The following is a 230,686-nucleotide window of genomic DNA, read 5'->3' as shown; positions in this document are numbered from 1 at the left end:
ACGTCATCAAGCAGGGGGAATCAGCCGGCATCCGCGTGCTGACGCCTCCGCCCGAGGACGTGAAGAATCGCATGGATACGCAGAAGACGGATGCAGGTTCCACGCTCTTGACGACCCACTCGCCCGTCTTCGGCAAACCGCTCCGCATTCGGCAGTTCATTCTAGACCATGCCGCAGACGCGGATGGTTTTATTATATCGGCCGATATGCTCGTCTACGGCGGGCTGATCGGAAGCCGGCGCTTCCGTACGACCCCTGTGGCCGCGTATCCGGATTATGATGCCGAAGCGACGCGCCTGCTGGACGTCATCCGGCAGCTGAAGCAAACCTACCCGGACAAGCCCGTCTATGTGCTGGATACGATTATGCGCATGGCGGCGAATACGTTCGTCGAGGGGACGTCCTTGGACGTCTACAATGAGACGCGGGCGTTCGCGCAGCAGCCGCGCCAGAGCGCCGAGGATCTCGCGGGCGTGCTGGCCAGCTATGACGTCAAGCCGGACGGCACGAGCTTCCCGGCCACCGTCACGTTCGAGAAGACGCATTACTACCAGGCGCGGCAGCATAAGCTGCAGACCAACTATTACATTTTGGAGCAGCTGGCTCGAGCCGGTTATATCGATTTCCTCGCGATCGGCGTGGACGACTCGTATATTCAAGGCATTCAGGCGAACGAAATCGCGTTGGCGGAACGGTGCATCGACGACTGGCTCGGCGGCACCGACGGTCAGAATCCGGAGCGCGCGATACTGCTGCCCGAGGCAGATGGCTTGGGTCATTCGCTCCTCGCCCGGATGGCCGATCGCTTCTACCGCCGCGGCGACAAGACCGGTTATGCGATCCGGTACTACGGACCGCACGGCTCGACGATTATTAACGCCTACGAGTACATGAATTTGCATCAAAATATACGGCGCCACATCGATATCGTCGGCGGCCGATACGAGGAAGACGCGCCGGATGCCGAGATCCTCGTCATCACCGCCGCCGGTCAGGCGGGTGGCGCGGTCAGCCAGTTGGAAGCGAACGGCCAAGGCCTGATCCCGACGCTCGCGATCGACTGCATCGGTTTCGTGGCGGACCGGACTGTATCCGAAGCGCTGCTAGCCAGTCGGTATACCGGCAGGCTGCTCGGGTACAGTTCATGGAATACGTATGGCAATCGGACCGGACTTGCGCTTGGCATGGCGCATGCGCGGTATATGTACTTGCGAACCAAGAGCCGCGCGTCCTCGCCGGACCAGGCCGTGAATGCCCATGGCTCGCTGTTGTTCAAGCGCTTCCTGAAGGACTACTACTACAAGGTGCTTGCTATAGCCGAGGTGCGCAAATATTCCAATGAACATTCGTTGTACGTGAACGTCACGGCGAATCAGCATATGCAGTTGTTTAACGCGCCGGCCGATTATGCGCATATGGTCGAGCTGCTGCAGGACCGGATGCAGACGCACGCGTCCGCGCTCGCGATGACGAACGCCTTCGGCATCGGCGCCGAACCGCCGTCCTCGAACGTGAGCCGAATCGGCGAAGGGGAATGGAGGCTGGCCGATTATGCGCGCGCGTCTCTGGCCCGGGACAACCCGGACTTCATCTGGGGGCGGGCATTCGAAATCACCCTTTCGCCGAAGGTCAAATTGGACTGACGGCCCCGTTAGCCCTATAGGAAAGAGCAAGCCTCGTACCGTTGCTTCGAAGCGGTGCGGGGCTTATTTGGGCTGCCTTGCTGTGCGGCTGCAACATGCCGGCTCGACAGGACGTCTAATGCAATATCATGACTCGAAGATTGGGGAAGTCGAAAGGGGTTCTATGAGAAAGAGAGACATTCTGGCCATGCTGGCATTCGTCGCGGTGGTCGCGGTCAGCTTGCCCATTGCGAGGAGTTACCTGGATTACCGCGAGACCAGAGTCGAGAATGGCTACGCGAATGAGTTCGTTCATCATTTACAAACGGCGGTTCAGGAGAAGCGTACGTTTCGGATGACGGATGTGGCCGATTTTGAGTGGGACCGGATGTATATGTTTCAGCCTTACACGCCGCGAGACGTCATGGAGCGGACCGTCGGGACGACGTGGAATACGAGCGATTCGTATCTGGGCTACCTGATCGACCAGACCAGCGTAGGCGATCATCCGTTGACCTATGATCATCTGCATAAGCTCGTCTTCGTCAAAGGCGATCAGGTCGTGCTCGACCTGACCTTGGACCGGATCACGGCGGATTTCACGGAGAGCCAGGGGATGGTCGAACTTGGCGATGATTGGTTCGCGGTCGAGCAGAAAGAAGAATTGGACGGGTATGGCCAGCCGCTCGAGAAGAAGCGGATTCTGGTTCGCAACGCAGACGAATGACCACAGCTGCCTCTATGGGCGGACGCTATTGAGCAACAAAAAAACGGATATCCCCTTGAGCAAGGATATCCGTTCGAACCGCAGCCTTATTTGTCTTCCCGAAGCAAATACTCGTTGCCGTCTTGATCCTTGAAGGTGAACATGGATCCGTACGGCATCTTCATTAATTCCCCGACCTCTACCCCGTTGTTCTTCATGCCCTCATACGCTGTATCGATATCCGTCGTGCTGAAGAGAACGGACGGTTGCGATACCGCGGACGGGTTCTGCTGCAGCATGTCCGCCTTGGGATAGAGCACCAGCGTCGTAAATTCGCTTTCGCTCGGTCCGACTTCGAGCCAGGTCGCGTTGGGGCCCATCGGCTGCTCCGCTTTTAGGACGAATCCGATTTTAGTTAACCAGAAGTCTTTTGCCTGCGCTTGATCGTTGACGTAGACCGTTACCTTGCCGATTTTATTAATCATCTTGGCACCCGTTTCCTTCGTAGTCATTTCAGAACAGTGTAAATGTATCAAAGAGGCTTGGGGAAATCAATTGGGACGGACCGCATAGGTCGTGACGTGATATTTGGCCGGCGATCAGGTAAAATTAGGAGAGCTCTGGACAAATGAAACGAGGTCATAAAATGAAGCACACGCACAAAGAGCCTGCCATCCTGAAGAAAGGGCTGCGCGGGCTGGCCGTTATCCTCGGCGCCTTCATTACCGCGTATGGACTCGAAGCCGTCTTAATTCCGAACAACGTATCGGACGGCGGCGTGACGGGTCTTAGCATCGTCGGCTCGAAGGTGTTCGACCTGCCGCTCGGCGTACTGATCGCGGTGCTGAATCTTCCGTTCGTCTTCCTCGGCTATAAGCAGATCGGCAAAAGCTTCGCGATCTACTCCGTGCTGGGCATCGCCTCGCTGGCCGTGGGCACGATCGTGATGCACCACCTCTCGCCGATCATCGAAGGCGATACGCTCCTGATTACCGTCGTCGGCGGCATCATTATCGGCTTCGGCATGGGTCTGGCGCTGCGGAACGGCGGGGCCTTGGACGGCATCGATATGCTGGCCGTGCTGCTCTCCCGGAAGCTGCCGTTTGGCACCAGCGATCTCATCTTGTTCCTGAATATGTTCGTGTTTATCGTCGTCTCGACGGTGTTCGGCCTGCAAGGGGCGATCCTGTCGGCCATCGCGTATTACATCGCGGCCAAAGTGATCCATATCGTGGAAGAAGGATTGAGCGGCGCCAAAACGTTCAAAATCATCACGCGGCATCCGGAAGCGATGGTCGAGACGATTCGCGATCGGCTGGGACGGAGCGCGACCTACAATCTCGTGCACGGCGGCTACTCCAACGAGCAGTTCAGAGAAATCACGTGCGTCATCAACCGCTTGGAAGAAAGCAAAATGAAGGAAATTATCCACGAGATCGATTCCAGCGCGTTCGTCATGGTGTACGACGTGGCCGAAGTCAGAGGCGGCAACTTCAAGAAGCGCGATATCCACTAAGCGCGAAGGCGTGTGGGCTATACGAAGGGGACAGTTTGCAGGATGCAGCTGTCCTTTTTTCATGGATGCGGACGCCTCGCGCACGACGCGAGGATACGAAGCAGGCTAGAAGGCCAGTAGGTTTAAATGGTCAATAGTGCTACAATTTGGTAAAAAGGTATGTTGCGATCAGTAAAGGAGGCAAGCGGTATGCTTTATATTTTCGGCGGATTGCCGGGCGCGGGGAAGTCGACGCTATCGGCCGCATTGGCACGGGAAATACGGGCGGCGTATCTCCGGGTCGACGTCGTGGAGCATGCGATACGGGCGGCCGGGGGGGCGGTGAATGGGCCGGAGGGATATGTCGTCTGTTACGGGCTCGCCTCGCACAATCTTCGGCTCGGGCTCGACGTGGTGGCCGATACGGTCAATCCCCTTCGCGAGACGCGCCAAGCCTGGCGCGACGTCGCGCAATCGTTCGATATCCCGTTCCTGGAGATCGAAGTGATCTGCTCGGACGTGGAGGAGCACAAGCAACGGGTCGAGACGCGCGTCATCGATATTCCGGGTTTTACGCCGCCGACGTGGGCGGAGGTTCAAGCCCGGCACTACGAGCACTGGGACCGAGAACGCATCGTGATCGACACCGCGCGCCACACCCCGGACGAAAGCATCGCGATGCTGCGCGAGCGGGTGGAGCGGGCGCGGCGGCAGCGGGGCGGATAGGCGAGGAATCGGGCAGCGAGCGGGTGACACATCCAGTAGACCATGGTAGTATATGGAACTAAACCGTGGTTGCCGGGAGATGATGCTCATGAATAAGGTCGTGCAGTACTACGAGGGGATAGACGAAGATTCGAGGTTCGTCCGAAATTCGCGCAAAATCGAGTTTCTGACCACCGTCCATACGCTGGACCAGCTCATGCCCGCGCGCGCCAAACTATTGGATGTCGGCGCGGGAACCGGCGCGTATTCGCTCTATTATGCCGAACGGCAGCATGAGGTCGTGGCGGTCGATATTACGCCGAAGCATATTGATCGCCTCCGAGACAAATCCAATCAGCAATCGCTGCCCCTCCAAGCCTATGTTGCGGACGCCAGGGATCTGAGCCGGTTCGCCGCAGGCACGTTTGATATCGTCTTGTGCTTCGGGCCGATGTACCACCTTACCGAGCATGAAGACCGCATGCGCTGCATACGGGAATGTCTGCGGGTGCTCAAGCGCGGCGGTTACCTGGCGATCGCGTACATCAATAAATTCTCGATCCTGCCGATGCTGGCGACGAGAGATCGCACGTTCATTCGCGATAGCGTGATCGCTAAAGTGATCCAAGACGGGGTGATCAAGGACGGGGACGAGGATTGCTTCTGGACGGACGCGTACTTTACAAGTCCGGACGAGATCGAGGCTGTATTGGAGCCGTTCGAGGTAACGCCGATCGCGCATGTCGGCACGGACGGGATTAGCCATACGATCCAGCATGATATCGATCAACTGGATGAGCAGCAGTTTGACGCCTGGATGAACTACCATGTTCGAACCTGCGGCGAAAGAAGCATCCTAGGTCTTAGCAGTCATGGTCTCGTCATTGGACAGAAAAGGTAGCGTTAACAGCCTCATCAAGCCGGCAGGGGGAGTTGTTCATGACCTTATCCCATTCGACCTTACTCCCGGATGACGATCATGCAGGGGAGATGCTTCAGCTTCTGCTGTCTGGCGTTCAAGAAGTGCTGGGAGACAACCTCGTTGGCGTGTACCTGCGGGGTTCGCTCGCTTTAGGCGATTTTCAGCCCGGTTCAAGCGACCTTGATTTTCTGGTGGCGACGCGATCTCCCGTGACGGCCGAGACAATAGCGGACTTGAACGGGTTACATGACCGACTGGCCAGGATTCCGAATCCGTACGCGCATGAATTAGAAGGGACGTATATCGATCAGGCGGCACTGAGAACGTTTCAGGAAGAACGCCAATTCCCGACGTTATCCCGGGGCGAGACGTTACGGCTGGCGGTGCACCGGTCGAACTGGGTGCTGGAACGATGGACGGTTCGCGAGCATGGCATAACGCTGTTAGGTCCGGATCCAAAGACGCTGATCGACCCCATCTCGAAGGAACACATCCGCTCGGCGGTCTCCGACCGATTACGCGATTGGGCGGCTTGGTGCGATCAACCGGACGATCCGGCATGGCAGCGGCCGCTTCACCATCTCGCGTATGTAGTGGAGACGATGTGCCGCGCCTTGTATACGCTGGATGGCGGGGAGATGTGCAGCAAACCGCGTGCGGTGGAATGGGCATTAAGGACGCTTCCGCAGCCTTGGCATGCCCTCGTGGAACAGTCGCGGAGTTGGCGAGCCGACAACGTGACGACGCCCGATGAGGCGAGCATCGCCGAAGTGAGGCGGTTCATTCGCTGGATGAACGAAGGGAGATTTAGATTCATGCCACACGGCTCCAACCGCAACACGGCGCGGTATTAGAGCATGCTGTCGCCGCATCGTATGTGTACCCACAGAAGCAGGATCGGGACGTGACCCCGATCCTGCTTTCTTTGCGTGCTCGCGATCTGCTAATGCGCAAGCAATTCCATATCCGGTTGCAGTTCGTCCAGACCACCCGTTTGAGTTTGGGTGAAGACCGTCGATGGGGTAAGTTGTGGATTTGTCGGTCATATTTTCACAGGCCAAGGATATATTTAGTTCTGATATATCCCTTTGTGTTTCGGCCGGGGCGGGAAATGCTTGCAGTGAAAGGTGGTGCGATGGTTGCCCAATTTCGATGTGTTTGGGAATATCAATCATCCTTTGGTTACGGAGGGCATCGGTGGCAATGGAATTCGACACGGCGTTTTGTATTATGCCAATACCAACCCCCAGAATACGTCGGGGTCGAACTCCTTTTTATCTTTGCAATTGTCGAATCCAACTACGACGGTTCGCGAAGTGCGTATCGTACGCGTGTTTGGCGGCGCATTCACGAATACGATCTTACATTATATTCGCAACGGAACCCTGAACGGCGGAGTTACGTTAGCCGCCTTTAACGGCAACTTCGCCTACGCGGATCGAAGCCAGGTGATTCCGTCCTTCAGCGTATCGAATGCTGGAAACCCGGTAATTGGCGGGGTAACGTTAGCCTCGTTCATCCAAGTCGGCGGTCCCGTGACCAACGAGGTGGATGGGCGATTGATGCTCTCGCCCGGGGACCGTTTTATCGTTCTTCTGCAAAATGCGACTGGAGGAAATAACATCCAAAGCATTGCCATGAACTGGATCGAAAAATGAAGGCGATCACCCTGCTTCGCACCCCCGCCGCTCTGACGTATACCGCAAACGCCGCGAACGCCGCGAATGCCGTAACCGATCCCGGCGTCCACGCAGTCCAGCATCGTTGGCCGCGTTGACGCTTGGCAGCCAATCTTCATTCACGGCGCGTATCGGCGTACTCCCAGCTACGTGATGTTGCGCTTCACCCATTCCGCGGTCTGTACGGGTACTTCCATCGGGAACTGGTGGCCATACGGGATGCCGGTCGTCTCCAGATGCCGGAAGGACTCGGGAATCGAATAAGCCCGGTCTTGCGTGCCCCACAGGATCCGGACCTTGCCCGGATCCCAGGACAACGGCTGCAACGACACACTCGCGGGCTGCGTTAAGGCCGCCATCGCGCGGGCGTTGGCGGCGCGTACGCGAGGGGAGCGCAGATCGTCGATGATATGCCGGGCATATCGATCCAACTGTGCGCTTGGCGACGTGAAATCGCCTTTCTTCAGAAGCGCGCGCCGAAAGGCGGACAGCGTCAGATGCTTCAAAACCGGTCTCGTGATACTAGCATACTTGTAGGTCCGCCCGACGGGATGCAGGACAGGCTGCATCAGCAGCAGTTTGTCGATCCGTGAACCGATGCGTTCCATGACTTTCGCCGCGATCAACCCGCCGAAGGAATGGCCGATCAAGATGACAGGACGGTCAAATTCATGAAGGAGCGCCGAGACGGCCTCTACATACCCGTCGATCAGGGAGGAGGAATGGCGATGCAGCGGCGTATGTCCGAAGCCGGGCAGGTCGACCAGACAGACCGGAGATCCTCCCAGGGCATCGGCGAACGGCAGGAAACAAGCAGCCCCGCTGAACGCGCCGTGCAAGACGATGACGGGGGTACCCGGGGCATCGCGCTCCAGCACGACAACATTCGATCGCCTGCGCTGCGTGTAGGTCCCGTGTTCGCGGTCCATTCCGGGATGACTGATCCGGGCATCCAAGTCGGCGATGACATAGGGAAGCGTGTCGGCCGCCACGGCTGTGCGTCCCCCGCTTTTTTCCTCCATCTCGAGCTTCGCGTCCACGGGGAAATCGGTTCGCACCACAAAATTCATCGACTCCTCGGGGATACCGAATCGTCTGCCGATTCCGGTACGCAGCAGTGACTTCAATACGCCGAGCGGAATCGATCCGACAGGCCGATTCACCTGGAGTTCATCCGCCATGCGCTCGACCAGTTGGCGGATGGACGGACTGTCTTCTTGGCGATCCAGCAAGTAATAGGTGTTGCTCACAGGTTGCTCCGCTTGAACGAGGCCCGCGATGAACGAAGCGGCATGATCGACGTGCACCATCGGGAGCCAGAAGGAATGACCGCCGGGTGCAAGCGGCATGAGCTGCCTTCGCACGGCATCCACGAGAATGCTCAATCCCCCGATTTGCTCCGTCTTGCCGGAGAAGGAATCGCCGATCACCACGCTCGGATTCACGGTGGAGAGGGGAATGCCTTCCCGATGCAGCGCCCTGCGCAAATAAAGATCGGCTTCAAACTTCATGCGTTCGTAGGGCGGCGCTTCTTCGGCCGAATCGTGATCCTGCATGAAATTGCGCTCGTTATACGGACTCATGAATCCGACCAGATGAATGAATTGCTTCAGGCCCTTCGTCCGTTGGATCTCGGCGGCGAGCGCAGCCAATTCGATTATCGGATGGAGAAAGGAGCGCTCGGCATCGGCTTGGCTCAGCTGAATGTTCATGGGTCCGCCGGCATGCAGGATAAGATCGGCCTGCAGCACCTGCTCGCGATCGGCCGCCTCCATCCCCAGCTGCGCTTGAGTCAGGTCGCCTTGGATCGGGATCAAGGATGCCGCGCCCTCCAGCTGCAGCTTGCGGAGCGTCTGGGCGAACCGTTCCCTATCGCGGACCAGGACATAAATGCGATGCTGCTTCTGTAAGGCCAGCCTGGCAAGCACCTGTTGGCCGATAAAGCCGGTTCCCCCGGTTAGAAAGATGTTCAATTCGGTCATCTCCATCCTGAATTTTTTAGTACTAATCAGTACTACATGTGTCGAAAAAAGAGCTTAAGCCAAAAATCACTTAAGCAGCGCGAATAAGCCTTGCAGGAGATTCGGTAAGATCCTCGGGTTGTCGCAGGCTTTCGCGAGGAACAGCGCGCCTTCGATCGAGGTTAGCATTAATGCGGCGGTGGGCTGGACTTGAAGGTCCGATCGCAGCTCTTGGTTACGAATACCCGCTTCTAGCAGACGTTCCAGGGTCAGGAGCTGCCGATCGAAAAATTGCTTGATCTGAACTCGGACGTACTCGGATTCCGCCGCCGTCTGCATATAGAGCGTCAAGAACGGGCAGCCGCCCAGCACGTCGATCGGATCATCATTCGCCACTAGCATGCTCACGATGCGCTCCAGTCGAGCCTCGATGGTCAGCTCTTCTTGAGCGGCAATCGATGCAAGCTGCCTTTCATACCGAGCGATCAGTCGGTCCACCATCGCCGTAAGCAGCTCTTCCTTGCTTTTGAAGTGGTAGTAAATGTTCGTCTTGGAGACTTTACTCGCCTTGACGATCTCATCCATGCTGGTCGCCTGGTATCCTTTGGTCAGGAATAATGTCATGGCCGTTTGCAGCGCGATGTCCTTGTTGGAAACGGTTGGTTTTGTTTTCGTCATATTAGTACTATACGGTACTAGTTGGGGTTCGGTCAAGAGGGCGGGAAAAAGCGATGCTGAGCCGAAAATAAGGTGCGTGACCGATTCGTACCGATACAAGGCGGCCTAGATCGTTGCATAGCAACGCGGAGTAGGGCTAACGGTACTCGATTCCAAAGAATCGATTGTGGTATAAATGATAAAAACGTTATAGCAAAGGGGAGTTCATATGCCATATATCAATTTACAGGTAACCAAAGGTGCAAGTCGGGAGCAAAAGGCGCAGATTGTTAAGGAATTTACGGAAACACTGGTGACTGTTCTTGGCAAAAAGCCAGAACATATTCATATTGTTATACAGGAGATCGAAGAGGAGAATTGGGGTTTTGACGGTGTACTAACCGATGTCTACCGAAAGCGTGAAAAATGACCGCTGATCGTGATGGCGGATTTGGTTGAGATGCCTATTGGATGGAGAGCATCTTACGGAGGAACGTTATTTGAATAAAGACACGATGGCAGCCGATTATGACAATCGGCTGTTTTTGTTGAACGTACGGGAAGTAGAACGAGGAAAGGATGAGGTACTATAAAAGTTAGAACTTATTGTCTTAGGATTATGGAGATATAATCCAGGTAGCTTCGTTAATAACAATGGGAAATGGCATTGGATGTGGTTAGGGGGAGTAAGATGAACCTTGTCGAAAAGCGATTAGAGGATATAAGACCCTTGTTTTTTCTCTATTCTTTTTTTACCACTGTAATTATTTATTCCGTTTTTTTTGCTATGATTTCCAGAGACGATGGCGTTATCTTTGATTTTCAAACTTTTTTCATGGTCTGTCCCTATGTTTTTATTGGGGTAATGTTCTTTGGTGTTCCTATAGCTATTGCTATTGATCTGATCATGTCGAAACTGAAAAGCAAATCTAAAATGAGTGCTCTACTTCTTGAAACTATTCTATATCTATCCATTTCAATGATTGGGACTTTTTTGACGCTTCTGTTGATATTCAGAGATTTCTCGATGTTGATACAACATTTTATATTCGGTGACGGCATATTTCTGCATATTTTCGGTGCACCACTTGCAATTCTATTCCAAATTTCACTACGCTTCTTCAGGTGTATCCATCGTTTGTTCCTAAAAAGGAAATATACATCAGGAATAGAATGCAACCTTCAAACGAAAGGAGCGACATACCGTGATGCACCAAGATCGTTGGAGTCAGACTAACGGGTAGGTTCGCAACAACATAGCTTAAAGACCTTCCTAACCAGCCGTTAGAATAGTATAGAACGCGGCAGTAAAGTTTTTATTATTCCGTGGTGCCCGAGAGGGACATGGATGGCTAACTAGGATCAGGGATATGCAACAGCCAACCATCCAGGCTGACGATCGGGTGTTGTTGGCGATGATATATTTGGGAGCTGTTTTGGATCTCATGCGGAATATGTCTGTCCTCGTCAAAATGTACTTGACTTGGATAAGAGATTTTTGAGTCAATTAATAGAGGCGAATTAAGGGGGAATTGTACTTGGGATGTAAATCAGGGGACCCTCACACTTTATTGCAACCGGCGAGAAACAGAGCAACATCGCTCCATATAATCGTGAATGCGGACTAGGAGGAGTCGACTAATGGGTGAGAAGATGCACGTCGACGAAATGGAAATTAATGAGGCGCTCGTGCGCCGTCTGCTTGCCGCCCAGTTTCCCCACTGGGCAGGGCTGTCCCTGCGACGGATCGAGCCTGCTGGCACAGAGAACGCCGTCTTCAGGCTGGGCGACGAATTTGCTGTTCGGCTCTCGCGACGGGAGGGACCTTCGACACCAGATAGTCGCGAGTTTATTTGGCTGCCTAAGCTGGCGCCATTGGTTCCGCTTGAAATCCCCGTACCAATCGCTCAGGGACATCCGAATAGTGAATATCCGTGGTTTTGGGAGATCCATACGTGGGTTGAAGGCGAGACTGTACCGATAGAGGAGATGGATGCGATTCAGGCCGCGCGTGATCTTGCGGCGTTCGTTGCAACGCTGCAGCAACTCGATCCATCAGGCGGGCCGACGGGACGCGGCATTCCTTTGGCTCAACTGGATGAGGAGTTCCGCTACTGGCTGGCGCGCTTCGATGGCGATCCCTCGGTGTCTGCCGTGTGGGAATCGGCGCTTGCTGCGCCAACGTGGCAAGGCCCGCCGGTTTGGCATCACGGTGATCTGGACGCGCGTAACTGGCTCGTGCGAAATAAACGTATCACCGGCGTGATCGATTGGGCTACAATGGGCATTGGCGATCCTGCATGCGATGTCATGGTCGCTTGGAAGTTACACTCGCCGGCAGCCCGTGATGCGTTCCGTGAATATCTTCCGACGGACGACGCTACGTGGGCAAGAGCCCGCGGATGGGTCGTTTCTCAGGCAGTGGGCGTATTGGCTTACTACACGCCGGAAAACAATCCAGTTCTGTATCAGGAGGCGAGATCCTGGCTCGACCTCGTACTATCGGAGTAGTACCTGATTAAGAAAAGGATCACAGACTTTCTAACGCACATCGAACTATTATGCGTGGGGTTAGAGATGTTTTGCTTATTACCATAAAAAAAACGGGGAAATTGGTCGGCATGGTACCACTCCGCATGTAAAGACAACGGAGTGGGAGTTTCTCCGAGATATTGGGATAGCTTTAGGGGTTCCTTCAGAAGCGATACTCAAAGAAGAAAAAGCTGCGAATACATTTGAAAATGCACGTTTTTCTTTGGAAGTCTTACATCATCTTGGTGTACAACGTTAACGGCAGCCCGGATCGGCTGCCGTTTTTTTGCACTCGTCGAATGGTGAACGTGTGAATGTGGGGAGCGAAATCGCAACTGGCGCTTGGCATACAGGCGTAGTCAGTCGAGTTGGATGTCGCCGTTCCCTTGAGCCTTGGCCCCTTGATTTTTTGCGTCTAGCATCGTATCGAGCAGGATGAGAACGACGCCAATTGTGATTCCGATGTCGGCGATGTTGAAAATCGGGAAGATATAGCTGCCGAACGTCAGTTTGAAGAAGTCGACAACCTCCCCGTACAGCGCTCGGTCGATTAGGTTTCCAATCGCGCCGCCGAAGATCAATCCGAGGGCTAGCATAAGCAGCACTCGACCCGAGCTCCGGTTCCTCCGGATGTACCATATGATGCCGATCAGGACGGCGATCGTAATTACAATGAAGAACAGCCGTTGGTTAGGCAGTATGCTGAATGCCGCTCCGTTGTTCATGTACAGCTGAATTTGGAAAAACTCGCCGATCACCGAAATCTGATCGCCTACCTCCATGCCGCCAGAGACGATTTTCTTTGTAATCTGGTCCAACACAAGCACGACAAACGCGACTAAGTAATAAAAGGATTTCACTACGTTTCCCCCCGATTCATTCAACATGGACGACCAGTCTTTATCTGCAAAAATATTCCATATTATTGTACCATACGCCTGAGGGGCAAACCACCCAAATGCCTTCCAGCCAGAAAGCAGCGTGCGACCGTCATATTCACGATGACCGTCCCTGTCCCATTGATTTAACATGCAGGATAACGTGATATCCACCTTGAAATTAGTAACAAGTAAATAAATCTAGTCGTGAGGTAAGCGGATGAATAATCATTACAGAACCCCTGTGCTGCTTGAACAAATAATCACGTGGGAGCGAGAATATTCCCATGAAGTTGGCTATTTAGAAAACCCTACGGGCCTTTATCTTGGTATTGATTTTAATACGACTGATGGGTATTTTTGCACGCCAGTGGATTGTTTCCCATTTGCAGATACAGGAGCGGACGGAGAACATTTTGGACTGTTAACTGATTTTGGATTCGTAAAAGACTTAAATGAAGCGCCTGTGATCCGCATCTCTCCTATGCATTCTGACCATGTCCAGCTTGTCGCTCGAAATCTTAATGACTTTTTCTCCTTACATTTCTACGACGAGTTACTATTAATGAACGACTACTCGAGTGAAGATGAGTATCTGGAGAGAGTGCGTCAAGAGGAATCCAAAGATCTAAATTCAGAGTGGTTCGACCATGACCGTTGGAAAAAGGAAAGAGCAAAGGTATTAAACGAAGTTCAGGAGAAATTCAACTTATATCCCATCGCGGATCCAGTTCACTATCTACAGGACATTAGGTTGGAGCGGCAGTTACAGATTGCGATTAAGACCGAAGATTCTCTGGGTATAGTGCGACTACCTACAGCAATCCCACCTGAGAAAGAACTACTCTTGGCTTCCGTTCGAAATTTGCAATTTACGGCATGTTCGGACAGAAACATCGTTGAGCGTCATGCAAAAGAACTTGTTGGTTTGGGCATGACGAAAGAGGCCGAGTCTTTACTTGTTCGTTTGTTACGCTAACTGGAAACGATAGCTCAATAAACCACAGCGGCGGCCGATAGAGTGTTTAAAGTGATGTAACGGCGAAAATGAACCGTCAGCCTATTACGGCTGCTGGTTTTAAGATAAAGTAACTTTCCAGGTTTAAAGACGTATAAAGCTGGTTAACGGGCAGTAGTTTAGAGGGGAGAGAAAACGAACATTTATATCTCAACATTGATTTACGTTATCCTAAGTGTACTTATGGTTATATTGTTCGTCATGTTTGTAATAAATAGTTTTAGAAGGAAATGAACTAAAGTAAGCCCTACAAATTGAAGTATCGGAGAACGTTAGCTGAATAAGATCCTGTGCAGCTGGTCATATGATCGGCTGCTTTTTTTCATTGAAGTAACGGACAGATTACGTTAATGATGCTCAACAAAACGAATCACAAAATCGCTTGACTTGGAGTGAACTCCAAATGCAATAATATCGGATATCAGGTTACAGTATCATTTTTAATAACAAAACAGAGGGAAAGAGAGGCATTGACGAAATGGAATATACGAAGCTTGGAAATACCGGGTTAGATGTATCTCGCCTTTGTCTGGGCTGTATGGGTTTTGGTTCAGCAGCTCAAGGGTTTCATCAATGGGTACTTGATGAAGAACATAGTCGGCCGGTCATAAAAAAAGCCCTTGAACTTGGGATCAATTTTTTTGACACGGCGAATGTATATGCAGGAGGGACAAGCGAAGAGATTGTTGGTCGGGTGCTTAAGGATTATGCGAATCGAGATGAAATTGTCATTGCGACAAAGGTTTATTCACGTATGCATAAAGGTCCCAATGGTGGGGGTCTTTCACGCAAAGCAATTATGAGTGAAATAGATAAGAGCCTCAAGAGACTAGGGACCGATTATGTAGATCTGTACCAAATTCACCGATGGGATTCCAATACGCCCATCGAAGAAACGATGGAAGCTCTTCATGATGTTGTGAAGGCTGGTAAAGCCAGGTATATTGGTGCTTCCGTTATGTATGTATGGCAGTTTATGAAGGCGCAGCATGCTGCCGAGAAAAATGGATGGACCCGGTTTGTATCGATGCAGAACCACTATAACCTTATTTATCGTGAAGACGAGAGGGAGATGCTGCCGCTTTGTAAGGAAGATAAAATCGGCGTTATTCCCTTTAGTCCGCTCGCATCAGGAAGATTGACACGCGATTGGTCGGAAACAACGACTCGTTCTGAAACCGATCAGGTTCAAAAAGCCAAATATGATGCGACTGCAGACAACGACCGATTAGTTGTAGAGCGAGTGGCGGCCATTGCGGAGAAACGCGGTGTTCCACGTGCTCAGATCGCGCTTGCCTGGTTGCTTCAGAAAGAACCAGTAACTGCCCCCATTATCGGCGCTACAAAAATATCGCATCTCCAAGATGCAGCAGCAGCGCTTGCAATTGTGTTAACGCCAGAAGAAATTTCGTTTCTGGAAGAGTTATATGTACCTCACCCTGTATATGGATTTAGGGTCGGCTTTAACTGATAGGGAAGGTGGAAAACTCCAATGCTCATTGCAGAAGTTAGTGAAAAATTCGACATATCGCCCGATACACTCCGTTACTACGAGCGCATCGGACTTATACCACGTGTAAATCGCAATAAAAGCGGAATCAGGGACTATACGGAAGAAGACTGCAGATGGGTCGAACATGTTAAATGTATGCGAGGTATAGGTCTTCCCATTGAAGGTTTAATTGAGTATGCAGGGCTTTATCAACAAGGCGATGCTACCATAGGTGCAAGGAGAGAACTTCTAGCCGAGCAGCGTAAGCAACTGCTAACAAAAATAGATGAGATGAATAAAGTGTTGGGGCGTATGAACGAGAAAATTGATAGATATGATCAGTCATTGCGCTAACTGGGAACGTTAGCTCAATACAACCAGCAGTAGCTGGCCACGCAAGACCCCTTATGTACCTCACCGGATCGTTGGTCACCTGTAATGAGCGTAAGAACTTTCAACAGGCAGCAGAGAAGGGGCAAAGAAGATACGAGGAGTAAGTCAACCTGCTCCGAGGAGGAAATGATCACTGGAACGTTTATGGACGAAACAATTTGTTCTCATGACGATCGGAAACCTGTTCCTATTTGTCGCTTTTTATATGCTGTATCCGACCTTACCTCCGTTCATCAAACAGATGGGCGGAACCGAATCGCAAGTTGGTCTGGCGATGGGCGCATTTGCGTTGTCCGCCGTATTTTTTCGGCCGCTTGTCGGCGGGCTGCTGGAGCGGTTCGGTAGGCGGCCGTTTATAGTATGGGGGCTGCTTCTTTTTATCTTCGCAATGTATATGTATAACTGGGTCGGTGAAATTATCTATCTTATAGCTCTCCGAATCTTGCACGGGTTGAGCTGGGCGCTTTCGACCACCGCCATAATCACATCAATAACGGATACGATCCCGGCTGCCCGCCGCGGCGAAGGAATGGGGTGGTTTAGCACGTCCACGACCTTGGCTATGGCGATCGGCCCGATGTTCGGTATCTGGGTTACACAGAACCATTCGTACAGCGCTTTGTTTTTATTCGCCGTCGTCCTCTCTGCAACAGCGCTGCTCCTGACGTTTGGTGCAAAAATTCCTTTTCGGCCGCAAACGGGCGCAGGAAGAATCGAATTGTACGAAAAATCGGTCTTGCCACTTGCGGCGTCCGTCTTTTTTCTGTTCATCGCTTATGGCGGTATTACCACATTTGTTCCGCTGTTCGCAAGCTCGATCCAGGTCAATCCAGGCACATTCTTTCTGACCTTTGCTGCCACGCTTGCGCTCAGCCGTCCCCTTTCAGGAAAACTTTCCGATCGCTACGGCGAGATGGTTGTCATTGTACCTTCACTTGTCATTACGATTTGTGCATTGATTGTCCTGAGCGTCTCGACCGGATTGATCGGCGTCCTGATATCGGCTGTTTTATATGGTATCGGCTTCGGTTCCGCGCAACCGGCTTTTCAATCGGCGACGATACTTCTGGCCCGTCCGGACCGCAAAGGGGTCGCCAACGCCACGATAACGACTGCTAATGACCTTGGTATAGGGCTGGGTGCGATCTTGTTGGGCTGGGTCTCCCAGTACTCAAGCTACCAGGTATTGTTCGCGGTCAGCGCCGGGTCGGTTGTCGTTTCCTTGCTTCTTTTCACTTATTTTGTGAAACGTTTGTTGAAAAATAAAGGAGAGTCTATGAATGTGGATTCTCATTCTATAGAATCGAGTTGACTGAAGAAAAATTGATAAATATGAAACAAGGAGGAGCAGTCTGCCTTAGGCAATATGCAGAAGGGATTGAGCTACCCCGAAAATTACTCTTAGCACAAACCCAAAAATGGCAGCACGAAACTAAGCCCAGCCTTTATGTTTTTTAAAAACTGTGCTTCAACGAGATTTATGAGAAATCGGAACGCTTAAGAAGCCTCCGAATTAGAGAGAGCGACCTGAAAACCAAGATTCTCGAGCCTTCGTACGGCTTGTCTAACAATCGCTTCTTGCTGTCGCTGCTCAAAGTAGTGGCTACCTAAATCTTTGTAATCCTCTTTGCGTGGGAGAAGATGGTAAGCAATAATCATGATGGAGTGCGCGACAGCTACAGCTGCTCGGTGTCGGTCTTTTCGAGCGATGCGCCAGTATTGGGCTCCTAGGTAGTTGTCGCATCTGCCGTTTGGCTACCTCCGTATCGAGTTCGAGAATTTGTTCATTCAGAAAATCGACGTGCATCAGCCAAGACATAACGAATATGCCGATCTTCTTGTTGAATCAGGTGCTGCAATTGAGTTAAGCGTGATGAAAGACGTGCGTGATGTCGTCCGCGACTAATTAACCCGCAACCTATTGAAGCGCGCCATCGTCTACGAGTGAACGTCAATCAGCGCCGCGGCCGGATGCGCAAGAAGTAACGGAATGCCGCGTTTTCCATGTCGACGCATTGTCTAGGCCGATTAGCGATTTTACGATTTCACGCATCCAAGATGCGTTACATACGGATCCGGATCGGCTCTTCCATGTCAAGGGACCGAGACAGTGGTTGGAATAAAAATAAACATCGGTTGAAGAGAACGGAACGGGCGGAGGTGTTGGGATGTACAGCGTAAAATCACCAGGCGGCTCGCTATACCCCTATTATTATAAAGGCGGGGAGATCCACTGCCTGAAATACGGGAGCTTCTATCGAAACAAGGATGCTCTGTTTGCGCTCATGAAGGAGGAAGAAAATTTTATCCTCGGGAAACAGCGGCGCATGCGTATATGGGTGGATTTCTACAAAACCAATCTGACCCACGAGGTCATCGCGGAGTTTGCAGCTAGCATCCGCCGGATCGCGCCAACCATAAGCAAACTATCGATCGTCGGCTGTCCGGCCTTCACAACCTGGCGAATACGCAGCCAATTCAGAAAATCCCCAACGTCGATCCCGCTGAAGTTCTTCATCGACCCGGAAGATGCCAAAACGTGGCTGGTCGCGGAGAGCATGTAGCAGCCATCGGCCATGGATTCCGATCAAGCGCGATAACTCCGTGCAGCCCCGCCGGCGGCTAGTCTGCGCTATCGTGTACTTTTTAGAGAAGGCGGCATAAACTAAACCATCCAACACCAAGAGGGGTGCTGCCGGATGGGCTATACGGTGCAATATATACCTCTGCACAAGATCAAGGCCGGGTTGAGCGCCAAAACCACGAAACGCAGCAAGGAGCTTCATAAAGTCGCGCAGGATTGCATGCAGCTGTTGGTCGTCCGCAAAAGCCGGAAAGATGGCGGTTACGTCATTTTAAGCGGGAATACCCACCTGGACTACTACAAACGATTCACGAAGAAGAACGCCGTGCCTTGTCTGGTGGACGAAGGCACCCTTGCGACGGCCTGGGCCGCGCTCGTCAACCGTTACCGCAAACGGCAGCGTCCCCAGGAACTGCCCCATGCGAACGGGAACGCGGATCGGATCGCCGGCAGCGGCTTGTCCATCGTTCGTTCGTACCTGAAGCAGGATGCCCGGTTCAAGAAGTTGTCCCGGCGCGAGCAGCTAAGGGTGCTTCGACTGGGCTGGCAATACAAGAAGACGACGATCCGCGCCATGAAGGCGAAGGTCGACGAGCTGATGAAAAAGTAAGCGCGCGGAACGGGAAAGCCGTGCCGCGTTCCTTCGCGCGCAATAAAAAAAGCGATGCAGCCATGTGCATCGCTTCTTTCGATTTACACCGCGTGCATCTTCTGCGCGGAGTACAGCTTGTAATACCGGCCTTGCAGCGCCATCAGCTCGTCATGCGAGCCGCATTCGGCGACGCCCTTGTCGGCGACGTACATGATCTTGTCGCAGTTCTTCACCGTGGACAGGCGGTGGGCGATAATGAACGACGTGCGGCCTTTGAGCAATTCGTTCAAGCCCTTCTGCAGCAGCCGCTCGGTCTGCGCGTCGATGGACGAGGTCGCTTCGTCCAGGATGAGGATGCGCGGGTCCGCGAGCAGCGTCCGGGCGAAGGAGATCAGCTGCCGCTGGCCTTGGGACAGCTTGGAGCCGCGCTCGTTGACCTCCGTCATGTAGCCGTGCTCGAATTCGCGGATGAAGTCGTCGGCGCAGACGGTCTTGGCTGCGGCGATGATCTCTTCCTCGGTGGCATCCAAGCGTCCGTAGCGGATATTGTCCATGATCGTGCCGGAGAAGATGAAGCTGTCCTGCAGCATGATGCCCATCTGGCTGCGCAGCGACTTCAGCTGCACCTGCTCGATATCGTGGCCGTCGATCCGAATCTCCCCGCCCGTAATGTTGTAGAAGCGGGAGATCAGGTTGACGACCGTCGTCTTGCCGGCGCCCGTCGGACCGACGAGCGCGATGCTCTCGCCTGCCTTCACCTGGAAGGAGAGATGCTCCAGAATGTTGTGCCCCGGATCATAGGCGAAGGTGACGTCGTCGAACGTCACGTGGCCTTGGATCGGCGGGAGCGTCCTCGCACCCGGCACGTCGCTGACGGTGACCGGCTCGTCGAGCGTCTCGAAGATCCGCTCCAGATAAGCCACCGCGTTGACGAAGCTGTTGTACAGGTTCGAGATGTTCAGGATCGGCTGCCAGAAGCGCGCCGCATAGCTGCTCATCGCGAGGATGACGCCGAAGGTGATCTCCTCGGGCCCGATCGCCAGCAAGCCGACGAAATAGATCGATGTCGTGACGATCGTCGCCAGATTGTCGACCGAGAACGGAATCAGGAAGTTCAAATACATGGTGCGCATCCACTCGGTGCGGAAATTGGTCGACAGGCGGGTGAAGAGCCCTTCGTTATGCGTCTCGCGGGTGAAGATCTGGGTGACGCGAATACCGCTGATGCTCTCCTGCAGGTAGGCGTTCAGATTGGAGCTCTTGTTCGACACGGCCTGCCACGCCCGGCGCTGCCGCGTCTTGATGAGCATGATGACGCCCAGGAACACCGGAAGCCCCGCCAGAATGACGAACGAGAGCTTGACGTCGACGGCGAACATGAAGATCGCGATGAAGAGCAGGTTCAGAATTTCCAAGATAAAGTTGATGATCCCGTTGGACAGCACATCCGAGACGGAGTTGACATAGTTGACGACCCGGATGAGAATCTTGCCCTGCGGCCGGTCGTCATAATATTGGAACGGCAGCTCCTGTAAGTGCTTGAACAGATCGGTCCGGATATCGAAAATAATGTCCTGGCCGACACGCGTCATCATGCGCGAACGAATGGTCGCCAGAATGACGCTGATGATGATCGTGGCCAGCAGCAGAACGGACCAGCCGATCAGGCCGCCTTTGTCCTTGGCCGGAATCGTCACGTCCACGACATGCTGCATGATCAGCGGGGCCGACAGCGCGATCCCCGCCGATAAGGCGCTCAGGATGAAGGCGATGATCATCGGCTTCTGCTGGCGCTTGATGTAGACGAGCGCGCGCCGGAAATGCTTAATATTGAACGGGCTTTCCAGGTTCTCGTCGATATCGAATTTATTCCTTGCCACGGGTCTTCGCCTCCCTTCCGATGCCTTCGTTCTGCAGCATGAATACGTCGTAATAGTAGCCGCGCTTCTGCAGCAGCTCGGCGTGCGTGCCTTCCTCTACGATCTTGCCGCCTTCCAGAATGAGGATGCGGTCGGCTTCGGCCGTCGTGGACACGCGCTGGGCGATGATGATTTTGGTGCACGGGAACGCAAGCTCCCGCAGACTCTTCTGAATATGCTCCTCCGTCTCGAGGTCGACGGCGGAGGTCGTGTCGTCGAGGATCAGGATCGGCGGCTGCACGGCGAGCGCTCGGGCGAGCGCGATCCGCTGCTTCTGCCCGCCGGAGAGGCCGACCCCGCGTTCGCCGACGATCGTGTCGTAGCCTTCGGGCATCTTCGTGATGAAGGCGTGGGCGGCGGCCAGCTGCGCGAACTTGACGACGTCCTCCTCCGGCATGTCGGGATCGCCGTAGGCGATATTGCCGTCGATCGTATCCGAGAACAGCAGGACGTCCTGGGTCGCCACGCCGATGTTGCCGCGCAGCTCATCCAGCTCCAGCTTGCGGACGTCGGTGCCGTCCACGAGGACGCGACCCTTCGTAACGTCATAGAAGCGCGGAATGAGATTGATCAGCGTGGTCTTGCCGGAGCCGGTCGCACCCATGATGGCGATCGTCTCGCCGGGCTCGACCTTGAAGCTGACGTTGTCGAGGACGGTAGCGCTGTCATATTTGAAGCTGACGTTCTCGAACTGGATGCGGCCTTGGTAGCGGCGCTTGGCGCGATCGCTGTGCGCGTTGACGATGTCCGGTTCCGCGTAGTACACGTCCATAATTTTGGTCAAGCTGGCGAAGAAACGCTGAATATCGTTGATGATGATGCCAATGCTGCGCATCGGATTGGAGAGGCCCCAGATGAGCGCGGTGAACGCGGCGAATTCCCCGAAGGTGAGACGTCCGTCCATGACGTATAGGCCCCCGGCCACCATCAGGATGACGGTGAAGCCCTGCGAGAAAATCTCGAGGTACGGGAAGTAGTCCAGCCAGACCAAGGCGGCCGCCTTATTGGCCTTGGAGTAGTTCGAGCTCTTCTCTGTGAACTTCTCGATCTCGAACTCCTCGCGCGCGAACGCTTTCACGACGCGGTTGCCGGCGATGTTCTCCTGCGTAATCGTATTGAGCTGCGACAGCCGCTCGCGCAGATCGATGTACATGGGACGCACGCGTCTGGCGAAGATGAACGCCACGATGAAGATCGGCGGCGACAAGATGAGCAGCCACAGCGTCAGCTCGGCGTCGATATAGAAGAAGTAGACGACGGCCGCCAAGAAGACGGTGAGCGACTCGATGATCGTCTTGATGATCCACGCCAACGTGTGCCGAACCATGTCGAGGTCGCCGGTCATCTTGGTCATGAGGTCGCCGGTGCGGTTGCGGTCGTAATACCGCATGTCTTGGCCTTGAATCTTGTTGTACAGGAAGATCCGCACCCGGTAGAGCATGTTCTGCGACGCCCGTTCGTACAGCATCGTCGTGAAATACGCCAGGCCCGTGCGAAGCAGCGAGAAGCCGATCATCCCGAGACCCAGGGCGATCAAGAGTCCCCGTCCGTCCGCCAAGTTCCGCGCTGCGTCCGGGCCCGCGATGAACTCGTCGACGATGCGCTGACTGAGATACGGGTTGATAATCGTAAGCGAGGAGCCCACGACCGAGAGGCAGAGCGCGAAAATATATCGAACCCGGTCTCCCTTCAAGTTGTGCCAAAGCCACTTGAATTGAAACATGCGATCACCAGTTTCTATTGTAGTGTGGTAGTGCTTCATGGCAATAAAGAAACAAAGGAATTATATCACATGTAGAAAAAGGCGCTAGCGGTTTTCTGCGTCGGCGGTCCTATTTTCGTCATTGGCTATTTTTATGCAAATTTGAAGAAGTCGGGTTTGCCTTCAAGCGCATGTTATGGCTGGGGTTGAGGAAGGGATGACGCGGATGGGAGCGAGCTGGAGCGGATTGCCGCGGGGACTCTTGAGCCTTATCGGTTTGATCTTGAACGCATTGAGGAGGAGAAGCCGCGGAGCTTTTATTATGAGTCGCTATATCCGAGCAAAGCGAACCGGCATTGGATGACCAATCGGCATATCATCCATAAGCTAGCGCAACTAGGCGATCGGTTGGACAAGCCGAGAGACGTCCATCATTGGCTCTACTTCCACTCCGCGGCGTCGCGCAATCAATTCAAAGCGCGCGTTCAACAAGACGGTTTTCAAATCGTGGATCAAGCCGATCAAGAAAATAAATATAGGCTGAGGATTGCCAGAGCGGAGACGGTGGAGCTTCTTGCCATCAGCGACGTTACCGACTTTTTGGTTCGGACAGCAGAGCAGCATGATGGAGAGTATGACGGCTGGGAGACGATGGTCGTCAAACCGGGACGCTTCCTAAGCGGGTTGAAGCGCATGCTGGGACGAGCGTAACCAGCTCGAGCCCGCAACCAGCAAGCTGGTTGATGGTCGTCCGAGGCGTCTGTCTCGACGAATACGCATATGCCGTTCATCCCATGTGAGGTCGTAATAATGCCCAAGGCCTCCGCATACACTTCAGAGGTAAGAAAACCAAGAGGCGAAAAGACACGAGAAGCGCCTCGGAACGCCCCCCGTGTCTTGACTGCGCCGCGTAATTACCCTCGGAATGGATTACGCAGGCTCGTATTCGCCGCCGCATCTTCGTCGGAGGAAACCGCTGGCTGCCCGTTAGCGGTTTTTTCTGCTCTCCGTGCGGCTCTGGATGTCTTCAAATACTCCAATAAGGCGGTAGCAAAGCCAAAGGCTGCGGTAAGAAGCGAAATAATGGTTGTAAACACGTTCATGGTCATGTTCACCTCCGTCTCCAAACTCACCTTTCTTGCCTACTCTTTCCTCTCCCAATCGGCTGTCCGCAAGGGAAGAAACCTAACTTACCCTCACTAATTTATAATCCCGAACATATGTTTATATGCCTAATCGGTAATAAAACTGTAATGATTTCGGTAGGCCGCTATGCTTTCATTTGGCGGCGGTACGTCAGAGGCGTAACGCCCGTCAGCTTGCGGAATTGATGATAGAAATGGCGCATGCCCTGAAAGCCGCAGCGAAGCGCGATCGTCTCGATATTGTCGTCGGTGGCCAGCAGCAGTTCTTTGGCGCGGACGAGCCGTTTGGCATTGACGTAATCGGTCACGTTCATCCCGGTCAGCTGCTTGAAGACGCGCGAGAAGTGGCCCGGACTGACGCAGGCGCCGGCCGACAGGGAAGCGAGTCCCCCGCACCCGACGGGATCGCGGTCAATGTCGCGCAGCGCTTGCTGGACCCAGCGCGGCGCGAGCGCCGATTCCGGCGAAGGGGATGCCGCCTCCGCCGTGATCGGAAGCCGGGCCAGCTCCAGCAGTACCTGCTGCGCTTGCAGCCACAGGGCATGGCGATAGCCGGATGCCTTCGCGTGCCATTCGCGTGCCATGGCGGCGATACAGGCTTCGACGCTCGTCCGGACCGATTCGGGGAGTGGTACGCGATAATGTTTGCGCTGACGCGCGATCTCGAAGCTCCGGAGCGGCCGATAGTCTTCGCTAGGCAGCACGGGCTGCGCGAACGAGGGCGCGAAGAACAAGGCGGTCGACACGATCGGATCGTCGGCGGAGGGGAACGCCCGGTGAACCGTATTCCCGGGGATCAGGAAGAGATCGCCGGGGGCTTTGTCATACAGCGACTGATCGATGAAGAAGGTCCCCTTGCCTTCGTGAATGTACACGATTTCGTACAAGTCGTGCACATGATCGGGCAGCTCGTTCTCCGAATAACGGACGCCGCGATGGACCAGCTCGAACGGGAAGAGCGGATCGAGACGGAAGGGCTTGCGGATGGGCTGCATGCCGGCTGCCTCCTTGACGGTATGGTTACCGCTAGCGTATCAGAATCGGACATGAAATTGCAGGGGGAGGACATTTCTTTTTCCTTTTCCGGGCGTACAATTAAATGCATGTCGGGCGAGCAGCGGAGCTGCGATCGTCCGAAACCATCTACCAAGAAAAGAGGAGATCGCCATGAAGGGAATCGTATGCGAGGAGATCGAAGCCTTCCGATATACGGAGGATTTGCCCGAACCGGTGCCGGCCGAGGGAGAGGCGATCGTGTGCATCCGGCGAATCGGCATATGCGGAACGGACTATCATGCGTTCAAAGGCCGGCAGCCGTTCTTCCGCTACCCGAGGATATTGGGTCACGAATTGTCGGGCGTGATCGAGCAGATCGGCGACAATGCCGAAGGGCTTGAGCCGGGGGATACGGTCGCGGTCATACCGTATCTGCACTGCGGACGCTGTCTGGCTTGCCGCCGCGGCACGACCAACTGCTGCGCGGACATGCAGGTGCTCGGGGTTCACCAAGACGGCGGGATGCGGGAGCGGATTGCCGTGCCTGCTGCCCAACTGCTGCGAGTAAGCGGGCTCTCCTTCGACGAGGCGGCCATGCTGGAGCCGCTGGCGATCGGCGCGCACGCGGTGCGGCGGGCGGAAGTCGCGGCGGGCGATACGGTGCTGGTCGTCGGCGCGGGACCGATCGGCTTGGGCGTCATGGCTTTCGCCAAACACGCGGGCGCGCGCGTCATCGCGATGGATATGAACGAGGAGCGCTTGGCGTTCTGCGTGTCCTGGGCGGGCGCGGACGAGACGCTCCGCGCGTCCGAGCCGGACGCGAAGACGCGACTTGCCGAGCTGACGGGCGGGGAGTTCCCGGTCGCGGTGTTCGACGCCACCGGCAATGCGGCCTCGATGATGAACGCGTTCGAATGGGTCGCGCATGGCGGGAAGCTGATCTTCGTCGGCTTGGTGAAAGGAGACATCACGTTCTCGGATCCCGAGTTCCATAAGCGCGAGCTCACGCTCATGGGCAGCCGCAACGCGACGAGGGCCGATTTCCGCCATGTCATGGACGTATTGGGCGGCCGGGGGCTCGATATCGGCGCGTACATCACGCACCGCGCCCCGTTCGACCGGATGATCGAATCCTTCGAGGCTTGGCTTCGGCCGGAGTCCAAGGTGATCAAGGCGATCGTTGAATTGTAACCTCGGAGGGCGGCTAGGCGTCATGGCGCTGCCGCCTTCTTTGCCGTCCGATTCGCCGCTGGATAGCGAAGAGGCTAATCGCCAGGAGGACGCCGAGGAGCGACATCGTCATGTCCTTCTGGCCGTCGAACGGATCGCCCTGCAGCCCGACATACTTGGCGGCCAGCTTCGGATTGAACAGCACCGCGGCCCACATTTCGAGCAGCTCGAACAACCCGCTGGCCGCGACGATGAAGGCGAACGTGACGACATATTGGCCGGCATGGCGCAGCTTGAGCCGGAATAGCACCGCCTCCCGCACCGGGAAGGCGAGAAGCAGCCCGAACGCGAAATGCACGATGCGGTCGTAGATGCCGCGCTTGAGATGGAAGAGCGACTTTAGCCAGTCATCGACCGGCGTCAGCTGGTAGGTGAAGTGCGCGCCGTACGTATGCAGCGCGAGGAATGCCGCGATCAACAGATAGCTGACGTTGGTCAACGGGAGTATGCGGTATGTCCAGATCAGCAGAATAATGAAGCTGATCGACAACGCGTTTTCCACCAGCCAGATCTTCCAATCCAGCGGTCGAATCGCCATGCATACCCAGAAGACCGCGAACGCGGCAATCGCGGCTTGAAGCAGCCAATTCGAGCTGAAGCGGATCTGGTGGCTTTTCAGCATGCGGGACCAGCCTGCGCTTCGCGGCTCCTTCGCGGATGAATTCGTCACGAGGCTTCCTCCTTATTAGTTACCCAAATGGACAATCGTGCCAATATCCATAGCGTTCCCAACCGCGGCGAAAGCATAAGCTTCCATCCCCTTGTCGCATGGTCAGGCAGTCGCCGATCGGCTACAATGGAGTCAACCATAGGGGTGCCCATACACCACGAATTACGAAAATGACCATGGAGGCACCCGACCACGGGAGCCGTTCGGCTAAAGGAGAACCATTGACATGAATACTACGCATGCCTCGGACGCGATTCGAATTCCGCCAGGCTTCTGGGAAGGGCTGCGGCAATTAGGAATCGCCCCTTCGGATGTCGCCCGTCAAGCGCGGCTGCCGCTCGACATCGACGCGGTGCCATTCGTCACGACCGTCCAATATTACGCGATCTGGCAGGCGTACACCGAGCTGAGCGGCGATATCGCGCAAGGCATCGTCAAGCTTGCGACGGCGTTCGAGACCGCTCAATATCCGCCGACCGTCTTGGCGCCTTATCACGCGCGCGATTACCGCGAAGCGCTGGTCCGCATGGCGCGCTACAAGCAGCTGTGCCCGCCCGAGAGCTTGAGCATCGCCGAGGAGGGCGATCGCTGCGCGATCGAGCTGGACTGGCAGTCCGGCGGACTGTCCGGTCCGCCGCTGCTAGCCGGCATTACGCTGGCCTTTCTGCTGGAGCTCGGGCGCCGAGGCACGGGGAAGCCGTTGACGGCGAGGCTCGTCGAATTCGCGCAGCCGATGGGCGATGCGCGGGCGCTGGAAGCTTACTTCGGCTGCCCGGTCCGGACAGGCGCGTCCCGTAATCGGCTGACGCTGCGCCGGCGGGATGTGGACCTTCCGTTTATCACTTATAACGAAGAGCTGCTGGACATTCTGACGCCGGCCTTGGACCATTCGCTGGTCGAACGACAGAGCGCAAGCACGACGTCCCAGACGGTTATACGGATCATGAAGCGCCGTCTAACGGAAGGGGGGCTCGACATGCGGTCCGTCGCGAGGGAGCTGGGCATGAGCGATCGGACCTTGCAGCGGCGCCTTGCGGACGAGCAGGCGAGCTTCAAGCAGCTGCTGACGCAGGCCAGACGCGAGCAGGCGCGGGCTTATCTCGCCGATCCGTCGCTCGACATCAAGGAAGTGGCGTTCTTGATCGGCTATGAAGACCAGAATTCGTTCTACCGCGCCTTCCGCCTCTGGGAAGGCGACACGCCCGCCAACTGGCGGACGGCGCATGCCGGCGCGAACTAACATGGAGGCGGGCGCGGCGAGGCAGGGCGAAGCGGCAATTGGCGCGTGGAGCAAGAACGTTGGCGGTGGCGGCTAGTTACGGCGCGATGCGGACCGCGTAATATATTCCCTATCCGATAGTCACAGTGAAGGAGACATGCAGCATGGATATGGGATTAAGCAGCAAAACCGCGTTGGTTACGGGTTCCGCAAGAGGGATCGGGAAAGCGATCGCGATGGAGCTTGCCAGGGAGGGCGTTCACGTTCTCGTGAACGGGCGCGGCGTGGATGAGGTCGAGCGAACCGTGCGGGAATTGAAGGCGGCGTTTCCGGCGACCTCGCCTCGCAATGCCGCAGCCGATCTGACGGATGCGGAACAACGCGCCGCTTTGTTCGAACGGTTCCCGCAGGTCGACATTCTCGTCAACAATGCGGGAATTTACGAAATCATGCGTTACGAGGACGTAAACGATGATGTCTGGGACCGCTACTTCCAGACGAACGTGCTTGCCGCGAACGCCTTATGCCAATTTTATTTGCCCGCGATGCTGAAGCAGGGGCAGGGACGGATTATGTTCATCGCGAGCGAAGAGGCCGTCATGCCTTCCGGACTGATGCCGCAGTATGCGATGACGAAGTCCATGCTGTTGTCGCTGTCGCGCAGCTTGTCCAAATTAACCGCCGGCACGGATGTGACGGTCAATACGATCATGCCCGGTCCGACGCTCTCCGAGAACGTGCAGCAGATCATCGAGGGGATGTACCCGGACGAATCGATGACGTTCGCGGACAAGGAGACCGCGTTCATGGCGGCTAGCCTGCCGCAGTCCGAACTGCGGCGATTCATCCGGCCGGCCGAGATCGGGCGACTGGCCGCGTTCGTCGGCAGTCCGTACGCCTCCGCCTTCAAGGGCTCGCCGATCCGCATGGACGGAGGCATGGTGCCGACGATCTATTAACGAAGGGCGCGCCCGGGCGCGATACGCACGGAAGCGGTTCCGGAGCTTGAGCATCCTCCCGATAGCGGGTATGCTAGAGCCGAAGGAGTGGAACGCATGTACGAGACCTATATTTTCGATTTGTACGGCACGTTGATCGATATCGAGACCGATGAGGAGGATCCGGTCGTCTGGGAGCGGCTCGCCCTGCATTACCGCTATGCGGGCATGAAGGCAGAGGGCCAGGCGCTGAATGCCGCCGTGCTGGAGGCGTCCGAGCGGCAGCTCGCGGCGGGCAAGGCGCGCTTCGAATGCCCGGAATTCGTCATGGAGCAGTCGTTCGGCGACGCCGCGCGGCAGCTTGGCGGACAGCCGACTGCGGCTTGGCTGAACGAGACGGTCCGCTGGCTCCGAACGCTGTCGATGCGCAAGCTTGCGCTCTACGACGGCGCGGACGAGCTGCTCGAATCGCTGCGCGCCGCGGGCAAGAAGCTCTATCTGCTGTCGAACGGCCAGCGGACGTTCGACAGCAGATAGAGCTCGAGGTGCTTGGCATCCGCGACCTGTTCGACGGGATCGCGATCTCGTCGGAGGCGGGCGTCAGCAAGCCGGATCCGTTATTATACCGCTATCTAGAGGAGCAGTACGGGGCGGACTTGTCGTCGGCGCTTATGATCGGCAACGACCCGCGCACGGACTTGGAGGGGGCAAGCCGGATCGGCATCGATGCCTGCTACATTCACTCCGCCTCGTCTCCAGCGAATATGCCGATTCGCTGTAAGCACCAGATCTGGGACGGCGACCTGCGCCGAATCGCGGGTTTCTCCGCGTCCTAAGCCTTGCATGATCGCCGCCGGCTTCCGTCAGAGCTTGCGAACATGCTCTGCCATAGGATTAGAGGCGCCCCAAATCCTTCTCCCGACGACGTCTATCTGCTCCTCAACTGCCAATAATAGAGGGGAGTAGTCGTACGGGGGGATGAATCATGTATCTTCAATTATCCGTCAAGCTGATCACGGGATTCGTCGTCCTGTTTGTCATGACGAAGTTCATCGGAGGCCGCGAGCTGAGGCAGCTGAACGTGTTTGATTTTATTTCGGCCATCGTGCTGTCCGAGCTCGTCGGCAACGTGCTCTACCAGCGTGATGTCACCGCTCTCCATATGTCCTATGCGCTTCTGCTGTGGACCGCGATGATCTATTTAATCGATAAAATCACGTTGAAGTTCGACGCTACGCGCAAACTGCTGGACGGGGAGTCGGAGCTTGTCATCGAAGAGGGCATCATCGACAGGAACATGCTGCGCAAGCACCGCATGGAATTAAAAGAATTGATGGGCTTGCTGCGGGAGAAGGACGTGTTCTCGCTGCGCGAAGTCCGCTTCGCGTTTCTCGAACCGGACGGGAACGTCAGCATCGTGAAAGGCGAAGCGCTCCGGTATGGAGAAGGCGGCGTCGCTTCATTGCCGACGCCGCTCGTGATGGACGGCGTCCTCGTGAAGAAGTCGTTGAAGCAGGTGGACAAGAGCGAGGAGTGGCTCCGGGAGGAGCTGCGCCTGCGATCGGTTACCGAGATTCAGCAGGTGTTCTACGCCGAGTATTTGCAGGGGCATGAATTATTGGTGCAGCTGAAGCCTTAGGGCGAAACCATATCGTCGGGCGGCCTTGATCCGGATGTTGACCGGATAGAGGCCGTCTTTTTGCGCATGCGCACGCGATTCCGAACCATGGAGACTAATCATCATTGTTTGTAGAAGGCATAGGCACGCAAAGTGCAAATGCCTTTTTTTTCTATTTTTCCGACAGGCCGCTTCTATGCGATAATAGGTAATGCAGAGAGAAAAAGGTAGGAATGAACTGGCAGTTGGGGGTAGGAAGAAAGCATGCGGAACGTCTATACCAAGGTTACGCTATTATTGACGATCGCCTTGATTGCGCTGCTCATCGCGAACAATCTGATCTATTATTTTATAAGCAAAGAGAAGCTCGAGCGGCAAGAGGTCGACAATCTGAAGTCGCAGGCGCAAGCCATCCACAACATTCTCGACCATTCGCGGGAGGGCTCGGCGTACGTCGAACGGCTCGTCGGCGAGAAGCTGCGGGCGGTCGCGCTGGCGATTCGATCGCGGCTCGATCCGGATATCGACAACGTGACCAATGAGGAGCTGGACGCGCTGGCGCGCGAGCTTGCGATCGACGACGTCACGCTGTTGACCAAAGAAGGAGAGGGCTTCGTGCTCGCGCGATCGTCCAAACGCGAAGAAATCGGGCTGTCGACGAACAAATGGGGGCTGTGGAACAAGGTTTTTCTGGAGCTGTACGAGAAGAAGAACGTGACGGCGATCCGGTGGGGCGATGCGCTCGACCATTACTGGACCGGGCCGTACTCCGTCTCCGATACGAACGCGGAAGAATTTTATAAGTACGGCTACTATTATGACGGGACCACGAATTACATCATCAACCCGTTCGTCTCGAACGCGTCCATTCGGCAGTATGAGCAAACGATCGGCATCGCATCCATTATCGGCTCCATCACCGCCTCCGACCCGAGCATCCTGGAGATTGCCGGCTTCAACCCGACGGCCCTCGGGAGAGAGAGGGTCGTGGCCAAGACCAGCTCCGGTCAGACGTATACGCCCCGGTACTATGCGCCGGTCTTCTTCGGCACGAACGCGTACGCGCATGAAGAGCTGGACGAGAAGGAAATCCGGCGGGCGATCGAGACGAAGGCCAGCACCAGCTACAAGGCTGACGTGAACGGACGTACGATTCTGAAGACGTTCATCCCGGTGTTCACGGACAAGATCGACGAGCTGGGGCTCGTGACGGACAACTCCGTCCGCGAGCTTGAACAGAACCTGGATTATTACGTGATCGGCATCGCGATCGATTACCGCAGCATCCAGAATCAGCTGAACGGCATTTTGCTGGAAATGGGCATGATCATCCTGCTCGTCACCGTGGTCTGCATGCTGCTTCTGCTCCTGCTGAACCGTTACTTCAGCCGGTCGAAAGATCAAACGGCCATCGAGGCGCAAGCCACCTACGTGGAGGAAATGAACGTGCTGTTCAACAATATCCGGGAGCAGCGGCACGACTTCGTCAATCACATCAATACCATCCACGCGTTGGCTCAGGTCGGGAAGTACGGCGAGCTGCGCGCGTATACCCAAGAAGTCGTCGGCGAAATTCACGATATTAACGAAATGCTTCATATCGGCAATCCTCCGCTGGCGGCCCTGATCCAAAGCAAACTCGTGCAGGCGCAGCGAAAGGACATCCGGTTCACGTACGCCTTCTCGAATATGAGCGGGTTCCCGCAAGGGGTGCGGTCCGTCGATTTCGTCCGCATGCTCGGCAATTTGATCGATAACGCGTTCGACGAAGTAGCGAAGGTCGAGCCGGAACAAAGAACGGTCGAGCTAACGGGCGCGATCGAGGCCGGCCGGCTGCGCTTCATCGTCCGGAACGCCGGGTCGATCGATGAGGCGGTCATGGATCGAATATTCGAGTCAGGCGTCACCACCAAGCCGGGGGGGCGCAATTCGGGGCTCGGCCTGCCGATCACGCTCGCCATCGTGAGAAGGTATAAGGGCACCATCAAGGTCGAGAATGACAATGGCGTCAAATTCACGATCGAAATTCCGGTCGCGTCTTAAGACGACGGCAAGAGCGAACCTTTCCTTCACGGAATGAGGCGATGATAGCGCCTGCTCCGGGAAGGAAAGGTTTTTTCGTGTTCTCGAAAAACGTCCTTGACTGGACACCATTCGGTGTCCTATAATCTAACCAGACACCAAAAGGTGTCCCATAAGAAGAAATGGACGAATGGTTGCAGTCAGAATAGAGGCATGACCCAGACGATATTGAGGAGGCATTCAAATGAGCAAAATGATCGGCACGGCAACGACCGCGACAGCAGGTACCCAGGTTCGAGGGAAGGCGATCGCGTATTGGACCGTCACGCTGCTGTTCGCGGCGTCGATGACGATGAGCGGGATCGGGCAATTGCTGCGATGGGAAGGAAATCTCGAGTTGGTGGCGAATCTTGGATATCCTGTGTACGTTTTGACCATTCTTGGGATATGGAAGGTACTGGGCGCGATCGCGATCGTCGTACCCGGGGCCGCGAGGCTGAAGGAATGGACGTACGCCGGCTTTTTCTTTCTCCTGACGGGCGCGGCAATCTCCCATGCGCTGGGCAGCGAGACCGGCGTCGATGCGTTCTCCATCCTCCTGCCGCTTGTCTATGCCGCGCTGAACATCGCTTCGTGGGCGCTGCGTCCGAAGAGCCGGACGCTGTAAGAGGCGCTCCTAATCATGACCGGTCCTCCCTTCGTGTCAACATGAGCGCGCAGCTGCGGTAAATCAATTTTTGGAGGGACTGTCGTGAGCGAGAAAAACCAGTTGCGAGATGTGTTTGATGCGATCGCAGATCCGACGAGGCGCCGACTGGTCCGTCTGTTAGCAGAGGCCGAGGAGATCCCGCTGCATGAATTGACGGCCCAGTTCGACATGGGCCGCACGGCGGTATCCAAGCATTTGACGATCCTCAGAGAAGCCGGACTGGTCCATGACCGCAAAGTCGGCCGCGAAACGCGATATCGGTTAAACGCCGCTCCGCTTAAAGAGGTGCAGGATTGGGTGGCTTACTATAACAAGTTCTGGCATGCGAATTTGCTGCGCCTGCAGCACCTATTAGAGGAGGAAGAAGAATGAGTTTAACGTTGAATTTGGATTTTCAGTACACGACGACGATCGAGAAGCTGTGGAACGCCCTGACCGATTCGGGCAAGCTTGCCAAGTGGATCGCCAACATCCACACTGGCGTGCCGATGGAGAACGACTTCCAGCCCGTCGTCGGCTACAAATTCCAATTCCGCACCCAGCCGAACGAATGGTGGGACGGCATCATCAACGGCGAAGTGCTGCTCGTGGAAGAACCGAACCGGTTGTCCTATACGTGGGGCAGCGGCGATGAGGTCCACACGATAACCTGGACGCTGCAGGAGCTGGAAGCGGGCAAGGTGAACCTGCATCTCGAACAGACCGGCATCTCCAACGCGCCTGCGCTCAATGGCGCCAAGTATGGCTGGAGCAAATGGTGCGGCGATCTGGAACAGGCGCTGGCGCAATAGTTCAACGCCCGCGCGAACGCGGCGAACCCATTATGCATAGGAAAAGGAGCGCTCCTGAATGACGACTCGCGTAACCAATCCCAAGGTGGATGGATTCTTAAGGAAAGCCAAAACGTGGAAAGAAGAATTCGAGAAGCTGCGCGAGATCGTGCTGAACAGCGGGCTGACCGAGGATTTCAAATGGATGCATCCGTGCTACACGCTTGGCGATAAGAACATCGTAATTATTCATGGCTTCAAAGACTATTGCGCGCTGCTGTTTCACAAAGGCGCCCTGCTGCGCGATCCTCACGGCATCCTGATCCAACAGACGGAGAACGTGCAGGCCGCGCGCCAGCTTCGGTTCACGAGCGTGCAGCAGATCATCGAGATGGAAGCGACCATTGAAGCCTATATTCACGAAGCGATCGAGGTGGAGAAATCCGGCTTGGAGATCGAATTCAAGAAGAGTGAGCAATATGCCGTCCCGGAAGAATTCCAAGCGAAGCTGGATGAGCACCCCGACTTGAAGACCGCGTTCGAAGCGTTGACGCCGGGCCGGCAGCGCGCATACCTGCTTCACTTCGCCGCCCCCAAACAAGCCAAGACCCGCGTGGCGCGGGTGGAGAAGTATATGCAGCAAATACTTGATGGCAAGGGATTGAATGATTAGGATTTCGTCAGAAGACAGGGCAACGCCAAGGCATGAGGGCATTTTAGCTGAATACAATCGAGAAAGCAGCCGAACCACGTTCGGCTGTTTTTTGTTGTCGTTAGATATATAGGCACGATTCGTAGGCCATGAAGAAGTTTCCAACTTGTTCACGTATACGACGCAAATTGTCGTTGCGTGTGGGAGCAGTTGGAAGTATATTAGACTAAACGGTTAGTCTAATTCTTGGGGGAGGTCGAGGGTATGAAGAAAGTGGGTATCGTAGGGGCAGGTATTGGCGGCTTAGTAACGGCGGCTTTGTTGGCGAAGAGAGGTCACCAGGTCGTGGTGATGGAGCGCGCGCCGATTCCGGGGGGCAGAAGCCATGTCATGTCGAAGAACGGTTTTACGATGAGTTACGGCGCCCATGCGGTATTGGCGCCCAAGGAAGAGCCGATGCGTTCCATCGTTCGCGAGCTTGACCTGCAGATGACGTACCGGAAGGCGAGCTTGTCCAAATTCAAGCTTCTCCTGGGCGGCAAGGTCGTCTCGAGTCCGCTTGGTTTCGGCGCGCTGACCTCTCCCGCGATTTCGGGCTTCTTTAACCATTTGCAATGTTTGAAGCAATTTTACGGAATGGTAAAGCAAGCGCCGGCCTTCCCGGAAACCCTCTCCGTCGGACAATGGATTCGCGGCAACGTACACAACCCCGAGATCGCCAAGGTGCTGTCCGCTTATGCCTCGTTATCGGTCTACGACGGCGCGCTCGACTTGTATTCGATGAACCGATTCGTGGAATTAACCGCCCGCGAGTATGCCCGCAACGAACCATTAAGCTATATGGGGTATGACGTCCTCCTGGAAGAGCTGCAGCATGCGATTACGAAGAATGGGGGACGCATTCTATTCGGCAAACCCGTCTCGGAGCTCATCGTGGAAGCGGATCGCGTGAAGGGCGTCGTATGCGCGGGAGAGCGGCATCTATTCGATGACGTCGTGCTGAACGTTCCGCCGAGGGAGCTGGGCAAGCTCTTCGGCGATTCCTCCCTTGCGGACGAGTTCGGCGATTATGTTAATCAACCGGCTCACTATGTGTTCGTCTACGACCTCATGCTAGCCAAGCGGCTGCGCGGCGATATCGGGAATTTGCTGGATCTGGACGGCGGCTTCTACATCAATGATTACGGGTTGAATAATCCTTCATCCGTCCCGGCCGGCGGGCAATTGGTCAACGGCCTGAAGTTCTTGAGCGCCCGGGAGCAGCAGGACGACGATCACGGGAAGGGATCGCAAGCGGCATTTGAAACTTTGCTCCATAACGTATATCCTGGATGGGAAAAGCATGTCGTCCATAAGCGGATCATCCATCGGGCGATGGTGAACGGGATCGCGCGCAGAACGAATGCCAAACTGCTGCCGCTGCAAAGCCGAGCCGTACGCGGCTTATACCTGGTTGGCGATTCCACGGAAGGATCGGGGGCGCTTGGCATGCCTTGCTATGATAGCGCGAAGAAGGTCGCGGATTTATTATCCGGAAGCGAATGAAGCCGCAGGAGCGCGGTGATGGAGGAATTCAGGCATGAGTCAGGGAAAAGAAAAAATTCTGCAAACCGCTTTACGGGAATTTGCGGAGAAAGGGTTCGACGGGGCGAGGATCGACTACATCTCGAAAGCGGCCGGCGTGAACAAAGCGTTGATTTATTATCACTTCAAGAGCAAGGAAGAACTCTTCACGGCCGTCATTAACGACTTGTTCGGCAAGGCGGCTTCCGTTTCGATTGAACTTAACGGGACGACCGTTCGCGACAACTTGATTCAAGTCATGGAGCATTTTATGGATTTTCTTCATCATAATCCGTATTTCGTGAAGATTATGGACCAAAGCGTGGCGCAAGACCGGGACATTTTTCTGCAGCTTCATCATCAAAATTTCTTTTTCGAAGCGGTGCTCGGGATGTATCGCTTAGGCGTCCAGACCGGCGAATGCAGGAAGGTCGATCATCCGGAAGATTTCGTCGTCAGCTTGCTGGGCGCGGTGTATTTCTATTTCTCGCATCATAAGGCCATCCGGAAGTTTTACGGGAACCTCTCCGAGGCGGAAGTCATCGCGATCCGGAAAAACACGGTAAAGGATATGATCGAGCGACTGGTATTCGCGTGATGCGGCCGTAGCTGCGGCGGCGCAGCCGGCGAGCATGATTCAGGGGAGGACGAAGAATTGGCGCCCAAACATATTGTTTCCGCGGCGGCGATCGTCGTGAACGAGCATAACGAAATCTTGTTGATCAAAGGACCGAAGCGAGGCTGGGAGATGCCGGGCGGTCAGGTGGAAGAGGGAGAATCCTTGAAAGACGCCGCGATCCGGGAAACGAAGGAAGAGAGCGGCATCGAGATCGAAGTGACGAAGTTTTGCGGCGTATTTCAAAATGTAGGCGCCAGCATTTGCAACATGCTGTTTTTGGGCAGACCCGTCGGCGGCGAATTAACGGCGACGGAGGAGTCGCTCGAAGTTGGATATTTCCCGATCGACACCGCGCTCGAGATGGTCAGCTGGGGCAACTTCAAGGAACGAATCGAGCTTTGCTTGAAGGAAGATTGTCATCCCATATATGTGGAGTTCTCCATTCCGCTTAAGGAGTGTTAGCGCGCGGCGAACGGGGAACGCGAGTTTCGCGCCATCTAGGAGCAGTTTGCCCGCCGGGCAGCTGCTCTTTTTGTCGTGGAGGGGCTTTGACAATCCGACTACTGCGTGTTACTATGTAGTGGTAATAAGTGATACTGAATATCGGTCATACAGAATAGCGAAGGGTGATTGCGCTGGAAAACTTAACGGAAATGCTCAAAGGGGTGCTGGAGGGCTGCGTCCTTGAAATCATTAGCCGCAACGAAACCTACGGCTACGAAATTACGCGGCGGCTGAATGCCCTTGGCTTCAAGGATGTCGTGGAGGGAACGGTGTACACCATTCTGGTTCGGCTGGAAAAGAGCAAGTTGGTGGAAGTCAACAAGAAACCCTCCGACATGGGACCGCCGCGAAAATTCTTCACGCTTAACGACGCAGGGCGCGAGGAGCTGCAGCGGTTCTGGGAAAAATGGGCGTTCATATCCTCTAAAATAAACGAGTTAAAGGAGATGAAATCATGAATTTTTGGGAAAAAATCACCGGCAGCGACATGACGAAGCAGATGAAATCGTTTGAAGCGCGTGTCCAAAAGCTGCCGGCTGATTATCAAGCGGCCTGGAATCAAATCAATGCCAATCTGTGGACGCACGCCGATTTCACCGGCCGCAACCTCATGCCGATTGTGGACGGCGTGCTTGGCCTGTTCGAGGAAACAGCTGCGGAGGGCCAGCATGTCCGCGAGGTGTTGGGCGACGATATCAAAGGCTTCTGCTCGGCGCTGGCCGGCGAAGAAGGGGCGAAGTCGTATCGCGACAAATGGCGCGAGCAGCTCAACCACAGCATCGCCAAAAAACTAGGCAAAAAATAGGAGGATAACATGAGAATTCACGATATCATCCAAGGCAAAAAAGAGTGGCGCGCGCATGCGGCTCGCGTCAAAGCGCTCCCGCAGGATTACCAGATCGTATATAAAGAGATACAGAAATATTTCTTTAAGGTCGGCCCCGTCGAGCTCACCGAAGGGACGGGATTGCTCTCGGGGATCGTCGATCTATTCGAAGAGGGCGCGGCCTCGGGGAAAGGCGTGCTCGACGTGACGGGCAAAGACGTAGCGGCTTTCTGCGACGAGCTCATCAAAGATTCCAAGACGTACGCGGACCTCATTCAAGAAGCGGTTGAACAAGAAGCGAACAAGACCATGAAAAAGGATAAAAAAAAGTAAGGAGGAGAACGGGTGTCAAATAGCCGCCGGACCGACCACTGCAGGTGGGGCTGGCGGCTATTTGGCGTGAAGGGGAATCATCTTGCCGAGCGCTATCCAGATGGGGAAGGCTGAGCGGACCAATTCGCTTGAGCGTGGGCTGTCTTGGATGAAACAGATAAACGTTGACAGATGCAAAATCTTCCACTATATTTTTTAATTAGTGATAACGATTATCATTATCAATAAATACTAAGGAGCCAATATTCGATGAAGAGACGATTTTACTTCCCCTGTATGCTTGCTTTTGTCCTTATCCTCTCCGCTTGCGGCAGCAACAACAACACCAATTCAGCGCCAGACGAGGTCCAGTCGGCGACGATGACCTACCAGTCCGAGACCGGGCCCATTGAAGTTCCCGCTAATCCGCAGCGCGTCATTGCCCTCTCCGGCTTTCCCGGCGATGTCCTTAGCTTAGGGGTGAATGTCGTTGGCGTAGATTCATGGTCGAAGGCCAACCCCACGTTCGAAGAACAGTTAAAAGACGTCCAAGAGGTATCCGCCGAGAATCTGGAAACCATCATAGACTTGAAACCGGATCTCATTATTGGATTAAACTCGATTAAAAATATCGATAAATTAAGCGAAATTGCGCCTACAGTCACCTACACATGGGGGAAATTGGATTATTTAACCCAACACCTGGAGATCGGCAAGCTCTTAAATAAAGAAAAAGAGGCGAAAGCGTGGATCGATGATTTTAAAAAACGCGCACAAGCGATCGGGGAGGATGTTCGCGCTAAGGTTGGCGAGGATGCGACCGTCTCTGTATTTGAAACCTATGAAAAGGAAATCTTTGCATTCGGCGATCATTTTGGCCGCGGCACGGAAATCTTGTACCAGGAGATGAAGTTGAAGATGCCCGAGAAACTCAAGCAATTCATTTCGGAAACGGGCTACAATACCATATCGGCAGAAGTGCTTCCGGAGTATGCCGGGGATTTTATCGTTCTCAGCAAATACTCGACCGCGGACCATGCCTTCCAAGAGACCGAGACGTACAAGAATATTCCCGCCGTACAAAACAATCGCGTATTCGAGCTTGACGGAAGAAGCTCCTCCTACACCGATCCCGTAACGTTGGACATGCAGCTGGACATTTTCAAGAAAGCCTTTTTAGGCAACTAACCCTGAAAATAGGAAACGGCAGCCGGAAGGCTGCCGTTTTTCTTGACGATTTCATTCCCATACATTTTGCAGCGGGAGTCCGCGCTCGATTCGAGCCAAGTCATCCACGCGTTGAATAAAGGCTGTTTTTGCTCGCGTATAGCCATCAGGGTCGGCATGGTATTGTTGGGCCAGCGCATGTTTAAGTTCCCCGTATTCCTTCACCAGCTCAGGATGTTGACGGAGGTAATCGCGAAATAGAAGTTCTTTTCTCTCGTAAAATCCCTCGATCGGCAGAAGATGCAAATGATGCGTGCGCTCACCGGCAACGGCTTTGGCGAATAAATGCCGCCCGGTCATGCCGGCTTCAACATAGAAGTAATCCAACGAGCTAAGCCTGCCTGCATAGTCCTCTGCTTGCAGCAATGCTTGAACGCCAGCGTACATATCGATAATAGGTTTGGCTTCTTGGTTAGGGATAGAGGTACTGCCGGTATGTTCAATGGTGACGATGTGCGCGCCTAGAATATCAAGCAATCGCTGCTTCTCTTTTTCAAATTCCAGAGGCCAATCCACGTTGTAAGGTACTACTTTGACGGTATATTGATTTTGCGCAGACATTTAATCATCTTCCTTTCCAATTTTATGGATTGCAAAAGAGGCTATAAGAAATTACCATTTTATTTATATCGGGTCAATAATTGCAAAAGGAGATGAACCGACGACTTAGTTTCCGGGCCGGCGCATAGTCTGATGAAGATATACTAGGCGAGGTGAGAGAATGAAGAAGAGGATTGGCATTATCGGCAATGGCGTTGCGGGATTGCAGCTGGCTTACGCCTTGAAGGACGAATTTGACGTAACGATGCATCATTACGAGGACCCGGCGGACATTCGCCAAGGACGTATACGGTCGACGCAGGTTCATTTTCATCCTGCGGTGGAGCGGGGACAGCGAGCGGGAATGCCTGCCGCGGAGGAAGCGCCGCCGATCCAAACGATCCATTTCAGCATGGGCGCGCAGAAGCTATTCGTGGGCAGACTCGCCGGCCCCGCCAAGTCCGTCGACCAGCGTCTTGCTTTCGCGGCGGGAACATCCGATCTGATGGAGCAGGGCGTAAGGTTGCGCAAAGACCGCGTGATGCCGAGCGACATCGGAGCATTAGCCGACAACTACGATCTTGTCATCGACGCGACGGGCAAGTCGGGTCCGTTGTTTCCCTTTCCCGTTGAACAAGCGCTCACGCCGTTCCAGACGCCGCAGCGGAAGTGTAGCGTCGGCTATTTTACCGGCGTGTCTCCCGTTAGTCCGGCAGGGGTTTCGATTACCGTTCTGCCCGGTGCCGGTGAAATGTTCGAAATTCCGGCTTTCACGGATAAAGGCCCGGTTACCATTTTGTTCATTGAAGCGGTGCCTGAAGGGCCGTTGGACGCTTTTAAAGGGGTCAAGTCCGCTGCGGAATTCGAGGAACGGATGAAGGCAACCGTGCAGCTGCATTTTCCTGCAATTCAGGGGCGTGTCGATGCAGAGCATTTTGCGCTGGTGGATCATCATGCCTATCTCCAGACGGCGATAACGCCCGTTGTCCGCAGACCCTATGTGATGCACGGCGACAAGCTCATTCTAGGGTGCGGAGATAGTGCCGTGCTGGCGGACCCGATAACGGGTCAGGGGTGTAATACCGCCTCTTATTGCGCGGAGCAGCTGGTCGCCACCCTAATGGACCATAAGGAGACCTCATGGGATGAACAAGTTGGCATCGCTTATTGGAAGCGTACCCACCCCTACGTGACGGCGGTGACGGAATGGACGAATGCGATGACGGGCCCCTTGCCGGAGCATATTGCCCAGCTGTTGATGCAGGCAGCCGGAGACCAGGAGACGGCGGATCGAATCGCGCATTGGTTCGAGCATCCTCCGCGCGCTTACGAGGCATTTTTTCAATCGGCTGCAAGAACGGATTGAACCCTTTTGCGCGTGACTTCTGGTCGGACGCGGCTTCGAATCGCATTCACAGCTGCAACCACGAGCCGGACAGCCCAATTGAGGCGTCCGGCTTTTCCTCCAGCTGAAAGGAAAGTATTGGTAGAATGTAGAACTATATCGATTACTGGAATCATACAATCCAACGGTCAACGAAAGGTGGAGCAAACGTGATCCATGACATTTTTGAAGCGGCCCGTACGGGCGATCGCGAGCAATTACAGCTGTTGTTGGAGCAAAACCCCGCGCTTGCCAACGCGAAAAATGAACACGGCCTGACGCCATTGGGATTCGCCGCGCACTATGGGCAGGCGGAGGCCGTGAAGGCGCTGCTGGCGCATGGCGCCGAGGTTAACGCGGTCTCTCATTCGAGAATTCCGTATATCCCCTCGAATACCGCGCTCCATGCGGCGATTGCCGGCGAACGGGATATGGACGTCATCCGCGTGCTGCTCGCGAACAACGCCAACCCGAACATTTTCGATAGCAACGGACATACGAGCTTGCATACGGCGGCCTTCCATGATGACAATGCGGAGCTGGTCCAATTGCTGATGGAGCACGGTGCGGATGCGGGGGCGAGCATAGAAGGCGGCGAGGACGCCGTTTCGCTTGCGAAGGCCAGAGGAAATCTCCGCGTCGCGGCGGTATTGGAGCGTTCCCGGTAAGATGACGAATGCCGGCAGTCACGCCGGCAGCCGTACTTTTAGGAGGGAAGGGTTGAGGGCATGGGAATATTTGATCGGTTCAAGAACAAACCGGACGCGCATGATCCGCTGCACGCGATCATCGCCAAATTAGGCTGCGAGTGCCAGATCATTCGCGAGCACGATGCGCAGGGCGTGATGACCCAATACCGCCAAGCTTTGGCGGAGGGAGAAAGAGAAGGATTTACCCCGCTTATTATCGTCCCTTCGGATACGATCGTTGACCACGTCGTGATGATGTCGAATGAGCATGATCGAGAAGCCATCCTTGCCCGAGCGAATGAGCTGGATGCCGTCGCCTTATTAAAGAAACTCGTATCGGAGTCTATGCCCGAGGAGGAAGAGGAAGAGCTGGATATCATGGGCGAGTTTGCGGTCGAGGAGGCAGCGTTGCATCATTTTGTCTCCATTCCCCAGGTGCTCCATCAGGACATCCTGCTTGCCAAAATTCCGACGCGCAACCCTTGGGAAGCGGCCGCTTGGGTACCGATGGGCGGGTTCAATGCTTGTCCGATGCCGGAGGAGCAAGTGGCCGTGTTCAAATACTGGTATGAGAAATACGGGGCCCGGCCAGGATTAGTCACTTCCGATGTATGGGAGCTGGTTGTCGAGAACCCGCCCAGGACACAGGAAGAAGCAGCGCATCTCGCGTTGGAGCAGTTTGGCTTTTGCGGCGACATCGTTTGGCAAGGCGTGGGATCGGTTAATGCGCTGGCAGGTTCGCTGCTGGATTCGCCGTACTGGTATTTTTGGTGGGATTAATTCGGTCCCTAATAGTAAAAAAATGGCGATAAAGGGCCTTATCCCTATATCGCCATTTGCCGTTTATTGCCCACTGCCGCTTTATACTTGGGTGGTACTTCCATTCTAACAAGGGCAGGCTTCTTCATGGTTTTGAAATTTCGAGATGGGTTACCCAAACGGAGAGGGGGCATGATTCTGGAGAAGCGATAGCGTTCGCCTTTGTGAGCGGAGCCTACCTTAGCCCATTACATTCAAGGAATCCGGGAACAACAGCGATCGGAAGAACATGCGACCCCGCAGTGGATGCGGTAACCAAAGCATTACATTAAAAAATAGGGGCGGCCTTGCGTCATCAAATCGATGTCTTCTGGGACACCCCTCGGCAGGCCTAGATAAACTGCTTTACATCGTTGTTGCGATTGAAGCGATAGATGGCGACGAGCGTGAACACGGCGGCGAAGGCGACGAGAATGGCCAAGTTGAGTCCGAGGCTTCCAAGCGCTTGACCATCCTGCAGCTTCGTGAGCGTGTCGAGCAGCCAGTGCTGCGGGAGAAAGCTCGAGATTTTCTTCACCGTATCCGGCATAATCTCGGGTGGGAAGAAGCAGCCGGCAAGCAGGCAGGTCGGCGTAATGATCAGCGTCTGCAGCGCAGAGGCGCCACGGCTGTTCTTCGAGAACGCGGTGAGCAGCAGGGCGAGCCCGATGGCGACGAGCGAGAACAGGAGGAGCGTGCCGAGCAGATCTCCGAACGGAACGCCGGAATCGATGCCGAAGGCGTATTTCAAGACCAGCAGCGTAATGACGATCTGCAGCACCTGGATGAGGAAGGTAACCAGCACGTTCGCGAGCACGAATGCCCGGGCCGACAGCGGCGACGAGAGCAGCCGGAGGAAGGTGCGATCTTCCCTCTCCTTCAGAATGAGGCCGGACATGTTGACCGCGGAGGTGAGGAGGAACATGAGCAGGAAGCCGATCGTTTGGTACGTCATATCCTTATACTTCGCCGTATCTTGAAGCGACTCGGCGTCGAGCTTGAAGCTGGACGTTCGGTAATCCGCATAGATGGCGTCGAACGCATCCGGGTCGCTCTTCGTTGCTTGGCCGATCGCGGCGACGTTCACGAGGTAACCGTCAAGCAGCGCTTTCACGTAAGCGGTCACCTCCGCGCCTTTGGCGGAGACGAGGCGCAGATGGGCCGGCTGACCGTCCCGGACGCTGTCTGCGAATCCGTCCTCGAAGATAAGGCCGCTATCCAGCTTGCCGGAAGCGATGTCCTTGTTCATGGAGGCTTCGTCCGTCATCGCGATCTTCACGTTATTCAACCCTTCGACGAATTGAATCGCATCTTGCGTCAACGTCTTGTCGCCGTCTTGGTTGAGGACGCCGACGCGCAGGCTGCCGCCGCTCGCGCTTCCGTAGATCAGCATGGAGAGCAGGACGGCGGCGATCGGCAATCCGAAATAGACGATCCAGCTCGATCGCTTGCGGAAGGTCGAGCGGACCAGCCTGCGCGCAATCCAAAGCATGTTGTTCATATCAGAACGCCTCCCGTTTGCGCATCGTAATGGCGACGAATGCGAGGAACGCCGCCGCGATCGCGGTATTCAGCGCGATGACCGGAAACACGGCTTGCAAGTCGTCGTTATAGATCAAGTTCATCAACGCTTCATTCGCCCAGCGAAGAGGCGACAAATTCGCGATTCCGCCGAAGACGCCGGATGCCTCGTCGACGGGGAAATAGGCGCCGCCGACCATGGATGCCACTTGCACGAAGATCATCATGACGGCGTTCACCGCATCGTCTTTGAACAGGAAGGCGACGCCAAGGCCGAAGCTGACCGCCAGCAGCACTTCGGTGAACAGCAGGAGGAACACGTGGCCGAGGTGATCGCCCCAGTTGGCGTTGAACGCGTACTTGCTGAACAGGACGACCGCGAGAATGCACAGGAAGTTGATGATGGTGCTCGCGATGACCTTGCCCGCGAAAATCTCGAGCTTGAAGACGGGGGCGGCGGCCAGCCGGAGCGCCGTCTTTCGCTTCACTTCGCCGCGAATAAGCCAGCTCGCCGACATACAGGCATAGAAAGCGATCATCGTCGATTCCGCGATCGCGTAATAATCGATGGAGTCCGGCTTGCGGTCTGGATCGATCGAGGACTCCTGGACGTACGAACCGGCCGTCATGGAACCCTCAATGATGGCATGCGCCGATTCGGGATTGTGCTTGACGGCTGCCGCGGCAAAGCTGTACTTGTCGGCGAACGAGGTTAGCATGCCTTGGAGGATATTGCTCGCGATCGTATCGCGGCTGCTTCCGTAGAAGCGAATGCCATTGTCGTCAATCTCCGCGTACGCCGTAAATTGATTTTCCGCAACGGCTTCCTTGCCGTCGATGCCGCTTGCGGCGGGCGTCAGCTCGACGCCTTCTTGGCCGATCCCTTGCGCGAAGCGGTTCCAATAGTCTTGCAGCTGCTGACTCTGGGCGGAATTGTTCACAAGCAGCTTCATATCGCCGACTTCGATACCGCTGTGGAAGGCGTTCGTGAGCGCCGTCCCGAGGATCAGAATAAGCACGATCGGGAAAGCAAGCATAAAGAGCAGGGTGCGCCGATCCCGCAAGTCCTTCTTCATCTCGAATAACGCTATGTTGAGCACGTTCACGTTCTTCGACCTCCTTAGTCGCGCAGGTTCCGTCCGGTTAAGGTAAGGAATACCGTCTCCAGATTAGGCGCTTGCTCTTCGACCGAGCTAATCTCGACTTGATCGCGAATCAGCTGTTGGATGACCCAATTGAGATTGTTGATCTCGCTTCTCGACACGATCTTGACCATCTGTTCTTCCAACCGAACGGAATTGACGCCGGAGATTCGCTTCAGCGCGTCGAGGTCCAGCCGGTCGGCGTTCTTCAAGCCGATCCACGTCTCCTTCGTATCGGTAATGATCGACTTGAGCTGCTCCTTCGTACCCTCCGCGATGATCTTGCCATGGTCGACGATCGCGATTCGGGTGCAGATCTCTTCGACCTCTTCCATATAGTGGCTCGTATAGATGACCGAGCAGCCCATCTGATTCAGCTTCTTGACCGAGTTCAGAATGTAGTTGCGCGACTGAGGGTCGATGCCAACGGTCGGTTCGTCCATAATAATCAGCTTCGGGCGGTGCGCGATGGCGCAGGCGATGTTGAGGCGCCGCTTCATGCCCCCGGAGAAACTCTTCGGCAGCGCTTTGTGCTTATCGCCGAGACCGACGAACTCCAGCGCCTCCGCCGTGCGTTCCTTCAGCAGCGAGCCGCGAAGCCCGTACAGTCCGGCGAAGAAGCTCACGTTCTCGTAGGCGGTCATCTCTTCGTAGATCGCGAGGTCCTGCGGTACGATGCCGATGTTCATCTTGACGAACTTGTTCTCCTTCACAATGTCTCGGCCGAGAACCTGAATCTCTCCCTTCGTGATCCGCAGCAGCGAGGAGATCATGTTGATCGTCGTGCTTTTGCCCGCGCCGTTCGCGCCGAGGAAGCCGAAGATCTCGCCTTCACGGACGCTGAGATTCATGTTATCGACGGCGATGAAATCGCCGAAAGTTTTGGTCAGGTCGCGGATTTCCAATACGTTCATCCGTTATCACTCCGTTCCCGTTCATCGTTATGGCTTTATTCTAATAAAAAAGGATGACCTCATGTCAGTGCATAAGTTCATCCTTTGCCTATGAGAAATGTCATGATCGCAGGGTGAGTTCTTCATCCGCCCTTCTGGAAGGGCAGGAGAGTAGTCACGCGGAATCCCTTCGCCCCGTCGACGATGACGGTTCCCCCCGCGGACGCGGCTCGCTCCTCCATGCCGACGATGCCCAGCCCTTTGACGATTTTGTTCGCGCCTCTGCCGTTGTCGGCGACGATAGACTGGATCATCCGGTTCAGCACGCGAATCTCGAACTCGATGGCGGTCGCCTCTCCGTACTTCAGCGAATTGGTGACCGCCTCCGTCGCGTTCGCATGGATGATCTTCCATTGAAGAGGCGTGATGACATCCAGATCTCCCGCATGCGTAAGCGTCGCGTTCAGCGCGTGATTGGCGGACAACTCGTCCGCGAACAGCCGGAGCCGGTGGATGCCGAGCTCCTCCGACCGGGGCTTCATATCTTTGAGCGTCAAGCGGATCTGCTCCAGCCCCTCCTTGGAGATGGCGATCGCGTTGCCGAGCAGCTCGGACGCCTTATCCGGATTCGAGTCAAGCAGACGCCGGGACGCTTCCATCTGGATGAGCGCCCCGGCCATCGCGTGGCCGACTTCATCGTGAATCTGCTGCGACAGCCGATTGCGCTCCTCCAGCTTGATGGCGTACGCGGATTGGCGAATATAGGCCTCGTTCATGCTAAGGGATTGCTTCAGACGCTGCAGATCGAGGCGAAGCGTCTCCTTCTCCTCGCCGATCTTCTTGAGCTTCTCCGTATGAACCCGCATGCCATAGTAGAGAAGAAGGCTTAATGAGGCTGCCAGAAGATAGATCGGGATGTCATTGACCGGAATGAAGAACAACGGCAGGAGTCCAAGCAGCAGGGCGAAGCGATTCCGCCCTCCCGACAGCAGCACGATCTCATAGAGATTAACGGGCAGCAGCAGGATGAAAACCGGATTCAGACGCAAGGCGAACAGCGCAGCCAGTACGCCCGAAGCGACCGAGCCGAGCAGCTGCAGCCGTCGCTGCCTTCTTAGAAGGGGAATGGCCGTATTCACGCATAAGTAGGACAAGTAGGCGAGCATCTCCCAAGGAGATGCTCCGCGCATGACCGAATAAGAGACGAAGATGACGTAGACAAGCAGTACAGCCTTGTTGCTCATGATCCACAATTCCATGTCGCGACTCCCTAATCTTCCGATGGCATGATTTCACCCGTCAAATAATAGATGGCGATCTGCGTCCTGTGCGCAAGTCCCGTTTTGTTCAGGATCGACGTGATGTAATTGGCGGTCGTGCCCTCGGAGATGAACAGCTTCTTCGAGATCTCTTTGTTCGAGAGTCCTTTCGCGATCTGCGCCATGATGTCGAGCTCCCGTTCCGTGAACAGGCTGCGGTCAATCCGATCCGAGCCGGAGGAGGTGACGGGGGCGGGTTGAACCGGCTCGGATGCGGCGGCATAACCCTTATGCGGCGTCAACAAATTGGATTTGATTTTCTCCAGGACGACGTCCTGAAGAACATGATGGTCGTGGTACACGCTCTTGATGGCGTCCCGGATTCGCTCGGGATCGTTGTTCTTGAGGAGGTAGCCTCTGGCGCCCGAACGCACCGCCTCCAGAATATACTCGTCGTCGTCAAACGTCGTAAGGATGAGCGGCTTGGCCTTCGTCTGCTCGGTCAGGAGACGGGTTGCCTCGACGCCGTTCATGTTCGGCATTCGCACGTCGAGAAGGGCGACGTCCACGTCGTGCGAGCGGCAATAATCGACCGCCTCCGCTCCGTCGCCGACGGTGGCGACCACCTCGAATTCCTCGAACGTCGTCAGAATGATCTTCATTCCTTCACGGATAAACGAATTATCGTCCGCGATCAGCACTTTTATTTTCAATCGATAGGGCCTCCTCATAGTCTCGCTTACGCACGTATACATTACTACAAGAATATACCAATCCCGCGTGGTCCGACAATCGATAAGCCGAAGAAGATCGAGCCCTCGCGGCTGATCCTCTCGTTTAACGCAACTATGTAGGCTGTATTTTCGTTCCATTTATAGGAAGGTGAAATTAGGCTGGGGCAATGGCGTTCTAGAGGGGGAAATCATGAAGAAATCATTTCTAATGGTGTTGATTTTGGTTTTTTCATTAAGTTCCATGGGTACAGGATGCAGTGTCAATTTCATCGAAGAACAGAAAGCGGAGCGGTTGATCAAAGCCTATTATCAAGCGATTGCAGCGGAAGAATATGAAAAGGCGTTTGAACAGCTGCTGCTCTATGATTATGATGCCCGGACTGGAGATGGTCATTTTACGGAAGGAACTACGCTATCTCATAAAGAATCTAAGGCGTTCTACTTCAAGAAAATAAAGGTCTTGAAGGAGCAAAGTTATACGTTAAAGGGGTTTGAAATTACAGATGTCGAGTATGAAGACGGACATTCGTTTTGGCATCATATCCAACTTGAAGTCGAGCAGAACGGGCAACGATTCGAATGGCATGAAGCGGCCGAAATGCATGAGGGGAAATTAGTAATCGGCGAACAAGACGACCCCTATGCGAAGTATAGAGACGGGAAAATGAATTTCGAATTATCATTGTAAAATATAGGGATTCATTGGAGGTCATGCATGGGAATCGAGTGGTACGATATGATCGCAAGAAGAAATGGCGGGTATAGAAGCAGAGCGGTGTACACCGTTGAGGGCAGATCGGCAGAAGATCGGTTTGAAGAACGATTAATTCAGATGCTGCCTCGCTTCCAATCCGTGATGGACGCGGGGTGCGGCCACGGCGAATTCACGTTGAAGATGGCGAAGTATGCCCGCAGCATCATCGGGTTCGATAATTCCAAGGAATTGATCAAAATCGCATAGACATTATTAAGTACCAGCCAGATCTCCAATGTCCAGTTCATCTATGCTTCGACCAAACACCACATGCCTTTTGAAGATGGGGCATTCGACTTGATCTATGACCGCAGAGGGCCGACTTCCATCCTGAATCACAGTCGTCTCTTATCTTCAGGCGGCGTCATTTTCGGCATTCACACGAGCATCGATGTGGCAAAAGAACGCTTATTGGCCAACGGATTTAAGGACATCGCCATTGAGGCGTTCAACGAAGCCATTACTTACTTTCCTAATGAGCTGGAGTTTGCCAAGTTCTTATCGGATGTGCCCGGTAATCCCGATTACACATTACCCGAACTTAAAAACGAGCTTGATATAAAGATTCGTGAACATCGCATTGGAGGAAGACTCGGGATTAAGGAGCACAAATTTATTTGGAAAGCGGTTAAACCTTAAACCAAGGAGGGTGTGGCTGTGAAAAAGATGGGGATCATGCTTGTCATTTGCATGCTGCTAAGCTCGGCTGCCGCAGCTTCTGCTGTTGCCGAGGCCACCGGAAAAGGCATAACGACGATAATTAACGGTAAGGTCGTCCAGTCGGATGTAGAGCCCGTCCTTCAGAAGGGGCGCGTGTTTGTTCCGATTCGCGCGCTTGCTTCCCTCCAGCTTGAATTTCTGTGGGGAGAACGAGATAAGATTGCGACCGTCCTAAACAGAGACGGAAAATCGGTCGTGCTTCGTCTTAACGAAAATAGAGCGCACATAAATGGCCATGAAGTGAACCTTGATACGCCTCTTTTCGTTGTGAAGGGCCGCGTATTCGTGCCGCTGCGATTTATTAGCGAAGCCTTTGGCTTCCAAGTGAACTACCAAGCCGAACGAGCTGCAGTCACGATTAACAGTCCGGCACCTGAACAACAAGAAGAAGCTTTCTCGCCTGGTGTCTTCATTGACTGGGAATCTGTACAGGCCCCGCTGCTTCATGACGCTATCCAAGAGAACCTCCAGCATGTCCTCGAAGCGATGGCGAATCAGAACCAAGCCGCTTTCAAAGCTGCGTTTATACAAGAGACGACACCTAGCGCATTCTTGTACTTACTCGAGAATGAATACCGATTCGAAGACATAAGCACGGTTATGGATGACGCAAGTGGAAGGATCCAAGTTTCGATTCAGGGTAAAGTGAAACATAGCGACGGTGAAGTGAACGAAAGGCAGTTGGCGTTCTACTATATGAAGGATCAGGAAGGGGAGTGGAAGCTCGCTTCCATCGATTAAGACGATGAAGAGATTCTTCCGCCTGCCCACATGACGAAACAACAATATCAGCCGCAGCAGTCTGTCGAAACCCACATGGTCCTGCATGGTTCGAAAGCCAGGGAGGAATTCCCAGAAGGCTGCCGAATACATCATCCTTGGGTAATTCTGTGGACCTAATATTGTAGACAGGGTGGGCACTAATCTTGAAGCAGCGTATGTATGAACTGGATCATCTGCGGACCGCGCTTACGGTACTGGTCATCGTTTTTCACACCTCCATCGCCTATGGCGGGGCCGGAGACTGGATACTCGAGGACGTAGATAAGAGCGAGCTGAATCTAACCATGATTTTGCTGACGATTTTCACGGCGGTATGCCAGGCCTTCTTCATGGGGTTGTTTTTCTTCTTATCGGCGTATTTCATACCTTCCTCCTATGACCGCAAAGGGGCGGCCAAATTCCTGAAGGACCGCATGATTCGGTTAGGTTTGCCGCTGGCAGCCTACTATTTCTTGATCGGTCCGCTTACGCATTGGTATGCGCATCTGCGTGATGACATGCCGGTAGGGACCTATTACAGCCGCTACGTGTGGAGCTTCGATCAGACCTTCTTCGGTCCTGCCTGGTTTCTGGAGGCTTCCATTTACTTCGCATTCCTTTATGCCTTCTTACGCTTGACTCCGCTGCCTGGCAAGCTGCGTTACCCGCTGCCGATTCCAAGCGCGTGGGGTCTTGCCGGCATCGCGGCGGCATTAGGACTTGTTTCCTTCCTCGTCCGGCTTGTTTATCCAACGGGTGAAGGCCCGTTGGAGCTTCAGCTCGGCTATTTTCCATCGTATATTCTGTGTTTTGCGGCCGGGATTTGGGCTTATCGCGGCAATTGGCTGGAGCAGCTGCCGGATCCGCTTGTCCGCACGTGGTCGCGGATCGCCATTGTCGCCATCCCGGTGCTGCCGGTGGCGTTTATCGCGACGGGTGCCTTGGAGGGAAATCTGAATTTTGCAGGGGGATGGGAGCTGCAGGCGCTCTTGTATGCCCTATGGGAGCCATTCGTTGGCTTCGGCCTTATTCTCATGCTGCTTCGCTGGTTCCGAATCAGATGGAGCCAGACGAATGCCCTGCTGCGCTTTGGGGCGGATCACGCTTATGCGGTGTATGTGATCCATCCGCCGGTTATCGTGGGCTGGACGATCGCGTTCCAGGGCATCGTGCTTCCTGCTGCATTAAAATGGGTCATCGTGTCATCCCTAAGCGTGTTCGTTTGTTTCGTGCTGGCGGCGTTGATTCGAAGGCTGCCTGGAGCGAAGCGGATGTTATGAACGGGACGGTTTGCATGGCGCGCCTATTTTCGAGTTGCAGGCCGTTCGTGTTTGATTACGGAGACAGCGTGTAATCGCTCGAGATGATACTCATCGTCCGTCGACTCGGACGAGGGAACCGATTAAAATGACGAAGGAAGCACGCGGAAGACTGCCGGCCAATCGGTATCTTAGCCAAAGCACGGCTGCGGTTGGCCCCTGCCTCCGGATATGCGGGACGAGGAATCCATGAAGACGCGGATTCCTATTCGGGCTGCCCAAAAAACGGCGATGGAGGCGGTAAAGGCGAAATCGGGGAAAAATGCAAGTTTGGCTTGTCGGTAGGACGCAAGACACTGGAATGAGTGATTTGGAGGAAATGGAGAATGAGATCGCAAAGAGCTTATAATCCCGGGTTGCGGTGGATCGCTTGTCTGTTGATCGCCGCGATGCTGGGGAGCATCATGCCCGTAGGACGGGGGCAGGCGCAAGCCGCGGAGGAAGCTTTGATCCTACCGCCGGTGATGCCCGCGCTCGGCGTAGCGCCGCCGGCGCTAAAGGGTGAGACGATGTGGAGTCACCTCGTCAAGGTGTACGACTTCACGGAGTCCGATATTGTCGGTCATGTCAAGGTTACGCCGGACGGCCGATACGTCGCATTCCTCGAGTACAAGCTGGGCGGCGGCGAATTCCATTCGCAGCTGAACCTGTTCGACAGAGAGACCGGCACGTTGGAATCCGTGCTGGCCAACGTTGGCAATCTGGAGGCCGTCTATTTCGAGATGACCCCAGATGCGCGTTGGTTTGTGTTTGGCGGCAAAGAGAGCTTGTTGGGAATCGAGCCTACACAAGTGTATGTCTTTGATCGGACGACCAAGAACGTGCGATTGATAAGTAAACAGTTCGGCGGTTCCTCGCCTGGGAATGGCATGAGCGAGAATCCGTCGATTAGCGCGGACGGCCGCTATATCGCCTATGAGTCCAGTGCCTCCGATCTTACCGAAGGCGACACGGACAATCGTGACATATTCGTCTACGACCGGGAGACCGGCACTAACGTCATGATCAGCGCGGCTAAACTTCCGGGTGAGCCGGGGAAGATTGCGGATGGGTACAGCGAATTGCCGTCGATTAGCGCGGATGGCCGGTACGTCGCATTCGAATCGGACTCCGACTTGCTCGCTGAAGGCGATGATGACGGCAGCAAAGACGTCTACGTCCATGACCGTACGACGGGAACGAATCGGCTCGTCAGCGTGACGGCCCCGGGGTCCCTGAACGGGAACACGAGCGGGAGACCTTCGATCAGCGCTGACGGCACAGTCGTCGCGTTCGAGTCATATGAGCCGCTCGCTAGCGGAGATACGAACGAGGAGATGGATATTTACGTCTATCGCGCGACGGATGCGGCGCTGCAGCGTGTATCGCTTGACACGGCCGGTGCCGAACTCCCGCAGGCGAGTTATGAAGCGCGCTTAACCGCAGATGGCCGTTATGTCACGTTCTTGACCGAATCCCCGGAGACGAAGTCCGATTATGCGCTGATCGCCGACCTTCACACGGGAGTGACGATAGAACCCGCTGTTCTCTCGCCTGAATGGGAGCTGAAGCAGCCGCTGACGAATCTGTCGCTTAGCGACGGCGCGCATGTCGCTGCATTCACAGCGGGGTATGTCGTCGACGATCCCGAAACGGGGGAGAAGACGACGCTTGCGGGGCTGTTCGTGGCCGCCCGGAATAAGCCTGACGGCGGAACGCCGACTTGGCCGGAAGGCAGCAAGCTAGACGTGACGGAGATCCGACCGGACCGCGCGGTCCTGACCTGGACGCCGGCTTCCGCAGCTGGCGGAATCGCGGAGTACCGCATCTATGCGAATAACGAGCGGATGGCAACCGTCGACGGCGGTACATTGACGCACACGGCCGAGGGACTTACGCCGGCTACGGCTTATACCTTCCGCGTGGAAGCGGTGAACATGGAGGGTCATGCGACGGCAGGCGGTCCAGTCGCCCGCGTGACGACGCCGGCAGACGACCGGACGCTTGAGCTCGAGCTAACGTTCGATCGTATGACGCCTGCTCGACTGCCGAAGATCGGCAGTACCATGAAGATTGAAGCAAGGGCGCTTACTGGCCGAACCCTATCCGCCAAGATCGCCTATGAGACTTGGCTAGACGAATCCGGTAAGCGACTGCCTGATGTCCGCTTGGCGGAAGCGGCAGTCGAGTTCACGGAATCCGTGAATGAAGCGGGGCGTTATTCGGCCTCGTTCCAGGTGCGAGAGGGGATCGCGCGTCTCGTATCGGTGAAGGCGGTTATGACGGGGGCCGCCGGCGGTCCAGTCGAGAAGACGGCGCTAGGCATGCCGCTGAATGTTCCTGGCAACTTGAAACTGACCTTCGACAATCCCGGGCAGGTGGAATTGGCTGGCGCTTACTTGACGGCATCCAGTCCAGATGGCGGGCATGCGGCGACGAGGCTGGAGAGCGGAGAAACGATGAAGCTGGAAGGACTTCCGGCTTCGACAGATTATATCGTCTCGTTGATATCGGCGGACGGCAAGCCGCTCGCGCGGCAAGCAGCTGCCCAAGTAGAAGCTGGCTTAACGGCCGAGCTGACGGTGAAGATCTCGCAGCCGGCGCGCTTCGAGTTCGAAGCCCGCGATCAGGACGGCAAGCCGGTTCCCGACATCCGCGTAGAGTTGTGGGATGAATCCGGCGAGATGTTCCTTTCGGCCGACATGACAGATGCCGAGGGACGCACCAACATGATCGAGGTGGAGGACGCTTCCGTCAAGTACATGGTTAAGACGTATCTGCAGGATACGGTCTATGACGACATGGAGCCGGTAATCTTCTCCATTCGTGGGGGAGATCAGGTCGTTCCGCTTACACTGAACCGTACGGCGGAGGGCAAGCTGAAGGGGAGAGTGCTGGATCCCAAGGGCAATCCGGTACCGAACGCGCTCGTATCCGTCACTCAAGTGCATAAAGGCGAGCCTGTCGTCCGGAAGGCGCATACGGATCTTAAAGGCGCCTACGAACTGACGCTGTACGCAGGAGAAGCGGCTATCCAGGCTTCGCAATCTTCATATAACTATAATTCGGAAGAAGGCTTGAAGGCCATCGTCGTCAAGAACGAGACGAAGATGCTGGACATCCCGGTCGCCCCGTTCCCGACGGGCATGATCTTCCTGAAGGTCTATCTCAAGCCAATCGGCGGCCAGTGGCAGGGGCCGATCGATATGGAGACGCTTCGCTTCTCCGCAACCATGGAGGGGAAAAGCGGTTGGCGCAGGAGTTTTTATCATAATGCGACTTACTTCCAAGGCCAACCCGGTGACAACGTCGAGGTGTGCGTAGACGGCGCAATGACCCGCTCATTCACCGCATGTACCCATGTCGTGCTGGATGAGAATGGGAATGCGACCGCCGAGCTGCGGGCCGAAGAGCAAGGCGCGTTCGTGGGGGGGAGCTATGCCGCAGGCTTGAACGAGTGGACGAACGCGACTTTATACGAGGTCACGGGCAAAGAGCAGGTCTTCGTCGATTCCCAGAGCTTCCGCGGCGGCACTTTCCTCGTGCATGCGCCAAAGGAAGGCAATTACCGGGTCGAACTTACGCAGCGGGATTCGAATACGAACGCGGTATGGAAGGCTTCCACGCAGGCGAGCGTCCGCGATCGCGAGATAATCGATGTCGGTAAACTTACGCTCGCGCCGGCAACCATCTTCGCCAATGCGACGTTGAACGGCTTCGTCGCGGAGCCTGGCGAAGCCGCGGCGGGCTCGACGCTGAAGCTGCGCGCATTCTATCGGAACAGCGGGAAGTCGGCGATTGCGGATGGCATGCTTCGCGTAAGCCTGCCGAATGGCGTGCTGCCGGTTGCCGCGGCGGACGGCAAGCTTCACGTCCAAGTGAACGGCGAGCCTGGCACGGCCGCGCTGAATGGAAGCACGTTGGAAGTCCCGCTGGGCGAGATTTCCCCCTATAGGGGCGGAACCGTCATTCTGCAAGTTAAATTGGCGGCGGATTACAGCCAGAGCCGTGCCAAGCTGGCGGCCCGAATTACTGGAACATTGGAAGGTACAGTGATCGACGAGGCGATCGGCTCGGCCATGGTCGTCGTGCAGCGGCTGAGCATTGAAGCGCCAGCCACGGTTTCGTCGACTAGGGTGCAGGTAAATGGCTTGGCGCCGGCGTTCAGCCGGGTCAAAATTTACGACGAGAGCATGCTTCTCGCAAGCGTTGACGCGACGAGCGCGGGAACGTGGCAAAGCGAGATCGAACTTGGCCATACCGATGGTTCAAACCTGCACATGCTATGGATTGAAGCGGATCACGGAGGCCAAAAGCTGCGGTCGGAACGTACGCTTGTCACCTACAGCCAGACGGAGCCGACGCTGCAGGAGATCGAAATGGTCCAGTACCCGGACGGCAGATGGGTGCAGCTGCAGGTCGCGAACGGCATTGCGCAAATTCCTTATACGGTCGTGCCGGGGAACCCGTTCTCGTTTGCCCTGAAGTTCGATAAGCCGGAGTTCGTCACGAACGTGAAGGTTTATCTGAGCGGCCAGATCGGCGAACCGGTGACCGCGGAGAAGGATGCGGACGGTCTCTTTCGGGCGATTGTCCCAACCACGACGGGCACGCTCGGCGGTCTGTATGTCGACTATGACACGGTGAAACCGAAAGCCGTCATCACGAAGGATATTCCGACTAAGGCGGAGACGGACGCGCTGATGCCGCCTCAATTCCGCAATTTCAAGATCGTGGACAAAGAGCCTTTTGCCATTGACGGCAACGTCTACGAGGGAAGCGCGGTTATCGAATTCCCGGATGTGCCCGATCTTCGGGTTGAGGCGAGCGAACGGATCGATGTATCTCCGACCGCGTATATGCCGACTGTCGAAGAGATCGTCCAGGCGGAAAGGGAAGGCATCCCGCTGTATAACGTCAGCTTCGACGTAACGGAGACGGATAACCGTATCGCGGTGAAAATGAAGGGGTATATGCCGAAGGGGTATCTGTTCCCTGAGACGGCAAAAGAGACGGGCAAACGGACGATGGCCGCGTTCGACGGCGAAGTCGATCCGCTGGAGATTCTGGAGGAGATGGGCATCGAGACGACTCCTTACCAGCAGGGCATGATCCAGGTATCCACCGATTACACGATGATTTCCAAGAGCGCTTCCGAGCCGCTCTCCGCCATCAAGGAGCAGTACGAGGGCTATAAAGGCTATGCGGGCAAGGTCATGAAAATCATGGAGAATGTCGAGTCCTCGGTCTTATGTCCCGAGAACGCCGAAGCGACTGGCGCACAGGCCGGCAAAGCGCTGCTCGCCACGGTCGGCGGCGAGATCGCCAAGACCGCGCTCGGGGCTTGGCAGGGAGCGATGATGCTTGAAGGGCCGGCCGGCTTCCTGGCCGGGTACGCAGGCAAATATGTAACCAACAAAATCGACAGCTACGTCGACGAGCAAATCGGGATGGTCTCCACGGCCGGACCTACGAATCCGGCTGTCTGCGAGGGCGACGATTTCGACGAGCTCGACGAAGAGAATATTTACAAGAAAAGACTGAAGCGCGTTGCCCGTCTGAAATGGATCTATGATCCGAGCGGCTACGTGTACGAAGCGGTCCCCGCCAACCGTCTTGCGGACGTGAAGGCGACCGTGCTCTTCAAGGACGCAAAGACGGGCGTCTGGAAAGTCTGGAACGAAGCGCCGGATTACGGGCAGATCAATCCGCAGCTAACCGGAGCCGACGGCCGTTACGGCTGGGATGTTCCCGAGGGCTTGTGGAAGGTCGTCTGGGAGAAGCCGGGGTATAAACCGGCCTATAGCGAAGAGCTGCAGGTGCCGCCTCCGCACTTCGACGTTAATGCGGGTCTCGTCTCGATGGCGCCGCCGATCGCGAGCGACGTGCAGGCGATCGCAGATCAAGACGGAGGCTACATCGACATCGCATTCAGCAAATACATGAAGGCGGGGCAAGCCATCCCGGCCGATCAGATCGTCGTGACCGGTCCCGATGGCGAAGTGGAAGGTACGGCCGCATATGTGGAGCCGCAAGAGGCGGACGGCGCGACGCTGGCGCGCAAGGCGAGATTCACGCCGAGCGGAGAAGGCTTGAAGGCTGGCGCCGAGTACAGCGTCACCATTCGACCGGATTCGTTCGTCAGTTATGCGGACGTGTTGATGCCGGTCGGCGCGGAGCGGACGATCCAAGCCGTGCTGCGCGACGAAGCGGGTCCGAAGCCGGTCTCGGCCTCGATAGCAGGCGGCAGCGCGGCGATCCGCATCGTCTTCGACGAAGCGCTGTCGGCAGAGATAAATCTCGAACCGGCCGCGTTTACCTTGGAAGGGACGAACCGCACGGTGTTGTCGGCCGTCGTAGAATCGGCGGCGGGAAGCGGGCAGCCGCATGCCGTGATTCTAACGCTCGGCGGGCCGCTCAACCAAGCGGAAGCGATCAGGGTTCATGCCGCGTCGGGCGCCGTGGCCGACGCGAATCGTAATCCGTCGACGGAAGGCTCGCTTGCGCTGTCCGGCGCGAATGCGAAGCTGCGCGGCCTGGAGGTCGCAGGCGGAACGCTCGTCGAACCGTTCTCCGCCGATCAGACCGACTACACGGTCAAAGTCGCTTCCGGCACGGCATCGATCGAGGTCAAAGCGACGCTGGCTCAAGCGGGCGGGAAGCTGACGGTGCGAGACGTGCCGCTACCCGACGGCGAATTCCGCGCGATCGGCATCCCGAGCGACGGATTGATTCCGGTGAAGGTTGAAGCTGCGAACCATCCGGATGTGACCCGGATTTACACGCTGAAGGTCATTCGGGTTGCTGATCCTGGGCCAGGACCGGGGCCAGGACCGGGGCCAGGACCAGGACCAATTCCTAATGGCCCAGGGGCTGATCCGGGGAATAGCTCCGGCGGATCGGCGGCAGACGATCGGGCCGACATCGGCCGCGGCGCCGAGGTGACCGGCCGCGAGGCGGAGGGCCGGAGAGAGGCGGTCGTGACGCTGAAGACCGCTGCGGTGCATGCGGCGCTCGAGGAGATGGACGGCGCCGAGCTCTACGTCAAGGCGCCGGCAGGGTACGATTCGTATGACATCGTCATCCCGGCAGAAGCTTTCGCGGAGCTAGCCGCTGCCGATGCGAAGGTGCGACTGAAGGGCGATTCGCTGTCCGTCGTCGTCCGCGCGGATGGATGGCAGGGGATCGGCGACAAGACGCAAGACGTGCATCTGGTGATTACGCGGGCGAAGACCGCTGACGAAGAGGCGTGGCTGGAAAAGCTATTCGCCGCTTCGGCCGGGTTGGACGCCCGAACGGGATTATACCGGATGGCGTTATTCGCCGGGAACGGGGCGAATGCAAAGCCGCTGGCAGCGACGCTGCCGGATGCGATAGCCGCGCAATGGGATGTAACGGCCAAGGGCGGAGAGCTCGGCGTGTATCGCTACGACGCTGCCGGCCGCAATTGGCATTTCGTCACCGCGGCTTCTGGCTCGTCGGCATCTCCGCTTGGCGCGGGAGCCGTTGACGCCGCATACTACGGGATTGCGGGCTATGCCAGTCCGTTCGCGGATATCGCCAAGCATTGGGCGAAGGCGGATATCGACTGGCTGTCGGCCCGTCTGTATGTGCAGGGCGTATCGGCCAACGCCTACCAACCGAACCGAAGCGTGACTCGCGCCGAATTCGCGGCGCTGCTCGCCCGCGCCGTCGGCGAAGGGGCACCGAATGCCGCAAGCGCGGCGTTCGACGATGTGCTGCCGGGCGACTGGTTCTATGATGCGGTGCGTCAGTCGGCCGCGCTGGGCTTGATCACCGGCGACGGCGCAGGCCAATTCCGCCCGAACGATCCCATCACGCGCGAACAGATGGCGACGATGGCTTGGCGGGCATACGCCAAGCTCGCGCCGAGCGCTGACTCGGCGTCGGCCGCCGAAATACCGGCGCTGCTGCGGAAGTTCGCGGACCGAGACGCGATCGGCGGATGGGCAAGAGCCGAGGTGGCTTCGGCCATCCGGGCCGGGCTCATGCGCGGGTCGGATGCCGGCCGCTTCGAGGCGTCCGGGGACGCCAGCCGCGCGCAAGCCGCGGCGCTTCTCCGGCGCATTATCGAGCTGCGCGACGCCATTTCCGAATAAACAAAGTCTGCCCGAGGAAACAAAATGCCGAATTATCGTTCGGTTCGATACCAAGAAAAACCCATGTCTGTTCGTGAGACATGGGTTTTCTTTTGATCATCGGGCAACTTTCCCAGGTTTGGGGAGGCGATGCTATTATTCGTAGGGTTCGTGCTTCTAGGAGAGGCTCTTGAGCCCCGGCAGCAGCGTGCCGAGGCCCAAGAGCCGATCGCAGGCGCAGTCATAGAGAGGTCCCGCGTTGTTGTAGGGCGACGTCGGTCATGCAGCGAGAAGGGGCGTTCCAGCAATGGATGACGAGCGGGACGCCCCTTCTTGCCATTAGGCAGCGGTGCCCCCTATTTGATCTTCCGGCATAGTCGCGGCACATACAGCGCAAGAAACACGGATCTTCCGAGCGCGAACACGAGGAACGACATCCACAGCCCGTTATTCTGGTACGCCGGCACGAGAGCGAACATGGCCGGCAAAAACAGCGCCAGCGAGATCAGCATGGAATTGCGGATCGGACGCGTCTCGGTCATCCCGGTAAAGACGCCATAGAAGACGAGTCCGATGCCGGCGCTGATCGGAAATCCGAGCAGCCAGCCGCTATACGCCGCCGCCAGCTCCTGAATGCCGGCATGCTCGGTGAACAGTCCGATCGCGGGCCCCTTGACCAAGCCGTAGGCGATCGTCAGCGCGACCGCGACGATGGCCGTCCATAGCCAGGATAGACGGAGCGTTCTGCGCAGCAGCGGCACGCTGCGGGCGCCGCGGGCTTGCCCGGCGTAGATGCTGCTGGCGTTGCCGAAGCCATCGAAGAAGTAGGCCATGATGTAGTGCAGCTGCAGCAGAATGGCGTTGGCCGCCAGCAGCTCCGTACCGAGGCCGGCGCTCCGCGAGGTGAACAGGTTGAACATGGCCAGCAGGCAGGCGGTCCGGATCATGAGATCCCCGTTCGCGGAGACAATCGAGCGCCATTTCGAAGCGCGGAACCATGCCTTCCACCTCGCGCTTCGATCCGCGCGCCACTGCCGCCACATCCGGGACCGCAGGACAAGAACGAATCCGGCCGCGCAAGCGAGTCCTTCGGCGATTAACGTCGCCGCGGCCACGCCGGCCACATCCCAATCCAGCGCGCGTACGAACAGAACGTCCAGCGCGATGTTCGCGACGTTCATCGCGATCTGCACGCACAAGGTCGCTTTCAGGCGGGACAGGCCCATGAGCCATCCGATCAGCACATAATTGAGCAGCGTGAGCGGCGCGCCCCATATGCGAATCTCGTAATAGAGGGCGGCTTGGGCCGCTACGCCCGGCGCGGGATCGATCAGGTTCAGGGCGGCGCTCAAAATCGGGTTCTGCAGGGCGATGAAGGCGAGCCCGATCGCAAGCGCGAGGAGCGCCGGGCGGGCGAGCGCCGCGATGCCTTCCTCCCGGTCGCCCGCCCCGACGGCCTGCGCCGTGAAGGCGGACGTGCTCACGCGCAGGAAGCCGAACAGCCAGTACAACGTGTTGAAGATCAGCGTCCCCACGGCCACGCCGCCCAGATAGGCCGGATGGTTCAAATGACCGATGATCGCCGTATCCGCGGCGCCGAGCAGCGGGGTCGTGATCGTCGATAAGGTAAGCGGGAGCGCCAGCGCCAAGTAGGCGCGGTGGGACGGCAGCGTTATTTTCGCAGCACTCATTCGAACATCGCCACGAGCGCTTGCGTGTACGGATGGCGTTCCGCGGCGAAGAGCGCTTCCTTCCCGAATCGATCGACGATGGCCCCCTCATGCATGACCATGATTGTCTGGCTCATCGCATGCACCGCGGCGAGATCGTGCGAGATGAACAGATACGCGGTGCCCAGCTGCGCCCGCAGACGGTCCAGCAAGCTAAGCACGGCGGCTTGCGACAGCACGTCCAGGCTTGCGGTCGGCTCGTCCAACAGGATCACCGAAGGTTCGATGCTGATCGCTCGCGCGATCGTCGCGCGCTGCTTCTGGCCGCCGCTCAGCTCGTGCGGATAACGGTCGGCGAGACTGGACGGAAGCTCGACGGCTTCGAGCAGCTGCCGGACGAAAGCGGTTCGGTTCGCATCATGAAAATGCTGCAAACGAACTTCATCGCCGAGCTGCAAATACGGATCCAGCAGCGAGTCTTTGATTCTCAGCTTGGGATTGAGCGCCGCGGAAGGGTTCTGCAGCACCGCCTGGATGTGGCGGCGATACGGTCTAAGCCGGCGTTGGCTCAGGTTGTGCAGCGGCGCGCCTTCGAATAGCAGGCTGCCGTCGTCGATCGGCTCGATGCCGAGCAGACAGCGGGCAAGCGTGCTCTTGCCGCACCCGCTCTCGCCGACAAGCCCGAGACATTGCCCCTTCTCCAGCGTGAAACTAACGTCCCGGAGGACGGGCGTTCCGGGCGTATATGATTTGTGGACATGCTGCGCGCTTAGCAGACTCATGGTGTCACCTCTATAGAAGATAGTCGGTTGAAGCGGCCAAGCGACGGGGAAGCTTGGATGAGCAGCTCCGTATACGGATGCCGCGGACGATGAAGCACCTCGCGCGCATTCCCGGCTTCGACGATGCGTCCGTCTTTCATGACCGCGATGCGGTTCGCATACTTCCGGACGTGACGCAGATCGTGGGTAATGAACAAGATCGCGCAGCCGCGCTCCTTCTGCAGACGGGATAACAGCTCCAGCACGCGGAACGACGAGACGCTGTCCAAGGCGGTGGTCGGCTCGTCGGCGATCAGGAGGTCCGGCTTCAGCAGGAGCGCGAGCGCGATGGATGCCCGCTGCAGCTGGCCCCCGCTGAGCTGGGAGGGGTAGCGGCCAAGGCAGTCTTCGGAGAGGCCGACGGCTTCGAGCGCCGACAGCGACTGCCGCCGCCGCTCGTCCGCGGACTGCGACAGATGCAGCCGCTGGACTTCCTCGAAGTGCCGCCCGATCGTGTGGAACGGGGTGAAGGACCCGTGATAATCTTGGAAAATATACGCGATGCGGTTGCCTCGGATACGGCGCATGTCGGATGAGGAGAGCGACAGCAGATTGCGGTCGTCGAACCTAATTTCGCCCTTCGTCTTTAGATTGGACGGCTGCAGCTGCCCGATCGCCGACGCGGTGACGCTTTTGCCGCTTCCGCTCTGGCCGACGATCGCGAACCATTCGCCTACCTGGATATCGAACGACAGATCATGGACGATCGGGTGTCCCTGCCCTGCAATGGACAGACCATTCACCGTCAACAGGCTCATGGGCGCACCTCTTTCCGGACGTCGAATTTATCGCGCCAATAATCGCCGAGCAGACCCATGAGCAGTACGACGAACACGATCATCAGACCCGGATAGACCATCAGCGACGGCTGGGCTTGAAAATACGGGCGGGCCTCGTTCAGCATCGCGCCCCATTCCGGAGCGGGCGGTTGGGCGCCGAGTCCGATATACGACAGCGAGGAGATGAGCAGAATGATTTTGCCCAAATCCAGACTGGCCAGCACGAGCACGTGGCCGATCAGATGAGGGAGCAGATGCTTGGTCATGATCCGGCCCGGCCGAAGTCCGTTGATGCGGGCCATCAGGATGTAGTCTTTGCCGCGCTCGGTCAGGACGGTGCTGCGCGCGAGACGGGCGTAGCTCACCCACTTCACGACGAGGATCGCCAGCAGCAAGTTCTCGATCCCCGCGCCGAGCAGTCCGGTCAGGACGATCGCGACGATCGTATCCGGGAACGAGAGGAACGCATCGGCGATGCGCATGAGAATCCGGTCGGCGAGACCGCCCTTGAACCCGGCCCAGATGCCCAGCGGCACGCCGATGGCCACCGCCGCGATCAGCGCGAGGAGACCATAGCCGACCGTCTGCCGGGCGCCGAGCAGCAGCCGCGTCAGGACGTCGCGGCCGAGATGGTCGGTGCCGAGCGGATGCGCCAGGCTGGGCGGCGATAAGCGTCCGGCCAAATTAACGAGCGTGGGATCGTGCTTCAAGACTAGGAAAGCGTAGGCGGCGGCAGCCGCCGGCAAGGCGAGCATGACGAGCAGCGCGGCGGTTCTTGAACGCTTCCTGCGTGTAGGGGGATTGTCTGCGAGCGCAAGTTCCATCAGCGGTTCTTCCTTTCCTGCAAGTTGAGCGCCGGGTTGAGATAGCGGTAGGAGAGATCCACCGCGCTATTGACGACGAATACGATGACCGCCATGACCAGCATGTACCCTTGAATGACGGGATAATCGCGTGCGCGAATCGAATCGACCACGAGCTTCCCGATGCCGGGATAGGCGAAGATAACTTCGATGACCACGACGCCGCCGATGAGACTGCCCAAGCTGACGCCGAAGACGGTCACGACGGGCGGGAGACTATGGCGGAAGGCATGCGCGAAGAAGATGCGCGTCTCCGTCAAGCCTCTGGCGCGGGCCGCGCGAATGAACTCCTGGCCGAGCGATTCGAGCAGGCTCGAGCGCAATAAACGCACGTATACGCTGGAGATGGCGAGGCCCAGTGTGAGGGACGGAAGGACGGCCGAGATCAGCCCGTCCCGACCCATGGGAGGGAGAATGCCCCAGCGAACCGCGAACAAGTCGATGAACATGAGCGCCAGCCAGAAGCTCGGGATCGCCGCGCCCAGCAGCGATACCCCGCGGCCGATCTGGTCGATCCAGCGGCCGGGGTGCAATGCGCCGAGCGAGCCGAGCGGAATCGCCACCGCGAGCATGACGATCAGCGAACCGGCCGTCAATTCGAGGGTGGCGGGCAAGCCGCCCAAGATCATCCCCATGACCGGCTGATTCGTCATGTACGAGCGGCCGAAGTCCAGACTTGCGAAGTCGGCCAGCCAGCGGCCGTATTGGACCAGCAGCGGGTCATGGAACCCGAGCTCCTCGCGCAGGGCCTCGACTTGCTCGTTCGTCACGGAGACGTCCTCCACGCGGAGGATGGACAGTACCGGGTCCCCCGGCGCGAGCCGCACGAAGAGGAAGCTGAGGAACGAAATCGCCAAGAGGAATATCGCGACCTCGAGGAAACGCCGTCTTAAAATTCGAAACAATTACTTCACATCCAGTTCGTTCGTAAGCATGTAGTATTCGCTCCTGGACGTTACCCAGTTCGCGACCTTGTCGGACTTGTAGGCGACGAGCGTATTGGGGTGCAGCACGAACGAGTTATACGCTTGTTCGTCGACGTAGACCGCGATCCGCTCCGCCAGCTCCGAACGCGCCTGCTGTCCGATCGCGCCGTTCAGCTCGTCGATGAGCGACGTGAGCGCGGGGTCGGTCACGCCGCTGAAATTCAAGGCGCCCTTCGGATGGAACGTGGCGTTCAAATAATAGCCGGCATCCCCGCGCGGCGCCGTCAAATTGCTGTAGGTGGCCAGATCCCAGTCGCGGTTCGCGGCCATATACTCTTCCGGCTTCTCGATCTGTTCGATCTGCACGCTGATGCCAAGCTTCCCGGCATCGGACTGCATAATTTGCGCGATGAGCGGCAGATCGGCGCGAGAGCTGTACGTCAGGAGCTTCAGGGCAAGCGGCTCGCCATTCTTCTGCATGACGCCGTCGACCTCGGTATAGCCGCCTTGCAGCAGGTATGCCCGGGCCGCGTCCAATCCGCTCTGCTTTCCGGCATAATCCGGCGCGAAGGAGAAGCTGGACGGGAACGGGCCCTTGGCCGCTTCCGCGTGACCGTATAGGATCGTATCGACGATCGCTTGGCGGTCGATCAGCGCGTCGATGGCTTTGCGGACATGGACGTCCTGAAGCGGCTTGCGGTCCAGGTTCATTGTAATTTGATGCACGCGGAACGTGGACGTGGAATCGACCGTCACGCCGCTGAGCGCCTTCAACGTATCCAGCGTTTCGACCGCGGGACGGAACACGATATCCGCGGCGCCCGATTGCAGCGCGAGGGAGCGTGCGTTGGCGTCCTCATTGAACGAGAACCGGGCCGTGGCAAGCTTGGCGGGCCCTCTCCAGTAACCTTCGTAGCGGACCAGATCGACCGACGTGCCCGGCGTGAAGGCGGATACGGCGAACGGGCCTGTCCCGATCGGCTTGTGGATGTAATCGGTCTCCGTCACGTCGATGATCGAGGTGTTCGGGTGCACCAGCTCCGACGGGAACTCGGGGAACGGGACGGTCGTCTTGATGGTCAACGTATGCCCGCCGCTCGCCTCGATCGATTCGATGCGCAGGGCGTTCTGGATCGCGACGCTGTCCGTCATGGCCCGCTCGAGCGACGCTTTCACCGCCGCGGCATCCATTTTGTTCCCGTTGTGGAACGTCACGTCTTCGCGCAGTTGGAACGTCCAGTTCTGGCCGTCCTTGCTGTCCCAGCTCTCAGCGAGCCACGGCTCGATCTCGAGGCTCTCGTCATTAAGGTGAATCAGCGTTTCGGTAATGCCGGCGCGAAGCGAGACGTAGCTGGAATCGACGTTCGGATCGAGCGAGCTTGTGGCGAAATTGAAGAGCAGGTTGACGCTTTTCTTCGGCTCCGCTTGGCCGGCCGGTTCGGAAGCGCAGGCGGTCAGCAACAGAACCGATAGGAGAATTAAAGCTAATAAGCTGGTGCGTGTACTGGTGCGTTTGGTCATCTGTTTTGTTCCTCCGATCGTGTAGTAAGTTTGCGAGTTTGGGGTGTAATCATTACGATTTGATCGCGCGCTAGCGTGTAATCATTACGATGTGGTTGTGCAAAATCACGTAATCATTACGATTAGAAGAATGTTGGTATGTAATCATTACGATTTGCAGCTTATGAACAAGCCGGGCTCGTAGCCCGGCTAATTACGCGAACGGTTGGCGGCACATCATCTATCTACCCGTGATGCAATCTGATATATTCGTAAACTTTACATTAAAGAAGTATAGCAACCGGCATAGAGGACGTCAATCCCGCTCGCCAACAAGTTTTTGACCGATTTATGTAACAGGGACGTTGGCGGGTACGAGATTCTTCATGCGAAGGGAAGATCTACCATGCTCCAAGGCTCCCTTTTGCGCCGGATAGAGTTTGCCAGTTCGACGGTTATCATCTATACTGAATAAATCTTCAGTATTATGAAACGGGCAGCGGCGGCTCGCTTCGAGCTGCCGGCCGGGCGACGAGGTGAGGCGGATTTGAACAAAAAGCAGCTGCAAACGGAGCAGACCAAAAAGCGCATCGCCGACGCGGCGCGCGCGTTGTTCGTGCAGAAGGGCTACAAGGCGACGGCCATCGAGGAGATCGTGAAGGCGACGGGCTGCAGCGCCGGCAACATCTATTATCATTTCAAGAGCAAGGAGGGGCTGTTCCTCCATCTGATCGAAGAATGGAACCGGGAATGGGAAGAGAATTGGCTGGCCAAGGAATCCCTCTACCCGACGACGATCGATAAATTGTACGGCATCGCGGAGCATCTGGCCCACGATCAGCTGAACCATCCGCTGACCAAGGCCGTCGACGAGTTTTTCAACAACGCGGAGAAGGCGTCGGACATCGAGGAGCGGTTGAACGAAATGGTTCAAGGCTATGTCGATTTCAATCGCCAGCTGCTGCAGCGGGGCGTCGACAGCGGCGAGTTCAAAGTGAAGGACGTGAACGGGCTCGCGATTATTTTGGACGCGCTGATGCTGGGACTCAACCAACATACGCGCCGAATGGAACGAGAAGAAGCGCTGGCGGCCTACCGGCTGGGCATGGACGTGTTCCTGCACGGCATACGCTGATTGGTTTGCGTTCACTGTCGAGAGACAGGGAATGCACCATTCAGCCAGAGCTGATTGGTTTGCGTTCACTGTCGAGACAGGGAACGCAGCATGCAGCTCCCCTTTTTACGCCCACATCTAGAATGAAAATTCAGTATAATGCAATCGGAGGTACCAACGCATGACTTTATTACTTAAAAACCGGGGCGCCGTCCTCATTCTCATGTTCAATTTGTTCCTCGTGTTCACCGGGATCGGCCTCGTTATACCAATTATGCCGAAGTTCATGGAGAGCCTGGATATTACCGGCGGGATCGTCGGCCTGCTGGTGGCCGCTTTCTCGCTGACGCAGCTGCTGGCGTCGCCGTTGGCGGGCCGCTTGTCGGATACGTTCGGGCGCAAGAAAATGATCGTCCTCGGGATGCTGCTGTTCGCGTTCTCGGAAGGGTTGTTCGGTTATGCCAGCTCGACGACGGTGCTGTTCATCGCGCGGATGCTCGGCGGCATAAGCGCGGCCATGATCATGCCGGCCGTCATGGCCTATGCGGCGGACGTGACAAGCACGGAGGAGCGCGCGGCGGGGATGGGCTACGTCAACGCGGCCATCACGACCGGCTTCATTATCGGCCCGGGCATCGGCGGCTATATTGCCGATTTCGGGATTCGCGTGCCGTTCTACTTCGCGGCCGTCGCGGGCGTATTGGCGGCGCTCATTAACCTGTTCATCCTGCCGGAATCGCGGCCTGCAAGAGAGACGGTATCCGCCTCGCCAGCCGTCGGAGCGTCGAAGCCGCGCGTCGGTCTGCTCACGCAATTACGCTATGCCTACCGGGAGCCGTATTTCTTAAGCTTGATCATCGTCTTCGTCATGTCGTTCGGCTTGGCGAATTTCGAGACGGTATTCGGCTTGTTCGTCGATCACAAGTTCGGGTTCGGGCCGAAGGATATCGCCTTTATTATCACGTTCGGCTCGATCGCCGGCGCGGTCGTGCAGCTGACGGCGTTCAGCTGGATTTTGAAGCGGTTCGGAGAGAAGCGCGTGATTTCGGTCTGTCTTCTTTTCTCGGGCGTGTTCATTCTGCTGACGCTGTTTGTCCATCAGTTCTGGATGATTTTCGCGGTCACCTTCATCGTGTTCCTGGCGATCGATATTTTGCGCCCGGCGATCGGCACGCAGATGTCCATGGTCGCCGAGGATCAGCAGGGCTACGTCGCCGGCCTGAACTCGGCCTTCACGAGTCTGGGCAACATTATCGGACCGATCGTCGCCGGATTCTTATTCGACGTTGACATCAATTTCCCATACGCCCTCGCTTTCGTCGTTCTGTTCCTCTGCTTCCTGCTCAGCATGCGGGAACGTTCGGGAGACAGACAGGGAGCAGGCGCGGCAACAAGCCAACAATAGAGATGATCATGCAGGAAAGCCGGTCGGCGACGATCGGCTTTTTTGCATGCCGACCGCCTAAAGGATACGAACGGGTAATCGCTGCTAGGGCGCTTGCCTGCGTGGGAATGGGATACGCGGTATGGTCGTCCGTGCGCCCGGTAAGCGGGAAATAATTCCCGGGAAGTAGGACTTCCCTAAGCGGGAAAGGGTGTGGTAGGATATGGTTTGTGTAAAACGAACGATCCTCTGCAAGAAACCACTTCTGAATATCTTCAATCCATCTGTTATTCCCATTTTTTCAATCCACAACCTTAAGCAATACGGCCATATCCTCTTTGAGCAGTGCCTCTACGAGCATCAACAACCCGCATGCTTGTTCTCTTTCCGCTTCTGAACGGCAGCGCTTCTTTTCCCTTTTAACCGCAGGCTTTCTCTTGGAATGTCAGGCTATCGGCTCTCAAGAAAAACACCATCTGCCTGCAAGCCATCGTCGTCGGTTCCGCGAGCGGTCCCGCTGACGAATACCCCTCGTATTTTTGCCTGTACGCTTGCCCCTACAACACTAGCATCCATGTTGGCGGAGTAACGCCAATAACGCGACGTAAGACCAAGCTTCCTATGGTTACGACCCCATAAGGAAAGGCGATCAACTTAGCGCGATAACCAGAGCGGCGGCAAAAGGCTCCCCTGCGTAATCGCGTGCCGAAGTCAAACGATGCGTCCTGCGATTTGATTCTGCGAAGGAGGTGAAGCAACATCTCGGACGCGCTACCGTTGGTTGTTATCATGCAGCAAAAGATACACGAATGAACAAGCACTATAGGAGGCTCAAAATGAGAACGCAGTTACATTACAGCTTAGGCATGCGAATGATTGCTTTCCTGCTGTCCGTTGCCTTATTAGGCGGCGGTCTGTTCGCAGGATGGGGAACGGCGGAAGCCGAAGAATCGCAGCCTGGTTTCCCGGGTCTGATCGTCCCCGCGGACGACGGGGCGATGTGGAACCATCTTCATCAAGTTTATGACGATCTGACCCCCGTGGTCGCGAAGAATGTTCGCATCACGCCGGACGGCAGATACGTCGGCTTTATCTCGTATCAATACGTGAGCGATCCGGCTCCCGGCGAGCTGCACTCGCAGCTTATGCTATTCGACCGCGAGAGCGGGTCTTTGGAATCCGTCCTGCAGCTGCAGCCGTCGGAAACCAAAGAGCCGATACGCTTCTCGATGTCGGATGACGCGCGCTGGTTCGCCTTCTCGGGCAAGAAGCGGATGATGGAGGACGCTTATCCGCAGATTTACCTGTACGACCGGAAGGAAGATGCGCTCACCCTCGTCAGCAAGCAGGCGAGCGGCCTGCCTGTGGACGGCATGAGCGACAATCCGTCGATCAGCGCGGACGGGCGGTTCGTCGCCTTCGAATCCAGCGCGGACGATCTGGCGGACGGGGACGAAAGCAACTTCGACATCTTCGTCTACGATCGCGACAACGACGCGAACGAGCTGGTCAGCATCCCATCGCATGCGGAAGACCCGGACGACGCGGCGGGCGGCAACAGCGAGAAGCCGTCGATCAGCGCGGACGGGCGATTCGTCGCTTTCGAATCGAGCTCGTCTTATCTCGTTGAAGACGACCAGAACGGCAACAACGACGTGTTCGTCTTCGACCGCCAGACGAAGCAGGCGAAGCTGATCAGCGCCCCTGCCGCAGGCGGTCAGGCGGATCGCGCCAGCGGCGCGCCGTCGATGAGCGCCGACGGTTCGGTTGTCGCCTTTGAATCTTACGCGCCCCTGGCGGCGGACGACACGAACGACGAGATGGATATTTATGTGTACCGGGCGTCGAGTCCCGAGGTCGAGCGCGTATCCGTCGACGTGAACGGGGCGCAGAATGCGTTCGATAGCTACCAGCCGCTGCTCAGCGCGGACGGCAAGTACCTATCTTTCCAGACATGGCCGAGCACGGCCGATTTGGAGCATGCGTTCATCGCGGACTTGGAAGCGGGCACCGTTCGCAACGTAAGCGTGGCCGACTCCGACATTGAGCTGAGCGATCCGCTCACGGAGCTGGCGATAAGCACTGAAGGCGCCGTCGCGGCCTTCAATGCCAGCTATCCGGTGAAGCACCCGACAACGGGCGAGGACATTACGATGGTCGGCCTGTTCATCGCGTCCAAGACGAGCGGAAGCGGGGAAGCGCCTACCTGGCCGGCCGGCAGCAAGCTGGAAGCGACCGAAGCGAAGCCCGAGTCGATTACGCTGGCGTGGACGCCGGCATCCCATCCGAAAGGCATCAAGACGTATCGCGTCTTCAAGGACGGCGAACGGCTGGAGGATGTGAACGGCACGGCGCTAACGTATACGGCAACAGGACTTGCGCCCGCGACGGAGTACGCATTCCGGATCGAAGCCGTAGGCGCGGACGATGTCGCGACGGCCGGCGGACCGAGCCTGCGCGTCTCGACGGCGGCCGATGACCGCACGCTCGACGTGAGTCTGAAGTACGACCGGCTCTCGCCGAAGCGGATGCCCGTGCTCGGCGGCAAGCTGACGATCGAGGCGAAGGCCAAGACCGGCCGGACGGTGACGGCGAAGATCGCGTATGCCGATTGGCTCGATGAATCGGGCGAGCGGCTTCCCGCCCCGCGCGCGGTGGAGACGATCGTGAATCTGATCGAGACGACTCCGGGTACCGGCGCCTATTCGGCCGCCATCCCGCTTAAGGAGGGGATCGCCGAACTGAAGTCGGCGAGCGTGGTCATGACCGGCGCGGTGAGTGGACCGGTGGAGAAGACGGCAGAGGGGCTGCCGATCGCGGTGGCCGGCAACGTGAAGGTCGCGTTCGTTAATCCGGGCGAGATCGACCTGAACGGTGCGTACCTCATGGCGGTTAATCAGCAGGACGGCGGTTCGACGACGGTCGTGCTGAAGAACGGCGAACCGGTCGTCCTGGAAGGCGTGACGCCCGGAGACAAGTATAATGTGACGCTCTTCGCGAAGAGCGGCAGAGGACTTGGCCAGCTGACCGACTTCCGCGTGGCGGCGGGTCTGTCAACGGAGCTGACCATGGAAGTGCTGCGATCGGCGCGCTACCGGTTCAAGGTGACGGATCAGGACAATAAACCGGTGGCCGGCATCGGCGTGGAAGTATGGAACGAGGCGGGCGACGATTATATGGCCGGCTTCGAGTCAGGCGCGGAAGGTTTCACGGACTGGACGGAGACCGAGAACGTCACGAAGAAGCTGACGGCGAAGATCGACGTGAGCGGCACCCAGTACGAGCAGCCGGCGAACGTGCCCTTCACGCTGAAGCCGGGGGATACCGAGATTCCGATTACCGTTACCCGCTCGCCGCAAGGCAAGCTGCAGGGCAAAGTGGTGACGGATAGCGGCGAGCCGGTATTCAACGCGCTCGTCACGACCACCCAGACGTACAAGGGCGAGCCGATCGTGCAGAAGGCGTTCACCGACCTGAACGGCGCGTACGAATTTACGCTGTATGCGGGCGAGGTCGCCATCCAGGCTGCCCAGACCGCCTATCATTACAATTCGGAGGAAGGCCTGAAGGCCGTCGTGGAGAAGGATAAGACCACGACCTTCAACATTCCGGTCCGCATGGCCGAGACGGGGATGGTCACGTTCAAGGTGTATGTCAAAATGGTCGGCGGACAATGGCAAGGCCCGGTCGACATGGAGCACATGCGCTTCCGTACGGAACTTCGCACGAAGTTCGGCGGCCGCACGGGCTATTATCAGAATGCGATCCAGCTTCAGGGGCAGCCAGGCGAAGAAGTTCAGGCTTGCGTAGCGGGCATGCTGAACGGACCGTTCGAGGCGTGCAGGACGATCGTCCTGGACGACAAAGCCAACGGCACGGTCGAGCTGCGCATTGAGGAGACCGGCGGCGTGCTGACCGGCACGGTCGAAGCCTCCGGCAATGCGCGAATTAACGCGAATCTGTACGAGGTCGTCGGCGACGAGCTGGTCTACGCGAACTCGGACAGCTTCAATAACGGCCGGTTCGAGCTGTACGCGAAGAAGGCGGGCACCTATCGGCTGGAGTTCAATCGCAGGGACCCGGTCACGAACAACATGGCGACGGCGTTCAAGCAGGTGGTCATCCGGGAGCAGCAGACGCTGGATGTCGGGACGATTACGCTGCAGCCGGCGGGTTACTTCTTCCATGTGACGGCGAACGGCTTCTTGGCCCAGCCGAACGAAGTCTCGCCGGGCGCGACGGTTAATCTGCGCGCGTTCTACCAGAACCACGGATCGGGCGCGGTCACCGGGGCGACGCTCAAGATCGTGCTTCCCGAAGGGGTCACTCCCGTCACCGAACCTGGCGGCACGCGGATCCCGGTCAAGCTGAACGGCGCCGCCGCAACGGGCACGCTCAGCGGCAATACGGTCGAGGTGCCGCTCGGCAGCGTAGAGGAGCGGGCGCAAGGCACGGTCGTGCTGCAGGCGAAGCTGGCCGCCGGCTATGGGCAAGGCAAGGCCCAGTTGGCCGCGCGAATCGAAGGGACGGCGGGCGGCGCGACTATTAGCGAGTCGCTCGGCCTTGTACAGCTATCGGTACCGAGCGTGACGATCGAAGCGCCGGCGCAGACGGCGTCCTCGACCCTTCAGGTGCTCGGTTCGGCGCCGGCCGGCAGCGAAGTGCGGATCTATGACGACAACCAGCTGCTCGGGACGGCGCAAGCGAACGTGGCCGGGCTCTGGAAGAGCACGATCGAGCTGACGAATTCGGACGGCTCGAACATTCATCTGCTCTGGGCGGAAGCCGAGAATGGAGGTCGCAAGCTTCGCACCGATCGCAAGGTGGTCACGTATGACCAGCACGAGCCGGTATTGCAGCAGATCGCCTTGGCTCAGCATCCGAACGGCAAGTGGCTGCAGATGAACGTGGAGCAGGGCGTCGCCCAGCTGCCGTACACGGTCGTGCCGGGCAACCCGTTCGCCTTTATCTTGAAATTCAACGAGCCGGATAAGGTGAAGAACGCCCGCATCTATTTGGGCGGCCAGATCGGCGGGCCGGTCACGGCGGAGAAGGGCGCGGACGGCTTGTTCCGCGCGACGGTGCCGACGACGTCGGGCGCGCTCGGCGGACTGTATGTCGACTTCGATACCGTCAAACCGAAGGTGATCGTCAACCGCGACATTCCGACGGAAGAGCAAACCCGGCATGCGCTGCCGGCGAAGATGAAAAACTTCGACATCGTGGAGAAAACGCCGTTCGAACGGGAGGGCGACGTCTACACGGGCAGCGCCGTCATCGAGTTCCCGGATCTTCTGGGCTATCGCTTGGAGGCGAAGCAGACGATCGGCGCGACGCGGACGTCCTACCGGCCGACGGTCGAGGAGATCGTCGAAGCCGAGGCGACCGGCCTCTTGATGTATAAGGTCAGCATGGACGTGGAGGAAGACGGCGATCGCGTCAACGTGAAGGTCAAAGGCTATGTGCCGGGATCGGTCATCTTCCCGGATTTCGGAGCGGAGAGTCGTTCGGCATCCTTCGCGACGCTGGACGATGGCGGCGGGTTCGACCCGCTCGAAGTGCTCGACGAGCTCGACATCGACGCGACGCCTTACCAGAAGGGCATGGTCGAGGTGACGCACGAGTATTCGATGCTCGCCAAGGAAGCCTCTGCCCCGATATCCGAGATTAAGGGGCAATACGAAGGCTACCGCGATTACGCGGGCAAAATCACGAAAATCATGAACAACGTCGAAGCCGCGACGCTGTGTCCGGAGAATATCGAGGCGACCGGCGAGCAAGCGGGCAAAGCGCTGCTCGTAACGGTCGGCGGCGAGATCGCGAAGACGGCGATCGGGGCATGGACGGGCGCGATGATGCTCGAAGGTCCGGTCGGCGTAGTCGGCGGCTTCGCCGGCAAATACGTCTCGAACAAAATCGACAGCTACGTCGACGAGCAGATCGACAAGGTGAAGACGGTCGGTCCGACGAATCCGCAGAGCTGCGAGGAAGACGAGAACTACGACGAGCTTGATCCGGAGAACATTTACAAGAAGAGATTGAAGCGCATCTACGCCAAGCTGAAATGGATCTACGATCCGAGCGGCTACGTGTACGAAGCGGTGCCTTCGAACCGTCTGACGGGCGTGAAGGCAACGGTGCTGTACCAAGAGAAGACCTCGGGCGAATGGAAGGTCTGGACCGACGCGCCGGAATACGGCCAGATCAATCCGCAGCTCACCGATCGCGAAGGCCGCTACGGCTGGGACGTGCCGGAAGGCAAATGGAAGGTCGTCTGGGAGAAGGCCGGCTATCAAACGGCGAGCAGCGCGGAGCTGATCGTGCCGCCGCCTCACTTCGACGTGAACGCGGGGCTGATCTCCATGGCGCCGCCGATCGTAGACGGCATCGAAGCCGTCATCGGCAAGGAAAGCAGCTACATCGATATTGATTTCAGCAAATACGTGAAGACGGCGGATCCGATCGCGGCGGGCGGTATTACCGTTGCCGGCCCGGATGGCGCCGCCCTGGAAGGAACCGCGGCTTACGCGGAGGCACAGGAAGGCGAGCAAGGCCCGCTCTCGCGCAAGGTAAGGTTCACGCCGAGCGGAGACGGCTTGCAGGAAGGCGTCGACTACACGGTCTCCGTCCAGCCGCAATCGTTCACCAGCTATGCAGGCGTCAAAATGTTAGCCGGCGGCGAGCGCGTCGTGCGCGCCGTCCGCCGGGATGCGGAAGGTCCCGTGCCGGCAAGCGCCGAGCTGATCGGCGGTAACCGCGTCGTGCGCCTCGCGTTCAACGAGCCGCTCGCTGCGGACGCGGTGCTCAATCCGGCGTCGTTCGAGCTGACCGGCGCGAATGCATCGATCCTGTCCGCGTTCGTCGAGCTGCCGGAAGGCGAAGAGAAGCCGACTGCAATCGTCTTGACGCTGGGCGGCGCGCTTCCGGAAGGCGCCGGCATTGCGGTTCGCGCCGCGGCGGGGGCCGCGGCCGACCTGGCCGGCAATCCATCCGAAGCGAAGACGGTCGCGGTCGGCGGTCCGGATGCGACGCTTAGCGCGCTTGCCATCGAAGACGGCACGCTCACCGAGGCGTTCGCGAAGGATAGAACCGATTACACCGTCAAGGTGTCGGAGAAAGCCGCAACGATTCGGCTGAAGGCGACGGCGGCGGCCGGCGGCAAGATGTCTATTCGCGGCGTGCCGCTTGCGGGCGATACATTCAAGACGATCGAAATCCCGAGCGACGGCTTTATCCCGATCTTGGTCGAAGCCGCGAACCATCCGGGCGTGACCAAGACGTATACGCTGACTATCGCGCGTACCGCGCAGCCTGGACCGGGTCCAGGAGGCGGAGGCGGTCCAGTCGGCGTTCCGAATCCGATTCCGTCCAAAGGCGATACGGCCGATATCGGCCGCGATGCCGAGGTCGCAATGAAGACGACCGAACAAGGACGCAAGCAAGCGGTCGTCGGCCTCAAGAGCCAGACGGTTCTTGAAGCGTTGAAAGCCGCGGCGGGTGGCGAGCTGTACGTGCAGCTCCCATCCGGCGCCGATGCGTACGACGTGGCGCTGCCGGCCGATGCGTTCCGCGCCTTGGCCGAAGCCAAAGCGAAGCTGAGGCTGAAGACCGATTCGATGTCGGTCGTCATCCAACCGGATGCTTGGGTATCCGGCATAAGCGGCAAGGCGACGGCGGTTCACTTCGCACTCGACCGTCCCTCCGTGCAAGAGGAGCAAGCTTGGCTGGATCGCTTGCGTACGAAGTTCGCGGGATTGACCGCGGTATCGGGCTTGTTCCGATTCGCGGCAACCGCCGAGGAAGGCGAAAGCCTTGCTCCGCTGTCTGCATCCCGTGCCGACGCCGCTGCGGCGCATTGGCCGCAAGCAGGCAAGGCTGCCGCGATCTACCGTTATAACCAAGCGGCGCAGGAATGGAAGCACGCCTTAGAGCTTCCGAACGCCAAGGGACTGCCGCTTGATGCGGACTACTTCGCCGCGATGACCTACGCGAGCGTCTTCGCTGACATCGGCGGACATTGGGCGAAGGATGCCATCGACTGGATGGCGGCCCGCTTGTTCGTCGGCGGCGTGACCGCGCAGTCGTTCGAACCGGATCGCCAAGTCACGCGGGCCGAATTCGCGGCCATGCTCGCACGCATCGTCGGCGGTCAGCCGACTAACGGCGGCGCTTCGCCTTTCGACGACGTGCAGCCGGGAACCTGGTATTACGATGCGGTTCGCGTCGCCTACGACCGGAAGCTGATCACCGGGGACGGAAGCGGCAAGTTCAACCCGAACGCATACGTCACCCGGGAGCAAATGACGGCCATGGCTTGGCGCGCATACCGCGAGCTTGCCGAAGGGGCGGCCGAAGCGACGGCGGAAGAAGCGAAGCAGCTGCTTGAGCCGTACTTCGACGCGGCGGCCATCGACGGCTGGGCGAGAGGCGACGTCGCCTCCTCCATCAAGGCCGGCTTGGTGCAAGGCGTGAGCGAGACGCGCTTCGAGCCGGACCTCGTGGCCACCCGCGCGCAAGCGGCAACGGTGCTGCGCCGTCTGGCAGAGAAGCTGGGTCTCTCGTAAGGCAAAAGAAGTCTGGATAAAGGGCCGGCGCGCAAGCGCCGGCCCTTTTCCGCATTGTCCGATCAGGCCGCGTCACGTCGTCCCCAAGAGGATTTCGATCGGTCAGGGCTCGTCCATTTCCGGCGCGTCCAGCACCGAGCTGCCGGGTACATTGGTAATCGAGCGTTTGCCCTCCAAATTGATTTCGATTTCCGCCATGATCTGCTCCAGGCTGGCTGGCTCAGACGTTGGCAGGCCGCTATTTTCATTTGACGCTGTCATTCCATGACCTCCATGTTTTGGCATATGTTCCGTTAGCATTTCATGCCGGGAAAGAAATATGCATGCGGCCCAAACAACCGGCTGCTAAATTAGCAACCGGTCGCTTTTCAACCCGAGGTCATCGTCCGCTGCTTACAAAGAGAGTGCCTTCTTGGCGACCATGGCGTCGTTCGCGAGCAGCTTCGCCAAATCATAGGAAGGATACAGCCCTCTCTCCAACATGAAGGCATAGGCCTTGCCATGCAGCAAGATTGCATTATTCAGCTGTTTCTGAAGCAGGTCCCGCAGCTGCGGCGTGGCGGTTTCCGTAATGGCGACCGCATAATTGCGAACCGACGTCTTGGCGAAAATGAGCAGGTGGGCGGCGTAGAAGGCAGTCAAATCCGCGCCGTTGTCCACGCGCGTCGCCACCGGGGCCTTCGGCAAATAAGGCAGAAGCTCCTGCAGGTTCGTTTCCAGCGCCTTTACCGTTTCCTCGTAGAGCGCATGAAGCGCGGGATCCTTGACGTTGGCAGCGTTCATCTTGAATTCCATCAGCGCGTTGGATTGAAAGGCGATCAGCTCGTGCAGCTCCAACGTTTCATGCCAGGCAAGGTGGCTTTGCGGGGTTCTGCTTTCGTTCGACAATTCGATTACCTCCAAGATCGTGATACGCCTACTATATGCGGGAGCCGCGGCATGGAAAATTGTCCAGTGGAAAGTAACGAAGGGCGGCGCGAACAAGCCGCTATTCGCTTGACCCTGGGGGTGGTACAATCAGACCAAAACGCGGCGCGTGCGCCGGTGGGGGAAACGAGCATGAGCAGTCGCAAGCAAATGCTGCTGGATACGGCCCTGTCGCTGTTTATCGAGCAGGGGTACGCGGGCACGACGATCCAGATGATCCTGGACCGTTCCGGCGTATCGAAGGGAACCTTCTATAAATTTTTTGCCTCGAAGGAAGAGTGCTTCCTGGCCATTCTCGAGCAGCGGCTGCAGGAGGACTTGCATATCCGCAAGTCGCTGGAGGCGAACGTCTACGCCTCGGACTTCGAGCTATTGGCGGATCAGATCGCCGTTCCGATGGCCTCGCCGGACAAGGAGCGGACATGGAGCTTGTTCTGGGCCGGCTTCTATTCCGGCGAAGTCCGGGCGGCCGATCTGGGAAGGGTCCAGCTGAATTGGCTGGCCGATCGTCTCGCCAGCCTGTACGGAGAAGCGGTTCGGCCTTACGCGTACGAGGGGGCGGTATTGTTTTACGGCATGCTGCACCAGATGGCGAACACGTGGCGGAATTTCGATCGGCCCGATCCCGATTGGAAGGCGGCCGTGCCGAAGGTGCTCCGGCATATCGGGCTCGTGCTGAACGCGATGCGGGAGCGGGGGGAGCACGTATTCGACCTGCCGACGTTGTCGCGGATGAGCTTGGGCGAATATCCGAGACGGCCGGATAAGGAGGCGTTGACCGAGGAGCTTCGCGCGTTCAACCGGTCCGTCCAGCGCTCGAAGGCGCCCGTAAAGGCGAAGGAGTTGACCAAGGGACTGCTCGCTACGATGGAGACGGAGACGCTCAACGTCTCGCTGCTGGAGGCGGTGCTGCATGCTTTCGAACGGAGCTTCGCGTCGGAAGAGCTGAGCCGGGAGGCCGGACGAATCGCGCAGGGCTGCTGGTGGTATTTGGAGCAGGTCAAACACGAATAGCGCGGAATCGACATCAGTTTCGCGATTATCCAACATCTTGTGGATCTTTCGGATTGAAAGGCGCCGTGCCTTCCATGACGGCGGTGGTCGGTTTACCTTGGTACAACCTCAAAATGAACTAATCGTCTAGTTCCAATGCCTAATTAATCCATGCAATCAGATTGGTTGTTTCGTTGGATTACCCCAAAATAAACGACTCGTATAAAATGGGAATTGCTGGGGTATTGCGATTATGATGGAGGTGGACTGATGTATAGCAAAGTCATATCGATCCAAGACATTCCCGCGTTTCGCTCGAGATCCGAGGAATTCTTCCCGCTCGAGTGGTACAAGCGGATGCTTCACGACCATCCGGTCTATTACCATGAGGCGACGGATACGTGGAACGTGTTCCGGTACGAGGACGTCAAGCAAGTGCTCAGCAATCACCAGCTGTTCTCCAGCGAAGGCGAGCGCACCGCGATCGCGGTAGGCGCGAAGAATAAGGAGGGCGGCATTCCCGACAAAATCAACCTCACGCTCAAGGACCCGCCGGAATCGACTCGGCGGCGTTCGCTCATCTCCGCGGCGTTCACGCCGCGCGCGCTGGATAATTGGGAGCCTCGCATTCGTCAGATCGCCAATAAGTTGGTCGAGGACATGAAGCCGGAAGGTCCGATCGATCTCGTCCAGACGCTGGCCGCGCCGCTGCCATCCATGGTCATGGCCGATCTGTTCGGCGTGCCGACCGACGACAGCGCGCTGTTCAAGAACTGGGTCGATATTTTGTTCCAGCCCCTCGAGAAAGGCAGCGAGCAGGAGACGGAGCTGCGCAAAATGTCCGCGGCCAAGCAATATTACGAGTATTTATACCCGATCGTCGTCCGGAAGCGCACCGATCCCGCGGATGACATCATCTCCGATCTGCTGAAGGTCGACATCGAAGGCGAGCGGTTCACCGACGACGAGGTCGTGCGGACGACGATGCTGCTGCTCGGCGCCGGCGTCGAGACGACCAGTCACATGCTCGCGAGCCTCTTCTATTCGCTGCTTTACGACGATGCGCAGCTGTTCGGGCAATTGCGCGACGATCAGGGGCTCGTCCCGCAGACGGTAGATGAGATGCTCCGCTACCGGTTCCATATTTCCAAGCGCGACCGCACGGTCAAGCAGGATACCGACGCGCTGGGCGTGGAGATGAAGAAAGGCGACGTGGTCATCGCGTGGATGAGCGCGGCCAACATGGATGAGCACATGTTCGCCGATCCGTTCACGCTCGATATCCACCGCGGCAACAGCAAGAAGCATTTGACGTTCGGCAACGGGCCGCACTTCTGTCTCGGCGGGCCGCTCGCCCGGCTGGAGCTGAACCTCGCGTTGACCGCGTTCCTGCAGCGCTTCCGCGGCATCGAGCCGGTGGCGTTCGACCTGGAGAAGAGCCTTGTGACATCGGCGCCGGGCCAGTCGCTCACGCGTCTGCCGATGAGAGCGGTGCAATAGACAAGGGTTCGAGAGGGCTGCGAAGCATTCCCTTCTCCGCCGCTACCGGAAGGTGGAATTTGGGAGGTCGGATACGATAAACGATGGGCCGTGTTCGGATTCATCAAAATTTTTGAAGCATGGCATAGATTTCTATCGATAACGCCGAGAATGGGGGCCGTGCTATAGTGATCGCAAGCACACATCATCCCATTCGGAGGTTATCTTTATGACAACGCAACCCCTTCATTCGCTCGTTCTCGAGACGCCTGCTGCCACGCCGTCCGATATTCATCGGCATTACATGAACAAGCTTGCCATGGAGACGGACGTCGCGGACGTGCAGTACGACAGGCAGCATGGTCTCGATGACTTCCTGCTGATCGACGTACGCAGCGCGACAGCCTATGAACAATGCCATATCCCGGGGGCAGTTAATCTCCCTTCTAGCCACATCGGCGAAGAGACGACCGCGGCTTTCGATAAGAATCGCGCGATCGTCGTCTATTGCTGGGGCCCGGCCTGCAACGGCGCGACCAAGGGCGCGGCGCGCTTAGCCGCACTGGGATTCCGGGTGAAGGAGATGCTCGGCGGCATCGAGTACTGGCGGAGGGAAGGCAATGACGTGTCGGGTACGCTTGGGCAATCGGCGAACTTGGTCGGCTGAGGGCGAAGCGGCACGTCTCCTCCATCAGCCTCGTCTTGTACTGGAACGAACGGGGCCGCATGATGTTTCCCGCGCTGGGAAAACTAGGCGCGCACCGCGTGAAGGAGGATGAGCGAATGGAGCAGGAGTCGACTAGGCCCTTATCCGACGATGCGAAGCTTGAAGCGACCGCGGAGGCGCGAGAAGCGGCGGAGGCCGAGCAAGCCAATCGGGCGATGGAGCGCGAATTCCACGGCGAGTCGGAGCAGGAGCGTTTCCAGCGGGAGGCGGGCTACTCGCCGCCTTTCTCCCGCAATTGATTTACAGGAGAGCCCGGCCATGGCGGCCGGGTTTCTTTGTCGACCTACAAGAGGATAGGATTCCTGCGTCAATCGGCGTTACAATTTTCCAGGTAATAACCGCTGTCTATAGATCGCATAAAAACAATTGATAGCACTTTCAACGAATGGATGTTCTCTTCCAGTCTCGCTCTCGTATATAATTAAGCCAAGTAAATAAATAAGGATTAAGGTGATCGCGCATGAGCAACCAGCAAATAAAGATTCATGACGGCATCGAATACGGCATTACGGATGATGGCGACGAGTATTGGGAAGCGGAAATTCAGCACGTCGATCAGCAGGACGGCCACGTTACCGATCTGATCGCGGTGAAGGTCATTTACGACGAAGAGCTGCAGGAGCTTCGTACCGAGGTTCATTACTTGGCCGAAGGCGACGAGGCGCTTCCCGCAGCCGAGCCCTTGATTGAAGAGGCGAAGACAAAGCTGCTCCAAGTCGTGAACGTGGAATTGGGGACGTCGTTCGAGTAGCGGCCACGCGCCGGGCGCAAGCGATTCGCAGCCTGCGGGTCCGGGATGATGAACAGACTGCTCTCCTGACCGGGCGTAGGCATGCAAGGGCAGCGAAGTTTAGCACGAAGCAGAACACCTATGAGCTCGGAAGCTGAGCCATTGCAGGAGCGGGCCGTCACGGCGCTGCTCCTTTTTTCGTTGCCAGACGAGCGCATATCCGCAACATTCCTTTTTTGGGATGCGTCTGGAAGTTTGGTTGAGTATTCGCTCCGAAAGGATGGAAGTCATGAACGTGAAGCTGGCGGTAATGCTGCTGCTCCTCGCATTGTTATCCGCATGCATGAATCGCGCGGTTCAGGAGGATCCCGATCCGCGTCCAGACCACCAACAAGACGCATCGCCGCCGGTCTCAACCTCCCTGCCGGATTCAGCTCCGGCCGATCTCTCGATTCGAGCGCTTGGGACTCATCCGGACGGTCGTCTGCTCATCAAGCCCGATACGCGCGCGAACGTACGCGCACTAGGGGCGCCGAGCTGCTATGGGCTGGAGACCGATCTGAGTTGGAAGGGAGACTACGAAGCCTGGTGGGAGCCTGCCTCCGGAGAGGCATCCGGCAAGCTGCTCGTTTTTCCGATCGACTTCGAAATCATTCAACCGAGCGACGAACCGATCCAGCTGCAGCGGCTTAGCGTGGGGGATGCCGATCTGTTCGCGTTCGTTCCGCGATATACCGACTGTCATGCGCGCGAGACGTATTTATTCGGCGTCGCGGGCGGACAGGCTTTCCCGATCATGTTCGACATGAAGACCGGTCAGCCGTTGTCGCGCATCGGCCAGCACCCCCATCATCCGCTTCGCGCAGAACGGGACGAACTCGTCGTGTACGGCGGACAGGGGGCGGGACAGGATTTTATTTCGATCTATCATTTCCGCTATGATGCCGACAACCATATGATGGTGTTGGACCGGAAGGAACAAGCGCAGCCGTAGCCTGAATCCCGGTGAGATGATTCAAGCGACCAAGATAAGAGAAGTCTATGAGGAGACGGGACGCTCGGGAACCTGCATGATTGCAGTGCAGCGCATTCTCATAATATGAGGCGGAAGGTGTTGAGATGGACAGGGCTGTCCGGACTGGAAGGAGAATCGAACGATGCAATGGTTTGCGAAAATAACCGATCTCGACGTTGTAGGCGAAGCCTCCGGGGAGCTTTCGCAGGTATCGCGGCATGCTTCGCGGGGCGTGCTGCTGGATGATAGCATGCAAGTCGCCCTGATGTATATGTCGACCGTCGATATCTACAAGCTGCCCGGCGGCGGCGTCGACGAGGACGAAGATATCGAAGCGGCTTTTATCCGGGAGATTCGCGAAGAGACCGGCTATGAGGCGGAAATTACCCACGTGTTGGGCATCGTGGACGAGCATAAGCAGCGCACGGGCTTTCTTCAGCGATCCTATTGCTATATGGCCCACGCTCTCCGCGAGCTCGGGTTCGCCGCCCTCACGGAGAGCGAGGCCAAGCTCGGCATGAAAGCGGTATGGATGCCGATCGACCAGGCTCTGGATTGCCTGGAAGCGTCGCTGCGCGTCTGCGACGATTATTCCGCGCGATTCATGGTGATGCGGGATAAGCGAATCTTGGAGGAAGCGAAGCGCGTGCTGGCAAGGTGCGAGATCCAAGGTCGGTAGCCGCATCCAAGCATAAGGGGAAAGTCAACGGCAGCCTACTGGCTGCCGTTTGCGTTTGCGCCAATACACGATCAGGGACAGTCGCGGCCACATATTTGGCGGTAAAGTAAGTGTATGTGGAGCCCGGAGATACGATAATACCCCCTTACTCAGCGTCAATCGAACGGTGGCCGTTGCAGAGTGAATCCCCGCTTCCGGCTTCAGACCCAAAATGACCCAGCCTTTTCATGAGCAGCATCGCCTGCTCAACGCTCTGCTCCACGATATCTGCGGCCGCATGCTCTCGGGCTAAGCGAAGCCCTTGACCGGCCCAGAGCGACATATACGCGGGGTTGCTCGCCTTAGCGGCCGCCTGGCGAATATCTCTCGTCAGCGCATGTTGCAGCGGGTAGGCGGGGACGGCCCCCGGATAATCACGCATAGCCTTCATGAAATCCGTAAGAATGCCGCGTGCGGCTTTGCCTGAATATGCATCCGTCACCTCGGTCGAATCCTCGCGGGATGAAAGAATTTTCTGCTTATGAACGGCATGGGCGCCGCTTTCGACGCTGGCTAGGAAAGCGGTGCCCATCTGTACGGCGGAAGCCCCTAGTGCAAGGCTGGCAACCAGTCCCCGTCCATCCATAATGCCGCCCGACGCGATAACCGGAACCGTGACGTGATCCACCATTTGCGGAACTAGAGCCATGGTGCCGACACGCGCATCGGCCGTGCTCGTTAAGAACGTGCCGCGATGCCCTCCGGCTTCGCTGCCTTGCGCCACGATCGCATCCACGCCGGCAGTCTCTAAGGCGCCGGCTTCATGGACCGTCGTGGCCGTGCCGATGACGAAGATCCCTTGCTGTTTCATCGACTGGAGAATTTCCCGCGAAGGAATCCCGAACGTGAAACTGAATACGGCGACGTGCTCTTCCAGCAGTACTTGAACTTGCTCCTCGAACGACTCCGCGGCCTTGGGGATCGATGGGTTCGGGGCAATCCCCAGCTCCGCGCGAAAGGTATTAAGATGGTGGTTCATGGCATCGATAATGGCGTCTTCGGGCGGGATAGACGACTCGGGTACGAAAAGGTTCACGCCGAAAGGACGATCCGTTCGCTGCTTGATCTCCCGGATGGCGGTTCGGATTTGTTCGGGCGGCAAATAACCTGCCCCAAGACTCCCAAGCCCTCCGGCGTTGGACACGGAAGCCACTAAGTCCGCCGTCGTCGGACCGCCTGCCATGGGGGCTTGCAGGATTGGATAGCGAATGTTGAGTTTGCGTGTAAGCAGGGTGTTCATCATTGCACCGCCTTTCGTTAATAGGATACCATATCCTGGCACTTTTCTTTGCGGCGAACCATTGGAATTGACGGAAAATAGTTGACGGCTGGCGCCAAATAGTTTATTTATTAATTAATAAATAAATGCGATCCAAAATCGCTGAAGGAGGAAATGCAATGGCGAAGGTCATACCGGGGAGATACGCCGCTCACATGGAAGGGGATTTCGTCGTCTTCATCATCGGCATGCGCGTCAATCGGCTATGGGCTGTACACAAGTGGCTGCCGGTCTTTCAGGCCATGGGACCGATGCTGCGCGAGCTCTACACCAATCGCAAGCTCGGCTTCCGGGGCACGGAGTTCATGCTGGGCTGGCGCAGCGTCCATCTGCTTCAATACTGGGATTCGTATGAGCAGCTGGAGTCGTATGCTCGCGGCGGACAGCATCTGAGCGCTTGGCGGAAGTTTAATCGCAAGGTAGGCACGGACGGAAGCGTCGGCATTTACCACGAAACCTATAAAATCCGATCGGGCGATTATGAGTGCATTTACGGGAATATGCCGTTGTTCGGGTTAGGGAAGGTGGGACAGCACGTGCCGGCTGTCGGCCATATGGAAACGTCCCGCCGCCGTATGGGCGGGAACAATGAGCCCGTCGTACCGACGCCTCCGAATCCTCAATAAGCATCGTTGTGCTAGGAGGGGATGGCGGAATCATACAATGAGGTCATGCGTATTCGGATGAAGGGAGGGGGCTGCATGATCGTTTGTTTTGGCGGCGATCACATTCGGTTTGAGGCGTATCCATTCTCGGCCGCGTCCGTTTGTCCGGAGGGGGCGATTCCGGCCGCTCGCATACGGGAGATTCTCCCTCATGCCTATCCGCCGGAAATCCGCACGGTGGAGGGCGAGGTCCTCTTTGCGGAAGGCGTGGACGCGAAGGCGCTGCGAGCATTTGCGGAGCAGAACGACATACCGCTGGTCCGCCGAGTAGACACGTGGGGCTTGATTCTGGAAGAGTTTCTCGACACGGCCTTGACCTCCGAGGAGAAGGAGCAGACCTTGCGGGTACTGGAAAGGTGCGGAATATCTCGTCTGGAGGCGGCGCGCATCCGTCGCTCGGTTACCGATGTGATGCTTGCGTATAACTGGACATCGCTATTATGGGAGTGGTCTCATCTGAACTTATACGATGTGCTGCGCGCCTATTCGGGCGCGTTGACCGGGGATGAATTCCGCCTGCCGGCGAAGGAATTCGAAGCCTTTTATCGAGAAGCGATGCGGATCGCCGAGAAGGGGAGCTTGCTCGGCGAGTGAGGCGCTTCGTCCGGCGAGGAAGCAGGCGCCGAGCAGGACCAACGCGGGAGGAGACAAGATTACGACGACAGCCGGCCCACGTGAGGCCGGCTGCTTTTGGTTAGCGCGGATGAGCGGAGCCTTGATCGCGCGGCTGCATCCGATCCAAGGCGCGCTGGGTCAGCGGCATGAAGAGATGCAGGATAAAACCGCCCAGGCCCACGGTCAGGAGCGTTCCGATGCCAATGGGTCCCTTGACGATCATCGCGCCGATCAAGAAGAGAAGATAGAGGAGGGTTCGCGCCGCGAATATGGAGCGTCCCGTCAATGTCTGGATAAGCAGCGTGAGCCGATCGAGGGGGTTCGGCGCGAATTTGGCGTACAAATAGATCGACGTGCCGATCCCGAGCAGGAGCAAGCCTAAGCCGAAGCAAGCCAGCTTGCTTACCAACAGCGCAGGTGCAAGGTGCGGGCCTAACCCGTAGAGCCACAGATCGATGCCGATTCCGGTAATGAAGGCGGTGAGCAGTCCGAACACCTCCGGCTTCTGCCGGGCTAACAGCGCGTTGCACCCGATCAACAGGATCGCGACGAGCACTTCCCAGCTTCCCACGGTCAGGCCGACGGTATCGGCTAGACCGACCAATAGCGCATCGAATGGGGACGCGCCAAGACCGGATTGGATGGTGAGCGCAATGCCCAGCGTCAAGATCAACAAGCCGGAGACGAAAATAAGCAAGGTGCGGATGCGCAATCCTTTCATTCTCGAGCGTCAGCCAAATCTTTGAGCATGAGGTAATGTGGAATGCCATCTTCCATGAAGACGTCCGAAGCCGTCCGGTAGCCAAGCTTCGCATAGAACCCCTCGGCCTGCGTTTGCCCATGCAGCTTGACCTGCTTCAACCCCTGATTCGCCGCGAGCTTCTCCAGGAACGCGATAATTTCCCGGCCGATGCCGTATTTCCGGTACGGCGCTAAGATGCAAATGCGCTCTAGTTTGCCGATCCCGTCCACGACCCGTATCCTTCCGGTACCGACCGGTTGTCCCTCGTAATAGGCCAGCAGATGCCGGCATTGTCCATCCAGCGTATCGAAGGCGTCGAATTCGTCTTCAAGCGGCACGCCCTGTTCGTCCACGAAGACTTTCTTTCGGATATCGAATGCTTCGGCTAATTCCTCAGGGCGCGTAATTTGTATAGGCTTCACGTTTCTTCCATCCTTCCGGCATTTCTTTTTTGACCAAAAATCGTCATAATGGACGCAGGTGTCATCAATAACAAGCAGTATACCGGAAAATAATATTGTTGTACATGCAACAAAAAGGGCGGTGATCGAATGAAGGAGATCCTTCGTGAGATCGGCATGATCGCGAGGGCGCTGGATTCGATAAGCAATATTGAATTCAAGGAAGTGGACCTCACCAAAGGCCAGTATCTCTACCTGGTCCGCATCGTGGAGCATCCGGGGATCATCCAAGAGAAGCTGGCCGAGATGATCAAGGTGGACCGGACGACCGCGGCGCGCGCGATCCAGAAGCTGGAGCTGCAAGGCTTCGTGGAGAAGAAAGACGACGATGCGAACCGGAAAATCAAGCGGCTGTTCGCGACGGAGAAAGGGATGCAGGTCTACCCGTTGTTAAAACGGGAAGGGGAGCACTCCGATTCGGTCGCGTTGGCGGGATTGTCGGAGGAAGAGTCGGACATGCTGTTCCATCTCCTTCAGCGCGTGAGGCGGAATGTCGAGGTCGATTGGGAGTTCGTGAAGAAAGGCAACAAACGAGCGTACTAGAGAACGAGATGACCCAAATAGGGAGGCTGCGCGAATATGGATTTCGAGACGGTCATGCAGGAATTGGAGGCGCTTGGCAAGGAGCGTCAGAAGAAGATGTACATGAGCAACGGCGCGCGCGAGCCGGTGTTCGGCGTGGCGACGGGGGCGATGAAGCCGCTTGCGAAGCAGATCAAGCTTAATCAGCCTTTGGCCGAGCAGCTTTATGCCACCGGGAACTACGATGCCATGTATTTCGCCGGCATCATCGCCGAACCGCTGAGGATGACGGAGGCGGATTTCGAGCGGTGGATGGACGGGGCGTACTTCTATATGCTCTCCGACTATGTCGTCGCCGTCACATTGGCCGAAGCCGATATTGCGCAGGAGGTTGCAGACCGCTGGATCGCGAGCGACGAAGAGCTTCGCCGATCGGCGGGATGGAGCTGCTATTGCTGGCTGCTCGGCAGTCGCAAGGATAGCGAGTTCAGCGAGAGCAAAATCGCGGATCTGCTGGATCTTGCGGAACGCACGATACACGATGCGCCGAATCGGGTGAAGTCCGCGATGAATAATTTTCTCTACACGGTCGCGACCTCCTATGTGCCGCTCCACGAGAAAGCCGTGGCCACCGCCGAGGCGGTCGGCCCGGTCGAGCTGAAGAAGGATACGAAGTCCAGCTTCATCCATGCGACCGAGAACATTCGCAAGTTTACCGAGAAAGGCAAGCTCGGCTTCAAACGCAAATATGTCCGCTGTTAGTCTTACGGAAGCGAGGATGGTGCAGCATGAGTGAACAGCGGGTTTACGTCCGTTTCCCGGAGGAAGCGGACGCGGCGGCATTGGCCGCGATGTACGCGCGCAACAGGGCGTTCTTCGAGCAATTCTCACCCGCGAATCCGGATACCTATTACACGGCGGAGCATCAGCGTGAGATCATCGTCCAGCGGGGAAGCGACAGGGAAGCGGATCGGAGATATGCCTTCGTCGTCTGCCTAGCGGAGAACGGCGACGTGATTGGCAGCGTGGATCTGTCCTTCATTACGCGGGGAGCGCTCCAGAGCGGGATGATCGGCTACAGCTTGGACCAATTGCATAACGGCAAGGGCTATATGACGGAAGCCGTGGAGCAGGTGGTCCGATATGCTTTCGAGGAGCTGAAGCTTCACCGGATCACGGGGGAAGTCTCGCCGCGCAATCCCGGATCGATCCGCGTGCTGGAGAAAGCCGGATTCCATAAAGAGGGCATCTCGCGCAGCAACGTGAAGATCAACGGCGTGTGGGAGGATCATCAGGTGCTGGCGATCATTAATCCGGACCCGGATATCTAAGAGCAGACCGCGGCACGTCTCGGAATGGCGCCAAAGAGGGCCTTAACTATGTCGAGCTGTGGTTCGCGGTTCGCAAAGCGTGATCGTGGGGAAGCGATGAATGGACGTCTTTAGATTAACGCAAACGAAGAAGCTGCCCGCACGATGGGCGGCTTCTTTGACATGCGTTCATCCCGTAACCGGCGCCATTCCCGCGGCGACGACTGTTAATAGATCGCGTACCGCTGCTTCTGCCGTACGCTCGCGGGGAGCGCGGCTCCATTGCACGGCAGAACCGAAGATGCCCCAGCTGGCGAAGCGCGCGGTCGCTTCCACCAATTCCGGGGTGGCCGCTGGCTGCTGCAAGCCGCGCAGCCAGCGGAGCAGCAGCTGTTCGAGCTCCTTTTGCATGGCAATCTCGAAGAGCGGTTCGAATTGACGATCGCCGGGCGTCATGTATTGCCTCGTCCGGGCGAGGAAGTCGAACACGGATAACATCAACATCCGCAAGCTGTCCATATCCGAGAGCGAGCCGTTCGGCAATTCGTTGCTCAACTTTCGCTGAAACTTCTCCCGCATCCAACTTTCCAGAAAGGCGAATTTATCTGCGAAATGCGCATAGAACGTGGCACGATTGACCGTGGCGCGAGCCGCGATGTCCTGGACGGAAATGGAGTAGATGTTCTTCTTCTCTTCCAATAGCGCCATGAAGGCGTGCATAAGCAATTGTCGCGTTCGCTGAACGCGAGGATCATTTTCATTCACGGGCATGAGGATGCACGCTCCTTCGGCATGTAAAGAGGAACCGGAACCGAGAAATACACGACAGATCGGCGTTAGTGTTGGCTAAGCAACGCTTCCGTCGTATTGATGATTGCCCGGTTTATGGCCGCTCTATATCCTTAACAGTGTAGCACGACTTACGATGTTGTTTACACAACAGTGTTGGGTTATACGAGAAACAAGGAGGAATTTGTCATGATTGTCGTTACGGGAGCGAATGGTCAATTGGGAAGGCTTGTCGTCGAGCAGCTGCTTCTTCATGTTCCGGCCGAGCAAATCGGCATAAGCGTCCGGGATGTGAATAAGGCAGCAAACCTGAAGGAGCGGGGCGTTCGCGTACGCGGCGGCGATTATAACGACGCCGCAAGCCTAGCGCATGCCTTCGATGGGGCATCGCAAGTGTTCATGGTGTCATCCAACGATTTGGGCGAATCCACTGTCCGGCAGCATCGCACGGCGATCGAAGCGGCCGTGCGGGCCGGTGCGAGCCGAATCGTCTACACGAGCCAAATGGGAGCGTCGCCGGATTCGTATTTCCCGCCGATGGTCGACCATGCGGCCACGGAGACGCTGCTCGTAGATTCGGGCTTGGCTTACGTCTCGCTTCGGAACGGCTTCTACGCCGATTCGGCGCTTATGCTGCTCGGAGACGCGCTGCGAACGGGAGAGCTGGCAGCTCCGGAGGACGGCCCGGTCGCTTGGACGTCGCACGGCGACCTGGCGGAAGCGGCCGCGGTTGCTCTGCTTGACGGAAGTATCGGCGGCGTGACGCCCGTGCTTACGGGATCAGAAGTCATGGACCTGGAAGGCATCGCGGCGATGGCGGCCGAGCTGCTTGGCCGCCCGGTTCGAAGAACCGTCATCGCGGATGATGCATATCGGGCCGAATTAATCGCCCGAGGCCTTCCGGAAGAGCGGGCGGACATGTTCGCGGGTCTCTATCGAGCATGCCGACGCGGCGAATTCGCGCGCACGGATTCGACGCTGGCTCGCCTGCTGGGCCGGCCGACAGCGCCGTTCCGGGATACGTTGAAGCGGGCGATCGATCGCCTTCCGCGCGGTTAAGATTCCGACCGGCGAATGTGCCGACAATGACAAATCGCCAGCGCCTTCCGGAGAAGGCGCTGGCGTTTTTGGTTTTTCTTCCTATTGGCTGAACCCTATTGCTTCTCCTGCGCTGTCAGCAGCAGGTACACGACTTTGGCGCATTCCGCGCGCGTAGCCGGTTTCGCCGGCGCGAACAGGCCGCCGCCTTGGCCTTCAAGCAGGCCAAGCGTAACCGCTTTGGCGATGTAGGTCTTCGCCCAAGCGCTCATGGACGCGATGTCCTTGAAGCTCGAGAGCGCGTTCGCATCGGCCTTGATCTCGCCGTGCTTCCATTCGTACGCCTTCACGAGGATGACCGCCATCTCTTCGCGCGACAGCTCGCGCGACGGCTGGAATTGGCCGCTGCCGTTGCCCTGCATAATGCCGGCTTCGGCCAATGCTTGCGCGGCTTCGGCATACCAGCTGTTCGCTGCGACGTCGGTATAACCCGCGGAGGCTCGGCCGTTCGGGATGTCCAAGGCGCCTGCGATCTGCTTGGCGAATTCGGCTCTCGTCGCGATTCGGCCCGGCGCATAATGCTCGGCGTCCGTGCCGCTTACGATGCCGCGGTCGGCCAGCTCCCGAATAAAGCTGTGCGCCCAATGGGTCTTCGGCACGTCGGCGAATTTCGGCTCGCCGCCGCTATTGCCGCCCGTGCCGTTGTCGCTGCCGGCCGGCTTATCGCCGCCGTTGTTATTGCCGTTCCCGCCGCCGGTGCCCGGGTTCGGCGTCGTCGTCGGCGTTCCCGGGCTTCCGCTTCCGGCGCTGCCGGTCTTGAAGCTCCAGATCTCGGATAAGGTACTGCCGGAGTTGCGATCTTCGGCGAGCACGTACCATTGGTACAGCTGATTGGCGCTCCGATTGTTCCATGTGAACGCGGCATTGCTGCCGCTCTTCACGCCTTCGGTTTCGCCGATCCACTGATCCGTGTAGATGTTGACGCCGAAGTAGTCGGTCGCGACCCGCTTGTTCATCTTGCCGAGGTCGACGTCCAGGTGGAACTCGTCTTTGTTCGGATTTTGAACCGGATCATAGTAGTTGTAATCGTTCAGGTAAGGCGAATACGTCTTGACGTGAACCTTGTTGTTGTCCAGGTCGAACTGCAGCAGGCGAATGTAGCCGAGTCCGCCCATCTCCGCGCCTTGATAATCGGCGAGCATCTGGTACACCTTGCGGTCGGGCTTGCCGTCGCCGTTATCGTCGATCTCGTCGATCAAATTCTCGGCGTCATGGTAATGGCCGCTGAGCGTCATGATGACGTTCTTATTCGGCAGGACGACGCGCTCGTAGATTTCGTCGGCGATCGGCGCGCGGTTGCCCGACACGAGCAAATATTCGTGGAAGGCGAGGATCGCCTTGCGGTCCGGATGCTCCGACACCACTTTGTTCACCCAGTCGATCTCCGCGTCTCCGATATTCCAGCCCATGTACACGATGATGAAATCGTTGCCGCCCGCCGACACGAGGTCGTAGTGGCCGCGGTTGTTCTGGTACGAGCCGCCGTACGTCGGCTGCTGGTTGAAGCGGTTCTCGCCGTAGTGCTCCCAATAATAGCGGTAGTCGCCGGTTTGGTGCGATACGTCATGGTTGCCGGCGAGCACGCCGTATGGAATGCCCGATTTGTCGAGAATGCTCATGGAAGCGTTGGCGTTCTCCCACTGGTGCGGCTGGTCGGCCTCGTCCACGATATCCCCGGTATGAATGACGTACCGGATATCTTCCTTCGTTTCGTTATCCACGATCCATTGCACGTTCTTCGTATAGATATCCGGGTAACTCTCGGAATAATACTGCGTATCCGACATCCAGACGAACGTGAAATCGTACGGATCCTCGGATACCGGCTTCTCGTCCTGAACGAGCACATGCAGGCTGCCGTCTGTATTGTATGGTCCGGCTTCTACCGTGCTGGTCAGCTCGAAATCCCCGGCGCCCGCGATTTTACTCGTGAGCATGTCCCACTTCTGATTGGCCTTGTTCCACGCATACAGACTGACTTTGCGGCCTTCGAGCGAGTGGCCCTGCCACTTGACCTCTACCCGGTCGGTCGCCTTCACCGAATCGTCCAGGTCGATCGCGAACCGGTGGTACGGGAATTTCTCCTCGGAGTCCGTGGTCAGGTACGTCTTATCGACCGAGCCGATCTGGTTGAGATCGGCCGCAGACATCGCTTGCTCGCCGTCCGGGGCTTGCTTCTTCGGCGGTTCGGTCTCGGAAGCGCCGGTGAACGCTTGCAGTCCGTCGCGATTAGCGCCGTCATAGCGGAAGCCGCGGTAGAAGGAGGCCTTCTGCTCGTCGCCCAGCGGGTCGGACAGCTTGACGATCAAAGTCGGAGAGGTCGAGACGTCAGTCTGACCGTTCGCCGGGGATACCAGCTCCGGCTTGCCCGGATTCTCGTCGGCCACCCTGAAGCGGATCGTCTTCGTCGCTTTATTGCCCGCCTTGTCGACGGCCGTCACCTCGAAGAGGTGTTCACCCTTCGTCAGCTTGCCGGAAGAAGTCGCGTACGGCAGGTCGATCGCCGCGCCGTCCAGCTTGGCGGAGACGGATTGCACGCCCGCGAGCGGATCGGCCGTCTCGGCGTTCAACGTGAATGTTCCGCGGTATTCCTTGCCTTCTACGACAGTAGGTTTAATGGCAGGCGCCGTGTTGTCGACCGTCACATTGGCGGTTATTTTCTTGCCGGCGGCGTCTTCGACCGTGACCACGTGCGGCCCGTCCTGCGCCTCCGTCGTTTTCCACGCGTACGCTTTGGCCAACAGCTCGGCTTGCGTTAACGCGAAGTTGAACTCGATGCCCTCGTGCGTATTAGCGCTGTCGCCCATGGCCAGCACTTCTTCGGGCTTATTGTACTTCGGATCGTAGATCACCGTGCCGTCCGCCAGCACGAGGCGCACGTTGCGGATTTTGAAATCGTCCTTGTTCTCTTCCTCCCGGTCGTCGAACGGACCGGATTTGGTCGCCGCCCGGACCGCGATCTCGTTCGCGCCCTCGTGAAGGCGGCTGGCGTCGATCGGGTAGGTCAGCGTCGTCCACGTATTGATCGGATCCATGAACGTATAGAGAATCTCTTTACCCGTCGTGACCGCATTCTTGAAGTAATAGTTGACGCCCGTCGCCTCGAAGGCGAAATAAGCGTCCTCCTCCAGCGCGCGATAGGTCGGCGTCGCTTCCTTGCCGTCTACGGCCAGCTTCAGCGCATCGGCCGTCTCCTGCTCGGACGTGCCCTTGACGACGCGGGCGCCGCTCAGAATATCGCCGTCCTTCACGTTCAGCCGCAGATCGGCATGGCTGTGCTTGGTCAGAATGTTCACCTTGAACGGGTCGGATTTCACCGTGTGGGTGCCGTCTGACGCCTCGTAGTAATACTCCACCGCTTGGCGTCCGATCAGCTCGGGCGAGTAGATCGTAAGATGAAACATTTTGTCCGCGTAATCTTCATACAAATAGCGCTTCGTGAATGCAGCGCTGGCATCCGTGCGGTAATACAAGGCGACCGTCTTGACGTCGGTCTCGTCCGTAACGTCGGCCGTAATCGCCAGATTGCCCATCTCGCTGATCTCGGTCTTGCCGGTCCGATCGGCGATGACTGGCGCCGAGGTATCCGCATTCACGGCGCTTAGCCTCTCCGGTACCTGCCCGGCCTCGATGCTGCCCGGCGAGGCGGCCAGCGTGCCGGATGCATGCGCGATCATCTCGGTGGCGCTGCCTGTCGGGAATTTGTAATGGAAGCCCTTGTTGGCGACGTTAGTCGTACTGCCGTCGTAATAGGCGACCGCGATGTCCTTGTGCGTGTTCGTGCCGATCGCGATGCCGCGCTTGGAGCCGTTCGCCATGCCATCGCTGTACATTTTCACAATATCTTTGCCTTCGGTCAGGCTCGTGCCGAATTCCTTGTTGAAATCCGCCACCGTGCTTGTGGTATTGGCGCTGTTGATGATCCAGAACACGAGCGTGGCGCCCGGGGCGATCATCAGATCCTCCCGTTCGGTATTCCAGACGACGTCCGCGTCCGGACCGCTGTCCGTGTACCGGTAGTAGAGCTTGTAATCCTTGAAGTTGACCGTCTGCGCCGAGTTGTTGTAGATCTCGATGAACTCATAAGCGTCCGAGCTGCCGATATTCGTGGCGCTGTTCGGCAGCACCTCGGTGACGAGCAGCGGCGGAACGCCGGAATCATTGGCGGCTGTCATGAGCGTCACGTTGAACTCGGTCGACCGGACCGGCTCGCGCTCGCCATCCCGCGCCTCGATGTAATACGTCAGCTTCGTGGCGCCGGCGAGCGCCGCGGCTGGAATATCGGCCGTGAACGCGCCGCCGCCCGCCGTCATCGCGGCGCTGGCATAGGTCTGGGCGAGTTCGGTTTTGTAATGAACCGCGACGGACGTCGCCGCACTGCCGCCCGAGACGGCGGCGGTTACCGGATAAGCGACGCTATTATAAGCGTTTGCCGCCGGCGTATGCGTAATGGCGAGCGGCATCTGCACGACAGGCGGAATCAGCTGCTCGGCCGCGACCGCGCCGGGCGTACCCGGCTTCGTGCCGGGATTCGCCATCATGACCATCTGGGTCGAGCCCTTGACCGGATGCTGGTAGAGGATGCCTTTGTCGGGCTGCGTTTGGTCGGTTGTACTATCGTTGAACGAGGCGTACGCAATCTCCGTACCGGCCGCATTTTGGATCGACAAGGAGCGCGGATCGCCGTTCGCCATGCCGCCCGACTCCGCCAGCCGGAACAGATTCACGTTCTCGGTCAGCGCGGTGCCGAATAGGCCGTTGAATTGGGCTGCGGTGATCGCGCCGGAACCGGCATTGTTATCGTCGCCGTCGTTGCCGTCGTTCGTCACCCACAGCACGATGGCTTGTCCCGCCGGAATCGGCATGTCTCCCGTGTGGACGGGCTTCCACTGCGTAGGATTGCTGCGCTTCTCATACTCGTAGAACAGCTTGTAATCCTTGAAGTTGATCGTCGCATCCGTATTATTGTAGATCTCGACAAACTCGTAGGCATCGTAGCCTTTGCCGTCTTCGCCCGTCACATTGGAGGTGTCCGGCACAAGTTCCGTAATGAGCAGCGACGGACCGTCCGCCGGCTTATTCGGCTCGTTCGGTTCTGTCGGAGCGGTCAGCTGTACCGTGTATTCCGCCGTCTTCACCGGCTCTTCGCTGCCACGCTGCGCTTGGATGTAATAGGTCAGCTGGCTTGCGCCCGTCAGATTCGCGCTCGGGATCGAAGCGGAATAGGCGGTGCCGGCCGCGTTCATCGGGAGAGCGGCATGCGTCTGCTGCAGGTTGGTTTTATAGTACACCGCGCCCGTCACTGCCGCGCCGCCCGTGATGACGGCGTCTACCTTGTAGGCTTGATCGGCAGGAGCCTGCTGCTGCGGCGCGTGCGTAATTGCCGCCGGCGGCGCCGGAATCAGCTGCTCCGCGGCGACTTGTCCCGGCGTGGCGGCTATCGTGCCGGGCTGCGGCATCATGACCATCTCGCTCTTGTTTGCGGCTGGATGCTGATAGAGAATGCCTTTATTCTCTTCCGTTTGCGCGTCGTTCTGGTAGGATGCGCTGGAGATCTCCGTGCCTGCCGAATCGCGAATAACCAGGCTGCGAGGCTGGCTATTATGCATCCCGCCTGTCTCCGCCAGCCGGAACAGATTGACGTTCTCGGTTAGCGAAGCGCCGAAGTTGCGATTGAATTGCTCGGCGGTCGCAGTCCCGTTCTTGCCGTTCATCACCCAGAAAATGATGGTTTGACCGGGAGGAATCATTTTGTCGCCCGTATAGATCGTGTTCCATGCAACCTTCGTGCCGCTCCCATACTCATAACTCAGTTTATAGTCATTGAAGTTAATCGCGGCATCCGAGTTGTTATATACCTCGATAAACTCATAGCCGTCGCTTCCGTCGATATTCGCCGTATCCGGCACGAGCTCTGTAATCAGCAGCTTCGGCGGCGATAACGCCGGCGTGAGCGCAGGTACGTCCTCGGCCCAGCTGACGCCTGCTGGCTGCACGAGCCCGACAAGCATCGAACTTAGCGCCGCGGTCGTGCCCCATCTTCGCATCTTTTCCGCAATCTTCATCAACATTCTCTCCTTTTCGCAAGCTGAACGATTCTTACTTTACAAAAGGTTGAATAATGGGAAGTAAACGTTTGATGAATTAATTGCAAAGAATGGGGCGGGTTCTATGAAAGTTAGAACTGACGGACGCCTTCAATTCTTGGTACCTTGGAAGCAGCAAATTCAAGGGAGGCAAAACGATGACGTTGTTCAACGGATTCGCATGGACGCGAGCGGCGGCTTACGCGTCATCCAAATTAGCCGCGGCCGGAACGGTTTTTCTCGGGTTTCTTGCGTTAACGGCTGGGCTGGATTTGGTTGAAATGGCGGAGCTGACTCGCGAGTTCCCGCTGTGGGCGTTCGTATACGGCTACGCGGTGCTGTTCGCCGTCGTCGTAGATGCGGCGCTCTGGAAGCTGAAGAGGAGTCCGGCCAAGGCGGCGTTTACCCTGCTGTTGTATATCCTTGGCGGGGTTCTTCCGTTCTTGGCGTGGTATCCGAGCCAATGGCTGTGGGTGCTGTTCGGCGGGTTCTACGGTGTGGCGTGCTCGCTGACCTTCCTAGGCGCAGCCCTTATTTACCGTGCGTGGTGGCCGTATAGCGGAGCGGCAGCCGTCCTGCTATTGGCCGCATCCTTGTATGTGTCCATGGCTGATTTTACGGTAACCGAGCAGTGGTCGGAGAACAGAAGCGCGGATGGCTACCAGGCGAAGTTCGATTATTTTCATGGGAAGAAAGAGATTCCAATCGAGCTTGAGCGGGGGCAAACGTTGTTCTACCGGATCGACTGGCGCATCTCGAACGGCGGGGGCTACGGGTACGGCTTAAAGGGAGAGGGAGTGAGTTCTACCAACGATGTGCAGGATGACGGCGAATGGATGGGCTATCAGGTGGATGAGCCATCCACGGTACGGATCGTCGTTACCGGCCGGCGAGCCCAAGGCGAATTCGCGATCGCGTGGAGGATCACCGGTGACGGAGGAGGCAACCACCGGAATGAGAGGGCGGTGACAGAGCTTTAATCGAAGGCCCCATGATTGGCGGAGGCGACGAGATCAGTCGAAAATTCAGCTTGAGAAATAGGCGCCTGCTCCTTATAATTACATCCAAAAAGTGGGAGTGCTTGCACGAAGCAGGGGCTGGGCAAGCAGCTGATCGCCTGCATCATCGAGCAATTCGGCAGCCTGCATGGCCTGCTCGGGACGCTCGATGCCCACGGCTTGTACGAGCAGTACGGGTTCCAACGTAACGAAAGACTGATGAATCGCCGCGTTCGCTAAGCGCGACGGGATCGGACGGAGGGGGATGCATTTGAAGCTAAAGGCAATTGCCGTCGTCGTCGCAGCCATCGCGGCCGTCGCCGCGGGTGTGGCGATTACGCAATATGAACCGTCGTTGCCGGAGCCTGTGCCTGTCGTCTCACCATCGCCGCAGAGCGAGAGGGACGAGCCTTCTGATGCAGCAGAGGAGAAGGCGGATGAGCGGCCGGACGAGCCGTCGGAGGCAGCCCGCGAGCCGGCACCGGAGATTCCGGACGAAGCGCTGCTGCGCGACATTAACGAGGTTGTCGGCGTTCGCGAGCTGCTGTCGGATGCGCGCAAGGAAGATGCGGTCAAGGAATGGCAGGCGGGCGAGGATGATCTCGCCGATCTGGAGGCTAACCCGCCGCGCACGCTGCCGGAGCTGCTTGCAGAAGTGGAGGGCATGTACCAAGGCGAGACGAAATACACGCAGGCGCGCGTGCAGAAGCTCGCCGCGATTAAAGAGAAGGATCCGACGCTCTTTGCACAGTACAATAAGTACTTTTTCCCGTTCCCTGCCGCCCCCTTGGAGGGGAATACGCTCGATGCCAACATGCGGCAGGTGAAAGAGAACTACGAGATTTTCCATCAGTATATCGACCGCATGGTAGCGCCGATTGTCCAATCCGAGTAGTTTGCGCGTCGCCTGGTAATCTTTTTCACGCTCAGCCGCGTCGTAAGAGAATAGATGGGTCATATTTCCAGACGGAGGAGCTTGATCATGCTGAAAGCAATTATTTTTGATCTGGACGGGACGATCGGCAATACGCTGCCGCTGTGCATCGCCGCGTTCAAAGCCGCCATTGAACCGCATGCGGGCAGGACGCTCGGCGAACAGGAGATCATCGATACGTTCGGACCGTCCGAAGAAGGAACCGTGCTGGCGCTTATCCCGGATGCTTACGATCAAGGCATTGAAGATTACCTCGCTCACTATCGCGAGCTTCATCACGTCTGCGCCGAGCCGTTCGAAGGGATCGTGGAGATTCTCGATTGGGCGAAGCGAAGCGGCATTCGGTTGGCCATGGTTACCGGGAAAGGTCAGAGAAGCACGGACATCACGCTGGATGTATTCGGCCTCGATTCGTATTTCGAAGTCGTCGAGACCGGATCGCCGCAGGGACCGCGGAAGGTACAAGGCATCGCGAACGTGCTGCAGCGGCTCGGCGCCGCGCCGGACGAGACGCTCTATGTCGGCGATGCGCCAAGCGATATCGACGCGTCCCGCGAAGCGGGCGTCCCGATCGTATCGGCGGCATGGGCCGAGACGGCCGACCCGGAGCAGCTGTCGGCGAAAGCGCCGGATCACCTTTTTACGTCGGTCGCGGATTTTCGAACCTATCTCGAGCGGGCTTGCGCCGCTTCCAGCTCGTGCTAGCCTCGTTTAGAGAAGGAACGGGAACGAAGAACAGCTTTTTTATTCGGCTTAGGAAAGGAACAAGTGGCGCGCATGGATGATCGTAGAAGGAAGGCGTATTTAACGTTGAATTACCAAGCGTTCCTGGATATCAAGAACGGCGGCGCGTACAACGAGGACAATTGGAATCGAGTATTCCGGATTGCGCATGCGTTTCATAATCTGGCTTGGCGCATCTCGGAAGACTTCGAAGGATTCAATGAAGAAGAATTCTGGGCGAATATCGCAGGACTGGAACGGGTTTTTGGATTGACGCATTATCGGGAGCTGTTTGAACGAGTGAGCGGAGACATGGTCAACAAGGAGAAAATGCCATGAATAGCGGTTTTTCAATCGAAACGGATGCCAGTCGGCGCCAGACGCTCGCAGCGGCCAAGCAAGCCGCGCTTCAGGCGATGCGGCAGTATGAGCTGGACTGGAACGCGATTCGCTTTATTCAAGTGTCCGAGCATGTCACCTTCCGTATCGAAGTTGGCGAAAAGGAATCGTACCTGCTCCGTATTCATCCCGGCAGCAAGCCGCGTCCGGAAATCGCCTCGGAGCTCGAATGGCTGGCCGCGCTGAAGCGCAAAGGTCTGATGATCCCCGAAGCGGTTGCGAATCGAGACGGCGCTTTCCTGACGGATGCCTCCACGCACGGCGGGCAGCAGCTTACCGCGACTGTATTGACGTGGATCGAGGGCGAACAGGGGGGACGCGGGGCGCTGACCGAGGAGGCCGCGCGGGCAATGGGGGCGCTGATGGCGAAGCTGCACGAGGCAAGCGCCGATTTTCAGCCGTCCGCTCATTTCTCGCGCCCGGCTTGGGGACTGGATAGCTTTAGGCGCGACTGGGCGCATCTGAAGCGGCATCATCGACCTTTCATCTCGGAGGAGGCGATGGCGCTGTACGTCAAGGCGGCTGATCAAGTGGAGGCCGCGCTCGCAGCCTTATCCGGTCAAACGCAGAACTATGGGATGATCCATGCGGATTTGCACATCGGCAACGTCGTTTTTCGCGAGAACGAGCCGTACCCGATTGACTTCGGCCGCTGCGGCTACGGCTATCATCTCTATGACATGGCGCAGGCGATCATGGGCATGCCCCCCGCGCACAGAGCCAGTTTCCTGGCGGGCTACGAGGAAGCGAGGCCGTTGGAGGATGCGGCGATCTCGAAGCTGGAATCTTTCCTCATCATGGCGATCATCGAAAGCTACAGCTTTCACGCGGAGAATCCGCTCGAGACGGCAGGCTTGATCGAAGAGCAGCCGTATGCGGAGGCGCTGCTGAATGCGTATGTCAATGGTGCGCCATTCCTGTTCGAGTCGGTGGAGTAGGCAGGGAATCTCGCGTGCAATCGTTCATAGGAATGATGCTGTTAATATAAGCGGGGCGGAAGAGGGAGGTGCATCGGTTGCCGTGGCTGCGGAAACACAAATGGAAGCTCGCGATCGCGGCGATAGCCGCGCTGTGGATCGTTTCGTTCTTGTCGCCGGAGCTGGCGATTCGCCGCTATATGCTCCTCCATCTGCATCCGATCGACAGTTTGACGGCAACGGTTGCGAATACGGAGCGGAAGGACCGTGCGTACGGGCATCTGTACGATGTACGCGGATATGTCGATCGCGCGACGGGCGATGAGATCGGCGTGTTCTATGTGAAGCAAGCCGGGCCGTTCTGGTACGTGGAGAGCGTCGGTACGGGGCCCTAAATGAGCCGAGGCTCGCCCATACATATGTGAACGCAAAAGGCAGCCCCGGTCAATATGACCAACGGCTGCCTTTCTTTATTCGCGCCTAGGCGCAGCTTAGAAAATGCTATCCGGCACGAAATACACCTTTTGCGTATTTTGCTTGTTGACCGGATCGGTCACGATCGTGAAATAAACGTTGCCGTTCTTCGTTTGGACGCCCTCGATCTCGTGATTGCCCACGTTCGTGATTTTCACGAGCGTATTGTAGGCGCCGGAACCTGACATCTTCGCGATTTGCGGCGTCTCGCCCTCCGCGCCGCCGGACGTGTAGATTTCGGTGCTGCCGAGCATATCGAGCCCTTGGAACGAGCCATTCGGACGAACGATGCCGCTGCCCGACTGGGTGAAGCTGCCGACGCAGGCGGCGACCGCCTCGGCGCTGTCCATGCGTACCTGCTCATTGGCGTCGAGCAGCCGGTTCAGCTTGACCGTGTCATAGATGGACCACGTCACCGTGCCTTCCGCCGTCTGGACGCGGAATACCGTATGCGTGCTGTTGCCGCCGCCGTCGACCCGGTACGTCTCGCCTAGGCGAGCGCCGGTTTTGTTCGCATAGTTCATGTACGTAAAGCGGTGCAGATCGGTATAATCGTAGGTCGCACCGGCCTTGTACTGCAATCTCGCTACCTGCAGCGACCAGTAGTATGAGGTGGAGGCATCCGCTTTCGAGCTGAAATAGAAGTAATTGATCCCGTTGTACGTGTACATGTCGAGCGATTGGCCGTGACCGGAGTTGGTGATCGTCATCTCGTCCACATAGGTGGCGTCATTGCCGTTGATGAGCAGGCGGGACAGGTAGACGGTCCCTCCGGAGCGCTGCGTGACGTACAGGTACGTCGAGGCGATGTACGCCTTCTGGACGGCCACGTTGTGCTTCAGCCCCTTCAGGTTGTACGCGAGCGTGGCCGAAGCGTTGACGGTCTTGGCGGGGGTCGCCGCGATCGCGGGGATGACGGACATGCCGAACATCAGCATGGCGAGCACGAGGGATGCCGCGAATTTGATCGGCCTTCTCCGCGCGCCCGGCTTTTGGTTCTGGTTCATTACGATGCCTCCATTCGAGATCAATTTGGGGTCGGCAGAGGCGGGCCCTCCGACTGCCCATTTGATTATCTCCGAGGGGCCTCGCACTTGGAATAGCCTGTTAGGACCAATAAATATTAAGGTTTCTTCAGAATTCCGCGCCGGAAAACCTCCCACGATCCGGCGAGCCGCCGGTCGAATCGATCCGTCCCGGCATAGATGAGCTCCACCAGCATCCCCTCCAGCAGGTTGGAATACGCCAGCACGGCGGCATCGACATCGACGGCCAAGCTGGACGCGGCATCAGTCAGCCGCTGCCGGGCAAGCTGCTCCTTCCGGTCGAAATACCGATTCAGCGCGTCCTTGATCGTCTCCTCGTGCACCTGCGGGATAATAAACCCGTGGTAGAGAATGAGCTTCAGACGGTCGTCGCGCATGTAGCGTTCCTTGTAGGTTTCGATGAGGCGCAGCAGCGTCTGCTCGAACGGCTGCCCGCTATGCCGGTCGTAGAATTCCTCCAAGACCCGGATTTCCTCCGCGATCGCTTCGTTGAAGACGGCGAGGAACAGCTGCTCCTTCCCGGCGAAATGGGTGTACAGCGAAGGCTTCTTGCGTCCTACTTCCGTTGCGATCATATCAAGCGAGGTCGCTTCGTAGCCTTTGGAGGCGAACAAGCGGAGCGCCTGCTGTTTGATTTGTTCCACGATCATGCCGGTGCGAGCTCCTTAGCGGCCGAAGTCGGCCATGACGTATTTTTTCTTCCCGACCTTCGCGAGGACATACCGGCCGTGAAGCGCTTGCTCCGCGGCGACGATATGGTTCGCGTCGCGGATCTTCGTTCCATTCAGCGTCACGGCGCCGTTCTGCACGTCCTCGCGCGCCTGCCGCTTGGACGAAGCGGCACTGGCCGCGACGAGCAGGTCGATCACGTTCAGGCTGGCCGCCTCGATCTGCGCCGTCGGGATGCTCTGCGCCGCGTCGGCCAGCTCGGCAGCCGTCAGCGTCTCGACGTTCCCCCGGAATAGCGCTTCGCTGACGCGAATCGCGCCGCTTAGCGCCTCCTCGCCGTGCACGAGAAGCGTCAACTCGCGGGCGAGCACCGTCTGTGCTTCGCGAAGCTCGGGCGCAGTCCGCACCGCTTGCTCCAGCCGCTCAATCTCCGCCTTGGCGAGGAACGTGAAGTACTTGATGAACCGGATCACGTCCGCGTCGTCGGTCTGCAGCCAGAATTGGTAGAACCGGTATGGCGACGTCTTGGCCGGATCGAGCCAGATCGCGCCGCCGGCGGTCTTGCCGAATTTCGTGCCGTCGGACTTCATGATCAGCGGCATCGTCAGGCCGAACGCTTCGCCGCCTTCCGTGCGGGAGATGAGCTCCAGGCCAGCGGTAATATTGCCCCATTGATCGCTGCCGCCGATCTGGAGGGAGCAGCCGTGCTCCTGATGGAGGAAGCGGAAATCGTACGCCTGCAGCAGCATGTAGCTCATCTCCGTGAACGAAATGCCGAGCGGCAGGCGGCTTTGGACGGTTTCCTTGGCGAGCATGTAATTAACCGTGAACCGAATGCCGGTGTCGCGCAGGAACTCGATGACGTTGATCGCGCGGAACCAGTCGTAGTTGTTGAAGACGCGCGCCGGACGCTCCGGATGGTCGAAGTCGAGGAAGCGGGACAGCTGGCTGCGGATGCTGCTCGTCCATTGTTCTACCGTCTCGTGCGTATTGTACGGGCGCTCCTCGCTTCGTCCGGTCGGATCGCCGATCATGCCGGTCGCGCCGCCGACGAGCGCGAAGGGGACGTGGCCGGCTTGCTGGAAGCGCCGTAAGGTCAGGATGGGCAGCAGGTGGCCGATATGGAGGCTCTCCGCCGTCGGATCGAAGCCGGCATACAGCTTCACGGTCCCCGTATTCAGTTGTTCGCGCAGTCCTTCCAGGTCGGTTGCCTGGTGAACGAGCCCCCGGAATGCCAAATCGTCAAGAATATGCATCGTCATCTCTCCCGTCGTCAGGTATGAATCGTAAACGCAAGCTTTCGTCGTTAAGCCAGTAGCATTCGAAGTACCCGACCGACCGTTCGGTCGGGTGATGCTGCTTAGTATCGCATGATCGGGAAATCCCGTCAAGCAGCAGCGGGCAATTCCGCCTATCATACCCAAACTTCACCATCTTCAGTCTAATAGACGGCCTGTAGCGGATGTGATATAACTTACCTATGACACCTTAGAGAGGGTAAAAGGATGAATATTTACCTGCTTGCCATCATTTATCTCATTCCCGCGCTGGCCATGGTCTGCATGACCGTGCTCATTCTGTGCCGGGATTATCGGAACAGCCTCTATCGGGCGGCCGGGCGGATGTTCGCCGTGGCGGCCTTGAATTTTATGGCGATGTTCTTCATGAACAGCGCGCCGCTCCATCACCGGGCCTCGATCCTCTTATATGTCCTTTTTCCGCTGATCACGCTCTTGCTGACCGCGGTTCTTCATTATTGGTTTCTCTATACCCGCGCCTATGAGAAGAAACATTCGCGTTGGTACAAGGCGCTGATCGCCGCATTTCTCGTCCAGCTGCTATCGCTTCCTTTCCTGTCCTCCGCCGATTATGTCGGCTTGCGGCCGAACGGCTCCGTCTTCTACGAACCCGGTCCTGGCATGTATCTGTTCTGGGGGCTCACGTTCGTCGCGCTCGGGACCATCCTGCGGTTGTTCATTCCGTTGTTCCGACGAGAGCCAGGCCCGGCCCGGATTCTGCTCACGGCCATGCTCCTGGCGAGCGGATTCGGGATCGGGATCAACGTCGCGAGCATTCTGTTCCAATCGCAGCAGTATTATTTGGACAAGCTGACGACGCATTCCATGCTGTTCGCCATGGTCGGGATTTTCATCAACATGGTCAAATATAACGTTCTCCCGTCGTTCGAGCAGCGCTATCGCATCTTGTTCGAGCAGGCGCCGCTCGGCATTCTGATCGTCGATCAGCAGGGCGGCATCCGGGAAGCCAGCCCGGTCGCGCTCGAAATTTTGAAATTGCCGGCCTCTTCCTCGAACATTATGCACAGCGTGTCGGAGACGAAGCGGGAAGCATGGCAGCGTCATTATGAGGCCTCTTTTCACGCTCAGACCAGAATGCAGAATACGGAGCTGACGCTGGCCGCCGCGCTCGGGATGGACCGTACCGTCGCCATGGATTCCGAATTCATCGTCGTCGGGGGCGAAACGCTGCAATTCATCATGATCCGGGACATTACGGAGATGAAGCACAACGAGCGGCAGATCACGTATTTGGCTTATCACGACGGGCTGACCGGCCTGTACAACCGCGCGGCGTTCCAACGGGAATTAGACCGGCTGCTGAGCGTTGCGGACTCGTTCGCACTGATTCTAATGGACCTGAACAAATTCAAAGCCATCAATGACAATCACGGCCATCATGCGGGCGACCTCGCGCTATGTCATGTCGCGGCGAAGCTGACCGAGGCAGCCGGGCCAGGGGATTTCGTCGCGCGGTTCGCCGGCGATGAATTCGTCGTGCTGACCGCCGGCCAGCAGGAGGCGGAACGCTTTCTCGCGAAGCTTCGGCAGTTGAAGGAGGCCGGTCCGTTCCGGCTTGCCGACGGCGAAGAGATCGAGGTAACGCTGAGCGTGGGCATCAGCCATTATCCGCATGACGGCGAGAACGCCGACGATCTGTACAAGCGGGCGGATGAGCGCATGTACCGGATGAAGAAGGAGCCCGCCGCGATAAACGACTAACTCCGGCGCGAAATATGCGGTATTCGTGAACAACCACTCCTTTCGCCGGGGTGGTTGTTTTCGCGTTTCCCGTTAAAGCCGGTAGGTAGACGATGGTCCAAAAGGGTCTATTGTGCCGAATGCGGTCATCGTTTTATAGTAGGGGAGGAAACGACTGGAAGTCGAAAAGCAGGGGAGGCGTTCGTATCATGAGATCGATCTTTATCCTGGGTGATAGTATATCCATTCAGTATGGGCCTTACTTAAAGCGGATGACCGATGAGCGGTTCCTTTACGACCGGAAGAGGGGCGAAGAAGAGGCGCTCGCCGATCTGGACCATCCCGTCGGCGTGAACGGCGGAGATAGCGCGATGGTGCTCGACTATCTGAAGAGCGAGCAGGCGAGAGGGACGCGGTATGATCTGCTGCTTCTCAACTGCGGTCTGCATGATCTGAAGACGGACCCGGGGACGGGAGAGAAGCAGGTGCCGCCGGATCAGTACCGCCGCAATTTGGAGGAGATCGTCATTATTGCGCGGGAAATGACGCAAGCCGTCATATGGCTTCGCACCACCGATGCGGTCGAAGAAATTCATAATGCGCGCATCGCCGCCTTTCATCGTTACCATGACGATGTCGTCGCTTACAATGCGATCGCGGACGAGGTGATGAGCAGGCATGCTGTGGCCGCGCTCGATCTGTACGCGTTCACCCGAACCTTCGGCTCGGACGCCTTCTGTGACCATGTGCATTACACGGAGGAGGTGCGGCGCTTGCAGGCCGCTTATATTACGGGGTATTTGGAGCGGTTTTGCCTGTAGCTGGCCGATGACCGGCGTCGAGGCGGGATAGGGAAGTATGGGCGGCTTCATCTGCAGATGCGGGTGAAGTCGGCATCGTCCACAATCCGCAGGCCGATTGGAAAGATATTATCGTCGAGGATACCTATTGGACTTGGAACGGCATGGAATACGAAAACTAAAAAAGGTACGGCCTCCGCATGGTGCGGGGCCGTACCTTTTGTGGTTTGACGCTGTAAGCGCTGCGCCGTCTATTGCGATTAAACCGCCTTCTTCGCTTTCGACTGGCCTTCGGCTTTCAGCTTGGCGATCAGCTTGTCGCCCTCGACGTCGAGGTTCGGCAGCAGGCGGTCCAGCCAGCGCGGCAGCCACCACGCTTTGTCGCCGAATACCGACATGATCGCGGGTACGAGCGTCATGCGCACGATGAACGCATCGATCAGAATGCCGGCCGCGAGCGCGAAGCCGATCTGACGGATCATCGCGTCCGGCGCGAAGATGAAGCCGGCGAATACGGACACCATGATGACGGCGGCGGCCAAGACGACGCGGCTCGCCATCTCGTAGCCGTTCACGACGCTCTCGGTGCCGCGTTTGCCGTGGACGTAAGACTCGCGCATGGAGCTAACGAGGAACACTTGATAATCCATCGCCAATCCGTACAGAATGCCGGTGACCATGATTGGCATGAAGCTGAGCAGCGGGCCGCCGGTGTCGAAGCCGAACACGTCGTGCATCCAGCCCCACTGGTAGACGGCGGTCGTCAAGCCGAAGGTGGCCAGGATGCTCAGAATGAAGCCGACCGTCGCCTTTATCGGCACGATGACCGAGCGGAAGACGAGGAGCAAAATGATGAGCGACAGCAAGACGATGATGCCGACGTACAGCGGGAACACTTCGGCGAGCTTCGCCGACATGTCGATGTTGATGGCTGTAAAGCCGGTGACGCCGATCACTGCGTTCGCCGCCTTGGCGAAGCTGGAATCCGGATCGCGCAGCGCATGCACGAGATCCTTCGTTTCTTTATCCGTTGGTCCCGTCTTCGGGATCAGGCTGATAATCGCCATGCTGCCGGTCTCGTTAAAGCCCATTGGGGTCACGACGGACACGTTCTCGTGCTTCTGCAGCTCTTGGACGAGCGCGCCAAGCTGCTCCGGCTTCATCGTCGCCGAGGCGTCTTTCGGCTCTGCGACCAGCAGCAGGGTGCCGTTGAAGCCTTCGCCGAAGCCCTTGGTGATCGCGTCGTAGCTTTGTCTAGCCGTCGTGTCGAGATCCGCCGAGGCGCCGGACGGAATGCCGAGATCCATCTTGGCGACCGGAATCGCGGCTGCGCCGAGTACGATGATGACGCCGACGATAATGAGCCAGCGGAACTTGACGGTTCCCTTCGCCCAGCGATGCGCGAACCCTTGATTGGCTTTCTTCGCGGACGTCTTGGCTGCCTCGCGCGACTTGGCCGTGCAGATCTTCTCGCCCACGAAGCCGAGCAGCGCCGGGAGCAAGGTCAAGGACAGCAGAACGGTGACGAGGACGGTCGCCGCGGCGACGAGCGCCATCGTCGACAGGAATTGGATCCCGATCACGAGCATGCCGCACAGCGCGATAATAACGGTCAGGCCGGCGAAGAAGACGGCGCTGCCGGCGGTACCGACCGCCCGGCTGGCTGCTTCGCGCGCAGTCAACCCTTCATCCAGGATCATGCGGCGCTGCCGGTTGACGATAAATAGCGAGTAGTCGATCCCGACCGCAAGGCCGATCATGACGGCCAGAGCCGGCGTAATGTCGGTCATCTGGACGAACTTCGAGAGCGCGAACGCGCCGCCGATGCTGATGGCCACGCCGAAAATCGCGGTGAGCAGCGGCAGACCCGCGGCGACGATGGAGCCGAGGGTGATGAACAGGACGACGGCGGCGACGGCGATGCCGATCGCTTCCGTCGAGCCGATCGCCGGCATGGTCGACAGCGACTCGCTCGGGATGACGCCGATGCCGGTGTTGCCTTCCTGCGCCACGTTCACCGCGGCCATTACCTCGTCCGGCACGGTGGCCGGCAGCGACGTCAGCTGCTCGGTGAACTGGAATTGGAACAAGGCGACGCTGGCGTCGGAGGAAATCATGGCGCCGATGACCGGCACGCCGTCCACGATCAGCGGGCCGTAGGGAGGCGCTTCGCCGCCGGATGCAGCGGCTTGGTCCGCGCCGGCGCTCGCTTGGCCGCCTTGGGCAGCTGCGTCTTGACCGGCTTGCGCCGCGGCATTGCCTTGGGCATCTTGGCCGCCGGTGGCAGCCGAAGCGCCGGCCGCGGCTGCCAATTCAGCCGGGTTAATGACATAATCCTTGGCATAGATGCCGCCGACGGCCTTCTGGATGGCCGCCAGCCGTTCGGGCGTATCCAGCCGCTGCCCTTCGGGCGCGGTGAACACGATGCTTGCTTGCCCGCCGGACGCGGCCGGCAGCTCTTCCGTTAACTTGTCGAGCACCTTTTGCGATTCGGTGCCAGCGATCTTCATCTCGGAGCTGGAATGAATGCCGTTGATGCCGAGCATGGCGCCGACGATCCCGAGAATGACGACCCAGCTGATGAGAAAATGCCATGGCTTATCGTAGGCGGTGCGGCCTAACTTATACAGAAACGTGGACATGGGTAAAGCGCTCCTTTATTAGCCAAAATAAACTTAGAATCCGTTACGCAAATACGCGAAGGTCGAGTTCAAATACTGCTCGAAAGTAATCGCCTCCGTCTGGTCGCCCGGTTCTTCACCGGGGAGCAGCACGTTCATGCTGCCGTCGAGAACCGGGACGAACGCGCCGTAGACCGCGCCGGCGAGCAGATGGGTGTATTCGGCGGGATAGCGGTTGCCGGCGAACTCCGCCAACAATTGCTGGGCGGCCATCTGCAGCCGGTGCAGAATGCTTAAACTATAGGGCTCAAGGGTAGGATATCCTTTGGCCAGCGAGACGAACCGGCGAAGCCGCAGCAGAAAATCCTTGGTCAACTGCATCGTCATCAGACGATACAGCATGTCGAGCGGCGTCGTATCCGGGGACAGCGAGGCGAACAACAACTCGGTGTATTCCTCTTCGTTCGTCACGGTCACCGCGCCGGCCGCAACCGCTTCTTCCTTGCAGGAGAAGTAGTTGGCGAACGTTCTTCTCGAATAGCCGGCCTTCTTCACGACATCGTCGACGATAAAGCCGTCCAGCCCATGCACAAGCGCCAGCTCGAATGCCGTCTCCGCCAATGCGGCGGCCGTCGCTTCCTTCTTTTTGTCGCGCAGAGTTAGCTTGTCGTGCAGCACGTAAACAGCTGCCTCCTTTCCTTCGTGGTCGGATGGGATAACGATAGGCTACTGTCTATATATATTATTGCCCAAAGTGCAATTGTGCACAATGTGCAAAAATTACAACATTGTGACGTGCTCATCAACAATGGCAACTTTCCTCTAAATATGAAAAAACGAGGCGGGGACTTGTCCCGCCTCGCAGATTTTAAGCATTGATCTACCTCACGCCTCTTGACGACCTCGCCATTCTTCCTTATCCCTCGAAGATGCCGTCAACACGAACTTCGGTGCTTGCGCCTTACCGTTCATGTCCGGGAACTTCTCGCCGACATAGCTGGAGACTACCCAAACAAGCCCGACAGGAGGACGGGCTTGTTCAGGTAATCATTCTAGGACGGGATGGACCAAATGCAGTTGCAGCGTGGACGTGTCAATGAGCGTCATCGCTTCCGCCATGAACGGCTGCCGCATCAAGCTAGCTTCGCATCGCTTGGCCGCTTCGCGGTTCTCCCACCGGACCGTTTCGACCCAGTAGCCGGTCTCGGCATTGTAGAACACGCGCCGCTCCAAAAATCCCTCTTCGCCTTGCAGCGCATTTTGCAGCATGTCGATATACTTCCGATACTTCTCGGGGTCGGCGTTATCGTGTAGTTGATAGACTACGAGTTCCATACATGGGTTCATATGCAAGCGCTCCTTCATATTGAGTTCAATCTTCTCTACACGATCAATATACCGTCTAATGTGGACAGAACTTGTCGCCTTTCTATGCTATATTTTGAACAGGGTGATCAGACATGAAAAAGACGGAGCGGCTGGTCGAACTGCTGCTAACCATCAATACCAGGCAAAAGTTTACGTTGAAAGAGCTTGCTGATCGGTTCGACGTCTCCAAAAGGACAGTGCTTCGCGATATGAACGAGCTAAGCGCAATGGGCGTGCCGATCTATGCGGAGCTTGGCGTCCATGGGGGCTACCGGATCCTGAAAGAACGCTCGCTGCCGCCGATCACGTTTGCGGAGCAAGAAGCGGAAGGGTTATTTTTAGTCGCTCAATCGCTAACGCATTATCGGGATTTGCCTCTGGAATCGAACTGGCGAAGCGCGCTTGCCAAGTTTTACCGTATCTTGCCGGAGGACGCGAAGTCGCGAATCGACGCGCTTCGGCGCCGTCTGCTGTTCGGGGTTCCCGACCGCCCGGTGGAAACGCCGCTATTGCCCGCTTTGCTTGAAGGAGCCTTGGAACAAAAACGGCTTCGGATCTCGTATGCGTCCGAGCATGGGGAAACCGAAATAGACGTTCAGCTCGTGGGCCTCTATGCGATGAACGGCCTCTGGTATTGTCCCGCTTACGATGGACGCAGCGGCGAGTATCGCTTGTTTCGAGCGGATCGGGTGAGACGCGTTGCCCAGAGCGAAGACCAATCCGCGCTGCGGGATCACGGCGCGCTCGATATCGCGGATTGGTTCCGCGCGGAGCGGGATCGGACGGAAAGCCGGGAAACGCATCGATTATGCGTGCGGCTCACGAAGCGAGGGGTAACTCGCTGCCGCGGAGATGCTTGGCTCGGGAGCGGCTTAACGATGCTTGAAGACGGCACGGGGTACATACGCAGAGGCATATCGCCGGACTATATGGCTTGGGCGGCTTCCTTCTTCATCGGCTGCGGGGCGGATGCCGTCGTGGAGGAGCCGTCGGAATTAAGGCGGATGATCGTGAAGCAGCTGCGGGAGACGATGTCGGTCTACGAGGAGGTGGGGAAATGACGATGCGGAAGACGATGAGGCTCAAAAACATTGGCGCGAAAACGGAACATTTGCTACGCCAGATCGGCGTGCGGGGGGTTGAAGACCTGAGCCGCGTCGGATCCCTGGGGGCATACAGGAGGCTCAAGGCGATGTATCCGGATCAGATCAATCTCGTCGCGTTGTATGCGTTGGAAGGGGCGCTCCTGGATATACATTGGCTGGAGCTGTCGCCGGCATGGAGAGCGGAATTGAAGCGGCAGGCCGAAGAAGCGTGAAACGTGGGCCGTGGAACGTGACCAGACGGGAAGGTGGGCCGCTTCATCGTTCAGGAGCGAAACATGAAGCGCAACGGGATAATAGGGGCATCCGTCATCATCCGCGATGATCTCGAGATGCCCCAATTCAACTTTACGGCGTAACTTCGCGGAACGTGGCGTCGGCTTTCTCCTGCGCGGTCGAGATCGGGTCGATTCTCAAGGCGTTGTTATAATGCCGAATGTAGCGGTCCGCGTAATTATAGGAACGATAAGAGCTCCAGCCGGTTGAAGCGGCCAGCCCGGCCGTTCTCACGAAGGTGGCGTCGTTCTTGAACGTCGCGGTGCCGTCGTCCTTCTCCAGCACGAGGGCGTAATTTTTGTGCCTCAAATAGTAGCCGGGATAATTGACCGATTCGAAGGATACGCCCGACGATGCGGCAAGGCCCGGGACGATCCGGAAGCGGGCGTCGTCCGCCGGACTGACGTTCTGGTCGAGACGGGCCTGATAGTTGGAATGGCGCATGTAGTAGCCGGCATAGTTGTAGGACTCGACGCGCTTTAGATCGCCCGGCTGTCCCGTTTCCTTAAGCACGGTCATGTGACGCACCGTCCCCGACAGCTGGGTCAGCTCCTTGCGAGCCGTCCAGGCGAGGAAACCGCCGGAGGAGTCGCTGTAGTAGTATTCGGCGTCGGTATAGGAGTCGAAATAGATGCGCCATGCGCCGTTGTCGAGCTGCACGAGCGCGGGACCCTCCACCCAGGAGCCCCAGCCGGCCCAATCGCCGGTGCGTTGGAACGTATAAGGACCGGTCAAGCTGGAGGCCGTCGCGTATTCGATGTATTTGGTCGTCTCATTCTTGGTGAACGCGTGGTACGTGCCTCCGCTCTTGACGATGAACGTGTCGATATAATTAGGACCGAGCCCTTGGAGAGCGACCGGCGCGGAGAACGATGTCGTGGCGAGATTGCCGGAGGCCGCCGTGATTTTGTAGGGCAGAAAATTGGCGTAGTTGCCCGGGGACAGGGAGACGATGATGTTCAAGCTGCCGTCCGTGTCTTTGAACCATTCCGGCGCCCACGTATGCCCGATGCCGCTCGGCAGCGTCAAGGTCACGTTGCGGACGAACGTCCAATTCAGCCGGTCCGGGCTGGACGCGATGCCGATCGTGTTGCCGCTCCAGTTCGTCGTGTAGACGATATAATAGCTGCCGTCGGTGTGCTTCATGATGCTCGGGTCGCGGATAAGCCCGGTTGGCGGCGTATACGCCGGACCTTTCATCAGCCCGTAGTTCGTCGCGTTGTACGACTGGTACATATACAGGTTGGATTCGCTCGCGTTCGTAAAAGCCGACATTGTGTACACGTTGGTCGCGGCATGAGCGGTGGCGGGACGGTAGGCAAGCGACAAGCCGAGCAGGAGACAACAGCAGAGCAGCCAGGACACGCCTCGGCGCATGATGAAACGGGAATACATGAATCGATCAACTCCTCGCATGGATCATTTGGAAAGCCCAAGCTCATTGGTTTGCGTTCGCAATCCTAAGATTGGGAATGCAGCATTGAGCGGTGTAAGTTCCGACGAGAGTATACGACCTGCGGCCTCGCGGCGCATAGGGAGTTTGATGTGATAAAAGTGGGTTCTGTTACGCGAATGGGGCGATAGGCATCCAACAAGGGGAGGCAAGGCGCTAGCGGGATCCTCTTCCGGGACGAAGAAATGAAATGGGTTTCAGGCCCAGCCTTCATCTGCTATCATGAAGACAACAATGAGGTAGGTGAGGCGGCATGAAGAACATTACGATCTACGATATCGCGAAGGAAGCGGACGTCTCGGTTACGACGGTATCGCGGGTGCTGAACGGCACGGCGCCCGTCAAGGCCAGCACGAAAGAGGCGGTCCTGCGCGTCATCGAGAAGCACAAGTTCCAGCCGAACGCGTTGGCGCGGAGCCTGATCAAGAAGGAGACCGGCACCATCGCGATGATCGTGCCGGACATTACGAATCCGTTCTTCCCGGAGGTGTTCTGGGGGTCGGAGAACGAAGCGCGGGAGAAGGGCTATACGTTCTTCCTGTGCAATTCGGCGGGGGAATACGGCAGAGAGTCGGAATACTTGTCCATTTTGCGGGAGAAGCGGGTGGAAGGGATTATCTTCGTCGGGGGACGGATCAACTTGGCGAATTGCCCGTCCGCGCTTGCGCAGGAAGTCGTCGATACCGCCAAAGGCATGCCGGTCGTGCTCGTGAACGGCCATTTGGCCAAAAGCCAGCTGCATCGCGTGTACACGGATGAAGCGGCCGGGGCGGCGCTAGCGGCGCAGCACGTGATCGACCTTGGACACCGCGAGATCGCGTTCATCGGCGGGATGGAGGAGCTGACGACGACGATCCAGAAGGTGAAGGCGGTGAAGCAGAAGCTGGAGCAGCACGGGCTCAGCCTGCGCAAGGACCGGCTGCTCTATGGCGAATTCTCGATTGCGGCCGGCAGGGAGCTGACGGCGAAGCTGCTGGATCAGGCCGACCGGCCGACGGCGGTCATCTGCGTCAACGATTTCACGGCGATCGGCGCGATCAAGGCGGCGACGGAGCGAGGCTTGCGAATTCCGGACGATATCTCGATCGTCGGCTTCGACGATTCGCCGCTGTCCACGGCCGTGATCCCGGAGCTGACGACCGTGACGCAGAATACGAACGAGCTCGGGAGGCTCGCCGTCGAGCGGATCTATCAGATCAACAACGGCCTGCCCGCCAAGCGCAGCACGGTGCTGCAGCCCAAGCTCATCGTCCGGCAAAGCACGGGACCGGCGCCGGGGACGACGTAGCTCGGATGTCGATGTGCGGGCGGCGGCGAAATAATGGCGCGAGGCCGACTATCGGCGGGTGACGGTGACGTAGGCGACGAAATAACGGTGTTGGGCCGTCCATCACATCGCGAAGCCTCGCAAGCGGTGTTTTCCCTCCCCTACACAATGCGACAAAAATAGCTCCGCCGGGCGCGTGTGCAATGAGTATTTAGTTCGATGCAGCCCGCGACCGGCAAGCGGTAAAATCGAGTTATGAAACCCCTTTCATGTAGAGCGACGAGATGCGCTCTCTTTTTTCGCCCGCTATAGAAACCGGTTTCATGAAACCCATTTCACTACTGGGCATCTTCGCCGGCGGCAGGCCGGTTAAGGAGGCGACCGAAGGCGCGGGAAGGCTTGCGCAAGCCGGAGAACGATCAGCAGCAATCTTGATTTACCGGTGAGGAATAGCGCGAATTATGAACGAATTTTGCTAGGAGGGAAGACGTTGAGTCGACAACGATTGAAGACGAGCACGGCCGCGATCTTGGCGGGCATGTGCGGCTTTTCGCTGTACGGGGGACCGCTCTACGCGGCCGATCCGGTCATTCCGGCGGCCGAGCCGGTAACCCGCATCGTGATCGATGCCTCCACGACGTTCCAAGCCATCGATAACTTCGGGGCATCGGACGCGTGGTCGATGGAGCAGCTGGGGAAGCATTGGACGGACGCGAATAAGACGAAGGTGGCGGACCTGCTCTTCTCGCGGGACAAAGGCATCGGCCTCTCGGCGTGGCGGTTCAACATCGGCGCGGGCTCGACGGAGACGGATCAAGCAATCATCGGCAATCCGTGGCGGCGGGCGGAGGCGTTCAAGATGTCCGCGGAAGACACCTACGATTGGAGCAAGCAGGCCGGCCAGCAATGGTTCCTCAAGGCCGCGAAGGAGCGGGGCGTCGATACGCTGATCGCCTTCGTCAACAGTCCGCCGGTCTGGATGACGAAGAACGGTCATGGGCAGCCGGACGCGACCGTCGGGTCGACGAACTTGAAGGCAGGGTACGAGGACGAATTCGCGGCTTACCTGGTCGACGTCCTGGAGCATTTCAAACAAGAGGGTCTCGCGTTTGACTATATCAGCCCGATCAACGAGCCGACGTGGGATTGGAACAAAGCCGGTCAGGAGGGCAATCGGTACAACAACGAGGATATGAAAAAGGTCATCCTGGAGCTGTACCGCCAGCTGCAGGCGAGCGGCATCGATGCGCAGATCAGCGCGCCGGACGGCGTCGAAATTACGGCGCTGCTGGACGACGCCGTCTACAAGGCGTTCGCGAACCAGGAGCAGTACAAAGGCGGCGCCAACGCGCTCGGGCTGGGCAAATACCGCGAATACATCAAGGATTTGCTGGGCGACCCCGAGCTGAAGGAAGCCGTCGGCAACAAGATCGCCTCCCATTCCTACTGGTCCGACTACAGCAATCCGGGCGATGATCGGTTAGGCAAGCTCAGAGAGCTGCTGGCCGAGAACCTGAAGCAATACGACGAGAACGCGAAGTACTGGATGAGCGAATATTGCATTCTCGGCTCTTACGGACCGGGTCGCGATCTGGGCATGTCCCCCGCGCTGGTGGTGGCCAGGACGATCCATTTCGACCTGACGCGGGCGAACGCCTCGGCTTGGCAGTGGTGGACGGCCGTCTCCAAGGAGGATTACAAGGACGGCTTGATCTACACCGACTTCAACCTGCCGGACGACGAGCAGAACATCCTGACCTCCAAGATGCTGTGGACGCTCGGCAATTACAGCAAGTTCATCCGTCCCGGCGCGGATCGCGTTCAGTTGACCGGGATCGATGAAGCGGCGCGAAGCGGGCTGCTCGGGTCGGCCTATCGGCACGAAGAGGAGAAGACCGTCACGGCGGTGTTCGTCAACGATAGCGCCGAGGCGAAGCCGGTCAACGTCGCGCTCGGCGGCTTAGGCAAGAACGAAGCGGTATTCGCGATGCAGTCGTACGTCACGAACGACGCTTCCGACCTGGGTCGCGGGCAGGACGCCGAGGTGCAAGCCGACGGTACGTTCGAGACGGTCATTCCGCCGCGCTCGGTCGTCACGCTGACCGGCGATGTCGTGAAGGACAACGATAAGCCGGCCGCTCCTGAAGTGACGGGCGTGACGCCGCTGAACAAAGGACTCCAGATCGCATTCGAAGGGGCCAAAGGCGCCACCGAATATGAAGTCAGCTACCGGGGCGAGCGCGAGACCGAAGACCGCACCGTCACGCAATCGACGGATGCGCCCGTCTTGCTCCAGGGGCTGGAGAACGGCAAGTCGTACGCGATCACGGTTCGCGCGGGCAACCGCAATGGCTTCGGTCCGCCGTCCAAGCGCGTAACCGGCACGCCGCGGCTGCTGCCGCCGGCGGAAGTCGCCGCCGCGGGGACCGATGGCGGGTTTGCGGTCCGCTTCCCGGCCGAAGCCGGCGTCCCGTCTTACCGGGTGCGCTATGGCACCGAACCGGGAGCGTATACGGCCGAGACGGCGAGCGGCGATTCGACCGGCAGCCTCAATGTGGAGGGATTGCGCAACGGAACCGTCTATTACGGCGTGGTCGAGGCCGTCGACGGCTCGGAGGTCAGCGCGCCGACCGCGGAGTTTCAAGTGAAGCCGGACATTCCGGCGCCGGGCAAAATCATCGCCATCCCGGGCGACGGCTCGGTCCGCCTCGAATTCGCCCCGGTCGAAGGAGCAGTCGGGTACGCGGTCCAGTATGCTTCGGGCGAAGCAATTGCCGCGGCGTCGAGCCGGCAGACCGGAACCGAGCTCGAGCTGAAGGGGCTTGCGAACGGCACGCCGGTCGCGATCCGCGTCTCCACGGTCGGCAAGGGCGGTCCGGGTACCGGCTATGCGGAGAAGACGGCCACGCCGCAAGCGGAGGAGGTCCGGTTCCAGGATGCGTTCGATCGCGGGGACATGTCCCGTTATCAGCAGGACGTAGGGGTTTGGACGATCGAAGAAGGCTTGATGAAGCATGCCTCCGGCGGCGACCATCAAGGCGAGCTCAGCGTGAAAGACGTAAAGGTGATCGACGGCACGATCACGGCGGTTGCCAAGCACGCGACGGCCGGCGCGGATTGGGGCGTCGTGTTCCGCGGAGGGGCGGGATCGAAGGGGTATTGGTTCGGCTTCGAGAACGGCGCGATGGTTCTTCGGAAGGACGGCGCGAATCTCGCGGTGCCGGTTCCATTCACGGCGAAGCTCGGCGAGCTGTACAAATTGGAGGTCCAGCTGGACGGCAAACGCATCCAAGCGTTCGCGGACGACAAGCAGCTGTTCGACGTGACCGATACGCTGTATACGAGCGGCTATGCAGGACTGCATAGCTGGGCGGACGCGCAGTTCTCCGCCTTGCAGATCACGCGCGACGCGAGCAGCTTCGACGCCGTGCCCGAAATTTACGAGGTCAAAGCCGGCGACGGGCAAATCGCGCTGCAATACGGCGAGGTCGAAGGGGCGAGCGACTACTTCATCCGCTATAAGGCGAAGAACGCTCCGGATGCCGGGGCTATCGAAATCCCGGCCAATCCAAGAACGACAATCGTAAGCGGGCTAACGAACGACACTACCTACGTCTTCCAGGTCATTGCCGAGCGAACGGCCGGCCGGGCGCAATCGCTTCCTGCGGAAGGCACCCCGAAGGGCAGTCCGCTCCTGTATTACGTGGATGCCGGCGACGGATCGACCGGCCAGCCCGAGGCGGGCGAGACGCTCGGCTCGCTGCAATCCTTGGAGGAGCAGCCATACGGTGCCGATCCGATCACGGGGATGAAATGGGGCTACGAAGCGGACGACGGCCGGACGTGGGCCCATACTGCGCCGGTCGATGCGTATGAGTCCATTCGGCAATACGACGGGACGACGAATGGCAAAGGATTGGCGTACCGCTTCGAGCTGCCGAACGGGACCTACAAGGTAACGGCCGGGTTCTTCGATCCGTGGAAGGACAACAACCGGGTCATGAACGTGACGGTCGGCGGGGAGACGAAGCTGGCGAATTACGTCATCGGGGACAAACGGGAATCGCACGAGTTCGCGGATGTTCAGGTCACAAACGGCGAGCTTGTCGTCAAAGTAGTGAAAGCCGGCAGCGGAAAGCCGATGATCAGCTGGCTGAAGGTCGAAAAGGCGGCGCAGGGCGGAGAGCAGCCGAACGCGTTGACCTTAACCGGCCCGGAGATCGCGGAGAGCGGGGGAGCGTTCGACGCGACGGTCGCGCTTCCGCGTCCGAGCGAAGCTTTCCTGGCGCAGGACATAGTCGTTGCGTACGACGCCGAGCGGCTGGAGCTGGCGGATAACGGCATCGTGCTGCTGAATGACGGCTATCGGTTGGTCGGACAGGATCATGAGCCAGGCCGTGCCCGGCTGCTTCTCGCCAAGATCGGCACGGGCGAGAGCGGTGACGCGGACGGCGGCGAGCTGTTCAAGCTGCGCTTCAATGTCAAAGCCGACGGCGAATCGGGTCTCGCGTCGATCGCGCTGCAGGCGGCATCCGCCGCCAACGGCGAAGGCGACGAAACCCCGCTCGCGGGCGACGCGATTGAAGTGCAGATCAACACGATCGACAAAGCGGCGCTGCGCGCGCTGATCGCAGAAGCGCAAGCCAAGCATGACGGCACGGCCGCCGGCTCGGGCGTCGGCCAAGCGCCGCAAGCGGCGAAGAACACGCTGGCGCAGGCGATCGCGTCGGCCTCGGCGGTCGCGGACAACGCGGGCGCCACGCAGGAGACGGTCGAGCAAGCGCTTCGCGACCTCAGTGCGGCGCTGCGCGCGTTCGAGGACGCGATCGTCAAGCTGCCTCCCGGCGACGTCAACGAGGACGAGAAGGTCAGCATCGGCGACCTGGCTCTCGTGGCCAAATCCTACGGCAAGACGAGCGCGGACCCGGATTGGGCGGAAGCGGCCAAGTCGGATATCAATCGCGACGGCAAGATCGACATCGCGGATTTGGCTGCGCTGGCGAAGCTCATCCTTCAATAAGCAAACATAGGCAAAAGACCTGCGGCGAGCGCTGCAGGTCTTTTGTGTTTATTGAGGGAAATGACGAACCAGCATCCGTGGCCTATAGAAGGACTGATTTCAAAACCCGCTGAAGCCTTGTCCGACAGGACAAAAGCGTGCCTCGTTCAAGCCCGCCCGCCGACCGCGAACAGTTGTGGCTGTACGAAAGAGGGAGTCCAGAGGGCAAAGTCCTATGGTTCCCCTCGGCGGAGGGGGAAGGGGGAGGGAGTACAACAAAAGCGGGGTCCAAGGGGCGCAGCCCCTATTCACACCCTGGTTACCTCACATCATCTTGCCGAATATCCTGAATACCCGTCTCCATCCGCTCCGCGACCGGCTCGTCCTTGCTCGCCGCCAGCAGCGTCTCCATGATGAGCGCGCCCCAATCCTCTTCGCGCTGCGAGATCACGGCGGCCAGTTGGCCGTTCAGCAGCGCCTCCTCGCTGGTCGTCGTCATGCCCATGGAGACGGCGAGGCGGTCCAAGCCCTTCGCCTTCCAGATGAGCGTCGACGCGGAGGCCGAGACGAAGTCCAGCCCGACCAGGGCGTCGAAGTGGGGATGGGCCTCGATCATCGTCTCGATGTCGCTCATCGCCTTCTCCTCGCTGCCTTGGTTATGGTGCACCTCGAGGACGTCGATCGCGGAGTTCGCGTTCAAGTAGTCGATGAAGCCCGCGAGCCGCTGCCGCATGCCGAGCATCTCTTCCATGCCGTTCTCCACGAGGATCATTCCTTTGCCCCCGAGCAGCTGGCTGACGGCGATCGCGCTTTGCTTGCCGGTCAAGTAATTGTCCGCGCCGACGTAGGCGGCCCGCGCGCTGCCGGGCGCGTCCGACTCGAACGTGACGACCGGGATGCCGGCGGCCTGCGCCTTGTCGATGACTGGCGTCAGCGCGTCGGAATCGACCGGGGAGATCGCGATGCCGGCAACCTGCTGCTTGATCATCGTCTCCATGATGCGGATCTGCTGCTCCGTGTTCGCCTCGTCGGGCGCGCTCGCGATAAGGGCGACGCCGTGCGCCTCCGCCGCGGCGCTCGCGTCCTGCGTCACCGTCTCGTACGTCGGATAGGCCATCGGATAGATGATGCCGAACGTCTCGGTAAGCGGGCGCGGCGCTTCGGCCCGCGGGGCACCCGAGCCGGACGACGGCGTGAGCTGACCGGACTCGCCGCCGAAGCAGCCGCCGAGCGTCAGCGCCAGGAGCGCGGCCAGCGCGGCCGGCGGCAGTCTTCGCGCGTGCCTCATGCCATTCGCCCTTCCGATCGCATGGCGGATTCTTTGATCTCCGTGCCGCCTTGGTTCCGGTATTCCTTGGTCGTCATGCCCGTTATTTTCTTGAACAGGTTCGAGAAATAATGCGGGTCGTTGTAGCCGACGTCGAACGCGATCTCGAACGATTTGCGCCGCGTCGTCTTCAGCAGCTCCATCGCCTTGCCGATCCGCACCTGGGTCAAATATTCGGTCAGCGTCTGGCCCGTCTCCTGGCTGAACACTTTGCTAAGATGGCTCGGGCTGATGCGGACATGCTGGGCGATAACCTTGAGCGAGAGCTGGTCGTTGTTGTATTGGCTAACGATGTAGTCCTTCACGCTCTTGATGATGTCGCCGTATTTGTCCGCGGCTTCCGCCCGCCACCGCCACAGCTCCCGAAGAAGCCCGCACAAATAGTGAACGCAATCCTCCCACGTCGCGACCTGCTTGATCGCCTGCTGCAGACGGCCGATGCCGTCGCTCGGATCGAAGCCGGTGCGGAACGTTTGCTGGGCGGCGCGGAACGCTTCCAGCGTCAGGTCGTTCAGCAGGTAGAAGCCGTACGAGGAGGAGGTCCAATGGAGCGGCTGCAGCTCGCGCGCGAATTCCCGCACGAACGTCTCCAGCCGCGCCGGCGCCCCGACCTTCAGAAAGTCGAGGAAGGCGGCGCGGTCCAGCAGGACGTCCACATGCGCCGTCTCGTTCGGGTCCCCGAGCGCGGCCTTGTTCTGCTGCTTCAGCCGGGCGATGTATTTGTCTTCCTCCGCTTCGAGATAGGAGACGTGGATGCCTTGGATGCGCTCTTGGACGCTGCCGGCGCCCGTGTAGATGTCGCAGCCGAACCTCGCTTCCAGCTCCGTCCGCACTCCCGCGCCGATCTGCCCGAGGCACTCGGCCATGCGCTCGGCCGAGCTGCCCTTGAAGATGACGACCAGCTCCGTCCGGCTCCGCATGAACGACAGCCGGTCGATGCCGGGGACGAGCTGCCGGTCCATCGTCTCGCGCAGGCCGTTCATGACGCGCGTCTCCTGCGGGTCGGCGGCGTCCGGCTGCCGGATATCGAAGATGGCGACCGCGTAATAGCGGGCCGACAGCGGAATGGACAGCTCCTTGGCGCATTCGATCGCTTCGCCGGTGCCGATCAGTCCGCCGCACAAGTCCGCGAGCAGCCGCTCCTTCGTCACGGTCTGGCTTTTGAGCCGCTGCTGCTCTTCGTCGATCTTGCGTCCGACCTTGTGCAGCAGCTCGACGAGCTCCGCGGCGCTGATCGGCTTCAGGCAGTAGTCCTCGACGCCGAGGCGAATCGCGTTCTGCGCATAGCGGAACTCGTCGTGCCCGCTCATGATAATCACCTTGATCGCCGGCATCTGCTTGCGGACGACGGCGGCCAGCTCCAGACCGTCCATGAAGGGCATCTTGATATCCGTGATGAGAATATCCGGCATCCATTCCTCGATCAGCGGCAGGGCGATCTCGCCGTCTGGCGCGTCCCCGCAATAGTGGAAGCCTTCCTTCTCCCAATCCACGCAGCTGCGCATATTTTCGCGAATGAGAATTTCGTCGTCCACGATCATCACTTTTTTCATCGTGACCCTCCTTACTGTTTTGGAATGCGAATCGAGATTCGGCTGCCCTCCCGGTAGACGCTGTCCATCTCGATGCCGTACGGCGCGCCGAAGTAGAGCCGGATCCGGTGATGGACGTTGAGCAGGCCGAATCCGCCCTCATGATCGTCCGACTGGGGCGCCAGGGAATCGATCGGCTTCTCCAATTCCTCGCGAAGCTCCGCGAGCCGTTCGGGCTTCATCCCGATGCCGTCGTCCGTCACGGTCAGGACGATGTCCTTGCCGTCCACGTACCCGCCGACGGTGATGAGGCCTTGGCCGCGTTTATTCTTGATGCCGTGGTAGAGCGCGTTCTCGATGAGCGGCTGCAGCGTCATTTTCAGTATCGGGTACACTTGGAGCTCCGGATCGACCACGATCTCGTACCGAAGAATATCGTGGTACCGCATCTGTTGGATGACCAGATAGTTGTGGGCGTGCTCGAGCTCGTTCTTGATCGTCACCCAATCGCGGCCTTTATTCAGGCTGAGCCGGAAGAAGCGGGATAGCGCCTTGACCAGCTTGATAACGCTTTCTTTTTTCTCCGCCTCCGCCATCCAGATGATCGAATCGAGCGTGTTGTACAGAAAATGCGGATTGATCTGGGCCTGCAGCGTGCGCAGCTCGGCCATCCGCTTCAATTCCTGCTCGCGCCGGTTGTTGTCGATCAGGCTCTTGATCTTCTCCAGCATAATGTTGAAGCTGTTGCCCAGATCGGCAATCTCGTCCGTCCCGGTCGGCGTCACCTTGGCGTCCAAATAGCCGCCCGCGGCTTTGCGCATCTTGTTCATCAGCACTTGAATCGGCCGGGTAAGGCGGTTGGTCAGGAAGAAGTAGAGGGTGAGCGCGAATACGGCGCTGAGCAGCACGCTGACGATGATGAGCTGCCGAATGCCGTTGGCCTCCGCGATGATTTCCTGGAAGGGCGCCACGCCGACGATCTTCCAGCCGGTTACCTTGGACGTGCTGTACACGACGAATTGCGGCTTGGATTTGGTCGACAGCACGAAGCCGTCCTGCGCCGCGGTCATCGGCTGCTCGGCGATCTGCGCCAGCACGGCGGGCGAGGCTTGCTCGGCTTTGGGCTGGAACACCGCCTTGCCGTACGGATCGTTAATATAGAAGAAGCCGGTCTGGCCGATCGTCGTCTTCGCGAGAAAATCGTCGATCATCGCTTCGTTCAAGTCGATGACGATGAAGCCGATCACCTCGTGCGTGATGCGCTGCTTGATCGCCGCGATGATTGAAAGCGCCTTCTGATTCGGGTACGCGAAGCCGTCCAGCCGGTTGAACGCCGATGCGTCCGACTGCGGAATGCGCAGGACGGCGTCCGGATATTGCGTGACATATTGAAAGTATGGATTCCGAAGCGGGTTGCGGTCCAGCTGAAAGACGCCCCTCCGTTCGCTAATGCCTTTGCCGTAGAAATTGACCATCGCGATGTTCAGCACCTTGTCGTACTTGTACGTCTCCCGGTACAGCTTGAACGTCTGCAGGATGGATTTGGCTTCCTGGTAGGTTTCGGATTGCGAATAGAGGAATTGCCGTACCTGCGGATTTTTGCCCATCTCCAGAATGCGCTCGGTGTCTTCGAACAAGATATCCAGGCTGCGGGCCAGCTGATCGGCGGCCAGCCGGGTGGACGCTTTGCTGTGATCGGAGACGGCCGTGTAGGACTTCTGGTAGGAGATCAGCCCGACCGCCAGCAGCGGGACCGCGGTCAGAATGATGAACATGCTCAGCAATTTGGCCCGAAGGCTGGATGAGATCCAGGTGACGACGTTCATTGTGTTCCTCTCCGGTAGATATAAGCTGATTAGTTCCTTTACAAAGTAAATCGCTACGCAAGAGTGGTGATCTTTCGATCGCTGTTGTTCACGGATATCCTGATTGTAATTGAATAGGGTTGATATCCGTTCACAAAGGCGACCGCTGGCGCTTCTTCAGATTCACCTCTCTTGCTCCGCCCTTTGTTAGTATACTAGTTCAGCTTATATCGTTTTTATTAATTATAGCATGCTTTATCCCGCTTTTAAGACCTTCGCGGGATAGTGCACTTTTCACAAAAAATATTACACTTCGCGGCGGACTTGCGGGGGAATTTGCCAAAATTTTTAAATTGAACACGCAACGCAGTCCATATAAGGCCCCTGCCGGACGGGGCTATACTGAGTTCACACCCGATCACGGTGAACCACAAAGGGAGGCTTAACCACGAATGAAACCAAAGAAAAAATGGGGACTGGCATTATCGCTTGCCGTCATGATGAGTGTTGTAACCGCTTGCGGAGGCGGCAACGGCGGAAATACGGGGAATAACGGCAACACGGGAGGCAACGAAGCGGCAACGACCGCTCCTGCCAATAACGGCGGAGGCAACGCGGCTGCCGGCGACAAGAAGATAACGCTCGGCTTCGCCCAGGTCGGCGCGGAGAGCGGCTGGCGGACGGCGAACACGAAGTCGATCCAGGAATCGGCCAAGGAAGCCGGCTACGAGCTGAAATTCTCGGACGCCCAGCAGAAGCAGGAGAACCAGATCAAGGCAATCCGCTCCTACATCCAGCAGAAGGTCGACGTCATCGCGTTCTCGCCGGTCGTGGAATCGGGCTGGGATACGGTGCTGAAGGAAGCGAAGGACGCGGGCATTCCGGTCATCTTGACCGACCGCGCGGTCGATTCGGCCGACAAGACGCTGTACAAAACGTTCATCGGCTCCGACTTCGTCGAAGAAGGACGCAAAGCCGGCCAATGGCTGGCCGACCAATACAAGGACGCGGCGGAGGACGTCAACATCGTCGAGCTGCAGGGCACGACGGGCTCCGCGCCGGCGAATGACCGCAAGGCCGGCTTCGAGGAGAAAATCGCCGCTAATCCGAAGCTGAAGGTCATCGCTTCCCAGACCGGCGACTTCACGCGCGCCAAAGGCAAGGAAGTCATGCAGGCGTTCCTGAAGGCGCACAAGGACATCGACGTCCTGTACGCGCACAACGACGATATGGCGCTCGGCGCGATCCAAGCGATCGAAGCCGCGGGTCTGAAGCCGGGCGAGGACATCGTCATCATCTCGGTCGACGCGGTCAAGGACGGCATGCAGGCAGCCGCCGACGGCAAAATCAACTTCATCGTCGAGTGCAACCCGCTGCTCGGACCGCAGCTGATGGAAGCGGTGCAAGCGGTCGTCGACGGCAAAGAGATCGAAGCCCGCATCGTGACGGACGAGACGACGTTCACGTCGGAGCAAGCGAAGGAAGCGCTGCCGTCCCGCCAATATTAATCGGATGCCAATCGCGAAGACAAGTTCAACGGCTCGAAGTCGGGGCCGGGGGACTTGTCTTCTGAATAAAGGAGAGGAATCGACGTGAAGGTGCAAGCCCCGATTTTGCAAATGACGGGAATTACGAAACGCTTCCCGGGCGTGAAGGCGCTGTCGAACGTGGATTTTCGGCTGTTCCCCGGCGAAGTGCACGCGCTGATGGGCGAGAACGGCGCGGGCAAGTCGACGCTCATCAAAGTGCTGACCGGCGTGTATTCCATCGATGGAGGCAGCGTCCTGATGGAAGGGAAGGCGGTCTCGATCTCGGGTCCGCTGGCGGCGCAGAAGGCCGGGATCACCACCGTGTATCAAGAGGTGAACCTCTGTCCGAACTTGACCGTCGCCGAGAACATCTACATCGGCCGCGAGCCGCGGAAGTTCGGCCGCATTCAGTGGAAGAAAATGAATCAGGACGCGGAGCGCCTGCTCAAGGAACGGATGAACCTGTCCATCGACGTCACGGCGCCGCTGCAGGCGTATTCGGTCGCGATCCAGCAGCTGGTCGCGATCGCGCGGGCGCTCAGCATTTCCGCCAAGGTGCTCATTCTCGACGAACCGACCTCCAGCTTGGATCAGACGGAAGTGCAGCAGCTGTTCCGCATCATGCGCAAGCTGAAGAGCGAGGGGCTGGCGATTCTGTTCGTCACCCACTTCCTGGATCAGGTGTACGAAATGTCGGACCGGCTCACGGTGCTCCGGGGCGGCGAGCTGGAGGGCGAATATATGGCTGCCGAGCTGCCGAGGTTCGAGCTCGTGCTGAAGATGATCGGCAAAGAGTTGAAGCTGCTGGAGGAGCTGCCGAAGCTGTCCGCCGAGACGCAGAGCTCGGCCGGCCAGACGATGCTGACCGCGACGAGTCTTGGGCGCAAAGGCGCGATCAAGCCGTTCGACCTGACGATCCGCAAAGGCGAGGTCGTCGGCTTGGCCGGCCTGCTCGGATCGGGCCGGACGGAGATCGCGAGGCTGCTGTTCGGCGTGGACCGCAGCGACGAAGGGAAGCTTACTGTGGCAGACAGCGGGAGCGGCGTGAAGTCCCCGCGCGGCGCGATCGATCAAGGCATCGCCTTCTGCTCGGAGAACCGCAAGACAGAGGGCATCATCGACGATTTGACCGTGCGCGAGAACATCATTCTGGCCTTCCAGGCGACCCGGGGCTGGTTCCGGCCGCTGCCGCGGAAGAAGCAGGACGAGATCGCGGAGCAGTATATCAAGATGCTCAACATCAATCCGCCGAATCCCGAGCATCTGATCAAAAACTTGAGCGGCGGCAATCAGCAGAAGGTGCTGCTCGCCCGCTGGCTGCTGACCGAGCCTGACCTGCTCATTCTCGACGAGCCGACGCGGGGCATCGATATCGGCGCCAAAGCCGAAATCCAGAAGCTGGTGCTGTCGCTCGCGAAGCAGGGCATGTCGGTGCTGTTCATCTCGTCCGAGCTGGAGGAAGTCATCCGGGTGAGCGACCGGGTGGCGGTGCTGCGGGACCGGGCGATCGTGCGGGAGATAAGCGGCGATCAAATCAATTCGCAGCAAATTATGCAAGCGATGGCAGGGGGATAAGACTATGGGGGGCAAGCTGGTCCGGCATCATCTATTCTGGCCGCTGTGCGTGTTAGGCGCATTACTGTTATTCAATCTTCTTTATTCGCCGGATTTCTTCTCGCTCGTGCTGCGAGATGGCAATCTGTACGGAAGTCTCATCGATATTCTCAATTTCGGCGCGCCGCTGATCCTCGTCTCGATCGGGATGACGCTCGTCATCGCGACCGGCGGCATCGACCTGTCCGTCGGCTCGATCGTCGCGATCTCCGGCGCCATCGCGTGCTTATCGATCAGCAAGGGGACGGATCAAAGCTCGATTATGCTCGTCTTGACCGCGGTCGGCGCCTCCGTCCTGCTGTCGGTCGTGCTGGGGCTCTGGAACGGAGCGCTCGTGACCGTGACTCGCATTCAGCCGATCATCGCCACGCTTATTCTCATGGTGGCCGGACGCGGCATCGCGCAGCTTATTACGAGCGGACAGATCATTACCGTCTCCAATTCGAACTATGAATATATCGGCGCAGGCTCGTTGGCCGCTTTGCCGTTCTCTATTTTTATCGTGGCGGGGATGCTTGTGCTCGCCTCGCTGCTGACGCGCCGGACGGCGCTCGGCTTGTTCATCGAATCGGTCGGCAGCAACGCGAACGCGAGCCGGCTGGCAGGTCTTCGCTCGCGTACGGTCATTCTGGCGGTCTACGTGTTCTGCGGCTTGTGCGCGGGGATCGCGGGTCTCATCCTGAGCGCCAACGTGTCCAGCGCGGACGGCAACAACGCGGGTCTCTGGTATGAGCTGGACGCGATTCTGGCCGTGGTCATCGGCGGCACGTCGCTCAATGGCGGCCGGTTCTATCTGATGGGGACCGTCGTCGGCGCGCTTATTATCCAGACGCTCACGACCACGATCTACATGATCGGCGTGCCGCCGGAGATTACGCTCGTCGTGAAGGCGTTCGTCGTCCTCGCCGTCTGCTTGATCCAATCCGAGTCGTTCCGCAAGACGCTGGCGCTTCGGTGGAAGAAACGGCATTACCCGGCCGAACAGGAGGTTACCCGCCATGCTTAACCGCAAATACGTACCCATTCTCGTCACCTTCGGCCTATTGGCCGTCATGTTCGCGGCGGGCTCGTTCCGGTATACCGGATTTTTCTCCGCGCAGGTGCTGTTCAACCTGCTGATCGACAACGCGTTCCTAATTATTACGGCCGTCGGCATGACCTTCGTCATCGTCTCCGGCGGGATCGACCTGTCGGTCGGCTCGGTCATCGCGCTGACGACGATGGTGAGCGCGAGCCTGGTCGAGCAGCACGGCTGGTCGCCGGCGGTCGTCATCCCCCTCGTGCTCGTCATGGGCGCGACGTTCGGCACGATCATGGGCGCGATCATTCATTATTTCAAAATCCAGCCGTTCATCGTGACGCTGGCCGGCATGTTCCTCGCCCGCGGCTTGTGCTACATCATCAGCATCGACACGATCACGATTACGAACGGCTTCTTCACGAAGGTCGCCCAGACGAAGATCGCGCTGCCCGGCGACAGCTTCATCTCGATCAACGTCGTCATCGCGCTCGCGGTCGTGGCCGGGGCCATCTATCTGGCGCACTACACGCGGTTCGGCCGCAACGCGTACGCGATCGGCGGCAGCGAGCAGTCCGCGCTGCTCATGGGCTTGCCCGTGGCGCGCACGAAGATTCTCATCTACGCGTTCAGCGGCTTCTGCTCCGCGCTGGCCGGCGTCGTGTTCACGTTCTACATGCTCTCCGGCTACGGCCTGCACGCGATGGGGCTCGAGCTCGACACGATCGCGGCGGTCGTCATCGGCGGCACGCTGCTGACGGGCGGCGTCGGCTACGTCGCGGGCACGTTCATCGGCGTGTTGATCCAAGGGGTCATCCAAACTATAATTAGCTTCGAAGGCACGCTCAGCTCGTGGTGGACGAAGATCGTCATCGGCCTGCTCTTGTTCGTCTTCATTCTATTCCAACGGTTATTAAGCGAACGTCGCGTTTCGATAAAGACATCATCGTAAAATCATTAAATGCGGTGCGCTCGCGAAGGCGGGCGGCGGGGAAAAGGGGGCGGAACATGAGGCGAAACACGAGGCGGATCATCCAGAACGGCAATGTCGTTCATGCGGCGTTGCTAAGTCTGTTGGCGCTGCTTGCCGTGCTTGCGCTGCAAGGCTGCAGCGCGAATACCGCCCAGCCGCCCCCTGCGCCGGCCGCGACGACGGAGACCCAGACTGAAGCCTTCCCGTCGTTCGGCGATTGGCAGCAGACCTCGGCATCCGAGACGAAGCCCGAGACGCCGATCACGCTCGGCTTCTCGCAGCTTGGCAAGGAGAGCGCCTGGCGCGTCGCCAACACGGCGTCTGTGCAGGAGGCGGCCGCCGAGTCCGGCATCCGGCTCGTCATGAAGAACGCGGAGCAATCGCAGAAGAAGCAGTTCGAGGCGATCCGTTCCTTCATCGCGATGAAGGTGGACGTCATCGCGATCGCGCCCGTCGTGGAGTCAGGCTGGGAGGAGATTCTGCGCGAGGTCAAGGCGGCTGGCATCCCGGTCGTCATCCTGGACCGCTCCGTGAACGTGAAGGATACGTCGTTGTTCGTCACGACGATCGGCTCGAATTTCTATGAGGAGGGCGTCAAGGCCGGGAAGTATCTGCTCGACCGGCTGCGCCATCTGCCGGGCCCGATCCGGATCGCCGAGCTGCAGGGGACGAGCGGATCGGCGCCGTCCATCCAGCGCGGGGAAGGCTTCCGCAGCGTCGTATCCGCCCGCGCGGACATGACGATCACCCAGAGCGCGCCGGCCGATTTCACGGAGGACAAAGGCCGGGCGATCATGCGCGGCTTCCTGCAGGCGCCGGCCGATCAGCTGCCGCACGTGCTGTTCGCGCACAATGACGACATGGCGCTCGGCGCGATCGACGCGATCGAGGAGGCCGGCTTGAAGCCGGGCGAGGATATTCTCGTCCTCTCGGTGGACGGCTCGCGGCGCGCGCTCGAGCAGCTGGCGGCGGGCAAGCTGAACGCCGTCGTCGAGTGCAACCCGCTTATCGGTCCGCAGCTCATGCAGGCGGCCAAGGAAATCATGGCCGGCCGGACGCTGCCGAAGCGCATGGTGCCGCCGGAAGACATTTTCACGCAGGAGCGCGCGGCGGAGGCCGTGAGCGGGCGGAAGTTTTGAGATGGAATCGCATACTCGCGTTCAGGTCAGCCGACTCACGGTTGGCCTTTTTTATTGGTATTTTCCTCCGCCTCTCACGGCAAGGTGTCGTTCTGATGACAGGGTTGAAAACGATTGAAGTCTAGTCCTAAAAGATGACAAAAATGTATATGGATTCAATTTGTTGATTGTTGTATTCTATTTCGGAGTCATCATGTATTTCCCATTAAGGGAGGGATCTGGGGCGGTTCGTAAAGATACGGTCGGTTGTTGCTTGGTTCTGCTTTCGACAACTATTGCGTGGGAAGAGGTGTAACCTGGAGATGAAAAAAGTTCGTTTCTGCCTGGTCTTTTTTTTACTTCTGCTTTTGATTCCGCAGCATGCGTTCGCCGGCTCGCCGCCTAACGATAGCATTAGTGGGCTGGATGCCAGAATTTATGGAGACTCCGTTCAGCAATACCCCAACGAGGAAGAGGTCTTCGCGGGCAAAAAGTTCGAGATCACGGCGTTAGTGACCTTTGCCGGAGATGAACCTCATGAGTTAGCCCGAGTCGAGGCGGAAGTCGACGGGGTGAAGACGACGTTAACCTACTATGGGATTTATGATTCTCGGGATTGCCACATTTATAACTGCCGAGCGTGGAAAGGAAGCTTCGATATGGGGGCGCTTGCCAAAGGGGAGAAGAAGCTGATCATCCGCGCGGTGGAGCTGAACGGCGAGAGCACGGAGCGCGCGATCCCGTTCTATTATCATGAAGCGCCGACGCTGCAGATCGAAGAACCGGCCGACTATACGGCCGCACTCCCCTATGTGAAGGCCAAAGCAAGCTGCATCGATGACCGGGGCTTTGTCTGCCGTGTGAAAGTAGAAAGCACGGAGAGGATCGACACTTATCAATCCCCTATATCCAGTACCCCGTATTTCCGCCAGATTGATACCGACATAAGCCTGGAGAAGAACGCAAAATACTTAAAATTTACGGCCCTAGACTCCATTGGGCGTAGCGTAGTCCAATACCGACGGGTATTCCCTGAGCTTATTTCTTCCCACATTGATACATTGGCATCGTTCCAGAATGGGCTGGTACTCGATGCGCAGCCTTCCTTGAATCGAGCGCTCAGTTACAATGCCGCGCTTAAGAAGTTGGAGCTGCATGACCTGGCAGCGGGAACGAAGACGGTGCTCCCTACGGCATTCAGCGAAATCCCGAGCGCGTATTTGACTCCGCATGGCGCCATCTACGAATATAAGCCCGCCGGCGCATCCGGTTATGAGCTGGCGGAATGGAGAGACGGTTCGCTTGTCGACCTTGGCGGCGTGAATGCCTCCTCGCTAAAGGTCAAAGGCAGCTATGCCATATTCACCAAGTATGTCGACGCGACGCAAGGAAACCAGTTGTTCCTCCGCAATTTGGTCACGGCCGTGAATGAGACGATTGGGTCCGCCGCTTATGTGACGCCCGAGGAAACGAACCTTGCGGATAATGGCACGGTCGTATTCAGCCTCACCCAGCCAGGCAACCGGAATGTCATGCTTTACAGCGGCGGGATTCTGAAGAAGCTGACGCAGGACACGAGCCTCACGAACGGACGCGCCATTACTGACGGATCGAATGTTCTCTTCCTGAAGGGAGAGAACCTGGTCGAGGGTAGCCACGGTACATTAATGCTGGTCAAATCGGACGGCAGCGCTTCCGAATTGGCTGCGCGCGTCGACCACTTTGTGATGAATGACGGATGGATCGCTTACCGATCAATAAGTCCAGACGATGCTTCTCTGCTGCGGGTTGTTTCTCCGGACGGCGTCCAGCAGCCGGTTACGCAGCAGACCACGTTCATGGATGTAATTGCGGTTGGCAGCAACGGCGATGTGATGTTTGGAACAGCCCATTATTACCTAGATTATCAAAAAGATTTATACATTAGCCGCTTGGAAGATGGGATCCGGACAGAGACCAGGCTGTCCACGACCAATATTACGCCATTCTGGGACCAAGATAGTTGGTATGGCCGTATCGGTAACTCGCTCGTCATGTATCGGGTTCCTGAGGACGGGGAGGCTCCGACGTGGCCTGCCGGCAGCAGGGTAACGGTGGAAGGGGATGTATGGAGCTGGCCTGCCGCGCAAGATAACGTAGGCGTCGATCAATACCGGATTCATATAAACGGGCAAATCGTCGCGGAGCTGCCAGGGAATACGCTAACCTACACGGCGGATTGGGGAGCCTTGAGTCGATTCGGAAGCGGCTCCATTTATCTTTCTGCAGTTGACGCGGCCGGCAACGATAGCTTGACCTTCTCTAATTTCCTGAATATAACCGACAATATTGGAAATTTTCCGCCATACGCGCCCGGATCTCTCCAGACGACGGCCGTAACCGAGAATAGCGTATCGCTTGCGTGGACCTATCCAGCCGGCGAGCCGATCCCGGAGAAATATGCCATTTTCATGAATAAATATCTCGTTGCCGAAGTGCCGGGGGATACCACAAGCTATACGGTTCAGAACCTGCCCGCGGAGACGGATTTCACCTTCCGGGTCGAAGCTGGCAACGCGTATGGCTACACCACCTCGGGACCGACGGCCACGGTCCGTACGACGCTGGACGCCGAGCTGCCGACTTGGCCCGCTGGCAGCACGCTTCAGGCTGTCTATCTCAACCAGTATGATGGCATCAATATTCAGCTTTCCTGGCCGGCCGCCGAAGATAATCAGGTCGTGACGAAGTATAAAATTTACATGAACGGCATGGCCGCGTATGAGGTGGACGCCAAAGCACGGACATACCCGATCTATCGCTTAGAGCCCGAAACGACGTATACGTTCAAGGTCGAGGCTCGCGATGCAGTCGGCAATTGGTCCACGACGGGACCGACGCTCGTCTTTACGACGCGGTCGTACGACATGACGCCGCCAACGTGGCCGGCGGGCAGCAAGGCGACGTCAGGCGGCACGACGACGCAGATCGCGCTCATCAGCTGGACGGCGGCAGCGGATAATGTCGGCGTAGCTCGCTATCGGATCATCCATGGCACGACGGAGTTGGCAAGCGTGGATGCGAATACGCGCACGCGAGGCATTGAAGGTTTGACGCCGAATACGACGTATGTCCTGAAGGTGGAGGCTTGCGACGGAGCCGGCAACTGCACGACCGACGGTCCATCCGTAACCGTGACGACGCTGAAGACGGACGGCACGCCGGGTACGCCGACCGATACGTTCGCTCCGACTTGGCCGTCCGGCAGCCAGGCGACATCGGGCGGGACGACGACGGCCATCGCGCTCATCAGCTGGACGGCGGCGGCGGACGACGTCGGCGTAACCGGCTATCGAATTATAAACGGGACGGCCGTCGTTGCGGAGACGGATGGGAATACGCGCACGAAAGGAATTACTGGCCTGAATTCAGCCCGAACGTATACATTCACAATCGAAGCGCGAGATGCGGCAGGCAACTGGTCGTCGGGCGGCCCTTCGGTCACGGTGACGACGCTGCCGCGGGCAGAATAGGTTCCCAATTACCGATAATTCGTGAAGTCCCAAGCAATAAGCTGACGCCGGAATTACTGGCGTCAGCTTATTTGGATTTCGCTGGATTCGATCATCCGGGCAACACAGCTTGGGACAGCCCATCCTTGGCTTAGACGCGTTTCGCTTGCAGAACGCAGGACGCGCGCTCCATACCGAGTCACGAAACGCCATTGCCCGCCGAATAAAATGTTCCACCAAACCCGCAAAAAACTCCAAACGTTTCAAATGGCGCCTCTCTATAATCGTAATAGGGCGGTAACCGCTTACAATTCGGGGGATGAGGCGATCTTCGTTTCTCGGCAGAGGAACTAACGATTGCAAGAGACGTTTCGCATAAAAGGAGGAGACAATTTGATGACCAAGAGGAACAACCGATGGACCCGAACGATGTTGATGCTCATCGCTTCCCTGATTCTGTTGACCGGCCTGACGCCGTTGGCTTCGGCCGCGCCTGTCTCGTACAACAATGCCCTGATCTCGCAGCGCGCCGATCCGCACATCTACAAGCATACCGACGGCTATTACTATTTCACCGCATCCGTGCCGCAGTACGACCGGATTATCCTTCGCCGCGCGACGACGATCCAAGGGCTGGCTACCGCGCCGGAGACGGTCATCTGGACCAAGCATGCCACGGGCGAGATGGGAGCCCATATTTGGGCGCCGGAGATCCATTTCATCAATGGCAAATGGTACATCTACTTCGCGGCCGGACGCGCGGAGGACGTATGGGCGATCCGACAGTACGTGCTGGAGTCCTCCAGCGCCAACCCGCTGACCGGCACGTGGACGGAGAAGGGCAAGATCGCGATGAACTTCGAATCGTTCACGCTGGATGCGACGACATTCGAGCACAACGGCCAGCGTTATCTGGTTTGGGCGCAAAAGGATTCGGTCGGCGATTCGAACATCTACATCGCCGCGATGAGCAATCCGTGGACGATCTCCGGGACGCAGGTGCTCATCTCGCGGCCGACGAACGCGTGGGAACGTCAAGGATTCGCCGTCAACGAAGGCCCGGCGGTCATAAAACGCAATGGGAAAATCTTCATCTCCTTCTCGGCCAGCGCGACCGACGACCGTTACTGTTTAGGTCTGCTGACGGCTGCGGATACCGCCAACCTGCTGCAGGCGAGCTCCTGGAGCAAATCACCGAATCCGGTCTTCGTCAGCAACGTCAATACGAGCCAATACGGCCCGGGACATAATTCCTTCACCGTCTCGGAAGACGGGAAGAGCGATATCCTCGTCTACCATGCCCGCAATTATAAGGCGATCAGCGGCGACCCGCTGTACGATCCGAACCGCCATACGCGCGTGCAGAAGCTGTACTGGAACGCGGACGGGACGCCGAACTTCGGTATTCCGCTTGCCGACGGTCAGACGCCGTTGATCCTCAAGTCTTACAACTTCCCGGCTTATTCGCTGCGGCATTGGGAGTACCGGGCGAAGCTCGAGACGAACGTGTTGAACGTGGCGGACGCGCAGTTCCGCGTCGTGCCGGGCTTGGCCGGCAGCGGCACGGTGTCGCTGGAATCGGCGAACTTCCCGGGCTATTACCTGCGGCATAAGAATTTCGAGCTGTGGGTGGAGAAGAACGACGGCTCGGCCGCGTTCAAGAGCGACGCGTCCTTCTTCGAGCGGGCCGGCTTGGCGAGCACCAGCGGTGTGTCGTATGAATCGTACAATTACGCGGGCTGCTATATCCGGCACTACAACAACTTGTTCTACGTGCAGGCCGTATCGACGGCGACGGATCGGGCGGACGCGACATTTATCAAGGATTAATGAAGAGAGGTGGACGAGAGATGCGGTTACGGAAGGGGAAGATGACGAAGCCGCTCGTGCTCGCGTTATTATGCGCGATGCTCGCGGCGATCGGCTTGCAAGAGTTCGCGAGCGCGAATTCGCTCTATTATCATAACGCGGTGACGCCGAACCGGGCGGACCCGTGGGTGTATAAGCACACGGACGGCTATTACTACTTCATGGCCTCTGTGCCTTCGTATGACCGGCTCGAGCTGCGCCGATCCCGGACGGTGACGGGCATTCAGGACGCGCCGGCCCAAGTGATCTGGCAAAAGCCGGCGACCGGGGAGCGCAACGGCTGGATATGGGCGCCGGAGATCCACTAACCCGCTGACCGGCTCTTGGACAGCAGCGGCAAGGTCGTGGACGTCGCGAACGCGTCGACTGCCGACGGCGCGAACGTGCAGCAATGAAGTTGGCTGAACAACGACGCGCAGAAGTGGCGGATCGTGTACATCGGTCCGGGCACCTACAAGCTGATCGCCAAAGTCAGCGGCAAAGCGCTCGATCTGGCGAACGCCTCGCCGGCCAATGCCGCGGACATCCGACAGTGGTCGGACAACGGCAATGCCGCGCAGGCATGGGTGTTGGAGCGGGTGCCAGGATGAGAGCGAACGGAAGGGTGAAGACAGAGAAAAAGTCGTAGGCGAGGTCAAGACTGAGGAAAATCGGCTCGGCGCTTCTGCTCGCGATCGGGATGTTCGTCGGAACGACTGGTGGTAGCCAAGCAACCTCCTGTCCATCGTGACAGGAGGTTTTTTCTTGTCCCTAGTCGCGCTTCTCCCACTGCCGCTTGAGCTGCTCTAGCACTTGTCGGGTATGGAGGCGGCGGTCGCGGAGCTTGGAACGGATTTCTGCATTGACGCTGCGGCAAAGTCTTGCTCGATGGCGAAGCATCCGATTGTTTTGAATGATGGAATCCGCTCGTTCCTGAAGCGTCCTGGCGCCAGGAGTCTGGTCCATTGGAGTCATGCGATAATCACCCGAGATTTCATGATTACGCCCATTATAAGTGATGTCAAGATTCGTGGGCAACCGTCCTAGTCCCCCTTTACAAGGGGCATAAGGTTCGACGAGACTGGGCAAACTTGGTGGTGAATCGCAGGGATTTCGGACGATACAAGCGTGTTCGAAGACATGATAAACGACACTTACCCTAGTAGGGAGTGGGAACCGTGGTTAATTTATGGGCAAAGCTCGCAGCGGGCGATAGCGACTATTATGTTCTGCTGATCTCGACTTTTTTATCGCTAGCGGGCACGGTATGGGTGCTGAAGACGAACTGGAAATACTACGGGCGCCTCTATGCGATTGCGGCATTGGCGGGGACCGTGATTTGCGCGCTGTTCGTCGGGCTCGGCTATTATGAATTCGATGCGCTGTTGATACCGGTGCTCAAGCTCCCGGTCTTTCTCCTGCTGACGTTGTTCCCCTTCTATGTGCTCTTCGGCGTGAAATACAGCCCCAAGCCGTGGCCGTGGAAAATTCCGTTCTATTGGGGCATTGTCCATATCGGCGTCTTCTTCGAAACGATGCTCGTGCAATTCACCGAGATCATCGAGTTCAAATCCAAATGGGACATTTGGGACTCCTATACGTGGTGGTGGATCTTTCTGCTGGTGTTCGAATACGTCGGGGGGCTTTGTGTGCCTGAGCAGTATCGGAAGCCGTTGGACAAACAGCTGTTCCATTTCGGGAAGGTCGGCTGGCTGGTGCTCCATTTTATTTTGATTTTGACCATTTTCATGGCGGGCTATTACGTGGGGAAGGTTACCTGACGGTTCGCGACGCGGCCACCAGCTGCAGCGGTGGTCAAGATAGATATGGCCATGATGGTGCATGTTTAACAACATCCGGGAAACAGTACAAAGGGAGGTGTGCGGCGTGGATCAAGGACAGGCGCAGCAATTCGAACAAATCCGGCAAGCGAAGCTGGATGAAGCGGGGATCATTCATCGCTACTGGCTGAATTATTCGAACGTGGACACATGGCAGTTTTGGCTGCTTGCCGCGCTCTTCGTCATCCCTTTGATCGTGTTGTTCTGGAAGATGGACAGAAGCAAAGCGCTGCTGCTCGGCTTCTTCGGCTTGAACGTGCATATCTGGTTCAGCTATGTCGATACGTTCGGCGTCGAACGGGGCATGTGGGGCTATCCCTATAAATTCGTGCCGTTCCTGCCGGAAAGCATTACGCTGGATACATCGCTCGTTCCCGTGACCTTCATGCTGCTGTATCAATGGTGCATCCACACCCGGCGAAATTTCTATCTATTTGGCATCGCGCTGTGCGGAGCCTATTCGTTCGGGCTGAAGCCGATCATGGTTCAGCTGGATTTGTTCCACATGTACCGAGGCATGAATTTCATTTACTTGTTCTTGCTCTACCTTCTTGTCTTCGGGTTAGCCGTCGGCGTCACGGCAATCTTCCTGGCTCTGCGCAAAGCCGGCAGCGAAGGCGCCTCCAAGTCGAGATGGTTCATTAAGATTCCGGGCAGAAATTCGTTCCGCGTGAAAGTAAAATGACATAGATCATGAGCAAGGAGCAGCTGCCCGGGGAGCTGCTCTTTTTGTTTTGTTCCGGGCCGGCTGGCAGCTCGCTATCGCGCGAGCTTTTTTTCGTTCACCTCATGTCACATTTTTGAATAAAGGTATCTTATAAGCGGAGCGCTTTCAGCCGACATATAGAGTATAGCAAGGACATGAATGTGGAGATTTCCTGACTTTGGTGGGACTGCCGTAAATAATTTGAGGTACTTGGCAGTACCAATTATTTTAATCTATTAACAATAGTGATAAACTAAGAGAAGGTAAATACGTTGATTCATCAAACGCGGTGTGACGTGGTCGCGCCCCTTGCTTACTTGCTGTAGCTCCTAAGCAGGAGCGCCTACATCCTTTCTGCAATGCTTAGGTATGCGATTCTTAGGGGATAAGGAAGGTAATCATGAGCAGTCAAACGAAAACAGACGTTATCTTAATCGGTGCCGGAATCATGAGCGCTACGTTGGGAGCGCTGCTGAAAGAGCTAGCGCCGGAATGGAAGATTACGGTGTTCGAGCGCCGCGCGGTCGCGGGCGAAGAGAGCTCTAACGAATGGAACAACGCGGGCACGGGGCACGCTTCCCTCTGCGAGTTGAACTACACGACGGAGAAGCCGGACGGAACCGTCGACATCAGCAAGGCGATCAAAGTCAACGAAGAATACCAGGTTTCCAAGCAGTTCTGGTCCTACCTGGTCCATAGCAAATTGATTCGCAACCCGCGGGACTTCATCGTCTCCGTGCCTCATATGAGTTTTGTTCAGGGGAATAAAGACGTCAATTTCTTGCGTAAACGGTACGCGGCGATGTCGGCCAATCCGCTGTTCGCGGGGATGGAATTCTCCGAGGATCCGAGGAAGCTGGCCGAATGGATTCCGCTGATGATGAAGGACCGTAACGGGAACCAGCCGATCGCGGCCACGAGAAGCGAAGCCGGGACGGACGTCAACTTCGGCGCTCTAACGCGCATGCTGCTCGATCACCTCGAGAGCAAGAACGTCGACATTCAATACAATCGTCAAGTGGAGGATATCAAGCGCGCCGCCGACGGCTCGTGGGATTTGAAGGTGCGCAATGCCGGAAGCGGCGCGGTCGAGCGCCATAAGGCGAAATTCGTCTTCGTCGGCGGCGGCGGCGGCAGCCTGCATCTGCTCCAGAAATCCGGCATTCCGGAAGGCAAGAGCATCGGCGGCTTCCCGGTCAGCGGTCTGTTCATGGTGTGCAAGAACCCGGAAGTCGTCAAGCAGCACAACGCGAAAGTATACGGCCAAGCGCCGGTCGGCGCGCCTCCGATGTCCGTGCCGCATCTGGACACGCGGCTCATCGAGGGCAAGGAATCGCTGCTGTTCGGACCGTTCGCCGGGTTCACGCCGAAGTTCCTGAAGTTCGGCTCCAACCTGGATCTGTTCAAGTCGATCAAGCCGCATAACCTGGTGACGATGATGGCGGCAGGCGTCAAGAACATGTCGCTTACGACGTACCTGATCAAGCAGCTGATGCTCTCCAAAGAGCAGCGGATGGAAGAATTGCGGCAGTTCATTCCGAATGCCAAGAGCGAGGACTGGGAATTGATCGTCGCCGGCCAGCGCGTGCAGATCATCAAGGATACGGCCGCAGGCAAAGGCACGCTTCAATTCGGCACGGAGGTCATCAGCGCCGCCGACGGTTCGATCGCCGCGCTGCTCGGCGCATCGCCCGGCGCCTCCACCGCGGTGTCCGTCATGCTCGAGGTTATCGAGAAGTGCTTCCCGCAGCAGGTGAAGGCGTGGGAGCCGAAAATCAAAGAAATGATTCCTTCCTATGGACAGAAGCTATTGAAAAATCCCGCACTCATTCGCGAGATTCATGCCTCGACGTCGCGGACGCTTGGTCTGGTCGATCCGGTATCGAAAGCGGACAGCGAACCAAGCCGCAACGAAGTTCTTATTTAATGCATACCGGCGATCGGAGCACGATCGCATCATAGTAGGGAGCTGGTGCCACCGGGCATCGGCTCCCTATTTTTGCAGGCCTGGCAAAGGATTCATCGAGGGCGGCGTATCGAAGCGGAACTTTTTGGGAAAATTCACGTCTGAGGTGGTAACGTAAGCGTGGAGAAAACGAAGGGGGATGCACCATGCGCAGATGGCGTCTGATCGCGATGGCGGCGGGCGGTTTGCTTCTGGCAGGCGCCGTTGTTTATTCGTGGAGCGGCAGCGGGCACGGCACGCAGGATAGGGAGAAGGAGACAAAGCCCGCTCAAGCCGCGCAAGCGGCAGAGACCGCGCCTGCGCCGCCGAGTCAGCCGCGGTCGGAGGCGGTGCCCGAGGCTGGGCAGGAACAGGCGAAGACGGCTCCGGCTTTTGCTCCGCTTCGGCTCAAGACCGTCCCGGATGCGGATGGCTTTGGGATGAAAATTGAGCCGACAGAGGGTCTTTACATCCTGAAGACGTTCAGCGCGAAGGAACGGATCGTTCACGTCATCGTCCGCAATGTCGGGGAAGGGAACGGAGGCGAACGGCTGGAGGCGGTTATCGTGAACCCGGGCTCGGCTGAAGTCGAATCGCAGGTGTTAGTTGAGTATCCGTTTCATGTTCAGAGCGGACCTCGACTGGAGATCGACGGCGAGAAGCTCGTTTTTGTCAGACCCGTGCACCAGGAGGGGATGGTTGCCTACGATCTGGCCACCTTCGATCCGGCGGACGGCCGAGTGGACGTCGTCGCGGAGCGATTCTGGTCGCAGCCGCTGCAGGATGGGCAGGAGGAGGATTTCCTAACCGGCCTGCATGTGTCGCAAGGGAAGGAAGGAGCTGGAGGGAAGGTGCTGCTGTCCAGCTTCAGGGGACGAACATGGCTGATCGATCGGACGAGCGGACAGGTGCTGGCAAGCGCCGGGGCCGTCTACCCCGCGTTCGGCGATCCGGGCAGCTCGCCCGTGCGCGAGCTGCTGTTCCCTTCGCCGGATCTTAGCCGCATGGTGTACCAGCCGAAGTCTGGCCGGGCATTTCAGTTGCTTGATCCGGCCGGCGGCAAGACGGTGGCGGCATTCGGATTCGGTGAAGAGGCGGCGCTCATGAGCCCAGGCATAAGCTGGAATGCCGAGAGCACGCGGTTCTACCAGGAATTCGGCGACGCGAGCCGAACCTACGCGGCAAGCTCGGACACGGGGCTGCACCTGTACGCGCAGAGCGTCCGGTTCTATGACCGCAACGGCAAGCCGGAGCGGACATTCACGCTGCGGGGGCCGGCGGACGCGCGCATGAACGTGTACGGCTGGGCGTCCGAGCACGAGGTGTGGCTGGAGACGTTTCGCGTTCGGATGCCTAAGCCGAATTCCGAGCCGGAGAAGCGGAATATCGCGTACAAGCGGTACGATATCCGCACGGGCGTGCTGACCGATTACCGGACGGCTGGCAAGCCGGAGGACTTGAAGCAGCCGGAGCTCGTGCAGCCGGTTGACCAGCCTGCCGCTTTCATCCGCCGCTCCTTCCTGCTCGCCGACGCCAAGAGCAAGAGGATCTGGCCGTCGCCCTATCCGGCGTCCGCCGTCTCGACGGAGCAAGGACTCTATCTGCATGTGCCGTCCGACGTGGGGGATGCGCTGTACCGATGGACGAAGGAGGAGCCGGCCTGGCGGTGGCTGGACGGACGCACGGTCGTCAGCGTCCATAGCGGCGAGGCTGGCCCGGCTTGGCGGTTCGCTGCGCCCGTCATTCACCGGGATCGCTGGCTGGTCTACGCGGACGACGATCCGATCGGCGGCGATTGGACGATTCGCTACGCGAAGGTCGCGGACCGGATCAAGCAGACAGCGGGAGGATTGCCGATTCTGCCTCCTTCCATCACGGACGTGCCGGAGCAATACGAATGGTGGAAGTCGGACAGTCCCTTCAAGCCGGCCGAGAAGACAACCGGCGCGCGCGCGCAGGGGAAGTCGCGATATGGGACGATCCGGCTGAAGCCGCTGGCGGGCGAGCTTGCATACGGCCGGCAATATTACGGCGACTATGCCGTTAGCTTCAAGGCGAAGACGAGCGCCGTCAAGGAGCTGCCTGCCATTCAAGGATTGAGGCTCGAACAAGAATCCGGCGTATCGCCTATGGAGCGGATCGAATTCGACGGTTGGGATTTACTGCTGTTTCGTACGCATCAGTATCGCTTCAGTAAGGGGGTATCCCCCTATAGTCCACCGTATTTGCGCGCCTTTGCGGTGACCCGGGAAGGGGAAGCGTTCCCGCTGGTCTTCCGATATGCGGACAGCTCAAGGGGCGTGGGAGAACGCAGTATGGAGAAGATGCCGCTAGACGACAATCAGCCTGTGCGGCGTCAAGGCAAGGCGATCGTGCTGATGGCGGGCAACGATCAGCTTGAGCTGACGCTGCAGCCGAATTTGGCCGGACGCGAGCTCCTCGTGACGGGCGCAGACGACCGGAGGCGCGAGAGCGAGCAGCTGCGTCAGCTCGCGGAGCGGTACACCGAGCTGATCGAGCAGGCGCTCGGACTGGACGAATACGTGGATTTGCCGGGAGGGCGGATGGAAGCCGGCAAGCTGATCGCGCTATTCGCCGAGGAGGCGTGGGACAATCCGGGCTTTCAGCGGATGAAGCGCGATTTCCATGCACAGCGCGCAAGCGGCCATCCCTCTCGCGCCTTCTCCTGGCCGCCGATCGAGATCCGATCCGTCTCCCCGGATACCGTCCGCTTCACGATGACGCTCAATCTATTCTACGCGATCGGGCACGCCGCCCACCTGGAGGTCGCGCTGAAGCTGGAAGACGGCGTCTGGAAGATCCGCGATCTCGGAACGCTGAGTTCGGAGAAGGGCGATGGCGTGCCGGGTTACGATGGTTTAGTGATCGAAGATCCGCTGCGCTTAGAGTAGGGGCAGGGACTTTCGGTAACCTATAGAAGAAGGTGCGCGCGGCGTTGATTCGGTCCCGATCGGGATGGAAGAACGCCGCGTTTTTTGACGCCCGAAGGGGGATGCAGACGAGGAATGTCGATCCGTATACGCTTATCTTTCGAGGGCTTTGAAGGCGCTATTTTCCTGGGAAATTAACGATTTACAAGCGAAGCCTCACTCGTTATCTTTAGTTATGTAAGGGCTTCCATGAAGTGAAGGCCAAGCAGTCGCATCGCGGGTATCGCGCAGCAGGGGATGAGGAATCGAACGAGGAGGAGAGGACTGTCGATGAGCAAGCGAATCGTGTACAGCTTGAACTATATGGCGGATTTCCATTGCATCGGCCCGGCCTGCGAGGATACGTGCTGCGCCGGGTGGCGGATCGATATCGACCGCGCGACCTACGGCCGCTACGAGCAGCTTCTTCATCCCGAGCTTGACGGGCTGGGCGGTCAAATCGAGCGTAATCCGGATTCCGACCGGGACGAGAATTTCGGCCGGATGGTCATGCAGCCCGACCAGCGCTGCCCGCAGCTGCGTTCGGACCAGCTATGCCGCATTCAAGCCGCGATCGGCGAAAGCTATCTGTCCGACGTTTGCTCGGCCTTTCCGCGGATCACGAATAAGGTGGAGGGCCAATACGAGCGATCGGCTTCCCTCGCTTGTCCGGCCGCGGCGCGTCTGATTTTGCTGAACGAGCAGGGCATTCGATTAGTCGCTATGGAGGAAGAGCCGGAGCAGCGGCATATGCTGGCCCGGCAGTGGCCGCCCGCCGATCGCCCGGGCGTTCCGTACTGGACACAGCTGCGCGCCCTGCTGATCGAGATCCTGCAGACGCGGACGCTTCGCATCGAAGACCGGCTGCTGACGGGAGCCGAGCTTCTTCAAGCGGTTCAAGCATGGGAGACAGCCGGGGAGCCGGAAGCGATCTCCGCAAGACTTGCCGCGGTAGCCGGGGAGCTGGCGCATGGATCGATACTGTCCCGTCAGCGCGCGTCTTCCCCCTCTTTGCCCGACCGGATGCGGCTGCTTCGCAAGTTATTGGAGGCGCGCATGGTGATGGGCATTCCGAATCGGCGGTATGTCCAGTGTCTGACGGAAGCCTTCGCCGGGCTCGCTTATACGAGCAGCGAATTGACCGAAGACAGCTTAACCCGGTACATGAACGCCTATGACTGCTACTATGCGCCGTTGATGCGGGAGCATAGCCGCGTATTGGAGAATTACATGGTGAACAGCTGCTACCAGCAGTTGTTGCCGCATCTGCATAAATCCGATCCGCTGATCGGCTGGCTGCATCTGGCCGCCCAGTTTGCATTGGTCGAGTTCCAATTGGTCGGTATGGCCGCCCGGCTTGAAGCGCGCTTCGGCGTGGATGACGTCGTCCGGCTGATCCAGTCGTTCTCCAAGTCGATGGAGCACGCGCCGCTGTATCAGAAGCGGATGATCGGGATGCTGAAGGAGACCGGCGTTCCGCCGCTTGCGCTGATCGAGCAGCTGGTTGCGCCGACCGGCCTTGAGCGGCCGGCAGCCGAGCCGGAGCCGCCGCTTATGGCGATGTAGGCAGGCGAGGCAGCTTTGAACCATATAAGCCAAAAAGGCACCCGGGCCGGGTGCCTTTCGATTTTACGCGGGAGTGCTAAGCCTGCAAGAGGACTAGCCGCGCGGCTCTGCGTCCTGCACATGATAGCGTCCTTTCGGTACGACCAGCGGAGAGCCCGAGACGGGATCCTGCACCACTGTGCAGTCCAGCCCGAACACGTCTTTCATGAGCGAACTGGTGATCACCTTCGACGGCTCGCCCTCCGCCACCAGCATGCCCTGCTGAAGGGCGATGATGTGGTCGGCATAACGCGCGGACAAGTTGATATCGTGCAGCACCATGACGATCGTCGTGCCTTGCTTGCGGTTCAGGTCCGTGAGCAAGTCCAGAATTTCGACCTGGTAGGTTATATCCAAGAAGGTCGTCGGTTCGTCGAGGAATAAAATATCGGTCTGCTGCGCCAGCGCCATCGCAATCCAGACACGCTGTCGTTGACCGCCCGAAAGCTCGTCGATGTTATGATTGGCAAGCTCGGTAATCTTCATGATCTCCATCGCTTCGGCAACGGCTTGGTAGTCTTTCTTCGTCCATCCGCCGAACCAGGATTGGTGCGGGAACCTGCCGCGTCCGACCAGATCCGCGACGGAGATGCCTTCGGGCACGATCGGCGACTGCGGCAGCAGACCCAGTATGCGGGCCAATTGTTTGGAAGGGATTTGGCCAAGCGGCTTGCCGTCCAACGTTATGGAGCCCGATGTCGGCTTGATCAGCCTGGCCATCGTCTTGAGCAGCGTTGATTTGCCGCAGCCGTTCGCCCCGATGATGACGCTTATGCGATGACTGGGAATATCCAGGCTTACGCCCTGGACAACCGTCTTGTTCTCGTACCCCGCGACGATATGTTCCGCTCGGAAAAGATGTGCCTTGTTCATTATAAATCTCCCTTTCGATTCATCCGGATGAGCAGGAAGAGCAAATACGGCGCTCCAAGGATGCCGGTAATGATGCCGACGGGGAATCGAACCTCGAACGCGAATTGTCCGATGAGGTCTGCCGCCAATACCAAATTTACGCCGACTAGTCCTGCCGGGATGACGTTCGAGAAGCCGACGCCGACCAATCGTTTGGCGATGGGGCCCGAAAGGAAAGCGACAAAAGCGATAGGGCCCGTCGCGGCGGTTGCCAGCGCGATCATGCAGACGGAGCTTAAGATGAGCACGATTCGCGTTATGTCCGCATTGACGCCAAGCGAAGTGGCAGCCTGCTCGCCAAGCTCCAACAGGCCGAGATGCTTGCCGAGCGCGATCACGATCGGCGCGCAGATCAGCACCGTGATGGCAAGCGAAGGAAGCTCGTCCATCTGCGCCCCGTTCAGGCTGCCGCTGAGCCAGCGCAGCGCGGCGGGAATGTCTTGTTGCGCCCCGACGAGCAGCAGATAGGAAATCACGGCGTTCAGCATCGCCTGAATGGCAATGCCCACGAGAATTAATCGCCCGACAGAGAAGGTTCTGCCTCTGGACAACACATAAATGAGGACGACGGTAGCAAGTCCGGCGATGACCGAAGCGACCGAGACGACCGCATCGCTCGTATGCAGAATCACGATGCAGAATACCGCCGCGGCGCTCGAGCCGGCCGTAATCCCGATGACATTCGGGTTCGCCAGCGGGTTGCGCAGCATCGTCTGGAATGTATTCCCGGCTAGTCCGAAGGCGAATCCGGCCAAGAGTCCGGCCAGCATGCGCGGCAGACGGATCGTACTCACCGCGAACGAGACGCCCTTCAGCTGTTCGCCGGACAGCGCGCGGATCACGTCCTTCACCGGATAAATCGTGCTCCCCAGCATAAGCATGGCGCCGCATAGGATGCAGGCGAGAGCGGCAAGCGAGCTGGTAACGAGCAGCCATCGGCGTCGCCGCGCGCGTCTGCCTGCCATAATAAGGGTTAACGTGTTATGGGTCATAATGAACGCACTTTCATTCTCATCGCAAGGATGATCAGGATCGGAGCCCCTATAAATGCTGTAACGACGCCGACTTCAAGCTCTCCCGGACTGCCGACCAGTCTGCCGATGACGTCGGATACCGACAAGATGATGGCGCCCGAGAGCGCCGACATCGGGATCACGTAGCGCAGGTCGGGGCCAAGCAGAAGACGGATGACGTGGGTGGCCAATAGCCCGATAAAACCGATGGGCCCGGCCAGCGCGGTCGTCGCCCCGCATAACAGCACGCCCGCAAAAGCCGCGACGAAGCGCAGCAGTCCCGTTCGAACGCCAAGCCCGGTCGCGGCTTCGTCGCCCAGCGCCAGCGCGTTGAGTGCCGGTGCCGTAATAATCGCGAGCAGCAGGCCGACAATCAGGAACGGGGCGAAGGTGCCGATCACGTCCCAATTGCCCGAACCGACGCTGCCGACTTGCCAGAAGCGGAATTGATCCATGACATACGAGCGCGGGACCATAATGGCGCTGACCAGGGAGGAGAGGGCGGCCGTCGTGGCCGCTCCCGCCAGCACCAGCTTAAGAGGCGTCGCGCCGCCGCGCCCCATGGAGCCGATGCCGAATACGAATACCGCGGTCAGCATCGCACCGGCCAACGCCAGCCAAATATATTGATTGGCGGTCGTAATGTTCAAGAACGCAAGCCCGCATACGACGAATAAGGAGGCGCCGGTGTTCACGCCAAGTATGCTCGGGTCTGCGATCGGGTTGCGAGTGACCGCCTGCATTAAGGACCCGGACACGCCGAGTGCCGCCCCGCAGCATAAACCGAAGACGGTGCGGGAGATCCGCTTGCGAACCACGTCGGCCCCGTAAGAATCGATCGCGGGGTGGAATAAGCCATCGATCAGCTCTTGCCACCTCACCGTTCGGGAGCCAAAGGCCAGCGAGGCGATCATGCATAGACCGAGAAGGACGATCGAGATGACCAGCACCTTCGTAAAATGTCTCGGCATATGGGGACGATGGAGGTTGGGTTGAGTAGCAGTGGGACTGTTCATTTAGCTTGTCAATCGCTCCTCTGTAACTCTTTCTTGTTCTGTTTGGGTAAACCGTCAGAATGGAACGCCGACCGAAGGTGAGAGGGCGGCGGCGGCTTCCGCCGGAACAAGCGTAAGGGGCGCGGCACCCGCCGCGCCCCTCTGAGCCGATTTCGTTCCTGTTCCGAATCGACGAGAACGGGTTATTTCACCTTGTCGATCGCTGCGCCGATCAATCCCAGATACTCGTCGATCGTGTACCGGATCGAGAGCGGGTTCGGGTTGCCGGAAGCGGCGAGCGGCGTGCCGTTGCCGATGAAGATGACGGAGCCTCTTTGGATGGCCGGAATTTTGCCGAGCAGCGGATCGGCTTTGACGGCTTCGTACAGGCTGTCGTCGCCATAGCTGATTAGAATATCCGCGTCGTTCAGAATGTCGGCGTTCTCGGCGCTCAATTTCATGCTATAGCTGGTCGCATCGGTAATCGCTTTCGTTACGCTTTCCGGATACGTCATGCCAAGGTCGATCAAGAATTCGCCGCGCGGGTCCGCTGGCGTGTACACATGGATCTGGGACAGATCCTTCGCCGAGAAATTGGCCCAGACGACTTTTTTGCCCTGCATGTTCGGATGTTGGCTCGCTTTCTCCTTAATGAAGTTCTCGGTGTCCTTAATGAGCTGCTCGCCTTCAGCTTTCATGCCCATGCCCATGGCATTGTACAGCACTTGCTCGCGCCACGTCGTTACCCAAGGCGTTGTCTGATAGGCTACGACCGGCGCGATTTTGCTCAGCAGATCATAGTCTTCTTGCGTAATGCCGGAGTAAGCGGCGAGGATCACGTCCGGGTTCGCATCGGAGATCGCTTCGAAGTCCAGGCCGTCGGTATCCTGGAACACGTTAGGCTTGTCCACGCCGAGCTCCTGGAGCTTCTCGGCCGTCCAAGGCAGCAGGCCGCTATCGTCCTGAACGCCGTAGTTCGCCGCGGAGAAACCGACCGGCACGACGCCGAGCGCGAGCGCAACGTCATGGTTCGCCCATTGAATCGTGACGACGCGTTCCGGCTTGCTTTCAATGACCGCTTCGCCGAACGCATGCTTGATCGTGATCGGATATTCGGAAGTCGCTTCCTCGGAAGCGGATTCAGCTGTATTTGTCGTCGTCTCGGTATTGGCTGCGGCATTCACAGCTTGCGTATTGCCAGCCGTATTCGATTCCGTCGTGGAATTCGATTCGCTCCCGCAACCTGTCAGCGCGACTGCCAGCGCCGCCGAAATCAGTAATGCACTCCACGTGGTCTTGCGTGATGCCTTCATTTGCTACCCCATCCTTCTCGCGTATGTATTGGTGTGATGCTGAATAACTATAGGTCATCAATTGATAATGATTATCAAAATCAATATAAAGCGGCTTAGAAAGGTTGTCAAATGAAAAATATGGAAGTAGTATAAATCTGTAAAAGAATCTGGCGGATGAACGATCTAGATTGTGGAAGTTATTCCTCTCGTTGAAAAGGTGATCGAGTTGCATGTCTTCACTTGGAACAGGCAGCTTTTCGAAATGATCATAGCGAACGGTTATGGAGTCCGAAAGCCGCATTGGATGACTTGCAAGATTCGCCGGAAGCAGTGAGCGCGTTGGCGGAGCGCGAGACGCTTCAGTACTTATTAGACGATATGGAAGGGCAAACCCAGCCGCTGATTACAACTGCTTTCTGGGGCGATAGCAGGGCGATTTATTCGCAAGATAGCTTGGCCGACATGATGCAAAACGGTGGATTCCTATTAGAGAGACAGGTATTAGACATAGAAAACGCGATGGAAGAATGGCAAGCGTATTACGATTTATCCGACACGCAAATGAACTTACTGAAGTCCCTGTTCACACGTAAAATCGAAGCGCCTTCGGAAGTCGTTGTTCTCACGTTGGAGGAGATTCGAATGCTGGATGCGGAGGATGAAGAGGATTTGACGGAAAGTAGAATTTCGTTCGAAGAGATCGGTATCACGTGGGAGCGAAAGAGGTGAAAACGGTCCATATTCCACTCCACGATTAATCCACCGGAAGAAGGCGGGAACAAGCGATGAGCGTACCGTTACAACGGGTGAATAGCGAAGAAAATATAGCCGAGCTGGCTCGATTGGCATCGGATATTTGGCGCGAATATTACATTGCCATCATTACGATGGAACAAATCGAGTATATGATCGGCAAATTCCAATCGGCAGCCGCCATTACGGATCAGATCGAGCGTCAGGGCTACGAATATTATGCGATCCAAGGCGATGGCGCCGCGGTCGGCTATCTGTCGGTCAAGCCGGAAGAGGGGAAGCTCTTCCTGAGCAAATTTTACGTCGCCAAGGCGTACCGGGGACGCGGCTACGCGAGTCAAGCGATGGCGTTTCTTGAGCAGCTGTGCCAAGCGCGCAGCCTGAGCCATATATGGCTGACGGTCAATCGGCATAATGAAGCCAGTATCGCGGTATATGAGAAGAAAGGCTTCCGGGTCGTTCGGGAGCAGGTGGCGGATATCGGTGGCGGGTTCGTGATGGATGACTATGTGATGGAGAAAGAAATCGCATCCCTTGGATCGAACGCCGAGGGATGAACGAGTTCCCCGCCAATCGAGCGATCCAAGTGCTGCTCTCCATGGCGCTCTATAACACCGGGCGCCACAAGGAGGCCATGGAGCTCGCGCTGACGAACTTGTTGGACACCACCTCGGACGAGAAGCTCCTCTACTTCCAACGAGGGCTGTCCTACTATGCGCAGCATCTGGACGAAACGTGGTAACGAACAGCGAGGCGGGCTAGCGTGCCCCATATAGAAAGCAACCAATCCGCCGCTCCGCATGGGAGCGACGGATTTTTTTGTGCAAATACAAGCGGAAGGCGGCATGCCAGGCAAGAAACGGCGATAGCCGTTTCGCCTTGCGGCGTCGGAATAGGTCACGAGCCCAACGAGCGTGCGGCATGCTGCTTCACGCGGTCCAAGAAAGCCTGCAATTCCTGTATAAACAGCTTCGCCGCTTGCCCCATGAATTTGTCCGTCCGATAGAGGATGCAGATCTCTTGGCTCGGCGTGGGGTGAAGCAGCTGCACGGCCGAGATGTGCGGATGGTCCATGTAATCGAGCAGCAGCCGAGGGAGGATGGACGCGCCGACGCCTCGTTCGACGAGAGACAGCAGCGTCGACAAGGTGGAGGCGACGATCGGATTGTCGATCGCGATGCCTTTGGCGTCGCAGCACGACTGAATGACCTTCGTCATCTGGTGCTCGGGACCGAACATGACCAGCTTCAACTCCCGCAGCTGCTCGAACGGCATCGTCGCGGACTTGGCAAGCGGGTGATCCGATCGTATGGCCAGCGCGAATTCCTCATGGAATAGAGGCAGGACGGCCATGCGTTCATCCGGCTTGGACGGAACGGTCGTCACGCCCAAGTCTCTCGCGCCGCTCAGCACCTGTTCATACACCTCCATCGTCTCCGTCACGCTGATCGACAGCTTCGGATACGCCTGATGAAAATCGATCAGCAGCGCGTCGAACAGCAAATCGCCGTCCCCCGGCAAAATCCCGATATCCAGCCGCCCGCCTTCCATTCGCTTCAAATCCGCAATCGCTCGCTTGGCATAGTCCACGCGTTCGAAGATGTGCCGGCTTTGCTCGAGCAGAATGCTGCCGGCCTCGGTGAGTGCGATCCGCTTGCCGATCCGATCGAAGAGCGGAAGTCCCAGCTCGTTCTCGAGAAATTTGATTTGCTGACTCAGATTCGACTGCGTGGTGCATAGCTGTTCGGCCGCCCTGGAGAAATGCATCTCCCGGCAAACGGCGGCGAAATATTCAAGCTGTCGAAGCTCCATCACTTCTTGCCTCCTTTCCAAGCCATGCTGTCAGGTGAAGAGGATACCGTCATGTTCTCTTCCGTCATTATATCGGCTATCCACCAGACCCGACAGCTTCTTCCGGATCATTACTGAAACCGATCGATTGCATCGGAATCCGGTGATGGTTGCGCGCGGCGTGCGGCGGTATGCTTGAGGTGTCAAGAGAAAACGAAAACAGGAGGATGATTCGCATGGCGCAATCGATTATCCACACGGGAAAGGTGCTTCGTCAGATCGTCATCGGCCAGCTTCAACACGTATCCGAGTCGCGAATGGACATCCAGCCGGAGGGCTTCTCCAATACGGTCCGCTGGCATGTCGGCCATATGGCGTATTGGTGGGACAAATACGCTTCGCTCAGCTTCGGCTGGCCGTCCGCGATTCCAGCCGAATACGGGACATTCTTCGATTCCGGCACGAAGCCGTCGGATTGGACGACGGCGCCTCCAACGAAGGTGGAGCTGCTGGGGCTGCTGGCCGCGCAGCTAGCCCGCTTATCAGAAGCGACGCCCGACTTGCTGGAGCGGAGGCTGTCCGCGCCATATGAGATGGGACCGTTCCGCTTCGAGACGGCGGGCGAATTGATGAATTTCGCCTTCATGCACGAAGCGATGCATCTCGGTGCCCTATCCAGCCAGCTGAAGCTCATCGGAGGGGATAAGTGAAGTGATGACGCAATCGAGAACCCGTACCGTGTTTCAAGCATTCAAGCAGGCGTTCGAAACTGGAGAAACCGCGAATTTTGCGGCGATGGTGACGGAGGATTTTCATTTTAACGTGCCGCTCCCGCTGGAGGGCTGGAATCTGGAGCAGCGCGGCAAAGCGCGGTTCGAGGCGTTGATCCGCTTCGAGCGAGCCGTCCTGCAGGTGGAGCTGACGCCGCTGATCGAGCTTGCGAACGAGAACTACGGGATGGTGGTCTTTCGCGCGGAAGGGGCGTTGAACGGCCGGCCGTATCGCAACGAGCTGGCGGTCGTCTTCGAGTATGAGGGAGAGCAGGTCCGGGCTTTCCGCGAGTATGTAGGCATGCCGTTACGAAACTACGAAGCTCCGCAATGAACGGCAAAACGGGACATTGGGCAAGAGGAATGAGGCGCGGTCGGCGGGAACGCTGACTGCGTTTCTTTTTGGCCGATCTACTAAAATGCTGGGAAACTTGTTAAAATTGGAAGCATTCGAGGCGCAGGAGGGGGAGCGGTGCAGGTGGATAACAATCCACGGATTCACGACGCAATGGAGCAGTCGATTCGGCATTTGGCGTCTGCTTCGCTATGGGAGGCGGATCGCGCGGAGGACAGCCGTCGCAAATGGGACGGGGCTTGGTGGCATATGGCCGCGCTCTATGAAATGGGAGAGGCGAAACGCATTCCGGCATCCGCGATCGCCAAAGCCGCGCAGCTGTTGGACACGCAAGTTTGGCAGACCTTTGTCATAACCGAACATGACCAGCCGACAAGCGATGCGGATAAGCGGAAGCTGGACTGCTGTCACTGCGAGCTTGCCGTGTATTACATGGTTCTCGCGGCGTCCGGCTGTGATGTGGACCATGAACGGCCTTGGATTCGCGAGTGGCTGCTAACCCACCAGCTGCCCGACGGCGGACTGAACTGCAATCCGGATGCGTATACGGGCTCGAGGAAAAGCTCTGTCATCTCCACGCTGCCGCCGCTGGAGGCTATCCTATGGCATACCGAGCGCGAGTTCACGGAGCGGGAAGCGAGCTTCCTGGACGAAGGCGCGCGTTACCTCATCGAGCATCGTCTCGTATGCGCCAAACAGGACGGAAGCGTCATCGATCCGGAATGGCTGAAGCCTTGCTTTCCGAGGTTCTTCGAGTATGATATTTTGCGCGGCATGTCCTTCTTGGCGGAGTGGTCTCGGCGGAGGAACCAAGCGGTGCCGGCCGGCGTGCTGGCCGAAGGTTTGGAGCGGCTGAATGGCTGCATCGATGCGGGCGGGGTACGCATCGGCAGACAAGTGTTCGACCCGCAGGGCCCATGGGGAGGTCATGTCTTTCCCTTGCTGGAAGCCGTGTCCGGTATTGGCGACGTTTCGCCTTATTTAACGAGACAGCTGCATGAAGTGACCGCGCGAATGAGCCTGCAGAGATCGTAACGAGAGGATGATCGGAGATGCTGCATGATTTGAAAGGACCGGCCCATATGACCCCTGGCGTAGGCATGCTGTATGCCGCAGTAAGAGAGAACAGCGCGCGGCTGCGGTCGATTACGGAGGGCATGTCGCAGGATGAAGTCGATTACCGGGGACGCGAGAACGGCATGAATAGCACAGCGCAATTAATCCGGCATCTTGCGGTAGTAGACTTGAATTGGGTATTCCGTATTCAAGGAGAGCCGCTGCCGATGTCCCTGCGCCAACAGTACGGCCCCATGATCGATGCGAATCAGCGGATTCCGATGGTACAGGGGCTGCCCTGGAGCACGCTTATGTCCCAATACGAAGAGGTGCTCGACAGGCTCGATGAGGCCTGCGCACAGCTGACGGATGCGGATCTCGATCGGGTAGTGACGTTCGGACACGACAATGAGAAGCAAGCGACCCTACGATGGGGGTTGTGGCACATCGCCGACCATAGCCGCTACCATCAAGCGCAAATCAATCTGCTGCGAAAATGGTTTCGCGAACGATGAAATAGAGTTTACGGACGACGATAACTTATAGGGGAGGCGGGAGGCGCTATGAACAAGTTATTTGCTGCTTTGATGGCTGTAATTACGCTTGTGGGCTTCGCGATTATTGCGATGTTGGCGCAGTTCATTCCGAATACCGATGGAGAGGGGTGGCTTAGCCGCATTCCCATTCCTGTTTATATATGCGTCATCGCCGCGACACTGATTAGCGCTTGGGCATTCTCGACCGAGGATGAACGGCTGCGATGATCGCGGACATTCGTAATAGGCGAACGAGAAAGAGGTATCCATTGCGGACACCAAGCAAGGGTTCAAGAGAACGGCGAAGTCCGACGAGCGTTTAAATGCGTGGTTGGCGTAGCTAGTTACTTAAGCGAAGCGGAGCGTGGAAGCCGGAAATAACGATCATGCCTGTAAAGGAGATGAGCGCAATGAGGAAGCAGATCGGCGTTCTTCTTCTACTTACTTTAGTCATCGCTTCTGTCATTGTGTACGATATCGTGAAGCCCAAGCCGATACAGACGACTTTCCATGGCGTCAAGTATCGACTCGGTACCGAGCATGTTGAACGGGCCGATCCGGTCACGATTCGGGTAGATGGTCGGCTCATGACGAGTCTATCGGGGAAGAAGCGATTCGCCGGGACGATTCGCATCGATGGAATTCGGCTGCCCGTGCCGGAGGATCAACAGATGCTCGACATCCGGTTTAAAGACAATGGCGTCGGAATTATGCGGGTGGAATATCTCGAAAATAAAGGGAAGCGCGGCGAAGGGCCGCGCGCATTCGCTTTTGGTTCGATTGACATAAATGAAGATTTTAGCGCGTTCTCGATTGCCGTGGCGGAACAGGATGGCTCGACGGCTAGCTGGAATTACGAGGACGGGATCATGATCAGTGCCCCGGCGAGTTCGAGATCCGAGGCGGTTCAACTTACGAAGAGGCTAAGGGGCACTGAAGAATAAATCGATGCCGATCGGCCCCTATTAGGTCGCGGTCGGATGCCCCGTCTTCCACATGATTATGAATGCGAAGAATATGTTCGTTCGACCTTGCAAATCTTGACGTTATAATGCTGGTACCAGTCCTGTTTGCCTTTCTCCTGAGCTGCTTGGTGCAAGGGGTTCTCCTTCCAATTGCGAATCGCCTCCAGGCTTTCCCAATAGGAGATCGTGATTCCGGAGCCGGAGGCATCGCGTACGCTCTCCACCCCTAAGAAGCCCGGCTGTTCCGCGGCAAGCTGCTCCATTCGGTCAGCCATGCGGCCATAGCCGTTATCGCCCTCTGTGCGCTGACTTGAGAAAATAACGGCATAATACGGCCCGTTTGCATTAATGGTCATCTCTATCAAGCTCCTTCAATAGCACGTTTTATAATGTAGACTATACGCGTAGCATACAGAAAAACAAAGTGAATGTTCGTCCTGTTTTGCATGAAGGCCTTCGCGTAAAATGGGGCGGGTTGTATCTTGGCCGCTTTAGGACCCATCGGTTATTTCATTGGGATCGCGATTCTCTTCACGTTGTTTATCGATGTCGTTGTGCTGTTGGGGAAGATATACAAGAAAATGCCGTCATGAAGCGTGCAGGGCAGATCGGATCGTAACGCTCTCGACGCGGAATCCGGGTAGAAGTATGCCTGCATCCAAGAAATTGCTATAATACGTTATGTCACAATAACGAAACAGAGAGGCTCTATAACCATGATTATCAAACCTAGAACACGCGGATTCATTTGCACGACCGCCCATCCGGCAGGATGCGCGCGCCAAGTCGAGGAACAAATCACGTATATCAAAGGGAAGCCGGCCATCCAAGGTCCGAAGAACGTCCTGGTCATCGGCGCTTCCACGGGCTACGGCTTGTCCGCCCGGATCGCGGCCGCCTTCGGCGCGAACGCGAACACGATCGGCGTCTACCGTCCGAGCGCGGGCAGCGAGAAGCGGACCGCTTCGGCCGGCTGGTACAACTCCGCCGCTTTCGAAGAGGCGGCTAGCCGGGAAGGGCTGAAGTCCTTCAGCGTTACCGGGGATGCCTTCGCCGACGAGACGAAGGACCATGTCATCGAGGTGATCCGCCAGGAGCTGGGCCAGGTAGATCTGGTCGTCTACAGCGTCGCTTCGGCGCGTCGCGTCGATCCCGAGACCGGCGAGGCCGTCAACTCCGTGCTCAAGCCGATCGGCCAATCTTACACGAACAAAACCGTCAACTTCCACAATGGCGAAGTGACGGACATTACGATCGAGCCTGCCACGGAAGAGGAGATCCGCCAGACGGTCACCGTTATGGGCGGCGACGACTGGGAGCAGTGGATGAACCGGCTGCAGGCGGCCGGCGTGCTGGCGGAAGGCGTTCGCACCGTCGCATTCTCTTATATTGGCTCTGACATTACCCAGGCAATCTACCGGCAGGGTTCCATCGGCCGGGCGAAGGACGATCTGGAGGCGACCGCCGGCCGCTTGACGGATAAGCTGAACGGCCTCGACGGCAAAGCCTACGTCACCGTGAGCAAGGCGCTCGTCACGCAATCCAGCTCCGCGATTCCGGTCGTGCCGCTGTACATCTCCGCGCTCTATAAGGTGATGAAAGCGAAAGGCCTGCATGAAGGCACCATTGAGCAAATGTACCGGTTGTTCGCCGATCGTCTATACACCGGCTCCGCGCCGGAGGTCGACGAGATCGGACGCATTCGCATCGATGATTGGGAGCTGCAGGAGGACGTGCAGGACGAGGTCAAGCGGATTTGGGAACAAGTGACGACCGACAATATTCACGAGATCTCCGATCTGGACGGCTACCGCCGCGAGTTTTTCCAACTGTTCGGCTTCGAGACCGAAGGCGTCGACTACGAGGCCGACGTCAATCCGGACGTTCAAGTGCGCAATCTGCGTTAATTTTCGCATCAAATGAAGAGGCGTGCCAAGTCGCTAAGCCGACTTTGGCACGCCTCTTTCCTGTTTTTCTATGGCAGGAACAGCTTCTGAATGAATCGGGCGTACATGGCGGCCGCCTCTTGGCGGGTCATGATGGCGTCCGGCTTGAAGTCCACGACGCCGTCGGCATCCATCTTAATCTCGGGGCCGTACATGCCTTTAGCAGCGATGAATTGAACGCCCTCCATCGCCCACGGTGCGGGCGGCGCGCTAAGCTTGGCATCCACGGGTGGTAGACCCAGCTCCCTGCTCGCCACGCGCCATAAAAACGCGGCCGCTTCCTGGCGGGTAATCGCGCGGTCCGGCTCGAACAGCTGTTTCTCCGTGCCCGTTAATCCGCCGAGCTCCACCGCGGTCTGAATCCAGCTGGCGAGCGGATGCCCTTGCGCGTCTCGGAACGCCACCGGAGCGGGGGAAGGCCGCTGACCGGAGAACCGGGCCAGGATGCTGACGAACTCGGCGCGCGTCATCGGCTCTTCGGGGCGGAATTTTGGCACGCCTTCATCGTCGAATGCCTGCATGGAACGAAGGAATTGAATATCTGCGGCATAGGGACTCGTCTCATTCACATCGGAATAAGGAGCGGCCTTCTCTACTTTCTCGTACATGCTGTCCGGAGATGAATGGTAGATGTAGGCCACATTGCCCTCGGCATCCTTCTTGAACGCGGCAGGATCGCCGTTCTCGTCCTCGAATAGCAGCGGCCCCATCGCGCGCAGCTTGCGGGTGCCGCTCGAATCGCTCACGTACAGTTCCCCGTTCGAAGCGGTGACCTCAATGGCAAGAATAGGCACGCGCAAGCTGCGATAGGTGCCTTCGAACACGGCGAGTTGATCGGCCGTAAGCGCAAGGTCCGGCTCCGACTGCGATTGTTCGGGATAGAAATGTTCCATGAACGCATCGAAAAACTGCTGTCTGATCCCGATGCTGGCGTCGCTGTTGGCGACGATCATGCCGCCGACGTTCTGCTCCGGCAGCAGCCACAGCCAGGAGTGGTAGCCTGCAAGGTCGCCGCCTTTGCCGATCACGTATTGCCCGTTATGGCTGCTGTGGAAGAACGATTCGAAGCCGTAAGTCATCATCGGCACGCCTGGCGCAAGTTCGTACTGCTGCTTGTGCATGAGCTTGGCGGTGTCTTCCTTCAAGATGCGCGCGCTGCCGAATTGGCCGTTGTTCAGATGTGCCTTGATGAAGTTGGCCATATCGCTGCCTGTCGCGAACATGCCGCCGCCCGGCGAGATCGTCGGGGTCAGCGGATACGGCTCATGCGGCTTCATGTCGGCTTGGTAGCCGGTGGCGAGATTGGCGAGAACCGGTTCGTCCATTCGGAACGTCGCCTGTTTCATTTGCAGCGGCTCGAACAGGTGCCGCCGCATGTAATCCTCGAAGGGCTGCTTGGCCGCATGTTGTATGATATAGCCCAGCATGGTATAGCCTAGATTGTCGTAACGGTAAGCCTCGCCCGGCTTGCGGACGACCGAAGGCTCGTTGGCGCTCAGCATCTCTTCGATCGTCACTTCGGTCCCTTGATGACCCGGCGGCAACCGGTACACGTCGGTATAATCGAACCCGGCGGTATGCGTGAGCAGATGCTCGGTGGTGACGGGCGTTCCCGTCGAGTTCGAGATCCGTATGCCGGGCATATAGGCCGAGACGTCCTTGGTTAGATCGATTTTGCCTTGCTCCGCCAGCTGCATGACGGCCGTGGCGGTGACGACTTTGGAGATGGAGGCGATGCGGAATAACGTCAGATTCGGGTCGATCTTCTTCTTGGCCGCTATGTCCGCGTAGCCGTAACCTTGGTTGATAAGCACGTCGTTGCCCTTCACGACGACGACCAGCGCGCCGGCGAGGTTGGCTTGAACTTCGGGCTTGGCGAAATACGCGTCCGCGAAAGCCCTCACTTCTTTCGCGGTCACGGCAATAGCGGGACTGGTTGCAGCCGCGGCGGCGACTGCCCCCGGCGATGAATGCCCTTGCGCATAGGCGCCGGCGGGAACGACCAGCAGGGTAACTGCGACGAGGGAGGCTGCAACGGCTTGCGCCCCTTTTTTCTTCATTCGTTTCGCGACTCTCATCTCTTCGCTCCTCATCCGTATGGAAGTGTTTACCATATTATCGTAAAGGAATGAGCGCTGCGCCTGAACCGCCCCCGGGCGGAAAATGAAGCCGTTCCCCGGACGGAGCGCGCATGGGTCTGAGGACGTGAGAACATGCGGCAGCTCGCGCCTAGTTCGTAGAGGGGACAGGGCAAGGAATGGTTCAGGAAACAATTGGAATATGGTAGAGTAAGCATAAGACTAGACTTCCAGGGATACTGCAAACGGGATAGCATACAACCGCAATTTTACGGTTGTAAACATAGCGGAGGAGATGACGAATGACGTACACGTTGACGCATGCGCGCACGTTCTTGCTGACGCATGCGCGATTGTTGGAACGCCGATTGTTCGAGGTTCGATTCGAGGGTGGCCAGCCGGCTTCCGTCGGTCATGTCGTACGGGCTTATCAGAATGCCGACGGCGGATTGGGCCATGCGCTGGAGCCCGATATTCGCTGTTCGGAGAGCCAGCCGCTCTTCACCTCCTTCGGCCTTGGGGCGATGGAGGAAGCAGGCTGCCGAGACGCGGCGTTGGCCTTGTCGGTCTGCGACTATCTGCAGTCCATTGCCGACGAGAGCGGACTTGTGCCCTTATTCTTCGCGTCGGCCTTGCAAGCGCCGACAGCAGCGAATCATTGGCAGCACGTGACGCCAATTCCCGGTCTTAATCCGACCGCGGACCTGTGCGGATTGCTTCATAATCAGGGCATCGAGCATGAATGGCTGACCCGCGCGACGGAAACCTGCTTCCGCATGATCATGGAGGAGCCGCCGCAGGAAGCCCACGCGCTGTTATGCGCGGCGAAGCTGGCGGCTTACATCCCCGATCAGGAGCGTGCGGCCAATCTGATGGATGCGATTTCGCTTGCGCTTCCGCGGGCCCGATTTTTCAAGGCGGACGCCTTGAGCGATTCGTATGGCCTAACGCCGCTCCACTTCGCGCGTCAACCGGACTCCCTCTGCCGCCGCTTGTTCGCGCAAAGCCAAATCGACCAGCACCTCGAGGTGCTGGCGAACCAGCAATTGCCGGACGGGGGATGGCCGATCGATTGGGAAGCGCCCGGACCTGCTTCCGAATTGGAATGGCGCGGCGTAACGACGCTCGAGGCGATCTCCCGATTGTCCGCGTACGGCGTCATTTAGGCGGGCCTAGCGCGCGAGCCGATTAGACGTGCGAGGCAAGACGAGAAGCTGCTGGCGCGCGCCGGCAGCTTCTCGTCGAATCGTTACTTCTCCGGGATGATGGTCATATCCTCCGTTATCGTAACTCGGCGATCGTCGCGATAACAAAAACGAGCGCTAGCAGAATGATGCCGCCCATCGACGCGATTTTGTAATATACAATCGATGCTTTAGGGACGTCGAGATCGGCTTTGCGGCGCCATTTTCTTTCGTTATACAGTACTTCCTCCGTATCGATAAATATCCAAAGGAGTACAGCGAACAACGGCCACGAGAGAATAAAGAAGACAAGGATTTGCGCTATGGCTACCCCTCCTTGGTTGAAGTATCTTACTATTACGAGGATTCATATTCCATCGTCGCAACGAAAACAACGGGAGAGGCCGGATTACGCCTCGTTTACATACGAAAGGAGCTTTAGGAATGGAAACCAAAAAAGGCGCGGAGATTCACATTCGCCGCTTGGGGCCTGAGGATGTGAACCGCGTTCACGCCTTCATGACGGACGTCGTCTCCCGGCTTCCTTCCCCCGACCTGTTCGCCATGGGCGACGAAGTCTATCTTCATGAGCACATGGAGGAGCTTGGCGAGATTTACGGCGCTTTTAATCAGGAGGCTCTCGTAGCAGTGACGGTGCTCGCCTACCCCGGCCACGACGAAGGCAATCTAGCACGCGAATTCGGCGTTTCGGATTCGGAGCTGTCTCGCGTGGCGGTGCTGGAGGCCGCTGTCGTCCATGAAACGGCGCGCGGGCTCGGCTTGCAGCGAAGATTCCATGACCTGCGCGAACGGCGGGCACGGGATCGGGAATGCCTTTATCTATACGCCACCGTTCATCCGGATAACCTCCCGAGCATTCGGAATTTGGAGGCGATCGGCCTTAGCCTGCGGTTTACGCGTCCGATGTACGGCGGCAAGATGAGACATTGTTATGCGAAACGGCTGTGAGGAAAAGGTGAATATGCGAGTTCGGCAAGAATGGAGGGGGGTCCGGACATTGAATTTCATTCAGTTAGAAGGTAATCGGGTATCGTTAATCCCGTTGGAGACGGAGCATGCGGAAGCTTTATATGCCTGCGCCGCCTCTCCTTTAATATGGGAGAATCTTCCTGTGAACATCCGTCAATTCGACGACATGCTCGCCTTCATCCGTACGGCGATCGCGGGGCGGGAACGCGGAGAGGAATTTCCGTATGCCGTTTACGACAAATCGTTGAACCGGATGGTGGGGATGACCCGGTATTTGAGAATTTCGGACAATCACAAAAATTTGAATATCGGCTGGACGTGGTACGACCCGGTAGTGTGGCGAACGGCGGTGAATACGGAGTGTAAATATATGCTGCTTCAATACGCCTTCGAGACGTGGGGAGCGTTGCGGGTGGAGCTCATTACGACGACTGCCCATACCCGTTCGCAAAACGCGATCGAGCGCCTTGGCGCCCAAAGAGAAGGCATCCTGCGGAAGAAGTACAACGGGCGGGACTATGTCGTTTACAGCATCATTGACGAGGACTGGGCGGATGTGAAGGCGAGACTGGCGGCGCGTTTGAGAGGCGAATCCAGCTAGGCTTGCGAAGCTCGTGTTCCACCCAGCGGCGCGGGAATTGGAATACATGCGTCGACGAACTTGAGCGCTAAACATGCCGATCCCGATCCGAAACCCCAAGACGACCGATCCTATCGATCGGCCGTCTTTGGTATTGAATAGCTGACAATCAAGCGTCGAGCCGGGTTTGAAGCGAAGGACGTGGAGGCGTCCCGGAAGCCAGCGCTTCCTTCGAGAACCCCTTCGCCAGCAGCCATACGGCCAGAATCATTTCATACGCGGCCACCGGCGCGGCCAGGATGCCGCCCAACGTCGAGATTTGTTCGATGACGCCGAACATCACGAGCAGGGCGCAAACAAACACCGACGCGGCGCCCGTCATGCCCAGCGTGGAGATAAACCGGGGGACGAGCTTCGTCCGATAGAAAATGTAGCTGTACATGATCGTGTTGATGCCGAGCAGGAAGAGGGGCCCGAGCATGAACGTCCAATCGTGGATGGCGATGAGCAGCGTGCCCGAAGGCTCAAATGCGGCGGTATCCGAGGTGCCCGAGTCAACGTATGCCCGGCTTAACGTTAACAGCGACAGCACGCTGACGACGCCTACCGTGATGACGATCGCCTCCAGGAAGCGGAAGCAGACATGCCAGAGCGCGATCGTCTCGTTATAGCGGCGCAAGATCGGAAACATCGTCGTGGCCGTCCCGATCGCGGAGACGACGAGGAGCAGCTCCATCACCGCGCCGAGGATGATCTGATTGCCGTTCGCGGCGCCCGTGCGGAGATAATCGGCGTTTTTTAAAATCGGATCATACAACAGCAAGCCGGCTACGGCCGTAACGGCCGCCACGATAAACAGGATGCCTGTAATTCTGGCGGAGGTTTGATTAGCGCGCATTCACGTATCCCCTTCTCTTCCTCAAATTGTACTACGCCTTCGTGTCTTCCCCGTAAAAGAATACCTCTTCGAGCGGCAGGCCGAAGGCCATCGCGATGCGAAAGGCCAGCTCCAGCGACGGGGAATAATTGCCCTTCTCCAGCGCCACGATCGTCTGTCTCGTGACGCCTACCTTGTCAGCCAATTGCTGCTGGGTCATTTCGTTCTGGTTGAACCGTAATTTGCGGATGTGGTTGCCGACAAGATGTTTGCCCATGCTAGACTCCTTTCCGATAGTGGTACAGCCGCGTTACGGCGCCGGTTACCTCGGAGACGAACCCCGCGCCGATCAGGATGATGAACATGACCGCGATCGGCTGTTCGGCGACGAGCGAGCCCATGGCCAGCAGAAAGCCGAGGATGAACGCGAAGAACGAATTGCGGAACGCCTTCAGGTCGATCAGCTTATCCAGTTCATCCGCGAAGCTTGGCTCCTTCTCCCGGGTCGTGACGCGATAGACGATGTTGAACATGATGCTGATGACGATGTTCGCGATGACGGAGAACAACGCCAGCATGAGCACGAACGTGCCCCAGTAGCGCAGCGTGTCCGCCGACGCCATTCCCTCGTCCGGATAGCGCGGAGCCATGTACAAGCAGTACGAGGCGAAGATGAGTATGGCGCTGATCAGCGATACGATGCTTTTCTTTTCCTGGTAGGTCACAAGCTGCGCCTCCTGTCATTAAGTTTTTACATGAAGTATGTTCCTATATACAAAATGTAATCTAAACTATACATTAAGTCAAGTGAATATTACATCGGGCTTGTTCGATACGCGATATGCCTTGGCCGGCGCGGGAAGCTGAAACCTTTCGCGCTCCGTATTCGTCGATACTACCAAGAAGACCGCGGGCATCAGCATGCACCGGGCGAAAGGGGAGACGATGGTATGAAAGAATCGAAATTATCGGTTGCCGCGATCGCAGCCAAGGCGATCTTGATGACGGCGATCATTCTTGCGGCGAACGGGTGCGCGAATAGCACGCAAGACGGGGGCAACGGGGGCTCGAACCAGGCGCAGGGCGAAGGAACGGCGAAACCGGACGGCAGCGGTCAAAATGGAGTAGACGGATCGACGAATGCAGGCGAGGGTGACGGGAATGAGCCGACAACCTCTGAACAACCGGGCGGCGAAAGTACGGAGCCGGAGCCGGAAGTCGACCAGCCGGACGGAGGTTCCGCTCCCACCGGGGAAGGCAAACCGGACACGGACGACGGCACATCGGGGAAAGCGTACGTGGCGGAGAACGAGGCTTTCCGCATCTTAAGTCCCGAGATCGACGCTCAGGTAGGACGCACGTTCACGGTAAAAGGTCAGGCGCGCGTATTCGAGGCCGCCTTCAGCTACACGTTCGAGGATGGGCACGAGGTATTGGCCGAAGGGCATGTGCAGGCGAGTCAAGGGGCGCCGGAATGGGGCGATTTTGAATTCGAGGTGCAGGTGAAGGAGCCGATCAGTCCGACGAGCCCGACGGGGACGCTGACGATCTATGAGGTAAGCGCTAAGGACGGCAGCCCGGTTCACCAGCTGACGATCACGGTCCAATTCGATCCGGCGCTGCTGCCGGCAGAGGAGTAGGGGCACGGCGATAGTCAGCTTGGCGGTGCTGGCGGCCGGCTTCGGATTAGGCTATGATGGGGATATATCTCGCAACTATCCAACAAGGAGACTACGAATGATGTCTTCAACCAGCGGCACGTTACGCACCTGCGACAATGGTCATCAATATTACAAAAGCAGCGATTGTCCGACTTGCCCAACCTGCGAGCAGGCACGCAAGCCGAACGCCGGATTTCTAGCCCGGCTGTCGGCGCCCGCGAGGAGGGCCCTGGAGCATCAAGGCATCGCGACGCTGCAGCAGCTGTCGGCCTATAGCGAGAAAGAGATTTTGAGCTTGCACGGCATGGGGCCTAAATCGATGCCGACCTTGCGAGCGGCGTTGGCGGAGAGCGGGCTGGCTTTCAAATCCCATTGATCAATGAACGCAAGTCTAGGGCTGACCGGCTCGTATCCGGTCAGCCTTTTTGGCCTATTTATCAAATATCTCCCGGTCCCGTGCAGCGGATTTCGCGCTCGGGCCGTCTAATAGGGTGGAGGTGGTGATCACGTGAAGCCGGCCGGCCAACGACACAAACATGAATTCGCGAAAGACCCCGCACAAGCGCTGGAACAGCTGATGGATACGTTCGGTGCGATCGTCCTGCGGACCGCGTTTTTCTATACAGGCGATTCGCATCTCGCCGAGGATATCAGCCAGGAGGTCTTCCTGCGGGCGTACCGCAACTGGACCGTATTCCGCGGCGACAGCGCCGTCAAGACGTGGCTGACGACGGTTACGGTCAACGTCTGCCGGGACAAAATGGGGGCCCGCATGTTCACGGAGCAGCCCACGGAGCCTGCTAAGCTGGACTTGGGCCGCACGATCAGCGTGGAAGAAGAGGCGCTGGCGCGCTTAAAGAAGAGCGAAGTGCTGCAGCATGTGCTTCGCCTGCCGTTACCGTATCAAGAAGCATTGTACTTGTATTATTACGCGGACCTCAGCACGCGGGAGATCGCGGAGGCGACGAAGACGCCAGAGGGGACCGTGCGCAACAGACTGCACCGGGCGCGCGAGATGCTCGCACGGGAGATGGGCAAGGAGGGAGATTTTCATGACGGATCGGGAGCATGATCTGCGTCGACAATTTCGAGAGGAGTCGGATGATATGTTATTTTCGGGGATGGACATGAGCGAGCAATTGAAGCGGAGCATTCGTCAAGAGGCGGCTGGAGAGAAAGCGCCGCGCAAGCGGTCGTTCGCGAAATCGTGGAAGGTAGGGGCGGCAGGGCTCGTGGCTGCGGCGATGATCGCCGTGGCGATCCCGCTGCTGGATCAGCCGAGCGTGCCGGCGCCCGGGAACCAAGTCGCGGAGAACGTGCCGCCGACGCCGAATAATGGCGGCACCGCCGGTTCGGAGGTGTCCCAATTGACGACGACGAAGCTTGGTTCGATCGAGGACGCGAGGGCCGCTTTCGGCGAAGGCTTGCGGCTGCCGACGGTCGTGCCGCAAGGGTATGCGCTGACGGAGATGACCGCGGTGGGCATGCCGGGTCAACCGGCTAGGGATATCCTCTTCACGTATGCGTCCGGCGAAAAGACGGTGACGTTCTCCGCTAGCCGCATGGCGCCAGCCTATCCGGCGGAGCTTTTCGCGAAGACGAAGGTGGGCGACGCGGAAGGGGCGATCTTCGAGCAGCCCGGCATGACCGAGCTGTTCTGGACGGTGGACGACATCCACTACGGCGTGACCGGCCCGATCACGGGCGAGGAAGCGATGAAGGTCGCGGAATCGACGGGGGTTCGGTGAAAATAGAGTATTAGACGGGTTTGAAATACAGACGGCGGTAGCCTTGGACTTGGAAAATAAAGTCCAAAGCTACCGCCGTTTTATTGAACTATAGTCTCCCGATAACTTAAACCAACTATGCATAGTAACCGCCTTTTGCAGGGTACCCGCGGAGCAAGCGTTTTCACGCATTCTATATTTTGACAGGTTGAAAACCGGATAAATATACCACACCATATAGTTGGGCGTATGTCAAATTGACAATATGTCCGAATACGATGCGGGTAAGCCGTGGGCCCACCGGATCGAAAAAAAGGAGGATTTATATTGATGTCCATACGATTTGGCAGAATGCTCGCGTTCCTCTGTTGCTTGGTAATGGTGGCGTCGCTAATGCCTGCCGGCTTTGCCGCCGCCACTGACGCAGAGGCACGTGATGGCGACCTCGGTTCTACCACGCTTGCAAGCTTGCAGGCGAATGAAACGCCGACCGCCATGTTCGGAACTCCCGAACTCGGGTCAGACGACCCGCTGTGGGCCCTGACAATGGAGCATCTCATCAACAAAAGCACGGTGCCCGGCGACCCCAGACCCCATGCCACGGGCACAGCCAGAATCCTTTGGGACCACGACTACCTGTATGCCCGCGTAGTTGTGAAGGACAGCAATCTATATCGGGGAGCCGGCGGAGATTACCAGTACGACAGCCTGGAGTTTTACGTCGGCAACGGATCCGGAGGCGCAAACCAATGGCGCGTCAGCGCAACGGGCGTGTTTTCAGGGCAGTCAGCTCCGGGCAGAGCTGCGTGGACCCAGATCACGGATACAGGATATATCGTGGAGATGAGAATCCCCAAAAGAACCTTGACCTTACAGGAAGGCAAACTTACCTTTGAGGTCTATATCAACAACTCGACGGAAAAGGGCGGCGACCGCTATGAAGTCGTTTCCGCTTTCGGAACTCCGGACGCGGGTTATTCCAGCGATGCTTCATTTACAGACAGCCTGCAGCTCGCTTCAGCCAATGAAGCGGACACCAGATTCTCAATCACCGCCACGGCGGGACCGGGCGGTACAATAACGCCGGCCCCACCCGGCGATGTTCTGAGACTAGCTAAGGGCTCAAGCAAACCATTTACGTTTACCCCCAATCACGGCAAAATTGTGGATACCGTAACGGTAGACGGCGAGGCCGTGACTCTAACTGCCGGCACGTATACCTTTTTAAATGTTGAGGCTGACCATACCATTCACGTGACATTCAAAAACGATCCGGACGCGAAGCTGCTTCCCTTTATCGTATGGAATGACAACTTCGCCCGTGGCGAGTACACAACGGCTGTCATCATTGACTTAGGCGATGGGAAGGCGGCGTTAGGCTCCGCGCTTAAACCGGGCTTGTTTACCGTCTCGGCTAGGAACACGACCCTCAGCGGCGACTCGGTGACCTTTGAAGGGACGCGCAAGATCACAAGGGTATACGCCAACAACGAACCAAAGGTACGCGGCTATCTGGGGACGGTAAGCCATTCACCGGATTATCGGGAAGGACTGGCAAGCGGCCGTTACATCGTAGTTGAGTTTGAGTTTTATTCAGAGAGCGGCGGCAATATAACGCTGGATGGCAGCAGTAACTCGACAAAGCAAGTTTACAACATCGTCCAGAACGACGAGATCCTGCTAACCGATGGGAGTTCGCTTCGCAACGTGGTTTTTGAACAGGACAACGTTGTGAATCCGATCCTTGACAAGTTTACGACACCCACGGGCGATTCGGTCAATCGCGCGCTCTACCTTCACAAGGATGGCAACGGTAATGTGTTGCAACGATTGCCGCTATATGTCTATACCCACGGCATGTCACGCGGCGGCACAAACGCTGCAGCAGACCCCAAAGCGGCCATGAAATCCGCCAACGGCTCGGTCGCTCTCATGAAAAAAATGAAAGAAAATCCCGAAAAATACGCCAGCCATATCCTGAATATTTCCTATAATGGCGTATCTACTCCCGCTACAGCCAATGTGAAGAAGGTGATAGACGACCTGGTTGCCAGCGGCGCAGTCGACCCTAACCGTATTTACGCGGCGGGCTTCTCATGGGGCGGCCAGTATACGAACACCTTAGTTAATGCCTACCCCGGCTTCTTCGCGGCCGCCGCACCTATGGCTCCGGTAAGCGGATCACCGAACGCGAGCACCAACGACGCTCACGCCAAACTGGCCTATTGGATGTTTATCAATGCTCATAACGTTGGCGTATACCAGACTAACCTCGCTACCTTCATCAACACCAATATGCCGAAAATGACCAACGCGAGGGCTTCGCGCTTTGAGAGCAATGAGGCGCTTGCGTGGCCCTACAATCAATATGATCAGCCGAGTCAGAGGCCGAATCCGGCCAACACGCCTGTCCTGGCTGATTATATAGCGCACGAGGTTGAAGCTGCGGTTCTTTACAACCAGATCACGATGGGGACTTGGAGCATAGCTCCCACGGCGCAGTCCTCTACCTTGCCGGCTTGGAACAATGACTACACAGACGTCTTTGATTGGATGTTCGCGCAGAGAAAAACGGACGGGCCCGGTGCACCGGTCGGCTTCAAGGCGACGACGGGCGACGGACAGGTCGCCTTGAGCTGGACGGCTCCGGCTGACGACGGCGGCAGCGCGATATCGGGTTACAAGGTCTGGTACGGCAGCGTGACCCCAGTCACACTGGGCGCGGCGGAGACCAAATATACCTTCACGGGCCTGACGAACGACCAAGCCTACACCTTCAAGATCGTTGCGGTAAATGCGAAGGGCGACGGCGCGGAGAGCAGTGCAACGGCTACGCCGATGAAGACATCGACTCCCATTGTGACCTATCCTTCTGGTGGCAACAGCGGCAATACGAGCACAAACGCTGTATTGTCGAAGTCGAACTACACCGTGAATACACCTAAGGATAAGCCCGCGATCACAGACAACAACGGCAACATCACCCTACCCGGCGGAGGCGAGATCGCGACCAAGGGCGGGACGAAGATTAAGGTACCCGAAGGCACAACGATAGACGCGAACGATAAGGTGACCATTCCGGCGGACAAGAGCGCCGAAGTGGCACTACCCGGCAGCAACCGCACAGTGACCATTCCGGGTGGCTCGACGATAGCGGCCGACGGTACGGTCACCGTGGGCGGCGGAGACGCGCATGTGAACCTGCTAAGCGGCAACAAGGTGGATATCCGCGGCGGCTCGAAGATACGGAGCGGCGGCACGGTTGTGATAGGACCGGGCGGCGCGAGTGTCGCCTTAGACAACGGCATGTCGCTGAACATCCATGAGGGTACGGAGCTTGAGTTCGATGACGACACCTCGCTGGGCTTCCTCGTGAGGTCGGGAAATCCTTACAAGGATGTCAACTTGGACGGCTGGTCCTACAGCTACGTAAACTTTGCCTACACATACGGTCTTTTCAACGGCACGTCGTCCACGACGTTCTCGCCGGGCACCTCAATGACGCGCGCGATGTTCGTGCAGGGACTGGCCAATCTTGAGCACGTAAGCCGCACCGGCTACACGAGTTCCCGCTTCAGCGACGTGACGAACGGGCAGTGGTACACGGCGGCAGTCGAGTGGGCGGCCGAGAGCGGCATCGTCAACGGTATAAACGCAGACCGGTTTGACCCCAATTCACCGATGTCGCGCGAGCAGCTGCTGGTGATCCTGTACAACTACATGAAGCACAAGGGCTATGAGATACCTGAAAGCCAATCGAAGTCCTTCGCGGACGAGAGCGAGATCAGCTCCTGGGCGTTGGAGGCCGTTCAGGCGCTGCGGGGCATCGGCATTGTATTCGGCAAGCCGGACAACCTCTTTGACCCCAAAGTCACCGCCACCCGCGCCGAAGTAGCCGTTATCTTTGTAAGGTTCGTCGAATATCTAGCGAAGTAAAAGACTGCTTGAAAATAGAAACAGCGGTAGCCTTGGACTCAGATATGAAGTCCAAAACTGCCGCTGTTTATTGAACGTTCTCCTGCTAATTTCCTCACTTCATCCTCACGAAAAGAAGCGTCGCAATAATAATCGCTAAGTTTTCTTAGATATTGATAACTTAAATACATCTTGTTTTGGTTCTCGAATAAAGCCTGATGTAATTGATCACCAATCGGAAAGTAGTCAATTCTACTATCATCCTTATCAAACATATAACCATCTAAAGCCATGATCTCCCACCCACCCCTCGCCCCCTAACGCAACCGGTCGTTCTGGACCTGAAGACATGTCATCATTGAGCTATCGTCTTCAGATAGCTCAATGACTTAGCGATTCAATATGATTCAGTGTACCTTACCCTAAATAAGGTCAAGTTTTTTGCGGAACTCCTTGCAGGGTATGGGCAAAGTGCCGCTTTTGCTAATTCTATTGTTTTTCGCTGTTAGCCCCGTTACTGAGAGCCGTACCACCATGATAAAGTTCATGTTTGAGTTCGTTAGAACCGTATCATAAAAATCGCTCTAGTCGAGAACAGCCTATTCAGATGGTGATCGGCCTTTCGGTGTATAATAAATTTGACTTAGTGTAAAGCTTAGCATACAATATGTTTAGTGTATTTTACCTTACTAAAGGCGGCGTCTCACATGACTTATCAAGAAAAGAAGAGCATCGTATCGCTAATCAGCACCATACTCATTTTTACATTGTATTGCCTGTACAAATACCCAGAGTACCCCAAAGAAGTGCTGGATTCAAAAGTAACCTTCCATTACTGGGGATCCTTCGTTCTTGTATTGACCTTGGTTTCCATTGCAGCACATATCATGATCAGCATTATTTTTAACTTCGTCTTCCGAATGACGACGGGTGAAAAGGAACCTACATTCGCGGATGAACTGGATAAGCGTATCGACTTGTTAGCCTATCGAAATTCATTTGCTATGTTTGTCATTGGCTTCCTACTGGCTATGGGCTCATTAGTTATAGACCAGCCCTTGAAGGTAATGTTTATCGTCCTAATCGTCTCCGGATTTCTTTCAGACGTAACCGGTTCAATATCGAGACTGTATCACTACAGGAGAGGAGTCTAAGATGGGTAAAGTTCTTGTTGGCAATCACATCAGAAAATTACGATTCAATCATAATGAAATGACCCAGCAGCAGCTGGCCGACAAGGTGGGTGTAACCCGACAAACGATCGTTGCTCTTGAAAAAGGAAACTACTCCCCGTCACTGGAGTTAGCCTTTCGCATTGCTCACGCCTTTAACTTGCCGTTGGAAGAGGTTTTCTTTTACGGAGAAAACTCAGAGTAGAGATGAGGGAAATGGATTTTTCAAATCAAGGAGGGTAAAGGATGAGAGCAATTGTATATGCCAAATACGGATCGCCCGATGTTCTTCATCTGAAGGAGCTAGAGAAACCTACACCTAAGGATAATGAAATACTGGTCAGAATCTATGCGACAACGGTAACAGCGGGGGACTGGCGCATGCGAAAGGCCGACCCATTCCTTGCAAGACTGTACAATGGTCTCTTAAGGCCTAAAAAAGTAACGATATTGGGGTTTGAGTTAGCTGGAGAAGTTGAAGCCGCAGGCAAAGATGTAACACGATTTAAGATTGGTGATCAAGTATTTGCGTCTTGTGGTTTTGGGTTCGGTGCATATGCCGAGTACAAATGTTTGCCTGAAGATGGACTGGTGGTCATTAAACCGGTCAATGTGAGCTATGAGGAGGCTGCCGCTGTTCCCATCGGGGGAATAACCGCGTTGAACTTTCTAAGGCAGGGGAATATCGCGAGCGGAATGAAGGTCCTTATTTATGGCGCCTCTGGAAGTGTGGGTACTTATGCGGTGCAGCTTGCCAAGTATTACGGGGCGGATGTAACAGGAGTATGCAGTACTGCCAATCTTGAGATGGTAAGATCTATAGGAGCCGATCGAGTCATAGATTATACGAAACAGGATTTCATGGCGCTTGAAGAAAGCTATGATTTATTCTTTGATGCCGTCGGGAAACCGATATCGAAAATCAAACAATCGACATTCAAAAAAGCACTGCGTACGAACGGAAAATATGTGAGTGTGCATATGTCACAAAAGCCTCGCGTTGAAGACCTTATCTTCCTCCAAGAGCTGCTTGAAGCAGGTAAACTTAATCCAGTCATCGATAGACGCTATTCGTTGGAACAAATTCCCGATGCCCATCGTTATGTCGAGCAAAAACATAAGAAGGGGAATGTCGTCGTAACTGTAAGAGAAACTTGCCACTGATCATCCAAACCTGCAGGGGGGAATCGGCGATGGACGGCGACAGCAAGGATGCGTATCCTAGCAACCGTTCCCAGAGCGGCTTATACCCGGCTTTATGCGTCGCGTCGATCGGACCGTCTCCGTGGATGAAGAGTACGAGTCCAAGTTTGCCGTCCTTCTTCTCCGGGAGGGTCAGCACTCCTGTGAGACGGCCTTGTGGTGTATTGATCGTCACTGCTCTCTCTTCTATGGCGAGGCCTTTCTGATACAAAATGAGGCTAACTGTTCCACCGACGAGCAATGCAATGCCTAGCAGCACAATAATTGAGATCGAATAATGCCAAGGCCTCGTCATATTCATAAATTCCCCCTTGTGCTCTGACTTACTTCCACGGATTTCCGTTTGGTTTAGTTACCCTGTGTGCGTCCCCTTATAATACTAGAATTGGAACTATCCTCCCTTTAGTTCAACGACGAACGGCGGCCGATCGTGTGGCCGGCCGCCGTTCTGTCGTTGAACTATCGTTCCCAGTTAGTTCAACATATATTGAGACGCGCAGTAATTAATACACAAATAGATTCTTTAGCAATAGCTCAGTCTTCGATTCGCCTTTTACAGAACCATTCTTAAAATATAGGATATATAAATTCTCAATAATAAGCTCAATTGGTACTCCATCAAAGTTTTCTTTTTTTGCTTTCTTTAGAATTGTATCCTTGTCAGATTCAAGTACATCTAAACTTTGGTAGTGATAAAAATGAATTGATTCGAATGTTCTAGGTAGCAAAATCATCTGATTATCTAATGCGTATTTACTTTTAAATGCAATTTTCTTACTTGGAACTATGAATGGGATGTTCCCTTTTTCCTCAAGTACATCCAAAGCTTCAGCAATGTTCACTTATCTGCTCCTTAAATAATAGACATTAAATTAAACTCCGTTTATCCACTACCTTAAACTTCCTCATGATGAATTTGATTTCCTTCTAACGGTAACAACTTCGGTATCCTGCTCGTTCAACAAAGAAAGCCGATCATGCGACCGGCTGCCATCATGAGTTTATTCAGCTATCGTTCCCAGATAGTTCAACCGATATTGGTGCGTTGTTTTTAATACATCCTGCCAGTTTGGTGGAAAATCAGACTTTTGCGGGTCTTTCAGGTGCTTCCAACCTAACAACTTAACATTATCGGGGTTATGGAGAGATATATCGAATGTAAGTATGTCCTTGCCAACGGGAATATGAGGACCAACTGTTGGAACAACTTCAAGAGTTATTGAAAAATGAAATCCTCGAAATCCATTTACTCGATGTATATCCTTAACTTCAACGAAATACGGATAAATCTCTGGTGAGTAATTTAATAAATTTGCGTAGATTTCGTCAATTTTCTTCTCTATATGCGGTAAAAGGAATAACATTAGCATGTCTTGAAACATTAGTTCTTTTGAGTCTTTTTTAGGTTTGTCGGAATTAGTTGTTACAGCTTTTTCTGATGCCTCAACCATATTATCGTTTATGAATCCATTAGTCCCACATAGGAGCAACAGCATTAAGATCAATTTTTCCATTACGTTTCCCCCTGCCATCTTTTTCGGGGTATTTTTCCTCATTTTCCATTTCGTTATTCTGCCCGTTAGTTCAGCAAAGACAGCCGATCTTGCGACCGGCTGCCATCATGGGTTTATTCAGCTATCGTTCTCCGTTAGCGCAATCGACTCTTTAGACTCAGACCATTTACTGGTCGTCACAAGCAATTGTTCACGGATTATGTCCCATTTTAGTAATAATTCATCTTTGCTAAGGTGATATCTTTGTTCTGGATCTTGGTTTCATATAGCTTAAAGACTTTTGCTTGAAAATCAAACCTATATAAGTCGTGAACAGTAAATACAGCATTGGGGTGCGAAAATGCAAAGACCCAACGCACAGTGTCAATTTGGCAACCGATGTTTTCGTAATGAACAATGTATTCTGAGATGGGATCCGTCTGGAAAACCATGTTTTTCAATTGTTCCTGGGAGAATTGCGAACCCGACATGTCTAGCTCGCCAGATAAACGAGTCACTTTATCATAAAATCCAATTCGGTTCGTTCCTAAAAATTTGCTAGAAAATCGTTGAACTTCGTGAACAGGTTTGAACTTCTCTGGATCACTGAAAACACGAATCCACCGATTCTCGATCATACTAAAGACAGAGAGTCCCATTGCACCAGAGCTTCCGACCGAATATTCATATAAGAAAACTTCAGGGAGGTTATCATTATCTACATCTCCGACCATTATCCTACTGTTCCAAAAGATCTCCCGCAAAACAATTTCACCATCAATTTTCAATACAAGACTTTGAGTGAATTTTGTGTCGGGAGCAAATAATTCTGCAATATGAACCATTTTGTGATCATTATTTGAGGGCATTTCTTTAATATAGGACGAGGAGAATTGAATTTTCTGAATAGAGCTTCCGGCTGTCTTCATTTGCGGATGTCCATAACCAGTTTGTATCCCATAAGTAAAGAACAAGACATATATACATATCAAAACTTTTTTCAAGCAGGCCTACTCCTTTCAACAGCTCAAGACCTAATTTGGCTATCTTACCCATTGAAGCATTTTGCTATCCTGCCCGATAGTTCAATGCCTACGGCCAGTCTACAACTTTATTTTTCGGTCTCGTTCTTTATTTTTTAGTCGAGAATTTTATTTTCAAAGGCAAGCTAGGGGTTGAAAAAAGCAGCTGCCGGCGGTATCGGCAGCTGCTATTGCGCGTGGGCGAGGGGATGTCCGGCGCTCTAACGCTGGCAGCTCGCCTAAGACACGCGTTCGTTCTTATTCCGTCGCCGTCGCCGCGTTCTCGTCATGATCGGCTGGTGGATTGTGGCGGATACGCGACATGCGGAAAGGCAGCCGGATGAGCAGAAACTCCGCGAGCATGAAGAGCACCTGCAGCAGCAGGAGCAGCATCACCCAGCTTTCTTCGATATTGATCAGAAAAGGATAAAAGAATAGCTGAGCGGCAAACACGGTCATATAGTAATTCCGTCGGCTCACAATCGCATCCTTGAGCTGCGGCGGAGCGATCGGCGCGGCGATGCGATACAGGAGTTGAAAAATCCGATAAGCCAACAAGCTGTGCACGATTACTGCCGCTTGGACATAGACGTGCATGACTAGCGGCGCGGTCGAGAACTGGTAGATGGTCATGCTCGTATTGAAGCCGAGCCTCGCCACGGATAAGAGAGCGAGGACGACCGCGAGCCAGATAGCGGCTTTACAACCGTCATACTTGGCTCCGAGTTGCCTAAGAGCGGATATGATCATCACATACCCGATCAGATCAGGCAGTACGTCGAAGGGGCCGATATGAATATCCAGAAGCGGGAATACAAATCCCCAGCCGAGCCGCCTTAATGCGCTGCGCAACGCAGGATTCATGGAAGCTCGCCTCCCGCGCGTACCAGCCGCTTTATTTGCTTCTCGCTCAGGTGCTGATTGAAATCGACGGGTAGGCGATCATGGATCGTGCTGCCGTCCGCCGTCTTGTAGGTCATCAGGATGCGCGTTCGATACACCTCGTAGGCGGCAGGGGAATCGTCCGGCACGATCCATCGGTAGTTAAACGTCAGCAGATCTCCGGCGGACAGGCGTAACGGGAGCTGCGGTCCCGGGTCCCCCCGGCCTTGCATCGTGAGCTCGAACGTCGCGCCAAGCCTGTCGTTGAGGCTGTAATCGACCTGCTCCAGCGTAATTGGCTGCGTGACCTTGACGCTGTATTGGCCGCCCCCGTCCGTAGATCCCGAAGCCGAGGACGTTTCCAAGACGCCTTCTCGCTGATCCCACACGACATGGATTTCGCCGATCGGTACCTTCTCGGGCGGACCTTTGCTATAAAATACCGTGGCTTCCTTGACGATAATCGGCGCTTTCTCCACCTGCGCGCCTGCCTCGCTTCTCCATTCGCCATAAGCCGTGCCGAGCGCGTGATGGGTATACCTCTTCCGGTGCCGATCGATCCGGAACAGGAGGTCGGGCAGTTCCTCGATCTGAAGTGCAATGACCTTCTTGCCCCTTGATTTGTTCTCCACATAGGTCAACTCGACCCAGTCGCTCTCGTTCGGATACAGGACCATGTAATGCTTCAGGAATATCGGTTTCTCCAGCTGCATGGCCTCGTAATACCAGAGATTGCCGACCCAGCTTGCCGCGATGAGCAGCGTCAATGCCGGCCACAGCCATTTGCGATTGTTTTTCGGCTTCGGGTTCGGCAGCATGGAAACTTTCCTTGCGGTAAAATCCATTCCCAACGCGTTCACCTCGGATAGGGAAATATCGTCATCACCGGCTTGTTGCCATTACGCAAACGCACGGTTCGACCTTTCCCTATGATACCACATTCTGGAAGCGGGCTGTCGGCGAAAAGACGACCGGTCTTTGACCAGCCGCCTTTGTCAAATCCAATGCCAACCATACCTCGTCTACGAGCCCTTCAAACTCCTTCCCGCCTTCACATGCTTCAACTGGGCTACGATAATGACGCTGATGATGACCAGCAGGAACCACGAGCTGATCTTGCTAAAGCTCACGATCCGCCACGTCTCCTGCTGGTCCGGATACTTCCAGGCGTTGAAGAATGTCGCGATATTCTCGGCCAGCCAGATGAAAAATCCGACGAGGACGAAGGCGAGCGTCAAGGGCATGCGATACGTAACGCCCCGCACCCGGTAGATGATCCAGGTCCGCCAGAAGACGACCAGCACGAGCGCCGTCAGCCACCAGCGGAAATCCGGGATGAAGTGATGGGTGAAGAAGTTCAGGTAGATGGCGCCGCCCAGCAATCCCGCCGCGGGAAGCCCCGGCCAGCCGGTCATCGCCATCTTCAGCCTGCGCCAAGCCTGGCACATGAAGCTTGCGACGCTCGCGTACATGAATCCGCTATAGAGCGGCACGCCGAACGCCTTCGTATAGGCGGGCTCGGGGTAGGCCCAGGACCCCATATGGACCTTGTAGAGCTCCAGCAGCAAGCCGATCACGTGAAACACGCAAATGACTTTCAGTTCATCGCGCGTCTCGAGCCCGCTGCGAACCATGGCATATTGGACGGCAAGCAGGACGAGCAGGATGGCGTCATACCGGTAGATAAAGGGCACGTCGATCACATTGGATAGCGCCAGCGTGCCGAAAATCGCAACCGGGAATATGCAGCTCATCGCCTGGTGATAGCCGAAATTTAGCAGCTGCGCCAAGGGATTCATGCGGGTCACCTCGTCATGCTCGTATTGAAGCTTGAATCGTTCCGAACACCTCGCTTCGTGTTGAATTTATCATAGAATTTATCGTTTTTCAATATATTATAATTGAATAAGAATAATAAATTGTTGTTTATTTCTGGTTTCATGCCGCGGAGGAGGTCCTGCTTCTGCCACCATCACGATGCCATGCTGACGATGACTTTGCCAATGGCGCGTCCTTCCCCGAAATATCGAAGCGCCTCGGCAGCATCTCGCAGCGCGAACTGCCGATCGATGACCGGCGTGACGCGGCCGTCTTCCATGAGCGACGCCCAGACCGACTGATCGGGGTGGTTGGGCTTATGGACGAGCACCTTGACGTTCCTCTTCTCCAGCCGCGACGTAAGCGGACCTGCCAATGCGGCATGGAGGATGCGCGGCATGGGTCCGCCGACCATGACGTAGGTGCCGCCTGGTCGCAGCGCGCGCTTAATCGCCCGGATCGGACGGTTGCCGACCACGTCGAGGATTAAGTCGTATTGCCGGCCGTTGGCCGTAAAATTCTCTTTCTCGCAGTCGATCACATGATCCGCTCCCAGGGCGCGCAGCGACTCCAATTTCCCGGCTTTGTCCACACCGGTCACTTCCGCCCCATGCAGCTTGGCATACTGGATACCGAGCGTGCCTACGCCGCCGCCCGCGCCGTTGAACAGCACGCGTCCGCCCGGCTTCAGCCCGCCTGCGTCGCGCAAGCCCTGCAAGGCGAGGACGCCCGCCTGCGGAACGGCAGCCGCCTGCTCGAAGCCGATTCCAGCCGGCTTGGGCGTCAGGGCCGCTTCGCTGGCGCATACAAATTCGGCGAAGCCGCCCCATCCGCAGCCGGACAGGTCGCCGAACACCTCGTCGCCCGGCCGGAAACGCGTAACCGAAGCGCCGACGGCCACCACTCGTCCCGCAATGTCCGCGCCTAACGTACGGTACCGAGGGGTGCGCCAGCCTTCAAGCCGGGTGATAAAAGGCTGGCCGCGCAGCAAATCCCAGTCCCAGGAATTAATCGACGCGGCACGTATGGCAACCAGCACTTCCTGAGCTTTAGGCGTCGGGATGGGCACCTTCTCGATGCGGAGCACATCGGGGGTCCCGTAACGATCGTATACGAGCGCGCTCATGGTACCATCTGCCGGCATCGCTTGGTGACCTTTCGTGGACAGTTCGATTTTCATAAACAACCTCTCTTCGCTTCAGAGTCATTCCTTTGCCAGCCCGCGCCGCCAGGTTCCCTTTAATACGGGTATGTTGCTGCGAATCAAACATGCATGGCTATCATGCTATACGTACGATATCGCTGCTGGCATTCAATCGATACGCGCGATGGGCACAAGGGTGGAAAATAGCCCCACGTCTCGGACGATTGTACCGTATAATAGATGTTAAAAAGACGCACGGCTGTCGAAACCGAAGGAACTCCTTCGTTCCGGCGTAAAGGAGAACGATGACGATGAGCGACAAAAGCGGCGGGCTCGCCCCCGCCAAGCGGGAGGTTCGACATCATGGCGCCGAGACGATGCGGACCAACCGGACTAACGCCGGACAGACGGCGCAAGGGGGCGCGGCGTCGATCTTGACGCTGCAGCGCATGGCAGGCAACAGCGCGGTACGGCAGATGCTTGCGCTGCAGCGCCGGGCGGACGAGCCGCGGCATGCGGCGGCGGCCGCGCTTCCGGTGATTCAGCGATATGGCGGTCTACAGTCGCTGGGCGCGGTGGCGCTCGATCTGGCGGGCGGGGATGTCGCGAAGGCCGAGCACATCGGCCACTTTCTGCGAGCGACCAGCTTTAATTATGAATTCGCCTGGTGGGTTGCCGCTCAGGATGAATTGGACGCGGCTGGACTATTCAAGCTGTGCGCTTACTTGGTCAAGGATCGCCCGAATTACGATTGCGCCGATCCGGCTCTGCTAGAGAAGGCACGCGACGTCTATTTGCAGCAAGGCCGCGACGTAGTCAAGGCGGGCGAGGTCTTGGACGAGCTGGCGCTGTACGGATTCCGGGAGGATACGAAGCAGCAGGTCGAGGAAGGGGCCGAGAAGCGGAAGGACGCCGCGGTGGCCGTCAAGGAGCAAGGCATCGACGAGAAGGCCAATCTGGACGTGGCGGCGAAGATCGCGAAGTTCAAAGAGGGGCGCGAGAAGAAAATCTTCGACATAAAGGGCGATAAAGTGACGCTGACCTCCAAAGCCTCCAAAGGGGATCAGACGGCCAAAAAGAATCTGGATACCAATATTAAGTCCGTTCGCGAGAAAACCGTTACCGATAAAGAACAGGCGCGGACCGAAGCCGAGACCGACCAACAAAACGAGATCGAGGCGGCGAAGCGATTCCTAGCGGACGAACAGCAAAGCAAGGAGGCGCACGAGGCGCTGCAAATGGCCAGCGGCCAACCGGACATGGCCCGCCAGTTGATCCGGTTGTACAAGCATAAGCCGACCGGGAGCGATGCGCCGGCGCTCGCGCAGGCCGTGCTGGAGCATGCGGGCGATCACGCGGCTGCGGCCGAGCATATCGACTGGCTGACCGACATGACGGCCGGGAACGTCCTGACGCTTGCGAAGACGATCCGGCTGTACGACTACTTGCGTTCGCTTCCCGACGTTCCGGGGCCATTCATTCAGGCCGTCGCGGGACATGCGACGGCGCACGACGGTCCGAAGCTTGAGGCGGTGCTGGAGCTGTATCGGACCGCGCCGGATAAGCTCACCCATCTGGCTGAGGTCGTGAAGCAGACGTCTGCCGATCCCGCGGTGCTGCACATCATGGGGCCGTTCATCGCCTCCAAGCTGGCGGACAGCGCGAAGGTATGGGCGATCGCGCAGACCGGTCAGCTCGACGCGGCGCGCGTGGCCGGCATGGTCGGCATTCTGAGCCAGAACGGGCCGCAAGCGGCCGCCGGCGAATCGCTGCTGCGCATTCCTTCGCTCAAGCTGGAGGATGTCATCGACTTTGCTGTTGGCAAAGTGAACACGGATACGCTGTGGGCAATGCAGCACATGAAGACCGGCGACCTGAAGGACGCGGAAGCGATCATGGGGCTGATGGGGACGGTCAAGGAACGGGACATTCTGGAGAAGCTGCTCCAGCTTCAGGCGGACCGCGCGCAATTGGAGAAAGATCTGCAGCCGCTGCAAGGCGCGAAGGGGAGCAAGCTGCTGACGCTCTACCAGAAAGCGCCGGTGACCGATCCGGCGATGGTGGCCGATCTGTCGAAGCTCGATCCGTCGCTGCATGTTCAGCCGATGCTGGATGCGGGTGTGCCTTCTGCGTCGGTACAGGGCTACTTGAACGCAGGGTGGAAGCCTGCTCGGCTCGCGTCGATATGCGACGGGCTGACGCCGGTCGATACGGCGAGTCTGATGGCGTACGCCACGCCGCTGAAGGACACGATCGAGAAGCTCATGACCACTTTCAAGCAGGACGGCGGGGTAGCAAGCCGGATGAAGCAGAAGAATATTTTGGCGACGGAGACGAGCGCGCTGCTTGCGTTCGCGAATCGAAGCGGAATTGGCGGGGTACAGGCCGTCGGGAAAGGATGGACGAATCCGCTCGGGCTCGTAGAAATTTCTGACGAGCGTACAGGGCATTTTATGCACCGACATCGGTATCAGACATTCGATTTCAAGAAAATCAAGGATCAAAACTCCCTATGGCCGAGCAATAAAACGCCGGATAACGTGCTCAGTCACCTGCGCAATACGCTCGGAAAGATGAAAGAAAACGGTTTTAAAGCACCGTTCGCAGGTAGACTGACGGGGCTGGATGCGGGAGGTGGTTATACCGCCACGATTGGTCCGACGACAAACAATAAAAAAGTCATCGGGAGCTATTATCCTGACGGCGGTACAGGCGTTGTCAACTACTCGGACGTGGATATGCGGCGTTTCGCCGATACGCTGGGATATAACCACAATTAACCTGCCCTGGGCTTCGCCTCGCGGTAGCAGACGACAAAGCAGCACGTACCCGATCAGCCGGGAACGTGCTGCTTTTTGTCGCGCGTACCTGCTCAGCCCTTCACCGCGCCGGCGGTCATGCCGTCGATGAAGTATTTCTGGAACATGATGAACAGGATGAAGATCGGGATGATCGAGAAGAACGAGCCGACGACCAGCAGATCGTAGTTGTTGCCGTATGGCGTCAGCAGCGTCTTCAGTCCGATCGGCAGGGTGAATTTGCTCGGATTGCTCAGCACCATGAACGGCCACAGCAGGTTGTTCCAGCTGCCCATCGCATTCAGAATGCCCATCGCCGCGAAGGCCGGCTTCATGACGGGCAGGATGAGGCGGAGGTAGATGCCGTATTCGCTGGCGCCGTCGACCCGTCCCGCCGCGATCATCTCCCTCGGCACCCCGAGCAAGTATTGCCGGAAGAAGAAGATCGTCGACGCGTTCGCAAGGCCCGGCAATATGATCGCCGAGTAGGTGTTCATCAGGCCGAGATTGAAAATCAGCCGGTACAGCGGCAGGAGCAGAATTTCGAACGGCACCATCATGATCATGAGCACGCAGATGAACAAGAACGTCTTGCCCTTGAATTCGTAGGCCGAGAACCCGTACGCGACGGTGGCGCTGATGAACAGCGTAAGCGCGACCTGCACGATCGTCAGGAACATGGAATTGAAGAACCAGGTGAAATAGTCGTTATTGCCCGAGAACAAGAACGCGTAGTTGTCGAGACTCATGACGGAGAAATCCAGCTTCAGATTCAGCCCGTAACGGATCAGCTCCTTGCCCGGCTTGAACGACGCGAGCGCGATGGCGTAGAACGGCAGCAGCACCAGCAGGCTGAGCGGGACGAACAAGACGAGCAGGAGGATTTTGTTCAGACGAGCGCTTCGTTCCATGTTAATCCTCCTTCTTGAACAGGCCGGACAGCGCCAGCTGCGTCAGGTTGATGATCATCGTGACGAGCAGCAGCACGAGGCCGACCGTCGCCGCGAAGCCGAGGTTGTTCTTCTCGATCCCTTGCCGGTACAGATAGCCGATGATCGTCAGGCCAATGTTCTGCGGGGAATTGTTCCCGTTCCAGATCATCAGGCTTTCGACGAACATCGCCATGCCCGCGTAGATGCTGATCGTCAGGACGTAGACCGTCGTCGGCTTGAGCAGAGGAATCGTAATGAACCGGAATTTCTGGAACGTCGATGCCCCGTCGATCGAAGCCGCCTCGTAATAATCGTCCGGGATGTTCTTCAGACCGGCGAGGAAATACAGGATGTTCACGCCCATCCAGCGCCAGGCCGCCAGCGACAGCAGGGCGATGAAGCCGGTCGTGTGTCCCTTCAGGAATTTGATCGGTTCCACCCCGAAGAGCCCCAAAAGGCTATTGATGAGCGAGCCTTCCATCTCCCCGAACATAAGCCGGAAGATGGTGCCCGCGACGACGACGGAGGTGAGCGCCGGGAAGAAGAACACGGATTTGAACAGCTCGCGGCCCCACATGAACTTGGCGTTGATGAGGACGGCGAACAGCATCGGGAACGGAATGAGAATGACCAACGTCAGCACCGTATAGGTGACGCTGTTCATGACGGCCTTGAGGAACATCTTATCGTCGATCAGCTTGGCGTAGTTATCGAAGCCGACCCATTGCGCGGACTGCCCGAGCATGACCTTCTGGAAGCTCATCTCCACGGAGCTTGCGAGCGGATAGAGCCAGAAGACGAGGAAGATGAGCACGAACGGCAGGACAAACACGTAGGGCGCCACCTTTTGCGAATAGAGGAAGTTCTTGAGCATGACGCTGCCCTCCTTGCGGATTTGAAAATAAAGCTACCCTGAAGAGCCAGGGTAGCCGGGGATGATGCCGGGAAGCTACTTCAACTGCTGCTCGATCTCGCTTTGCGCTTCGTTCAGCGCTTCCGTGACGTCTTTGTCGTTCTCGAAGATCTCGTTGAACGTCGTCGTGTTGATAACGTTGTTGATCGTCGGGGAAGCCGGCGTCGATTTGATGAGATTGATGCCGTCCTTGATTTGGTTCAATACCTCGAACGGGTTGTTCTGGAAATACTGCACGAACTTGTTGTCCTTGTTATGCGTCACGTCTTGCATCGCCCATACTTCCGTGTTCACCGGGTCGAAGCCGAGCGTATTCCAAATGTTGATGTTCGCGTCGAGCGTCAGCTTCGCGAAGGCCAGGAAGTCCTTGGCCAGCTGCACGTCCTTCGCTTGCTTCGTGACGACCGTGCCGGTGCCGCCGCCGCCGTAGGAGGTCGGCATGCCTTTCTCTATGACCGGGATCGGCGCGATCGCGATCTTGCCGCTCAGATCCGGCATGTAGTTGACGAAGCGGGACATGAACCAGAACGGCATCATGGCGCTCGCGTATTTGCCCGTGTTGAATTCGCCGTACGCTTCCTCGGTATCTGGCTGGCCGCCGGCTACTGTGGCGAGGACGTTGCTCTTCTGCAGGTCTTTCAAAATGGAGAGGCCTTTGATCATCTCCGGGGAATTCACGATCGGCGTACCCGCGTCATCCGTGAAATCTTTGCCCTGCTGGGCGAGCATCATCGACGCTTGCCAGCCGGCGCTCGTATCGGCCGTGCCCATGTAATTGCCGGTCTTCTCGTAGACTTGAATGCCGGCCTTCTTGTAATCGTCCCACGTGACAATCGATTTGTAATCGACGCCGGCGGACTCCAGCACCTCCGTATTATAGAAGGCGACGGCCGCGCCGACGTGCGTCGGCAGCCCGTACACCGTGCCGTCCTTCGTGTAGAGATCCAGCCTGGACTTGACGATCTTAGCTTTGTGCGGCTCGACGACGTCGTTCAGCGATTCCAGCTGCGGCGTGCCGTTCAGGAAGTCGGGGAATTTGCCGACCTCGATGTCCGAGATGTCCGGCGCGCCTTGGCCGGTCTGCAGGGCGATGGACAGCTTGTTATGCATATCGTCGTAAGGCATGACGGAGACTTCCAGCTTGATCTGGCGATCCGCGTTCGCCTCGTTCCATTTCTTCAGCATCGATTGAAAATGCTGCCCATGCAGCTCCACGAACGTCCAATACTTGAGCGTCGTGGCCGTCTCGCCTGCGCCGTCGTTCATGACGGACGTGGTCGCCCCCGTGGAAGAAGAATTGTCTCCACAGCCGACCAAGCCGGCTGCCAGGCTCATCATCGTCAAACCCATCAACCATTTCTTCATGTGCGAACCTCCCATTTTTGTCCAACTCAATTGCGTTCTTGCCCAATGAACAACGGATAACACGCGGGGAGCGAACACTTTTCTGTTTAATGATTATGTTATTTAGTGTTTTGTTAATCCGTTAGCGTTTGCCTTCATGGACTAATATAAGCGCTTTCAAAAAGGTTGTAAAGGGCTAATTTTGGTATAATATGTTAATGTAGTTGAATGTTAATGTCTTTAATTCGTATGAATGTTAATCCAAATCTCGTGAAGAAGGTATATGGACATGCTTAGTGGCAGGAATCTACAAGAATCGAGCATGCAGGTGGGCGGGGAGAACTAGCTCGAATTGTTCTCCATGGCGTTGTAACTTTATTCTCCCTTTCCTTGCGTCTATGGAGCTGATGGGGACGAAGCTGCTGAAGAACGCGAGCGTCTATACGACGATTACGGTGGAGTAAGTTTAGATTCCATGAAAGCTCGCATACCGCCGTGCTTGCTCGCATAGTACGAACTAGTAAGCGGCTTCTAAGAGGCTTGGCATGCCGCTATAGAATGGAGGGCTTGGATGAGGGCGGTCGTCTATGAGAAGTACGGACCACCGGACGTGTTAACGGTGCGCGAGGTGGCAAAGCCGGTGCCCAAGGACAACGAGATCTTGGTCAAAATCCGCGCGACGACCGTATCGGCGGGAGATTGCCGGATGCGCAGAGCCGATCCGTTCGCGGCGCGTCTGTTCAATGGTCTTGCGAAGCCAGTCCGTATCCGGACGCTTGGCTTCGAACTTGCGGGCGAGGTCGAGGCGATCGGCAGGAAGGTTACGCGATACAAGGCGGGCGATCAAATCTTCGCTTCTTGCGGCACCGGATTCGGGGCCTATGCGGAGTACCGATGTCTGCGGGAGGACGGGGTCATCGCGAGGAAGCCGTCCAACCTGGACGATGGCGAAGCGGCAGCCGTGCCGATCGGCGGGGGGACGGCTTTGCGGTATCTTCGCGCGGGCAACGTCCAGGCGGGTCAGCGCGTCCTGATCTATGGGGCGTGCGGCAGCGTCGGCACCTATGCGGTTCAGCTGGCCCGTATTCTCGGCGCGGAAGTTACCGCGGTATGCAGCGCGGCCAACGTCGACCTGGTGAAGTCGTTGGGCGCGAGCGCCGTCGTCGATTATACGACAACCGACTTTGCCGAACTCGGCGAGCGTTACGACGTGATTTTCGATACGGTGGGCAAGAGCAGTCTCGACAGCTGCATCCGCTCGTTGAAGCCGGGAGGAAGCTGTCTTAGCGCCTACAGCCTAGGAATGTCCGCGATGAGGAGCCGCATGCGGCTAAGGATGTCCGAGGGCAAGAAGTTCCGGGCATCGGCCGGGGGAGAGAAGACGGAGGATCTGCTCTTCCTCCAGTCGCTTCTGGAATCGGGCGAGCTGCGGCCGGTCATCGATCGAACCTACCCGCTCGAGCAGATCGTAGAGGCGCATCGATATGTCGACGCCGGTCATAAGAAGGGCAATGTCGTCATCCGGATTTAGCGCGGCGCGGGCATTGGAGCGGCGGAATGCGTCGCGTCTACCAGCTCAAGGGCGGCCGATCGGGCGATCGATCGGCTGCTTTTCGCCTTGGGCGCGTGCGTGCTATCATTTGGAATAGACTGTAAAATGATAGGTTGGTAGATTGCATATCGACAAATGCGCCAAAGGGAGCTGATCGGATGTTTTTCGTCAATTCGCGTGCCATTATCGAGCGAACGTTGAACGGAACGAGAGAGATTGTCGTGCAGACGCGGAATAAAACGGGGGAAGCGGCCGCAATCGAACTGCCCGGCGGAAGAATCGAGCCCTATGAATCGTTCGTGACGGCGCTGATCCGGGAAGTTCAAACGCTGAACGGCCCCTTCGACTCCGTCGGCGCCTACTTTCGCTGCAAGGCCGCGGGGGAGCTGCTCGCATCGGGCGACGACACGAAGAACCCGCGCTGGGTAGCCGTGGAGGCGTTAAGACGGATGATGGAGGAAGATCCGCTGCAGTTCTCGAACGTGGACCGGGCGGGGATGATGTTTTATTTGAAAGCGTTGTTGGAAGGGTAGGGTGGTCGCGCCGACTGAAGTTATATAGAGTTAGAGGCGTACGTCCTGATACGACGACAGCAGGTCACGAAGACCCGCTGCCGTCAAGATCAACGTTCCGCTTTCAAGAATCTTGTCGCGCTTCCGCCTCGATCGTCGCTTTCATGACCTGCGCGCCGCGGTCAACGCGGGCTTGAATCTCCCCGGCCAATTGTTCCGGGAGGAAGTCGGTGATCCACACCAGCTTGGTGCCTGTCGACTCATGGGGAAACACCTGGAATGTAGCGTGGTGATGGAGCAGCGGCATGCGCCCTTCCACGAGCGCATAGGCCAGTCGCCGATGCTCATCATCGATGGACAGGATCAATTCGCGAGCCATGCCGCCTTGCGGAAAGATCAGCGTTCGTTCATGGCCGTCCATCCGCGTATCCAGGGTATAGCCGGGAACCAGGCGATGATGCACCGCGCCGACATCGCTCACCGCATCCCATACGAGTTCGGGCGGCGCGTCGATCAGGATTTCTTTTCGAATCGTTGGCAAAACATCACGCTCCTTGCGCTCATTCTATAGTGGACCTGCCCGTCCGCACAACCCCGCTGATTCCCGATTTCCCATATTTTCCACTTCAGAATATGGTAATCCTGTAGTGACAAATTCACATGACCTTTGTACCATATGAGGTGGAAGAAATATGTTGGGGAGGGTGTCATAGGTGAAGTTAACACGAAGCAACAAATTAGCGGCATTGCTGCTGGCCATGCTCATGCTTGTGCCGTGGTCGCAATCTGCCGCCGCGGAAGTATACACGTATAGCTTCGACAAGATTGAAGTCGTGTACGCCGCGGAGTTCACGATGTTCCCGACATCGGCCGCGCCGGATCATTGGCTCACGCAGCTGGCCGGCGGAACGGACAAGCCGATCGAAGTCATGTACGGCATGGTGCATCTGTATAACGGCGACCGCTACATAGACGAGCAGTTTATTAAAATGTCCGGCGAGGGCGGCTCGGAGCGGTTCTTGAGCAACTCGATGCGCAATGATTTCTACGATGATACGTATGCGGTAAAGCGCCAGACCTCGGTGCAGCTGTGGTCCGGCAAGAAGCTGGAAGGCAAAGACGTCGTGAAAAATTTCAGCGAGCCGCTCAAGTCGGTCACGCTCATCCAGACGTTCGATCCGCAGGGCAACGTGACCGGCTTCCAGCTGAACGCGCAGCCGCTCTTGACGAAGGACATGGATTGGGATCCGTTCTCGAACTACGTCAGCTTCTATTCCTCCGACCCGGGCAGCGTCAATCAGGCCGGCACGATTAACGGCAAAGAAGTCGAGCCGGCGCCGACCGGGGAGCCGAAGCAGGAAGAGCCGAAGCAGGAAGAGCCGAAGTCCGGCGAGCCGACCGCTCCGGCAACGGAGAAGCCCAAGACGGACGTGCCGGCATCAGGCACCGCGGAAGGGGCGGGCAGCCAGGTGGAGCAGCCTGAGCAGCCTGAACAGCCGAAGGGAGAGACAGTGTCATGAAGAAGCGCGCTACCGCCCTTGTCGCGATCGTCGCCCTGCTGCTCGTGATGGCGTCCTCCGCGTTCGGCGATTCGGCGAGCCAGCAGAAGCAGGCCGATACGCTGAAGGCGCTCTGTCTGTTCACCGGCACGGCGCAGGGCTATGAGTTGGACAAGGTGTTCACCCGTGCGCAAGGCACCGCGATGCTGCTCCGTCTTGCCGGACAAGAGGAAGAGGCGAAGAAGCAGAACGCGAAGCCGGCCTTCGCCGACGTGAAGAGCACGCATTGGGCCGCCGCCTCCATCGCTTATGCCTATAAGCAGGGCTATGTGCGCGGCGTGAACAGCCAAACCTTCGCGCCGGAGCGCCTGATGACCGGCAAGGAATTTCTGACGCTCGTACTCCGGTTGCTTGGTTATCCGGATGCCGCGCCGGCGACGGCGGCCAATCTGGCGCAAACGAGCGGACTTCTGCAGGCGAACTCGGCCGCAAGTCTGACCGCGGCCAATCCTTTCCTGCGCGGTCATATGGTCGAAATCGCGCATGCCGCTTTACTCGCCAAGCCATCCGGCAGCGGTCTGACGCTGCTTCAGACGCTGGTCGAGCAAAAAGGGGCGATCGACGCCGAGGCGGCGGCGAAGAGCGGCTTGTACGTCAAGTCCGCGGCGAAGGGGTCGGAGGGGCCGTACGTGCCCGAGCCGGGTACCGACCCGATGGACGCCATCGAAGAAGCGATCAAGCAAAAACTCGGGCAATAACGAGCGCTGCTGGCCTCTGTCGGCCAGAGCAGTCCAGAGACTTCGGGCATAAGCGCAATACGCATAACGAAAACGGCAGCCGGTTTGATATGCTCCCCTTACGGTGGACAGGTGAAATAATAAAACCTGTTACCGGAAGGGGAGCATATCAGTTGGGCTGCCGTTTTTTGCTATAGGCTTCGCTTTGCCATTCGCTATTCGTTCTTACGTTTCCTTTCGTTCGCTTTGCAGCACGCTATCCCACAGCCGCCGCGCATAGCCCGCGAGCGCGAGGGACTGCTGCCATCTGTCGTTTAATTCGAGGCCGCGTCCGCCGGGGGCTTCGGTCGTGATGGCGTACGGCGGCGGCCCGAGCTCGGGGATGAACAGGAGCGCCTCGCCGCTAGCGCCCCCGTCCCGGTCTCGATTCGCATGACGTTCCAACCAGCCGCGCATCGCGAGCTCCCACCAACGGCCGTAATGGGCGAGCATCGGGTGCTCCTCGCCCCCCAAGCAGCCGACCTGAATTTGCTCGCCATTCGAGACGCGGCCGTGCAGGCAATCCGCGCGCGATAACAGCTCGCGGAATAGCCCCTCCGCTTCCTCAGGGATGCGGAGCATTTCGCCGGCAAGCACATAATGCGAGAAGTCGGCGGTTAGCCGCAGCCCGGGAATGCGCCGGACGTATTCGGTCGTCCGAATGAGATCCTGCGTAATCGTTCCCCGGTGCGTCTCTACGTTGACGGGCAGTCCGTATTCGCCGGCTAGGGCGGCGATGTCTTCGAGCAGCCGGATCGCGGCGTCTCCGGTTAGGAAGGGGGTCATGACCTGCGCGTTCACCGCACGGATGCCGCCGAAGCCGGCCGCGAGCTCCAGCTCCCGGCGCAGGTCGTCCGCCGTGGATGGATAGGCGTTCACGCTCAGCGCCAACCCATGCCGATCCAGCAGCTCGCGCCATGCGGCGGATTCCTCCGGCTTCGGCACGAAAGCGTCGATGCCGTCAAAGCCCGCTTCCGCGATCATCCGGAATTTCTCTTCCATGGCGAGCTCCGGACCATCCGGACGCAGATGATTCATTCCCCACCAAGACATATGGACGTCGAGGCGCGCGCCGCCGTTAGTGATAGGCTGGTGTCTCAATGCCGCATGGCCCCCCGTCCGGATTGGTGTCGAGCGTAAGCTCCGTTCCGTCCGCGCGGTAGAGCGGATTGTACCAATGCGAGATTTTCGTCGCGCCGACGTTGGCGTAGTGGGAGATGAAGGCGCGGCGGAAGCGATCTTTAGATTTGTTCCGGTACGAGCCATGAATGAGATTGCCGTTGAAGAACAGGATATCGCCGGGCTCCATCACCGCCGGGATCGGCTTTTCTTCCTTTGGCGGCTTCACGTAGTGAGTCGTGAACGACTCGCGGGAATCGGACACCTCCGGACAGACGATGTCGTACGTGTTCGTCTTCGGCACGAGCAGCATGCAGCCATTGTCCTCGTCGCACCGGTCGATTGCGGCCCAAGCTGCGATACAGTTCCCCGGCTCCACCTTTAAGTAGAAATTATCTTGGTGCAGCGCTTGCCCGCGCGAACCCGGCGGCTTGTAATAGAACATGCTCTGCGCGGCGAGCGCCTCTTCGCCGTAGAGATCCTCCAAGATGGCGAGAACGCCCGGATGCAGCATATATTTCTTGCTTACCTCGTTGAAGCGGTGCGGGTGCATCACTCTCGGGTATCGCTTCAGCGGGTCGTCGGCCGTACCGGACAGGTCCGGCTCGAAGTAGCCCGGGACGGGCTGAGCGCCGATCGCTTCGAACGTCCGTTTGATTTCGTTCACTTCCGCTTCGCTCCATACGCCGCGCACGATGAGATAGCCTTCCTGCTCGAAGCTTGCCAGCTGCTCGTCGGTCAATACGTTTAACGATCGCGTCATTGTCCATCTCTCCTCTTGTTTGCTTAAGCTTAGTGTACCGAGGCGCGGCCAATGGCAGAAGTCGGATTCATGCACATTAGTGGTTGGATTCTGCTGCGGATATGGACACCGGTGTTCGGAATCGGTATTGTAAAGGCGAATAGGAGTAGAACATCATTATCGCGATTCTGTCGTGCATAAGTCGAAGCGGATGGAGCTGCCGCCGACGATAGACGGATCAAGAGGAGCGGATCAATTATGACAGCGATCGAACCAAGCAGCGGCATCGTAACGGGACATTTCCGCGAGTCGGATGCTTATGCGGTGGCGCGTCCTTCCGGAAGGGCGGACTGGCTGCTCGTCTACACGCTGGCGGGCGAAGGATATTTCCGGACGCCGATGGGCGAGAAGCGATGCGGTGCGGGCGAGCTTGCGCTGCTTCGCAAAGGCGTCCCGCATGAATACGGGACGAGCGCCGGGCGGACGTGGGACTTCATGTGGGCCCACTTCCCGGGCTTACCGGAGACGGGGCTGCTGCCGGAGACGGAGACGCTGATCGCCCGATTGCCGGAGGGGGCCATGCAGCGGCGGGCGCTGCGGGCTTTGCGGTCGGTAATCTCCGATGCGCGCGTGCGCGGCGAGTTCTGGGAGGAGCTGTGCGCCAATCAACTGAGCGGGCTGCTGCTCCTCATGGCCGGGCAGCTCGCCGATCGGCTAGACCCGCGGGTTAGCCGGGTCATCCGTCTGCTGTCGGCGCATATGCAGGAGCCGCTGACGATCGAAGAGCTGGCCGCCCGCGTCGGGCTATCGGCCTCGCGGCTGTCGCATCTGTTCAAGGCCGAGACCGGCCGATCGATCGTCGAGACGCTGAACGGCATGCGGCTCGAGCAGGCGGCGCTGCTCATGAAGCAGGCGGGCCGGACGGCGAACGAAGCGGCCTATGACGTCGGCTTCCAGAGCTACAACCATTTCGCCGCCTTGTTCCGGCGGCGCTTCGGCTGCGGACCGGCGGAATACCGGCGGCAGAGCTGAGGCCTAGAAGCCGCAAGCAAGCGCCGGGCCTCGCCGGCATACGCTTTGCAAACGCTTCCAGACTTGCGAGGATCGTACGATTTTTCGTCGGATAAGTGCTACGGATCGGAAAGGCGGCTCCTCTATAATCGAAGCAGATATGGCCGAGCGAGGCTCGGACCGGATGAAGCAGAGAGGGGCTGTACGCAGGTGGAGTATACGATTCGAGCAAGAGGCATTCGCAAAGAGATCTACCCGTCGACGCTGCGACTGGGCGGCGCCAATCCCCAAGGGGACGAGATCGGCTTTACGAATTACTACATGGAGATGAACGGCGAGCCCTACTTCGCGATTTGCGGCGAATTCCATTACTCCCGTTATCCGCGCGAACAATGGGAGACCGAGATTCGCAAAATGAAGATGTCCGGCATCAACATCATTCCGACGTACATCTTCTGGAATCATCACGAGGAGGAGGAAGGCCGCTTCGACTGGGAGGGGGACCGCAATCTGCGCGCGTTCGTCGAGCTGTGCGGACGCCATGGCATCTACGTCATATTGCGCATCGGTCCGTTCTGTCATGGGGAAGTCCGCAACGGCGGGCTGCCCGATTGGCTGTTCGGCCGATCGTTCGACGTGCGCTCCAACGATGAAGGGTACTTGGGTTACGTGAAACGGCTGTACGACGAGATCGGCCGGCAGGCAGCGGGTCTGATGTTCAAGGACGGCGGGCCGGTCGTCGGGATCCAGCTGGAGAACGAGTTCAACGCGTCGGCCGCCCTGTGGGAGCTGACCGCCAAGCAGGGGGACGAATATTTGAGCGGGGGTAGCGGCGGGGAAGCGCATATACTTCGCTTGAAGGAGCTGGCATCGGAAGCGGGACTCATCGCGCCGATTTATTCCATCACGGGCTGGGGCAACGCGCCGGTACCGGTTGACGATGTACTCCCGCTCTACGGCGGCTATGCCTATACGCCGTGGACGATTACGGCGCAGCAGCGCGAGCAGAAGCCGACGGGCGAATATTTTTTCACGCGCTATCACGATAACGCCGCGATTGCGCGCGACTTCAATCCGCCGTATCCGAAGGAAAGCTATCCGTTCGCCTGCTGCGAGATGGGCGGCGGCATGCAGACGTGGTACCTCGCCCGGTTCCAGGTGGAGCCGGAGAGCGTCGTCGCCATGAGCATGGTCAAAATCGCGAGCGGCTGCAACTTCATCGGCTATTATATGTTCCACGGCGGGACGAACCCGGTCGGCCGGACGGGGTACTTGAACGAGAGCTCGACGCCGCGGATCACGTACGATTTTCAGGCGCCGATCGGGGAATTCGGGCAGATCCGGACGTCCAACCATCTGCTGCGGCCGCTCCATTATTTCCTGCGGCGGTTCGGCGCGCGGTTAGCCCCGATGGCGGTGGCGCTGCCGGCAGACGCGGACGGCCTCCTCCCGGAGGACACCGCGTCGCTGCGCCACGCGCTTCGCACGGACGGGCGATCCGGCTTCCTGTTCGTGAACAACTATCAGGATCACGCCGAGATGGCGGAGCATGCCGATGTCCGCTTTGCCGTCGAGCTGGACGAGGAGACGATCCGGCTTCCGCGCGGGCAGGCGTGGACGATCCGTCGGAACGCCTCGTTCTTCGTGCCGTTGCACATGGATTTGGACGGACTCGACCTGATCAGCGCGTCGGCCCAACCGGTGACCGAACTGGCATCTGACGGCGCGCGCACGTACTTCTTCCTCATGCCGGAAGGGATCGACGGGGAGTTCGTGCTGGATTCCGCGTCCGTCGTCTCGATCGAAGCGGAGTCTGGGCAAGTGGAGCGCGATGCCGACGGCGCCTATCGCGTGACGGTGCCGAGCGCCATGTCCGGCATGATCCGCATTCACCGTGCCGACGGAGCGGAGATTCGCATCTATGCGATGGAAGCGGGCGAAGCGGCGATGCTGTGGGAGACGGAGCGCGAAGGCGAGCGGCACATCCTGTTCTCATCGTCGGTGCCGATATTCGCGGATGGCGGGCTGGAGCTGGTCGTCTCCGGCGGTAATGGCGAAGCATCCTTCCGGGAATATGCGCCAACCCCAAGTGTCGAGCCGAGTTGGCTCTATGCGCTGGAGGGCGCCGAAGCATCAGTCGGACGCAACGGCTGGTTCACGACCTATACCGCGACATTATCCGAGAAGAAAACGGCGCTGAATGTGAGGCGAATCCACGACCACAAGGTCGTAGTCGAGATCCCGCCCGATGCGTTAGATGGCGTAGACGATCTGATGCTGCATATTTCGTACACGGGCAATGTCGGGTATGCGTTCTCCGGCGGGCAGCTGCTTCATGACCATTTTCACAACGGGGCGCCGTGGGAGCTCGGGCTGTCGCGGTTCCGCGATCGGCTGAAGGGCGGGGAGCTCGTGCTGGAGACAACGCCGCTGCGCGACGGTCCGGCCGTATTCTCGCCGGATGCGCCAATGGCGGCGGAGCGGCATTTCGAAGGCGGCGCGGTCGCGAAGATTCATCGGTTGACGGCCGAGCCGGTGTACCGGGCGGCGTGGAAGCGGGCGTCGCGATAATCGGCCGTGTTCGGGGATGCGACTCGTTGCGGGCCGCCCTATAATAAGGTTCATGAAGCACGGGAGGTGAACAGGCATGAGAATGGCCGAAGTTAGCGCCAAGTTCGGCATTCCGCAGGACACGCTTCGCTATTATGAACGGATCGGGCTGCTGCCTCCGGTCCATCGCAACAAGAGCGGCATCCGGGACTATACCGAGGAGGATCTCCGGTGGGTCGAGTTCGTCAAATGCATGCGGCAATCCGGCCTCTCGATCGAAGCGCTGACGGAATACGTGGCGCTGTTCCAGCAGGGCGATCGGTCGCTGAATGCCAGGAAGGAGTTGCTGGCCGCGCAGCGCGCGCATCTCGCGGTCCGCGTGCAGGAGATGACGAAGACGCTGGAGCGGCTGGACCGCAAAATCGAATCGTACGAGCATCACTTGGGCGAGATCGAGAAAACGCTCCCGAGACAGGAGATCGAGGTCATGTAGGCGCGGCGCTCGTCTTTCAGGATTACGTAAGTGTAGGACGGTATAAGCAAAAAGCGCTTCGCGCGGGCTAGGAAGCCTCGCGCGAAGCGCTTTGTCGTCGTGATGGCCGATGCGCTTAATGTCCGGTCTCGACGGCATCGACATGGCTCAGATGCTTGCGGTTGACCGCCAGGTAAATGACCGCCGCGACGACGAAGGCGCCGCCGACGATGAATGGCATATGGGGATTGAACCACTCTGCTAGCTTGCCGGCGAGGAATGGCGCGATCGCGCCGCCGATGAACCGCAGGAAGCTGTACGCCGCCGAGGCGGTCGGGCGTTCGACGGGCGCGGCGTTCATGACGGCGGTCGTAATGAGCGTGTTGTTATTGCCCAGGAAAGCGCCGGCGATGATGACCGCCGTAATCAGCACCGCTTTATCCGTCGTCCAGATGGCCATGACGAACAGCGTCGCGGCGAAGAGCAGCAGCTGCACGAGCATGGACGTAATCGTCCCGTACCGTTGCTGCAGCTTAGGCGCCATGAAGACGGACGTGAAGGCAAGCATCAATCCCCAGCCGAGGAATACGTAGCCAAGCTGGTGTTCGTCGAGTCCGAGCTTGCCCAAGACGAGCGCGGCGTATACGAGCAAGGTGAAAAATCCGAAATTATACAGCGCGGCCGCGATCCCGAACGTGCGCAGAGCACGGAATCGGAGTGCGCGGAACGGGTCCGCGAGCGAGGCCTTGGGCTTGCGCGCGGCGGTGACGGCCGGCTTGGGCATCAGGATCGCGATCAGCAGGAAGGCGAGCACCATCAGGCCGGCGACGCCGAAGAACGGCCCTCGCCAGGAGATGGCGCCGAGCTCGCCGCCGAGCAGCGGCCCGACGGAGATGCCGAGGCCGACGGCTACCTCGAACAGGATGATCGAGCGGGCGACGCCGGTTCTGGACAGGGAGACGATCGCCGATAACGCCGTGGCGACGAACAACGCGTTGCCGAGCCCCCAGCCGCCTCGCAGCCAGACGAGACTCCAGATGCCGCTGGACAATCCGCCGAGCGCCGAGAAAATGGCAATGATCACGATGCCCGCCAGCAGCGTCCCTTTCACGCCGAGCCGGGAGGAGATGACGCCCGTGATGAGCATCGCGATCGCCATGACGGCGTTGTAGCTGGTGAACAGAAGGGTGACGTCGCTGTGCGACGCGTGCAGCTTCTCGGCGATCGCCGGCAGAATCGGATCGACGAGACCGAGGCCCATGAAGGCGATAATGCTGGCGAAGACGACGGCCCAGACCGCTTTGGGCTGGCTGAGCATGCCGGCTGCGGGCTTCGGCGGATGTGCCGCGGACGCCTCCGCTTGCGTTTGACTTGCGGTGGAAGAAGACATGAATGCAGGACTCCTTTATTTGAAATGGACGTGCGATCGTTTTCGGAAGACGAGATTAATTATAGGGAAGCGGCATAATATTGTATAATACATGTTAAACTATGGACCGATAGACTGAGGTCTATGAGGAGGGCGGACATGGAGCTGTTGCAACTGCATTACTTCCGGGTCGTCGCCCAGCACGAGCATATGACGAAGGCGGCCGAAGCGCTCAATATCGCGCAGCCGTCGCTCAGCAAGACAATCGCAAGGCTGGAGGAGCATGTCGGCGTGCCGCTGTTCGAGCGGCAGGGAAGGAGCATCAGGCTTAATGCGTACGGCGGGGCGTATCTGAAGCGGGTGGAGCGCATATTTGCGGAGCTGGATGCGGGCAAACGGGAGGTGCTGGACATGGCGGGGCTGGCGAGCCGAAGCGTGCTGCTGGCGGCTTCGATCTCGAACGTGCTGCCCGAGCTGTTGAGCGCATTTCTCGAGAAGCATCCACAGACGCATTTTCGCCAAGTGCTCGAACCGACCGCCGTCATGCAGCGCATGCTCGAGGACGGGGAGATCGACTTGTGCTTGACGAGCGCCTCGATCGAAGGCGAAGGACTGGAGTGGCGGGCGCTTCGTACGGACGCGATCGTCCTCTGCGTGCCCGAGCATCATCGGCTGGCCGGCCGGGAGCGCGTGTCGCTGCTCGAATTAAAGGGCGAGCCGTTCATCGGCCAGCGAGCGGGTTATTGGTTCCGGGATTTGACCGACCAGATCTGCAGGAAGGCGGGCTTCCAGCCGAATACGATCATTGAGGTGGAGGAGTCGGACGCCATCGTGAATTTGTTTCGACGCGGGATTGGCCTCATCTTCCTGCCCGAGATGTCCTGGTCGAAACGAGCGCATCTGCTGCCGAACCGGCTGTACGTCGACGACGCGGAATTCAAGATTACGATGGGGCTTGCGTGGTCGAAGCGGCACTATATGTCGACCGCGGCTCTCGAGTTTCGGCAGTTCGTGATGGATTATTATGCGGGGCTGTAGACGAAGAAGGTGCCGTACATGGGACCGGGAGCGGTTCATTTGCGAATAGAAGAGACACGCCTCAAGCGCAACTTAGACAAGCGCTTCTTCGTTAGAAGAGAATGGTAACGAAAAGGGAGGAAGCGCGTGAAGCTTAAATATGGCTTGCTGTTATTGCCGATTATCGCAATTGTCATCTACCTCGTTGTCATCATGCAGCCGCGCGAGATCCACGTGACGGTCGAGGGTTTACATTATCGGCTTGGGACGGCGAATCGCGACAACGCCCAGCCGGAGTCCCTCACGATCGACGGCAAAGTGACGCGAAGCTGGACAGGAAAGCGCACGTTCGAAGGCACGATCTCGTCCGCCGGCAGCACGCTCGACCTGCCGAAGAACGGGGAAGCGGTCACGGTGCATTTCGACCGGGATGGATACGGTCCCGTGGTGAGCGGGGGCATCGAGCATGCGGGCACGGCGGAGGCGAAGCCGTTCGTCGACACGCACGGCATCCTGTTCGCGAGCGACGATTTCAGCTCGGTGACGTTGCTGCTGCATACGAAAGAAGCCGGCGCCGTTGAATCGGATGGCGGCGGCTGGAACGGCGATGATGGCTTCTTGTTCGCAGGACCCGCGACCACGCGGGAGGAGGCGCTGGCCGTCTCGAACGCGATGATGGCGTCGTTTTTGAAGCGGCTTTTGGAGGATCAGGGAGGGTTCGTTTTGAAATAAAACGATCCTCCCGTTTCTCCTAGTCCAGCGGAATGTAGGCGTCGAAGAACGAGACCGCTTCGATTTCTTTGTCATTGAGTATCGGGGTGAACGGTTTGATGATCGTGAGCGAATCGCTCAGGTAATCCCCGATGATCGTGCCTTTCGTCACGGAGGTTGTTTCCGACGTGCCGTCCCTGTAATGAAGGGTGATCGGGTATTGATCCGTGTATGGGTTTAGCGCCTTTTCCTTCTGCTTAAGATTCACTGCCTCATCAATCTGTCGGAGATGGGGGCTGTTCACCATTAAGGTTACGGCAATCGGCGAAATCGATATCGAGGATAAAGTCGCCGGGTGTCCATACAGATTCACCTTCCGTTGTACCAAGTGAATGGTCGACAGATCTTTATAGTCTAGCATGAACGTGGTTTCCCAAAAGCCGGGCACAATCGTCTCGAATTCATCCGGAAGCGCAGCCGCCTCCTCCAAATCGCGAACCTGCAAGGTAACGGTTCTGCCGATCGGGGCTTGCCGCGAAAGCTGATAACTCATGGCGAGACTGATTTTATTGTCATTCGGATGGCCGTCATCCAACACCTCGTAGCCGATTCCGGCGCCATACGACCCAACCGCCTCGAAATCCAAGGAGGTCTCGAACCGATAGCGCTCGGCGCTGAGCCTTACCCCCTCCGGCGCGGTAAAATCCATCAGCACGTAGATGAGATGACTATCGCCGATGACCTGTTTCACATCCAGCGTGCCGTTCTCGTTTGTCACCTGCTGATTGACCGCAAGCGCTCCCCTAGGAAAGCCGTCAGCTTGGCGGCTTTTTGCCGTTGTCTCCGAACGGGACATCCGCCGGATACGGGAGCCACCTCCTTTGCCAATCGCTACTTCCTGGGGTGCATGCGCTTCCTGCAACGGGTTGCGGCGCAGGAGCGAACGTCAATTTATTTCACTAAGGGGAGCGCAATATCCGTTTCCTCCTGTCTAGTTCTCCCCTTTGCAGGGTTGAAGGAGCAGCCGGACTCCGGGCAGAATGAAGGAAAGAAAGGGGTGAAAGCGATTACATGAAGAGGCTGTCCCGAATGACAGCCGCACCGTCAATCCATTGTTAAGGAGAGGAAGCAATCATGCGAGCAAAAGGAACAAGAAGCAGGTCGTGGTTCGTACTCATGCTGTGCGCGTTGATCGCGGCCGGCACGCTGCCGCTCGGAGCGGGTCAGGCATCCGCCGCCACGTCATTCGCCAATATCGCGATGAACACGAGCACGCCGGCTATGTACAGTAAATTCGAAATGACCTTCAATCTGAGTTCGACGTATACGAATCCCTATAACCCGGACGAGGTGAACGTGTATGCGACGTTCACGACGCCTTCCGGCAAGACGGAGATCGTGCCCGGCTTCTACAAGTCCAACACGTCGCCGAAGTGGGCGGTGCGCTACTCGCCTCGGGAAGCCGGCGCGCACAGCGTCGTGCTGCGCGTGTCGGATGCGAGCGGCACGGGGCAATCGGGTTCATATGCGTTCACGGCCGGCGGGCCGGGCGCGAACCGCGGCTTCATGAGCACGCAGGGAACCCGTTTCGTGGATAGCTTCGGGTCCCAGATCACGCTGATCGGGACGAATTTTGCCTGGAACAACCCGAATCCGAACGCGGTGACGCAAGAAATTCCGAACCTCAAGCCAGCCAAGATGAACCTGCTCCGCGTGTGGTATTCATGCTGGTGGAGCAGCCTGGCTCCGGAATGGGGGCCGATCACCGCGAACGAAGCGGGCTTGACGACCGTCTATGAAGGCATCGGACGGTATCAGCTCGATAACCAGGCGCGGATGGACCAGATGTTCGAGGCTGCGGAAGCAAACGACGTCTATATTATGCTGACGATGCTGAGCTTCGGCGACTTCTATTACCAATGGAACGTGAATGCCTATAACCAAGCCAACGGCGGTCCTTCTTATTATTCCGAGAACAATACCGACTTCTGGACGAACCCGGCGGCCAAGGCGTATCAAAAGAAGCTGCTGCGCTACATGTTCGCCCGTTACGGCTACAGCCGCGCGCTTGGCATGCTGGAATATTGGAATGAGTCGGATAACCGCGTAGACACGACGGCAGCCAATCGCGCCAGCTGGCATGCGGAGATGGATAACTATTGGAAGAGCCTGGATTTCTACAATCATGTGACGACGACCAGCTACGCCTGGAAGGATCATGCCGGCTCCGGCCAGCAGACGTGGGAGACGCTGACGACGCTGGATGCGACGAACGTGCACCGCTACGACTCGAGCGCGGACGTGATCACCGCGTGGGAGCAGCAGATCGATAACCTGCTTACGCTCGCGCCGAACAAACCGGCCTTCATCGGCGAAGTCGGCCGCACGCATGACGACCAGACGACGGACCCGACGATCGACGAGTATATGCACAATGCGCTCTGGGCGCCGATCTTCCGTGCCGGCGCGGCCGGCGGCAGCTTGTGGTGGATCTTCGAGACCGGCTTCGCGCTGCCGGCGAATTATAAAGCGATCCATACCCGGCTCGCGAACTTCGTGCAGCCGGCGGAGAAGCATCTGATCCATATGCCGCATGTCGACTACGGACAGCAGACTAACGGCACGAAGGTCGGCGGCTTCAAGAGCGATTCCCGCGCCTATCTGTGGATCAACGATACGCAAGCTAACCATACGGTGACCAGTCCGCGCACGGTGAGCGGCATGTCGCTGACGATCCCGATGGCGAACAATTACTATAAAGTGTCTTATTACGATACCTACGCGGGCACGTTCAGCCCGGTGACGACCGTACAGGCAACCGGCGGCAATCTGGTGCTGACGGGTATTCCGTCCTTCAGCAGAGATATCGCGGTCAAGATCGAATGCGAGGGCTGCGACGCGCCGGATACGCAGGCGCCGACCGCGCCGACAGGGCTGACGTCGCCGTCCAAGACGGATACGACCGTCTCGCTCTCCTGGTCGCCGTCGACGGACAACGTCCGCGTAACGGATTATGACGTCTATCGCGGCGCGACGCTCGTCGGTTCGACCGGCGGCGCGACGACCTACACGGCGGGCAGCTTGACGGCAGGCACTTCATACAGCTTCACGGTACGCGCCAAGGACGCGGCAGGGAATGTATCGGCGGCGAGCGGCGCGCTAAGCGTCACGACCAATCCGCCGGATACGACGGCGCCCACGGCTCCATCGGGCTTGACGTCGCCGTCGAAGCTCGACAAATCGGTACAGCTGAGCTGGACGGCCTCGACGGATAACGTCGGCGTCACCGCCTACGACATTTACCGGAACGGCAGCTTGGCCGGTTCGGTCAGCGGGACGGTCACGACATATACCGATTCGGGTCTGACGCCGCAGACCGCTTATTCGTATTATGTCAGAGCCCGCGACGCACGTAATAACGTCTCGGCGAACAGCAATACGATCAGCGTGACGACGCTGGCCCTCATCCCGGAGAATCGTCTGCAGAATCCGGGCTTCGATCAAAGCAACAGCAGCAGCAAGCCTGCTTCATGGACGTGCGAGAACGACTACTTCTGCTACCGCGACACGGCCGTCAAGCGCAGCGGCACGGCTTCCATGCGGATGTCCGGCGATTCGGGCCCATGGCTCGGCTTCTATCAGGACGTCACGGCTGCCGCGGGTCAAACGTACACGTTCGACGGTTATTTCAACGCCTCGGCGAATAACGGAACGACGATTGAATTCAGACTGCGGTTCCTTGACGGCGCGGGCGGCGTCATTCAGGATAACCTGCTCCAGACGCATACCGGCACGAACGCCGGCTTCGTCAACGTGACCGGTGCCCGAGTCGCGCCGGCGGGTACCGCCACGGCACGGGTGTATATCTACATGCGGGATTTACGAGGAGCGCTGTATTTTGACGATTTCTCCCTTGTCGGCGGCACCGGCGGAGGAACGGATACGCAGGCGCCGACGGCTCCGAGCGGCCTGACTTCGCCGTCCAAGACGGCCACGAGCGTGAATCTATCGTGGACGGCATCGACCGATAACGTCGGCGTGACCGGCTATGAGATTTATCGGGGAGCCGCGCTGGCGGGCACAACGACGGGCGCGACGACGTACACGGCAACCGGTCTGAGCGCTTCGACCGCTTACAGCTTCACGGTTCGCGCCAAGGATGCGGCGGGCAATACGTCGGCCGCAAGCGGCGCGCTTAGCGTGACGACGGATGCCGCTTCGGACGCTCAAGCGCCGAGCGCGCCAACCGCGCTCGCTTCGCCATCGAAGACGGATACGAGCGTCAGCTTGTCGTGGACGGCTTCGACGGACAACGTCGGCGTGACGGGCTACGAGATTTATCGGGGCGCGACGCTGGCGGGCACGACGACGGGCGCGACGACGTATACGGCAACCGGGCTAGCGCCTTCGACGGCTTATAGCTTCACGGTACGCGCGAAAGACGCGGCCGGCAACGTATCGGCGGCCAGCAGCGCGCTGAGCGTGACGACGAACGCCGCTTCAGGCGGGGGCGGCAACGGCTTGACGGCGCAGTATTACGACATGTCGGATCTGACGAACTTGTTCGTGACCCGGATTGATCCGAACATCGACTTTAATTGGGATCACGGTTCCCCGGCTGCTGGTATGGGCGAGAACACCTGGTCCGCCCGATGGACGGGGAAAGTTCAGCCGCAATACAGCGAAACGTACACGTTCACCTCCAACACGGACGACGGCGTCCGCGTTTGGGTCAACAACCAGCTGATTATCGACAAATGGGTCGGGCAGGGCGCGACGGAATGGAACGGGACGATCGCGCTCGCGGCCGGCGTCAAATACGACATCAAGGTCGAGTACTTCGATGACGGCGGCGGCGCGCTCGCCCAGCTCTACTGGTCGAGCGCCTCGCAGCCGAAACAAATCGTGCCCCAGAGCCGCTTGTTTACGAACTAAGAGCGTCATGCGGGAGGGGCCCGAGCCCCCTCTGAATCATGATTGCAAGGCATCCTTGAATGAACCAGGCACGACCCTCGTTCCCATGTGGAACGGGGGTTTTGCCTTTGTTTCCTTTGGTCTCTCGGGGCCAACGAGCGGGTAGTCCAGCTAATCATTTTCTCCACTTTCTCCTGTCTAAGGCGCTCCGTTGTCCGGTGTCGCGGCAAGCGCGGGGGCGAGATAATAGGAACATCGATAGAGAGAAGGAAGTGAGAACGATGATTTACGGGGCGTGTTACTATCCGGAGCATTGGCCGGAGGAGCGATGGCCGCTCGACGCCAGACTGATGCGCGAAGCGGGGCTGAACGTCGCGCGGATCGGTGAATTCGCCTGGTCCAAGCTCGAACGGCGGGAGGGCGAGTACGATTTTGGCTGGCTCGATCGAATCCTGGACGTACTAGGGGCGGAAGGCATTCGCGTCGTGCTGGGCACGCCGACCGCAACGCCGCCCAAGTGGCTGATGGATAAGCATCCGGATATTTACATGCAGGATTATAAAGGCGGCGTAAGAGGTTTCGGCAACCGGCGGCATTACTGCTTTAATAACGAGACCTATCACCGCTGCGCGCAGGCCATTACCGAACGGCTGGCGAACCGGTACGGGAATCATCCGAGCGTGACCGGCTGGCAGATCGACAACGAGTTCGGCTGCAACGAGACGACGCGATGTTACTGCGAACGCTGCAAGCGGGCGTTTCACCGTTGGCTGGCGCGGAAGTACGGCGACGTCGACGCGATGAACGAGAGCTGGGGGACGGTGTTCTGGAGCCAAACCTACAATGACTGGCACGAGGTGACGCTGCCCGGCTACGCGCCGTTTCATCTGCACAACCCGGGGCTCGCGCTTGATTACCGCCGCTTCGCCTCGGAAGCCGTCGTCGCCTTTCAGCAGCTGCAGCTGGACATCTTGAAGAGACTGGCGCCGAGCCAGCCGGCGACGCACAACTTGATGGGCGCGTTCAATGAGATCGACGGGTATGAGCTGGCCAGGAACCTGGATTTCGTCTCCTGGGATAGTTATCCGAATTTGCATTTCGACGCAACGACGGACCCGAGCCGAGCCGCCGCGCAGCATGACATGACCCGCGGGTTGAAGCACGAGCCGTTCTGGGTGATGGAGCACCAGAGCGGACCGCCGGGCGGCGATATTCTGTTCCAGACGCCGAAGCCCGGCGAGCTGCGGAGATGGACGTACCAGTCGGTCGCGCACGGCGCCGACGCGATCGTGTACTTCCGCTGGCGAACCTGCCTGTTCGGAGCCGAGCAGTTCTGGCACGGGATTCTCCCGCATGACGGATTGCCGGGAAGACGTTATGACGAAGTGAAGCGGACCGGCGAAGAACTGCGGCTTGTCATGCCGGCTGTTCAAGGCAGCGGTCCAGGCGCGGAAGTCGCTATAATCCGATCCTACGACAACGAGTGGGCGACCGAAATCCAGCCGCTGCGTCCGGGTTACAGCTATATGGAGCATCTGCTCCAATACTACCGGCACTTCTATGAGAACCACATACCGGTGGACATTGTGTCGGACGAGACCGATTTCAGCCGTTATAAGCTGATCGTCCTCCCTCATTACATGATGACCCGCCCGGAGACGGCAGAGCGGCTGTACGCTTACGTGAAGGCAGGCGGAACCGCAGTATTGGACTACCGCGCCGGCTCGAAGCTGTGGAACAATCGGATGGACGAACGGCCGCTGCCCGGCGCATTCCGCGAGCTGGCGGGAATTCGGATTGCCGATTACGGGACGCTGCGTCCCGAGGAACGACTCGGCTTGCGAAGCCATCCGGTCGCGGTCGCGGAAGCAGGCGAGGGAGATGGCACAGGCGAAGGGACGACCTGGTTCGACGTCATCGAAGCCGAGACGGCCGAGACGCTTCTCCGGTACGAGGACGATTACATGGCCGGTCAGGCCGCCGCGACGCGCAATCGCTACGGGGAGGGCCGCGTCTATTACATCGGCACCGATCCCGACCGCGCCGTACTCGGGAGACTGCTCGGCCAGGCGGCGGCGGATGCCGGCGTGAATCCGATCGGCGGGATCATCGTGCCCGAGGGCGTCGAACTCGCCAGACGCCGCACCCCGGACGGCGACATTTTGTTCGTGCTGAACCATGGCGGTACCGCGCGGGAGATTGAGTTGACGCAGCCTTTCGACGACCTCCTGGAGCAGCGATCGGTGCCGGTCGGCAAGCTCGTCATCGAGCCGGAAGGGGTGTTCGTTCTTGCGACAGCACGAGCCGAGTAACAGCCCGGACTTCCTCCGGAAGCTGGTAAGACAGCGCCAGCTGGTCGTCATGGCGCTCCCGTTCATCGTGCTGACCGCCATCTTCAATTACGGACCGCTCTGGGGATGGGTCATGGCGTTCCAGGATTACAAGATCGCCAAGGGTATTGCGGGCAGCCCGTTCATCGGCTTCGGCAAGTTCGCGGAGTTGTTCCGGGACGAGCAGTTCTACCTGGTGCTCCGCAACACGCTGGTGATGAGCGCGCTCAATCTGGTCACCAGCTTCGTCGGCGCGATTACGCTGGCCCTGCTGCTCAACGAGGTTCGCAGCGCCAAGTTCAAGAAGACGATTCAGACGATCACGTACATCCCGCATTTCGTCTCCTGGGTCGTCATCGCCAATATCGTCATGATGTTCCTCTCCCCGGACGGCGGCATGCTGAACGAGCTGCTGATGGGACTTGGCCTGATCGCGGAGCCGATCTACTTCATGGCCAAAGGCGAATACTTCTGGTTCATTCATACGGCCGCGAATCTGTGGAAGGAGCTGGGCTGGAATACGATCATCTACTTGGCGGTCCTGGTCGGTCTTAATCCGGAGCATTACGAAGCAGCGGAAGTCGACGGGGCGTCGCGCATTCAGAAGATGTGGTACATCTCGATTCCGGGGTTGATGCCGACCGCGATTCTGCTGCTGACCATGTCGGTCGGCTGGCTGATCAGCAGCGGGTTCGAGTCGCAGTTCGTTCTAGGCAACCCGGTCGTCTACGATTACTCGGACGTCCTCGATCTGTACGCGCTGCGGTATTCGACCCAGCTCAGCGACTATTCGTACGGGATGGCCATCAACATGTTCAAATCGGTCGTCAGCATCCTGCTCATTCTGAGCGTGACCGCGCTGTCCAAAAAATGGAACCAGAACCGGCTCTTCTAGCTGCTCCCGGTTCCCGACAAGAGGTGAGTGAAGTTGGCAAAACGCGCGGCTTGGCCGGACGTCGTGTTCAGCGGGTTGAATTACGTCGTGCTGCTAGGTTTCGGACTCCTGACGTTATATCCGTTCGTTAATCTGCTCGCGATCTCGCTCAATGACGGGCTGGACTCGCTCCGGGGCGGCATCTACTTGATCCCCCGGCAATTTACGCTGTACAACTATGTATCCATCTTCCAGAACGACGGGCTCCTGAAGGCCGCGGGGATGTCGGTCGCAAGGACGCTGCTCGGCACGCTGCTTGGCGTCCTGGGCACCGCGATGGTCGCGTACTCGCTCAGCCGGCGCGACTTCGTCCTGCGCAAGCCGCTCAACGTGATCATCGTGTTCACGATGTTCGTCAACGCCGGTCTCCTGCCCTTCTATCTGCTGATCCGCGATCTCGGGCTCATGAACCAATTTTGGGTGTATATATTGCCCGGTCTTATCAGCGCGTACAACGTGATCATCATCCGCAGCTACTTCGAATCGCTGCCGGACGGGATCGTGGAATCGGCGCGAATGGACGGCGCATCCGAATTCCAGACGCTGTTTCGCATCGTGCTTCCCGTGAGCATGCCGGTCGTCGCGACCGTGTCGCTCTTCATCGCCGTCGGCCATTGGAACGCCTGGTTCGATAACTACCTCTATACGAGCAGCAACGAGAACTTGGATGTGCTGCAATTCGAGCTTATGAAGATTCTTCAGACGACGCAGGGGCAGGTCGTGAACGGCAATAACGGCGCGGCCGCCGCGGTCAAAGGGATGGATCCCGACGCGACCCGGGCAGCCATGACGATGATCGTCAGTCTGCCGATCCTATGCGTGTACCCGTTCCTCCAGAAGTATTTCGTCAAAGGCATCATGGTCGCCTCGATGAAAGAGTAGCCATCCAAGGCGAAAGGGCTTTCGCAACAAAGTACGGCGGATATCGACCGGAATCGCCATTCCGTTGATATAATCAAACTATCCGATGACTGGGGGAAGTCAGCGCATGAAAGCAGTGAAGAAGAGAACGGGGCTCGCGGCAGGACTCGCCGTCGTGATGATGTCGACGTGGATCGCCGGCTGCAGCGGCGGCAACAACAACGGAGCGGCGGAAACGCCCGCGAAGACGAACAATGAAGCGGAGAAAGGGAATAACGGAAGCGCGGAGCCGGCCAAGCCGGATCTTGCGCCGGTCACCTATTCCATCAATACCGCGGACGACAAGCTCATCTGGGATACGCCGATCAATGCCAAGATTACGGAGAAAACCGGCGTTACGCTCAAATACGACTTGACCGTCGGCGACCAATTCCAGCGGTGGGATCTGTGGCTGGCGAGCAACGATTACCCGGACATCGTCGTGCTGGACGCGAAATATACGCTGCGCTACAAGGAAGCCGGCGCGATTATCCCGCTCAACGACTTGATCGACCAATATGGACCGAACATCAAGAAGAAATTCGGCAAGTACTTCAACCTGCTCAAAGACGAGAACGGTGATATTTACTCGCTCTACTCGGTCAAAATGGCCCAGGAAGCGCCGGCCGACACCAAGGGCTCCTTTATCGTGCAATATGACGTGCTGAAGGAAGCGGGCTATCCGGAAGTCAAGACGTTCGATCAATTGTATAACGTCATCAAAGCCTACAAAGACAAGCATCCGCAAATCGACGGCAAAGATACGATCGGCTACGGGGCGTACATGAACGGCTGGACGATGAAAATCGCCTTCAACAACCCGGTCATCTGGGCGAAGGGATTGGCGGATCACGGCAATTACACGATCGATGAAGGCGGCAGCGTCCGCTATAACCCGGTCTCCGAAGATACGAAGACCTACTACAAATACTTGAACAAGCTGTATAACGAAGGACTGCTGGACAAGGAAGCGTTCTCGCTCGACGACAAAGGGTTCCAGGCGAAGGTGGCGCAAGGCCGCGTATTGGCCGCGTATGCGCCGGGCTGGCTGGTAGATGAAGCCGAGAAGGCGCTGAGAGCCGCCGGGCAAACGCAGCGCGCTTACGCGCACATTCCGATTTACTTCGATGCGGCTACGGTCGATCGCTCCAATGCCATTACGCCGACGAGCGGCGGCAATTTCCAGTGGACGATCTCCAGCAAAGCGAAAAACCCGGAGCGGATCATTCAGTTCATCGACTACCTGTTCTCCGACGAGGCTCAGGTGCTGACGCAGTGGGGGATCGAAGGCGAAGATTTCCTAATTGAGAACGGCAAGCGCGTCATGAATCCGGAGCGGCTCGAGAAAGGAAAGGCAGACCCGGATTATGACTACAAACGGGGCTTCAAGAGCGTGGGCACCGGCGACTTCTATTGGTTCGGCGTCGGTCATGGCGCGAAGCTGGAAGACGGCGACTATGCGACGCCGCTCACCAAAGAAGTCGTGAAGCAAGGCTACGACGAGGCAACGAAAGAAGTGCTGAAGGCTTACGGCAAAGAGGTGTGGGCGGATTTCCTGCCGCCGGTCGAGTATGTGCCGGGCTTCCTGTGGCAGCTGTCGCCGCCGGAATCGACGAAGGTCGAGGAGCAAAAGATGGACGACACCTGGCGGAAAAGCATCCCGGATATCATCATGTCGAAGAACGAGGCGCAGTTCGAATCGGCATGGAACGGCTACATCGAGGACATGAACAAAGCCGGCGTCGAGAAGGCGAATGCCGCCTATACCGAGCTATGGAAAGCATTTATCGAGAAATACGAGAAATCGCTGGGCCAATAGCGGGACCGAACCTCCTTGTCTCAAGGAGGTTCGCCCTTTTGGGCGAATAGAGGTAGGGAGCGATATTAACGATAGCGGGGGAGGGGCTTCACCATGAAAATTCGCACGAAGCTGATCGCGGCCAACCTGTTCATCGTGCTGTTCCTCCTGGGCTCTCTGTCCTACGTGTTCCTCAAACGAAGCACGGACATGGCGTACGAGACGATTATGGAGAACAACCTGCTGTCGCTGTCGCAGGTCGGCTCCAATCTGGACAACAAGCTGCAATCCTATGAGGAGATCGCCAACACGCTGTTCCTGAACTCGGCGCTGGACGCGGCCGTGGAGGCGAAGTACGACGATCTGCGAGACGCCTACCGGGAGTACTTCAATTATTATCAGCCCTTCGTATCGGCCGTGCAGACGACGAAGGACATTTATCACTTGTACCAGTATACGACGAATCCGATGTTCGTTTTTTCGAACGTCTTCCTGATCGACGACGAGATTGCGGCCAGCGAGTGGTATAAGGCGACGTTAAGCAGCCGAATCGGGGGCCATTGGACGGCGCCGTATCCGAATCCGGTCGACAAGGAGCCGCTATTCAGCTTCCGCAAGCGAATGAACAACTTCAATCCCGCATCCGAGCGGGTCGTCTCCGTGGAGATCAAGCTCAAGGTACTGCGCGACCTGGTCAGCGAAGAGAGCAAAAGTAAGCGCTTCCTTTTTCTCTATCCGGACGGGACGATGCTGGTCGACACCGCGCTTCCCGAGTCGGCGTATCCGGCGGCGCTTCACGACGTGCCTTCGGCTGCGGTCCCGGCCGCGGCTCCGGTTCCGGGTCTCTCGCGAATTCTGGCGGAGGAGAGCGGGGATTTCGCGTACGAGGACGGCAAGGACACGTATCGCATCCTGTTCAAGACGTTGACTTCGCGGAATGCGGTCAAAGGGATGAAGGTCGTCGCGTTCGTCCCGGTGACGGAACTCATGCCGAAGATCGAGCAGCTCCGGACGCTGGCGATCGTGCTGTTCGTCATTGCTTTCGCGGCGTCGGCGCTGCTGATCTCGCTCATCTCCGTCGGACTGACGAGACGGCTGACGGAGCTCGCTTACCGGATGAAGCGGCTGCACAAGGATAATTTCGAGAGCTTCGTGGAGGTGCGGGGCCGAGACGAGGTTGCCCAGCTGGGCGAAATGTTCAACTTCATGGTGCGCCGGCTGCGCGAGCTGATCGGCGAAGTGTATCAATCCGAGCTGAACCGCAAGGAGAACGAGCTCCGCACGAAAGAAGTCGAGCTGTACGCGCTCCAGACGCAGATCAATCCCCACTTTTTGTTCAACGTGCTCAATATGATCCGGGGCAAGCTGCTCATCGCCGGCGATCGGGAGAACGCCAAGGTCGTCGGCCTCCTTGCCAAGTCGTTCCGGATGATGCTGAAGCGGGGAGGCCCGACGATTACGCTCGCGGAAGAACTCGAATTCATCGATATTTATTTGCAGATTCAACAATATCGGTTCGGCGACAAATTCGCGTACGAGATTGCGATCGATGCCGGGCTTCAAGCCATCCGCGTGCCGAAACTCTGCATTCAGCCACTGGTCGAGAACGCGGTTACGCACGGCGTGGAGCTCCATCCGGAGCGGTCGACGATTTGGATCAAAGGGGAAGTCGAGGGCGGGAAGCTGCTCTTGACCGTCGGCGACGACGGACTTGGCATTCAAGCCGAGCGGCTCGCCGAAATTCGCGGATGGCTCGAGGAAACGGACGGTCTGGCTAGCGACAAGCATATCGGCCTGCGCAACGTGCATCGCAGGCTGCGGCAGATGTACGGCGACGGCTATGGATTAACGATCGAAAGCGAAATCGGTCTGCGGACGGAAATTACGATGACGATCCCGCTGGATCACGAAGGAGGCGAACGGGATGCATGAGGTGTTGATCGTGGACGACGAGCCGGTCGCAAGGCAGTCGCTTCGCTACTTGATCGATTGGGAGTCATACGGGTTCACGGTTGGGGCCGAAGCGGAGAACGGGCTGCGGGCGCTGGAGCTGCTCAAGGACCGCCACTTTGCCCTGGTGCTGACCGATATCCGGATGCCGACGATGGACGGCCTTGCGCTCATCGCGCGGATAAGGGAGTTCACGGACGCGTACGTCGTGATCCTGAGCGGCTACGACGATTTCGAATACGCCCGGCAGGGGATGAAATACGGCGTCAAGGAGTACTTGCTGAAGCCGCTCGACGAGGATGATCTGATCGAGGTGCTGCGGCGAACGGCCGCGGACATCGCGGAGAATCGGCTGTTCAAGCGGCGGCACCGGCTGGGCATGTCGGCCATCCGCGAGCAGTTTATCCGGAAGCTGGCCCACGGGGGACTGACCCGCAAGGAATTCGACGACCAGCTGGCGCTGCTCGAGATGGAGGGGGAGGCTGAGCGATTCTGCTGCTTGGCCGTCGAGCTGGACTTCGTCTTCGGCGGATTCGAAGCGGCCGGAACGGTTGCGCCGTCGGAGCGGGATATCGAGCTCAAGCGGTATGCGGTCCGCAATATATGCGAGGAAGTGACGGCGGGATTTGGTTTCGTCTTCGAGGAGGCGGAAGACCGTTACGGCATCGTCTGCGCGGGCGATGCCGCCGACCTGACGGACCCCGCGGTCCGGGAGCTTGCCGGGCAGCTGTCCCGCTCGGTGGCGGCTTATGTCAAGGAGACGGTCACGATCGGCATCGGTCCGATCGTGGACGGGTTCCGGCAAGCAGCGGCGTCCTTCTCCGCGGCGGAGGATGCGCTCGACCGCAAGTTTCTGACCGGCTGCGGCACCGTTCTGGAGGGAAGGGACCGGCAGCCGGGCAGCGAGTCGGCCTTGCGGCTGTATCGAGGGGCGGAAGACGGTCTGCTGGATGCTGTGCGCAGCGGCAGGACCGAGGAGGTTCGGGCGCAGCTTGACGCGCTTTGGCAGCGTTTTCGCGCCGCGGACGTGCCGTCCAACCAAGCGAAGCAGGCGGCGCTGGAGCTGTTCGTGCAGCTTTACCGCATCGTGCGGGAGAGCGGGACGAGTCAGGCGGAGCTGTTCGATCAGGGGCATGAAGATTACGAGTCCGTGATGAGAAGCAAGACGATGGATGAGCTGCTGCTGGTGTCGGCGCGCAAATGCGAAGACATCGTGGCGCTGCTGCGGCGGGGCAGAGAGCTAAGGCCGAACAGAATCGTCGAAGAGGTGAAGCGGCTCGTCCAGGAACAATTCGGGGGCAGCGTCAGCTTGCGAAGCGTCGCCCAGCAAATCTACATGAATCCGAAATATCTCGGGAAGCTGTTCAAGTCCGGAACCGGCATGGCCTTCAACGACTACGTCATGCAGCTGCGGATGGAGAAGGCGAAAGAGCTGCTGCTCCATAGCGACATGAAGGTGTACGAAATCGCGGAGGCCGTCGGATACGGCGAGCTGGATTGGTTTTACAAGCGGTTCAAAGCTTATGCGGGCATCAGCGCGAGCGAATATCGCGGGCGCTGACCGCGAAAGGGAGATGAACGATGATTCTGGGCGCAGCCTATTATCCGGAACACGAGGAACCGGCCCAATGGCCGATCGATTACAAGAAGCTGAGCGCGGCGGGGATCCGGCAAATCCGCATCGCGGAATTCGCCTGGACGGTACTTGAGCCGCAGGACGGTCAATTCGATTGGAGCTGGCTGGACGAGGCCATCGAGACCGCCGCCGCGCACGGATTGGACGTCGTGCTCTGCACGCCGACCGCCTGCCCGCCCGTCTGGCTGGTCGAGCGGCATCCGGACGTGCTGCCCGTGAACCGAAGCGGACGTACGGTCGGCTTCGGCGCGAGACAGCACCGGTCGTATCACTCCGCGAACTACTTGCGGTATGCCATGCGGATCGTCGCGGAGATGGGGAAGCGGTACGGCCATCATCCGGCGGTCGTCGCCTGGCAGCTCGACAACGAGTTCGGCGGGGAGACCAAATACGACTTCGGCGCCTGCGCGCGCGACGCGTTCCACGCGTACCTGGCGGACGAGTACGGCACGGTCGAGGAGCTGAACCGCCGATGGGGGACCGTATTCTGGTCGCAGCGGTACGAGCGGTGGGACCAGATTCCGCTGCCCGCGCCGATCGATGCCGACGTCACGATGTGGCATCATCCGAGTCTGGAGCTGGCGTTCGCCAAGTTCTCGTCGCTTGCCATCACGCGGTTCGCGGCCGCGCAGGCGAGCGCGCTGCGCCCTTATACCGGCGACCGGCCGATTACGACGAATGCCTTCATGTTCCGCTATGGCGACAGCGTCAGCTGGCCGGTACTGTTCGAAGAGCTGGACGTCGTCGGCATGGATATCTATAGCGACAAGCCGCACGAGATCGCGTTCTACGGCGATGCCTGTCGAGGCGTGCTGCGGCGGCCGTTCTGGATGATGGAGTACGGAACGGGCTCGCGGCGTTTGTTGAGCGAGATGGAGCTGGTCCGGGATCGGGGTTGCAGCCGGTTCTTCCTGTTCAAAACGAAGCCGTTCCCTTGGGGACAGGAGCAGGGCAGCGGCGCGCCCGAACTGCTGACGATAACCGGCGAACCGTCGGCCAATTACGGCGCCGTACGGGACTATGCGCAGGCGCATGCCGACTATATCGAGCCGGCTGTCGCGGAGCCGTCGCCGATCGGACTGTATTATCATTTCGAGAGCTCGTGGAGCTACCGCATTGCCGTATCGGATCGGGTTCCTTATCCGGACTATCTGGTCGACACGGTCTATCGTTCGCTCTATGAGGGCGGCCTGTCCGTCGACTTGCTTTATAACGCCAGCCAGATCGTAGATTACAAGCTGATCATCGTCCCGCTCCATGTTCTGCATGACGAGGAGCTGGAAGACCGTCTGCTTGCATTCGTCCACGGCGGAGGTCGGTTAATCGTCACGACCGATTTGTTCCGGAAGAATCGGGATAACGTCTTTTTGACCCAAGTGCCTCGGTTGTACGCCGCCTTGCTCGGCTGGCAGCAGCCGAACTTCGTTCCCGATGCCATAGCGGAGCGGCCGGCGGGCGGCATATATGCAGCAGGCGAATATGGCAGCGGCAGCGCTTGGATGATCGCGCGGGACGCGTCGGCGGCGGAGTGGCGAGCTGCCGTTGCATCGGCGCTGATGGCGGATCAAGCGATCGGTTAACGTATCATCGGAGAAGGGGAGAATGTCCATGAATGCCTGGACAGCCTCCCCTATTTATTTACCGTATTGTTCCATTTCGATTCTGCCATATAATTAGGTAACGGAAGCTATGTCACAACGAACGGAGGTTGCGTGCGATGAGCGATGAGCTGCACCCGGGCTACCCGGGCTACGGGCCGGAGTCGCCCTGCCACTACCGACGGGCGCTGGAGGTCGTCTCCAGCAAGTGGACCGTCCTCGTCTTCTACGAGCTGGAGACGGGGAGCAAGCGATACAGCGAGCTGAAGAATCGGATCGAAGGCGTGGCGAAGAAGATGCTCACCCAGACGCTGCGCCAGTTGGAGCGGGACGGCTTGGTGCGGCGCACCGTCTATCCGACCGTGCCGCCGACCGTGGATTACACGCTGACGCCGCTGGGACTCACGCTGATCGAACCGATGCGAATCCTGCACCGATGGACGGAGGCCCATTACGATTCGGTTCTGCAAGCGAGGCGGGTGTACGACCACCAACCGGCGTCCGCGGTCGCGCCCGAACCGGATTCGGATTAATCCGGCGTGTCGAGCTCGCGGGCGATGAACGCATAGACGTCGTGCCCGTCGTCGAAGACGTCCGTCAGCGCGTAGAACAAGTGGATCATGCCGGGGTATCGTTTCCAGCTGACGCGAACGCCGCTCTCGGCCAGCTTGCGGGCGTATAGCTCGCCTTCGTCGCGCAGCGGGTCGAGCTCGGCGGTCACGACCAAGGCGGGAGGCAAACCAGCTGCATCGCCGAGCAGGGGAGAAGCGAGCGGATTGGCGCGATCGGCGTCGTTACCAAAATAGTGCCCGGCGCAGTAGTCGAGCAGCGCGGTCTCCAGGAAATACCCGGCGCCGTAGGTTGCCTTGGATGCGTAATCGCCGGACCAGTCCGTCACGGGGCAGAGCAGAATTTGCCGGGCGATCCGCGGCGTGCCGCGCTTGGCCGCCTGCTGCGCCACGATCGCGGCGAGGTTCCCGCCGACGCTCTCGCCGGCCACGGCTACCCGGCCGGCATCGAAGCCGAGCGAATCGGCATTCTCGGACACCCATTGCGCGGCATAGAGCGCCTCGTCGATTTGAACCGGGAACTTGTGCTCCGGCGCAAGCCGGTAATCCACGGACACGACCGCGTGTCCCGTCGCGTGCGCCAGCTTGCCGCACATCGGGTCGTAATCCTTCATTCGATTGAACACGAAGCCGCCGCCGTGATAGAACACGATGACCGGCAGCTTCTTCCCGGCCGTCGGGCGGTAGATGCGCACGGGGAGCGGGCCGTGCGGCCCTTGCAGCTCGGCATCTTCCGTATCGGCCAGCTCGATGCGATCGGAGATGGCGTTCGCAATGATGACCTTGCGAATTTCGTCGGGGGTCATCCGGTGCAGCGCCGGCAAGCCCGACATGTGGTCCAGGAATTTCCTTGTTTGCTCTGGCAGTGTTTCATTCACGTTAACGACCTTCTTTCATCGGGAGAATTCGGTCCGGATCCGTTAACTTCACGATACTGCAATCGTCCGCATGTGAGAAGAAGGCACTTTAAAGTGGCCTTCGGGAAAGGAGGGGGCAATCATCGAACATTCTCGCAAGCTCGGCGTCTTCCTCAAATGGCATGCCATCCTCATTATGATCATCGGGGTAATCGGGGCGCTCAATCAAGGATTCGAACAAAGCAACGGCAATGTTTATATCGACAAAGGGTTCTTCCTATGGCTGATCGGCGGCTATTTCGTCGCGCTGATCCTCTACGCGATGTCCGTTATCCTAGCCGGGTTGGATCGGATCGCGGCCAAGAAAGAAGAGACCGCGCAAGAGCAGCATTGAGCGCGTATCCAGCCTGGGAAATAAGCCCGGCCGCGGTCTCCGGCAGCCAAGCTTTTCGCGCCTTTGCACGCTCAGTCCCCTATCAAAAGCAAACAGCGGCAAGCCAGGACTCCGAGAGCAGTCTTGGTTTGCCGCTGTTTGCTTTTAGTTCCTACTCTACACAAGGCTCCTCGGCCGGCGTGTTCACTTGGAACGTGACGCCGAATTTGTCCTTCACGATGCCGTAGAGCGGGCTCCACTCCGTCTGCTGCAGCGGCATGACGACTTGCCCGCCGTCTTCCAGGGCGGCGAAGATGGCTCTCGCTTGCGTTTCGTCTTCTGGATGAACCGCGATTTGCACTGTTTCGCCGCCGGCTTGGAACGGCATGCCCGGGAACGTATCGGAGAACATGAGATCGAATTCGCCGACCTTCAGGTGCGCGTGCATGACCCGATCCTTCATGTCGTCCGTCAACGGATAATCCGGGTTCTCCGGCATGTCGCCGAACAGCATCATGCCCATCACCTTGCCGCCGAGCGCTTTCTCGTAGAAATAGACCGCTTCCTTCGTGTTGCCGTCAAAATTCAAATACGGGTTCAACTTGATCGACATTATAAAACAGCTCCTTTTGGAATCATTTGGTTGAGGTTCATGTGTTCATTATGCCTCAGAGCGAGCGGCGAGGTTTCTTCTGGATTGCGCACTTCCTGAATCTTCCGCAAGACGGTGTTCCCATCGTCATCTTCAGCGGAATGGGTCATTCCGGTCCCTGAATCATGAGTGCGGCCGGTCGTGCATTGTAAAGTGAAATTCCGTGGCGAATTTGTTAGAATTTACAAAGATGGATTTGACGATGGGCGGAGGGGCGATACATGCGTAAATGGACGAAATGGACCACGGGATTAGTCTTCGTCGCGGCGTTCGCAGTCATCGTGTATGTGCTGGTTGCGAATTTGGCCGGCGAAGAGAACGAACCAACCGCAGCTGTGGCCACCACGTTGACGTTAACCGACTTCGCGACGAAGCTTCCGCGAACCGTTGATTTTGCCGAGATGCCGACCGTGCTGCAGGTATTCACGTCGTGGTGCCCGTATTGCAACGAGGATGCGCCGAAATTAGTTGAGTTGCAGAAGAAGTACGAGGACCAGATTCATGTCATCGGCATTAATCTCTATCCTCGGGATACGGAGGAAGATCTGGCGGCTTATTTAGCGAAGCATGATATCACGTACCCCGTCTTGCTCGACGAGGACGGCAGCCTCTACGAGAAGCTGGGCAAGACCGGATTTCCGGCTTTGTTTTTCATGGATGCGAAGGGGGAGGTCGCCTCGTCTCGGATCGGCTCAATCGATAAGCGTGACATGGAGGAGTTCCTTCAATTAGCCCCCTTGCTGCGTTAACGAGACTTCGGATCGCTCCGCTTGGCCAAGGAAAGGGATAACATGTCGACAGCGAGACCCCGATGATCCGCAGTCATCGGGGTCTTTTGACGATTCTGGCGTTGCTCGAATCGGCCCTCCCGACGTTACGCTTCGTACGTGGCGCGAAATCCGGAGAAGGATCATTCCTTTGAAGATGTGATCTATGCCGGCGGCCTGTTGGCGCAGGGTAAATATGCCGAGGCTCGAAAATTGCTCCTCGCCTCTGTTCAGGCAGACGACAGCCATCGCTTCGTCGGCAACCTGCTCGCGGCCGAGCTGCTGCTGACGGATGGCTTCGATTCTGCGATAGCGCTAGCGGAGCTGCACCCGCAGCACGCATTCGGCCAAATCACGCCCAAATGGCTCAAGCAGATACGGGATATGAAGGAAGAGGCGATAGGCAAGTCCGACTATCAAACGCACTTGAGGCAAGCGATCGAATGGCATTACGGCGGGAATGAAGCGAAGCTGAAATCATGGCAGGACGAATCGAACGAGAAAGCGATGATTGGCTTCTTGCGCATGCTGAAAGAGGTATACTGACTCCCGCACTTGCCACGTGAGGATTGCCGGCCCCATCGAGGGTCGGCTTTTTGCGTTAAAAAACATTCGAATTGCCCCGCTGGCTGTGCGTCCGAGCTGCCGGGACGGCCTCTTTGGGGATCGTTGGTAGATGTTTCCCCTCGCCAAGCCGCGCAAAATAGGTCTTCCTAATAGGTCTTTGGTCATAGTAAAATAGAATTAAACTCACTCGCTCGCTAGATTCCCCATCATAATGCTCAGAACATGACAGCTTCCGAATGACAGCAAGATCCAGGCTAACAAGAGAGGAGGAACTTCATATGCTAGCATCTCTAACTCAGAACCCTCGCGGGTGGCTGTCTGCGAGCCTTGCCTTCATGCTGATTCAGCTGCTCCTGCTGTATGGGCTGCCCGAAGGCTCGCTGCTGCATTTCGCGATTAATATTGCGGTGCCAGCCATCGCCAGCTTGATGCTGCTGCGGGGCGGACGGTCCGAAGTTCCGCATCGGCGCGTGTTTTGGCGGCTGCTCGGCATCGGGACGGTGATCTATGCCGCGGCATGGCTGGTCAGACTCCTCTATCATTTGGCGGGCGGCGTACCTTCCAGTCCCAATCCGATCGACTATTTATGGAATATTCAAGGGTTATTGTACATCATCGCGTTCTGCTATTTGCTGCTCAAAGAATGGACGTACGCGAAGGGAATGCGTTTTTTGCTGGACTGCACCATCATGATCCTGCTGCTCGGGACGATCGTGTGGGAGTTCGTGCTGGAGCCCCACATCCAGACGCTGCTGGCCGGCCAGCCGTGGTCGGTCATTATCGTAAGCGCCTTCTATCCGGTGGCGGATTTCGTCATGATCTGTTTCCTGCTGCTCGTCCTGTATTCGCAGCGCGTCCGGTTCCCGGCGGGCACGCTCGCGATGCTGGGCATCGGCTTGGGATGCTTCTGGGCGGCGGACTGCTATTACCTGATCATGATCGTCAGCCAAGAGATTTATTCGGCAAGCAGCCCGGTTAACGCCTTGTACAACGCCGCGCTGTTGTTCATCGGGGTGTCGGCGCTCTATGCGAGCGAAAATCAGGCCGCGGACGCGGCCAAGCCGGGCGCACGCGCCGAAGGAATCGCGGCGAACAAATGGCTGTTGGTGCTCCTGCCGTATGTCAGTATTTTCGGGCTGGTCATGGTGCTGCTCTTCAAGCGCGAGCAGCTTCACGAGATGCAGGAGATGGTCGTCGTCGGCTCGTTCATCGCCGTGCTGACCGTCATCCGCCAAATCATGGTCATTTTCGAAAATGAAGCGTTAATCCGGCAGAAGGAGCACATGCTGGCGGAGACGGAATTCTTGGCGCATTACGATGCGCTGTCCGGGCTGCCCAATCGAAACTTTTTTGACAAGAAGCTGACGGAGGGGTATGAAGACGAGCGGCCGTTCGCGGTTCTGCTGATCGATTTGAACCGGTTCAAATACGTCAACGATACGTACGGTCTGCCTATCGGCGATGACGTCATCCGGGAAACCGCAGCCCGCTTGCAAAGCTTGGTGAATAAGGATTCGCTCCTGATCGCCAGACAAGGCGGAGACGAATTCTCCGTTCTGGTTCGCGGCGGAGTATCGAACGAAGGGATCGCAGCGGTTGCCGAAGCCTGCATCGGCGTCCTTTCGGAGCCGTTCCGGCTGGGAAGCCTGGAGCTGCGCATCACCGCCAGCATCGGAATCGCGCGGGCCCCGTACGACGGCGGCTCATCCTCCCAGCTGCTGCGAAGCGCGCATATGGCGCTTATCAAGGCGAAGAGCCGGGGGCTCAGCCAATACTGCTTCTATCAGCCCGAGATGGCGGAGAAGACCGCCAAGAAGACGCGCATGGAGCAGATGCTTCGCCAAGCGTTGGAGAAGAACGAGCTGCTGCTTCATTACCAGCCGCAGATCTGCGCGCAGACGCAGGCGCTCGTCGGAGCCGAGGTGCTGGTACGCTGGCAGCCGGAAGGTCAGCCGATGGTCTCGCCGGCGCAGTTCATCCCGCTGGCGGAAGAGACCGGTCTGATCATCCCGGTCGGCGAGTGGATCTTCCGGCGCGCATGCGAGCAATACGTCGAATGGCGGGCGCAAGGCATGCACGATATCCTGCTGTCCGTGAACGTCTCGCCGCACCAAATCCAAGAAGCGGACTTCGTCGAGCGGTTCGTCGCCATCATCGAGGAGACGGGCATCGATGCTTCCCGCGTCGTGCTCGAGATTACCGAGAGCTTGGCCATCCAGGAGGGTGAAGACGCGATCCCCAAGCTCAAGACGCTCAAGCAGCGCGGACTTCAAATTTCGATGGACGATTTCGGCACCGGTTACTCGTCGCTCGGCGTGCTGAAGCTGTATCAGGTCGATTCGCTCAAAATCGCGCGCGAGTTCATCCGCGACCTCTCGGACGACCATGAGCAGCGCACCATCGTGAATGCGATCTTGGCGATGGCGGCCAGCATGAAGCTGAAGGTCATCGCGGAGGGCGTCGAGACGAAGGAGCAGTACGACCATTTGCGACTGCAAGGCTGCGACTGGATTCAAGGCTTCTACTTCTCGAAGCCGCTGCCGGCCGAGGAGTTCGCCCGTTTCGCCGGAGGCGGACGGCTCACGGTCATCGCGTAACCGCGCAGGGGAGTATCATAGAGAAGTACAACAGGAACAGCCGCCGGAGTAATCCGGCGGCTGTTTTCCATGAAATGTATACGAAGGACACACCCAAACGCATGGAGCTTTGTCCGTAAGGACAACAGCGTGCCCCGCTCCGGACCACCCGCCCACCGCGAACAACTCGGCGGAGGGGAAAGGAGGAGGCGATGCGCATGGAGCTTTGTCCGCAAGGACAACAGCGTGCCAACTGCGAACCTCCCGCCAACCGCGAACAAACGTGTCAGCACGAAAAAGGGTGTCCAGAGGTAAACGTTTTCCGGAGGAAAACGACTTCGGAAGCATAAACTCAGTCCTTTGGTTCCCCTCGGCGAAGGGGGAGGCGGGTCACCGATGAAGCGGCACTCATTTTGCATAATCGATACGCCAAATAAAGCATATAGCCGCTGCCAATGAACCGCATCACCGTAAGGATGGCCGGGATGTAGGCGGCGAGGATCGCATTCAGCAGCGCGGAGAGGCCGAGCAAGACGCCGAAGCCCATCGTGGCCCCGTAGGCGTAGCGCATGGCCGTTCTCGCCCCGCGATGATGCACGGTGGATAAGAGGACGATATTGGTTGGCCCGGGCGTAAATGTCGCAATCGTGCAGTAAATAAAAAAGGATGCGGTGTCCATGAGAAAACCCCTTTTGGTTCTTCTCATATCCTACATCCGGGAGGAAAGACGCTATAGTATATTATTGCAGATCCTCGCTGCCGACCGCCATCCTGCTCCACTTACTTGCAGCTTTGTAATCTTTCCCAATCTGTCGCACGCCATTGCTCAGACGACGCGTTGTTCCGCATTGACCGCCGCAAACCCGCCCCCATGGTTTCGGACCGCGCCGCTTTCCATTTTTCGCATCAGGTAATAGGACAGCAGGACGAACAGGAGCACCGCGACGGGTTGGATGCCGCCCATCGGATTGCCGACCGCCATTTGGGACCAGAAGGCGGAGATGCAATCGATCGTCAGCCCGGCGTAGGCCCATTCCTTGAGCCTGTAATATTTCGGAACGAGCAGCACGATAATGCCGATGACTTTGGCGACGCCTAGAAGCGTCAGGAAGTAGGCCGGATAGCCAAGCAGCTCGGTCGTTCCCGTGAACGTCTTGGGCGAATGCGTCAGCTCGTTGAAGGCGCTGATGGCGAATCCAATGAGCGTGCACGCCGTGATAATCCAATACGTGATTTTGATCGATTTCATGTGAACATCTCCCCCGTATCCTTGTTTGGTTGTGGCATACTGCCATTCTAACGGAGATGAGGATACGGGAAAGCTGCGAAAAGTCATGCATGCGGGAAGCAAAAGGCCGAACATGCGATCGTCGAAGCATGACAAATCGCATGCGCTATGCCGAAAGTCATGCCCTCATTGGAAGGTGGTTAGCGTACGAACCGCGAAGAGCGCGGCCTGCGTCCGGTCGCGCAAGCCAAGCTTGGCGATCAGGTTCGAGACGTGGTTTTTCGCGGTGCCTTCCGTGATGACGAGGTGACTCGCGATTTCTTTGTTATTCCATCCCCGGCCTAATAAGGCGAGGATTTCTTTCTCGCGTTCGGTCAGTGTTTCCACGGCGGCGTCATCGTCGGCGCGGAGGAGAGGGGGAGACGCATGTCTTTCCGTCATCTTCTTCACTTCCTGCAGCAGCAGAGCCGTGATGTCGGATTGCAGCACCGTGCCCCCGTTATGCACGGTCCGAATCGCGCTGACGATCGCCTCGGACGGCATATCTTTCAGCAAATAGCCATGAACGCCTTCCTCCAATACCCGCAGGATCAACTCCGCGTCATCGAAGGTCGTCAGGATGAGGATCTTGGTGTCCGGCACATGCTTGAAAATCAGCCGGCTCCCTTCAATGCCGTCCATGCCCGGCATCCGGATATCCATCAGCACGACGTCCGGCCGCATCTCCAATGCTTTGGCGTAGGCATCTCGTCCGTCTACGGCCGTCCCGACCACGTCCATGTCCGCTTCAAGACCGACGAGGGCGGCCAAGCCTTCTCGCATGAGCCGCTGGTCGTCCACGATCAAAATTTTCATTGCGCGGCACGCTCCCTTTCCGCCGCGGCATACGGAAATACGCCTTCCACGGCAAAGCCATTGTTCCGATCAAAGTCAAACCGCATCTCGCCGTGCCACTCCTTCGTTCTTTCCTGCAAGCCGACCAGACCGAACCCCGGCGTCAGCTCGTCGGGGATCGCGCCGTCATTGCGGATACGGAGCGAGAAATCATGGGCCGAATAGGCCAACGTCACCCGCGCGTGTGTGGCGCCGCCGTGCTTCTGCGCGTTCGTAAGGGCTTCCTGCACGATGCGATAGGCCGTCAACTGAAGATTGCGGGGCAGCGCGACGGGGGTCCCCTGGACTTCGAAATCGGTCTGCACGCCGGTGAACTTGGCGAACTCCGCGCACAGCTTGCCGAGGCTGTCCGGCAGGGAGTCGTTCCCCGCCGGTTCGTCCCGGATCGCTCTTACCGACAGCCGCACTTCCTGCAGGGACGACTTGATTAAGTCTTCGCATTCCCGGTAGATTTGCCGACTCCGCACGGGATCCCGCTCGTCCAGCTTGCGGGCCAGCTGCATTTGAACCAATAGAGACGTTAATTTATGGCCGACCGTATCGTGAATATCCCGCGCGATGCGCACGCGCTCCCGGGTAGCCGCCCATTCCTCCGTCTGGCGCGCATATTCCCGCAGCTGCTCATGAGAATGCATTAACTGGGCGTACAGCTGCTTCGCCTCGTCGCGGGCGCGTTGGTAGTGTTGGATGATGGCGCTCACGATGCCGGCGAACAGAATAAACGAACAAGAAACAACGTAGCTGGCGGTATGGAGTTGGCCGTACACATACCAATCGATGCTCCCCATCGTGACCAAGTAGACGATAAGCAGCAGGACGCAGGCCGATACGAGCATTCGCGTGCTTGGGACGAACAGGAGAATCGCGAGCGCGGTGATGCCGAGGAAGAGATGATTCGGGAAATCTCCGCTCATATATCCATAGCCGCATGCGGCGGACACCAGGAAATCAAGGAGGAGGACGTGAAGGAGCCAGCGGCGGCGGTTCTTCCCGCGAAGATAGAACCCATTCATGCCCAGGAACAGCAGGAGCAGCAGAACGACAAGGCTAAGTTTCCAGAAGAGCGCCATCGATTGTTCGAAATAAAAAGCGCCGGATAACGCAAAATCGAACGCCAGCTTCAAACCGAATGCGAGCTTCCATGCCAGGGGGACTTTCTGTGCTTGTTCAACCGGTTGGATCATACGCGAATTCACCTTACTTCCGTGCAAGTCGTCAGTCTTAACTGTAATCTTCGATCCGGACGATTTGGCCGCCGCGGATGTCGAATACGGATTTGCCGTTGAGCTTCAGCTGCTCCCCGGCCTTCAAGCCATTCGGCAAATCCGCCGCCAAGAAGGCCGTGTAATCGATGTCGACCTCGATGCCGTCCGGGGTATGGCGATACTGGAGCGCTTGCTGATTACGGCTGGCGAATAACGCCGCCGATTGCTCGGCCAGCTCGCGAAAGGCGGGGATGCCTTTCGTCTCCATGTTCGGTTCCCCGTTCACGACGTTGCGGAATACAATCTCCTCATGCAGCAGGTCAATCATACTAGCAAGATCGAACGCATTATAAGCCTCGAGATAGCGTTCAATGATTGCTTTAACGTTGTCTTGGATCATGCGCGCACCCCTTCTTATCTCCAATTTACGGCGTTTCCCGCACTCCGGCTTGTTTCCGCCTCACGAGTACGATACCACATTTTGGTGCGGATTGTTCCAGTTGTTTACAAGTTCGCGCGGAGATGGTATTCTGGTTGCAACCAATAGTTCTAGACGACATATCTATAAGAAATATGAGATGACGGAGGCATGCAGCTTGCAGGACAAAATCATTCTGGGCTTATTGCTCGATGGCGATAAGTCCTCCTACGATCTGAAGAAGAGCATGGAATCGAGCACCGGGTTCTTCTATAATTCCAGCCAAGGCAGCATCCAACCGGCGCTCAAGAAGCTTATCCAGCACGGGCACGTCCGGGTGACGGAGGAGCGGCGGGGGGCTCGGATCAAAATGACGTATTCGATTACGGCGGAAGGGGAGCAGGCATTTCTGCGCTGGGCCGGCGAGCCGATCGCGCTCGAGAAACCGAGAGATCCCGCGCTGGTGAAGATGTTCTTCTTCAACTATGTGGAAGGTGCCCGCAAACGCGAGCTCGTGGAAGCATATGTGCGCGAAATCGAGCAGGTCGAAGCGATGCTGAGCATGCTGCGGCAGCGGAATCAAGCGCATCTGAGCCAGAACAAGGAGCTGCTGAACGATCCGAAGGTGAAGAGCCGGCTGGATACGCTGGAATTCGGTTCGGCGTATTACGCCTTCTTGAAGGAGTGGTACGGAAAGTACCTCAATCGAATCGAAGAGGAGCTGGAGCCTTGAAGACACGGGAGGGCAAGTCGGTGCGGAACGCGGTCATTTTCTCGATCGTTGCGCTAAGCTGCGGATGGATGGGAAGGCTGGTGGATGTGCAGGCCGGCAGGGACGAGAACGGAAGCTTGGGGCAGCTGATTTGGCTCGTGTCCCCGCTGCTGTGCATGATCATCCTGCGCGCTTGGGCGGGCGACGGGTGGCGGGATTTCGGACTGAAGCCCCGACTCAAAGGGAACGGGTTGGCCTATCTGTTCAGTATGCTGTTCTTCCCGCTGCTGGCCACGGTCATCGTCGGCATCGGACTTGGAAGCGGGTGGACGGAGGCGCCTTCATCGTCGTCCTCTTACTTGGCGGCATTCGGCATCGCGCTCCTGCCGAGCTTGGTGAAGAACGTGTTCGAGGAATTCGCATGGCGGGGCTATCTGGCGCCGAGATTGTTCTCGCTCGGATACAACCGATTTCTCGTCCATATCGTGGTCGGGATCATATGGGGAGCATGGCATTTTCCATATTTGTTTCTATTCGTGGATACCGCGGAAAGCATGCTCACGTACATGCCTCGCATGATGCTCGGCGTCATCGCGATGTCCATCCTCTACGGCGAGCTGCTGCTGCTGACCCGAAGCGTATGGCCGGCCGTCTTGATGCACACGATGGGCAACGCGTTCATCGATACGCTGATTTTGAAGCGATTCATTCTCGTGGATGAGGCGTTCGCTTATGTCGCGATGCCGAGTCCGGAAGGGATGCTCGCGATCGCGCTGACGGGGCTGTGCGGGATATGGATGTATAGACGGAGACGAGGGAAGCCCGTCATTGACGGGGCAGACCCGTCGGTTCGATCATCGGCATGACTAGGTAACGCTCAACAATAACAAGAAGACCCTGCCAACAGACTGTCGGCAGGGTCTTCTTGTTGCTTCTTGCAAGCGCTGCGGCCATCGCGTCGATCATCCGATATTCGGCGTCGACGCGCGGATCACCGGCTTCGTGTAAATATGCGACACCTGGAACGGCTGCTCGGGATCCTGGATCCGCGAGAGCAGCATCTCGGCGCCTTTAATGCCCATCTCGCCGCGGTAAATGTGGACGGTCGTGAGCGGCGGCTCGATGATGTCGGACTCCTGGCTGTTGTCGAAGCCGCACACGGCGACATCGCCGGGAAGGCGCACGCCGCGGTTCTTCAGCGCCTTCATGAGATTGACGGCGAGATAATCGTTCGCGCACACGAACGCGGCCGGAAGCTCGGCCATCCCGGCGAGCTGCTCGTCCAGCCAACCCGGCTGTCCGTAGTACCGGTCCTCGCCCGTGATGCATTGGCCGGCGTTCAAGCCGATGCCGGCATCCGTCAAGGCGCGGTTGAAGCCGACCCACCGTTCGCGGAAGCTGCGGCAATGGTTGTAATCGCCGACGAAGCCGAAGCTGCCGTACCCGCCGTCGATCAGCTTCTTGACGAGACTGTAGGTGCTATGTTCATTCTCCATCAGCAGCACGTCGGCTTCGAAGTCGGGATAGCTGACGCCAGCGCCGCAGTCGATGAACAGCGTCGGAATGCCGAGCTCCGTGATCACCCGGCTGTAAGCCAGATCGAACAGCTCGATGCAGATGATGCCGTCCACGTTCGACGCATCGAAATTGTTCGGCAAGGACAGGCTGCGAAGCTCGATGTCCCGGATGATATGAATGGACAAATTATAGCCCTCGGCGCTAATCCGCTTCTCCAGCCCGCTGATCAGCGCGGAGCCGAAGTGGGAGGTGTTAGGCAGGTTCGCCGTTAATAACGCGATATTGCCCGGCGTGCGAGGCAGCAGGCTGTCGCTTTCCATATAAGCGAACTGTTTATATTTCAATTCGATCGCCTTCTTGACGACTTTGCTGCGCGTCTCGTCCGGAATGCCGCCGCTTCCGTTCAGCGCCTTGGAGGCGGTGTTTCGCGAGATGCCCAGCGCATCGGCGATGTCTTGTATCGTCACGCGTTCCTTCGCCATCGGTTCACCTCATGTTTCTCTATGCCGTTTCTCCTACAAATGTATACCAGTTTGTGAATAATAGCAACGACATTTTTACAAATGCACAATTTAACTTGCCGATTTGGCAATGGTCTTTACAACATACAGGGAATATCTACCTTTTTGATGTGCGCGCAAGATGGAATTGAGGCTCGAAGAGGGCTTGATTAAATGATTTGCTTCCAAGTTGCACAGATAAACAGAATATTAGTGTGCAAATGTAAAATTTTTAACCTAGTAAATGACATAAACGACTTGTCAAATGAATACGTATAATTTTACAAAATCTATTGACGTTTGCACAGGGTGATGCTAAATTGATAGTGGATTCAGCAGGGGAACAACTTGGAATATCACATTTGAAAGCCCTTACGATTGGCAAATGTAAACTTTTGGGGAGGGACACCGACTAAATATGCAACATTCACTTCAAGCACTGGAAGGAAAGAAGAGCGCGGAAGGGACCGCAAGGCTGGGCGGACTCGATTATCTCAAGAAGCATTACGTGCTCTACGTGCTGCTAGCTCCCGCGCTCATCCTGACGCTCATCTTCAAATACGGTCCGATGTACGGCGCGGTCATCGCGTTCAAGGATTTCAGTCCGATCAAGGGCATCATGGGCAGCGAATGGGTCGGCTTTAAGCATTTTGACAAATTCCTGTCTTCGCCCAATTTCGAACTCATCCTGCTCAACACGCTGAAGCTCAGCGCCTTCGGCCTTCTGCTCGGCTTCCCGGTGCCGATCCTGCTGGCGCTCATGCTCAATCAGGTGCGCAGGGCGGCGGTGAAGAAGAACATTCAGCTGTTCCTGTACGCGCCGAACTTCATCTCCGTCGTCGTCATCGTCGGGATGCTGTTCATCTTCCTCTCGCCGACGGGGCCGGTCAATCAGCTCATCGTCTGGGCGACGGGGGAGCCGGTCATGTTCATGCTGAAGGCCGAGTATTTCCGGTGGATCTACATTCTCTCCGACATTTGGACCGGGGCCGGATGGGCATCGATCATCTACGTGGCGGCGCTCGCGAACGTCGATCCGGAGCTGCACAACGCGGCCAGCCTCGACGGGGCCAATCTGCTGCAGCGCATTCGCCATATCGATCTGCCGACGATTCGCCCGATCATGGCCATCGTGTTCATTCTGGCGGCCGGCGGCATCATGTCGATCGGATTTGAAAAGGCTTACTTGATGCAGACGGCGATGAACCTGCCTACCTCCGAGATCATCCCGACTTACGTGTACAAGATCGGCCTGCAAGCGGGGGACTACTCGTATTCCGCGGCCGTGGGGCTGTTCAATTCCGTCATCAACGTTCTGCTGCTCCTCACGGTGAACCTCGTCGTGAAGAAGCTGAACGAGGGCGAAGGACTTTACTAACGAAAGGAGCAAACGCCCATGTACGTCAAACCATCCGGACTGGACCGGTTCCTGCTCGTCTTGAACGGCATTCTGCTGACGCTAGCCGTCCTCATCGTCGTGCTGCCGCTCCTGTACATCGTCGTCGCATCGTTCATGGACCCCTCGACGCTGCTCAGCCGCGGTCTGTCGTTCAAGGTGTCGGACTGGACGCTGGACGGCTACGAGAAAATTATTACAAACCCGGCGATGGTGCGCGGCTTCGGCAACGCCGTGCTGTACTCGGTCCTGTTCTCGCTGACGACCGTGTTCCTCTCGGTGTGCGCCGGCTATGCGATGGCCGACGATCGGCTGAAGGGCCGCAAGATCTTCATGACGCTCTTCCTGATCACGCTGTTCTTCGGCGGG

General features: G+C 57.7%; 208 protein-coding genes (2 of these 208 running past the window's edge). 135 read left to right on the top strand and 73 right to left on the bottom strand.

The window, feature by feature from the left end; all coding sequences use genetic code 11:
- Positions 1 to 1,643 carry the 3' portion of a DUF4127 family protein gene (locus ACFSKT_RS23955; protein ID WP_377717873.1) on the top strand. Its footprint begins 52 nt before the window's first position, so 1,643 of the gene's 1,695 nt are visible here — the last part of the coding sequence; the start codon falls outside the window, past its left edge; the stop codon is at positions 1,641 to 1,643.
- Between the two features lie 163 nt (positions 1,644 to 1,806).
- The gene (locus tag ACFSKT_RS23950; protein ID WP_377717872.1) at positions 1,807 to 2,349 is read left to right on the top strand and encodes a hypothetical protein; all 543 of its coding nucleotides are present in this window, start codon (positions 1,807 to 1,809) and stop codon (positions 2,347 to 2,349) included.
- Between the two features lie 86 nt (positions 2,350 to 2,435).
- On the opposite strand, the gene ACFSKT_RS23945 is transcribed toward ACFSKT_RS23950, so the two are convergent.
- The gene (locus tag ACFSKT_RS23945; protein ID WP_377717871.1) at positions 2,436 to 2,813 is read right to left on the bottom strand and encodes a VOC family protein; all 378 of its coding nucleotides are present in this window, start codon (positions 2,811 to 2,813) and stop codon (positions 2,436 to 2,438) included.
- 143 nt (positions 2,814 to 2,956) lie between these two features.
- Between ACFSKT_RS23945 and ACFSKT_RS23940 the strand changes: the two genes are divergently transcribed.
- The 5 genes from ACFSKT_RS23940 (at position 2,957) to ACFSKT_RS23920 (ending at position 7,108) form a co-directional block, all read left to right on the top strand.
- Entirely contained in the window at positions 2,957 to 3,844 is an 888-nt protein-coding gene (locus ACFSKT_RS23940) for a YitT family protein (RefSeq protein ID WP_377717870.1), read from the top strand.
- 189 nt (positions 3,845 to 4,033) lie between these two features.
- Complete coding sequence (locus tag ACFSKT_RS23935) at positions 4,034 to 4,549, top strand: P-loop nucleotide/nucleoside kinase family protein (protein ID WP_377717869.1); 516 nt, start codon at positions 4,034 to 4,036, stop codon at positions 4,547 to 4,549.
- Between the two features lie 88 nt (positions 4,550 to 4,637).
- Complete coding sequence (locus ACFSKT_RS23930; RefSeq protein ID WP_377717868.1) at positions 4,638 to 5,429, top strand: class I SAM-dependent methyltransferase; 792 nt, start codon at positions 4,638 to 4,640, stop codon at positions 5,427 to 5,429.
- A 38-nt stretch (positions 5,430 to 5,467) separates the two neighbouring features.
- A complete protein-coding gene (locus tag ACFSKT_RS23925) occupies positions 5,468 to 6,304 on the top strand; it encodes an aminoglycoside adenylyltransferase domain-containing protein (RefSeq protein ID WP_377717867.1) in 837 nt (278 codons plus the stop codon).
- 285 nt (positions 6,305 to 6,589) lie between these two features.
- Positions 6,590 to 7,108 carry a hypothetical protein gene (locus ACFSKT_RS23920; RefSeq protein ID WP_377717866.1) on the top strand — a complete coding sequence of 173 codons (519 nt, stop codon included), beginning with the start codon at positions 6,590 to 6,592 and terminating at the stop codon, positions 7,106 to 7,108.
- Between the two features lie 167 nt (positions 7,109 to 7,275).
- On the opposite strand, the gene ACFSKT_RS23915 is transcribed toward ACFSKT_RS23920, so the two are convergent.
- Together ACFSKT_RS23915 and ACFSKT_RS23910 are read right to left on the bottom strand one after the other, a co-directional pair.
- Entirely contained in the window at positions 7,276 to 9,102 is a 1,827-nt protein-coding gene (locus tag ACFSKT_RS23915) for an alpha/beta fold hydrolase (RefSeq protein WP_377717865.1), read from the bottom strand.
- Positions 9,103 to 9,177: 75 nt separating this feature from the next.
- The gene (locus tag ACFSKT_RS23910) at positions 9,178 to 9,768 is read right to left on the bottom strand and encodes a TetR/AcrR family transcriptional regulator (RefSeq protein ID WP_377717864.1); all 591 of its coding nucleotides are present in this window, start codon (positions 9,766 to 9,768) and stop codon (positions 9,178 to 9,180) included.
- Positions 9,769 to 9,976: 208 nt separating this feature from the next.
- Between ACFSKT_RS23910 and ACFSKT_RS23905 the strand changes: the two genes are divergently transcribed.
- The 4 genes from ACFSKT_RS23905 to ACFSKT_RS23890 all read left to right on the top strand — a co-directional run bounded on the left by ACFSKT_RS23905 (position 9,977) and on the right by ACFSKT_RS23890 (position 12,538).
- On the top strand, positions 9,977 to 10,177 hold the full coding sequence (locus tag ACFSKT_RS23905) for a tautomerase family protein (protein WP_377717863.1): 201 nt from the start codon (positions 9,977 to 9,979) through the stop codon (positions 10,175 to 10,177).
- A gap of 261 nt (positions 10,178 to 10,438) precedes the next feature.
- Positions 10,439 to 10,984: a hypothetical protein gene (locus tag ACFSKT_RS23900; RefSeq protein WP_377717862.1), complete on the top strand. Its 546-nt coding sequence runs from the start codon at positions 10,439 to 10,441 to the stop codon at positions 10,982 to 10,984.
- 404 nt (positions 10,985 to 11,388) lie between these two features.
- A complete protein-coding gene (locus tag ACFSKT_RS23895; protein WP_377717861.1) occupies positions 11,389 to 12,258 on the top strand; it encodes an aminoglycoside phosphotransferase family protein in 870 nt (289 codons plus the stop codon).
- 100 nt (positions 12,259 to 12,358) lie between these two features.
- Positions 12,359 to 12,538, top strand: coding sequence for a YdcF family protein (locus ACFSKT_RS23890; RefSeq protein WP_377717891.1), 180 nt, complete (start codon positions 12,359 to 12,361; stop codon positions 12,536 to 12,538).
- Between the two features lie 100 nt (positions 12,539 to 12,638).
- On the opposite strand, the gene lspA is transcribed toward ACFSKT_RS23890, so the two are convergent.
- Positions 12,639 to 13,139: a signal peptidase II gene (gene lspA, locus ACFSKT_RS23885; RefSeq protein WP_377717860.1), complete on the bottom strand. Its 501-nt coding sequence runs from the start codon at positions 13,137 to 13,139 to the stop codon at positions 12,639 to 12,641.
- A gap of 238 nt (positions 13,140 to 13,377) precedes the next feature.
- Between lspA and ACFSKT_RS23880 the strand changes: the two genes are divergently transcribed.
- From ACFSKT_RS23880 to ACFSKT_RS23855, 6 genes are all read left to right on the top strand, one after another.
- The gene (locus ACFSKT_RS23880) at positions 13,378 to 14,136 is read left to right on the top strand and encodes a hypothetical protein (protein ID WP_377717859.1); all 759 of its coding nucleotides are present in this window, start codon (positions 13,378 to 13,380) and stop codon (positions 14,134 to 14,136) included.
- 517 nt (positions 14,137 to 14,653) lie between these two features.
- Positions 14,654 to 15,646: an aldo/keto reductase gene (locus ACFSKT_RS23875; protein ID WP_377717858.1), complete on the top strand. Its 993-nt coding sequence runs from the start codon at positions 14,654 to 14,656 to the stop codon at positions 15,644 to 15,646.
- A gap of 21 nt (positions 15,647 to 15,667) precedes the next feature.
- Positions 15,668 to 16,021, top strand: coding sequence for a MerR family transcriptional regulator (locus tag ACFSKT_RS23870; RefSeq protein ID WP_377717857.1), 354 nt, complete (start codon positions 15,668 to 15,670; stop codon positions 16,019 to 16,021).
- Positions 16,022 to 16,193: 172 nt separating this feature from the next.
- Complete coding sequence (locus ACFSKT_RS23865) at positions 16,194 to 17,372, top strand: MFS transporter (protein WP_377717890.1); 1,179 nt, start codon at positions 16,194 to 16,196, stop codon at positions 17,370 to 17,372.
- Positions 17,373 to 18,228: 856 nt separating this feature from the next.
- On the top strand, positions 18,229 to 18,624 hold the full coding sequence (locus ACFSKT_RS23860; RefSeq protein ID WP_377717856.1) for a hypothetical protein: 396 nt from the start codon (positions 18,229 to 18,231) through the stop codon (positions 18,622 to 18,624).
- A gap of 135 nt (positions 18,625 to 18,759) precedes the next feature.
- Entirely contained in the window at positions 18,760 to 19,254 is a 495-nt protein-coding gene (locus ACFSKT_RS23855) for a hypothetical protein (RefSeq protein ID WP_377717855.1), read from the top strand.
- 83 nt (positions 19,255 to 19,337) lie between these two features.
- Here ACFSKT_RS23855 and ACFSKT_RS23850 read toward each other — a convergent pair whose 3' ends face one another.
- Positions 19,338 to 21,116, bottom strand: a complete 1,779-nt coding sequence (locus ACFSKT_RS23850; RefSeq protein ID WP_377717854.1) for an ABC transporter ATP-binding protein — start codon at positions 21,114 to 21,116, stop codon at positions 19,338 to 19,340.
- Positions 21,103 to 22,878, bottom strand: a complete 1,776-nt coding sequence (locus ACFSKT_RS23845) for an ABC transporter ATP-binding protein (protein WP_377717853.1) — start codon at positions 22,876 to 22,878, stop codon at positions 21,103 to 21,105. The genes ACFSKT_RS23850 and ACFSKT_RS23845 overlap by 14 nt, the downstream gene beginning before the upstream one ends.
- A 339-nt stretch (positions 22,879 to 23,217) precedes the next feature.
- Between ACFSKT_RS23845 and ACFSKT_RS23840 the strand changes: the two genes are divergently transcribed.
- Positions 23,218 to 23,568 (top strand): ribonuclease E inhibitor RraB, encoded by a 351-nt coding sequence (locus ACFSKT_RS23840; RefSeq protein WP_377717852.1) that lies wholly within the window; start codon positions 23,218 to 23,220, stop codon positions 23,566 to 23,568.
- 203 nt (positions 23,569 to 23,771) lie between these two features.
- Here ACFSKT_RS23840 and ACFSKT_RS23835 read toward each other — a convergent pair whose 3' ends face one another.
- Positions 23,772 to 23,966, bottom strand: coding sequence for a hypothetical protein (locus ACFSKT_RS23835; protein WP_377717851.1), 195 nt, complete (start codon positions 23,964 to 23,966; stop codon positions 23,772 to 23,774).
- A 161-nt stretch (positions 23,967 to 24,127) separates the two neighbouring features.
- Positions 24,128 to 24,997 carry an AraC family transcriptional regulator gene (locus tag ACFSKT_RS23830; RefSeq protein ID WP_377717850.1) on the bottom strand — a complete coding sequence of 290 codons (870 nt, stop codon included), beginning with the start codon at positions 24,995 to 24,997 and terminating at the stop codon, positions 24,128 to 24,130.
- Positions 24,998 to 25,169: 172 nt separating this feature from the next.
- On the opposite strand from ACFSKT_RS23830, the gene ACFSKT_RS23825 reads away from it, so the two are divergent.
- Entirely contained in the window at positions 25,170 to 26,189 is a 1,020-nt protein-coding gene (locus tag ACFSKT_RS23825; RefSeq protein WP_377717849.1) for a zinc-binding alcohol dehydrogenase family protein, read from the top strand.
- 13 nt (positions 26,190 to 26,202) lie between these two features.
- On the opposite strand, the gene ACFSKT_RS23820 is transcribed toward ACFSKT_RS23825, so the two are convergent.
- A complete protein-coding gene (locus tag ACFSKT_RS23820; RefSeq protein WP_377717848.1) occupies positions 26,203 to 26,898 on the bottom strand; it encodes a DUF2238 domain-containing protein in 696 nt (231 codons plus the stop codon).
- A 226-nt stretch (positions 26,899 to 27,124) separates the two neighbouring features.
- Here ACFSKT_RS23820 and ACFSKT_RS23815 point away from each other — a divergent pair, with 226 nt between their 5' ends.
- The 17 genes from ACFSKT_RS23815 (at position 27,125) to ACFSKT_RS23735 (ending at position 39,838) form a co-directional block, all read left to right on the top strand.
- A complete protein-coding gene (locus ACFSKT_RS23815) occupies positions 27,125 to 28,138 on the top strand; it encodes a helix-turn-helix domain-containing protein (RefSeq protein WP_377717847.1) in 1,014 nt (337 codons plus the stop codon).
- A 143-nt stretch (positions 28,139 to 28,281) separates the two neighbouring features.
- Positions 28,282 to 29,076: an SDR family NAD(P)-dependent oxidoreductase gene (locus tag ACFSKT_RS23810; RefSeq protein ID WP_377717846.1), complete on the top strand. Its 795-nt coding sequence runs from the start codon at positions 28,282 to 28,284 to the stop codon at positions 29,074 to 29,076.
- Between the two features lie 96 nt (positions 29,077 to 29,172).
- Positions 29,173 to 29,592, top strand: coding sequence for an HAD family hydrolase (locus tag ACFSKT_RS23805; RefSeq protein ID WP_377717845.1), 420 nt, complete (start codon positions 29,173 to 29,175; stop codon positions 29,590 to 29,592).
- 8 nt (positions 29,593 to 29,600) lie between these two features.
- Positions 29,601 to 29,891: an HAD family hydrolase gene (locus ACFSKT_RS23800; protein ID WP_377717844.1), complete on the top strand. Its 291-nt coding sequence runs from the start codon at positions 29,601 to 29,603 to the stop codon at positions 29,889 to 29,891.
- 149 nt (positions 29,892 to 30,040) lie between these two features.
- The gene (locus ACFSKT_RS23795; RefSeq protein WP_377717843.1) at positions 30,041 to 30,694 is read left to right on the top strand and encodes a DUF421 domain-containing protein; all 654 of its coding nucleotides are present in this window, start codon (positions 30,041 to 30,043) and stop codon (positions 30,692 to 30,694) included.
- Positions 30,695 to 30,937: 243 nt separating this feature from the next.
- Positions 30,938 to 32,716 carry a sensor histidine kinase gene (locus tag ACFSKT_RS23790; RefSeq protein WP_377717842.1) on the top strand — a complete coding sequence of 593 codons (1,779 nt, stop codon included), beginning with the start codon at positions 30,938 to 30,940 and terminating at the stop codon, positions 32,714 to 32,716.
- A gap of 223 nt (positions 32,717 to 32,939) precedes the next feature.
- Positions 32,940 to 33,362, top strand: a complete 423-nt coding sequence (locus ACFSKT_RS23785) for a DoxX family protein (protein ID WP_377717841.1) — start codon at positions 32,940 to 32,942, stop codon at positions 33,360 to 33,362.
- A gap of 84 nt (positions 33,363 to 33,446) precedes the next feature.
- Positions 33,447 to 33,776, top strand: coding sequence for an ArsR/SmtB family transcription factor (locus ACFSKT_RS23780; RefSeq protein WP_377717840.1), 330 nt, complete (start codon positions 33,447 to 33,449; stop codon positions 33,774 to 33,776).
- Complete coding sequence (locus tag ACFSKT_RS23775; protein ID WP_377717839.1) at positions 33,773 to 34,195, top strand: SRPBCC family protein; 423 nt, start codon at positions 33,773 to 33,775, stop codon at positions 34,193 to 34,195. The genes ACFSKT_RS23780 and ACFSKT_RS23775 overlap by 4 nt, the downstream gene beginning before the upstream one ends.
- A 58-nt stretch (positions 34,196 to 34,253) precedes the next feature.
- The gene (locus ACFSKT_RS23770) at positions 34,254 to 34,847 is read left to right on the top strand and encodes a YdeI/OmpD-associated family protein (RefSeq protein ID WP_377717838.1); all 594 of its coding nucleotides are present in this window, start codon (positions 34,254 to 34,256) and stop codon (positions 34,845 to 34,847) included.
- A 243-nt stretch (positions 34,848 to 35,090) separates the two neighbouring features.
- Positions 35,091 to 36,371, top strand: a complete 1,281-nt coding sequence (locus ACFSKT_RS23765) for a phytoene desaturase family protein (RefSeq protein ID WP_377717837.1) — start codon at positions 35,091 to 35,093, stop codon at positions 36,369 to 36,371.
- A 34-nt stretch (positions 36,372 to 36,405) separates the two neighbouring features.
- Positions 36,406 to 36,987 (top strand): TetR/AcrR family transcriptional regulator, encoded by a 582-nt coding sequence (locus tag ACFSKT_RS23760; protein ID WP_377717836.1) that lies wholly within the window; start codon positions 36,406 to 36,408, stop codon positions 36,985 to 36,987.
- Positions 36,988 to 37,044: 57 nt separating this feature from the next.
- Positions 37,045 to 37,470, top strand: coding sequence for an NUDIX hydrolase (locus ACFSKT_RS23755; RefSeq protein WP_377717835.1), 426 nt, complete (start codon positions 37,045 to 37,047; stop codon positions 37,468 to 37,470).
- Between the two features lie 191 nt (positions 37,471 to 37,661).
- On the top strand, positions 37,662 to 37,970 hold the full coding sequence (locus tag ACFSKT_RS23750; RefSeq protein WP_377717889.1) for a PadR family transcriptional regulator: 309 nt from the start codon (positions 37,662 to 37,664) through the stop codon (positions 37,968 to 37,970).
- A complete protein-coding gene (locus ACFSKT_RS23745) occupies positions 37,967 to 38,317 on the top strand; it encodes a DUF1048 domain-containing protein (protein WP_377717834.1) in 351 nt (116 codons plus the stop codon). Before ACFSKT_RS23750 ends, ACFSKT_RS23745 begins: the two co-directional genes overlap by 4 nt.
- Before the next feature lie 9 nt (positions 38,318 to 38,326).
- On the top strand, positions 38,327 to 38,671 hold the full coding sequence (locus tag ACFSKT_RS23740) for a DUF1048 domain-containing protein (RefSeq protein WP_377717833.1): 345 nt from the start codon (positions 38,327 to 38,329) through the stop codon (positions 38,669 to 38,671).
- 249 nt (positions 38,672 to 38,920) lie between these two features.
- Positions 38,921 to 39,838: an ABC transporter substrate-binding protein gene (locus ACFSKT_RS23735; protein WP_377717832.1), complete on the top strand. Its 918-nt coding sequence runs from the start codon at positions 38,921 to 38,923 to the stop codon at positions 39,836 to 39,838.
- Between the two features lie 51 nt (positions 39,839 to 39,889).
- Here the strand turns inward: ACFSKT_RS23735 and ACFSKT_RS23730 are convergent, their stop codons facing one another.
- A complete protein-coding gene (locus ACFSKT_RS23730) occupies positions 39,890 to 40,438 on the bottom strand; it encodes a GrpB family protein (RefSeq protein WP_377717831.1) in 549 nt (182 codons plus the stop codon).
- 160 nt (positions 40,439 to 40,598) lie between these two features.
- Between ACFSKT_RS23730 and ACFSKT_RS23725 the strand changes: the two genes are divergently transcribed.
- The 3 genes from ACFSKT_RS23725 to ACFSKT_RS23715 all read left to right on the top strand — a co-directional run bounded on the left by ACFSKT_RS23725 (position 40,599) and on the right by ACFSKT_RS23715 (position 43,270).
- Positions 40,599 to 41,783, top strand: coding sequence for a styrene monooxygenase/indole monooxygenase family protein (locus ACFSKT_RS23725; protein ID WP_377717830.1), 1,185 nt, complete (start codon positions 40,599 to 40,601; stop codon positions 41,781 to 41,783).
- Positions 41,784 to 41,971: 188 nt separating this feature from the next.
- Positions 41,972 to 42,469: an ankyrin repeat domain-containing protein gene (locus tag ACFSKT_RS23720; RefSeq protein ID WP_377717829.1), complete on the top strand. Its 498-nt coding sequence runs from the start codon at positions 41,972 to 41,974 to the stop codon at positions 42,467 to 42,469.
- Positions 42,470 to 42,529: 60 nt separating this feature from the next.
- Positions 42,530 to 43,270, top strand: a complete 741-nt coding sequence (locus tag ACFSKT_RS23715; RefSeq protein ID WP_377717828.1) for a DUF4253 domain-containing protein — start codon at positions 42,530 to 42,532, stop codon at positions 43,268 to 43,270.
- Positions 43,271 to 43,640: 370 nt separating this feature from the next.
- Here the strand turns inward: ACFSKT_RS23715 and ACFSKT_RS23710 are convergent, their stop codons facing one another.
- The 5 genes from ACFSKT_RS23710 to ACFSKT_RS23690 all read right to left on the bottom strand — a co-directional run bounded on the left by ACFSKT_RS23710 (position 43,641) and on the right by ACFSKT_RS23690 (position 48,816).
- Positions 43,641 to 44,789, bottom strand: coding sequence for an ABC transporter permease (locus ACFSKT_RS23710; protein ID WP_377717827.1), 1,149 nt, complete (start codon positions 44,787 to 44,789; stop codon positions 43,641 to 43,643).
- A gap of 1 nt (position 44,790) precedes the next feature.
- Positions 44,791 to 45,915, bottom strand: a complete 1,125-nt coding sequence (locus ACFSKT_RS23705; protein ID WP_377717826.1) for an ABC transporter permease — start codon at positions 45,913 to 45,915, stop codon at positions 44,791 to 44,793.
- Between the two features lie 14 nt (positions 45,916 to 45,929).
- Positions 45,930 to 46,865 carry an ABC transporter ATP-binding protein gene (locus tag ACFSKT_RS23700; RefSeq protein ID WP_377717825.1) on the bottom strand — a complete coding sequence of 312 codons (936 nt, stop codon included), beginning with the start codon at positions 46,863 to 46,865 and terminating at the stop codon, positions 45,930 to 45,932.
- A gap of 122 nt (positions 46,866 to 46,987) precedes the next feature.
- Complete coding sequence (locus tag ACFSKT_RS23695) at positions 46,988 to 48,103, bottom strand: sensor histidine kinase (RefSeq protein WP_377717824.1); 1,116 nt, start codon at positions 48,101 to 48,103, stop codon at positions 46,988 to 46,990.
- An 11-nt stretch (positions 48,104 to 48,114) separates the two neighbouring features.
- A complete protein-coding gene (locus ACFSKT_RS23690) occupies positions 48,115 to 48,816 on the bottom strand; it encodes a response regulator (protein WP_377717823.1) in 702 nt (233 codons plus the stop codon).
- Between the two features lie 211 nt (positions 48,817 to 49,027).
- Here ACFSKT_RS23690 and ACFSKT_RS23685 point away from each other — a divergent pair, with 211 nt between their 5' ends.
- The 6 genes from ACFSKT_RS23685 (at position 49,028) to ACFSKT_RS23660 (ending at position 60,491) form a co-directional block, all read left to right on the top strand.
- Complete coding sequence (locus ACFSKT_RS23685; RefSeq protein ID WP_377717822.1) at positions 49,028 to 49,525, top strand: hypothetical protein; 498 nt, start codon at positions 49,028 to 49,030, stop codon at positions 49,523 to 49,525.
- 27 nt (positions 49,526 to 49,552) lie between these two features.
- Positions 49,553 to 49,798, top strand: a complete 246-nt coding sequence (locus ACFSKT_RS23680) for a class I SAM-dependent methyltransferase (protein WP_377717821.1) — start codon at positions 49,553 to 49,555, stop codon at positions 49,796 to 49,798.
- 90 nt (positions 49,799 to 49,888) lie between these two features.
- Complete coding sequence (locus ACFSKT_RS23675; protein WP_377717820.1) at positions 49,889 to 50,230, top strand: hypothetical protein; 342 nt, start codon at positions 49,889 to 49,891, stop codon at positions 50,228 to 50,230.
- Positions 50,231 to 50,257: 27 nt separating this feature from the next.
- On the top strand, positions 50,258 to 51,052 hold the full coding sequence (locus tag ACFSKT_RS23670) for a stalk domain-containing protein (RefSeq protein WP_377717888.1): 795 nt from the start codon (positions 50,258 to 50,260) through the stop codon (positions 51,050 to 51,052).
- 185 nt (positions 51,053 to 51,237) lie between these two features.
- Positions 51,238 to 52,353, top strand: a complete 1,116-nt coding sequence (locus ACFSKT_RS23665; protein WP_377717819.1) for an acyltransferase family protein — start codon at positions 51,238 to 51,240, stop codon at positions 52,351 to 52,353.
- A gap of 365 nt (positions 52,354 to 52,718) precedes the next feature.
- Entirely contained in the window at positions 52,719 to 60,491 is a 7,773-nt protein-coding gene (locus ACFSKT_RS23660) for an S-layer homology domain-containing protein (RefSeq protein ID WP_377717818.1), read from the top strand.
- A gap of 335 nt (positions 60,492 to 60,826) precedes the next feature.
- Here the strand turns inward: ACFSKT_RS23660 and ACFSKT_RS23655 are convergent, their stop codons facing one another.
- From ACFSKT_RS23655 to nikA, 6 genes are all read right to left on the bottom strand, one after another.
- Positions 60,827 to 62,161 carry an MATE family efflux transporter gene (locus ACFSKT_RS23655; RefSeq protein WP_377717817.1) on the bottom strand — a complete coding sequence of 445 codons (1,335 nt, stop codon included), beginning with the start codon at positions 62,159 to 62,161 and terminating at the stop codon, positions 60,827 to 60,829.
- Entirely contained in the window at positions 62,158 to 62,922 is a 765-nt protein-coding gene (locus tag ACFSKT_RS23650; protein WP_377717816.1) for an ABC transporter ATP-binding protein, read from the bottom strand. Before ACFSKT_RS23650 ends, ACFSKT_RS23655 begins: the two co-directional genes overlap by 4 nt.
- Complete coding sequence (locus tag ACFSKT_RS23645) at positions 62,919 to 63,719, bottom strand: ABC transporter ATP-binding protein (protein WP_377717815.1); 801 nt, start codon at positions 63,717 to 63,719, stop codon at positions 62,919 to 62,921. The genes ACFSKT_RS23650 and ACFSKT_RS23645 overlap by 4 nt, the downstream gene beginning before the upstream one ends.
- A complete protein-coding gene (gene nikC / locus ACFSKT_RS23640) occupies positions 63,716 to 64,495 on the bottom strand; it encodes a nickel transporter permease (protein WP_377717887.1) in 780 nt (259 codons plus the stop codon). The genes ACFSKT_RS23645 and nikC overlap by 4 nt, the downstream gene beginning before the upstream one ends.
- A 68-nt stretch (positions 64,496 to 64,563) precedes the next feature.
- The gene (gene nikB / locus ACFSKT_RS23635; protein WP_377717814.1) at positions 64,564 to 65,508 is read right to left on the bottom strand and encodes a nickel ABC transporter permease; all 945 of its coding nucleotides are present in this window, start codon (positions 65,506 to 65,508) and stop codon (positions 64,564 to 64,566) included.
- Positions 65,509 to 67,050: a nickel ABC transporter substrate-binding protein gene (nikA, locus tag ACFSKT_RS23630; RefSeq protein ID WP_377717813.1), complete on the bottom strand. Its 1,542-nt coding sequence runs from the start codon at positions 67,048 to 67,050 to the stop codon at positions 65,509 to 65,511.
- Positions 67,051 to 67,576: 526 nt separating this feature from the next.
- Here nikA and ACFSKT_RS23625 point away from each other — a divergent pair.
- The 3 genes from ACFSKT_RS23625 (at position 67,577) to ACFSKT_RS23615 (ending at position 78,091) form a co-directional block, all read left to right on the top strand.
- The gene (locus ACFSKT_RS23625; RefSeq protein WP_377717812.1) at positions 67,577 to 68,164 is read left to right on the top strand and encodes a TetR/AcrR family transcriptional regulator; all 588 of its coding nucleotides are present in this window, start codon (positions 67,577 to 67,579) and stop codon (positions 68,162 to 68,164) included.
- Between the two features lie 160 nt (positions 68,165 to 68,324).
- Positions 68,325 to 69,548 carry an MFS transporter gene (locus ACFSKT_RS23620; RefSeq protein ID WP_377717811.1) on the top strand — a complete coding sequence of 408 codons (1,224 nt, stop codon included), beginning with the start codon at positions 68,325 to 68,327 and terminating at the stop codon, positions 69,546 to 69,548.
- Between the two features lie 815 nt (positions 69,549 to 70,363).
- Positions 70,364 to 78,091 (top strand): S-layer homology domain-containing protein, encoded by a 7,728-nt coding sequence (locus ACFSKT_RS23615; RefSeq protein WP_377717810.1) that lies wholly within the window; start codon positions 70,364 to 70,366, stop codon positions 78,089 to 78,091.
- Positions 78,092 to 78,193: 102 nt separating this feature from the next.
- On the opposite strand, the gene ACFSKT_RS23610 is transcribed toward ACFSKT_RS23615, so the two are convergent.
- The gene (locus ACFSKT_RS23610) at positions 78,194 to 78,352 is read right to left on the bottom strand and encodes a hypothetical protein (protein ID WP_377717809.1); all 159 of its coding nucleotides are present in this window, start codon (positions 78,350 to 78,352) and stop codon (positions 78,194 to 78,196) included.
- Positions 78,353 to 78,484: 132 nt separating this feature from the next.
- Positions 78,485 to 78,979 (bottom strand): spore coat protein, encoded by a 495-nt coding sequence (locus ACFSKT_RS23605; RefSeq protein WP_377717808.1) that lies wholly within the window; start codon positions 78,977 to 78,979, stop codon positions 78,485 to 78,487.
- 171 nt (positions 78,980 to 79,150) lie between these two features.
- Between ACFSKT_RS23605 and ACFSKT_RS23600 the strand changes: the two genes are divergently transcribed.
- From ACFSKT_RS23600 to ACFSKT_RS23570, 7 genes are all read left to right on the top strand, one after another.
- Entirely contained in the window at positions 79,151 to 80,032 is an 882-nt protein-coding gene (locus ACFSKT_RS23600) for a TetR/AcrR family transcriptional regulator (protein WP_377717807.1), read from the top strand.
- A gap of 249 nt (positions 80,033 to 80,281) precedes the next feature.
- Positions 80,282 to 81,511, top strand: a complete 1,230-nt coding sequence (locus ACFSKT_RS23595; protein ID WP_377717806.1) for a cytochrome P450 — start codon at positions 80,282 to 80,284, stop codon at positions 81,509 to 81,511.
- A 208-nt stretch (positions 81,512 to 81,719) separates the two neighbouring features.
- Entirely contained in the window at positions 81,720 to 82,157 is a 438-nt protein-coding gene (locus tag ACFSKT_RS23590) for a rhodanese-like domain-containing protein (protein WP_377717805.1), read from the top strand.
- Between the two features lie 116 nt (positions 82,158 to 82,273).
- Positions 82,274 to 82,456, top strand: coding sequence for a hypothetical protein (locus tag ACFSKT_RS23585; RefSeq protein ID WP_377717804.1), 183 nt, complete (start codon positions 82,274 to 82,276; stop codon positions 82,454 to 82,456).
- Positions 82,457 to 82,677: 221 nt separating this feature from the next.
- Positions 82,678 to 82,968, top strand: coding sequence for a hypothetical protein (locus ACFSKT_RS23580; protein ID WP_377717803.1), 291 nt, complete (start codon positions 82,678 to 82,680; stop codon positions 82,966 to 82,968).
- 268 nt (positions 82,969 to 83,236) lie between these two features.
- Complete coding sequence (locus tag ACFSKT_RS23575; RefSeq protein ID WP_377717802.1) at positions 83,237 to 83,941, top strand: hypothetical protein; 705 nt, start codon at positions 83,237 to 83,239, stop codon at positions 83,939 to 83,941.
- A gap of 163 nt (positions 83,942 to 84,104) precedes the next feature.
- Entirely contained in the window at positions 84,105 to 84,641 is a 537-nt protein-coding gene (locus tag ACFSKT_RS23570) for an NUDIX hydrolase (RefSeq protein WP_377717801.1), read from the top strand.
- Positions 84,642 to 84,786: 145 nt separating this feature from the next.
- Here ACFSKT_RS23570 and ACFSKT_RS23565 read toward each other — a convergent pair whose 3' ends face one another.
- Positions 84,787 to 85,923: an NAD(P)H-dependent flavin oxidoreductase gene (locus tag ACFSKT_RS23565; protein ID WP_377717800.1), complete on the bottom strand. Its 1,137-nt coding sequence runs from the start codon at positions 85,921 to 85,923 to the stop codon at positions 84,787 to 84,789.
- Between the two features lie 155 nt (positions 85,924 to 86,078).
- On the opposite strand from ACFSKT_RS23565, the gene ACFSKT_RS23560 reads away from it, so the two are divergent.
- Together ACFSKT_RS23560 and ACFSKT_RS23555 are read left to right on the top strand one after the other, a co-directional pair.
- Positions 86,079 to 86,585 (top strand): DUF4188 domain-containing protein, encoded by a 507-nt coding sequence (locus tag ACFSKT_RS23560; protein ID WP_377717799.1) that lies wholly within the window; start codon positions 86,079 to 86,081, stop codon positions 86,583 to 86,585.
- Positions 86,586 to 86,660: 75 nt separating this feature from the next.
- Positions 86,661 to 87,218, top strand: a complete 558-nt coding sequence (locus ACFSKT_RS23555) for a hypothetical protein (protein WP_377717798.1) — start codon at positions 86,661 to 86,663, stop codon at positions 87,216 to 87,218.
- A 100-nt stretch (positions 87,219 to 87,318) separates the two neighbouring features.
- On the opposite strand, the gene ACFSKT_RS23550 is transcribed toward ACFSKT_RS23555, so the two are convergent.
- Together ACFSKT_RS23550 and ACFSKT_RS23545 are read right to left on the bottom strand one after the other, a co-directional pair.
- On the bottom strand, positions 87,319 to 87,960 hold the full coding sequence (locus ACFSKT_RS23550; protein WP_377717797.1) for a YczE/YyaS/YitT family protein: 642 nt from the start codon (positions 87,958 to 87,960) through the stop codon (positions 87,319 to 87,321).
- Positions 87,957 to 88,403 (bottom strand): GNAT family N-acetyltransferase, encoded by a 447-nt coding sequence (locus ACFSKT_RS23545; protein WP_377717796.1) that lies wholly within the window; start codon positions 88,401 to 88,403, stop codon positions 87,957 to 87,959. The genes ACFSKT_RS23550 and ACFSKT_RS23545 overlap by 4 nt, the downstream gene beginning before the upstream one ends.
- A gap of 129 nt (positions 88,404 to 88,532) precedes the next feature.
- Here ACFSKT_RS23545 and ACFSKT_RS23540 point away from each other — a divergent pair, with 129 nt between their 5' ends.
- Genes ACFSKT_RS23540 through ACFSKT_RS23530 form a run of 3 tightly spaced genes read left to right on the top strand, consistent with a single transcriptional unit; the run spans position 88,533 to position 90,295 of the window.
- Positions 88,533 to 88,985: a MarR family winged helix-turn-helix transcriptional regulator gene (locus ACFSKT_RS23540; protein WP_377717795.1), complete on the top strand. Its 453-nt coding sequence runs from the start codon at positions 88,533 to 88,535 to the stop codon at positions 88,983 to 88,985.
- A 36-nt stretch (positions 88,986 to 89,021) separates the two neighbouring features.
- A complete protein-coding gene (locus tag ACFSKT_RS23535; protein WP_377717794.1) occupies positions 89,022 to 89,726 on the top strand; it encodes a DNA alkylation repair protein in 705 nt (234 codons plus the stop codon).
- Positions 89,727 to 89,752: 26 nt separating this feature from the next.
- On the top strand, positions 89,753 to 90,295 hold the full coding sequence (locus tag ACFSKT_RS23530; protein ID WP_377717793.1) for a GNAT family N-acetyltransferase: 543 nt from the start codon (positions 89,753 to 89,755) through the stop codon (positions 90,293 to 90,295).
- A gap of 168 nt (positions 90,296 to 90,463) precedes the next feature.
- Here ACFSKT_RS23530 and ACFSKT_RS23525 read toward each other — a convergent pair whose 3' ends face one another.
- A complete protein-coding gene (locus ACFSKT_RS23525; protein WP_377717792.1) occupies positions 90,464 to 91,045 on the bottom strand; it encodes a TetR/AcrR family transcriptional regulator in 582 nt (193 codons plus the stop codon).
- Positions 91,046 to 91,252: 207 nt separating this feature from the next.
- On the opposite strand from ACFSKT_RS23525, the gene ACFSKT_RS23520 reads away from it, so the two are divergent.
- Entirely contained in the window at positions 91,253 to 92,122 is an 870-nt protein-coding gene (locus ACFSKT_RS23520; RefSeq protein WP_377717791.1) for an SDR family oxidoreductase, read from the top strand.
- A 95-nt stretch (positions 92,123 to 92,217) separates the two neighbouring features.
- Here the strand turns inward: ACFSKT_RS23520 and ACFSKT_RS23515 are convergent, their stop codons facing one another.
- A complete protein-coding gene (locus ACFSKT_RS23515) occupies positions 92,218 to 98,226 on the bottom strand; it encodes an S-layer homology domain-containing protein (RefSeq protein ID WP_377717790.1) in 6,009 nt (2,002 codons plus the stop codon).
- 179 nt (positions 98,227 to 98,405) lie between these two features.
- Between ACFSKT_RS23515 and ACFSKT_RS23510 the strand changes: the two genes are divergently transcribed.
- The 6 genes from ACFSKT_RS23510 to ACFSKT_RS23485 all read left to right on the top strand — a co-directional run bounded on the left by ACFSKT_RS23510 (position 98,406) and on the right by ACFSKT_RS23485 (position 102,613).
- Positions 98,406 to 99,227, top strand: coding sequence for a hypothetical protein (locus ACFSKT_RS23510; RefSeq protein WP_377717789.1), 822 nt, complete (start codon positions 98,406 to 98,408; stop codon positions 99,225 to 99,227).
- A gap of 289 nt (positions 99,228 to 99,516) precedes the next feature.
- Positions 99,517 to 100,140, top strand: a complete 624-nt coding sequence (locus tag ACFSKT_RS23505; RefSeq protein ID WP_377717788.1) for a hypothetical protein — start codon at positions 99,517 to 99,519, stop codon at positions 100,138 to 100,140.
- Between the two features lie 87 nt (positions 100,141 to 100,227).
- Complete coding sequence (locus ACFSKT_RS23500; RefSeq protein WP_377717787.1) at positions 100,228 to 100,884, top strand: HAD family hydrolase; 657 nt, start codon at positions 100,228 to 100,230, stop codon at positions 100,882 to 100,884.
- A 72-nt stretch (positions 100,885 to 100,956) separates the two neighbouring features.
- Complete coding sequence (locus tag ACFSKT_RS23495; protein WP_377717786.1) at positions 100,957 to 101,241, top strand: hypothetical protein; 285 nt, start codon at positions 100,957 to 100,959, stop codon at positions 101,239 to 101,241.
- Positions 101,238 to 102,239, top strand: a complete 1,002-nt coding sequence (locus tag ACFSKT_RS23490; protein ID WP_377717785.1) for a phosphotransferase enzyme family protein — start codon at positions 101,238 to 101,240, stop codon at positions 102,237 to 102,239. Before ACFSKT_RS23495 ends, ACFSKT_RS23490 begins: the two co-directional genes overlap by 4 nt.
- Positions 102,240 to 102,316: 77 nt before the next feature.
- Entirely contained in the window at positions 102,317 to 102,613 is a 297-nt protein-coding gene (locus tag ACFSKT_RS23485) for a hypothetical protein (protein ID WP_377717784.1), read from the top strand.
- A gap of 96 nt (positions 102,614 to 102,709) precedes the next feature.
- Here the strand turns inward: ACFSKT_RS23485 and ACFSKT_RS23480 are convergent, their stop codons facing one another.
- The 3 genes from ACFSKT_RS23480 to tyrS form a co-directional block, all read right to left on the bottom strand.
- Positions 102,710 to 103,699 (bottom strand): phage baseplate protein, encoded by a 990-nt coding sequence (locus ACFSKT_RS23480; protein WP_377717783.1) that lies wholly within the window; start codon positions 103,697 to 103,699, stop codon positions 102,710 to 102,712.
- Positions 103,700 to 103,815: 116 nt separating this feature from the next.
- Positions 103,816 to 104,388 carry a TetR/AcrR family transcriptional regulator gene (locus ACFSKT_RS23475; protein ID WP_377717782.1) on the bottom strand — a complete coding sequence of 191 codons (573 nt, stop codon included), beginning with the start codon at positions 104,386 to 104,388 and terminating at the stop codon, positions 103,816 to 103,818.
- 15 nt (positions 104,389 to 104,403) lie between these two features.
- Positions 104,404 to 105,663 (bottom strand): tyrosine--tRNA ligase, encoded by a 1,260-nt coding sequence (gene tyrS / locus ACFSKT_RS23470; protein WP_377717781.1) that lies wholly within the window; start codon positions 105,661 to 105,663, stop codon positions 104,404 to 104,406.
- A gap of 249 nt (positions 105,664 to 105,912) precedes the next feature.
- Here tyrS and ACFSKT_RS23465 point away from each other — a divergent pair, with 249 nt between their 5' ends.
- Both ACFSKT_RS23465 and ACFSKT_RS23460 read left to right on the top strand, forming a co-directional pair.
- Positions 105,913 to 107,427: a histidine kinase N-terminal 7TM domain-containing diguanylate cyclase gene (locus ACFSKT_RS23465; RefSeq protein WP_377717780.1), complete on the top strand. Its 1,515-nt coding sequence runs from the start codon at positions 105,913 to 105,915 to the stop codon at positions 107,425 to 107,427.
- Positions 107,428 to 107,615: 188 nt separating this feature from the next.
- Positions 107,616 to 108,227: an SGNH/GDSL hydrolase family protein gene (locus ACFSKT_RS23460; RefSeq protein WP_377717779.1), complete on the top strand. Its 612-nt coding sequence runs from the start codon at positions 107,616 to 107,618 to the stop codon at positions 108,225 to 108,227.
- Positions 108,228 to 108,466: 239 nt separating this feature from the next.
- Here ACFSKT_RS23460 and ACFSKT_RS23455 read toward each other — a convergent pair whose 3' ends face one another.
- The 3 genes from ACFSKT_RS23455 to ACFSKT_RS23445 form a co-directional block, all read right to left on the bottom strand.
- Complete coding sequence (locus ACFSKT_RS23455) at positions 108,467 to 110,848, bottom strand: MMPL family transporter (protein WP_377717778.1); 2,382 nt, start codon at positions 110,846 to 110,848, stop codon at positions 108,467 to 108,469.
- Between the two features lie 33 nt (positions 110,849 to 110,881).
- Positions 110,882 to 111,505 carry a TetR/AcrR family transcriptional regulator gene (locus tag ACFSKT_RS23450; protein ID WP_377717777.1) on the bottom strand — a complete coding sequence of 208 codons (624 nt, stop codon included), beginning with the start codon at positions 111,503 to 111,505 and terminating at the stop codon, positions 110,882 to 110,884.
- A 369-nt stretch (positions 111,506 to 111,874) separates the two neighbouring features.
- Positions 111,875 to 112,174, bottom strand: coding sequence for a hypothetical protein (locus ACFSKT_RS23445; protein ID WP_377717776.1), 300 nt, complete (start codon positions 112,172 to 112,174; stop codon positions 111,875 to 111,877).
- Between the two features lie 113 nt (positions 112,175 to 112,287).
- On the opposite strand from ACFSKT_RS23445, the gene ACFSKT_RS23440 reads away from it, so the two are divergent.
- Positions 112,288 to 113,256, top strand: a complete 969-nt coding sequence (locus ACFSKT_RS23440; RefSeq protein ID WP_377717775.1) for a helix-turn-helix transcriptional regulator — start codon at positions 112,288 to 112,290, stop codon at positions 113,254 to 113,256.
- A complete protein-coding gene (locus ACFSKT_RS23435; RefSeq protein ID WP_377717774.1) occupies positions 113,253 to 113,513 on the top strand; it encodes a TfoX/Sxy family DNA transformation protein in 261 nt (86 codons plus the stop codon). Before ACFSKT_RS23440 ends, ACFSKT_RS23435 begins: the two co-directional genes overlap by 4 nt.
- A gap of 133 nt (positions 113,514 to 113,646) precedes the next feature.
- Here ACFSKT_RS23435 and ACFSKT_RS23430 read toward each other — a convergent pair whose 3' ends face one another.
- Positions 113,647 to 114,969, bottom strand: coding sequence for a glycoside hydrolase family 43 protein (locus ACFSKT_RS23430; protein WP_377717773.1), 1,323 nt, complete (start codon positions 114,967 to 114,969; stop codon positions 113,647 to 113,649).
- A 311-nt stretch (positions 114,970 to 115,280) separates the two neighbouring features.
- On the opposite strand from ACFSKT_RS23430, the gene ACFSKT_RS23425 reads away from it, so the two are divergent.
- Together ACFSKT_RS23425 and ACFSKT_RS23420 are read left to right on the top strand one after the other, a co-directional pair.
- Positions 115,281 to 116,315, top strand: coding sequence for a LacI family DNA-binding transcriptional regulator (locus tag ACFSKT_RS23425; protein ID WP_377717772.1), 1,035 nt, complete (start codon positions 115,281 to 115,283; stop codon positions 116,313 to 116,315).
- Positions 116,316 to 116,784: 469 nt separating this feature from the next.
- Positions 116,785 to 121,314, top strand: coding sequence for a glycoside hydrolase (locus tag ACFSKT_RS23420; protein WP_377717771.1), 4,530 nt, complete (start codon positions 116,785 to 116,787; stop codon positions 121,312 to 121,314).
- 298 nt (positions 121,315 to 121,612) lie between these two features.
- On the opposite strand, the gene ACFSKT_RS23415 is transcribed toward ACFSKT_RS23420, so the two are convergent.
- The 3 genes from ACFSKT_RS23415 to ACFSKT_RS23405 are packed head-to-tail and all read right to left on the bottom strand — an operon-like array spanning position 121,613 to position 125,978.
- Complete coding sequence (locus ACFSKT_RS23415; RefSeq protein WP_377717770.1) at positions 121,613 to 122,581, bottom strand: sugar ABC transporter substrate-binding protein; 969 nt, start codon at positions 122,579 to 122,581, stop codon at positions 121,613 to 121,615.
- Positions 122,578 to 124,173 (bottom strand): response regulator, encoded by a 1,596-nt coding sequence (locus tag ACFSKT_RS23410; RefSeq protein ID WP_377717769.1) that lies wholly within the window; start codon positions 124,171 to 124,173, stop codon positions 122,578 to 122,580. The genes ACFSKT_RS23415 and ACFSKT_RS23410 overlap by 4 nt, the downstream gene beginning before the upstream one ends.
- A gap of 11 nt (positions 124,174 to 124,184) precedes the next feature.
- Positions 124,185 to 125,978: a sensor histidine kinase gene (locus ACFSKT_RS23405; protein WP_377717768.1), complete on the bottom strand. Its 1,794-nt coding sequence runs from the start codon at positions 125,976 to 125,978 to the stop codon at positions 124,185 to 124,187.
- Between the two features lie 431 nt (positions 125,979 to 126,409).
- Between ACFSKT_RS23405 and ACFSKT_RS23400 the strand changes: the two genes are divergently transcribed.
- From ACFSKT_RS23400 to ACFSKT_RS23365, 8 genes are all read left to right on the top strand, one after another.
- Complete coding sequence (locus tag ACFSKT_RS23400; protein WP_377717767.1) at positions 126,410 to 127,465, top strand: ABC transporter substrate-binding protein; 1,056 nt, start codon at positions 126,410 to 126,412, stop codon at positions 127,463 to 127,465.
- Between the two features lie 84 nt (positions 127,466 to 127,549).
- Positions 127,550 to 129,061, top strand: coding sequence for a sugar ABC transporter ATP-binding protein (locus ACFSKT_RS23395; protein ID WP_377717766.1), 1,512 nt, complete (start codon positions 127,550 to 127,552; stop codon positions 129,059 to 129,061).
- Between the two features lie 4 nt (positions 129,062 to 129,065).
- On the top strand, positions 129,066 to 130,106 hold the full coding sequence (locus ACFSKT_RS23390) for an ABC transporter permease (protein WP_377717765.1): 1,041 nt from the start codon (positions 129,066 to 129,068) through the stop codon (positions 130,104 to 130,106).
- On the top strand, positions 130,099 to 131,070 hold the full coding sequence (gene yjfF / locus ACFSKT_RS23385) for a galactofuranose ABC transporter, permease protein YjfF (RefSeq protein WP_377717764.1): 972 nt from the start codon (positions 130,099 to 130,101) through the stop codon (positions 131,068 to 131,070). Before ACFSKT_RS23390 ends, yjfF begins: the two co-directional genes overlap by 8 nt.
- A gap of 56 nt (positions 131,071 to 131,126) precedes the next feature.
- On the top strand, positions 131,127 to 132,230 hold the full coding sequence (locus ACFSKT_RS23380; RefSeq protein WP_377717763.1) for an ABC transporter substrate-binding protein: 1,104 nt from the start codon (positions 131,127 to 131,129) through the stop codon (positions 132,228 to 132,230).
- A 302-nt stretch (positions 132,231 to 132,532) separates the two neighbouring features.
- Positions 132,533 to 135,721, top strand: a complete 3,189-nt coding sequence (locus ACFSKT_RS23375; RefSeq protein ID WP_377717762.1) for a fibronectin type III domain-containing protein — start codon at positions 132,533 to 132,535, stop codon at positions 135,719 to 135,721.
- 375 nt (positions 135,722 to 136,096) lie between these two features.
- Complete coding sequence (locus ACFSKT_RS23370; protein ID WP_377717761.1) at positions 136,097 to 137,530, top strand: family 43 glycosylhydrolase; 1,434 nt, start codon at positions 136,097 to 136,099, stop codon at positions 137,528 to 137,530.
- A gap of 20 nt (positions 137,531 to 137,550) precedes the next feature.
- Positions 137,551 to 137,877 carry a family 43 glycosylhydrolase gene (locus ACFSKT_RS23365; protein WP_377717760.1) on the top strand — a complete coding sequence of 109 codons (327 nt, stop codon included), beginning with the start codon at positions 137,551 to 137,553 and terminating at the stop codon, positions 137,875 to 137,877.
- On the opposite strand, the gene ACFSKT_RS23360 is transcribed toward ACFSKT_RS23365, so the two are convergent.
- On the bottom strand, positions 137,874 to 138,008 hold the full coding sequence (locus ACFSKT_RS23360) for a hypothetical protein (protein WP_377717759.1): 135 nt from the start codon (positions 138,006 to 138,008) through the stop codon (positions 137,874 to 137,876). The two genes, ACFSKT_RS23365 and ACFSKT_RS23360, sit on opposite strands and share 4 nt — an antisense overlap.
- Here ACFSKT_RS23360 and ACFSKT_RS23355 point away from each other — a divergent pair.
- The 6 genes from ACFSKT_RS23355 (at position 138,001) to fliB (ending at position 146,536) form a co-directional block, all read left to right on the top strand.
- Positions 138,001 to 138,159, top strand: a complete 159-nt coding sequence (locus ACFSKT_RS23355; RefSeq protein ID WP_377717758.1) for an RICIN domain-containing protein — start codon at positions 138,001 to 138,003, stop codon at positions 138,157 to 138,159. The genes ACFSKT_RS23360 and ACFSKT_RS23355 overlap by 8 nt on opposite strands.
- A gap of 567 nt (positions 138,160 to 138,726) precedes the next feature.
- On the top strand, positions 138,727 to 139,329 hold the full coding sequence (locus ACFSKT_RS23350) for a CBO0543 family protein (RefSeq protein WP_377717757.1): 603 nt from the start codon (positions 138,727 to 138,729) through the stop codon (positions 139,327 to 139,329).
- Positions 139,330 to 139,435: 106 nt separating this feature from the next.
- Positions 139,436 to 140,074 carry a CBO0543 family protein gene (locus tag ACFSKT_RS23345; protein ID WP_377717756.1) on the top strand — a complete coding sequence of 213 codons (639 nt, stop codon included), beginning with the start codon at positions 139,436 to 139,438 and terminating at the stop codon, positions 140,072 to 140,074.
- 421 nt (positions 140,075 to 140,495) lie between these two features.
- Positions 140,496 to 142,022: a malate:quinone oxidoreductase gene (locus ACFSKT_RS23340; protein ID WP_377717755.1), complete on the top strand. Its 1,527-nt coding sequence runs from the start codon at positions 140,496 to 140,498 to the stop codon at positions 142,020 to 142,022.
- A gap of 185 nt (positions 142,023 to 142,207) precedes the next feature.
- A complete protein-coding gene (locus tag ACFSKT_RS23335) occupies positions 142,208 to 144,952 on the top strand; it encodes a hypothetical protein (protein ID WP_377717754.1) in 2,745 nt (914 codons plus the stop codon).
- 309 nt (positions 144,953 to 145,261) lie between these two features.
- Positions 145,262 to 146,536 (top strand): flagellin lysine-N-methylase, encoded by a 1,275-nt coding sequence (gene fliB / locus ACFSKT_RS23330; RefSeq protein WP_377717753.1) that lies wholly within the window; start codon positions 145,262 to 145,264, stop codon positions 146,534 to 146,536.
- A 93-nt stretch (positions 146,537 to 146,629) separates the two neighbouring features.
- On the opposite strand, the gene ACFSKT_RS23325 is transcribed toward fliB, so the two are convergent.
- From ACFSKT_RS23325 to ACFSKT_RS23310, 4 genes are all read right to left on the bottom strand, one after another.
- Positions 146,630 to 147,448, bottom strand: a complete 819-nt coding sequence (locus ACFSKT_RS23325; protein WP_377717752.1) for an ABC transporter ATP-binding protein — start codon at positions 147,446 to 147,448, stop codon at positions 146,630 to 146,632.
- Entirely contained in the window at positions 147,448 to 148,479 is a 1,032-nt protein-coding gene (locus ACFSKT_RS23320) for a FecCD family ABC transporter permease (RefSeq protein WP_377717751.1), read from the bottom strand. Before ACFSKT_RS23320 ends, ACFSKT_RS23325 begins: the two co-directional genes overlap by 1 nt.
- Entirely contained in the window at positions 148,476 to 149,516 is a 1,041-nt protein-coding gene (locus ACFSKT_RS23315; protein WP_377717750.1) for a FecCD family ABC transporter permease, read from the bottom strand. Before ACFSKT_RS23315 ends, ACFSKT_RS23320 begins: the two co-directional genes overlap by 4 nt.
- A gap of 182 nt (positions 149,517 to 149,698) precedes the next feature.
- Positions 149,699 to 150,808 carry an iron-siderophore ABC transporter substrate-binding protein gene (locus tag ACFSKT_RS23310; protein WP_377717749.1) on the bottom strand — a complete coding sequence of 370 codons (1,110 nt, stop codon included), beginning with the start codon at positions 150,806 to 150,808 and terminating at the stop codon, positions 149,699 to 149,701.
- Between the two features lie 282 nt (positions 150,809 to 151,090).
- Between ACFSKT_RS23310 and ACFSKT_RS23305 the strand changes: the two genes are divergently transcribed.
- Genes ACFSKT_RS23305 through ACFSKT_RS23295 form a run of 3 tightly spaced genes read left to right on the top strand, consistent with a single transcriptional unit; the run spans position 151,091 to position 152,285 of the window.
- Entirely contained in the window at positions 151,091 to 151,519 is a 429-nt protein-coding gene (locus tag ACFSKT_RS23305; protein WP_377717748.1) for a hypothetical protein, read from the top strand.
- A gap of 56 nt (positions 151,520 to 151,575) precedes the next feature.
- Positions 151,576 to 152,100 (top strand): GNAT family N-acetyltransferase, encoded by a 525-nt coding sequence (locus ACFSKT_RS23300; RefSeq protein WP_377717747.1) that lies wholly within the window; start codon positions 151,576 to 151,578, stop codon positions 152,098 to 152,100.
- A complete protein-coding gene (locus ACFSKT_RS23295; protein ID WP_377717746.1) occupies positions 152,097 to 152,285 on the top strand; it encodes a hypothetical protein in 189 nt (62 codons plus the stop codon). Before ACFSKT_RS23300 ends, ACFSKT_RS23295 begins: the two co-directional genes overlap by 4 nt.
- Before the next feature lie 155 nt (positions 152,286 to 152,440).
- Here the strand turns inward: ACFSKT_RS23295 and ACFSKT_RS23290 are convergent, their stop codons facing one another.
- On the bottom strand, positions 152,441 to 153,355 hold the full coding sequence (locus ACFSKT_RS23290) for a LysR family transcriptional regulator (RefSeq protein WP_377717745.1): 915 nt from the start codon (positions 153,353 to 153,355) through the stop codon (positions 152,441 to 152,443).
- A 215-nt stretch (positions 153,356 to 153,570) separates the two neighbouring features.
- Here ACFSKT_RS23290 and ACFSKT_RS23285 point away from each other — a divergent pair, with 215 nt between their 5' ends.
- From ACFSKT_RS23285 to ACFSKT_RS23260, 6 genes are all read left to right on the top strand, one after another.
- Complete coding sequence (locus tag ACFSKT_RS23285) at positions 153,571 to 154,044, top strand: DinB family protein (protein ID WP_377717744.1); 474 nt, start codon at positions 153,571 to 153,573, stop codon at positions 154,042 to 154,044.
- A gap of 4 nt (positions 154,045 to 154,048) precedes the next feature.
- Positions 154,049 to 154,438, top strand: a complete 390-nt coding sequence (locus ACFSKT_RS23280; protein ID WP_377717743.1) for a nuclear transport factor 2 family protein — start codon at positions 154,049 to 154,051, stop codon at positions 154,436 to 154,438.
- 144 nt (positions 154,439 to 154,582) lie between these two features.
- Positions 154,583 to 155,494 carry a hypothetical protein gene (locus ACFSKT_RS23275; protein WP_377717742.1) on the top strand — a complete coding sequence of 304 codons (912 nt, stop codon included), beginning with the start codon at positions 154,583 to 154,585 and terminating at the stop codon, positions 155,492 to 155,494.
- A gap of 17 nt (positions 155,495 to 155,511) precedes the next feature.
- Positions 155,512 to 156,030 (top strand): DinB family protein, encoded by a 519-nt coding sequence (locus ACFSKT_RS23270; protein ID WP_377717741.1) that lies wholly within the window; start codon positions 155,512 to 155,514, stop codon positions 156,028 to 156,030.
- Between the two features lie 48 nt (positions 156,031 to 156,078).
- Positions 156,079 to 156,279 (top strand): hypothetical protein, encoded by a 201-nt coding sequence (locus tag ACFSKT_RS23265; RefSeq protein WP_377717740.1) that lies wholly within the window; start codon positions 156,079 to 156,081, stop codon positions 156,277 to 156,279.
- 182 nt (positions 156,280 to 156,461) lie between these two features.
- A complete protein-coding gene (locus ACFSKT_RS23260; RefSeq protein WP_377717739.1) occupies positions 156,462 to 156,995 on the top strand; it encodes a hypothetical protein in 534 nt (177 codons plus the stop codon).
- A 56-nt stretch (positions 156,996 to 157,051) separates the two neighbouring features.
- Here the strand turns inward: ACFSKT_RS23260 and ACFSKT_RS23255 are convergent, their stop codons facing one another.
- Positions 157,052 to 157,372, bottom strand: a complete 321-nt coding sequence (locus ACFSKT_RS23255; RefSeq protein WP_377717738.1) for an antibiotic biosynthesis monooxygenase family protein — start codon at positions 157,370 to 157,372, stop codon at positions 157,052 to 157,054.
- 360 nt (positions 157,373 to 157,732) lie between these two features.
- Between ACFSKT_RS23255 and fabV the strand changes: the two genes are divergently transcribed.
- On the top strand, positions 157,733 to 158,923 hold the full coding sequence (fabV, locus tag ACFSKT_RS23250) for an enoyl-ACP reductase FabV (protein ID WP_377717737.1): 1,191 nt from the start codon (positions 157,733 to 157,735) through the stop codon (positions 158,921 to 158,923).
- Between the two features lie 68 nt (positions 158,924 to 158,991).
- On the opposite strand, the gene ACFSKT_RS23245 is transcribed toward fabV, so the two are convergent.
- On the bottom strand, positions 158,992 to 161,040 hold the full coding sequence (locus ACFSKT_RS23245; protein ID WP_377717736.1) for a serine hydrolase: 2,049 nt from the start codon (positions 161,038 to 161,040) through the stop codon (positions 158,992 to 158,994).
- 302 nt (positions 161,041 to 161,342) lie between these two features.
- On the opposite strand from ACFSKT_RS23245, the gene ACFSKT_RS23240 reads away from it, so the two are divergent.
- The 3 genes from ACFSKT_RS23240 to ACFSKT_RS23230 all read left to right on the top strand — a co-directional run bounded on the left by ACFSKT_RS23240 (position 161,343) and on the right by ACFSKT_RS23230 (position 163,815).
- On the top strand, positions 161,343 to 162,206 hold the full coding sequence (locus ACFSKT_RS23240) for a hypothetical protein (protein ID WP_377717735.1): 864 nt from the start codon (positions 161,343 to 161,345) through the stop codon (positions 162,204 to 162,206).
- Between the two features lie 462 nt (positions 162,207 to 162,668).
- Positions 162,669 to 163,193: a GNAT family N-acetyltransferase gene (locus tag ACFSKT_RS23235; protein ID WP_377717734.1), complete on the top strand. Its 525-nt coding sequence runs from the start codon at positions 162,669 to 162,671 to the stop codon at positions 163,191 to 163,193.
- Complete coding sequence (locus ACFSKT_RS23230; RefSeq protein WP_377717733.1) at positions 163,177 to 163,815, top strand: GNAT family N-acetyltransferase; 639 nt, start codon at positions 163,177 to 163,179, stop codon at positions 163,813 to 163,815. Before ACFSKT_RS23235 ends, ACFSKT_RS23230 begins: the two co-directional genes overlap by 17 nt.
- A gap of 148 nt (positions 163,816 to 163,963) precedes the next feature.
- Here the strand turns inward: ACFSKT_RS23230 and ACFSKT_RS23225 are convergent, their stop codons facing one another.
- Genes ACFSKT_RS23225 through ACFSKT_RS23215 form a run of 3 tightly spaced genes read right to left on the bottom strand, consistent with a single transcriptional unit; the run spans position 163,964 to position 165,396 of the window.
- Positions 163,964 to 164,692 carry a DUF4386 domain-containing protein gene (locus ACFSKT_RS23225; protein WP_377717732.1) on the bottom strand — a complete coding sequence of 243 codons (729 nt, stop codon included), beginning with the start codon at positions 164,690 to 164,692 and terminating at the stop codon, positions 163,964 to 163,966.
- Between the two features lie 31 nt (positions 164,693 to 164,723).
- The gene (locus ACFSKT_RS23220; RefSeq protein ID WP_377717731.1) at positions 164,724 to 164,948 is read right to left on the bottom strand and encodes a helix-turn-helix transcriptional regulator; all 225 of its coding nucleotides are present in this window, start codon (positions 164,946 to 164,948) and stop codon (positions 164,724 to 164,726) included.
- Between the two features lies 1 nt (position 164,949).
- A complete protein-coding gene (locus ACFSKT_RS23215; protein ID WP_377717730.1) occupies positions 164,950 to 165,396 on the bottom strand; it encodes a hypothetical protein in 447 nt (148 codons plus the stop codon).
- Positions 165,397 to 165,621: 225 nt separating this feature from the next.
- Between ACFSKT_RS23215 and ACFSKT_RS23210 the strand changes: the two genes are divergently transcribed.
- The 5 genes from ACFSKT_RS23210 (at position 165,622) to ACFSKT_RS23190 (ending at position 171,995) form a co-directional block, all read left to right on the top strand.
- A complete protein-coding gene (locus tag ACFSKT_RS23210) occupies positions 165,622 to 166,311 on the top strand; it encodes a Gmad2 immunoglobulin-like domain-containing protein (protein ID WP_377717729.1) in 690 nt (229 codons plus the stop codon).
- Between the two features lie 100 nt (positions 166,312 to 166,411).
- The gene (locus ACFSKT_RS23205) at positions 166,412 to 166,708 is read left to right on the top strand and encodes an RNA polymerase alpha subunit C-terminal domain-containing protein (RefSeq protein WP_377717886.1); all 297 of its coding nucleotides are present in this window, start codon (positions 166,412 to 166,414) and stop codon (positions 166,706 to 166,708) included.
- A gap of 132 nt (positions 166,709 to 166,840) precedes the next feature.
- Complete coding sequence (locus tag ACFSKT_RS23200) at positions 166,841 to 167,404, top strand: sigma-70 family RNA polymerase sigma factor (protein ID WP_377717728.1); 564 nt, start codon at positions 166,841 to 166,843, stop codon at positions 167,402 to 167,404.
- Positions 167,385 to 168,080: a hypothetical protein gene (locus ACFSKT_RS23195; RefSeq protein ID WP_377717727.1), complete on the top strand. Its 696-nt coding sequence runs from the start codon at positions 167,385 to 167,387 to the stop codon at positions 168,078 to 168,080. The genes ACFSKT_RS23200 and ACFSKT_RS23195 overlap by 20 nt, the downstream gene beginning before the upstream one ends.
- 309 nt (positions 168,081 to 168,389) lie before the next feature.
- The gene (locus ACFSKT_RS23190) at positions 168,390 to 171,995 is read left to right on the top strand and encodes an S-layer homology domain-containing protein (RefSeq protein WP_377717726.1); all 3,606 of its coding nucleotides are present in this window, start codon (positions 168,390 to 168,392) and stop codon (positions 171,993 to 171,995) included.
- Positions 171,996 to 172,033: 38 nt separating this feature from the next.
- Here ACFSKT_RS23190 and ACFSKT_RS23185 read toward each other — a convergent pair whose 3' ends face one another.
- Positions 172,034 to 172,267, bottom strand: coding sequence for a hypothetical protein (locus ACFSKT_RS23185; RefSeq protein ID WP_377717725.1), 234 nt, complete (start codon positions 172,265 to 172,267; stop codon positions 172,034 to 172,036).
- A gap of 414 nt (positions 172,268 to 172,681) precedes the next feature.
- On the opposite strand from ACFSKT_RS23185, the gene ACFSKT_RS23180 reads away from it, so the two are divergent.
- The 3 genes from ACFSKT_RS23180 to ACFSKT_RS23170 are packed head-to-tail and all read left to right on the top strand — an operon-like array spanning position 172,682 to position 174,310.
- Positions 172,682 to 173,128, top strand: coding sequence for a hypothetical protein (locus ACFSKT_RS23180; RefSeq protein ID WP_377717724.1), 447 nt, complete (start codon positions 172,682 to 172,684; stop codon positions 173,126 to 173,128).
- Position 173,129: 1 nt separating this feature from the next.
- Positions 173,130 to 173,351 (top strand): helix-turn-helix transcriptional regulator, encoded by a 222-nt coding sequence (locus ACFSKT_RS23175; RefSeq protein ID WP_377717723.1) that lies wholly within the window; start codon positions 173,130 to 173,132, stop codon positions 173,349 to 173,351.
- A gap of 41 nt (positions 173,352 to 173,392) precedes the next feature.
- The gene (locus ACFSKT_RS23170; RefSeq protein ID WP_377717722.1) at positions 173,393 to 174,310 is read left to right on the top strand and encodes an NAD(P)-dependent alcohol dehydrogenase; all 918 of its coding nucleotides are present in this window, start codon (positions 173,393 to 173,395) and stop codon (positions 174,308 to 174,310) included.
- Positions 174,311 to 174,852: 542 nt separating this feature from the next.
- Here the strand turns inward: ACFSKT_RS23170 and ACFSKT_RS23165 are convergent.
- The 7 genes from ACFSKT_RS23165 to ACFSKT_RS23135 all read right to left on the bottom strand — a co-directional run bounded on the left by ACFSKT_RS23165 (position 174,853) and on the right by ACFSKT_RS23135 (position 180,744).
- The gene (locus ACFSKT_RS23165) at positions 174,853 to 175,191 is read right to left on the bottom strand and encodes a hypothetical protein (protein ID WP_377717721.1); all 339 of its coding nucleotides are present in this window, start codon (positions 175,189 to 175,191) and stop codon (positions 174,853 to 174,855) included.
- A gap of 159 nt (positions 175,192 to 175,350) precedes the next feature.
- Positions 175,351 to 175,863: a DUF3888 domain-containing protein gene (locus ACFSKT_RS23160; protein WP_377717720.1), complete on the bottom strand. Its 513-nt coding sequence runs from the start codon at positions 175,861 to 175,863 to the stop codon at positions 175,351 to 175,353.
- A gap of 209 nt (positions 175,864 to 176,072) precedes the next feature.
- A complete protein-coding gene (locus ACFSKT_RS23155) occupies positions 176,073 to 176,846 on the bottom strand; it encodes a hypothetical protein (protein WP_377717719.1) in 774 nt (257 codons plus the stop codon).
- A 276-nt stretch (positions 176,847 to 177,122) separates the two neighbouring features.
- On the bottom strand, positions 177,123 to 177,728 hold the full coding sequence (locus tag ACFSKT_RS23150; protein WP_377717718.1) for a hypothetical protein: 606 nt from the start codon (positions 177,726 to 177,728) through the stop codon (positions 177,123 to 177,125).
- The gene (locus ACFSKT_RS23145) at positions 177,725 to 178,564 is read right to left on the bottom strand and encodes a hypothetical protein (RefSeq protein WP_377717717.1); all 840 of its coding nucleotides are present in this window, start codon (positions 178,562 to 178,564) and stop codon (positions 177,725 to 177,727) included. Before ACFSKT_RS23145 ends, ACFSKT_RS23150 begins: the two co-directional genes overlap by 4 nt.
- Before the next feature lie 204 nt (positions 178,565 to 178,768).
- Positions 178,769 to 179,545 (bottom strand): DUF817 domain-containing protein, encoded by a 777-nt coding sequence (locus tag ACFSKT_RS23140; RefSeq protein WP_377717716.1) that lies wholly within the window; start codon positions 179,543 to 179,545, stop codon positions 178,769 to 178,771.
- Positions 179,546 to 179,718: 173 nt separating this feature from the next.
- Positions 179,719 to 180,744, bottom strand: coding sequence for an NAD(P)-dependent alcohol dehydrogenase (locus ACFSKT_RS23135; protein WP_377717715.1), 1,026 nt, complete (start codon positions 180,742 to 180,744; stop codon positions 179,719 to 179,721).
- Between the two features lie 275 nt (positions 180,745 to 181,019).
- Here ACFSKT_RS23135 and ACFSKT_RS23130 point away from each other — a divergent pair, with 275 nt between their 5' ends.
- The gene (locus ACFSKT_RS23130; RefSeq protein WP_377717714.1) at positions 181,020 to 183,488 is read left to right on the top strand and encodes a hypothetical protein; all 2,469 of its coding nucleotides are present in this window, start codon (positions 181,020 to 181,022) and stop codon (positions 183,486 to 183,488) included.
- Between the two features lie 92 nt (positions 183,489 to 183,580).
- On the opposite strand, the gene ACFSKT_RS23125 is transcribed toward ACFSKT_RS23130, so the two are convergent.
- The 3 genes from ACFSKT_RS23125 to ACFSKT_RS23115 form a co-directional block, all read right to left on the bottom strand.
- Positions 183,581 to 184,417, bottom strand: coding sequence for a carbohydrate ABC transporter permease (locus tag ACFSKT_RS23125; protein ID WP_377717713.1), 837 nt, complete (start codon positions 184,415 to 184,417; stop codon positions 183,581 to 183,583).
- A 1-nt stretch (position 184,418) separates the two neighbouring features.
- Complete coding sequence (locus tag ACFSKT_RS23120; protein ID WP_377717712.1) at positions 184,419 to 185,312, bottom strand: carbohydrate ABC transporter permease; 894 nt, start codon at positions 185,310 to 185,312, stop codon at positions 184,419 to 184,421.
- Between the two features lie 75 nt (positions 185,313 to 185,387).
- Entirely contained in the window at positions 185,388 to 186,716 is a 1,329-nt protein-coding gene (locus ACFSKT_RS23115) for an ABC transporter substrate-binding protein (RefSeq protein ID WP_377717711.1), read from the bottom strand.
- A gap of 550 nt (positions 186,717 to 187,266) precedes the next feature.
- Between ACFSKT_RS23115 and ACFSKT_RS23110 the strand changes: the two genes are divergently transcribed.
- Positions 187,267 to 188,226, top strand: coding sequence for an NAD(P)-dependent alcohol dehydrogenase (locus tag ACFSKT_RS23110; RefSeq protein ID WP_377717710.1), 960 nt, complete (start codon positions 187,267 to 187,269; stop codon positions 188,224 to 188,226).
- A 179-nt stretch (positions 188,227 to 188,405) separates the two neighbouring features.
- Complete coding sequence (locus tag ACFSKT_RS23105) at positions 188,406 to 188,780, top strand: NUDIX hydrolase (RefSeq protein WP_377717709.1); 375 nt, start codon at positions 188,406 to 188,408, stop codon at positions 188,778 to 188,780.
- A 103-nt stretch (positions 188,781 to 188,883) separates the two neighbouring features.
- Here the strand turns inward: ACFSKT_RS23105 and ACFSKT_RS23100 are convergent, their stop codons facing one another.
- Positions 188,884 to 189,300 carry an SRPBCC family protein gene (locus ACFSKT_RS23100; RefSeq protein ID WP_377717708.1) on the bottom strand — a complete coding sequence of 139 codons (417 nt, stop codon included), beginning with the start codon at positions 189,298 to 189,300 and terminating at the stop codon, positions 188,884 to 188,886.
- A 172-nt stretch (positions 189,301 to 189,472) separates the two neighbouring features.
- Here ACFSKT_RS23100 and ACFSKT_RS23095 point away from each other — a divergent pair, with 172 nt between their 5' ends.
- Positions 189,473 to 190,279, top strand: a complete 807-nt coding sequence (locus ACFSKT_RS23095) for a hypothetical protein (RefSeq protein ID WP_377717707.1) — start codon at positions 189,473 to 189,475, stop codon at positions 190,277 to 190,279.
- A complete protein-coding gene (locus ACFSKT_RS23090) occupies positions 190,276 to 191,016 on the top strand; it encodes an S-layer homology domain-containing protein (protein WP_377717706.1) in 741 nt (246 codons plus the stop codon). The genes ACFSKT_RS23095 and ACFSKT_RS23090 overlap by 4 nt, the downstream gene beginning before the upstream one ends.
- A gap of 204 nt (positions 191,017 to 191,220) precedes the next feature.
- Here the strand turns inward: ACFSKT_RS23090 and ACFSKT_RS23085 are convergent, their stop codons facing one another.
- Together ACFSKT_RS23085 and ACFSKT_RS23080 are read right to left on the bottom strand one after the other, a co-directional pair.
- On the bottom strand, positions 191,221 to 192,135 hold the full coding sequence (locus ACFSKT_RS23085; protein WP_377717705.1) for a sugar phosphate isomerase/epimerase family protein: 915 nt from the start codon (positions 192,133 to 192,135) through the stop codon (positions 191,221 to 191,223).
- The gene (locus ACFSKT_RS23080) at positions 192,113 to 192,916 is read right to left on the bottom strand and encodes a phytanoyl-CoA dioxygenase family protein (RefSeq protein WP_377717704.1); all 804 of its coding nucleotides are present in this window, start codon (positions 192,914 to 192,916) and stop codon (positions 192,113 to 192,115) included. Before ACFSKT_RS23080 ends, ACFSKT_RS23085 begins: the two co-directional genes overlap by 23 nt.
- 237 nt (positions 192,917 to 193,153) lie before the next feature.
- Here ACFSKT_RS23080 and ACFSKT_RS23075 point away from each other — a divergent pair, with 237 nt between their 5' ends.
- The 3 genes from ACFSKT_RS23075 to ACFSKT_RS23065 all read left to right on the top strand — a co-directional run bounded on the left by ACFSKT_RS23075 (position 193,154) and on the right by ACFSKT_RS23065 (position 196,949).
- Positions 193,154 to 193,927, top strand: coding sequence for a helix-turn-helix domain-containing protein (locus tag ACFSKT_RS23075; RefSeq protein ID WP_377717703.1), 774 nt, complete (start codon positions 193,154 to 193,156; stop codon positions 193,925 to 193,927).
- Positions 193,928 to 194,116: 189 nt separating this feature from the next.
- Positions 194,117 to 196,477, top strand: a complete 2,361-nt coding sequence (locus ACFSKT_RS23070; protein WP_377717702.1) for a beta-galactosidase — start codon at positions 194,117 to 194,119, stop codon at positions 196,475 to 196,477.
- 76 nt (positions 196,478 to 196,553) lie between these two features.
- A complete protein-coding gene (locus ACFSKT_RS23065) occupies positions 196,554 to 196,949 on the top strand; it encodes a MerR family transcriptional regulator (RefSeq protein WP_377717701.1) in 396 nt (131 codons plus the stop codon).
- A 115-nt stretch (positions 196,950 to 197,064) separates the two neighbouring features.
- Here the strand turns inward: ACFSKT_RS23065 and ACFSKT_RS23060 are convergent, their stop codons facing one another.
- Positions 197,065 to 198,318 (bottom strand): MFS transporter, encoded by a 1,254-nt coding sequence (locus ACFSKT_RS23060; RefSeq protein ID WP_377717700.1) that lies wholly within the window; start codon positions 198,316 to 198,318, stop codon positions 197,065 to 197,067.
- 138 nt (positions 198,319 to 198,456) lie between these two features.
- Here ACFSKT_RS23060 and ACFSKT_RS23055 point away from each other — a divergent pair, with 138 nt between their 5' ends.
- Both ACFSKT_RS23055 and ACFSKT_RS23050 read left to right on the top strand, forming a co-directional pair.
- Positions 198,457 to 199,335: a LysR family transcriptional regulator gene (locus ACFSKT_RS23055; RefSeq protein WP_377717699.1), complete on the top strand. Its 879-nt coding sequence runs from the start codon at positions 198,457 to 198,459 to the stop codon at positions 199,333 to 199,335.
- Between the two features lie 126 nt (positions 199,336 to 199,461).
- Positions 199,462 to 200,046, top strand: a complete 585-nt coding sequence (locus tag ACFSKT_RS23050) for a hypothetical protein (RefSeq protein ID WP_377717698.1) — start codon at positions 199,462 to 199,464, stop codon at positions 200,044 to 200,046.
- Positions 200,047 to 200,065: 19 nt separating this feature from the next.
- Here the strand turns inward: ACFSKT_RS23050 and ACFSKT_RS23045 are convergent, their stop codons facing one another.
- Complete coding sequence (locus ACFSKT_RS23045; RefSeq protein WP_377717697.1) at positions 200,066 to 200,803, bottom strand: hypothetical protein; 738 nt, start codon at positions 200,801 to 200,803, stop codon at positions 200,066 to 200,068.
- A gap of 356 nt (positions 200,804 to 201,159) precedes the next feature.
- Between ACFSKT_RS23045 and ACFSKT_RS23040 the strand changes: the two genes are divergently transcribed.
- The 9 genes from ACFSKT_RS23040 to ACFSKT_RS23000 all read left to right on the top strand — a co-directional run bounded on the left by ACFSKT_RS23040 (position 201,160) and on the right by ACFSKT_RS23000 (position 216,618).
- Positions 201,160 to 204,960: a fibronectin type III domain-containing protein gene (locus ACFSKT_RS23040; protein ID WP_377717696.1), complete on the top strand. Its 3,801-nt coding sequence runs from the start codon at positions 201,160 to 201,162 to the stop codon at positions 204,958 to 204,960.
- Positions 204,961 to 205,220: 260 nt separating this feature from the next.
- Positions 205,221 to 207,251: a beta-galactosidase gene (locus ACFSKT_RS23035; RefSeq protein WP_377717695.1), complete on the top strand. Its 2,031-nt coding sequence runs from the start codon at positions 205,221 to 205,223 to the stop codon at positions 207,249 to 207,251.
- Positions 207,229 to 208,164, top strand: coding sequence for an ABC transporter permease (locus ACFSKT_RS23030; RefSeq protein ID WP_377717694.1), 936 nt, complete (start codon positions 207,229 to 207,231; stop codon positions 208,162 to 208,164). Before ACFSKT_RS23035 ends, ACFSKT_RS23030 begins: the two co-directional genes overlap by 23 nt.
- Before the next feature lie 27 nt (positions 208,165 to 208,191).
- Positions 208,192 to 209,085: a carbohydrate ABC transporter permease gene (locus ACFSKT_RS23025; RefSeq protein ID WP_377717693.1), complete on the top strand. Its 894-nt coding sequence runs from the start codon at positions 208,192 to 208,194 to the stop codon at positions 209,083 to 209,085.
- A gap of 106 nt (positions 209,086 to 209,191) precedes the next feature.
- Entirely contained in the window at positions 209,192 to 210,922 is a 1,731-nt protein-coding gene (locus tag ACFSKT_RS23020) for an extracellular solute-binding protein (protein ID WP_377717692.1), read from the top strand.
- Between the two features lie 93 nt (positions 210,923 to 211,015).
- Complete coding sequence (locus tag ACFSKT_RS23015; protein ID WP_377717691.1) at positions 211,016 to 212,833, top strand: sensor histidine kinase; 1,818 nt, start codon at positions 211,016 to 211,018, stop codon at positions 212,831 to 212,833.
- A complete protein-coding gene (locus ACFSKT_RS23010) occupies positions 212,826 to 214,412 on the top strand; it encodes a response regulator (RefSeq protein WP_377717690.1) in 1,587 nt (528 codons plus the stop codon). The genes ACFSKT_RS23015 and ACFSKT_RS23010 overlap by 8 nt, the downstream gene beginning before the upstream one ends.
- A 20-nt stretch (positions 214,413 to 214,432) precedes the next feature.
- Positions 214,433 to 216,067: a beta-galactosidase gene (locus ACFSKT_RS23005; RefSeq protein ID WP_377717689.1), complete on the top strand. Its 1,635-nt coding sequence runs from the start codon at positions 214,433 to 214,435 to the stop codon at positions 216,065 to 216,067.
- Between the two features lie 137 nt (positions 216,068 to 216,204).
- The gene (locus ACFSKT_RS23000; RefSeq protein ID WP_377717688.1) at positions 216,205 to 216,618 is read left to right on the top strand and encodes a winged helix-turn-helix transcriptional regulator; all 414 of its coding nucleotides are present in this window, start codon (positions 216,205 to 216,207) and stop codon (positions 216,616 to 216,618) included.
- Here ACFSKT_RS23000 and ACFSKT_RS22995 read toward each other — a convergent pair.
- Positions 216,615 to 217,532, bottom strand: a complete 918-nt coding sequence (locus ACFSKT_RS22995; RefSeq protein ID WP_377717687.1) for an alpha/beta hydrolase — start codon at positions 217,530 to 217,532, stop codon at positions 216,615 to 216,617. The two genes, ACFSKT_RS23000 and ACFSKT_RS22995, sit on opposite strands and share 4 nt — an antisense overlap.
- 175 nt (positions 217,533 to 217,707) lie before the next feature.
- Between ACFSKT_RS22995 and ACFSKT_RS22990 the strand changes: the two genes are divergently transcribed.
- Positions 217,708 to 217,905: a hypothetical protein gene (locus tag ACFSKT_RS22990; RefSeq protein ID WP_377717686.1), complete on the top strand. Its 198-nt coding sequence runs from the start codon at positions 217,708 to 217,710 to the stop codon at positions 217,903 to 217,905.
- Positions 217,906 to 218,056: 151 nt separating this feature from the next.
- Here the strand turns inward: ACFSKT_RS22990 and ACFSKT_RS22985 are convergent, their stop codons facing one another.
- Complete coding sequence (locus ACFSKT_RS22985) at positions 218,057 to 218,497, bottom strand: VOC family protein (RefSeq protein ID WP_377717685.1); 441 nt, start codon at positions 218,495 to 218,497, stop codon at positions 218,057 to 218,059.
- 260 nt (positions 218,498 to 218,757) lie between these two features.
- On the opposite strand from ACFSKT_RS22985, the gene ACFSKT_RS22980 reads away from it, so the two are divergent.
- From ACFSKT_RS22980 to ACFSKT_RS22970, 3 genes are all read left to right on the top strand, one after another.
- A complete protein-coding gene (locus tag ACFSKT_RS22980) occupies positions 218,758 to 219,285 on the top strand; it encodes a TlpA family protein disulfide reductase (protein ID WP_377717684.1) in 528 nt (175 codons plus the stop codon).
- 138 nt (positions 219,286 to 219,423) lie between these two features.
- A complete protein-coding gene (locus ACFSKT_RS22975; RefSeq protein WP_377717683.1) occupies positions 219,424 to 219,849 on the top strand; it encodes a hypothetical protein in 426 nt (141 codons plus the stop codon).
- Positions 219,850 to 220,148: 299 nt separating this feature from the next.
- The gene (locus ACFSKT_RS22970) at positions 220,149 to 222,467 is read left to right on the top strand and encodes a putative bifunctional diguanylate cyclase/phosphodiesterase (RefSeq protein ID WP_377717682.1); all 2,319 of its coding nucleotides are present in this window, start codon (positions 220,149 to 220,151) and stop codon (positions 222,465 to 222,467) included.
- Between the two features lie 331 nt (positions 222,468 to 222,798).
- Here the strand turns inward: ACFSKT_RS22970 and ACFSKT_RS22965 are convergent, their stop codons facing one another.
- From ACFSKT_RS22965 to ACFSKT_RS22945, 5 genes are all read right to left on the bottom strand, one after another.
- The gene (locus ACFSKT_RS22965) at positions 222,799 to 223,125 is read right to left on the bottom strand and encodes a LysE family translocator (RefSeq protein WP_377776354.1); all 327 of its coding nucleotides are present in this window, start codon (positions 223,123 to 223,125) and stop codon (positions 222,799 to 222,801) included.
- A 147-nt stretch (positions 223,126 to 223,272) separates the two neighbouring features.
- Complete coding sequence (locus ACFSKT_RS22960; protein ID WP_377717680.1) at positions 223,273 to 223,695, bottom strand: DoxX family protein; 423 nt, start codon at positions 223,693 to 223,695, stop codon at positions 223,273 to 223,275.
- Between the two features lie 165 nt (positions 223,696 to 223,860).
- Positions 223,861 to 224,529 carry a response regulator gene (locus tag ACFSKT_RS22955; protein ID WP_377717679.1) on the bottom strand — a complete coding sequence of 223 codons (669 nt, stop codon included), beginning with the start codon at positions 224,527 to 224,529 and terminating at the stop codon, positions 223,861 to 223,863.
- Entirely contained in the window at positions 224,526 to 225,752 is a 1,227-nt protein-coding gene (locus ACFSKT_RS22950; RefSeq protein ID WP_377717678.1) for a sensor histidine kinase, read from the bottom strand. The genes ACFSKT_RS22955 and ACFSKT_RS22950 overlap by 4 nt, the downstream gene beginning before the upstream one ends.
- A 37-nt stretch (positions 225,753 to 225,789) precedes the next feature.
- A complete protein-coding gene (locus tag ACFSKT_RS22945) occupies positions 225,790 to 226,173 on the bottom strand; it encodes a nuclear transport factor 2 family protein (protein WP_377717677.1) in 384 nt (127 codons plus the stop codon).
- Positions 226,174 to 226,369: 196 nt separating this feature from the next.
- Between ACFSKT_RS22945 and ACFSKT_RS22940 the strand changes: the two genes are divergently transcribed.
- Both ACFSKT_RS22940 and ACFSKT_RS22935 read left to right on the top strand, forming a co-directional pair.
- The gene (locus ACFSKT_RS22940; RefSeq protein WP_377717676.1) at positions 226,370 to 226,924 is read left to right on the top strand and encodes a helix-turn-helix transcriptional regulator; all 555 of its coding nucleotides are present in this window, start codon (positions 226,370 to 226,372) and stop codon (positions 226,922 to 226,924) included.
- Positions 226,921 to 227,769, top strand: coding sequence for a CPBP family glutamic-type intramembrane protease (locus ACFSKT_RS22935; protein WP_377717675.1), 849 nt, complete (start codon positions 226,921 to 226,923; stop codon positions 227,767 to 227,769). The genes ACFSKT_RS22940 and ACFSKT_RS22935 overlap by 4 nt, the downstream gene beginning before the upstream one ends.
- 96 nt (positions 227,770 to 227,865) lie before the next feature.
- On the opposite strand, the gene ACFSKT_RS22930 is transcribed toward ACFSKT_RS22935, so the two are convergent.
- Positions 227,866 to 228,903, bottom strand: a complete 1,038-nt coding sequence (locus ACFSKT_RS22930) for a LacI family DNA-binding transcriptional regulator (protein ID WP_377717674.1) — start codon at positions 228,901 to 228,903, stop codon at positions 227,866 to 227,868.
- A gap of 436 nt (positions 228,904 to 229,339) precedes the next feature.
- Between ACFSKT_RS22930 and ACFSKT_RS22925 the strand changes: the two genes are divergently transcribed.
- Both ACFSKT_RS22925 and ACFSKT_RS22920 read left to right on the top strand, forming a co-directional pair.
- On the top strand, positions 229,340 to 230,299 hold the full coding sequence (locus ACFSKT_RS22925) for an ABC transporter permease (protein ID WP_377717673.1): 960 nt from the start codon (positions 229,340 to 229,342) through the stop codon (positions 230,297 to 230,299).
- 18 nt (positions 230,300 to 230,317) lie between these two features.
- Positions 230,318 to 230,686: the start of a carbohydrate ABC transporter permease gene (locus ACFSKT_RS22920; RefSeq protein WP_377717672.1), read on the top strand. Its footprint extends 513 nt past the window's final position; only the first 369 of its 882 coding nucleotides appear in the window; its start codon is at positions 230,318 to 230,320; its stop codon lies beyond the right edge, outside the window.

This window comes from Paenibacillus xanthanilyticus, assembly GCF_042682185.1.
GTDB lineage: Bacteria > Bacillota > Bacilli > Paenibacillales > Paenibacillaceae > Paenibacillus_Z > Paenibacillus_Z xanthanilyticus.
This window is presented reverse-complemented; position numbering and strand designations above follow the sequence as displayed.

Bases quoted from the DNA above. Each gene is read 5' to 3' on its own strand.
- ACFSKT_RS23435 (WP_377717774.1), top strand. From the start codon at position 113,253: ATGACGATGCGGAAGACGATGAGGCTCAAAAACATTGGCGCGAAAACG.
- ACFSKT_RS22980 (WP_377717684.1), top strand. From the start codon at position 218,758: ATGCGTAAATGGACGAAATGGACCACGGGATTAGTCTTCGTCGCGGCG.
- ACFSKT_RS23225 (WP_377717732.1), bottom strand. From the start codon at position 164,692: ATGCGCGCTAATCAAACCTCCGCCAGAATTACAGGCATCCTGTTTATC.
- ACFSKT_RS23685 (WP_377717822.1), top strand. From the start codon at position 49,028: ATGAAGAAATCATTTCTAATGGTGTTGATTTTGGTTTTTTCATTAAGT.
- ACFSKT_RS23195 (WP_377717727.1), top strand. From the start codon at position 167,385: ATGACGGATCGGGAGCATGATCTGCGTCGACAATTTCGAGAGGAGTCG.
- ACFSKT_RS23090 (WP_377717706.1), top strand. From the start codon at position 190,276: ATGAAGAAGCGCGCTACCGCCCTTGTCGCGATCGTCGCCCTGCTGCTC.
- ACFSKT_RS23790 (WP_377717842.1), top strand. From the start codon at position 30,938: ATGCGGAACGTCTATACCAAGGTTACGCTATTATTGACGATCGCCTTG.
- ACFSKT_RS23715 (WP_377717828.1), top strand. From the start codon at position 42,530: ATGGGAATATTTGATCGGTTCAAGAACAAACCGGACGCGCATGATCCG.
- ACFSKT_RS23645 (WP_377717815.1), bottom strand. From the start codon at position 63,719: ATGAGCCTGTTGACGGTGAATGGTCTGTCCATTGCAGGGCAGGGACAC.
- fliB (WP_377717753.1), top strand. From the start codon at position 145,262: ATGAGCAAGCGAATCGTGTACAGCTTGAACTATATGGCGGATTTCCAT.
- ACFSKT_RS23235 (WP_377717734.1), top strand. From the start codon at position 162,669: ATGGAAACCAAAAAAGGCGCGGAGATTCACATTCGCCGCTTGGGGCCT.
- ACFSKT_RS23015 (WP_377717691.1), top strand. From the start codon at position 211,016: ATGAAAATTCGCACGAAGCTGATCGCGGCCAACCTGTTCATCGTGCTG.
- ACFSKT_RS23935 (WP_377717869.1), top strand. From the start codon at position 4,034: ATGCTTTATATTTTCGGCGGATTGCCGGGCGCGGGGAAGTCGACGCTA.
- ACFSKT_RS23660 (WP_377717818.1), top strand. From the start codon at position 52,719: ATGAGATCGCAAAGAGCTTATAATCCCGGGTTGCGGTGGATCGCTTGT.
- ACFSKT_RS23120 (WP_377717712.1), bottom strand. From the start codon at position 185,312: ATGCTCAAGAACTTCCTCTATTCGCAAAAGGTGGCGCCCTACGTGTTT.
- ACFSKT_RS23210 (WP_377717729.1), top strand. From the start codon at position 165,622: ATGAAAGAATCGAAATTATCGGTTGCCGCGATCGCAGCCAAGGCGATC.
- ACFSKT_RS23185 (WP_377717725.1), bottom strand. From the start codon at position 172,267: ATGGCTTTAGATGGTTATATGTTTGATAAGGATGATAGTAGAATTGAC.
- ACFSKT_RS23460 (WP_377717779.1), top strand. From the start codon at position 107,616: ATGAGATCGATCTTTATCCTGGGTGATAGTATATCCATTCAGTATGGG.
- ACFSKT_RS23540 (WP_377717795.1), top strand. From the start codon at position 88,533: ATGAAGGAGATCCTTCGTGAGATCGGCATGATCGCGAGGGCGCTGGAT.
- ACFSKT_RS23760 (WP_377717836.1), top strand. From the start codon at position 36,406: ATGAGTCAGGGAAAAGAAAAAATTCTGCAAACCGCTTTACGGGAATTT.
- ACFSKT_RS23860 (WP_377717856.1), top strand. From the start codon at position 18,229: ATGTACAGCGTAAAATCACCAGGCGGCTCGCTATACCCCTATTATTAT.
- ACFSKT_RS23475 (WP_377717782.1), bottom strand. From the start codon at position 104,388: ATGATCGTGGAACAAATCAAACAGCAGGCGCTCCGCTTGTTCGCCTCC.
- ACFSKT_RS23610 (WP_377717809.1), bottom strand. From the start codon at position 78,352: ATGACAGCGTCAAATGAAAATAGCGGCCTGCCAACGTCTGAGCCAGCC.
- ACFSKT_RS23575 (WP_377717802.1), top strand. From the start codon at position 83,237: ATGAACGTGAAGCTGGCGGTAATGCTGCTGCTCCTCGCATTGTTATCC.
- ACFSKT_RS23270 (WP_377717741.1), top strand. From the start codon at position 155,512: ATGCTGCATGATTTGAAAGGACCGGCCCATATGACCCCTGGCGTAGGC.
- ACFSKT_RS23365 (WP_377717760.1), top strand. From the start codon at position 137,551: ATGCGGTTACGGAAGGGGAAGATGACGAAGCCGCTCGTGCTCGCGTTA.
- ACFSKT_RS23555 (WP_377717798.1), top strand. From the start codon at position 86,661: ATGATCGTTTGTTTTGGCGGCGATCACATTCGGTTTGAGGCGTATCCA.
- ACFSKT_RS23005 (WP_377717689.1), top strand. From the start codon at position 214,433: ATGATTCTGGGCGCAGCCTATTATCCGGAACACGAGGAACCGGCCCAA.
- ACFSKT_RS23680 (WP_377717821.1), top strand. From the start codon at position 49,553: ATGGGAATCGAGTGGTACGATATGATCGCAAGAAGAAATGGCGGGTAT.
- ACFSKT_RS23550 (WP_377717797.1), bottom strand. From the start codon at position 87,960: ATGAAAGGATTGCGCATCCGCACCTTGCTTATTTTCGTCTCCGGCTTG.
- ACFSKT_RS23440 (WP_377717775.1), top strand. From the start codon at position 112,288: ATGAAAAAGACGGAGCGGCTGGTCGAACTGCTGCTAACCATCAATACC.
- ACFSKT_RS23700 (WP_377717825.1), bottom strand. From the start codon at position 46,865: ATGAACGTATTGGAAATCCGCGACCTGACCAAAACTTTCGGCGATTTC.
- ACFSKT_RS22970 (WP_377717682.1), top strand. From the start codon at position 220,149: ATGCTAGCATCTCTAACTCAGAACCCTCGCGGGTGGCTGTCTGCGAGC.
- ACFSKT_RS22955 (WP_377717679.1), bottom strand. From the start codon at position 224,529: ATGAAAATTTTGATCGTGGACGACCAGCGGCTCATGCGAGAAGGCTTG.
- ACFSKT_RS23480 (WP_377717783.1), bottom strand. From the start codon at position 103,699: ATGAACCAGAACCAAAAGCCGGGCGCGCGGAGAAGGCCGATCAAATTC.
- ACFSKT_RS23750 (WP_377717889.1), top strand. From the start codon at position 37,662: ATGCTCAAAGGGGTGCTGGAGGGCTGCGTCCTTGAAATCATTAGCCGC.
- ACFSKT_RS23510 (WP_377717789.1), top strand. From the start codon at position 98,406: ATGACGTTGTTCAACGGATTCGCATGGACGCGAGCGGCGGCTTACGCG.
- ACFSKT_RS23340 (WP_377717755.1), top strand. From the start codon at position 140,496: ATGAGCAGTCAAACGAAAACAGACGTTATCTTAATCGGTGCCGGAATC.
- ACFSKT_RS23840 (WP_377717852.1), top strand. From the start codon at position 23,218: ATGACCAATCGGCATATCATCCATAAGCTAGCGCAACTAGGCGATCGG.
- ACFSKT_RS23905 (WP_377717863.1), top strand. From the start codon at position 9,977: ATGCCATATATCAATTTACAGGTAACCAAAGGTGCAAGTCGGGAGCAA.
- ACFSKT_RS23320 (WP_377717751.1), bottom strand. From the start codon at position 148,479: ATGACCCATAACACGTTAACCCTTATTATGGCAGGCAGACGCGCGCGG.
- ACFSKT_RS23825 (WP_377717849.1), top strand. From the start codon at position 25,170: ATGAAGGGAATCGTATGCGAGGAGATCGAAGCCTTCCGATATACGGAG.
- ACFSKT_RS23240 (WP_377717735.1), top strand. From the start codon at position 161,343: ATGACGTACACGTTGACGCATGCGCGCACGTTCTTGCTGACGCATGCG.
- ACFSKT_RS23405 (WP_377717768.1), bottom strand. From the start codon at position 125,978: ATGAACGTCGTCACCTGGATCTCATCCAGCCTTCGGGCCAAATTGCTG.
- ACFSKT_RS23315 (WP_377717750.1), bottom strand. From the start codon at position 149,516: ATGAACAGTCCCACTGCTACTCAACCCAACCTCCATCGTCCCCATATG.
- ACFSKT_RS23160 (WP_377717720.1), bottom strand. From the start codon at position 175,863: ATGGAAAAATTGATCTTAATGCTGTTGCTCCTATGTGGGACTAATGGA.
- ACFSKT_RS23205 (WP_377717886.1), top strand. From the start codon at position 166,412: ATGTCTTCAACCAGCGGCACGTTACGCACCTGCGACAATGGTCATCAA.
- ACFSKT_RS23710 (WP_377717827.1), bottom strand. From the start codon at position 44,789: ATGAACAACATGCTTTGGATTGCGCGCAGGCTGGTCCGCTCGACCTTC.
- ACFSKT_RS23740 (WP_377717833.1), top strand. From the start codon at position 38,327: ATGAGAATTCACGATATCATCCAAGGCAAAAAAGAGTGGCGCGCGCAT.
- ACFSKT_RS23950 (WP_377717872.1), top strand. From the start codon at position 1,807: ATGAGAAAGAGAGACATTCTGGCCATGCTGGCATTCGTCGCGGTGGTC.
- ACFSKT_RS23490 (WP_377717785.1), top strand. From the start codon at position 101,238: ATGAATAGCGGTTTTTCAATCGAAACGGATGCCAGTCGGCGCCAGACG.
- ACFSKT_RS22930 (WP_377717674.1), bottom strand. From the start codon at position 228,903: ATGGCGAAGGAACGCGTGACGATACAAGACATCGCCGATGCGCTGGGC.
- ACFSKT_RS23615 (WP_377717810.1), top strand. From the start codon at position 70,364: ATGAGAACGCAGTTACATTACAGCTTAGGCATGCGAATGATTGCTTTC.
- ACFSKT_RS23375 (WP_377717762.1), top strand. From the start codon at position 132,533: ATGAAAAAAGTTCGTTTCTGCCTGGTCTTTTTTTTACTTCTGCTTTTG.
- ACFSKT_RS23020 (WP_377717692.1), top strand. From the start codon at position 209,192: ATGAAAGCAGTGAAGAAGAGAACGGGGCTCGCGGCAGGACTCGCCGTC.
- ACFSKT_RS23495 (WP_377717786.1), top strand. From the start codon at position 100,957: ATGGATGATCGTAGAAGGAAGGCGTATTTAACGTTGAATTACCAAGCG.
- ACFSKT_RS23695 (WP_377717824.1), bottom strand. From the start codon at position 48,103: ATGGAATTGTGGATCATGAGCAACAAGGCTGTACTGCTTGTCTACGTC.
- ACFSKT_RS23855 (WP_377717855.1), top strand. From the start codon at position 18,760: ATGGGCTATACGGTGCAATATATACCTCTGCACAAGATCAAGGCCGGG.
- ACFSKT_RS23110 (WP_377717710.1), top strand. From the start codon at position 187,267: ATGAGGGCGGTCGTCTATGAGAAGTACGGACCACCGGACGTGTTAACG.
- ACFSKT_RS23220 (WP_377717731.1), bottom strand. From the start codon at position 164,948: ATGGGCAAACATCTTGTCGGCAACCACATCCGCAAATTACGGTTCAAC.
- ACFSKT_RS23725 (WP_377717830.1), top strand. From the start codon at position 40,599: ATGAAGAAGAGGATTGGCATTATCGGCAATGGCGTTGCGGGATTGCAG.
- tyrS (WP_377717781.1), bottom strand. From the start codon at position 105,663: ATGCATATTCTTGACGATTTGGCATTCCGGGGGCTCGTTCACCAGGCA.
- ACFSKT_RS23145 (WP_377717717.1), bottom strand. From the start codon at position 178,564: ATGCTGCCGAACCCGAAGCCGAAAAACAATCGCAAATGGCTGTGGCCG.
- ACFSKT_RS23245 (WP_377717736.1), bottom strand. From the start codon at position 161,040: ATGAGAGTCGCGAAACGAATGAAGAAAAAAGGGGCGCAAGCCGTTGCA.
- ACFSKT_RS23115 (WP_377717711.1), bottom strand. From the start codon at position 186,716: ATGAAGAAATGGTTGATGGGTTTGACGATGATGAGCCTGGCAGCCGGC.
- ACFSKT_RS23080 (WP_377717704.1), bottom strand. From the start codon at position 192,916: ATGACGCGATCGTTAAACGTATTGACCGACGAGCAGCTGGCAAGCTTC.
- ACFSKT_RS23190 (WP_377717726.1), top strand. From the start codon at position 168,390: ATGTCCATACGATTTGGCAGAATGCTCGCGTTCCTCTGTTGCTTGGTA.
- ACFSKT_RS23875 (WP_377717858.1), top strand. From the start codon at position 14,654: ATGGAATATACGAAGCTTGGAAATACCGGGTTAGATGTATCTCGCCTT.
- ACFSKT_RS23500 (WP_377717787.1), top strand. From the start codon at position 100,228: ATGCTGAAAGCAATTATTTTTGATCTGGACGGGACGATCGGCAATACG.
- ACFSKT_RS23580 (WP_377717803.1), top strand. From the start codon at position 82,678: ATGAGCAACCAGCAAATAAAGATTCATGACGGCATCGAATACGGCATT.
- ACFSKT_RS22985 (WP_377717685.1), bottom strand. From the start codon at position 218,497: ATGTCGATCAAGTTGAACCCGTATTTGAATTTTGACGGCAACACGAAG.
- ACFSKT_RS23175 (WP_377717723.1), top strand. From the start codon at position 173,130: ATGGGTAAAGTTCTTGTTGGCAATCACATCAGAAAATTACGATTCAAT.
- yjfF (WP_377717764.1), top strand. From the start codon at position 130,099: ATGCTTAACCGCAAATACGTACCCATTCTCGTCACCTTCGGCCTATTG.
- ACFSKT_RS22990 (WP_377717686.1), top strand. From the start codon at position 217,708: ATGATCATCGGGGTAATCGGGGCGCTCAATCAAGGATTCGAACAAAGC.
- ACFSKT_RS23455 (WP_377717778.1), bottom strand. From the start codon at position 110,848: ATGTCCACGTTTCTGTATAAGTTAGGCCGCACCGCCTACGATAAGCCA.
- ACFSKT_RS22950 (WP_377717678.1), bottom strand. From the start codon at position 225,752: ATGATCCAACCGGTTGAACAAGCACAGAAAGTCCCCCTGGCATGGAAG.
- ACFSKT_RS23335 (WP_377717754.1), top strand. From the start codon at position 142,208: ATGCGCAGATGGCGTCTGATCGCGATGGCGGCGGGCGGTTTGCTTCTG.
- ACFSKT_RS23925 (WP_377717867.1), top strand. From the start codon at position 5,468: ATGACCTTATCCCATTCGACCTTACTCCCGGATGACGATCATGCAGGG.
- ACFSKT_RS23230 (WP_377717733.1), top strand. From the start codon at position 163,177: ATGCGAAACGGCTGTGAGGAAAAGGTGAATATGCGAGTTCGGCAAGAA.
- ACFSKT_RS23805 (WP_377717845.1), top strand. From the start codon at position 29,173: ATGTACGAGACCTATATTTTCGATTTGTACGGCACGTTGATCGATATC.
- ACFSKT_RS23775 (WP_377717839.1), top strand. From the start codon at position 33,773: ATGAGTTTAACGTTGAATTTGGATTTTCAGTACACGACGACGATCGAG.
- ACFSKT_RS22960 (WP_377717680.1), bottom strand. From the start codon at position 223,695: ATGAAATCGATCAAAATCACGTATTGGATTATCACGGCGTGCACGCTC.
- ACFSKT_RS23075 (WP_377717703.1), top strand. From the start codon at position 193,154: ATGACAGCGATCGAACCAAGCAGCGGCATCGTAACGGGACATTTCCGC.
- fabV (WP_377717737.1), top strand. From the start codon at position 157,733: ATGATTATCAAACCTAGAACACGCGGATTCATTTGCACGACCGCCCAT.
- ACFSKT_RS23910 (WP_377717864.1), bottom strand. From the start codon at position 9,768: ATGACGAAAACAAAACCAACCGTTTCCAACAAGGACATCGCGCTGCAA.
- ACFSKT_RS23325 (WP_377717752.1), bottom strand. From the start codon at position 147,448: ATGAACAAGGCACATCTTTTCCGAGCGGAACATATCGTCGCGGGGTAC.
- ACFSKT_RS23055 (WP_377717699.1), top strand. From the start codon at position 198,457: ATGGAGCTGTTGCAACTGCATTACTTCCGGGTCGTCGCCCAGCACGAG.
- ACFSKT_RS23360 (WP_377717759.1), bottom strand. From the start codon at position 138,008: ATGTACACGATCCGCCACTTCTGCGCGTCGTTGTTCAGCCAACTTCAT.
- ACFSKT_RS23520 (WP_377717791.1), top strand. From the start codon at position 91,253: ATGATTGTCGTTACGGGAGCGAATGGTCAATTGGGAAGGCTTGTCGTC.
- ACFSKT_RS23525 (WP_377717792.1), bottom strand. From the start codon at position 91,045: ATGCCCGTGAATGAAAATGATCCTCGCGTTCAGCGAACGCGACAATTG.
- ACFSKT_RS22925 (WP_377717673.1), top strand. From the start codon at position 229,340: ATGCAACATTCACTTCAAGCACTGGAAGGAAAGAAGAGCGCGGAAGGG.
- ACFSKT_RS23600 (WP_377717807.1), top strand. From the start codon at position 79,151: ATGAGCAGTCGCAAGCAAATGCTGCTGGATACGGCCCTGTCGCTGTTT.
- ACFSKT_RS23135 (WP_377717715.1), bottom strand. From the start codon at position 180,744: ATGAAAATCGAACTGTCCACGAAAGGTCACCAAGCGATGCCGGCAGAT.
- ACFSKT_RS23260 (WP_377717739.1), top strand. From the start codon at position 156,462: ATGAGGAAGCAGATCGGCGTTCTTCTTCTACTTACTTTAGTCATCGCT.
- ACFSKT_RS23810 (WP_377717846.1), top strand. From the start codon at position 28,282: ATGGATATGGGATTAAGCAGCAAAACCGCGTTGGTTACGGGTTCCGCA.
- ACFSKT_RS23515 (WP_377717790.1), bottom strand. From the start codon at position 98,226: ATGAAGATTGCGGAAAAGATGCGAAGATGGGGCACGACCGCGGCGCTA.
- ACFSKT_RS23795 (WP_377717843.1), top strand. From the start codon at position 30,041: ATGTATCTTCAATTATCCGTCAAGCTGATCACGGGATTCGTCGTCCTG.
- ACFSKT_RS22965 (WP_377776354.1), bottom strand. From the start codon at position 223,125: ATGGACACCGCATCCTTTTTTATTTACTGCACGATTGCGACATTTACG.
- ACFSKT_RS23430 (WP_377717773.1), bottom strand. From the start codon at position 114,969: ATGTATTCCCGTTTCATCATGCGCCGAGGCGTGTCCTGGCTGCTCTGC.
- ACFSKT_RS23620 (WP_377717811.1), top strand. From the start codon at position 68,325: ATGACTTTATTACTTAAAAACCGGGGCGCCGTCCTCATTCTCATGTTC.
- ACFSKT_RS23530 (WP_377717793.1), top strand. From the start codon at position 89,753: ATGAGTGAACAGCGGGTTTACGTCCGTTTCCCGGAGGAAGCGGACGCG.
- ACFSKT_RS23770 (WP_377717838.1), top strand. From the start codon at position 34,254: ATGACGACTCGCGTAACCAATCCCAAGGTGGATGGATTCTTAAGGAAA.
- ACFSKT_RS23065 (WP_377717701.1), top strand. From the start codon at position 196,554: ATGAGAATGGCCGAAGTTAGCGCCAAGTTCGGCATTCCGCAGGACACG.
- ACFSKT_RS23280 (WP_377717743.1), top strand. From the start codon at position 154,049: ATGACGCAATCGAGAACCCGTACCGTGTTTCAAGCATTCAAGCAGGCG.
- ACFSKT_RS23730 (WP_377717831.1), bottom strand. From the start codon at position 40,438: ATGTCTGCGCAAAATCAATATACCGTCAAAGTAGTACCTTACAACGTG.
- ACFSKT_RS23390 (WP_377717765.1), top strand. From the start codon at position 129,066: ATGGGGGGCAAGCTGGTCCGGCATCATCTATTCTGGCCGCTGTGCGTG.
- ACFSKT_RS23845 (WP_377717853.1), bottom strand. From the start codon at position 22,878: ATGTTTCAATTCAAGTGGCTTTGGCACAACTTGAAGGGAGACCGGGTT.
- nikA (WP_377717813.1), bottom strand. From the start codon at position 67,050: ATGACCAAACGCACCAGTACACGCACCAGCTTATTAGCTTTAATTCTC.
- ACFSKT_RS23735 (WP_377717832.1), top strand. From the start codon at position 38,921: ATGAAGAGACGATTTTACTTCCCCTGTATGCTTGCTTTTGTCCTTATC.
- ACFSKT_RS23150 (WP_377717718.1), bottom strand. From the start codon at position 177,728: ATGAATCCTGCGTTGCGCAGCGCATTAAGGCGGCTCGGCTGGGGATTT.
- ACFSKT_RS23560 (WP_377717799.1), top strand. From the start codon at position 86,079: ATGGCGAAGGTCATACCGGGGAGATACGCCGCTCACATGGAAGGGGAT.
- ACFSKT_RS23445 (WP_377717776.1), bottom strand. From the start codon at position 112,174: ATGAACCCATGTATGGAACTCGTAGTCTATCAACTACACGATAACGCC.
- ACFSKT_RS23895 (WP_377717861.1), top strand. From the start codon at position 11,389: ATGGGTGAGAAGATGCACGTCGACGAAATGGAAATTAATGAGGCGCTC.
- ACFSKT_RS23535 (WP_377717794.1), top strand. From the start codon at position 89,022: ATGGATTTCGAGACGGTCATGCAGGAATTGGAGGCGCTTGGCAAGGAG.
- ACFSKT_RS23565 (WP_377717800.1), bottom strand. From the start codon at position 85,923: ATGATGAACACCCTGCTTACACGCAAACTCAACATTCGCTATCCAATC.
- ACFSKT_RS23745 (WP_377717834.1), top strand. From the start codon at position 37,967: ATGAATTTTTGGGAAAAAATCACCGGCAGCGACATGACGAAGCAGATG.
- ACFSKT_RS23180 (WP_377717724.1), top strand. From the start codon at position 172,682: ATGACTTATCAAGAAAAGAAGAGCATCGTATCGCTAATCAGCACCATA.
- ACFSKT_RS23785 (WP_377717841.1), top strand. From the start codon at position 32,940: ATGAGCAAAATGATCGGCACGGCAACGACCGCGACAGCAGGTACCCAG.
- ACFSKT_RS23415 (WP_377717770.1), bottom strand. From the start codon at position 122,581: ATGAGGCACGCGCGAAGACTGCCGCCGGCCGCGCTGGCCGCGCTCCTG.
- ACFSKT_RS23400 (WP_377717767.1), top strand. From the start codon at position 126,410: ATGAAACCAAAGAAAAAATGGGGACTGGCATTATCGCTTGCCGTCATG.
- ACFSKT_RS23170 (WP_377717722.1), top strand. From the start codon at position 173,393: ATGAGAGCAATTGTATATGCCAAATACGGATCGCCCGATGTTCTTCAT.
- ACFSKT_RS23765 (WP_377717837.1), top strand. From the start codon at position 35,091: ATGAAGAAAGTGGGTATCGTAGGGGCAGGTATTGGCGGCTTAGTAACG.
- ACFSKT_RS23410 (WP_377717769.1), bottom strand. From the start codon at position 124,173: ATGAAAAAAGTGATGATCGTGGACGACGAAATTCTCATTCGCGAAAAT.
- ACFSKT_RS23000 (WP_377717688.1), top strand. From the start codon at position 216,205: ATGAGCGATGAGCTGCACCCGGGCTACCCGGGCTACGGGCCGGAGTCG.
- ACFSKT_RS23035 (WP_377717695.1), top strand. From the start codon at position 205,221: ATGATTTACGGGGCGTGTTACTATCCGGAGCATTGGCCGGAGGAGCGA.
- ACFSKT_RS23310 (WP_377717749.1), bottom strand. From the start codon at position 150,808: ATGAAGGCATCACGCAAGACCACGTGGAGTGCATTACTGATTTCGGCG.
- ACFSKT_RS23370 (WP_377717761.1), top strand. From the start codon at position 136,097: ATGACCAAGAGGAACAACCGATGGACCCGAACGATGTTGATGCTCATC.
- ACFSKT_RS23140 (WP_377717716.1), bottom strand. From the start codon at position 179,545: ATGAATCCCTTGGCGCAGCTGCTAAATTTCGGCTATCACCAGGCGATG.
- ACFSKT_RS23570 (WP_377717801.1), top strand. From the start codon at position 84,105: ATGCAATGGTTTGCGAAAATAACCGATCTCGACGTTGTAGGCGAAGCC.
- nikC (WP_377717887.1), bottom strand. From the start codon at position 64,495: ATGCTCGCCTTGCCGGCGGCTGCCGCCGCCTACGCTTTCCTAGTCTTG.
- ACFSKT_RS23590 (WP_377717805.1), top strand. From the start codon at position 81,720: ATGACAACGCAACCCCTTCATTCGCTCGTTCTCGAGACGCCTGCTGCC.
- ACFSKT_RS23830 (WP_377717850.1), bottom strand. From the start codon at position 24,997: ATGCAGCCCATCCGCAAGCCCTTCCGTCTCGATCCGCTCTTCCCGTTC.
- ACFSKT_RS23425 (WP_377717772.1), top strand. From the start codon at position 115,281: ATGAAGAACATTACGATCTACGATATCGCGAAGGAAGCGGACGTCTCG.
- ACFSKT_RS23880 (WP_377717859.1), top strand. From the start codon at position 13,378: ATGAATAATCATTACAGAACCCCTGTGCTGCTTGAACAAATAATCACG.
- ACFSKT_RS23040 (WP_377717696.1), top strand. From the start codon at position 201,160: ATGCGAGCAAAAGGAACAAGAAGCAGGTCGTGGTTCGTACTCATGCTG.
- ACFSKT_RS23940 (WP_377717870.1), top strand. From the start codon at position 2,957: ATGAAACGAGGTCATAAAATGAAGCACACGCACAAAGAGCCTGCCATC.
- ACFSKT_RS23380 (WP_377717763.1), top strand. From the start codon at position 131,127: ATGAGGCGAAACACGAGGCGGATCATCCAGAACGGCAATGTCGTTCAT.
- ACFSKT_RS23285 (WP_377717744.1), top strand. From the start codon at position 153,571: ATGGCGCAATCGATTATCCACACGGGAAAGGTGCTTCGTCAGATCGTC.
- ACFSKT_RS23930 (WP_377717868.1), top strand. From the start codon at position 4,638: ATGAATAAGGTCGTGCAGTACTACGAGGGGATAGACGAAGATTCGAGG.
- ACFSKT_RS23595 (WP_377717806.1), top strand. From the start codon at position 80,282: ATGTATAGCAAAGTCATATCGATCCAAGACATTCCCGCGTTTCGCTCG.
- ACFSKT_RS23010 (WP_377717690.1), top strand. From the start codon at position 212,826: ATGCATGAGGTGTTGATCGTGGACGACGAGCCGGTCGCAAGGCAGTCG.
- ACFSKT_RS22945 (WP_377717677.1), bottom strand. From the start codon at position 226,173: ATGATCCAAGACAACGTTAAAGCAATCATTGAACGCTATCTCGAGGCT.
- ACFSKT_RS23290 (WP_377717745.1), bottom strand. From the start codon at position 153,355: ATGGAGCTTCGACAGCTTGAATATTTCGCCGCCGTTTGCCGGGAGATG.
- ACFSKT_RS23295 (WP_377717746.1), top strand. From the start codon at position 152,097: ATGAACGAGTTCCCCGCCAATCGAGCGATCCAAGTGCTGCTCTCCATG.
- ACFSKT_RS23125 (WP_377717713.1), bottom strand. From the start codon at position 184,417: ATGGAACGAAGCGCTCGTCTGAACAAAATCCTCCTGCTCGTCTTGTTC.
- ACFSKT_RS23105 (WP_377717709.1), top strand. From the start codon at position 188,406: ATGTTTTTCGTCAATTCGCGTGCCATTATCGAGCGAACGTTGAACGGA.
- ACFSKT_RS23655 (WP_377717817.1), bottom strand. From the start codon at position 62,161: ATGAGTGCTGCGAAAATAACGCTGCCGTCCCACCGCGCCTACTTGGCG.
- ACFSKT_RS23900 (WP_377717862.1), top strand. From the start codon at position 10,439: ATGAACCTTGTCGAAAAGCGATTAGAGGATATAAGACCCTTGTTTTTT.
- ACFSKT_RS23670 (WP_377717888.1), top strand. From the start codon at position 50,258: ATGGGGATCATGCTTGTCATTTGCATGCTGCTAAGCTCGGCTGCCGCA.
- ACFSKT_RS23870 (WP_377717857.1), top strand. From the start codon at position 15,668: ATGCTCATTGCAGAAGTTAGTGAAAAATTCGACATATCGCCCGATACA.
- ACFSKT_RS23255 (WP_377717738.1), bottom strand. From the start codon at position 157,372: ATGACCATTAATGCAAACGGGCCGTATTATGCCGTTATTTTCTCAAGT.
- ACFSKT_RS23130 (WP_377717714.1), top strand. From the start codon at position 181,020: ATGAGCGACAAAAGCGGCGGGCTCGCCCCCGCCAAGCGGGAGGTTCGA.
- ACFSKT_RS23835 (WP_377717851.1), bottom strand. From the start codon at position 23,966: ATGACCATGAACGTGTTTACAACCATTATTTCGCTTCTTACCGCAGCC.
- ACFSKT_RS23815 (WP_377717847.1), top strand. From the start codon at position 27,125: ATGAATACTACGCATGCCTCGGACGCGATTCGAATTCCGCCAGGCTTC.
- ACFSKT_RS23465 (WP_377717780.1), top strand. From the start codon at position 105,913: ATGAATATTTACCTGCTTGCCATCATTTATCTCATTCCCGCGCTGGCC.
- ACFSKT_RS23265 (WP_377717740.1), top strand. From the start codon at position 156,079: ATGAACAAGTTATTTGCTGCTTTGATGGCTGTAATTACGCTTGTGGGC.
- ACFSKT_RS23650 (WP_377717816.1), bottom strand. From the start codon at position 62,922: ATGAGTCTGCTAAGCGCGCAGCATGTCCACAAATCATATACGCCCGGA.
- ACFSKT_RS23060 (WP_377717700.1), bottom strand. From the start codon at position 198,318: ATGTCTTCTTCCACCGCAAGTCAAACGCAAGCGGAGGCGTCCGCGGCA.
- ACFSKT_RS23300 (WP_377717747.1), top strand. From the start codon at position 151,576: ATGAGCGTACCGTTACAACGGGTGAATAGCGAAGAAAATATAGCCGAG.
- ACFSKT_RS23945 (WP_377717871.1), bottom strand. From the start codon at position 2,813: ATGATTAATAAAATCGGCAAGGTAACGGTCTACGTCAACGATCAAGCG.
- ACFSKT_RS23585 (WP_377717804.1), top strand. From the start codon at position 82,274: ATGGAGCAGGAGTCGACTAGGCCCTTATCCGACGATGCGAAGCTTGAA.